This is a genomic window from Ruegeria meonggei (genome assembly GCF_900172215.1).
Classification (GTDB): domain Bacteria; phylum Pseudomonadota; class Alphaproteobacteria; order Rhodobacterales; family Rhodobacteraceae; genus Ruegeria; species Ruegeria meonggei.
In genome coordinates this window covers 1-229,755 of the sequence record NZ_FWFP01000007.1, presented here as the reverse complement: position 1 = coordinate 229,755, position 229,755 = coordinate 1, and the positions used below count along the sequence as shown (strand labels likewise).

Sequence of the window (229,755 nt, the reverse complement as noted above, 5' to 3'; positions counted from 1 at the left end):
GTCCCATTTTTCGGCGGGAAAGCTGCTCCAGGCCTGCACGAACATGCCACCCCAGACGCCAGCCCAGGCCAAGCCCGAGATTAAGAAAACCACCAGCAACAGCGATACCCAGAACCCGACCACAGCGTGCAAGGACTTCCACAAGGCGCGGCCCTGCGCCCGCAGGTTGGGTACAATTGCGGCCCACCCGGTTTCGCGCGGCCACCACATGTACAGGCCGGTGAACACCAGCAGCAGGCTCAGCCCGGCGGCGATCTCAAGAATGCGGTCTCCGGTGGTGCCAATCATCAGGGTCGAGTGGATGTTGTCGGCCAGATCATACCACCCGGCGCGGCGATCCCAGATATCCAGAACCTCTCCGGCATAGGGGTCGACGGCCACAAGGCGCTGACCATCCTCGGTTTTGATGCGGAACACGGTGGCCAGATCGGCGGCCTTGGGTCCGATCCATTCGACAACAGTCCCGGGGACCTCTGTCAGGGCCACGTCAGCCTGTTGCGAAACGGGCAGGGCAGTGCCCTGAACCAAGACCGCGATTTTCTCGCCATCCCGTCCGTCAAACTGCGTGATGAACATCATCATCAGCCCGGTTGTGGCAAGTGTGATCAGAAAGGGAATGACGAATATTCCCGCATAGAAATGCCACCGCCAGGCAGCGAAGTAGAATTTTTGCGCAACAGTGTTTTGCGTCGGGGTGTCCCCCACGGTTTGGCTGTCTAATGCCATAGTGCTCTCCAGAGTCGGAAATTGCCCCGCGCAGCATCTGCGCAGGCTCAAAGTTGGGTTGAGGTGACTCAGGAGAAGAGGGGTGGCGCCCGCGCATCATAGCGCGCATGGAACCCAGCGCTGCGATGGGTGAATTCAAGGTGGGTCCAGCGCGGCTGGATCGTGGCGGTAAACGGCGTGATTGCGCCGACCGACGGAAAATCAACATCCGCGGTCAGGCCCGCAAAGGGGCACATGGCACGCTCGTCAGTGTTGTCATGAATAGGATCGTCGGGGTCCAGATCGACCCATTGTTCAACAGTACCTTCGCCGGTGCACAAAACCAGCAGGACTTTGCCGTCATCCCCCATGGTCGGCATCCAACCCTGCGGTATTGCGCCAGTCAGCAACAGGGCCAGCACGGTCAGCAGAGTTAGAAGGCGGAGCGACAGGGTCATTCCAGATGCGTGATGATCGAGCGAAGTGTTGGAATGCCGTCACCCTTCTCGGACGAGGTCAGCACGATTTCAGGGAAAGCCGCCGGATGTTTCGACAGCGCCGCGCGGACTTGATCCAGAATCTTCGCACGGTCATTGGCCTTGACCTTGTCGGCCTTGGTCAGAACGCATTGAAAGGTCACGGCGCTGGTGTCCAGCAGCTTCATGATCTCGGCATCGACCGGTTTGACGCCGTGGCGTGCGTCGATCAGGACAAAGGCACGGCGCAACGTCTGACGGCCGCTGAGGTACTTCTTCAGCAGTCGCTGCCATTTCTCAACCACCTTAAGCGGCGCGTTGGCATAGCCATAGCCGGGCAGGTCCACCAAATAGAGCTCGGGGCCTTGGGTGAAAAAGTTGATCTCTTGCGTGCGGCCCGGCGTATTAGACGCGCGTGCCAGCCCCTTGGTGCCGGTCAGCGCGTTGATCAGGCTGGACTTTCCAACGTTGGAGCGGCCGGCAAAGCATACCTCAAGCCGGTCGGGGTCGGGCAGACCATCCATGGCGACGACGCCTTTGACGAACTCGGACGGGCCCGCAAACAGCTTGCGGCCGCGCTCCATCGCGAATTCGTCCGGGGTTTCGGCAATTGGGAAGGGAAGGGTGCTCATATCACATGTACCTTGTCACCGATCGAGATCGCGCCACCGCGGATCACCTCGGCATAGATCCCGAATTCCTGATGACCCCAGGTTTTCAGTGCGCCAAGGGTGTCTGCGTCGCGCGCGCCGGTTTCGGGGTTGGCGGTTGTCGCAAGACAACGCGTGATGCGTTCGCGTATATGGAACACCGCCTCGCCGACCTGCACCTCGCGGTCCAACCAGTCGAATTCTTCCCACAGGGGCATGCCGTCGAACCAAATGTTGCCGCGCCAGCGCAGCGGCGACAGATCCTGACCCAGTTTTTGGGCGACAGCCCGGTGCGAGGCCATATTGCACAAGCTGATTGACGGGAAATCACTGTCAGTCATTCCACGCCCGGGGACGCGGATGATCCGCGCGGACGCGGCCCGGTTCGCAGGCATCAGCGGGCTGACCCAGTCCAGAAAAACCTGCTGCTCGCTATCCGGGTTGAAGGTCAGATCCGGGCGCTCTGGATGGGTCAGGGTCAGCATGTCCCCATCCAATTTGGCTGAAATCGCCATCAATTGCGGTGCTTTCGAGCCGCGGCTGAAATTTGCGCAGGGCACCCATTCGGATTCATCTGCTTTGGATTCAGTATGCGCAACCGCCCAAACGCGATCCCCGGGCATGGTCTGCCCGGGGTTCACGGTTACGGTCTGGACGGCTTCGCGACCATGGCTTTTGATCGGATGCCGCCAAATCTGGGTTACCTCAGCGGTCATTTGTCGTCCGTCTTGGCCGCACGCTTAAAGCCGGATTTAATGTTGCCGAAGACGTCCGGCTTATATCCTTGGCTGCGCATGATCAGGTATTGCTGGGTGAAAGTGATCGTGTTGTTCGCGATCCAGTAGACCACCAACCCGCTGGCAAAGCTGCCTAGCATGAACATGAACACCCAAGGCATCCAGGCAAAGATCATCGCCTGTGTCGCGTCCGTTGGTGCCGGGTTCAGTTTCTGCTGCAGCCACATCGAGATACCCAGCAACAGCGGCAGAATACCGATGAAGATCAGCGCCATGAGCGTATCAGGTTGCGGTCCGGCAAATGGTAGCAGACCGAACAAGTTCATGATCGAGGTCGGATCCGGCGCGCTTAGGTCCTGGAACGGACCGAACCAAGGCGCTTGACGCAGTTCGATGGTGACGAAAATCACTTTATACAGTGAGAAGAAGATCGGGATCTGCATCAGGATCGGCAAACAACCCGCTGCGGGGTTCACCTTTTCCTTCTTATACAGCTCCATCATGCCCTGCTGCATCTTCTGGCGGTCATCGCCAGCGGCCTCCTTCAGGGCCTCCATCTGCGGCTGCAATTCCTTCATCTTCGCCATCGAGACGTAGGACTTGAACGCCAACGGGAACAGGATTGCCTTGATGATCAGCGTCAGGCCGATGATCGACCAACCCATGTTGCCGATCAGGGCGTTGATGTTGTGCAGCAGCCAGAAGATCGGCTTGGTCAGGAAATAGAACCAGCCCCAGTCGATGCTGTCGATGAATTTCTGGACGCCTTCGGCCTGATACTCACGAATGGTTTCCCATTCCTTGGCACCGGCAAACAACCGGGTCGTGACCTCTTCGGTTGCGCCGGGGGCTACGGTCAGTGTCGGCAGCACCGTTTCGGTCTGGTAAATCTTGCGGCGGGCATCGTATTTTGCGGCCGCTTTGAAGGTTGCACCCTCTTCTGGGATCAGCGTGGTCATCCAGTAGTGATCGGTAAAGCCTACCCAGCCACCCTCAGAGACCTGAAAAACCTCAGCCTGGGCACGTTCGTTTGGATCAATGTCGAAATCACGGACATCGCCGTAATCGATCTCGTCCAGCACGCCGTCGGCCATGACCATCACGCCTTCGTGCAGGATGAAGAAGTTCTTCAGGCCCGGCAGATCACCATCCTCGCCGATGCCGTGACGGGCAAGGATACCATAAGGGGCCATGCCAACCTCGGCCTGCGTGTTGTTTTCTACCGACTGGGTGACGCTGAACATGTAATTTTCGTCGACCGAAATCATACGACGGAAGGTCAGGCCGTTTTCGTTGTCCCATTTCAGGGTAATCGGTGTGTCGACGCCCAATACCTCACCCTGCTCAACAGACCAAGGCGTGTTGGGGCCGGGAACGTCTGCGCCAGCGACCCCTGTGCCTGGGGCCCAACCATATAGGGCGTAATAGGCCGAGTCTGAGCCGACAGGAGACAACAGTTCCACGATCGGCGCACCTTCATCGATCGAGACCTTGTAGTCTTTCAGGAACAGCTCATCGATCCGGCCCCCCGACAGCGACAGGCTGCCTGTCAGGCGCGGGGTGTCGATCTGAACCCGCGGGGCCGCTGCCTCGGGCAGGGTCTCTTCAGCTGCGGCGGTCGCCTCACCCACGGACCCGGTGTCCTGGGCGCTGGGCGTCTGGATCTCGCCGCCTTCTGTGGCAGTGATTTCAGCCTGATCAGGTGTGGTCGCAGGTTCCGGTGGCGGGAATAGCACAAACCAGACAAGGATCACGAGAAAGCTGAGCGCGGTTGCGAGGATTAGATTCTTGTTCTGATCGTCCATCAGGGACAGCCACCTTAAGCAGTGAAACACACCCGGTGGGTTCAACAGAGTGCAGGCCCAAAGGTCAAGCGGATTCGCCTGTCATTTCGTCACGTATCGCGTTTCTTTGTCGGGAATCCGTGATTACGAGCCGGTTTGACGCCCAATCTTCGGCACGTCGTTCACCTTGTTCTGGTGCCTCGCAATCCAGTCCAGTGTCTTTTCAAACGGTATCGGCTTGCCGATGCCAAAGCCCTAAACGTGGTCGCATCCCAATTGGGCTATTAAAGCGTGTTCGCCCTTGGTTTCCAACACTTCGGCCAAGGTCTCGAGACTTAAACGTTCAGCCATCGTCAAAATGGCGCTGACCAGTTGTTGCTGGCTGGCGTCGCGGTCGGCCTTGGCCACAAAAGATCGGTCAATCTTGATCCGAGAGACGTCAAACCGTTTGATAGAGGCAATTGACGTATGACCTGTTCCAAAATCGTCCAGATCAATGCAGCAGCCAAGTTTGGACAAGCTGGTCACGTTCCGGGTGATGACATCGTCGGGGCGGCGCGAAAATACGGTTTCCAACACCTCGACGGCCAGCCTGTCCGGGGTCAGGTCATTTTGGTCCAGCTCCCATTTCAGGCGATCGATCAGGGTAGGGTCGCGCAGCTCGTCCGAGGAGAAATTCACCCCGATCTTTGGCACCACAACCCCGGCCCGATCCCAGTCGCGCATGGCTGCAAAGGCGTGATGGCGCATCGCTTGTCCAAGCCGCTCCATCAGTTCGGCCTGCTCGGCAAAGGGCAGAAACACCTGTGGACTCAGCATGCCTTTTTGCGGGTGTTCCCAACGGGCCAGAGCCTCGAACCCGGTGACACGTCCGGTATCCGTTGAGATCTGAGGCTGAAACCAGGGGCGGATTTCGCCACTGTCCAGGGCTGCGTCAAATTCCTTGCGCAGGTTTGCCTGAATACGAGACCTGCGGCGGGTGTCGCTGGAAAATGCGCGAATGGTCGACGGTCCGTTCCTTTGCGCTTCGCTTAACGCGGCTGAGGCGGCGTCGATCCATTCCTCATACGCACCCTTAGCCATGTTGGACAAAAGGCAAAAGCCGATTGAGCAGGATACATAGATTCCGGCCCCGTTCAGCGTAATGGGGTCTTCGACAACCGACTGAATCCTGCCGGACAACTGAATACAGGCTTCCAGATCCAGTTGTTGCGCCGGGTTCAGGCCAATGGCGATTTTGTTCTGATCCAGCCGGGTCACGATATCCTGCGTTCGGATGACCGAAAGAACCCGCTTGCTGAACTGCGCCGTAAGATGATTGGCGGCAGAATTGCCGTGAAGATCCAGGAAATCCGAGTAATCGTCGAGCGCAACAATCATGCAGGCCGAGTTTTCGACATTCGCGTCCGTCTGGTTAAACATCTCCTCCATCCTGGAGGCAAAAGCATCGAGGGTCAGCAGACCGTCAGACGGGCCATGAGGGCCGGTTCGCAGGTGTGTACGGACTGCAATCACAGCGACACCGGCAATCACAACGGGCAACCCGAGGGCTGCGGCCACCAACGCCCCTTCGCCGCCCAGCCAGAACGCACCCAGGCTGATCGCAGGGGCAAAGGCCAGTGCAGGCGGGCCGCTCAGCCCCGAGGCAACGGAATCGAGTAGGCGGTTCAGTGAGATATGTTTCCACATCGGTTTCTGGGCCTTTACGTTGGGCATCGCACGCTAAAGGCAACCGTAGAAAACCAATCTGAGTCAGACGTTAACGCAGTCGCGGAATTTCATCTGAGTTTTCAGTACTTTTGTCAGAACCTAGGGCAAGGTTCTGGAAATCGAACAGTTTCGGGTCCAGCAGATGCGACGGCCGCGCATTTGTCAGCGCCCGGAACATCACCTGACGCCGTCCGGGACTGTTTTTCTCCCACTGGTCCAGAATCTGTTTTACCTGCTGGCGTTGCAGCCCGTCCTGACTGCCGCACAGATCGCAGGGGATGATCGGATAATTCATCGCGGTGGCGAATTTGGCGCAATCGGCCTCGGCCACATGGGCAAGGGGGCGGAAGACAAACAAATCACCTTCTTCATTCACCAGTTTGGGGGGCATGGTTGCTAGACGTCCACCGTGAAAGAGGTTCATAAAGAACGTCTCTAGGATGTCATCCCGGTGATGGCCCAAAACCACGGCCGAGCATCCTTCTTCGCGCGCGACACGGTACAGGTTGCCCCGGCGCAGGCGTGAACACAGGGCGCAAAACGTGCGGCCCTGGGGCACCTTGTCCATCACAACCGAATAGGTGTCTTGATATTCGATGCGATGCGGAACCCCCATCCGTTCCAGAAACTCGGGTAACACAGTCGCAGGAAAACCAGGTTGCCCCTGATCCAGATTGCAGGCCAGCAGGTCGACCGGCAGCAGGCCACGCCATTTCAGCTCGTACAGAACGGCCAGCAGGGTATAGCTGTCCTTGCCACCCGACAGACAGACCAACCAGCGGGGCGGGTTACCGTCCTTGTTATGCGCCGTCGGGTCCACCATCCCGTAGTGCTCGATGGCTTCGCGGGTTTGGCGCACGATGCGTTTGCGCAGCTTTTTGAACTCGGTGGTCGAGGGCGCGCCGGCAAAAAGCGGGTGAATATCGTCAGCTTCGTCAAACATGCGCTGCCCCTATCGCAGATGGCGCAACCGGGCAAGAGCGTGGGTCAGCCCAGCCGCGCAAGTAAGGCGTTTGCGTCCAGCCCCGACACCGATCCAGGAATACGGCCGCTGTTGCCGGTCAGCCGCGTGGCGATGAACCCGTCAGAGACTGCGCCGGGCGCGTGGCGCAGCAGTTGCGATGCCGTCAGCAATAGCGCCGTGCGTTCCGCGAACCAGCGCGCCTCAGCCTCAGGCGGCAGGCCGGGCCAGCGGTCGCGATGGACCTTGAGGGCGGCGTCATAGCCGCGGTCTGCGCCCGTTGCTGCGTCCAGTTCCGCCGCCAGAACCTCGGCGGCCAGTGGCTCGCGGGCCAGAGTGCGCAGGATATCCAGGCAGATCACATTGCCCGAGCCTTCCCAGATGCCGTTCAGCGGGGCCTCGCGGTAGAGCAGGGGCAAGGGGGTGTCTTCGACATAACCCATACCGCCCAGCACCTCCATCGCTTCGACCACCACTGTGGGGCAACGCTTGTTGTTTAGGAACTTGGCCAACGCCACTGCGATCCGGGCAAAGGCCTTGTCTTCCGGCGATTGGCCATCAAAAGCCTGCGCCACGCGCATCCCCAGCGATAGCGTGCCTTCCCAGTCCAACACCAGATCGGCCAGAACCGTGCGCATCAGGGGTTGATCGATCAATCGGCGTTGAAAGGCGCTGCGGTGGCTGACCCAGTGATGTGCTTCGCTGAGGGCTGCCCGCATCAAGCCCGCCGGGGCCATGGCAGTATCCAGCCGGGTGTGATGGACCATCTCAAGAATGGTGCGAACACCCGCGCCTTCGTCGCCCAGCTGATAGGCCAGCGCATCGTGATATTCGATCTCGGCAGAGGCGTTAGAGCGGTTGCCCAGCTTGTCCTTCAGCCGCATCAGATGGATCGCGTTGCGTTCGCCCTCCAGCCAGCGGGGGACGAGGAAACAGGTCAGCCCACCTGGCGCTTGCGCCAGCGTCAGGAAACCGTCTGACATCGGAGCGGAGCAGAACCATTTATGCCCGCGCAACCGCCAGTGATCGCCGTCACTGGTGGCCTCGGTGGTATTGGCCCGCACGTCCGAGCCGCCCTGCTTTTCAGTCATTGCCATGCCCAACGTGGCGCATTTCTTTGCAGCGATCGGTAACGTGGATGGATCATAGCCGCGTTCCGTCAGCCGAGATGTCCAGACAGACGCGATCGCCTCGTTTGCCGCAAGGGCGGGGACGGCGGCATAGGTCATGGTCAGCGGGCAGCAATGGCCGGGCTCAACCTGGCTGGCCATATAGATCATTGCCGCATGGGTGGCATGGCCGCCGGGTTGGCCGTCCCACGCCAGCGCGGCATAGCCAGCGGTCTGACTGATCTGCATCATCTGATGGTAGGCGGGATGAAACCGGACTTCGTCCAGATGCCGCCCTCCGGGATCGAACAAAACCAGCTCGGGCGTATGGCGATTGGCTTCGCCTGCCAGCGCACGTGTCTGGGTGCGCCCAAGCGTCGCTCCGTAAGCCTGCAATGGTTGGGTGCGTCCCCCGGCAAAGCGGATGCAGTTTTGCAGCACGGGATCAGCCCCCCATAAATCGGCATCGCCGCGCAGGGGCGGTTGGTTCAGGACGTCATGGGTGGGCAGGCTGTGGCGGGCGTCGGATGTCATCTGAACCTCGGGCTGTACCGGTCCGAGTGTTTAACGCGGCAAGACGTCGGTCAAGTCTGACGGCGGGTTAGGAGGCGTGGTCGTCAGCCTTGTACTCTGGAACCGGGTCATAACCATCACCGCCCCAGGGGTGGCAGCGCCCGATCCGGCGCGCGGTCAGCCATGCGCCTTTGATCGAGCCGTGTTTTTCCAGCGCCTCCAGCGCATAAGCCGAACACGTAGGCTGATAGCGGCAGTTGAAACCGACCCAGGGGCTGAAGATCAATCGATAGGCCCGGACGGGCAGGGCGAAGATATGAGACAACAGCGTCATTTCCGGGGACCGTGTACCTTGCGCAGCGCATAGCGCAGATCGTCCAGCAAGCCTTCAAACGGGCGTGCGGCCGTCGCCTCGGCACGGCCGATGAGCACGTAATCCCAGCCATCTTTTCCCTGACTGGGCAGCACGGCACGCGCGGCCTCGCGCAGTCGGCGCTTGGCGCGGTTGCGGGCCACAGCATTGCCGACCTTCTTGGAACAGGTGAAACCGACGCGAATACCCGCGCCCTCATCAGGTGCGCGTTTGCGGGCCTGCACCATCATAGACGATGTTCCTTGCCGACACGCGCGCGCGGCTTTTAGGAAGTCGAATCTTTTTTTCAGAATGGTCAAAGTATCAGGCGCGCAAACGGACGCCGCCGGGGGCATATCCCCGGGGTGGTTCTTACCATCCTCAGGGGCCTCCGGCGGCGTCATGTTCATAACCTGACAGGTCGAGCGGTTTACGCGCTCAGCGACTTGCGGCCACGTGCGCGGCGCGAGTTCAGGATTTTGCGGCCGGCCTTGGTGGCCATGCGCGCGCGGAAACCGTGGCGGCGTTTGCGAACCAGGTTCGAAGGCTGATAGGTGCGTTTCATCGCTCCGTCTCCAATTTATGCGGTCGGGTGCGGCGCGGATTCGCCTGCCCGGTTGTTCGAAGCCCGTCCTCTACTGGGTAGTGGGGGCTAAGTCAAACCCCTAGGTGGGGGTTTTGACGCCTTTTGCAACAATTCTGTAACCGCGTTGGGTAAAAGGTTTCAAAAAGTCGGTTTTACGTCCCGAAACCCTCACATTCCCTGCCGTAAAGATCAACGCAGCGTGAGCCCCCTGTTGCAGAGACGGCAGGCGGCGCATGTTGGTGACAGAATGAAACGCACAAAACCGGACACTCACATGAGCGATACAACTCAGGCACCGCGCAGCGGGCTTGCGCGGCACATACCTTTGCTGGTGATTCTTACCGTTGCCGCGGTGGGGTTCTTTACACTGGGTGATTACCTGACATTTGAAACGCTGCGCGACAACCGCGAGGTGCTGTTGGCCTGGCGGGATGCGAATTACTGGGCGATGGTCGCCACCTTTGTGACGATCTATATCGTGATTGTCGGCTTTTCGCTGCCTGGCGCTGCAGTCGCCTCGATGACCGGAGGGTTCCTGTTCGGCCTGTTCGCAGGCACCGTGTTCAACGTGTTCGCGGCCACAATCGGGGCTTCGGCAATCTTTCTGGCCGCGCGCTGGGGGCTGGGTCAATCGCTGACTGCCAAGCTTGAGGCCTCAGAGGGGACGGTCAAAAAACTGAAAGACGGCCTGCGCGAGAATGAGATCTCGGTCCTGTTTCTGCTGCGTCTTGTACCTGTGGTGCCGTTCTTTGTGGCCAATCTTGTGCCTGCACTGGTTGGCGTAAAGTTTCGCAACTTTCTGATCACCACGGCGTTAGGCATTATTCCAGGCGGTATCGTCTACACCTGGATCGGTGTCGGGCTGGGCGGCGTGTTCGACCGCGGCGAGACGCCGGATGTCTCGTTGCTGTGGGAACCCTTTGTCATGGGCCCGATCATAGGCTTGTGCGTGCTGGCCACATTGCCGATTGTCGTCAAAGCCCTGCGTGGCCGAAAGGACGCCTGAGACATGCAAGAACTGAAAACCGATATCCTGGTGATCGGAGCCGGGTCGGGCGGGCTGTCCGTTGCTGCCGGTGCCAGCCAGATGGGGGCCGACGTTATCCTGCTGGAAGGCCAAAAGATGGGCGGCGACTGCCTGAATTTCGGCTGTGTGCCCTCTAAGGCCCTGATCGCCAGCGGCAAGGCGGCCTATGGGCAGGCACATGCGTCGGCGCTGGGCGTGGCGGATGTTGTCCCTCAGGTGGATTATGCTGCTGCCAAGGATCACGTACATGACGTAATTGCTCAGATTGAGCCGATGGACAGCCAAGAGCGGTTCGAGGGCTTCGGAGTAAAGGTGATCCGCGAGTTTGGCAGCTTTGTATCTCCGACCCAGGTGCAGGCGGGTGATCACATGATTACAGCGCGGCGTGTGGTGATTGCGACAGGGTCTTCTCCGCTGGTTCCGCCAATTCCGGGTCTGGATCAGGTACATTTTTTCACCAACGAGACGATATTTGACCTGCGCGACAAGCCTGAACATCTGCTGATCATCGGCGGTGGCCCGATCGGGATTGAGATGGCACAGGCCCATATCCGACTGGGCTGCAGGGTCACGGTGATCGAAGGCATGCAGGCGCTGGGCAAAGACGACCCTGAGGCTGCCGAGATCGTACTGGACACGTTGCGCGCCGAAGGCGTTGCCATTCACGAACAGGCCATGGTGGCGCAAATCCGCGGCAGGGACGGCGTTGTCGAGGTGGTAACCGAGACGGGAGAGATCTTCTCGGGCTCGCACCTGCTGATAGCGGCTGGGCGCAAGGCCAACACTGACCGACTGAACCTTGAGGCCGCGGGGATTGAGCCGACACGGACCGGGATCAAGGTCGACGAAGCACTGCGTACGACAAACCGCAAGGTCTATGCCATCGGCGACGTTGCCGGCGGGATGCAATTCACCCATGTCGCTGGGTATCATGCGGGTATCATCATCCGCTCGGCGCTGTTTGGTCTGCCATCCAAGGCGAAGACCGCCCATATCCCCTGGGCCACCTATACTGACCCCGAATTGGCGCAGGTGGGTCTGACCGAGGCGCAGGCCCGCGCCCTGCATGGTGACAAGGTCGAAGTTGCGCGCTTTGACTATCACCATAATGACCGCGCCATATCCGAGCGCAAAACGACCGGCTTCATAAAGGTCATGGTGGTGAAAGGCCGACCCGTCGGCTCCACAATCGTGGGTCATCAGGCGGGTGAACTGATCAACTTGTGGTCGCTGGCCCTGGCAAATAACCTGAAGATGGGGCAGATCGCTGCGATGGTTTCGCCCTATCCGACGATCGGAGAGCTTAACAAACGGGTGGCGGGTGCCTATTTCTCGCCAAGGCTGTTTGAGAATCAGATGGTTAAACGTGTTGTCGGGTTCGTCCAGCGCTGGATATCCTGACCTGGAAGGGAGAGCAGATTGAACTCGCTGTCGGGCCGATTTCTGATCCTGACGACGGTCTTCGTGATGTTGGCCGAGATTTTGATCTTTGTTCCTTCCATTGCGCGGTTTCGCGAGGATTTCCTGCTGAACCGGCTTGAGCGTGCGCAGATCGCCTCATTGGCGTTGCTGGCCGATGACATGCTGGCCGAGGAACTTGAGGCCGAGCTGCTGGCCAATGCGGGTGTCTATAACGTTGTCCTGCGGCGGGATGAGGTGCGTCAGCTGATGTTGTCCTCGCCCATCCCGGAACCGATCACCAAGACTTACGATTTGCGAGACGCGGGGCCGATGGTTCTGATCGGCGATGCCGTCGCGCGCCTGTTCACGCCGGAAAACGAAATCATTCGCGTGATCGGCGAGCCGGTCAAAGGGGCTGGACTTTTGATCGAGGTGACAACCGACAGCATGCCGCTGCGTATGGCGATGACAGATTACGGTTTGCGTATTCTGGGCCTTTCCTTCGTGATTTCGATTATCACGGCCTTCTTTTTGTTTCTGGCTGTGCGGGTTGTGTTGGTTAAACCCATCAAAAGCGTGGTTGGGTATATGCAGCGCTACGCCAGCGCGCCCGAAGATGCGCGCGGTATCATTTCTCCAGGGTCCAAGGTGACAGAACTGCGCGAGGCGGAAGAGGCCCTGCAGCAGTTGCAGACCGAACTGACGCAGGCCCTGAAACAGCGAGAACGTTTGGCGCAGCTGGGTGGGGCAGTCGCAAAAGTCAGCCATGATCTGCGCAACATCCTGACCTCGGCCCAGCTGTTCACTGATCGTATCGAGGCCAGTGACGACCCTCTGGTGCGGCGAATGGCACCTAAGCTGGTTAACTCGATCACCCGCGCGGTGTCCTTGTGCGAAAGCACACTTGCGTTCGGGAAAGCAGAGGAACCTGCACCGACCCTGACAATGGTCCCCCTGCGAAACGTGGCCGAGGATGTTGTCGCCAGCGAGCAGCTTGCTGTCGCGGATTCCTGCGTAGAGATCATCAACAACGTACCCCAGGATCTGATCGCACGAGCCGATCCCGAACAAATGTTCCGGGTCCTAATGAACCTTGTGCGAAATGCCAGACAAGCGCTTGTGGCTTCCGGGAACTCCGGCAGGATCACGATTTCTGGCTGCACGCAAGATACCAACTGGTGTGTTGAGGTTCGAGACACAGGCCCCGGTTTGCCACCGAAGGCCCGCGAAAACCTGTTCACGCCTTTTCAGGGGGGTGTGCGCAAAGGCGGCTCGGGTCTTGGGCTTGCCATTTCCCAGGAACTTGTGCGCGGCCATGGCGGAGATCTGGTCCTTACCGAGACGGGTCCGCAAGGCACAACCTTTGAAATCAGGCTTCCGCGGGGCGAGGGGACTTTTTAGAATATTTTTTGCAGAATCGGCTTGCACGTCCTGAATGCCGGGTCTACATAGCGCCTCACCAACGCGGACCGATAGCTCAGCTGGATAGAGTACTTGACTACGAATCAAGGGGTCGGGGGTTCGAATCCTCCTCGGTCCGCCATTTACCTCTTGTTGAACGTCACACGAACCTGACCCAACCGTCACAGTTGGACCAGAAACGGGGTGAACGTTCGACATCGGAAGGTACCCCCCGATGTTGGAAATCAATTGATTTTGGCCTTCGCGTCTTAAACTGACTCAAGTTTCCCATTTTAGTACTCCCGCAGAGAATTTCGTTTGATCTGACTTCCCTTTTGGAAAATCTGGGCTGATTTGCAGATCAGACAGCGAAGCTGCCTGTTTCTGCCGATCTGCCACGTGGCGAACGCGGGAGGGGGCAAGGCAATGCTATTCGATAGGGGTGGTGCGGCCCGCAGGCATAGCCGAGGACACGGTCCTGTCTAATAGCGTTGCCCGAGGGGGAGGGCCGCGCCCTCACCCTGAAGGCCAAGGGCGTTTGGCTTGTCCAAATCCCGCTGGCCCACGAAAGGAAGGTGATGGGAAAGAGGGCTTACCGCTATTTGCGATCGAACCCTTCTGTCAAACTTCAAAAAGTAATTGTGGCCACTGAGCTGCCGTTCGCTGCAAACGCGAAAAAACTGCTGCATGCGCAATGTGATCCGTCGAGAGGGCGGGGAGCGGACCTTCGCTGCGCTCTCCCCCAAGGTCGGCAATGCGAACGAAGCAGAGCCTGTCGCGGATCGATACCACTTTCTGAAAACAGGTTATTCTTCATCCTACGAGCTCATTTTTTTGCCTGTTTCAATTGGACTGCTGACACAAACCTATGCTTAAAAGCTAACGCCTTGGTATGAGATCGACTACCCCGGCGATGTTATTCCTTCCAACCCTTTGCCGTTAGATCATCTTATCGTTTTGCCGACGATGCAGACACATTAGAAAGGCAATATGTTTACAGTCCATCCTAACGAAATCAAAGATTTCACTGGAGACGAGCTCGTCGAGTTGTTGCGCCGTCTTCTTTACGCCGAAGCCCGCAATGCTGGCGTTCCACTGCGAGGGGTCGATGTTCCGCTCCAAATCACAGTCGCCGATGGAGGTCAGGACGCGAGAATTGTCTGGGCCGGTGGCGAAGCATCAACAGATTTTTTCCCAAGCTGCGACATCATCTTTCAATGCAAGGCGAAGGACGCGGGCGACGCTCAGTGGGAAAAAGAGGTTTGGACCAAGCCCACCCAAAAGAAGAGAGTCGCGGCCAAGATTCTGAATGACGCTGTGCGCGAAGTTCTCGCTCGCGGCGGCAGCTATATCGGCATCACTGCGACGGCGCTCGTCGGTAATAAACCGGAAGATCGCGTCAGAGCGATCAAGAATGGCATTGCGACCGCCGGTGGTGATCCCACCAATCTCGCCACGGTCGATGTATACGAGGGAAATAAGCTCGCCGCGTGGGCCAGCGCGCACCCCGGTGTTGCTGTCTGGATCAAGCAGCGGCACGCTGCGATCGACCTTGCCGGCTTCTCTACCCTCGATCATTGGGGCAAACGCGCGGACATCACCGCGCCAACGTTCGTTGAGAGCCCTGACCGCAAATTCTTGCTCGGCCCGTATGAAGCCGATGCGATCGAGTTTTCTCAACTTGCCGAGCGCCTCTTCGTCGAATTGGAAGAGTCTGGAGCTTCCGTTCGCATCTGGGGTGCCTCAGGAATCGGCAAGACCCGCGCACTGTATCAAGCGCTTAGCACGGGCACTGGTCTACTCAGGGGACTCGCTGCCGCCAACTTCATTTTCTGCGAGTCCAGCCAGGTTGGAGATCGCCTATGGGACGTCGCGAACCAGATCGTGAAGGAGGGCTCGGCGGCAGTGCTTGTCGTGGACGGATGCCCGCTCGACAAAGCTCGCGAGCTAAACGCGCTCGCTCTTACTGAAGGTAGCCAGCTTCGCATCATCACCATCGGCACCGAGGGGCTCGAACATGATGATCATTGCGTCATGGTTCGGCCCACCAAGGCCGATCGCTCGACGATAAGGGGCATCCTTAAGACCAAGCTCACCAAGGCCAAGGCCGATGAACTCGACTATATCGCCGACCTTTGCGACGGATTTCCCCGCATCGCTGTGTTCGCTACCGAGAGCTACGAGAAGAGAGCGATCCTAAAGTCGGTCGACGATGTTGCGCAGCAGATTATGGATGCGGTCGGCGCTGACCGAGAAACTGTGCGGGCGCTCGAATGCCTCTCATTGTTCGACAACCTTTCGCCCGATGAGAATCCAGCCGCCTTCGATAACCTCGCCGAGATGCTCGTTCATATGAAGGGTGAACTGATGTACGAGAATCTCGTCATTGCCACCCGGCAGCATCTGGTCGAACGCAATCATAGCGCAATGACCGTACAGCCCCGTCCGATTGCTAACTTCCTCGCGCTGCGTCGCCTTGATTATCTGCGCCCCTCAACACTGGTAGCGTTTCTGGACAGTGCGCCGTGTCAGCACCGAGACGCCATGCTCGCACGCTGGCGCTTCCTCGCGCGGTCCCGCACGCTGAGCGAGGCCATCCATACGCTATTACGCACCTCGTTCGCTGACGCGAACATCGTCCGACCCGACGTCGCGCCCTATCTCACTGCCTTCGTTCATGTCGAACCCGATCGCACAGGAACATCCCTATACCGGGCGATCGCGCATGTATCGCTTTCCGATGTCGAAGCCATTTCCGTCACTGAAGAGCTCGTTGACGCGCTGCGTCTCCTCGCCTCGCGCCAGAAAAGCTTCGGCCCCGCCGTGCAGATGGTCCTGCGGCTCGCGGCCGTCGCCCCTCTCGAGGGCTCACAGCCGATCTTGGAGCTGTTACGCCAGCTCTTCCAGGTCGCGCTCACAGGCTCGCAGGCCGATGATCGCCTCCGACGTGTTGCCCTGGAACAGGCCCTCGACGAAGACGATCCGCGTATCCGTCGCGTTGGTGTCGAAGCGCTCGGGGCGATGATCCAGACCCGTATCTCTCGATCAGAACAGTTCGAGCAGATCGGCGCCGAAGCCTATCACCCGGAATGGGTGCCTGCCGATCACGGCACTATCAACGCCTATTTCGATTGGGCTCTCCAGCGCCTGCTCGAACTTTGGCGCAAGGACATCAAACTGCGCCGGGTAGTCGAGGAGCATGTCGCAGGCGACATCCGCAATCTCCTCTCGCCCGAACTTTTGCCCACCCTCGAGATATTTGTCAAAGAAGTGGTTGCCTACTCTGGTCATTGGTTCGACGCCACTCACGGGATCGGTGATTGGCTCTATTTCGATCGACCCGAAGAGCCGAATGACTTCTCGCTCGCTGTGCGAAGGCTGTTCGACGCGACCCTACCGACCGACCCGGTAGATCTGGTCCGTCTTTATAGCCGCTTCTGGATGGCGGACCTGCACGATCCAGCGAAACGCTACGCTCAGGACCAAGACCAGCCCGACTACGAATATTCGGCGCGTCGCGTGCAAGAACTTGCGCATATGATCGCTAGAAATCCGAAGCAGCTTTCCCGCGCCATCCACGTCATGGCGATCGAAGAGATGAATGCGCCACAGGCCTTTGCGAACGCCTTGGCCCCGGAATTGCGGGACCCTTTGGATACGTTCGAGCAAGCCGTCACTGCCTTAGATGAGAGCGGCACACGGGAAGGCGTCAACTTTGTCGCTTCCCTCTTATCGGCTCTCGATTACCACCTTCAAGATAAACCAGACGGCGTCGGTAAGCTTGAAGCCATTGCAAAGACATCGAGTGTCCTCACTGCCAATCCGATGTATATTATGACTTCGCTCCGCGTCACTGATGAACGCCTCAACAACTTCGCGAACGACGTTCGCGAGGGCAGAGTGGCGCCGGCTCAGAGTGTCTCGGTTTCCTATGGACGTCGTCTCGAGGAAGTCGGTCACGCTGCTCTGTCAACGTTTATCGAGGCGCTCGTTGAGCGTGGCTCTGACGGAGGAGCATGGGCTGCACTCGAGATCTTGTCCATGTATACACACGGCCAGAAGATTCTTCCCCCCGAGATCGTCGATCTGGTAAAGTTCACGATCCTTTCACCATCCATCGCCGAAGAAGTAGATGGCAATACTACCATGGCTGATCATTCCTACGGTCGGTTACTCCGTTTGGTCGATGCCTCTAACGGAATCGACGACACCTTCGCTCGTAGGTTTGCCGATCAGCTAGTGTTTGCATGCCGAACCTCAGGATCGAGACGCCGCGGTCCTCCGGATGTGCTACGCGGTGCCCTCGACACTATAGTTCTACGCGCTCCGGCTGCAGTCTGGCCTGTACTCGCAAGCTTTTACGAGATCGCAACACGGGTCGAACGTGATCGGATGAACACCATCACTTCCGCTACCAAGCCCTTCGCAAGTGACCTCTCGCGCGTCGGCGCTGGAGCCCTATTCGATATCCCGATCGAACTGATGCTTGAATGGGTTGCGGTCGATCCGGATGGTCGCATTGCATTCCTCCTTACCTTCTTCCCGATACTCGAACAGAAGAGCGGCAAATGGAACTGGCACCCCGCGCTCCAGAAACTCGCCAACCTGTATGGCGACAGAAAGCGGTTCCGTGATGCTTTGCGCCAGCGCATTTATCCCAGCTCTTGGAGCGGCTCGCGGAAACCACATCTACTGATCTTCACAGAGCCGCTTGCTTCTTGGAGTAGTGATGCGGTCCTCGGAGACTGGGCAGCTACAATGCTGGACGGTGTGAACCGCTCTTTGGAGAGCGAAATCTATTGATGAGTTGATCCCGGAGCGGTCATTGGTTTTGCGTAATACGAACGGCAGCAAAGGGCCGACCATCATGCCGCACATGCAAATACTCGAAACTGGGGCAATGGCGGCTGTGGGCTCATTCGACCTGTTGGGCCAAAGCACGATCGATGGCGGCAATGGGCTCATGATCGCAGATCCGCAATCGTTCTGTGAGCTTACAAATCTAGCGATCAGTCTTGTCGCACAACGCAAATCTCGAGCAATAAACATCAAATGGATGCCTATCCTTCAAAAGATTTCCACTGCTCTTTGGCTTTGTCCCAAGAAGACCCTAACCTTCTGCTCAGTTCTTTGACTGAAGGGCAGTCTTGAAGCGCTTTTTGAACTTCGATGCTATCGAATTGAATAGGAGGCCTTCCAATGCGAATTGGAACTTCGCGATGCTTAAGGCCGTTGGAAAGTGTCGTTTTTTTCAACCCATGACGTTTTGCTACCTGCGCCAAAGGTATATCAGATTTGTAGTCCTTGATGGCGCGCTCCCACGGATCCAAACCCAGTTGATCAAGCAGCCTCCAGAGAGACTTGCGAGAACAATAGTACCGTGCACGCAAATCCTTGAGCATTTCTACGGCGTGAAAGTCTGCAACGAGATGCCTAGACGAGAACTGGAAAGGTAGCCCTGATTTGGCTTTCAACCAGACCGTCGCACGGAGATCACCATTTTTTTCCAGACGAATATGACAGCGTGTAACTGCCGCCGGGTCTATCTTTCGGAAAGTATCGTAGTCGTTCTGAACCATTCACACATCGCGGGCAAACTACATACGGCTTTGTCTTCAATTCGCCATTTCTATGCTTTTGCTTTCAAGAAGGTGTTTTTGCAATTTGGGGCATCGTTTAAAAGATTTGACTGCCGCGCGCACGATCAAATCTATTTGGGATAGTTGAAAAATCGACTCCATTGGCGAGGTCAAGTCATGAGACACAACGATATCCCTATCGACCGAGCAAGGCACGCGCGGATCAAGTGTGAATTAGAAATCAGAGGGTTGAAGCTCACGGACCTAGCGCAACGGATCGGTGTCGGAGCCAGCGCCGTCAGTTCTGTGTCGCTTGGGAAAAGCCGTTCGGAGAAAATCGAAAAGTACCTGGCTTCTGTGTTAAATCAGTCGGTTGAGGAGCTGTTTCCTGAGCGCTACGCCCAATCAGAGGTGGCCGAGGAGCAAAGCCCCGGGAACGCCGTAAATCCCTAGTTCTGGAACGGTTGTGGCGTTGCGATGGGACCCATTTGTGAACCAGAAAGGACCGAGATCCTATGTTTCAGACTGAGGCCAGACAACAGTCTATTGGGTGTGGGTTCGCCAGTTTACGCAAACTACTGAATTCGCGCATCGAGCAAGCCTTAGTTGATGTCCTCGATGCACCTGTCTTCGTGCTGTTCTAGCCACTTCAAAGAAAGGAGAACAACAAATGAGCCTCTAGAAATAGCAAAGCCCCCGAGAGCTGGCACTCTCAAAGGGCTTGGTGCAAATGAATAGAACCCGTTTGCACCTCATTCATGACCCAAAATTTGCGACCCGTCAACCGCGCTGATCGTTTCAGCGGGCGGGTCGCCTTTTGTCTCCACAAATGAAGAGGAGCCGAATGGCGCGGGCAGAGCTCGCAGCCACGGCAAGAGATATGTCTAAAGATGACAACGACGATTTCTATCGTCCCCCTGAGCCAACCACGGCTGGGCTGATGTTTCCTGCGCGCTCACAGTTCACTGCGCGCGGTTTTACCTTAGCTATGACACCTGCCGAAATGTACTGGCGGCAGTTTATTTCAGCGAGTCAACATGAACGGGTAACCTGCCTACTCGCACTCGCGGATCCAAACCTTTGGAACCTGCATGATCAGCCGCGTCCCGTCAGCTATATTGATGCCTCAGGGCGTCAGCGCACGCATCGCTTTGATTATCTGGCGGAGTACCGGGACGGATCCAAGGTTGCGATGGCCGTCAAACCCGCTGAACGGGTTGAAAGGCTGAACTTCAGAAGCACGCTCGCTGCAATCCGCCGCGATCTGCCGAAGGGATTTGCTGACAAAGTCTGCCTCATCACTGAACACAACCACCACCCAAAAGAAGTGCAAAACGCAGAGCTTTTGAACTTCTTTCGGCGCTGCCCAGACGAAGAGGCCGATCTTCTAGTTGCTGAGCTTGTTTCGGGTCTCACAGACGAACTCTCGATCAGTGATCTCATAAAACCTCTGGACCTTGGCGCGCGCGGGTTCCGGGCGGCTTTCCGAGCCATCTACGCGAGGCTTCTGAAGGCCAATTCGCGTGAACTCATCTCCATCAACACAATTGTTGCCCCCGGAAAGGACAGGCCATGAAAGATATCCAGTTTCAGCTCAACATCAGCCATGAAGATGCGGTGCTCGGAAAGGGTGAGCTTCACTTTGTTCAAAAGGTGACAGACGACACGGTGACCCTGCTGGCAAAACAAGCGGATGCTGTACCGCTGACGTTTTCCCATGCGGAGCTCGCGAGGTTGCTAGAAGATGGGCACTTCTCAATCGAATATGGCTATTTCTCCGATCGTCAAGCTGCGCGCCATGCGCGGATGGGACGTGCGGTGATATCGCGGCTGTCTCGCAAAACCCAGTTCAACGCGTTTCTTGGCGAAGCCTGGTGTGAATCGATGAGCGAGGGTGAAGCCGAAGAGTGGTTCAACAGATCATCAAAGCGGTGGCCTGAATTTCTGCCGAAGCTGCAGGAACGCGTACAGCAGAAGCTCCACGATGGGCTGCTTAAAAGCATTAAGGGCGAGGGGGTTGATCCCACTTTTCTCTCTTATGTGCCCGGTCGCACTAGCATCATGGAAAAATACCGTGAGTGGGAAAAGACCAGAGATCCGGCGATCTTTATCAAAAAGTCGATCTTCAATGGCCAAAACGGAAAGCGTGTCCATCCCCAGGCCGAAGCGATTATTCAGTTGGAACTCGAGAACTACCTTCATCCCAACGAGATCTACCCTTCGCAGGTGTTGGATGCCGTAAATGCTGAAGTGCGACGAAAGAACACCGCCCTTGGCTTTGCTGGCGAAGATCTTATTCCAGAATGTTCCCTGAGCACGATTGAACGGCGCATTAGTGAGTTGGATCGGTTTGAAGTCCTGGCCGCGCGCAGCGGTGTAGCGCATGCCAAGAACAAGCTGGGCGCCCATGCCGGGGGCATCAAGCTTCACGCACCATTGCTTCGTGTCGAAATGGATGAATGGGAAATTGATCTCATGTCGATCTTGCAGGGCGCAGGGGCAGATATCACCCATCCGAGCCTGCGTGATCTTGAGCTTGGTCGCTACTGGGTTTGCGCTGCCATTGACGTCGCCAGCCGCTCCATACTCGGTCTCAAACTCTCGACCAAACCAAGTGCCGAAGATGCGAAAGCAGTCGTTTGGATGGCCATGCGAGGCAAGACCATGCTCGCGTCCCAGCTTGGATGTGAAACGTCCTGGTCGCAACATGGGCATGTTTATCATGTAGTTGTCGACAACGGTCCGGCCTTTGTTAACGCAGACTTCAAGGCTGCGCTTTCCGATTTGGCGATCGACTACTCTGTTCTACCTGCTGGGGCTCCCAAGTTGAGAGGGGTTATTGAGCGCTTATTCCGCTCAATAGCGATTTTGTTGATGCCTTACTTGACGGGGCGCACATTCTCCAATCCGCAGCAAAGAGGGGATTACCCGTCGGAAAAATACGCGGTGCATACTGCCGAGAGTATCTTGGAGTTGCTGGTACGCTTCACCGTCGATGTCTACCACAATCGCAAGCATCGGGGTTTGGAATACGCAACGCCCAACAACATGTGGGACAAGCTGGTCACTGAGTTCGGCTGGTCTCCTCCGATGAGCAAGCACAAGCTTCGTCATATCCTGGGGCTGAAATTCAATCGTGAGACTGGTCGGCACGGCGTTTTGATGAACGGCGTGAACTATCATTCCAAACGTCTGGCAGAACACTTTCAAAAATACGGCCAGCAGAGTGTCGAAGTCAGTATCGATACCGAAGATATGGGGCACATTTCTGTCTGGTTGGAGCGCGGTAAAGACAGTGGGTGGTCAACGCTGGGTGCAAAGCTTGAGGGGCTCGAAGGGGTATCCTTCGCCTCTTGGGAGCGGTCAATATTTGAACTGCGTCAAAACAATCGCGCTGCCGCCAGTTTGACTCAGAGTGTGGTGGACCGCGCTATTCGCAGGATCAAGGAGATCGACGCTGAACAATGCGCAGCGCGGCAGCTTGGCCCGATCAAGCTTACCAGCGATCAGATCAGACGTGCGCAGAAAGAGACGTTTTGGGGTCTGTCTTTAGGCTCTGATCCGGAAATTGCCTCTGACAAAAAGGCGGCAATCCCTGATCCGGAAAGCGGTTTCCTGTCAGATGAAATTCCCTACCTTCCCGGTCCGCTGCCCGAGGAGGAACCTGTGCTGCCGGAGGTGAATGAAGACGAGTGGTTCTTCAGCGATGAACTGGAGGATGAAGACGGCGATCACGGCATGGCCAGAGACGCAGATCGAGGCGAGGAGAAGGGTGATGAGTAAGGACCCTCAAAACTTCCGGTCTGACAAAGACATCCGTAAAACCGTGCAAAGCTTGAGAACTCTCCACATCCCGCGTCCGGAATTCAACAAGCTAGACGCGCGCTTTGGCAGTCTCCTTGAGCAGCGGCGTGCTGACGATGCCGACGGTGTCGTCTTCAAAGCCAGGAGCATTATGCTGGTGGGACAGTCGGGCAGTGGCAAGACCACAGCGGTAAGACATCTCGTTCACAAATATAGGCGTTTGATGGCCACAGACCCAGGTGAGGAAATCTGTGAGTATATCGGACTTCAGGTGCCAAGCCCGGCTACGATGAAGTTCGTTGGTGCAGCTACGCTACGGGCGCTGGGATATCCCTATGCCGGCAACAAACAAGGACCGGCTATTTGGGATCAGGTCAAGGAACAACTCAAACGTCGCCATACGCTTTTTCTTGGCTTTGACGAAGCGCAGGATTTGGCTCGATACCAAACCGAGAAAGAGCGTCAGTCCGTCGTGAACACACTTAAGTCGATGATGGAAAACTCTGTCTGGCCTGTGAGTCTGCTGCTGTCTGGGATGCCGGGTCTCAAAGATATTGTAAACCAGGATGCTCAGTTGGCACGGCGGGTTGACCCGGTGGAAATCGGTCGATTGCATTCACTGCGCGATGTCGGTCCCGTCATCAAGATCGTTCAAAAATACGCTGATCGGGCGCAGATAGATGTGGCGACCTCGGTTAAGAACGAAGCCTTTGCCATGCGGTTGATTCACGCGGCGGACTATCAGTTTGGGCTTTTGGCCGAGATTGTTGTCCTCGCGGTTTCACATGCGCTGTTTACAGATGGGTTCGACGCAAAACTGGGCATTCGGCATTTTGCTGAGATCTACAGCGAAAGGAATGGAGCAGAGGCCTGGATGAATGTCTTCATCGCCGAGGACTACGGGCGCATCAATCCAAGAAAGCTCCTGGACGACGGAGACAAGCCTAAAGATGGAGAAGATGCATGATACCCCTGCTGAATCCAATTCTCCCCTTCACAGAAAGGGAGACCCCGTCAAGTTATGTTGCTCGTTTGGCCCGGCTGTACACCAGCACGCCACGTGATTTCTGCTCGGATCTTGGAATGCGATGGCCTCATATCTGCTCGGCACATTTGGACCAGTTGGCGACGTTGTCACTGCTAACTAGAGTGCCGCTTAACACACTGGAACAAGGAGCGGCCAGGTTGATTGGTCCCTGCCGGTATCTCGTCGGGCTGTCATCGGCTACCAATGGTACGCTACGGCGTGCAACCATCCGCATTTGTCCGAGATGTATTGTGGAGGCTATGGAGGCTTCTGGTCCCGAGAGCGCGTTTCAACTTCTCGAGTGGTTGGTGCTGCCGATTAGGACCTGTGCCAAACACGCCGTTCCGTTACTCCAGCTTCCCAATGCATCGCATGCACATCTCACCTATGACGTGATTGAACAAGTGGCGCGTCATAGGGATCTGATCTTGGAGGCCGCTCAGGTCGCGAAAACGCGCGGGCGATCCTCGTTTGAAACTTACCTGAGCCGCCGTATCAAGAATGGGGTTTGTGGTGACTGGTTGGACTCTTTGGACCTGACACATCTTCATCAAGCCGCTCTTACATTAGGCATGACACTTGCCATGGATCGCGGCGTTAGTCGTTCGGATTTGGACTTCGACCAGGAGCGTACCGCCATGTCGGCTGGTTTCGAGTTTTTGAAGAATGGACCGGAAACCCTGAAATCTGAGTTGGAGCGTGCCAGGCGCCGGTCTTCCTCCAGGCGGTCTTATTTCACGACAGATATGGGCGAATTCTACACCTGGCTTAAGGAAACTGAAGAGGACCCGGCGACAGCAGTCCTCAGGGCTTGCGTGCAGGATTTTGTGCGTGAAAACTATCCGCTGCAGACCGGCGCGAAAGTTCTGGGTACGGAAATCTCTGCGCCCAAACTCATCACGCTTGAACGCGCGCGGGAGCTACATGGGGTCGGCGAGGTTCGGGTGCGAGGTATTCTCGCCCATCTTCGTGGCAAAAATGCGCGCGACCTGTCATACATGAAAGATGTCAGCCATGAGGATCTGGCTGCCGTGCTCGACTTCTGGTCCGGGTTGCAGAATATCAAATCCACCGCGGTCCAGCTCAATATCCATCCGGTCCAGGTGAAGGCGCTGATCCGACAGAATGTTCTGGAAGCCTATCGTTTTGGAACGTCTCTACGATACGTGCCAACATCTTCGGTACAGGACTTGCTGACCCGACTTGCAGGTCTGCGCATTGCCTCTCGGGCACGTCATAGGGTGCCCCTCTCGGAGTACAGCCGACAGAGCGGGGTGGCCCTGGCTCGCGTTGTCGCCGATTGGGCAGCGGACCGACTGACCGGCGTTTGGAGAGATCCGGACGTGGAGGGGTTGGCTGGAATTCTTATCGACTGCGCTGAGATCCTGGAGAAATCGGAGCGCGTGTTTTCCGGCGATCTGTCGCTTCTGGATACGGCGGCCCGCTTGAGAATTAGCGTCGGGTCAATCCGGTTATTGCGGGATGGTGGATACCTGAAGCAGATAAAAGTGCGAAACCCGGACACGCAGCACTATCGTTTCTACATCACTGAAGAGAGCATTCAGATATTTGAAAAATCCTACGTAACGCTGGGCCAAATGGCAGAGCAGTTTGAGATCGCCGCGATCCATCTAGGTCCGGCATTGGATCGAAGAGAAGTTGAGACAATCCCCTGTGACGCTGGGTTTGTTCGCGCTTACCCGAAAGAGACACGCGATGTGGCTCGGAAACTGACGATGGGGAGGGTAGAACGTCAATCCAAACTGAGTGCCTCAACGACTGCTTGAACTAGGAAAAGCAGGTGGCGGAGCAAAGTTGATGCTTCGCCGCACATGCTCATCAGTATTAGTGGCGGTCTCTCGATTGGGCCAACTACGTTGAATTGCTAAACTGCGAGGTGAAGAAACATGACCAGCGGTCAAAGAAATCTTATTGAACGGCTTCAACCAATATGGGAGGCCGTAGGCAAGCTAGGCGCGAATAATCCCGAGCTTAATCTAAAGGCCTATCTCGATGAGATGTGGAGCGAAGACGAAACAACTACTGCTTCTTTGGGGGCTGCAAATAGTCCGGCTCGACGTGACGAAAAAAATGCGGACGATCCTGAGGCTCAGTTCAAGATGATTGCCGTCGCTTATGCCACAGGAGAAATGGATGAAATCGATCAGGTAATTAACTACCTAGCGTTTATACGCCGTATGAAGAAGCAGGGTATTTATGATCTGGGACACTCGAGTGATGAAGATTTAGGTGGTGAGAATACAACCTAAAGGCGGTTTACATAACACCCGTTCAACGACGTTCGCGGTTCGTTAAAATACTCACTTTCAAGCTTTGGTTGTTCTAAGCGACCAGCACCCAGATATTGTGTTGGGCGCATCTTGAGATCCGCTTGGCGGACGAAAACAGACTTTTGCAATTGGACAAGGCATGTCCGCTTAGCGCCTTTCCCCGACCTTGGCGTCACGATTTCTGAGAGCGCGCATTATCCTATTGCGCTCATGTTTCCCAAGCAGGCTTTGCGCCAATCTCTGCAACCAGAAAGTCCATGAACGCCCGCACTTTGGGGGACAGCACGTTGGACTTGGGATAGATTAACCACAAGACATTGTCTTCACTGGCCTCAAAGTTTGGAAGAACTCGTATCAAACGGCCTGACTTCAGTTGATCATGCACGCTCCATCGAGCGTTCAGGGAAATACCGGCTCCGGCTAGGGTGGCGCGGACCTGGCTTTGACCGTCATCGATGACCAGTTGGCCTTTGGCTGACGCGGGATCGAAAATGGCGTTCTCGCCTGCCGGTCCTATCAGTGACCGCGGTTGGAGGTTTTGGAATGCGATCAGACGGTGGTTTGTCAAATCGGCTGGTGTATCGGGAACGCCGTGCGTACCGAGGTAGTGTGGCGCAGCACAAAGAATACGCTGGTCATCGGCCAGTTTGCGGCCCTTCAGGCTGGTGTCGACAAGTGGCGCGTTCCTGAGTGCTAGATCATAGCTTCCTTCGATCAAGTCGAACTGTACATCCGAAAGGCGCAGATCGAGCGTGAGATCTGGGTGCCGTTCAAGGAACCTTGGCAGAATTGGCGCGATGTAGAGCTGTGCAAAACTGCTTGGCGCCGCAAAACGTAATGTCCCCTTGATCGTCGTCGTTTGCTTACCCAATGCAGCAAATGCCGCCTCTTCCTGTGCGATGATCTCGCGGGCGAAAGGCAGGAAATCGGCGCCTTCGACGGAAAGTGACACTTTGCGCGTCGTGCGATGCAATAGCTCAGACCCCAGGCTTTGTTCCAGCTTGGCAAGCTTTGCGCTAGAGACAGCCGGGGCCATGCCCAATCCGCGCCCTGCGGCGCTGATGTTCAACATTTCCGCTGCCCTTACGAACAGGCGGAGCGCGTCTGTATCAAGCCCCATTATCTTCAAAAACCGAATTATTAATCCAAGAATGGCAAGTTTATATGCAAATAGCTTGGCGTTAAATACCTCTCATGGATGCAGCACCGCAAAAGCAGGAGGCGCAAGTGACACGAAAAGCCACAGTCAACTACCATGTTCACAAGCCGTATCGGCAAGCTTTTGAGCTGGATGCAGGTGGGATTGCGGGAAACCTGATTTCTCCTGAATTGGCCCCAACCTTTGTGACGTTGACCGATATGCGAGCGACGACCACCTCTGTTACGTTTGCCTCTGATGCCGTTGAATTCGCGACGCTGGAAACGCAGGTTTGGGATTTTGCCGGCGACGCCTGGAAACCGACTTACGATGCTGAGCTGACAGCGATGCTATCGGACAGGCTGCGCGCGCGCGAGGTTGTGGTTTTCGATCACACGGTTCGGACAGATGACCCTGATGCGACGCGCAAACCTGCGCGCAACGTTCATAGTGACTACAGCAAGGACGGAGCTGAGCAGAGGCTTGTCGATCTATTGGGCGCCCAGACGGCAGCTGAATGGGCGCAGGGTCACTATGCCTTTGTCAATGTGTGGCGTCCGCTGGAGCATCCGATCAATTCAGCACCCCTTGGGTTTGTCCGCCCGTCATCCGTTGATCCGGCCGATTGGCTTCTGCTTGACTTGATATATCCCAACCGCAAAGGGCAAATCATGGGGCTGGTGGGAAACCCCCAGCATCAATGGATTTATCAATCCAAGATGAAGCGGGACGAGGTCGCGATCTTCAATATTTTTGACAATCGCGGCTTGCCGTCGATTGCGCATAGCGCGCTGGACATGGTCGAGGACCCAAGTGTCACGACCATTCGCAAAAGCATCGAGAGCCGTACTTTGGTGCGCTATTAAAGGAGCCCAGTGATGTTGGATGAAACGCAGCCTGAAGAATTTGCCCAAATCAACTTCGCCTACAACCGGGTGTTCCGTCCCGGGCGGCTGAGCGTTGGCCTTGTGTTGCCTCTCGAAGCCTATTCCGTTGGCGCTGAGCCGACGTTGCGGGGGCATCTGGCAGCCGCTCAGAAAGCCGAGGAACTTGGGTTTGCAGCCCTTTGGTTGCGTGACGTGCCCTTCAATGTCCCAAGCTTTGGTGATCCGGGCCAGATTTTCGATCCCTTTGTCTATCTGGGGGCGCTGGCAACGGTGACAGATCAGATTGCACTTGGAACATCGAGTGTGATCCTGCCATTGCGTCACCCCGCGCATGTAGCCAAGGCGGCGGCGACGGCTGATGTCCTCTCGGGCGGGCGGTTGCTGTTGGGCGTTGCGTCCGGTGACCGCCCCGAAGAGTACCCGGCGATGAACCAAAGTTACGATGACCGAGGGCAACGTTTCCGCGACAGCACTGAATACATCCGGGCGGTCGGGGCGGATTATCCCACACATCAAACCGCTCAGGGCACTTTGTCGGGCGGAATTGACCTATTGCCAAAGCCGCATGGCACACGACTACCTATGATTATTACCGGTGGCAGCCAGCAAACGCCCGATTGGGTGGCACGGAACGGCGACGGCTGGATGACTTATCCGCGCAATGCGGTGGCCCAGGGGCAGGTCATCGCGGACTACCGGCGCCGTGTGAAGGCAGCGGGACAACCGGACAAGCCTGTGATGCAATCGCTCTATATCGATGTTGTTGCCGACCCTGCCAAACCACCGCGACCGATCCATCTTGGGTTTCAGTCCGGCACCGATTTTCTGCGCAGCTACCTGCGTGAGATTGAAGCGCTTGGGATCAACCACGTCGCGCTCAACCTCAGGTCCAACCAAGCGCCTATCGCCGCAACTCTTGAACACTTGGCAGACACTGTGCTGCCTGACTTTTCGTAAAGGATCAAACCGATGACCAAGACCATTCTCATAACGGGTTCAACTGACGGTATTGGCTTGCTTACGGCCAAGAAGCTGATCGCCGAAGGGCACAACGTGCTTTTGCATGGCCGCAGTATGTCCAAACTGGAAAGCACAACTGCCGCAGTCGGTGGAAATGCCGAAACCTATGTTGCTGATCTCAGAGATCTTTCTGCGGTTCGAAACCTCGCTGAAAATGTAAGGGCTAAACATGACAAGCTGGATGTCCTGATCAACAACGCAGGTGTGCTGAAAGCCCCGCAAGCTGTACTTGCGAACGGGCAGGACATCCGCTTTGTCGTGAACACGCTTGCGCCATTTCTACTGACCGAATTGCTGCTGCCGATCATTCCCGCCGACGGGCGCGTCGTGAATCTGTCATCGGCAGCGCAAGCCCCGGTAAACATCAATGCTCTGCGCGGCAATGTTTCTTTGGCAGATATGGAAGCCTATGCTCAAAGCAAGCTTGCGATTACCATCTGGACACGGGAATGGCCGAAAACGTTGACAGACGCTCCGGTTATGGTTGCGGTAAATCCCGGATCACTTTTGGCCTCGAAAATGGTGAAAGAAGGCTTTGGCCTCGCCGGGAACGATATGAACATCGGCGCTGATATCTTGATTGATGCGGCTTTGGGCGCGCGGTTCGCTGACATGTCAGGAGCCTATTTCGACAATGACAGTGGGGCTTTCGCTGATCCCCATGCCGCAGCGCTTGACGAAAACCACTCTGCCGACGTCATGAACACCATCAAAGACTTGATCAGCCAGACGGGCTGAACACCCACGGCGCGAAAACGCCGTGCACTTCCACTCTTAACACTACACAAACCCTCACGCATGCCGCGTCGAGGCCCGAGAAAGGACTGCCTGATGAAATACGAGAGCTTTCAAACCTTCGACGTCACCGTTGAAAATGGCATCGCCACGGTCACATTCGACTTTGGCCCCGTGAACGTGCAAGGCCAGGAAATGCTGGCCGACCTTAACAGTCTGGCTATGCGGTTGGAGCGGGACCGCGACACCAAGGTCGTGATCTTTCAATCCGCCAATCCGGAAATCTGGGTCTGCCATTACGACACCGAGCTGCTCAAGGACATGTCGACCGAGGCGGTATCCCGCGAAGATGCACAGCTTTTGGACCTGCAATCGGTATGTGAACGGATCAGCAAGGTGCCGCAAGCCACCATCGCCAAGCTTGAAGGGTTCGCGCGCGGCGGCGGGCACGAATTGGCGCTGGCGCTTGACATGCGCTTTGCGGCGCGAGGCAAGTTCAAGTTCATGCAGATGGAGGTCGGAATGGGCATCCTGCCCTGCGGCGGCGGGGCCTCGCGCATGGCGCGTCAGACCGGTCTTGGCAAAGCGCTTGAGATCATCCTGAGCGCGCAGGACTATGACGCCGATGATGCAGAGCGTCTGGGCACCATCAACAAAGCCTTGGAGCCGGATGAAATTGGCCCCTATGTGACAGCTTTGGCCGAGCGGATCGCGAAATTCCCTGCGGAGTCGATCAATGCCTGCAAGCAGATGGTCTATGAATCCATCGACAAACCGATTGATGAGGCGCTGAAGGCCGAAGCCTATTGGCTGTATCAGGCGACCAGCAAGACCCCGGCCGTCAAACGTTTCACACTCGCCGATGAACAGGGTCTGGAACACGACATCAAAAACCAGCGCAACTGGGGCGATCTCGTGATGCAGGTGCAGGACATCAACTGACCAACCCCCAACCCAATGATCTTATCCGGCGTGCGTTGTTTCGGCGCGCGCCGGGCGTCACATCCAAAAAGGAATATCCCAATGAAAGCAATGGTTCTGAATACCTACGGACCCGGCGCGGCATTTGAGCCCACTAAGATGCCCGACCCGGTCGCCTCACCCGGACATGTGCTGGTCAAAGTGGCCGCCACCAGTGTCAATACCGTCGACACGATGATCCGAAACATGGGCGCGGACCTGCCCCTGTCCCCCACATTGCCCGCTGTCCTTGGCATGGATTTTGCCGGCACCGTTGTTGCGGTTGGCGACGGTGTGACAGGCTTTGTCATAGGTGATGAGGTGTATGGCTGCGCCGGTGGTTTGATGGATCTACCGGGCTCTCTGGCAGAGTACATCAACGCGGATGCCCGCCTTATTGCACATAAGCCCAAATCGCTGAGTATGCGGGAGGCCGCTGCGCTACCTCTGGTCGGCATCACCGCCTACGAAGGGCTGACCCGCTCAGGTGTTGGCGGCGGACAGACCGTTCTTGTTCAGGGCGGCGCCGGTGGTGTTGGCCATGTCGCGGTTCAAATCGCCCGCCATCTTGGGGCAACCGTCTCTGCGACGGGCCGGGGTGCGGATCAGATGGCCCTGATCAAGGGTCTTGGGGCGCGTCCCGTGGATTTCACCACCCAAAGAGTCGAAGATTACGTGGCCGAACACACCGACGGCGTGGGTTTCGATGTGGTATTTGACAGCGTGGGCGGGCCGAACATGACAAACTCGTTCGCAGCCGCCAAGCTGAATGGCCATGTCGCCTCAACGGTCGCGATGGTCGAGATTGACTTGACGCCTGCTCATTTCAAAGGCTTGTCCCTGCACGTCGTCTTCATGCTGATCCCAATGATGCACGATGTCGGGCGGCAAACACATGGCGACATTCTGAGGATACTGGCTGATCTGGCGGATGACGGCGCGCTCAAACCGATTGTTGACGAACATAAGTTTGGGTGGTCCGACGTCGGCGCCGCTTACGCGCACCTAACGAATGGATATGCGGTCGGAAAAGTCGTTGTGGAACTGTGATCTGATCCGGTTGGGCTTGGTGCGCGCATAATGACCTTGCGCACCAACTCAGTTGGCGCAGCAAATGACGTCACCTATCAGTGCTTAGCTGGCCTTTGCGCGAGTTGCAGCACAGGTTGCTTTGGGCTCAGTGCAGACGTCCTCGGCGTGCAGGATCAATCGCTGCTATGACAAAGAATGCGCTTTAATCGTGAAGGGTTTCGGGGCCCTTGGGGAATTCGGTCCGATTTACAGAACTAAAGGAAGCTCAAGCGTAATGCTCGCTCCTTTTTCGACTTTGTTGATCGCGACCGTTCCTCTATGGCGCTCCGCCACAGCTGAGACAATTGACAGCCCCAAACCGCTGCCGTCGGAGTATTCCAGCTGCGAAAACCGGCTGAACGCGGCTTCGCTTTGTTCGGGCGAAAGACCTGTTCCGTCGTCGGCTACAGTTAGATTAACGTGCTCGCCGTCACAGCACAGCGCGACTGAAATTCGGCTCAACTCAGCACCACCGTGTTTAACTGCGTTGTCCAGCAGGTTTTTGATGGCCTCGGTCAAAAAGACCTGATCCCCTGAGACCATAATTGTCGAATCCGGCATCGTGACCTCAAAATCGATCCCTTTTGCAAGGATGCGTACGCCCATCTCTGCGCAAGCTTCTTCGACGACCAAGCGGAAATCGATCTTCTCCATCTGATCATGATGCGTAGGTTGCCGCAGTCGTTCCAGTGACAATAACTGCTCTGCCACCGTGGCCGAGTTCTTTGCCGCTGAGACAAGTTCAGCAATGCGTTTGTCCCTGTCCTCATCCGTTTTTGCATCGCGCAGTGCCTCGGCCATGGACTGAACCGCGGCTGCCGGATTTCGCAGTTGATGCGCGGCTTCCGAGATAAACACTTGATGGGCGTTGATGCTGTGTTCAACCTGCCCAAACAGCCGGTTCAGTGTTCGGACAATGCCGTGGACTTCGACCGGGACCGGGCGTTTGATCTTGCTGAGGTCGTCGGGTGAGCGCAGGTCAATGGCGTCCTGTATATCCAGCAAAGGCCGCAGGCCGCGCGCGACGCCGAACCAGACGACAAAGGCTAGGGTGGCCAGCAGTATCCCCATCAGGATCGCTGCGCGGATCGATAATTCATTGGCAAAGGCGTTGCGGTCCGCAATGCGTTGCCATGCAGTGACTGTCGCATCGCCCACCAGATTACCTAGGGTGACCCGCTCAGTCATTTTCAGAACGCGCACGGGTTCGTCACGGTAAACAGCCTCAAAAAACTGTGGTTGGTAAACATCCTTCCCCGATGGAGTTACCGAGGCTGGAGGATATGCGTAGCCGGTCACATAGATGCCGCCGGGTCCGGTCACATGATAGAAAATCTCTCCGCCCGATGCATCGCGAATTAAGCCGCGCGTGGTGGGTGACAAGGCATCGCCTTCCGAAACCGCCACGTCTCGGGAAATCGCGAGACCGGCGGACAACAGGCTGTCATCAAAAAGCTCTTGCGCCGTCTGCTTGGCAACCGTGTAGCGCCAATATCCAAGCAGGATTGCGAGCAACACCAAAGGCGTCAGGATCAGAATGAACAGTCTCAGCCTGAGCGAACCGTGTCTGATCACTTCTGCACCTCAAGCAGATACCCAAGGCCACGGGCTGTTTTGATCCCAACACCAAGGTTTTGAAGGCGTTTGCGCAGTCGTGACACATGCGGCTCGACGGCTGAATCGTCGACATCGGCGCCCACGCCGTAGACGTAATCGGTCAACTGACTTTTGGGGACGATCCTGCCCCGCCGTTCCAGCAGGCATTCAAGCACAGCCATTTCCCGACGCGGCACATCGAGAACTTGGCCCTTTGCGCTCACCTGCCGGGCGGTGCGGTCGAACTCAAGATCTCCGATGGTCTCGCGCGCTCCATAATCCAGTTGTTTGCGACGGGAAAGCGCGCGGATGCGAGCCTCAAGCTCATCCATCTCGAAGGGCTTCACCAGGTAATCGTCGGCGCCCATATCCAGACCTGAAACGCGATCGCTGGTCTCGGTGCGCGCGGTCAGCAGGATGACAGGCGCGCTATCACCCCGATGGCGCAGCGACCGCAAAATCTCAAGCCCTGACCGACCCGGCAGGTTGATGTCCAGAACGATCAGATCCGCGCCTTCTTGTTCCAGATATAGATCGGCGGCATCGCCATCTGTCAGCACATCAGCGGCATGGCCCCGATCCCGCAGGCGATAGGCAATGGCGTTGGCGAGGGTCTCGTTATCCTCGACGATGACGATCCGCATTCGGGCTCCTGCAAGTTTCGCGCAAGGTTGACGCTCCATGATTGCCAGATGGGAGGGGGAATCAACCCCACAGTTCTATATGCGATCACGGTAGCGCGGAGGGCGCCGACGTGGTTGTCTGGTCAACAGGGAGGAACCAATGGCCATTTCCAACTTCACCCGCCGCGCCGTCGTGGGGCTGATCGCCGCCGCCGGACTCGCCGCACCTGCCGCTGCAGAAGTCGATTTCTCGGGCAAGACCATCGAATGGGTCATTCCTTTCTCGGAAACGGGCGGGTCGGCCAAATGGGCCAACTTCTTTGCGCCGCTTCTGTCCGAGGCACTGCCGGGCCAACCGACTGTGGTGGTCAAATTCATGCCGGGCGCAGGTTCGACCAAAGGTGCGAACTGGTTTCAGGAGCAGAATCATGATGACGGCACGCTGCTGTTTGGCACGTCGGGTTCAACACAGTTCCCGTATCTGCTGAGCGACCCGCGTGTGCGCTATGAATACAACGATTGGATTCCGGTTATGGCGTCGGGCACCGGCGGTGTCGCCTATCTGAACGCCGAAGATGGGGCCAAGTTTGATGGTTCTGCCAATGCGCTGAAAGACACCAATTTCATCTACGGCTCGCAGGGCGCGACCCGTTTAGACCTTGTGCCGCTGCTGGCCTGGCAGATGCTGGGCATGAATGTTGAGCCTGTCTTTGGTATCAAGGGCCGCGGTGATGGCCGCCTGATGTTCGAACGCGGTGAGGCTAATATCGACTACCAGACATCCTCGGGCTATCTGGGCGGGTCGGCCCCGTTGGTTGAATCCGGTCAGGCTGTTCCGATGATGACCTGGGGTGCTCTGGATGCAGACGGCAACATCGTTCGCGACCCGACCTTCCCGGATATCCCGACTTTCAAAGAAGTGTGCGAAGCCACCGATGGCTGTGAAACCACCGGTGAGGCATGGGATGCGTGGAAAGCGTTCTTTGTAGCCGGGTTCCCGGTTCAGAAGCTGGCCTTCCTGCCGGGTGATACACCTCAGGAAGTGGTCGACGCATACACAGCTGCGTTCCAGGCTGTGACCGAGCGCGGCGACTTTGCCGATATCTCCTCGAAGCGCGTGGGCAAATACCCAGTGTTCTCAGGTGACGGCTCTAAAGCGGCACTGCAAACCGCGACAAACGTGGACGACAACGCCAAAGCCTACGTTCTGAACTGGCTCAAAGAAGCCTATGGTGTCGAGCTGAACTAAGCCCAAACACCACCGCGCGTGCCCCAATGTCGGGCGCGCGCTTTTCCAAACACAAGACAATTTATGAAAGGCGGCCGCTATGGAGGTTTTCGCCACAGCTGTTCCTGCGCTCAGTGACGCGTGGGGTCTGATCCTGCAACCTATCGTTCTGGGGTACCTTGTTCTTGGTGTCGTTATGGGACTGGCCGTAGGTGTTTTCCCGGGGCTTGGCGGTATTGCTGGTCTGTCCCTATTGCTGCCTTTCATGTTCGGCATGGACCCGATCCTTGGATTGGCGTTGATGATCGGAATGGTTGCCGTTGTTCCGACCTCTGACACCTTCGCATCAGTTCTTATGGGCATCCCCGGTAGCTCTGCCTCGCAGGCTACGGTGCTGGACGGCTTCCCGATGGCGAAAAAGGGCGAGGCCGCGCGGGCATTGTCAGCGGCCTTTGCTTCATCGCTGTTTGGCGGTTTGGTCGGCGCAACTTTTCTGACCATGTTCATCTTGGTCGCGCGGCCCATCGTTCTGGCATTCGGTCTGCCCGAGATGCTGATGATCACCATTCTTGGCTTGTCGATGGTCGCCATTCTAGCCGGACGTATCCCGCTTAAGGGTGTCGCCGCCGCTGGGCTGGGCCTGATGGTCGGCACCATTGGCGAGGCGGACGCAGGCGGTTCGCTGCGTATGGCGACTTATGACATTCCTTACCTGACCGATGGTCTGAAGTTGGTCATCGTTGGCTTGGGTATCTTTGCGGTGCCCGAAATCGTCTCGCTGTTGCGACAAGACCGATCCATTGCCAAGGGCGCTTCGCTAGGGGCTGGATGGCTTGATGGCGTCAAAGACTGGGCTGCGAACATCTGGTTGTCGGTCCGCTGTTCGATCATTGGCGTGGTTGTCGGTGTTATTCCCGGCCTTGGTGGCTCGGTTGTTGACTGGATCGCTTATGGCCATTCGGTTCAATCGACCAAAGACAAAAGCAACTTCGGCAAAGGCGAAGTGCGTGGCGTCATCGGGCCGGAAAGCTCGAACAACGCCAAGGAGGGCGGGGGGCTCGTCCCAACGCTGCTGTTTGGTATCCCCGGCTCGGGTTCCATGGCGATCTTTATCGGCGCTGTTGCACTGTTGGGATCCGGCGATATCGAGGTCGGTCCTAGCATGCTCAAGGATAATCTCGACATCACCTATTCAATTGTCTGGTTGCTGGCTCTCGCCAACGTGGTGGGGACTATCCTGTGTATTGCTGCCTCGGGTGGGATCGCCAAGCTGACGACAATCCGCTTCACCTATCTGGCGCCGTTTCTGTTCATGCTGATCAGCTTTGCGGCTTTCCAGTCCGGCCAAAACTCCGAAGACCTGCTGGCCCTGTTCGTCATCGGCCTGATCGGCATCTTCCTGCGTCGTTTCGACTGGTCGCGTCCGGCCTTTCTGATCGGGTTCGTTTTGTCGAACCCGGTTGAAAAGTTCACCAACCAGGCGTTTCAGATCGCCTCTTTCCGCTTCCGAAAAAGCTTTGGCGAAGGCATGGAGTACGTCTTCAGCCCAATCGTCATCGTGCTGATCGTGGTCACGGTTGTTTCGGTCATTCTGGGTATCCGGCAGGCCAAGATGATCATGGCCGAGGGTGATGTTCAGGCCGGTACCAAACGCGCGCCGCTTATCTTTCTGCTGGTGATCATGGCCTATCTGATCGTCGCTTTGGTCAACGCCAACATGATCCCCGACTACAATATGACCGACAAGATCATCCCGCTGGTTATCGGCAGCGTCTCGCTATTCTGTTGCGTGATCCTTCTAATCCAGATGATGCGACGTCCCGAAGGCGACGTGATCTTTGCCGACAAGGAAATCGCCGGTGAAGACGCCAGCGCACCCCACGGTCTGTGGTCCACTCTGGCGTGGTTCGCCAGTTTGATCGCGGCCACGTGGGTGGTGGGCTTCATCCTCGCCCTGATAGGGTTCCTGATCGCCTTTCTCCGTATCCACGCCGGGTCCAGCTGGCAGATGACTCTGATCCTGACCGCCTGCGGCATCGGGTTCATGTGCCTGATGGCGGGCGCTCTGAACCGCGATTTCCCGCCAGGTCTGTTGCAGGACATGGTCAGCCTGCCCTGGCCGTTGAAGTGAGGGGTTCAAAATGACTCAAACCGCAATCCCTTATATCTTGATGCGTGGCGGCACGTCGAAAGGCCCGTATTTCCGCCGCTCGGATTTGCCTGAGGATCTGGACGCGCTGGCCAAGGTGCTGATCGCCGCTCTTGGGTCCGGGCAGTCGCTGAACATCGACGGCATCGGCGGCGGCGCGGCGGTGACCACAAAGGTCGCGATGCTGTCGGTCGGCGAGGATGACTGGGCCGATATCGACTATTTCTTTGCGCAGGTCTCGGTCGAGGACAAGCTGGTCGATTTCAAACCGACTTGCGGCAACATCCTGTCCGGGGTTGCCCCTGCGGCTATCGAGATGGGCCTGTTCAAACCGCAGGGCGATGAAACCGAAATTCGCATTCGGGCCGTCAACACTGGGGCTCGTGTCGTGGCAAAGGTGAATACACCCGGGGGCGAATTGACCTATGAGGGCGATGCGGAAATTGCAGGCGTTCCCGGTCATTCCGCGCCGGTGCAGCTGAGTTTCATGGGCGTGGTGGGCTCGGCAACCGGAGCTTTTATGCCCACGGGCAAACTGCGCGATACCGTTCAAGGTATTGAACTGACTTGCATGGATGTCGCCATGCCGATGGCCATTGCCCGTGCCGCCGACTTCGGTTTGACCGGCTACGAAAGCGCCGAGGAGCTGGACGGCAACCGGGCCTTTTTTGACCAGATGGAGGCGGTGCGGATCGAAGCCGGGGAACGGATGGGTATGGGAGACGTGTCGAAGTCAGTGACACCCAAATTCGGCCTTGTCGCGCCTGCCAGAGACGGCGGAACGCTTGCAGTGCGGTATTTCATGCCCTGGAAAACGCACCCGACCATGGCCGTCACCGGGGCGCAATGCATGGCGTCTTGCGCTTTGACGCCCGGGACCGTTGCGGACGGTCTGCTGGATCGCCACACGGCAAGCCCGGCTGAAGTCGTGCTGGAGCACGCCTCAGGCAAGATTGACGTGTTGGTGGATTTTTCAACCGATGAAGGATTCACGGTGAAAGCGGCGGGCTTGGTGCGAACCGCGCGCAAGCTGGCGGACGGGCATGTCTATGTGCCGAAATCGGTGTGGAAGGAGAGTTGATCGGGCAATCCATGTTAAGTATACTATAGTATACAATAGCGGAGGTCACGATGGACGACTACTTGGAATGCCTCGATATCGCGCGTCAGGAACTCAAGCTGGCACAAGCGGCCCTGCGGCGGGACATGGCAGAGTACCCGACGCCGATCGCCGGGTGCGATGAGCAGTTCAACCATCTGCTGGACCAAATCGAACGCGTCCGAAGCGCGCTGGCCGCGCTAGACGCGCCGCATTTTGTGCCAACCCCAAGAAAGCTGACCACCGGGAAGGGTATCGAAAGCCGATGAACGTACACATTCTGGATGACTGGTTTGACACGCTTCGTGGCCTGCCTTGCTTTGAGAGACTCACGGGTCATGAGGTGACGGTATGGACGGATCATGTCGAAGACACTGACACTCTGGCCGAGAGATTGCAGGAAGCAGAGGTGCTGGTGCTGTTTCGCGAACGTACCAAAGTCACTCGCTCCTTGCTGGGGAAGTTACCGAACCTGAAACTGATCAGCCAGCGCAGCGTTTATCCTCATGTCGATGTCGAAGCCTGTACAGATCACCGCGTGTTGTTGTGTTCGAACATGCATGGTGGAACGCCGTCTTATGCTGCAGCTGAACTTACTTGGGCGTTAATCATGGTCGGGATGCGGGATTTGCCCGCACAAATGGCCTCGGTCAAAGCAGGGCACTGGCAGGCGGGCGTGGGCAAGACGCTGCGGGGGCGTCAGTTGGGGCTCTATGGCTATGGCCGCATTGCTCGCGCCATTGCAAGTTATGCCGAGGCCTTTGGGATGAATGTGGTCTGGTGGTCATCCGTAGAAGGCCGGGCGCGTGCGCAGGCCGATGGCGCGCAGGTCGCGCCCAGCCGTGAAGCGTTCTTTGGCAGCAGCGATGTTGTCTCGGTCCATGTGCGCTTGAAACCGGATACGCGCGGGATCATTACCGCATCGGATTTCGCACAGATGCAGCCGGAGGCGCTGTTTGTGAACACCTCGCGAGCCGGGCTGATCGCACCTGGTGCTTTGCTTGAGGCGCTGAACGTCGGTCGCCCCGGCAAAGCGGCGATTGATGTGTTCGATTCCGAGCCACTGACCGATCCGACCGATCCTTTGTTGTCGCATCCTAACCTGATCGCAACACCGCATATTGGCTTCGTAACAGAGGACGAGTTCGACCTGCAATTCGCGGATATTTTCGATCAGGTGAACGCATATGCCGAAGGCGCTCCGATCCACACGATCAACCCCGAGGTTTGGACCAACGCAGAATAAGATTTGCCGCGATGGGCGCGCCGATGATCACCAACACGATCCTTGTTAGATGATGGGTGATCACAAAGCCCAGATCCGCACCCGAGACAATGGCCAGAACCGTCATCTCAGCTTGCCCGCCGGGGGCAAAGGCCAGAAACGCCTCGACCGGTTGGCCGAAACCCAAAGTGGTCACAACGGCGGTGAAGGCCGCGGCCAGCACAGCCAGAACAACCACATAGGCGCAACCCGCCGCCACGACTTTGCGCAGTTCCACCCAGGTGACGCCCACAAACTTCACGCCAATCGCGCAGCCGATAAAGAACTGCGCAGCCAGAATAGCCTCGCGCGGGGGGCGGGTATGGATAAAATCGCCCAGCGACAGGGCCGCCGTCAGGATCATCGGACCGAGAATGGACGCTCCGAACAGACCAATGCGCTCTCCGCCTTTCCAACCAACGAAGGCCGACAGAACCATCAGGGCCAACTCATGCACTGGCAGGTCGCGCGCAGGCTCTCCGATTGGGTTGGTGAGTTCGGCGCCATAGAACACAGTGAGAAACAAGGGGGCCAGCGTCACGATGATCAGCACGCGCGTGCCATGGATCAGAGAGAGGGTACGCGGGTTCGCCCCAGCCTCGGTGCCGAAGATGATCATGTCCTGCAACCCGCCAGGCATGGCGGCGTAAAAGGCGGTTGTCGTGTCAAAGCCCCAGACCTTGCGGAAGAACGGTACTCCGACCAGGGCGATCAGCAGGATAAAGAACGGGACCAGCGTTATTGACGCAGCCATCTTCGGCAATTCAACAAACAGAGCCGGGGTGATCGACGCCCCGACTGCCACGCCAAGGATGGTTCGGGCCGCCACCGAGACCTGCCCGAACCCTTCCATCGGCGCATGAGCCAGGGCGGCGATCAGACAAGCGCTCATCGGGCCGAATAAGAATGGCAGGGGCAGATCCAGCAGCCAGAAAACTCCGGTGCCCAGCATCGCAAGCCCGAACGTCAGGGCGCGCTTTCTTAAAGCTGAGGGTTCGTTTTTCTGGTCAGGCAATGCGCAGATTCCGATGCGGTTGACTCAATATGTATCCAAATGTATACAAGTGGACGCAAGAAGACAAGTGAGCACTCGATGACCATCCAAGACGACCCGTTACAGCCTGGCCCGCAAGGCAACTCCGCCTATCAGCGCCTGCTGGATGAGATTCGCGATGGTAGCCTTCTGCCCGGCGAGCGCCTGCGCGAGATTGAGCTTTCTGAAAGGCTGGGCGTTAGTCGCACCCCCGTGCGCGAAGCGATCCGGCAATTGGAGACGGATGGGCTGGTCACGCATGTTCCGCGGCAGGGCGCGACAGTGCGCAGTCTGGACTATGCCGAGGTGATGGAGCTGTATGAAATGCGCGCCGTTTTGGAGGGCACTGCGGCCCGGTTAGCGGCTCGGGCGGCCTCGGATGTCGAATTGGACGAATTGGACGTGCTGAACGACCGGCTGGCAGAGGCAGGCACCGGCCCCGAGGCAGCGCGGATCAACCGGATTTTCCATGCGACGTTGCTGGATGCGGCCAAGAACCGGTTTCTGACAAAATCCATGTTGTCTCTGCAAAAGGCGCTGTTGATCCTGGGGCCCTCGCAATTGCTGGATAGCGACCGCGCCGAGGCCGCAGTGGCGGAGCATCGGCACATTATGGCGGCTTTGAAGGCCCGCGATGGCGCAGCGGCCGAGACAGAGATGCGCGCACATATTCATGCGGCACAACGGATGCGCATCCGAGCGTTGCAGGACCGCGACCGCTCAATCGACGAAAATCACTAGGTAGACAGGATATGGCCACCCCAAAGGAAGCTTACGATATCGCTGTGATCGGTGGCGGCAATGCGGCTCTCTGCGCTGCGATGACTGCAGCTGAGGCCGGCGCGCGCGTTTTGATCCTTGAAACGGCGCCAAAACCTTATCGCGGCGGAAACTCCCGCCATACGCGCAACTTTCGGTGTATGCATTCCGGCCCGTTGGGTCCGCTCGTCGAGGCGTATAGCGAAGATGAATACCTCTCGGATCTGCTGAAAGTCACCGGCGGCAAAACCGATGAACATCTGGCCCGCCTCGCGATCCGAACGTCGGAAGAATGCCTGCCGTGGATGGAAGAGCACGGGGTCCGGTTTCAGCCGTCGCTTTCCGGCACATTGTCATTGGCACGGACCAACGCGTTTTTCATGGGGGGCGGCAAATCTCTGGTGAATGCCTATTACCGCACGGCGGCAGGTTTGGGTGTAGATGTGCTCTATGAAGCTGCGGTCACGCATCTGGAACTGAACAGCGACCAGATCGAGTGGGTCGATTACACCTATGAAGGCCAGTCTCAACGGATCACACCGAAGGCAGTAATCGTCGCATCCGGCGGCTTTCAGGCCGACACCGATTGGCTCACCCGCGCGTGGGGTGAACCTGCAAAGAACTTCCTGATCCGAGGAACGCCGTACAACCGAGGCGTGGTCCTGTCTGATCTGTTGGACCAAGGAGTAGAAAGCGTCGGTGACCCGACCCAATGCCACGCCGTGGCTATCGACGGGCGTGCGCCGAAGTTTGACGGCGGCATCGTCACCCGTCTGGACTGCGTGCCGTTTTCCATCGTCGTGAATAAGGATGCAGAACGATTTTATGACGAGGGCGAAGACGTCTGGCCCAAGCGCTACGCGATCTGGGGCCGTTTGGTGGCGGCGCAGCCGGATCAGGTGGGATATGCCATCATCGACGCCAAGTCGCTGAACCTGTTCATGCCGTCCGTGTTCCCTCCGCTAAAGGCGGACAGGTTGGACGAATTGGCCGGGATGATGGACCTGCCCGCAGAGAAACTGAAAGCAACCGTTAGCGCATTCAACGCCGCCTGTGGTGACATCAGTGGGTTTCATCCGACTGAACTGGACGGGGTGACGACCTCGGGCCTGATCCCGCCCAAGACCAACTGGGCGCGCCCAATTACCGAACCGCCGTTTTATGGCTATTCGCTGCGGACCGGCGTGACCTTTACCTATCTTGGGTTGAAGGTCGACGAGACGGCCCAGTGCTCGACCCCAAGCGGCAAGATCAAAAACCTTTGGGCCGCTGGCGAGACCATGGCCGGGTCGATCCTTGGGCAAGGCTATCTGGCGGGCTTTGGCATGACCATCGGAACTGTTTTTGGACGCATCGCAGGACGAGAGGCCGCCGCTTATGCAAACTGATCTTATTCAGGAAGCCCGCCGTCAGGCCGAGATCTGCAACGCCTGCCGCTATTGCGAGGGCTATTGTTCGGTCTTCCCGTCGCTGCACGCAGAGCGTGCGTTCTCGGATGGGGACATCACGCAACTGGCCAACCTGTGCCACAACTGCCGAGGCTGTTACTACGCCTGTCAGTACACCGCCCCGCACGCGTTTGACCTGAACCTGCCCAAGGCGCTGGCCGAGGTGCGGCGGGACAGTTGGGAGAGATTCACCTGGCCGCAGCCGCTGGCGCGCCGGTTCCACACCCATGGCGGGGCCATCGCCCTGGCGTTGGTGGTCGGATTTGCCCTGTTGTTCTGGGCGACCCGCGCCATCGGTTCCAGTGGAGGCGAAGGGTTTTATGCCGTCCTGTCCCACAACGCGATGGTCGCGATCTTTGCGCCTGCATTCCTGCTGCCTCTGTTCAGTATCGCCTTCAGCCTGAGGCGCTATTGGGCCGAGGTGAACGGCAAACCGATCCAGATGTCTGATCTAACGGTTGCGCTCAAACGTGCGGGCAAGATGCAGGATTTGGCGGCAGGCCATGGCGAAGGCTGCAACTTCGAGGACGAAGACCGGTTCAGTCAGGCACGACGCCACATCCACCACGCCATCATGTATGGCTTCCTGCTGTGCTTTGCGTCGACCTCGGTGGCGACGGTTATGCATTACGGCTTTGGACTGCACGCACCCTACGGGTTCTGGTCTTTGCCCAAACTGTTCGGGATTTCAGGGGGTGTTTTGCTGACGTTGGGTTGCGGTGCCATGGCGCTGCTCAAGCAAAAGTCAGACCGAGACCTCGGCGATCCGTCGGCCTGGGGTGGGGATATCGGCTTCATCCTGTTGCTCGGGTTTGTGGGGCTCAGCGGGCTGGTTCTCTATGCCCTCGGTTCAACGCCTCTGATGCCCGCACTGCTGGCCATCCATCTCGGATCGGTCCTTACGTTTTTCCTCCTTACGCCCTACACAAAAATGGCACACGGCTTCTATCGGCTTGCGGCGCTGGTCCGAGACGCACAAAGGAAAAGAGATGTGTCCATGGTCCGTTAACAGCCCGTCGCGTCTGAGTGAGCAGAAAGAACATGCAATAGGATCAAATATGATTGTGAAGAACTCTGCGTTGCAGCACTTCTAGTGGCGGTCAACGTCCGGAATGGGCCGTCCATTGTAGGACCAACGGCAGCGACGCACGCTTCGCACGTATTTGGGCCGACCGCATCAATTTGCACTCTGGGCTCGCAGCTGCCGAATGCGTCTGCGGCGTGTCCCAAAGAACAGGCAACCTGACAACGGCCATTCAAACTGCCTGTAAAATTCAGGTGTCAGCACGGTGCTGATGTCTAGGTTTGGCGGGAGGATTGGAGGGCGCACTATGCCAAGAGTCCAACTTCCCGCTGTCACCCCGAAACGAAGAGCCTGGAACAAGGGCCGGATCATGGGCCAGAAACGACCACTGTTGCCGAAACAAGTCTGGGCAATCCGCGCGCGGCTCGAACTGTCGGGCAACCTGCGCGATCTTGCGCTTTTCAACGTGGCTATCGAAAGCAAACTGCGAGGATGCGATCTGGTGAAGCTGGCGGTTGCTGATCTGGTCAAAGATAACCGCGTGCGGGAGCGAGTTTCTGTGATCCAGAGCAAAACCAAGCGCCCCGTTCAATTTGAACTGACGGAAAACACGCGCGAAACTGTCCTGGCTTGGGTCAAGTCGCCCGAGATGTTTGCGTGCCGGTTCATGTTCCCGAGCCGGTTCCATGACCGCCCGCACATCTCGACGCGCCAGTACGGTCGGCTCGTCCGCGACTGGGTGACGGCGATTGGTTTAGAACCGAGCGGGTACGGCACCCATTCGCTTCGCAGGACGAAAGCGGCCGAAATTTACCGAAAGACCGGCAATCTTCGCCCAGTTCAGCTGCTCCTTGGTCACTCCAAAGTGGACAGCACCGTGCGCTACCTTGGCGTTGAGCTGGAAGATGCGCTGAGCATCGCCGAGCAAATCGACATTTGAACCACGTTGGCGGGCGGCACTTGCCGTTCGCCAACCCGGACCGGACCTGCGTTCGCTCCGCAGCAGCGGTTCGGATCGAGCCCAGACCTACAGAGATTACACCCAATTCCAATGTCTGCTGTTGAGCATGTAACGGGATGGTGTTCTCTATGCAGGGGATAAACAGTCAGATTTGAGTACAAATTCATGCAATGGATACTTCAGGATTTTGAGAACACTCGGAAGATGGCTGATGCACTTGATCGGCTCGAAATCCCTTACTCTTGGCACAAGGTTGTTCCGTTCATTGGCGAACTGACGCCAACTCCGACTATTGATGATCCGAACGCCGTTGTGATGTTCGGTTCTTATACCCTATGGCGATACGCAAAGGCCAACGGCCTTAAGCCCGGCGTCTTCAAGATAAGGCCCTTTGTCCATGAAGCATCGTGGCACCCATTTCTGCTAAATGGCGCGGATGCTCTTTTCTTAGCGCTGCGAGATATTCCGGAACAATTTCCCGATGACGGGAAAAACTGGTTCCTGCGCCCAGTTGAAGACAGCAAAGAAGAGCCCGGAAACGTAAAGTCTACTGGTGAAATCATTGATTTGGCCAACAAAGTACTTGCCCTAGAAGAGCACGAGATACCTAAAGGTTCGCTTCGCCACGATACAGAAATGATGTTCACGAAGCCCGTTCGCATTCAAAAAGAATGGCGACTGTGGGTGGTCAGAGATGAGATTGTTACTTTCTCTCTCTACAAAGAAGGCTCGCGCGTCGTTTACCGACATGAAATTGACGAGGATGCCTTGGATTTTGCCAAGAGGTTGGTGGAGGCAAACCCAAATTACGCACCGGCCTATGTTATCGACATTTGTCGCACGGATGACGGGCTGAAGATGCTCGAAACGAATTGCATCAATGCCGCCGGTTTCTATGAGGCCGACCTGTTGAAGCTGGTGTCGTCAATCGACGATTTTTCGGCTGGCCAGCATTAGAGAAGCTGACATTCGCATACGAATGTCCGAATTCGGAAGAAACGCTGTCTTTGCAGACCCTCGAGACCGCTCAAAGCAGCGTTCCGATCTTGCTAGTAAATGCACTTGCCGCTCCGATAACTCCCGACTTCTCGGATAACATTCTGGCTCGAAGCTTCAATGCGTCGCCCGCTGAGTTCGCTTTTAATAACGCGAACCATAAGTTCGTTGAGGGGAGTTACACGGTAACACGTGGTAGAGGGTTCGTTATGCGCATACCCGACACCGCTGTCATCAGTCAGGAATATGTAGCGCCCGTTCGAAACCAATGCCCCCTGTCTCATAAGGTATTCAAGATGCGGCCCCTGGCTGCTAGCTTCGACACTGAAAATCTGGACGCCGTTCAGTGCGGCTTTCTGGGTGGCATTCAAATAGGTCCGGGTCTGTGTTTCGTGGGGCGGCTCGTCCCCGATTTGAAACAAGAGCCGCTCGCCATGTCCTCGGCGCCAGTTCAGTGATACGCCCGCCTCCAGCGAGTCTGCGACCGCTTCGGGATACCCACCGCCGCCATCGGTCGGCAGCTCACCGCTGAGCCATTTGCGAAACTGCTTGTTGCTTTTGGTGAAACCGTAGCTTTTGACCACATAGCGATCTCCCCTCGATTTATAGACCACAAGGCCAAGCCGGATATCGACATCGCCCGCGCCGCTTTTGGCCTGTCGCAGTATGGAGTCCAAATCCTTTACCAGCCATTCCATCTCGTCATCCATACTGCCAGTTGTATCAATGACAAAGGCCAGATCCAGAAAACTGGGTTGCCACTTCTGGTTCCCAGGCACTCTGACCGTTTGGCGAGTTCCAGTACTTTTGAGGCTTCGGGTGATCGGAGCTACTGATCCATCCGTGAAGGCCCGTAGTTCAACCGTTGGGACTCGTCCAGCACCCAATGCCGCGGGGAACACAGTGACCGCGCCATCAACACCAGAAAGCCCGTCATAGAATGGCTGAGACGCACCGGGCTTTCTCAGAGTGAAACGAACGCCCGGCGCAGGTTGATTATCCTCTCCTACGAAGGTTGCTAAAATCGGTGTGGACAAATCTGCTCGAGGCAGACCGAGCGCTTTCGATGCTTTCAATTGCTGTAGGGCAAACGCAGCGAGGTTGAGCGAGTCATCTATGTCGCCCGCAGTCAACACACCCTGACGCGGAACGGACCTGACCGGTTGTGACGCGGGCAAAGGCGCGGAAACGGCCGCAGATTCCTCAACGACGACAGGGGCTTCCACGACAGGTTCTTCCAGATTCCCGAGGGTTGAGACATCCGCGCAGCCTGAAAGAAACACTCCAAAAATCGCGGCACCAATTGCTGCGCCAACCGGGCTCGGCCCGCGGGTTTGCAGATAGTTCATCAACGCAACTCCTATAAATGTGCAATTTACACATCTCATGGAGACTTGCTCTCGTCAAGAAAAATGTGCATATAGCACATGTGCCAGATCTACTTGATACCCTCTTCGCTCCATTCGCGCGCCTAATGGTTGCCCGCGGCGTGCTGTTTCCTGAGTTGGTGGAACGATTGAAAGCGCATTATTTGGCGGCGGCGGTTGAGCAGTCTGAAGGAAAAGTTACAGACAGCCGCATCTCAGTTCTTACCGGCCTGCAAAGGCGTGACATTGCTCGCCTGAAATCAGAACCGCGTACACCGGTGCGCTCCAATCACTTGGCAACATTGGTAGCGCGGTGGCGAACAGATCCAGCTTATCTGGCTCAGGATATTCCCAAGAACGGCGCAGAACCGTCATTCGAGGCCCTTGCCCGTGACATTCGACGGGATGTTCATCCGCGAACAATGCTCGATACGTTGCTTAGTGCAGGAACGGTAGAAACGTTGGACAATGACATCCTGCGACTGAGTCAGACGTCTTATCAGCCTCTTGCAGGGTCCGAGGATCAGTTGGCCTATCTGACACGTAATCTTGGGGACCACATGTCTGCCGCAACCGACAACGTCATGGGCAAAACGCCTGCACATTTTGAACGCGCAGTTCATTATGGCGGCTTGACCATGGATCAGTTGTTGGAACTGAAAGAAGAACATGAACGAGCGCAGATGGCAGTTTTTGAAACGCTCGCAGACAAAGCAGCTGCCATGAAGGCAGGTCAGAAAGCCGACGCAGAGTACCGATTCCGCGCTGGCGCTTATTTTTACCGTCAGAGGGACAAGACCGAATGAAAACTACTCGATACTGCCTTTTCCTGTTCATACTGACAGCCTGCTCAGGAACCGAGAATCTGGAAGAGCCCGTCGTGGAAGCCCCTGTCGTTATTGAGGAGGCGATCAACAACGGAGAGGAAGAATGCCCGTCTATCGAACCCGGAACAGACGATGGGATAGGAGGCACTGGGTGCAGCGTCGACTAAATAGTGCTGGGAGGCCCGACCTTGCAGATTTCCTACTCAATAGAAACCGACCCTAACAAATTGCACCGATTCAGCCGTTCTCGTCGGGAAAAGGAGATTTTCTCTAAAGTAGCCATTGGCGTGTGCGAAGCGAAATGGCGCTTTGTCCGCTCCTGGATGGTCGATCCCGCTCGCGGCGAAAGGGCGGTTTGAAACTCGTCCCTCGAAGTGGATTGCAGTGGCCGCTCTGGCGACACCGGCTGCAACGCAGCGAAGAGTGCGCTGCACTTGCGAGCGAATGCTGCGTCAGCAAACACACTGAATGGCAACGGCGGCAAAGTCCGCGAGGCAGCCTTTTGTACTCGTTCCACTGAATGGCCACTACTCAACCAGAGATCGCTTCACATAAAACCGGTTCAGCGATGTTCTTGCTTTGCTATGGCCATAAAATCAACGTAGGGTAGTGCATTCAGTCCAATCTTGGAAATGCGCTTCCAGCCTCGTAAGATGCCGCACGGTTCCTCAAACGAACGGTCTGCCTGATGTCCTGATGATGTTTTCGCTTCTCACACCCGCCAGTCTGACATGCCGTCGGACCCGGAACAGGTGTGTGTAAAGAAAGGAAACCAAATGGACAAAGCAAGATGCGCCTATCTCCGCAGACAGAAAGTGAATGTCGAAGATCTGGGCGAAATGGGGCAGATATTACTTGAAAAGGCGGATCACTGGCTCGTGCCGATATTCAAGAACGGCGAAGCCGTTGCGATGGTCATCGAGATGGAGAGATTTGACCGCGATTGGGTATTCAGCGGCAAACCTAGCACACAAGAGGACAGTGCCTTTGATGAAGAACTGCTCAGGTTATTGATTGAACAACGCGGCTGATCCGCAGCTTGATGTCTGCGCGCGCCTTTCTGAGCAAACGACGCGCGCAGACGGGCAGGAACCAACTTGCGGGGCAAATGGCCCGGCTTGATGGGCCCAGACGGGTTCGCCGCCGTCCCCATCACCGCCCTTGATCCGCCCCACCGTGCGGCGTCTCCTGCGGTCCCCGCGCTTCATGGGTCCGGGTCCCCAACAAATTACCCCGCGCGGGACGCCTTCAGGACGCGAACGCTTCCCCCTCAGTGATCTTTTCGAATGCGGGCAAGAACTCATCGTGATGCAGCGACAGATACCGCGTGATCCGCTCACTGCTCATCAGTTTAGAGATGTACCCGCGTGCGAGGACCAGATCGAGATGGTCGGTTCCATAGCTGTCTTCAACAAGACGCACCTCTCTCTCCAGGCTGGCTGACTCACGTTCCATCAAGTCGAGCTGTTCGCGCGAAATGCCCCTGATCTTCTTGGGCGTTGCGGCCGACAGCAGCAGGTTTTCCGGTGTCGCTGCCAGCAGAGACCGCGCATAGTTGATGGTGAACTTGTTCATGGCGACCATCAATTGCGCCGCTTCGATCTGGCGTATGGGTTTCATTTTCTTGAGAATTTGAAACCCGATCAGGGCGACTTGCTTGTCTTTGAGCAGTTCTGCAGCTTCTGTGCATATGCCGTCGAGGAGCTTGCGTTTCTGTGTCAGGGTTCTGATGTTGATGTTAAGCGCGCTGGCAAGTCGGGCCTCAGGGACACCCAATGACAGCGCACGCAGGATCATCTTGTGTTCCTGGATGGTCGCGAGACGGTTGATCCGCTTGTTGTAGGTAAAGGCTTCGTCGTCAGTTGAAACAAGACAACGTGAATCCGTCTTCCCCTGATCCTTCAGAACCTCAAGCCGCAGATGACCATCAAGCAAGGTGTAGTGTCCCAGGTTTTGCGGATCACGCGAAACCACCATTGGCTCGACGAGGCCGATGTCTTGAATGGAAGTTGCGATCTGCCTGAACTTGATGCTGGCCTTCTTTTGTGAGTTTACCAGATAGAGTGGCGCAATCTGACAAAACGGAACGGTCACCAATTCCTGCTCAAAGGCCGCTGCGACGGTTCGTTCTTGATGGGTCGTCGTCATGACTGCGTGCCTTCCAGAGATGTCAGTTGATCAGAAATTGTTCTCGGCAGACTCGCCAAACCCTCTGCGCGCAACAAGGTGACGAAATTTTCGTCCGCCATCAGGATCTTGAGTGATTGAATGAGAAAGAGCATTTCACTGCGTGTCGCATGTGCCTTGCGCAGTAGAACTTTTTTCTTTTCGACATCGTTTTCGTAAGTCTTGAGCAAGCTCTCGACTGAAAGGCTCTTGCGGGAACTTCTGTCAGATGACGCGCGACCTTTACCATGCTTTTGGCGTGCTTCCACAAGTCGCTTTGCCTTTAAAAGCCTCCCTCCACGGAGGAGATTTTTCTCATAGGCTTGCCTAAGAACCGTCTGCACACCAACGTCATCCGCGTCGGCGATATCGACGGCGACACTCACCGGAATCTTCCCGCTTTCCACGGCGCGCAGCAAGCGATGTTCGTGGCCTTCCAAAAGTCTAAGGACGCCATGCACATATTTGGTGGAAAGCTGCGTTTTGTCTGCGATCTCCCGTTCTGAATAGCCGCTTTCCTTGAGCCGCCGAATGTCTCTCAGCAAATCAAGGGAATGGTGCTGCCGACGTGCGACATTTTCCACGAGGCTCATCACCAGACAGTCTTCACTGCTGGCATTGATAACAATGCAGGTATCTCCGACTGACCGAGGGCTTTGAAGGCTTCCAACCGCCCCTGGCCGCACACCAACTCGTAGCTTGGTTCACCATCGCTCTCAGGTTCTCGTACCGCGACCGTGATTGGTCTCTTCAGTCCAAGCGCGGCGATGTTGGCAGTGATCTCCTCAAATACCTTTTGATTACGGATCCTCGGATTCACCACCGTGATTGCGTCGACTGGAACCTGCACCGTCTGTTCGGAAGCGGTATTGCTCATCACGCAACCTCCAGAAGTGGTGCGCGTGCCGCCATATCAAAAAAGTGCGTGAGGTCGTCGAAACGGTATGCATCAAGGGACAGGCCATTGTTTTCCGACAGGCGCAGCTTGGATTTGGTCATGTCAAACGTTGGCAGCAAATAGTAGTCCAGTGGTAACTCATTCATCTGTCCCATCCGGACGACGATGGTCATGTCGGGCAAGTGGCCGGTATCGAGGCGAATGTTCCATCGAAAAGCGCCAGCACCAGTTTGCATGCAACGGGCTATGACTACGGACACGGTGAACTCTTCGTTGATGGTAAGAGTGTCTGTTTGCGGATTGTGATCGACCTGTCCGCCAACGGCCTCAACGCCAGAAATGGTGTCCCGGATGATGTCGGCATGCACCCCGCGCAGCCGCCTATTGATCTCGATGTAGCGGTAATCTCTGTCCGGTTTGAAACCCACAAGACTATATGCGCGCAACAAACTGCCAAACCGGCTTTGATATGCCCCGCTCGAAGGTAGTGCAGCGGCTTCGTTGATAACAATCCCAGAAAGGAATCCGTTCTCTTCCAAGGTTTCTTTCAGACCTTCGAGCATCTCTTCATCTGACATGCGCTGCGCTCGCGATCCAATGATCGCACCTGCCGCAGCGAAAAGATCGGTGTTGACGATCGCTTCGAAGACACCTGTCGCACGCACCCAATTGCTCGGATCGTTGCGCACGTGGCGCTTCTTCAGTTTGAACGAATTGCGATTCCAGATGTTATTGCCGATGTATTTTTCGTTGGTCAGAATTTGACGTACAACTGCAGGCGACCAACTGCGATCCATGTCGGTTTTGATCCTGCGTGCATTGAGCTCGGCAGCAATCTCAACCTCGGATTGGCCATCATGAACGAAGCTCTCGAAAATCTGGTTCACAATGGCGATTTCATGATCCGGTCCCGGGACCAGTGTCACACGGTCTGTTTGGATACTCTTGTGTTCACCGCGCGATAGTATGCCTTTCGGTTTGCCCGCTTCATCAATCAGCATCCGTCTTAAGCCAAATCCGGGCGCGCCGCCTTGGCGATAGCCCAATTCAATCAGGCGAGATTGTCCGGCGAAAACCTTCTGAGACAGCTCCCGACTATATTCTCCTGCCATCGCCCGCTTTAACCCCTTGACGACCGTGGACATTGGGCTGCCATCGTTTTCGAACTGCTCAGCACAATACTCGACCGATATGCCAGCGCGCTTGCAGATGTACTCATAGTAGGCGCTTTCATCAGCGTCCTGAAAACGCCCCCAACGGCTGATGTCGTAGACGAGAACTGTTTTGAACGCAGTTTGGCCCGCTTCGATGTCTTCGATCAATTGGGTGAGACCAGCGCGTCCCTGAATGCGTAGGCCACTCTTACCTGCATCTGAGTACGTGCGGATGATCTGGTAGCCGCGCTCCTCGGCGTATCGCTGGATCGCATCCGCCTGATTTTCGGTTGAGTAGCGCTGATGTTCTGTCGACATACGGACGTATTGCGCAGCCTTGCGGTTGTCTTCCTTTCCACGATCATTTTCTGCCCAACCCAATGCTGCGGCCCCCATGTATCAAATTCGCAAACCTGTACGGGATCTTTGCGATTCCTTTCTCAATCTTAACGAGAGAGGGGCGGAAACATGTTGCATAAAAAGGGCAACTCGTTTCATCGAGAATGCGAAGGACGTGTTTCTTCGTCAGAATACCGACAAGCAATCAGCGCAGCGCTGTCGCAAGAACTTGGCGGTGCAGGCAGGGCGGCAAAAGCAACCATGCGGTGGACTGGAGCAAGCGAGCGAACGGTGAAGAACTGGATATCTGGTTCCTACGGACCAACGGCCGAACATCTGATCGAACTGATGAGGCATTCAGACAGCGTGCTTGCTGTTGTGCTGGAATTGGCCGGGCGCAATGAAGCGATGACGACTGAACGCCTCAAGCTAGTGAAACAAGATTTGGCAGATGTTCTTGCGACTATCGAGACAATCTGCGCCGCTGAGGATGATCAAAGGACAGACTAAGGGCCTCCATTGAGATCCGGTGTGTCATGCGAAGTGGAAAGCTTTCGAGTCGCAAAAGGTAAGACTGCCGCGTCGGGCTGTGAAATTTCCGTTTAATATCAATGATCCGAAATCCTGAAAATGGAAAAACTATGTGTCGCTCCACAATTGATTTAATTGGAAAAAATGGCGATTTTTGCCAGCTACCCGCCAGATTGATGTTGCGTGAAGCGTCACTTGGGTGTCTGTTGATCGAAACTGGTGCTTTAAGGTCTTAGAATATCGATGAAGCTTGCGTCACTTTACTCCCACTTCAACGGCCTTGAGTGGTTAGCCTATCATCATCCAAGCCATTGGGAAGAAATTCAGAGTGTGATTTCTTCAGTAAATGCCGAAGACTGCAGAACGAAGGTGTCGGAGGACAAAAGGACGCTTGGGGACCTTCTGTATAGTCCTGATGCCATGAACTCTGAGTTTCGAGCTGAGTTTGACAAGAGGGGCTGGGCCAAAGCAGGTCGGAACAACTAATACGTTTCCGATGACGTTCAGACGAATCGCGAACTGTTGAAGTTAAGCTTCGACCAGCAGCGAGAGTACCTCCTTGCAAAGAATATGCCGCTAATAAAGACCTTTAACTCAGCAGATTTTCGAAAAGACAGAGTTTCGATCGAAGTGCAGTTTGGAAAATACTCGTTCGTGCAGTTCGACCTATTCATCAAGCACACTGCAGACTTTATGCATGACAGAATTGATCTTGGGATTGAGATTGTGCCGACAAAAGTTTTGGAAAAGCAGATGTCTAGTGGTCCTCCGTATTTCGAAAAACACCTTCATGAGATCGTGCGACAGGGTCGCACATTTCCTCCAGTCCCATTGATACTAATTGGAGTTGAGCCTTGAGCGACAAATCAGGACTGATTCAGTTGAAGGAAGCCGGATGGGAAATTCAATCCATCAACTTTGCGGATGTGATTATTAGAGAAGAGTTTTATACGGAGCTTGAAGAGCTGGCGCAAATTCTGACTGTGTCTCAGTTTTCAATAGAAGACAGCATTATCAAGCGAGGAGGGGGGTTAGCAGACCAAACTCAAGAGCTTACGGCGGCATTGAATGATAAGGACTGGTGGAAGAACAATATTACGGTGAGCAATACCATTGAATTCCAAGGGCAATTTGAGCCAATTGTGTCGAGTTCGACATCGCACGAAATCGATCATTTGAAGAAGAATGCTTCTGGTCAGCTCATCGCACTTGAGATCGAGTGGAACAACAAGGATGAGTTTTTTGATCGGGACTTTCAATCGATTAGACGCTTGTACGAGCTGAATGTCATTGATCTTGGGATTATTATTACGCGCAGCCAACACCTTGAAGACGGGTTGCTACAGATGATTTCCCACTATTTTGAAAAATGGGGTATTCAGAAACTGGAAGATTTCAGCAAACTTCACAGACACTTTACTGACCACCAGGGTAGAGATAAATTTTCGTTCCCAACGAACGCTCAGGCCAAGGCGATTCTGGCGGCGGAACGCCACCCAGAAAAGTCCTTTGCACAAGCTAGCGCTGAGGTTTTCAAGGTGAACAAATTCGGCGGAACCACTACTAATTGGAGACAATTGCAGAAGCGTGTGCAAAGGCGCGATGCAGGTAGGACACCGATGCTGTTCCTAGGTATGCCGCAATCAATGTTTGTCTAGCTACTCGGCAGCAATCCTTTGGCTCGAAACTTCCCGAAGCATTTCATTGACGGCGGCAGCTATCGTCATTCCTACCACAAGTGGTTTAACAAGCGAGGTAATCTTGTTTTTTGCGAGAGCTACTTCGTCTTCTGATCCATAAAGCGCGCGATAAACCAGTGTTTGAACTTCATTGATCGCAAGAGATGTACACGTTTCGTCCGAGATCGCCTTACCTGCCAAGTCACCCAATGCGTCAATGAGCACGAACGGGTGTGTGCCATCAGAGTTCCTAACCCACGTAGATTGCAGTGTTGACAGCTCAAAGCCCTCTAGTTCCGAAGTGGTTTGCATTCTCAGGTCTTTAACAAAAGATACCACATCCTCGGATACCAATGACGCCGTTTCCAACAGTGCCTCAGTTTCGAAATTTCGCCGCTCAATGCGCTTTGAATCACCAAAGTAGAAACCGACACCCCATTTGTCGGGTCCATCTATGTTAGCAAGCTCAAATCGAGTTCCACTCTTGAAGCGAAGGTTGGGAATGGCAAACCTAAATCTTCTCCCGCTAGGATACACACGCCCTGCAGTGTCCGGAGTGGTTCTTGTAGGTGTAGCTTTGGATAGGAGCGCGTTTGCATCAATCTCTGCTGGGAGCTTGAGTTTGCTGCAAGCTGTGCCTTTGACCGCTTCTGCAATCAGATAGGTGAAGATAGGTGGTATAGCGTTGCCCACCATTTTCAGCTTTTCGGCGTGACTTTTTCCAAGGAATTGAAATGTAACTGGGAAACTCTGCAAAGAGGCACGTTCTCTCACGGACAGACGTCGGTAAGCTTGCGTACCTGCATCAAGGATTACGAGGCTCTCCCGAGAAACCCGAGTGCACGTTGCGGTTACAGTACGGCTAGTCCGGTCAAGTGGATCGGGGAACGGCATGCCATTATAGACAGGATGCGCGACCTTCATATCCCGGTTAAACCGTTCCTCCTCCCAGCTCAGCGCAGCTTCTTTTTCGTTGTCCGAAATTGAAAAAGCGCTTGGGTTTTGGAAGCATGGGTCTTTTCCTTGGGCTAGGTCTTTGACAACATCACCTAAAGTCCTGACGGCGAGCCGTTTTCCGTAGGATCGCAAAAGTTCAAAGTCGAAAGTTCCAACGATACAGCGTTTTCGTCTTTGAGGGATGCCAAATTCGGCCATGTCGAACACCTCAATATTGGCATCCTCTAGCAGATCGCGGTACTCGTCCAAGGCAGTTCCCTTGGATAGCTCGTTTTCCAACACTTTCTTAACTCTGGGCACATTTTCAAACGCCCAATGCGCAGGTTTCAGGTGGCGAACAGCGTCCAAGAAGCACTTAATGTCTTTGAGCCCGTCAGAAATATTTCCGGAGCCGCCTCGATTGGAGTACGAAAATTGCGTGCAAGGAGGGCTGCCAACGACCAGATCAATCCCGCCGGGTAGATCGGACACTTTGAGCTTTCGGATGTCAGAAACTTTAACAATCGAATTTCCGTTTGCTCTATGCGTATCGGCTGCGGGCTGCCACCACTCGTAGGAGCAAACCAACTCTACGTCGGCCATCTTCAACCCAACGGCCCAGCCTCCTACACCAGCATATAAGTCGATTGCTCTCACTCGATGTCCCTCTTTTTTATCTGTCTAGCATGGCCAGAAATCAAGATCTAGCCCAAAATCCTCTTGTTGCGTTAAAGGTGATCAACGGTCGAGCCGAGTTTGTGGGACATATCTTGCATTTTTGTAAAAACCGCAGGCTTGAAGAAATGGGTGTTTGTCTGCTTCCGCCTCGAGCGCAATACCCATTGCCTTTATCCAATGGCTGTTTTAGCGTCAGAGACCCCAGTTTCCGGCTGGGGGAGCGGCCTGGGACACGCTCGGGTACTGTGTGTCCAAATCCGGCCTAACCCGGCTCGTCCGGGCACATATCGGCTGTGACATTCCCGACCTGGATGCTTTGCCCAAGCACTTCCGGCGGAGGTGTCGCGATGAGTAGGCGCCGATCTCCCAACGGTAAACGGTCGGATGAGGGTCAATACGCGCCTCTGTTCGCATTTACGGCAAGCCCGCCAGCATTGTCAGCGACAATGGAACGGAGTTCACCAGCCGAGCGATCCTAAAATGGGCGAACGATAATTGCGTGGACTGGTATTACATCGACCCAGGTAAGCCCCAGCAGAACGCCTTCATCGAGTCGTTCAACGGCAGCCTGCGTGATGAACTGCTGAATGAGGAGTTGTTCGATAGTCTGGATGACGCCCGCCGTAAGCTGGCCCTATGGCGATACGACTACAACCACGTCAGACCCCATTCATCGCTGGCGAACAAAACACCCGCAGAAGCGCGTCGAGCGCTTGAGCAATTTGAAGGCTCCGCGCACGACCACTGCCAGACAGTTGTTTGTGAAGTAAACAACGAGAGAGCGCTTGCCCAAACCGACGACCAAGAATATGAAAACCAGACCCGCAGACTCTCGTTATGAATGAGGGAGCCTCGGGGCGCAGGTCATTCCAGATGAAACTTTTAAGGCGGAGTTGTTGCATCCACTCAACGTGAACAGAACAATACCCAAGCCCAGTGCGAGATAGCTTATCATAATTGAATCAATCTCCGTCTAAATCCCGAAACTGGGGGGTCCAACCCGCCCGCCAAAGGGTCATTCTGACGCGACTGTCGTAGTCTTGGCGCGCCGCGCAGAACAGCAACGCCTACCATCAACTGATGGGGTCCAACGTAAGGCATGGCAGGCGTCTGATGAATGCAGAAGCTGCGGTCTGGAAAGGTCAGGGCAAAGGTTGAACCTGCGATTGCCCTATGAGTCTTTGAAAATAATGATCGGGGAGTCCGTGTTGTTGCACACTTCCACGGTGAATTCATCCAGGCCTTCTGGCACCTTGCGGGCGTAGTGATCACCCGGTTCAAACACTTGATCCATCGGCGTTTCGCCGTTTATCGAAATCGACAATACCCCAGACGTCGCCGCGAGAACGACGTAGGGAAAGCTGTAAGATTGTTTGGTGCAGGTGCCCGGCGGATAGTATATTCTTACCACCCGGCGCTCGGACAAAAATGGGTAGATTTCGTTCAGAAAAACAATGGTTGGTTCGTTGTCATTGTCGGCCATATCTTAACCCCCGTTATAAAACTGTTGCCGAAAATCAAAAAGTATGTGGAAATTGTTTCCGTTTAAGACTGGCAGAAACCAGCATCAGCGACAAGAGTATTTTCTCAGACAGAGGTTAGGATCAGTTGGCATCCTGGGGAAAACAGAACGATACCAATGGCTTGTTCGAGTCCGAGCTCAAGCTGGTAACATCTCTGTTTGTCGATCTTGTCGGCTCTCTTGAGGCGATTTCCAAAATTGGAATCCAGAAAGCCAGCTTGCTTCTGGAGGAGAGTCGCGAGTCCCTGACGGGTATCGCCCACCGCCATTCGGGCACAATCGCGACCATTGCGGGCGACGGTATCCTATTCCTGTTCGGCGCTCCGGTTGCGAATTCCAAACATGCCGCAAATGCCTGCCTTGCGGCTTTGGAGATGATTGGACTGACGAAGGACGCAGATTGGCCCCTGCCAGGTACCACCGTGCGCGTCGGGATTTGCACCGGTGAAACGCTGGTCAGGCCGGTCAGCACCGATATAGGCTGGCATTATGATGCCACAGGAGTGTCGGTTCATCTGGCCTCGCGGTTACAGGCGCTGGCAGAGCCCGATACCGCGCTGACAGATCGTCTGACCCGAGATTTGGCTTTTGACAGGTTTCTATTTGAAAATCTGGGCGATCAACCGATCCGCGGCATCGTCGATGCGCTTCCCGTCTATAGATTGGTGCAGGTGTCCCGAACCGAGCAGAAGGAGATGCGTGGAGTACAGGCGCCTTTCATCGGGCGGGAGGAAGAAATCTTGCGCCTGATCGATATTTGCCGGGCGCGGTCCTCCGACCTCGAAAAGGTCGTTGTTGTCGCCGGAGATGCCGGGATCGGTAAATCCAGGCTGATGTTCGAAAGCCACAAAATTCTTGTGGCCGGAGAAGCGTTCCCAGCGCTATATTGCAGGGGGTTTTACGGCCATTTCGACCCGTGTTCTGGTATCCGGGCTTGTGTTGAACAACTGGTTCCGGACGCCGGCAAAACCAATCAGGACGGGTTTTTGAGCAACGCCTTGAAAGATACCACGCTGGATAAATTGTCGCCAGACGATGAGCTTAGCCTGAGAAGTCTACACTATGAGCTGTTTGGTAGGGAAGAAAACCGCGGGGCAATCGAAGGCAGTTACCTGAACGATCTGATCGCCCGGAAGCTCGCAACGATCCGGCGTGGATTTGAAGTCTTATTGCAGCACAGGCAGCAGCACGGAGTTCCGGCAATCCTGATCGATGAGTTCTTTGAACTAGACAGCGAAAGCAGGGAAATATTCTTTCAACTCATGTCTGCAGGTTCAGCGTTTAAGGGCAACTTTATCCTGTCCTGCCGACCTGAAAATTTGGCGGGCCTGATAGAGCGGGACGTTAAAAATATAGAGATTCTGAAGCTTGGTGGCTTGTCGGAAGACGCCGCCACACAACTGGCGACGGATATCAGGAGTACGATCCGGAATCCTGACACGACCGTTTCCGACCAGGTGGCTAATCTGAGTGATATAGTGCGTAAATCCGCAGGTAACCCTTTGTTTCTGATAGAAATTGTTAGGGCAATGAAGCATGTGCGCACGGGTTCGAAGGCCTCTGAAGACCTGAATTTTACGGTCCAGACCCCGTTGCTGCAAGCGGTTATCGCCGAGCGGATCGATCAGCTGACACGGGCCCAAAAGCATTCGCTAAAAGTTGCATCCATACTGGGTGAGATGATGCCCGAGGCGTTGCTGTCTCAGGTGCTGGCCGATCTTGGGTATGAGCTGTCGACAATCGGTGATCTGGTCAATGACGGGATTCTCGGGCGTTTGACGACGCATCCCACACCACGATTGTATTTCAAACATCCACTATTTCGGGAAATTACTGAAAACTCGATTATCGAGCGTGACCGGGTTGTCTTTCATGCCACCGCCTATCGCGCCCTTAGGACGTTCTCTTCAGCCGGGCAGAATGTCAACGCGCTGTTGCAGGCCCGTCACGCGTATTTCGGTCACTTGTGGGATGAAGCCTGCGACGGGTATCTGGCGGCGGCGACGGAGTCGAATGAGCGCGCAATGAACAGTCATGCGTTGGAATTGTTGGAGTTGGCTCTAGGTGCGTCGAAAAACCTGAAAGGTACGGAACTTCGCTCCCGCATGCGCGTCAAAATCCTTCTGGAGATGCGAAACCCGCTGTATCAGATCGCCGACCTTGACGGAGTTAAAGCATGCCTCGACCAGGCGAGCGACGCGCTTATCGAAAATGAGTACCCACGCGTTAAGGGCCGAATACTTGCGTTCGAAAGCCATCTGCTCTGGTTGCAGGGGCTGCCGTCCGCGGCCCGGAAATGTGCCGCCCGCATCAGGCAGATTGCCGATGAAACCGAAGATGAGGTGCTAAGGGTCAGGGCCGCGTTTCATAGCGGTCTGGCAAACTACAGTATCGAAGAACATTGGACCTCGGTGCGGAACATGCAACATGTTGTTCGGGCGATAGAAAAAGGTAACTTGGATAACGAACTTGGCGTCAACCCTGGCTTGTCGGTTTTGGCAATGAGCTATGGGGCGCGGTCGCTGATGTTTCTGGGCCAGACTTCGGACAGCGTGGCGCTGGCGCTAGCGGCCGAGGAACTGGTGCAGCAATCGGAAGATATTTTTGCACATATCATCGCTCGGCTATCTGCCGGTGTGGTTCTGTCCCATGCAGGTGACATCGGGCGGGCCGGAAGTTCTTTTGAGGCGGCAGGTCGGTTGCTGGACACGGTCGAAGCGCGCCTGATGCGACCGATATTCGGGTCCTATTTCGGGTTCTTCACGGCCTGTACCGGCGCGGTGGAGCAAGGCGAAACCCTGATCCGCCGCGCCATCGGAGAGAGCAATGATATTGGGCTGGGGCTTGAGCTGGGCCGCAAACATCTGAACGCGTGCCTGTGCCATCTAGCGCTTGGGAATAGGGAAGAGGCCCATGCAGCGGTTCAGGCCAGTCTTGAGGCTTCGACCATCATCGAGGCGAAGCAGTCCGCCGCCCTTGCAGCGGACTTGTCTCGGCATCTGCTCAGCACACCGTCCGCAAGACCGGATTTCGATGCGCTCTCAGCTCCTCCGTTTGCGGCGGATCCTGCCGTCCGTACCTTTGTGCGGTCGTTCCGACAGACAGCCGCGCGTTGATGATCACGCCGACGGGCTGGGTCTGGAGCGCAGCCATAGTCGAAAGTGACTGAGTTTTTCTTTTTGACATGTTCCTCGTCATTCGATTTCGGCGTTTCTGTCCGCGTTGACTTAACTTGTGGCGTTCTGCGCACCGCGCCAAAAAGCCGAACTAGCCAACGAAGGAAACAACGCCGAAGACTAAGTCCGGGTTCGGAAATGATTGACGTTTGGGTCAGATTTGAATGACGCGACTTTCTCATTTCTTGAGGCTTCAGCTATCGACTGAGGCAATGGTGCGCAACGTTCCACATCCCTTTGTGCCGACAAATAGTTTTGCCTTTTGCTACAGAAATTTACCTCTACGCAGTATAGAAGCTTACATTCGCGCAACCGCAGCGAGATGATGCTGAGTTGCGCGACTTGTGAGTTCGCGTTTTCAGATTTGTTGTGGCCCCCTCGAATGGCTTCAACCTCCGCTGTGCTGCGAACAATTTTTTGACTGCGGCGCAGCAATTCTCGTGCTGTGCGCGCACGCAGCGAAATTTCGAGACGTCCGAGATGGGCTCGAAACAGACGTTCTCCGCGCGCAGGATCAATGACTGCTATCCGGCGACTAGTCGCAGAGTCTGATCTGTTTCGTCGTAAATGAACTTTTGGCGAGGATGATCGCTGCATTCCAACAGTGCAAACTCCGACTTTCCTGTAGCGATTAAGGCCTGCATGCAGAAGCCTTCAAATGGGTAAGATACGACCTGCATGGTGTCTGCGTTGTACTCAAAACGCGTGTCATGGCCTTCATAGCTGCGCGGTTCACCCTCACTGGACGGTTTGCAAGAATGGGTCTGCAAAAGATCAGACTGCCCGGCCCCATATGTATCAATGCAAAACCCATATCCGTTTGGTTCGTCGTGGTTTTCTCTGAGGACGATATATGGTGCTTCTGACGGAACCTGTGGTGCGTCAGCATTGGCAACGCCAGCCGCACCAAGCAGCGTGGCTGTGAACAGCGTAAATCGCATTATGTGTCCTTTTCTAAGGCTGATTGAAGGGGATAGTTTAATTACACTTCAATATACTTTCAAGCCAAACTTTTTCAATTAGAACTAATTTGACAAATTTCTTAAATCACTGTAATTAATACACAAGATTTCTCAAAGTGAACCCATGAAACGTCAGCACGCACGAATCCATCCCTTCCTACACTCAGCTGCGATTTTGGAAAAGCAACTGGAAAGCTTGCTTGGATCGTCCGGGATACGGCATCGCCAAGCCCTTGTTCTGGATGCGCTACAGAAGATTGGACCATCCTCTCAGCAGCACCTCGTCAAACATTTCAGCGTCTCACCTGGAACCATGAGCTCAATGATTTCCAGGCTTGAAGCACTTGGATATGTGCAACGCGAGACTAGTCCTACAGACCGGCGCGCTGATGTGATCAAAATCACACCTAGCGGACAGTCGGTTTTGCTGGGAGTCGCAGAGGTTTGGGAAGAAGGCGACAAGTTAATAGAAAACATCCTGGGATCAGAGGACAGCAAACGGCTCTTCGCGCTCACAGAGAAACTCAGCAGAGCGCTTGGTGGTGGCCCGCCTAAGATGGAGACATCTGACTAAAAATATGGAGGCAGAACTGTCGCTTTTGTGAGAGAAAGTTTGACTGCCGAGCGGACGTTCATTCTTTGCGCAGCATTAGACACATTGGGCTCATCACCGGCGCTCTGTGCACATGCGATAACTGGACGCGATCAGTCGCATTGAAGTGATTGTGCCTTTTGTCTGAAGATGAGCTGACCACTCAACCAGAGATCGGTTCGGATAATACCCCTTTTTCAGGAACGTTCGCGGCTCGTTATGGCGGCGTCTATTCAGCCAATGATTGCGAAACCCGCGATTCGATACAAATATCACCCATCGGCGCCTTGCCGACTTAGCAGCCGCCTGATCGGTGGAATGCATGGGCTGTATTCCAGTAGAATCGCGGTTTTTTTGAAAGATTGGCCATGAGACCCGAATCTTTCTCAAACCCGTTTCTTAAGTTCATCGGAAGGTTTGGTGAATATTTGTGGATGTCTCGATTAGCGCCTGTTCGATGGTTGCTCTTTGTCGCGCAAATCGCGTCGTTGGCACTGGAATTGAGATCGCGTGTAATTCTCCAGCCCAATCGACGAAGGAAAAACCTATTGCCGATACACCGGCAGAATGTTCGTCCAAATCATATGCAAGGCCGCGTTCTCGAACCGCTTCCAGTTCAGCCAAGAACTCATCTACATTTCTCTGAATACCATTCCGGCCCCATTCGTTTCGAACTAGCTTGATCGCATCTTCTTTACTGAGTTGGGCGAGACACGCTTTGCCATTCGCGGTGGTGGTCAATGGGAACACTTCACCCACTTGAGAGACCGTCGTCAAACGGTACACGCCGGGAACCTGATCGAGAAAAACCATGCCGATGCCGCGCATAACTGCGAGGTCAGTTGTTTCTCCGGTCTTTTGCGTTAGTTCAGTCAAGAGAAGCCGACAATGCTCGACAATGCTGTAGTGAGCTGCCCCTGCAAGAGCGCTCAGTTCAGGGCCGAGCCTCAACCCTCCTCCATTCGCATCGGAAATAACCAACTTCTCTTCCGAAAGGGCGCTTGTGATTCTTTGTACCGTAGAGCGGGGCAGGTCGACGCGGTCGGCGATTTTCCCCAAGCTCATTCCAGACTGGCCTTCCTTCAATACGCGTAGGATCGAAGCCGCTCTTGAAATAACTTGAATTCCACCTTTTTCATTTTTGTCAGACACTTAAATGACTCCCGCACTTCTTACTGCCGTCGCATACCGGTATTAAGTATTCCAGCACATTGTATCGCAATGCGGTGCAAGTCAACCGTAATGTGAGTTTTAAGTTGACCGCATTGCGGTGCGTATGCATCATGATACGGGACAGGTGGGGAGGCCACCCATTCAATTCAAATCGACCAACGCCGCTTCGCCGGCGAACAGAGGAGATATGCCCAATGGTTGAAATCCGCGGCATTGAGTTTCAGGCAAACACTGACAATGACATGGGGTTGGAGTTCTATAACCTGAGTCACAGATACGGGTTTCAATGCCCTAACTGGCCCTATTTCAAAGACGTCCAGATCGACCGCAAACACTACATGGCCAAGTCGGGTGTGTTGTCGCAAACGATTACCACGACCATGCACGTGACCACGCATATCGATGCACCGGCACATGTTGTTCAGGGCACGCCGTTCATCGACGAGGTACCGCTGCCGCATTTCTTCGGTTCGGGCCTGGTGGTTTCTGTCCCCAAGAAAAAGTGGGAGCAAATTACGGGAGATGATCTGGAAAAGGCTTGCGGGCACGCAATTCGCAAAGGCGATGTTCTGATCATCAATACTGGTTGGCACAAGCAGTACGAAGATGGTGACTACTTCGCCTACTGCCCGGGTCTTGTTCCTTCGGCCGCCGAGTGGATGATCGAAAAAGGTGTGAAAGTTGTTGGGCATGACACCCAGGCAAACGATCATCCGTTGGCAACGGCCATTGGCCCGCAGCGGAACGGGCCGATCATGCCGCATCTTGAGAAGGAATATCTTGAGTGGTCAGGTGGAACTCCGTGGGAAGTTGACTTCCCTGAATGGGAACCGGTGCACAATATGCTGTTCTCCAGAGGTATTCTTGGAATTGAAAATGTTGGCGGTGACCTGGATGCGGTGACCGGCAAGCGATGCACCTTCGCATTTTTCCCTTGGAACTGGGACCGTGGTGATGGCTGCATCATCCGCCTGGTGGCGATGATCGACAAGAACCAGTCTTACCGCATCGAAGCTGGCGAAGAATTCTGAACACTCACGAACCGGTCGCCGGTTCGCCGGCGGCCACCAATACTATAATCCTGAGCGGAGACGAATATGCATTTAAAGCGGTTTAAAGACGCCCAACCCTACGAGGCACCGAACCACTTTGGATGCCACGGGCTTCGGTTGCAGGGGTTCGAGGAAGGCGGGCCGACAAATCAATGGATCGGCCTCAGTCAGTTCCTGCCGGGTGGAGGCGCGGGGCCGGACTCTACGCCGTTCGAGAAGGTCTACGTGGTTTTGGACGGCGAAATGACCGTCATCGTTGATGGAGTGGAAACCACCCTGGGTCCCATGGACAGCTGCACGATCGCGCCGGGCGAAGTTCGTAAAATTGAAAACCGTTCGAACCACACCTGCAAGATGCTTGTCGTCATTCCTTACCCGCTAGAAAGCTGAGGACGAATAGAATGTCTAATCCACTCAAGATGTTTGATGTTAAGGACAATGTCGCACTGATTACGGGGGCCTCTGGGGCCTTTGGCATGGTGGCTGCACGTGTTCTGGCTGGGGCTGGTTGCAACTTGGTTTTGGCAGCAGGCAACCAACAAGCGCTCGATGAGATTGCCAAAGAGTGCGAGGAGCTCGGAGCTGCTGTTGTAACAGTGAATACACGGCCAAACGACGAGGCGTCATGCGACGCGTTGGTCGATGAAGCGGTCAACAGTTTTGGCAAGCTGGACATTCTCGTCGTCGCGTCCGGCATGAACAAAGTCGCTCCGATCAACGAAATGGCTCCCGAAACCTTTGATGCGGTAATGGATGCCAACGTCAATCAAAGCTGGTTGCTCGCGCGTTCGGCTGCGAAACAGATGAAGGTCAGCGAATACGGCAAGATCATCTTCGTCAGCTCCGCCCGCAGTATTCTTGGCCATCCGGCTGGTTATACTGCGTATTGCGCATCAAAGGCCGCAGTAAACGGGATCACCAAAGCCTTGGGGTGTGAGCTCGGGCCGACTGGAATTACCGTCAACGCGATCGCTCCGACAGTGTTCAGGTCTCCTTTAACAGCTTGGATGTTCGAAGACACCGACGAGGCCAAAGCGGTGCGCGATGGCTTCCTTACCCGTGTTCCAAAGGGGCGACTGGGTGAGCCAGAAGACCTTGCCGGTCCTCTGCTGTTTCTCGCCTCACGCGCATCTGATTTCTACACCGGGCATATCCTTCATGCCGACGGTGGATATACGGCGGGCTAAATGATGGTGCGTAAAAAACAGCAGATGGCAGTGATTGGCGCAGGCTTGATGGGCCATGGCATTGCCCTGACTTTAGCGAAGGCCGGTCAATACGTCGCCGTCACAGACCCTGTGGAAGAGGCTCGGAACACAGTGTCAGAGCGCATTCGCACCAGTATGGCCGCGATGGGGGATGGCGAAGCGACCATCACAAAGACCCTCGAGATGATTGAGGTCTTTGCGACAACGGCAACTGCGGTCCGAAATGCGGACGCGGTTTTCGAAGCGGCGCCGGAAAAATTGGAGCTAAAGCAAGCGATATTTGCTGAAATCGAGGCGCACGCACCAGAGACTTGCATTCTCGCATCCAATACTTCGGTCATGCCGATCACTCAGATCATGTCTGGTTTGCGGCTGAAAAACCGGGCCATCGGAACGCATTGGTGGAACCCGCCGCATATGATCCCGTTAGTCGAGGTCATCAAGACTGAGTGGACAGACCCAGAGACTGCGCAGACGATGTACGATCTATTGAAGGATGCCGGAAAAACTCCGGTGATGGTCGAAAAGGATGTGCCCGGCTTTATCGGAAACCGTCTTCAGCATGCCTTGTGGCGCGAAGCGGTCAGCCTAGTGGAAAACGGTATCTGCGACGCAGAGGCTGTCGATACCGTGATAAAGTCCAGTTTTGGCCGCCGGTTGGCAGTGCTTGGGCCGTTAGAGAACGCTGACCTTGTTGGCACCGACCTGACGCTCGATATCCACGAAAACGTGCTGCACGATCTTGAGGCGCACAAGGGCCCTTCATCCTATCTAAAGGCGCTTGTCGATGCGGGCAAGCTGGGCATGAAATCCGGAGAAGGGTTCAGGAAATGGGCCGAGGGCGAGGCGGATGAAATTCGCCAGCGTGTCGCGAAACATCTGAAAAATCTCGAGAAGACTTTGTAAGATCAATCAAACACTGGCGGGAGGCCGGTGAAGGGAGGACGCAATGACAAGGACTTTCAAAACAGCCACAAGGCGTGGTTTCATAGCCGGTGCCACAGCGGCAATCGCTGCTCCGGCTATACTCCGGGCAACGCGTGCCTATGCTGCGAACCCGACGCTGCGGATCGGTAACGTCAGCCCGCGCACCGGGCCACTGGCCGGTTTTGCCGAGGCCGACGAATATGTTCTGCAAGCCATCCAGCAGGTCTTTTCGGCGGGCTTGGACAACAATGGCAAAACCTGGAACGTCGAAATCATCTCAAAAGACAGCCAGTCCAATCCAAACCGAGCAGCAGAGGTCGCCGCTGACCTGATCCTGGGTGATGAGGTCGATATCATCGTTGCGGCTTCAACGCCGGACACCGTGAACCCTGTCGCCGATCAGGCAGAGATTAATGAAGTTCCTTGCATCACAACCGACTGCCCATGGCAGCCGTACTTCTTTGGCCGAAACGGTGTTCCGGGCGAAGGGTTTGAGACCACCTATCACTTCTTCTGGGGTCTTGAGGACGTTATCGCCGCGTTCCTCGACATGTGGGATAAGACCGGAGTGGCCAAGACCGTGGGCGGGCTTTTCCCTAACGATGCCGACGGCAATGCCTGGGGTGATGCGGAACTGGGTCTGCCCAAACCGCTTGCTGCCGCCGGTTACACGCTCACCGATCCCGGCCGATATCAGCCGCTGTCCGATGACTTCTCAAACCAGATTGCAGCGTTCAAAGCGGCTGGATGTGAAATCGTTACCGGCAACATGATCCCGCCAGATTTCGCGACGTTCTGGAGCCAGGCCGCACAGCAAGGGTTCAACCCGAAGGTTGTGACCATCGGCAAGGCGCTGTTGTTCCCGTCTGTCATTGAATCGCTCGGCGATCGTGGCGATGGGTTGTCGACCGAGGTCTGGTGGTCTCCACACCATCCGTTCTCGTCCTCGCTGACCGGTATTTCTTCGAAACAACTGGCGGAAGGGTACACAGCAGAGTCGGGACGTCCGTGGACGCAACCGCTTGGTTTCAAACACGCTCTGTTCGAGGTCGTCGCGGACGTGATCAAACGGGCTGATGATCTGGAAGACCCCTCTTCGATCATTTCGGCCATCACATCTACGAACCTGAACACCATCGTGGGACCGGTGAACTGGGGTGATGGGCCTATGAACAATGTAACCAAGACGCCACTGGTCGGTGGTCAGTGGCAAAAATCCGGGGACGCGTATGAGTTGCAGATCGTTGCAAACAGCACCGCGCCCGAGGTTCCGGTGACGGCAGACATGAAGCTGCTGGGCTGACTAATTGTTCGGCGCCGATCATGGCGCCGAACCCTCCATCCGAGAGAAGCATGACAACAATCCTGAATCTCCAAGACCTGAGCAAAGCATTTGGCGCAGTCACTGTCGCCGATGCGCTGAACTATCAGGTCCAACAAGGTGAGGCGCTTGGGGTGATTGGCCCCAATGGCGCCGGTAAAACCTCGATGTTCAATCTGATTACAGGGACGCTGAAACCGAATTCCGGACGTATCGAGTTTGATGGTCAGAACGTCACCAAATGGAGCGCCGCAAGACGCAGCCATGCAGGGATCGCCCGTTCGTTTCAGGTCCCGCAGCCGTTTTCGGGCATGACCGTTTTCGAAAACGCCATGATCGCTGCCACGCAATCGGCTGGGCTGCGTGGGCACCAAGCTGAACGGTTTTGTCTGGTAGTACTGGATCAAACCGAGCTGCTGCCAAAGGCAAACGTTCTTGCAGGCAGCCTGACATTGCTGGAACGAAAACGCCTGGAACTGACACGCGCTCTTTGCGCCAAGCCAAGATTGCTGCTGCTGGACGAAATCGCCGGTGGGCTGACCGAAGCAGAGTGCAAATCACTGGTTCAAACCATCAAGGACATTCATGCCTCTGGCGTCACCATCATTTGGATCGAACACGTCGTGCATGCGCTGCTGGCTGTTGTGGACCGCCTGATCGTTATCGATTTCGGAAAGAAGATCGCCGAGGGCGAGCCGCAAACAATCATGGAAAGCACTGAAGTCAAAGAGATCTATCTGGGGATCGAAGCCGATGCCTGATCCAATTCTCCAGACACGCGATTTGAACTCTTACTACGGCGACTTCCAAGCGCTCTACGACGTTGAACTGGACGTGGGCGAGGGCGAAGTCCTTGCCATCATTGGTGCAAATGGTGCGGGAAAATCCACCTTGATGCGGTCCATCACAGGGTTGCTGACAAACGGACGGGGTCAGATCCACTACCGAGGGCAGGATATCAGCCGCCTTCGCGCGGACGAGGTTGCCGAACTTGGTCTGGCGATGGTTCCAGAGGGTCGTCAACTGTTTCCCTCTTTGTCAGTCAAAGAGAACCTGATGATAGGAGCTCAGGTTGGCCGCAAAGGCCCCTGGGATCTGAAAGCCGTCTACGATCTATTTCCGATCCTTGAAGAGCGAAAAGATCAGGCCTCTACTTCGCTCTCTGGCGGTCAACAGCAGATGGTTGCTATCGGGAGGGCTCTCATGGCCAATCCCGATCTGATCCTTTTTGACGAAGTTAGCCTCGGGCTGGCACCGATCATCATCAAGGACATCTACGAAGCGCTTCCCGGCATTATTGGCGAGGGTATGAGCGCGATCATCGTTGAACAGGACATCACCAAGGCACTGTCGGTCTCGAGCCGGGTCTTCTGCCTGCAAGAGGGACGCGTTTCGCTGGAGAGCGCGTCTGACACCGTTTCGCGCGAAGACATCTCGCGCGCTTATTTCGGGATCGAATAACATGGAATGGCTGAACGCTATCGTGCAGGGAACTCTACTCGGCGGGCTTTACGCTCTGTTCGCGGCAGGGTTGTCATTGATCTTTGGAGTCATGCGGCTGGTCAATATTGCCCACGGTGACCTGATTGTGCTGGCCGCATATCTCGGGCTGACGGTAACGACCGCGACGGGAATGCATCCGATGGCCGCGTTGGTGATAGTTGTTCCCGCAATGGCGTTGATCGGATATGCCCTTCAGCGCGGCCTTCTAAACCAAACTTTAGGCGACGATATTCTTCCGCCCTTGCTTGTCACCTTCGGCCTAAGCGTGATCATTCAGAACGGGTTGCTGGAGGTCTACACAGCCGATCCTCAAACACTGAATGCGGGTGCGCTGGAAACTGCAAGCGTCGCGGTCGGCGGGGTGTCACTTGGCATTCTACCCCTTCTCACCTTCGGGATCGCCATCGCTGTTATCTGGGGGTTGCAGTGGACCTTCTATCATACCGCTCTGGGGCGTGCGTTTCGTGCGGTTTCGGACAATCAGGACATCGCCCAGCTCATGGGTCTTAACCGTCGGCACATCTTTGGTCTGGCAATGGCTCTGGCACTGGGTGTGACGGCGATTGCCGGTATCCTGCTTGGTATTCGGACCAGCTTTGATCCCTCAATCGGCGGAGGGCGCCTGATCTTTGGCTTCGAGGCCGTCATTATCGGGGGGCTCGGCAACCTTTGGGGTACACTGGTTGGTGGCGTGATCCTTGGTGTTGCGCAAACAATCGGCGCCAAGATCGACCCGGGTTGGCAGGTGCTTGCTGGCCATATCGCCTTTCTTGTCATTCTTGCCGTTCGTCCGAACGGCCTCTTCCCGAGGGTTTCCGGATGAATCTGCAGGACTATTCTGTATCTCGATCATCAAAGGCAGCGCGAGTTGCTGCGATCCTTACCGCAATCGCTTTGCTTGTTTTGATCGCAGCGCCTTTATGGGCGGGTCGCGCCGATATGCGGCTGATGGGCGAGCTGTTTCTCTACCTGTCCCTCGCCACCCTTTGGAACCTGATGGCGGGTTACGCCGGTCTCGTCTCGGTTGGTCAGCAGGCCTATGTCGGCTTTGGCGGCTATATGCTCTTTGCGTTGACGATGTTGGGCGGGCTGCACCCGTTGGTTGCTATCGCAGCTGCAGGCGTGCTGGGGGCTTTGATCTCGATCCCGGTTGCCGTTCTGATCTTCAGGCTAAGGGGCGCTTATTTCGCCATAGGCACCTGGGTCATCGCCGAAGTCTTTCGGCTGAGCTTCGCACAAATCTCTGCGCTTGGCGGAGGATCAGGATCTTCGTTGCCCGTCGCCATCGTGAAATCCCTGGCGTCCGGTCGCTCGATGCGAGAGGCGTTGAGCTATTGGTTGGCGCTCGGCGCCGCTGTGCTGGTGGTGACAGCCGTCTATCTCTTCCTTCGCTCACGCCAAGGGTTGGCGTTGACGGCAATTCGCGACAACGAACTGGCAGCCGGTAGCTTGGGTATCGATATCTGGCGCACGAAGTTCATCGTGTACGTCGTCACCTCGGCATTCACGGCGATGATCGGTGCGCTCATCTTTTTGCAAAAGCTGCGCATATCACCGGATGCCGCGTTCAGCGTCAATGACTGGACCGCCTTTGTCATCTTCATCGTGGTGATCGGCGGCATCGGCACAATCGAAGGTCCGATTATCGGCACGCTTGTCTTCTTCGCCTTGCGCGAAACGCTGGCCGATCTTGGAACAACTTATCTGATCGTTCTCGGAGTCGTTGCGATTGTCGTCATGCTCAAGGCCCCCAAAGGCATTTGGGGCGTTATCCGCAGCCGCTATGACCTGCAACTTTTCCCGCTGGGCTACCGCGTGAAGCACATCGGACAATCCAAGGAAAACTGAACCCATGGCCCGACAGAAAAAGACCATAATCACCTGTGCCGTAACTGGTGCAATCCACACGCCGACAATGTCGGATGCATTGCCCTACACGTATGACGACATCGCACAGCAGGCGGTCGAAGCTGCCGAGGCCGGTGCTTCGATCCTGCACCTGCATGCGCGCAACCCCGAGAACGGCTCACCATCTGTCGACCCGAATGACTTCGCGCCTTTCCTGCCACGCATCAAACAAGCGACGGGTGCTGTCGTAAACCTGTCGACCGGTGGATCGCTGACATTGTCCATTCAGGACCGGATCAATCCGGCCAAGACCTTCAGCCCCGAGATGTGTTCGATGAACATGGGTTCTATGAACTTCTCGTTTCATCCATTGGCCAACAGGTATGGCGATGACGATTGGAAGTTTGATTGGGAGAAGGACTATGTCGCAAACTCCGACCAGAACATCTTTCGCAATACGTTCCGAGACATTCGCGAGGCAGCGAAAACTTTGGCCCCGCATGACATCAAATTCGAACACGAATGCTATGATGTCGGTCACTTGTACAACCTGAAGTTTTGTATGGATATCGGGCTATTCAAGGCACCCATTTTTATTCAGTTCATCTTTGGCATCCTCGGCGGCATCGGACCCGAAGCCGATAACCTTATCTTTATGAAACGCACCGCCGACCGGCTTTTCGGTGACGACTATCGGTGGTCAGTCTTGGGGGCTGGCGGGGCACAGATGTCGCTTGCAACCACGGCTAGCCAGATGGGCGGTAACATTCGCGTTGGCCTTGAAGACAGCCTGTTCATCTCTCGTGGAAAACTGGCCGAAAGCAACGCTCAACAAGTCGCTAAAATTCGACGTATCGTAGAGGACTTGGGCAGTCAGGTCGCGACCCCTGGTGAAGCAAGGGAAATCCTAGACTTAAAGGGAGGAGACCGCGTAGCCTTCTGAAGGAAGGATGACCAAAATCAACTCTCATCGATCAACATTTTTTGGTGTTTCCGAAAGCCCAAAAAGATAGAGCTATGCGATTGAAAGTTCTGACATTCAGTGCGCTACTGACAGGATTTACGGCCGTTCATAGTGGTTCATTTGATTTGCGACTGCTGCCTTGGGGATCATATCAGGTGTTCTTTGCACGCATGGTCAAAGGATGAATTCAGGCAGGGCTAGGTGATTGTGCTGGCTATACTCTGACGAGCTGACCACTCAGCCAGTGAACGCTTCACGCGGCAAGATCTGTGCTGCGAGCGCGCGCAGCGAGAAAATCAAATTCACAGGATAGGCTCGAAACAGACGTTCTTCGCGCAAAGGATCAATGACTGCTATCCGGCTATTGAAGTAATGTTTCGTTTGGTCCGCAGGGGAGCCGACCACTCAATCAGAGATCGCTTCACATAATACCAGCTGTACGTTGAACAGCTAAGTAGTAATGAACAAAAAATAGCGACTCGAAACGAAGCTACTTATTCATCAAAGTAGGCGTTGTGCGTCGTGTAGATTGCCTGGATCGTTGGAGTCAAACGCTCAAGATGCGTACGAAGGACTTGATCAGCTGCCTTTGTATCACCGTCAAAAAGATTCTTTAAGAGAGATTGGTGATCCACATACAAATCATCCATTGCCTTTTTGCTGGTCAGCGCGAGCATACAAAGGCGATCAACCTGCGCTTTGTTCTCGGCGATAATTTCAAACGCAAATTCTTGTTTGGCCGAGGCACAAAGTAATTTGTGAAACTGGTAATCCAGTTCATGAAACAAACTGACATCTTCCGCGGAAATTGCCTCCGCCTGTTTGCGAAGATTCGCTTTCAATGCCGCGTCTACCGACTTGTCGCGATCTAACGCGGCCGCGCGGATAACTTCCAGTTCGACGGCGGCACGTACGAAGCGGGCATTTGCGATAAGCTGCCGCGAGAATGGCCGAACAACAGTTGCGCGCTGCGGTCGTACCAATAGGAGATTGAGGTTGGCCAGCCGTGTGAATGCCTCTCGCACGGGTTGCCGTGAGAGCCCGAATGACTTTGCTACGTCCGTTTCGGATATCTTTGTCCCAGGGAGCAATTCCAACCGGGTGATTTGTCCAAACAGTTCGTCAAAGACGACATCGCTACTCGTTGTGCGCTCAAGGGTTCCCAATGCTGCCATTTTTTTGCTTTCCAAACCTCTGTTTGAAGGCATTGTGGCAGATCGAAGAGGAAATTGATAGATCATAGTTGGATACTAGACGACAATCTTTTCGCTGTTTTTAAATGAAAAACCTATACGTTTTTGAAAAACTGCCAATTTAAATGTTGACTAGTATCCCAGTTTTCGTGTTGTGTGCCATTAGCGAGAGCGGAGCAATCGTGCTAGCCGGGAGGAAATCAGACCATCCAGATTTGGGTGAGTGCTGATCTGGCATAGCCATTTGCAAGGTTTCGAATGCGATCACCAGTCACAGACGACTGGGCAAAATAAGATTTGAACCTGATCTGGGAGGATAGAATGTTCAATTTCTCGATGAAAACGTTGGCTGTAACAGCCGTTTTTCTTGGCGGAGCTTCGGTTGCGCAGGCTGATGTCACGCTTCGTGGCGCAAGCATGTTTGATGAAGAGCATGCCTTCACTAAAACTCTGCGGGAATTCGAACGACTGGTCGCTGAGAAATACGATGGCGAAGTCGATTTCGACCTGCGTCTGAACGGCGAGCTTGGCGTCGAATCCGACTACGTGACCTACCTTAATCAGGGTGTCGCGGTGGACTACACCATTCTGGCCCCTTCCAATATGGCCGTGTTTTCAGAGTCCATTCCATTGATGGATATGCCTTTCCTGTTCCGTGATCTAGAACATTGGGATGCGGTGCTTTCATCGGATGCGCTGAAGCCCCTTGAGGATGATCTGCGTGAAGCCGCGGGCATTGTGATTGTGGGTTATCACGGTGGCGGTGTGCGGAATCTGGCCTCTGCCGAGCCCATCACAAACATGGATGAACTTGCAGGACACCGTATGCGCGTCATGGGTGCCCCAATTCAGGCGCAGACGTTTTCTGCTGTTGGTGCGGCACCATCTGCCATCGCTTACAACGAAGTCTATAACGCAATCCAAACAGGCGTTATCGCCGGGTTCGAGAACGAAGCCGCCTCGATCCAAAACCTGAAGTTCTACGAAGTCGCGCCGCATGTTTCATTAACCCAGCACACGATCACTGTGCGCCCAATCGTGATGTCGGCGAAAATCTTCGATGAACTGCCTGCGGATCTGCAAGCTGCCATCATGGAAGCTGGTGCTGAAGCCGGTGCATTTGGTCGCGCGCTAGAGAGCGGTCAGGACGGTGAAAAACTTCAGGCAATGATCGACGCAGGTCAGATCGAAGTGCATGAGTTCGAGGGCCGCGAGAAAATGCTGGAATTGGTTCAGCCGGTCCAAGACGCCTATGCTGAAGAGCTGGGCGCGACAGAGCTGCTCAATAACGTTCGCGGAATGTAATCTCCCGGCTGACGGGCGGGTGAGTCTTCAAGCTCGCCTGTCGGCACAATTTCTGATGCGCTAGGCGCGTCACATCGCGGAGTAGGGCGGAACATGCTTGGAATATATCTGGATAAGTTCTGCGCTGGGCTTCGCATATTGCTTGGTGTGATGATGGGCACACTCGCCATTCCAGTCGCGATGCAGGTTGTCTCTCGCTACACCGGTTTGATCCCAACTTACCTTTGGACTGAAGAGTTGGCGACGTTCCTTTTCGTTTGGATTGTGATGATCGGGTCAATTGTCGCTGTCTGGGACGGTACGCATTTCGACGTTCGCATTACCCGGAATGCAATGAGACCGCTGCCACGTTTGCTTCAAGACGGCATTGTGCACGTTGCCATAATGATTTTTGGGGCGTTCTTCCTTTTATACGGCATCGAATACACCGAATTCGGGGGCAATCAGCGGTCCGTAATGATGCGCGCCAATCTTGCGATCACGCACATCTCGGTCCCGATTGCAGGAGGGTTTTGGTTTCTCTTGTCGGGTTACCGGTTGTCCGAAACCATCGCGAAATATTTAAACCGAGAGAGCAGCCAGACATGATCCTCGATACTGCAACTGCCGCCACGATGCTTATTGCTGGCTTTCTGGTGCTGATTTTCATCCGCATCCCAGTGGCATTCGCATTGGGTTTGGCGACCCTCCCGGTTGTGTTGCTTGAGCTGCGGCTGACCCCGTTCATCGTGCTGGATCGGATGTTCCAATCCTATAACTCGTTCATCCTGTTGGCCGTTCCATTCTTTCTATTGGCGGCCAACCTGATGAATTCCGGCAAAGTAACCGACCGGCTGATCGAATTGGCACGGGTGTTGACCGGCTGGATGCCTGGCGGATTGGGCCATGTGAATGTCGCTGTGTCGATGCTGTTTGCAGGCATCTCCGGATCTTCCACAGCAGATGCGGCGGGCATTGGGAAAATCCTGATCCCAGCCATGCAGAAAGAGGGATACGACACGCGGTTTGCCGTTGCTATCACGGCGTGCTCTTCGGTGATGGGGGTCATCATCCCACCATCGATTTTGATGATCGTCTGGGGCGGTGTCATGCAGGTCTCTGTCGGCGCGTTGTTTCTGGGCGGTGCGATTCCGGGCCTGATGATTGGCCTTGCCTTGATGGCCACGGTCTATGGCTTCGCAAAAGCCCGCAATTACCCGGTGACAGCGACGCCTAATTGGGGTGAGTTCTGGGCCGCTTGGAAAGGTGCCGCACTGGCTCTTTTGACGCCGGTCTTTGTGATTGGCGGTATCGTGGGCGGCCTCGTCACACCAACTGAAAGTGCAATCATCGCGGCGGGTTACGCGCTGATCCTGGGTATGTTTGTCTATCGGACGGTAACACCCAGAGATTTGGGCTTCATCCTCTACGATACGGCACGCTTTGCAGCCATTTCACTGTTTGCGATCGGCACTGCGTCGGCATTCGGCTGGCTACTGTCCTTCTACGATGCGCCGCGCCTGATTGTGAGTGTTTTGACCGCATGGGAATTCGGAGCTTTTGGAACAGCTATTTTGATTGCGCTGCTGTTTCTGCTCTTTGGCCTGTTCATCGACGCAATTCCGACAATCATCATTCTTGGCACGGTTCTGATGCCTGTGGCCCAAGCGGGTGGGGTTGATCCAATCGCTTTCGCCATCATTGGTATCGTCTCGCTTGCCTTTGGGCTTGTGACGCCGCCCTACGGCTTGTGTTTGCTGATCTCTGCAGCGATTGGCGGCCTAAACGTTGTGCAAGTCCTGCGAGAGGTTGTGCTCATCCTGGCCCCAATGCTGGTCATCCTCATTCTGTTGGCAGCATTTCCCGAAATCATCCTGTGGCTCCCGAAGACAGTTATGCCGGGGGCATTCCGTTAGTGGCGTCTCCAGTTGCGCTCTGAGCGTATTCCGGAGGCAGCCAAACTAGACCCATGACAAAAGCGAAGCTCGCGCTTTGCAATAGAAAGGATCGACATGAAACTTCCAGGTAAAACCGCCATCGTGACCGGAGGAGGCCGCGATATTGGCCGCGCCGTTGCGATCAAACTGGCCTCTGAAGGCGCGAATGTTGCAATCAACTATTTTTCCAGCTCGAACGGCGCGGAGGAAACCGTTGCGGCAATCGAAGCCAATGGCGGGAAAGCGATTGCCCTGCAGGGCGACCTGAACAAGAAGGCCGATGTCGACGCGCTGGTATTCCGCACTGTCGAAACTTTTGGCGGCGTTGACATTCTGGTCAACAACGCTGGCGGTCTGATTGCCCGCAAAACCATTGCGGAAATGTCTGTTGAGCATTGGGATGCCGTGATGACCCTGAATCTGACCAGCACATTCCTGATGACGCAGGCTTGCCTGTCCAGGATGACGTCAGGAACCATTGTCAATCTCGCCAGTCAGGCCGGGCGTGATGGCGGCGGGCCAGGTGCTGTGGCTTATGCTACGGCCAAGGGCGCGGTTATGACCATGACACGAGGCTTGGCAAAGGAAGTTGGCCCGGACATTCGAGTAAATGCGCTTTGTCCTGGTATGATAGACACCGATTTTCACAACATTCACACGCCTGATGCAGGCCGTCGCGGCTTTGAAGCCAACGCGCCGCTTAAGCGTCAAGGTCATGTGGATGATGCAGCGAATCTCGTTCTATTCCTGGCCTGCGAGGACAGTGCTTTCATCACGGGCGCAAATATTGATCTCAACGGTGGTATGCTGTTTTCATAATAGAAAAGGAGAGACCCGGTGTCCCATTTCCCGATCGTCTCGACCGGCGAAAACGTCACGCGGCAGGTCCTATCTGATCATTCGGACCTCATGGTTGTCGCCTTCCGGTTTCAGGCGACCGGAGCGATTGGTGCCCTGCACAGCCATCCGCATGTTCAGGCAACCTATGTCGAAAGCGGGCGATTTCGTTTCACACTTGGTGAACGCGAACAAGAGTTTGGCCCCGGTGACAGCTTTGTCATTCCGTCTGGCCAAACCCATGGCTGCATATGCCTGGAGCCCGGTACACTGGTCGACAGTTTCACACCCCGTCGCGACGATTTTCTGTAACTGACATGCGTTTCTTGGCAATCGGGGAGTGCATGGCAGAACTTGCCCCATCAGATCAGATCGGTGAGTTCAAGCTTGGTTTTGCAGGCGATACCTTCAACACAGCATGGTATCTTGCACAAGTCGCATCAGAAATCGACGTCAGCTATCTGACCGCTGTCGGAGACGACGCGATCTCACAGGACATGCGAACGTTCATGAAAGACAGCAGGATATCCGACACGCACGTCCAAGTCATCGCAGGCAAAACGGTTGGGCTATATCTCATCCATCTCAACAATGGTGAGCGCAGTTTTTCATATTGGCGCAACGACTCCGCAGCCAGACAACTCGCGGTCGACGAGATTGCACTTGGGCGGGCAGTTGGCGACGCAGACTTAATCTACTTGTCTGGAATAACCCTCGCCATTCTCGATCCACAATCACGCGAAAAGCTGTTTGATGCATTGCGTCATGCCAGAGCGTACGGAATGACCGTTGCTTTCGACACGAACCTGAGACCGCGGCTTTGGTCGACGCCGCAGGAAATGACAGACACGATTATGATAGCTGCGGCACAATCTGATCTCGTTCTGCCATCTTACGATGATGAAGCCGAGTGGTTCGGGGATCGCGATTCAATTGCAACGCTGAACCGATATGCTGAGATTGGTGTCGACCAGATAGTCGTCAAAAACAGCGCTCAGCCAGTGGTCTTTCAGAAAGATGGTCAACGCGGTGAGGTTGACGTTGATCCAGTGACAAGTGTTGTCGATACCACAGCTGCAGGGGACAGTTTCAATGCTGGCGTATTGGCAAGCGTATTAAGGCACGATGATTTAACTGACGGAATACGGCAAGGATGTCGCCTTGCAAGCCATGTCGTCCGCCACAAAGGCGCGCTCATTCCAGTCGATGTGAATCTCGGGGAAGATGAGGGGTGATGGTGGCCCTCTACGATCTAGGAGCAAGACCATGAAGCAGACCTGGCGGTGGTTTGGCCCTTCCGACGCTATTTCGATTGGCGAAATCAGGCAGACCGGCGCAACCGGCATCGTCTCAGCCTTGCACCACGTTCCAACAGGAGAGGCTTGGTCCGTCGATCACATCAAAGAGCGGCAGCAACAGATTGCACAGCCCGAAGGCGTCCCGTCTGGGATGACTTGGGATGTCGTTGAGAGTGTTCCGGTGTCAGAAGCAATCAAGTCTCAAACGGGCCCGATGAGGCAACACATTGAGGCCTACAAGACGAGTCTGCGTAGTTTGGCAGAATGCGGTATTCACACGGTCTGCTACAACTTCATGCCAGTGCTTGATTGGACGCGAACAGACCTGAGCTACCCGTTGCCGCATGGCGGGAATGCGATGCGGTTTGACCTTATTGATTTTGTTGTATTCGATTGTTTTATCCTATGCAGGAAGAGTGCGGAGCAAGACTATTCAGCCGAGATCTTGGAAACCACACGGGCCCGGTTTGCAGACCTCAACGATGCAGATCGTCAGATTTTATCGACTAACATCGTCGCAGGGTTGCCGGGAGCGAATGACAATTGGTCTCTCGAGGAAGTTAACCGTTAGTCAGTTTATGGAAAGTAGAACCTGATGAAATGAACAGGTTCTACATTTCCAACTGATCACAGCTCAAGGTGCGCGAGGCAGGTGGTTCTGTCCTGCGCGCTTAATTGAGTGGTTCAAGTCGCTAAAGATACGAAACGGCAGCGAATGTAGCTGTAAACCTTCATTTCGGATTGGCAGACAGTGTAAACCAGTCTCTTGAATCAATATCCCCGTTTTCGAACTCCAGGTTCGAAGGCGGACTTTGCTAGGTTGCGCTTAAACAGCAAATTTGTCCCGATTCTTGACTGTCTATACGGCGTGCAGTGAAAGTCGATTCATACCAGACCGGCCCTTGGTGCCAATCACGGCGAAGGTGTCAGTAGAGCCCAATGTGCGTGAGCTGCAAGCTGCGGCAATATCGGCTTCGGCGCTAAATTCCAGTCATATGATTGAAACCTCGGCATCTCTCGGCTCGCGCTCGGTTCCATTCGTGTCAGCCAAATCCTGAGGGCACGCAGACAAGCATATGATCAGATCGGCCAAAGCCGTGAGTTCAATAAAGTCGCCGGATCGGCTCACGGGCGGATGAGCGATCATCAGTGGCTGACCGACGAGCAGATGGCCGAGTTCGTCCCCTTTTTCCCGAAGCCGCACGGTAAGCCTCGGGTTGATGGAAAACGGGTGTTGATCAGGATTATCTTTAACAATCGAAATGGGTTACGATGTCGATATGCGCCCAAGGATTATGGTTCCTACAAGACGCTCTACAGCCGGTGGAAACGTTGGAGCGAGAAAGGTATCTTCGCATGAATCCTGAGCCTAGTCTGTGCTGCCAGTGGGTGCGGCGCCCAGGCCGCAATCGAGTGGGTCAACGCCAATCGTACAGTCATATGACTCCTGCAGTTGTCCGCCAAGATTATTTATCCATGAGTTGTCTATCACCATGTATGGCTGGTCGATAACCGTCGTTTTTTGCCCATTAATCAGTGTGTACTCAAATGTCAGCGTGTCCCCTTTCAACTTTGGATCCTGCAGCTCTACGATCAATGAAACAGGCTGTCCCTTCGACTGCCCGATCACGGCGGCATTTGGCGGATCCTCGGCGAAACTGTCCGCGCCGTTGTGCCATGACTGAACTAAATCTGTTAACGGGATTGTGGCGGCGGCATGGTGTGGTCGATCAGCGAACACGACAACTTGCCCATCGGCCCCATCAAGGACCAGCATTCCATCCTTCAAGGTCGCCGTGACGGCATGTTGTACGATCAAAAAGCTTTCAGGACCGGCCTTGTCATCGGCGGCTTGTACCGACGTGGCGGCCACAAATGAAGCGGCAGCTGCAACGGTTCCTAGATATTTGAATGGGTCTCTCATGTAGTTCTCCAATCGATGTCATTCATTTGTATCGCTTAGAAAATAATCTGCTAGCAGTATTTATTGGCCAGCGTGCGCATTAAATTGCGTTAACTTGCAACCCGCCTAAGGGCTTTTTCGGGTTCTGGCGCAAAATTTTTGAGGCTCTCTGTCTGAGATGATGCTCTTGCGGTGTCAGCTTCTCGAGTTTCAACTGGAGATCGCGAGCGATGGCGATTTCATCCCTATACGTTGTCAAGGATTTCGGTACCTGTGTTCTAACAGCTTTCATTTACCAGAGACTGTGTGCAAGTATCGGATTCAATTCTGAAAAACAGCATATCTGAACAAGGATTTCATGTTGCACGGCTACGATCAAATTGGGATGCACTTCAGAATGCTGAGCGACCGAATACGCATGGACACATTTCAGCGTGCGATTTTCAATGTCGTCAAACCTGGCGACGTCGTTTGCGATTTTGGAACCGGCAGCGGTGTGCTTGCTATGTTGGCGTGCCGGGCAGGTGCGAGCAAAGTTTATGCCATCGACCGCAGCAATTTCATCAAGACTGCCGCAGAACTTTGTAAAGCGAATGGATTTGAAGACCGGATTACTTTCCTTAGAACAGATGCACGAACGGCAGACTTGCCTGAGGCGGTGGATGTTCTGATATCCGAATGGCTTGGAAATGCGGCGTTGGAAGAGAACATGTTGCCGCCCCTGATTGGGTTGCGGGACAGAGTGCTAAAGCCTGAAGGTCTCATGCTGCCAGGAATTGTACGCATCATGGCGGCACCCGTGCGCGCATCAGAAAGATTTGAACAGATCACCTTCTTTTCTGAGTCGATCTGCGACCTGGATTTTCAGGGTCTCGCAAACCCGTCTGCACAAGAGAGGTTCTGGGCCCATATCAAGCCCGAAGAACTGATTGGCGAACCCCTACTTGTTACAGAATTGGATATGCGCACAGTCTCTAACGGGTCTTTGGCAGAAACGATCTCGCTACAGTTTTCTGAACAAGGCTTGTGCCATGGCATAGCCCTTTGGTTTGACGCCGAAGTATCGCCTGGTGTCAGCTTGCCAACAGGGCCACATGCGGCTCGAACCCATTGGAGACAGGTGGTCTTTCCAATCGGGCCAAGAGCAATCGAAGTTTTGCCCGGGCATCAAATGGAAGTGAAGATTTCAGCCCATGGCGCCGGCACGGATGTGGAGTGGTCGTGGTCAATCGGCGTCAAGACAGACATCACACAAGGTTTCCAATATACATTTTCATCAAGTTGAATTGGCTGTGTCCTGACTGGAAAATACGGTGTTCTGCCATGTTTGCCAAGTTTCCAAAGCATCGCCAGTGTCTATTTTAACATTGTACTTATTAAGGGCCGTCGGGTGATCTGGCTTGCGGTGCAAGTGGCTTTGGTCGGCAATCAGGTTTTTGGCAGATACACCAACAAACTGCGCCAGCTGAGGTAGCGAAGACGACAATCTGTCTGTCCGTAGAACCAGCCGCCGATCTACAGGTACCGTGTCAATCAGATGCGTATTCCGTTCCTGCCAATGAACTAAAAGACCTTTTGATATTTCCGGCAGTGCCTTGATCAACTGCTCCTCATCAAGAAACACCTCTGGCGAGAATGAACTCACTACCAGTTCCGCCTGCCGCTTGAACCGATCCGGGTAAGGTTGATCTGTTTGTGCAGTGTGAAAAACATCCCGCTGGATATGTGTGAGTACGGAATCCAGCCATTCGATCGGATGACGCAATACGATCAGGAAACGCGCGCCTGGGAAAAGGTCAACATACTGCTCTGCGAACCAGGCGTTGAAACTGGCGCTGTCGACCTCAAGTTGTCCTACGGCGTCGCGTGTAGCCAGATAGGCACGCACCTCGTTTTCGTTGAGTTCGCCGCTTTTGTAGGCGGAAAGCGCTTCGGTTGCTGCTTCGTGTTGAAACTCATGTGCTGCGCGGTAGTTTCCAAAAATGCCAGCAACGGATTTGGTTCCTGTTTTCTGTAAACTCAGGTTGATCAGTTGAAAGCGGCGCAGATATGAGAACCCAATCATATTGGGCAGATAGCGCTAGCGCGATTAGGTGGTTTTGTGATCTTTGACAATACGAAGCCTCGACGATTACCATGTAAAGAACACAAAAAAGCGGTCTGAAAGCAAGATGGATATAGCTGCCGGACGGAAAAACAATCCGTCGCCTGAGACCGAGCGAAATTCAGTACTGCGTATTCGTTCTCATCTGTCGTTTCACCAAACAGCGCCGGGGCAGATATTGGTGGTATCCGAAAACAAAACCCGAGTGCTGAACGGAAGAATTTTTTCGGACCTGCTGCCCAAAATTGATGGCCGGGCCTCTATTCGTGAAATCGTAGGGTCGCTCTCAGATCAGCACACGACCGAGCGTGTTCTGTTCGCGATCCGTCAGCTACACGACCAGGGCATCACGGATGATACCATTGGGTTGCTTGAGCCTCAAATTGCGGGTTTTTGGGATCGAGCTGAAATCAATGCAATCTCGGTCAACGCTGCGTTGAGGCAGAAAGTTGGTATCTTGTTGCTTGGCTCGCTTGAGCCTGAAGTTGGACGGATCGTAGTCAACGCTATGCGGGACAAGGGTATCGCGGCAGATCTGGTTTCGAATTTTGGTGAACACGATCTGACACTTGTTCTGACAGATTGCTACCTGCGACCGGAGTTAGACCTGCTGCATGCCGAGGCGCTGCGTCGTAGCACCCCATGGATGCTTGCAAAGCCGACCGGGTCAGAAGTCTGGATCGGGCCTTTGTTTGATGGAAGTTGCCAATCATGCTGGGATTGTCTGGCACAGTCATTGCGAGACAACGGGCGCGAGAAGCTCGCCGCCCGTGCGGGGTCAGAATTTAAGTTGCCTGGCGTGGTCAATGCTTGGATCGGTGATACCCAACAATCGGGCAGGTTGATCGCGACGCAAACTGTTTTGGCGATGGCATCAGATGGCAATCGAAAGCTGGCGGATCAGGTTCTTACGTTTGATGCCGTAACGCTTGAGGCCGGAAATCATCCGGTGCGGGCGCGCCGCAATTGTCGCACATGTGGCGAACCGCGAAAAAACACGGAAGATCATCAGCGAAGTAATGCTCTCGATGCGGCCTATATCGAACTAGTGTCCCGGCCTAGATCTCTCTTCGCCGAAGGTGGTCACCGGATTTGCAGCCCGGACGATACCTATCAACGATTGAGCCGCTTGATTAGCCCGATCAGCGGCATCATTCCGGCGGAGCCGGAATCTGTCGAACGGGGCGGTTATCATGTTGCGAAGTGCCGACAAGTCACCCCTTGGCGAGAGGATTCAACAGCACTGAATTTCGACGTGTCGTTGGGGGCAGGAGGCAAAGGCCCAACGCCTCGACAAGCCAGTACCGGGTGCCTTGCCGAAGCAGTGGAGCGTTATAGCGGAACATTTCGCGGCGATGAGCTTTTTATCCAGGCAAGTTTCGACGACCTGACCGAACAGGCGATACATCCCGATGTGATCCAGCAATACAGTCAGGCGCAGTATGCAAACAGAGACGCCAATGCAAAGAAAGCACCGTTCTGGATTCCGGAACCATTTGACGTAGCAAAAGATACGAAATGGACGGGCGTGTGGTCACTGACCAACCAACGTGCCGCTCTGCTGCCAACGGCAGTCTGCTATTATGATGTACCGGTCACGGGCCAGGATTTCTGTCTTGCCGACTCCAACGGGTGTGCTGCCGGGAATGTGCTGGAAGAGGCCATACTACACGGTCTTCTGGAATTGATCGAACGGGATGCACTGGCGATCTGGTGGTATAACCGCGTGCGTCGACCGGCATTTGACCTGTCACGCGTCAGCGATGTTGTTGGTGCACAAATCGATACACTTGCGGCTCACCTGCGCAGCGAAGGCCGCAATCTGTCCTTCATCGACCTTACCAACGATCTTCGAATTCCGGTTGTTGGAGCTGTTGCGTGGGACGCAGAAACGGGTGGTGCTGTTACTTTTGGGTTCGGCGCACATTTGGACGCGTCCATCGCCGCATCCCGCGCGGCCAGTGAATTGGTTCAATTGGATGTCTATTGCAGCGAGGCAGCGAATTCCCGCTTGGCGCTTCGCATTTCGCACGTCAAGAAATGGTTTGAGACAGCAACTATCACTGGTCATCCGTACTTGACCCCAGCTGAGAACGCGGTTCCAGCACCGTCTCCGGCGATGGGTGGCGGCAGGGAACTGAAAGCCGATGTTGAAGCGTTGGTATCCCATCTTGCGCGCTATGAAATCGAAGTATTGGCGGTTGATCTGACACGCGCAGATGTGGGTTTCCCGGTCGCCCGAGTTTTCGCACCCGGATTGCGGCATTACCACAATCGGTTCGCGCCGGGGCGGTTGTTCGACGTTCCGGTCACTCTGGGGTGGCAGGACCAGCCAACTGAAGAACGTGATCTCAACCCCGTGGTTTACTTTGCATGACAGCAGAGGATATACGCACCTACGCCCCTTACCTGGACTATGCGCTGAATCCGTTGCGCCCGGAGATCGCTGATGCGCGCGCGCTATCGCTAGCACATCGCCGTTTAGGGGAGGTGCAACTTGGACACTGGGTGCCACCACCGCTAGGGGTTGAGATACCCCTTGGAACATCTGATCCCGGCTTCGACCTGTCCGTCGGCTTTGCAACAGGTTTTGGGAATCGTAAGTTCTTTGATCGATGCCCAATGGCGCGGGCGGCGACTGAGCCGTGTTTGCCGAATGTGTTATCCGAGTTTGACAATATTTGGCTGGAGCATGACCTAATTGATCCGCAATCTAGTCGCGCCAGCATCTATTTCTCGCCCAGATTACTTGAAGGAGCCATAGCGAAAGCTGCGGACAGATTGACGCCGCATCAAATCACATCGATTTGCACCGCGGCAACGGTATTAAGCCCACATATGTCTGAAGGTTCTCGAAAGCGACTGACGGAAATGCTGTCTGCTTATTCTGATCCGCAGACTTATGTACTGTGCGGAGTAATGACGGGGCGGAAGGATGTCAGAGTTCGGTTGGTACTTCGTTTCGAGACTATTCAGGCTGCGGCTTCTTACTTCAGGGCCTTTGGCTTTGAAAGCCAAAGCAAAGGGCTTGTGTGGTTGGAGAATACATTTGGTTCGATGGTCGATCGGGTATTGGTGGGCTACGAGATTGGCAACGAAAATATCTTGGGAGTTGAGCTTTACGCCCCCGACGGCAACCTTCAACAAGGCAATGCGGACGACCTTTTACTTGAAACACTGGAACAGCAGGGACTGTGCCACCCGGAGAAACGCAAAGCGATCAGGTCGTTTCCTGGGCGTACGGCGATCTCTACAGGTCAGGAAAACTGGGCATACCTGGAAAAAAGGGATGGTCTGCGGCAAGGGGTAATACAGGTTCCCATCTGCGACAGGCAGTTCCATCATGTCAAAGTCACGTTGCTTGACGGTGAACCGGTTCAGGCCAAAGCGTATGCATCGGCCTTATTCAGGTGGTGGTTTCATTAGGTGCCATAGGACCAACTGCGGTTAACCGCGTTTGGGCAGCAATGGAAAATCATCGCCCTCAAACGGCATTAACGCATCTTGCCGGATCGGAAATGACGCGCCGGACTGTTTGCGCATGCGTTCGGCAATCAATTTGCCCGAAGGTGCAAGAACCGCATCTGGTGCAGCCCATCGACTGATATATCTGCGCACGGGCTGCATATACGGGTTGCCGTATGCACCGTGGATACAGAGGCTGTTGAAGATCAGGCAATCCCCGGGATCCATTGTCCAACGCATGATATCGTACTGGTCACGTTTCGCATCGATATCAGGCATTGGTTCGGGCGACGATCCATCGGGGTTCGAAATGTCTGTTTGGGCGGAATCGAATTCCGGTTGGAATTTCTCTTCATAAAACTGCTTGTGCCATAGGTGTGAGCCGCGAACGATCTCGAGGGATGCGCCCTCAGGCGTGGGGTCCAGTGGAACCCATATTGCAAAGCTCAACCCAAGAATGCCCCAATCCTGATGCCAGGGGGTACGGGTCAGCGTACCGGGATATTTTGCAATCCAGGAGTCGAATACAAACCGAGCCTGGGCAGAGCCAACACAATCCGCTGCGATCTGTGAAATATTTGACCCATGCAGGAATTCATCAAAATCGGGCGTATGGGATCGCACCCAAAAATCCATGACATAGCCGCCCAAATCACCAGGTCTGGTGAAACGAGTAAAGTATTCAGAGGGGTTGGACAGGTTGGTCTCAACTGCTTTTTGCAGGTATTCGATCCAGTCATGATCGATCACTTGCCGCAAACAAACGGCACCGTCTTCATTGAAGGCTTCAAGGTCGCGCGGCCTTAACTGAACCGGAGAGCGTTCAACGGTATCGGCGGCGATCTCAGGCATCGGCATTGGCCGGCAGAACGGGGAACATCGCGGTGTCAAACGGTTCCATTGCGCCCTGCAGTTTAGGGGCGCCAGTAGAAAGCTGCAGCAAGTGCTCGGCAATCCAATCCCCGTGGGGTGCCAGCAGTGCACCGGGTTCCATCCATCTGCAAGAATATCGGCGCACGGGCGTTGTGCTGTAATTGCCGGGTGCGCCGTGAACGCTGAGCGCGTTGACGATCAGACAATCGCCCGGCTCTACATCCCAGGAAATGATATCATATTCTGACCGGTGGCGATCAATATCCGGGATACGCTCAGGCTCACGCTGTCCGGGAGCCGCGCGTTTACCTTCAGCCTTTGCCGCAGCAATAACATCGTCAAAGCGTTCGCTGTGATAGTGGCGACCCCAGGCATGTGATCCGCGAACTATCTCCAGACTGGTGTCTTTGTTCATTGGATCAAGTGGGATCCAGATAATCAGGCTGCTGCCATGAATGCCGGTATCTTGATGCCAGGGCGTCCGCATCATGGTGCCGGGATATTTCGCAATCCATGAGTCGAACAGAAACTGAGCCTGATCGAGGCCCAGAAACCTGGCAGCGATCTTTGCGATCCCAGAATCGTCACAGAAAGTCCTGAACTCATCAAAATTATGCCGGACCCAAGTGTCTGTCACGTAACGGCCGAAATGGCCGGGACGGGTTCGGATGTTCTGGAATGGCGAAGGGTTTTCCAACCCTCGTTCAATTCCACAACCCAGAACATCGAGCCATTGGTCTGAAATGATCCCTCTGAGACAAACGGCACCGTCGGCATTGAAACTCTCGACGTCCTGCGCTGAGATTGACTGGACATCGAGACGGTCGTTCAACTTTGGCATAACGAATCCTCGAATTGGCACCGAGATGCCGAAATTAGATTAGTTTGTGGATCCGTTCAGCGGCACCAGGAATTCGCGCCATACACCTGATTGACGTCCCCTGCGCCGATCTCTGCCTCTAGCGGAGAGGATGGCAGCAGAAAATACTGTTTGGATTCGCTGTTCTCGAGGATTTCGATGTCGATATCGCCAGGGACTTCGACCTCGTATTCTTTAAGCACGGATTTCGGATCAGCTTTGAACTTTTCCTTGAAATCCTCATCGGACCAGCAGCGGGCGACTATCTGGCCCATTTTTATACCGTCGTCGCGTCCAAAATTGTTCATTTGCTGGTTCCTCCAAAGTGGTGTCAGCGAATACTGCTGGTTAAATCAAAGCGTAACACCACGACCTGCAAAACTGCAATCTATTGGCGAGTCTTCTAAGTAAAAATTAACTTCGACCTCAGGCTTTGATGATCATTCGGTTCGAAATCTTGAATATGGCATCTGCCGAGTTCAGCACGTTGATCGAGTTTGAGGTCACGATTAAAGTTTTTACCAAGGGTTTCACGCGAAGTATCAGCCTTGCGCGCTCCATGTCAGGCAGCGCTGACACTGGGTTGTCGAGGACAAGGATTGAGGGTCGCAGTGCAACCGCCGCGGTCAACGATAATAGCTGTCTCTGCGAATTGGACAGCATCGACCCGTTAAACCCTACATTGGTTCGCAATCCCAACGGAAAGGTTGCGATGTCATTTATAAATCCGGTTGCAGTCGCAGCGGCCAACACGCGTTGTTTTGGCAAAGTTCCATAGTTCGAGATGATCTGTTCGATGCTCATCTGCGCGAGCGGTGGATCATCAACCAAACCGTGCAGGTAGTTGTCAGGGAACTTTTGCTCAGCTTTGCGGGGCAATCCTGGATTTCCATACAGAATTTCCCCCTCACTCGGATCAAGAAGCCCCAGTAAAGTGCGACAGAGTGTGGTTTTCCCCGATCCAGATTCACCGCAAAACCCAATTAAGCTGTCTGGGGGTATGTCTAGATTGAGCCCCTTATAGACTGGATTTTTTTGACCCGGATAGGTGCTGGAGACATTGCGCAGCGAGACATAAGGCGTCAAAGGTTTTGGTTCAGCCGACGTGTTTTGGTTTGCAACTATCAACTTGGACAGTTCCGTAGATGCAGCAATTGCAGGACCTGTTACGAGCGAAGCAATCCCCAGCCCTATGACCCCGCTGGCTGTCAAAAACAACTCAGTGTTTGCGCCCGGGGCGCTTAAGTCGACCAAAAGTACCGATACACACCCTGCTACTCCTGCGTAGATCAGTGGAATTACGTCTACAGCGTTGGCACTGGATCTATTTCGTGAACCTAGCTTGGCAGAACTTGTGTGCCCCGTGGAAAGCCGGGACTGTAGCTCACGCGTACGCTGCAATGTTTCAGTCAACGCAAGTGTCTCAGCGGTTCGGCCAAAAGCAAATGAGCCCTGAGTAGCCCAAATAGCAAGGAAGAGGATACCGCAGATGCCTAACGCCAGCGGTAGCCCCGCCAAACTACCGAAATAAATCAAAATCAAAAAGGCTGTACCCGTCAATGCAACGGAGTAGGCAGAGATGAAGGTCATGCCCACACGAACACCTTCTTCATCCTCGTTGACCACTATCTTTTGTGCCCATCGGGTCAAATCACTTTGCTTGGAGTGTTCGCCGAAGTTCACAGTCGGTGCTGTCCTTGCTTCTAGTGCTTGCCGTTCAGAAAAGGAAACGGCAAGTTTAAGGCTAGCGACTGGCGCGATGAATGCCGTTAAGAGAATTGCTGCAGTGCCAAGTGACACGTCGTCCGAGGTCCCTTGATCCAGCCAGCCACCCAGACAGAAAGCCAAACAAGTCATGCTCAATGAGCAGGCAATCCCCAACGAACAGATCAGTGTTAAGTGACGAAAGGATCTCACGTTTTGGTACCAATTGCTGCCGTCAGAAGGGCGTCATACGATGCATATTCTTTCGGCGCGCCAAGCGACTTAAGCCTCCCACTTTTGAGTAGCTCGACACGGTCGCAAAGCCTCAGCAGAGGCCACTGGTTTGACAGGATCAGGCAGGTCACACCTCGTTTTCGCAAGGTTCGGATAATCTGCGCGAAATCTGCTGGAGCAATACAGGTCATCGCATTATCAAGAACCAGAAGATCAGGTTCTTGGGACAGGCAGTAGGCGATCGAAAGGCGCTGCCGCTCACCTCGGCTGATGGTTGCCATCAAGTCGTATAGCTCTGGAGGTCGTGACCCATCCCGATCTAGAAACTCGGAAATTCCAAATTCCTCGATCAAGTCGTCAGGAATATCTTCGATCGATCCCAACAGAACCGAATCTTCAGATAGATAACTGACGCGGGCTGGCTGTTTTGAAGATGTTTCGAAGGTAACGTGACCCTTGCTGGGAAGGTACTGATCTGCTGCCAGGCGGGCCAGACTGGTTTTGCCACTGGCCTTGGGGCCCGTTACGGCAACGATGTCGCGCAGCGCAAGGGACAGCGAAAGGCCGGACAAGATCGGCGGGGCATTCGGATCAAATCCAAAGGTCACATCCCGCATTTGCAGCCCTGCGTCCTTTGGCTTTTTTACCTCCGTGGGTTCTTGATGCCCGTAACCGAAGGAATAAGTACCGATTGTTTGAGCAATTGCGCGTTGTCGTGTTGGGTCGATCTGAGAAGACTGCCCAATGAAAACCAATACGCTTGCGGCTAGCAGGCTAAATGAACTCAAACCTAGCCATCCCACATATACATTGGCCTGATCAGATATCATTGAGACTGCGATCGCTAGTGCTCCCACAAGGCCCAGACAAACGCATTTAAGCATCTGTAAGTTGGAAAGTCGTTGAACTTCGCGAAATCTACGTTTTTGCCAATCGCAGAACGTCGATGTGAATGCCTTGTTGCGCAGCAGCAGCCGAAGTTCGTCTGTATTGGTAAAGATCTCAGAGAATTGTGCTCGAAGTCTTAGTAAGCCAGTGCTGGCAATGGCGGTCCGAGCCAAGTGTTTTTGTTGTGCAAATATCTTTAGTAATGCCAACAAAAGTACGATCACAAGGACCGATATCCAGGCCGAGTGTTCATGAACTATTCCGACAATCGCAATGGGCATTATTAGTCCGCAAGAAAGCCATCCAATGAAAGAAATGAGCCGGGTTTCGCGCAGCTTTGGCAAAAAGAAGCCGGATGGCATCAACTGCAGTAAATTCAAAGGCAAAACTGCAGTGTCTCCGGCTGCATCGGACGATTCTGAGACTTCTTTGGGGAGGATAATCCCCAAAACAGCCAAGGCAATGAACCCGGCAAAAGCCACGATCAGCCCGTTCCTCATCATAACAAGTGAAGGATCAATAAGGCCCGGTTTTGGTTGCATCCAGCCAATCAACCCAAATGCGAGTCCTATCAGCGACAACACTGCGGCAAAGGCAACTGGGCGAGACAGGCGACCCCAATGCCATGAGCGCGACCTATGCGAGGATAGTGTTACCTTGTCAGGGGAAAATTCGATCAGTCGCCCGGCAAATAAGTTGCCGAATTCCGATTTGGAAACCAAGCGCCTTCCTGACTGTGGGTCATTGATGGCAATCCGGTTCCCAATAGTACCTTCCAATACTACGAAATGACCGCCTCCCCAGAAGACAATTGACGGGCACGGGGCAGTTAACGCTTCCAAGGCGGAACATCGGCGGGCTGTTGCGTCAAGCCCGTGTGCCTTTGCGGCATTGAGTAACCCTGAAATGCTGGTTCCATCACGGGATGTCCCAGCCTCGTCAAATAGATCGAAATAGGCAGCTTCAATGCCGTAGTTTTTCAGGACCGTGGCCAGCGCCGCTGTTCCACAATCCAGCGCGGACAGTTGAGGAACAATTGGCGTTCGTCGTATCAGAGCATCCCTTGTATTGCGCCACCATTTCATTTTGGTAGTCCCAACGCGAATTCGACAACCGGCGATTCCTCGAACCACGACAGGCCTGTCACCCGCTGAAAGGGGCGTGGATCTCCTGTTCCGATGGCGCATCCACCGAGGTCTAGCTCTGTTGCGGTGTTGTACATTGCGTCTAGTGCGATGCCCGCGTTCAACAATGTTAGGCGGTATGCCATACCCCTATATTTCCAGGCGATTCTGGGCATCCGCGTCGCAAGCACTATCAATGCCGGTGGAACCTCAGCGGTAGCCCCCATTGACGAACCCGCATTTTGGAGCATCTCAGCAGCCGTATCGGCAGAGTCGGGAACGGCGTGCAACGTGTGTTCAAATCCGCAATATCGATATAGACCCTGTTCCAGACCTGACACGTTGCCAACGGCGATATACCACTCCAATTCATGAATACTGCCAGCGGCGGGGATCGGTTTGTACAACCGCTCCAAACCACCGGCGACGAAGCTCTCGTGGACTGCGCCCAGACGTTGCAAGAATGAAGATAGTAAGGGTAGGGGGATTGGGCTCGCTTGCCAAACACGACACGATCGCCTGCCATCAATAGCCAACTGGATTTTACCGCGAGCAGGAGTAAGCGCGTACGTTGTTCCGGTCGGCACCAAGCGCGCTTGCGGGGCCGGATATTGTTCTTGAAGGTCGGTGTTTTCGCCGACGATGGGCTCATCAAGTCCTCGGCGACTGCTGGAATGCAATATCGCATCGGCGAACGCCCAGCTTGCTCTTTCTACGGGTTCGTCAGCCAAACCGGGTTCCAGAAAACCGAACTGACCCAAAGCTACGAACAATGGCTCGTTTGCCTGCGCGCCATCCAATGGAGATGATAAATGCCAAATGTGCCTCAAAACCTCATCTGATCGCAGGGTCATGCGACAGGCAGTTTCGGGGCTAAGCAATACAAAATCGGCGCCGTCGCGTTTGACATAACTAAAGCGGGATAGTCTTTGGCCGGTGACATCATGTGGATCGCCAGGGCGGAATTCACTATTCAATGGTTCGAATGTGGCTAAGTCACACGAGTCTCCATCGAGCAGAACCCACTGAATCCAGCGTCGGGACCTGAATCGTTCTTTCAGATGCAAACAGACTGCAATCTGCTCAGGGTCGTCAACGGTCTCCCCGTTTTCGTTTTCGGCCAACCCGACCGTTGCCAGTGCTCGGCACATTTTCTCAAGGTTGGGAAACCCCCGAGGCAGACGAACCTCGCCGCCAGGACCCGTTACACGGTCATTGGCAAGATTCACACCTGTTCTGAAGCGCTCAATAATCAAAACTTAGGACATCAGTTCTGGCGACGGTTTCGAACATCCGCCGCAAAGTTCTGACAGAGCAAATCACTTGCGCTTGAGTGTGTATTTTCCTGCAGAATGATAAACGCCGGTTGTCACAAACCTAAGATCAATCTCATTTTCATCTACGATCGAGCCAACGGCAGAAAACTGACCAGAAGTTGTCATCATAAAACTGTCATCGTCCGTCATCACGGCAACGAAAGGAAGGGATACATTCTGTTGTTCATTGGATTCTGGATTGGTGAAAACGGCCTCCAGTGAACCGGCAAAGGTTTCACCATTCTGATCATTCACCATGAGTTTCTGGTCCGTATAGGCCTCGCTGTGGCTAAAATTGTTCTCCCAGTTGACGACCACCTCAACCTCGGTGCCAATCCATTCCCCCTTAAGATCTGGTGCTTCTGCATATGCATCGGATACTGAAACTGACAAGCACGCCAGGCAGGCAAACAACGCCATCGCCCGTGCCTTCAGCCATCCCTTACCAATTGGGTTCAATACACTTTGCATCTCTGGCCTCCTGATGAATGTCCTGGCGGGTATTGATGTGACTATTGCGCGGAATGATTGATAACGCCACAGGCAAGTTCGCCTTAAGCTCAATTCGCTTGACCTGACCTGCTGCAAGATATTCTGTGACCTCGTGGAGTATGATGGAAATACGCTGACAGACCTAAATGCGTTCTATTCAAAGAACGATATTTCCCTTTGGAAACAGGTTATTGGTGATGACCTGCACTATCATTTTGGCGATTTCAGCGATACTGTAAATCCGGCAGAGGCACTGCGCCAGACTGTCAGGAATTTCTACAGTGCGATTCCCTTCGGCAGCAACTTGCTGGATGCAGGTTGCGGCTGGGGCGCCCCCGCTGGCCTGCTCGCCAGAGAACATGGGTGCAATGTCACCGGGATAACTATTTCGTCCACGCAGGCAGAATATTGCCGGAATCTCGGTCTGAACGCTCACCATATGAACCTGGAAGAGTTCGAACCAGAGTCAACTTTTGACACCGTTTTGTTTCTTGAGTCGTTTGAACACATAGTAGAGAAAGCGCAACTGCTTAAACGCCTGCAATCTAGATGTCGCCAGATCATTGTTTCATCAAATGCATGGGGTGATGGAAACGCTATTTACAGACCAACGTTTGGTCTGTCCTCGGCGGTGTCCACACCGCTTGAATTGTGCGCGCTATTGCGGCACTGCGGGTACGAAGTACAGTCCATACGAGACAGAAGGCCACAATCTCTGCCGACGCTGCGCTACTGGAAAGACAATTTTGATCGTCTGGGCGAAAAGGCGCGAATTGACTCCCAGTTGCGCGTTTTGAAGGACTACACCAACTGGATTACCGCATCCCCGGCAAGGCTTCAGGAATTCGAACAAAACGCGCCGCTTGTCGATATCGTCGCACGCTCCAGTTTGGCCGATGGCGGCAGTTCGACTTGAGATCTTGACGCGAGTTTTTGCAGGATTTTGATTTCAATTCATGGTTGTTTGGTTAAGGCTGCCTCATGTTTCTTGAAACACGCGGCTGTCCACGCACACTTAATGGGAACGAACATGTTATTGGAACCATGTTCTTCATTTACACGTCTGTTCGCCTCTATTCGAATGCAGCACGCCACTTAGGGAGTAAGAAATGAAAACGTCAGTCAGACTTTTTGGAACCGCCATAATAGCGAGCGTGATCGCGACTACGGTCGCGGCGCAAACATCTGAGGATAAGAACGGGCCTGAAAGCTTTTTGTTTGTTCAGCATGCAGATAAAGCGACACTCGCGGATGAGACTCTAACACTGACGGGCTCAGATCGGCACATTATCGTATTTTCGGATCGACCGCATCGTGCTTCGGGCATGATCCCCGTCGCTGAACTTGTAAAGCACTGGAGCGAGGGAGAGGACAGCTTTGCTTCTGATCCGCCCAATGCCGCATTGGTTGGTCAGTTGGATGACGGCAAACCAGTCTCATTGATCGTCGAATTAAGTGAGCCTGTACTGAGCGAAGGATCGATCAGCTATCAGTACAGCATTATCGAAGGAGAAGACCAAGGTGACATCAAAAACCCATATGTCGTGATCGACACAAGCTTTTTGGACGTAAAACTGGTGAATTCAATTGGTGCCGCAACCCAACTATTAGGAATGGGAGGGAGCCAGTCGGACTTTGAACCTGTTAGCGACTAGGTTCAGGACTCTAAACCAGTAGATGACTATTGCCGTGCGCGCGATTTCAGAGAGGAAGGCTGACCTGCTCTCATTGGAGGCTGCACCTTTGGGGAAGCCCGTGTTCAGGTTGGCCTCCATTTGATCGGAGAGCGTATTCGCGCGGCGTCAGATCGGCCACCCGCCCCTGTTTCGTATGGTAGGTTTACACGCCAAGAAAGAATTAGTTATTCTTAATTTAACCCAAAGATTGAATGGGGTCTCACAGCGTAATACGTGTTTCGCAGGTATTTTTGTCCAGCACCCGAACATCCTGCTGAGATGCTTCAAAAGTAGACGAAGACAGGACTGACCCTTCGAATTACGGAGAATGCGCATGAAGAAATTACTTCTAACACTTGTCGGAACAGGTGCGATGATCGCGTAGATGGCGCATGCCGAAGGCTCGGGCAAGAAAACCTACCTATTTGTTGGATCCGTAAGCAAAGCAGAACTCACAGATGGAAAACTGGTTCTGTACGGTGTCGATGATGAAGTGTCGGTCTTTTCTGACCGGCCCTACCGCAGCGCAGGCGTCATTACACGCGATCACTTCTTTGAAGTCTGAAGCACGGGCAAAACAGTTTTGACGCAAACCGGCCAAACACAGCGTTGTCGGATGACGTTGACGGCAAATCCCATGTGTTGATCATCGAAATCTCGTCCCCAGACATGGATGGGGAAAAAGTTTCATACAGCTACAATGTGATCTAGGGTGATGAGATTCCATCACTGGAAAATGTGGTCATGTTCATCGATAGCTGGTCCTGGCGCGAGCCCTAGACTGGTCTGGATGGTGGTTTGCCATAATAATCCCTATGGATGAGCGCTGGTAATTCGGTCACCCAGCCAAACAAAATTTACGTTGCGCACTTTCAAAGAGCCATGAATAGTAATCTTGCGGCTATGAAACTGCGGATGATCGAGCACCGGATGAAGACAACGAACCTGTTATTTTGCACCCTGATCGGCATTGGTTTGGCGGGTCTCGCCAGTGCGCAGTCAAAGCCTGCGCCGCCAAGTGTGGTTGTAGCTCCGGCAACGATGCAAGAGCTGCAGAAACAGGATGAATTCGTAGGACGCGTCGTTGCTGATCAGAGCGTCGATTTGCAGGCCCGTGTCGAGGGTATTCTCGAAGAGGTCAATTTTACGGAAGGCGGCACCGTTAAAAAGAGCGATGTGCTGTTCCGGATCGAAAAGAGAAAATACGCAGCAAGCGTCGATAGCGCACAGGCCGCGCTAAAAAGCGCCCAGGCCTCGGCGCAGAGTGACAAAGCTGACCTGGACCGGCAACAAACATTGTTTAACAAAGGCGATATTCCGCAAGCTATTCTGGATACCGCCAAAGCGACGTATGCCGAAGGTCAGGCCGCTGTGGATGAAGCGATTGCAGATCTCAAGATCGCACAAATAGATCTCGACTATACCGAAATTGTCAGCCCCTTGGACGGACGGATCGGATTGTCTGCGGTCGACGCGGGCAATATTGTTGATTCCGACAGTGGAGTTCTTGCGACAGTTTCAAGTATCGATCCAATATTGGTGAGTTTCTTTGTCAGCGAACCTGTATTGTTGCGCGAACGCCGAAACGGCTCCATTACTCAGAATGACATAAATCTGTCGACGCAGATCACGTTGGCTGATGGTGGCGTTTTCCCCTCAGATGGCAAAGTCACCTACGTCGGCGATAGTGTCGGTCAGGACACGGGCACCGTCGAATTGAGAGCTACATTTGCAAATTCGGACGGGGTTCTGATCCCTGGACAGTTTGTCACTGTTTCCCTGAGTGACCCGGAAGACCCAAAGGTACTGACCGTGCCGCGCAATGCCGTACAATTCGACAAGCAGGGTTACTTTGTGTTTTCCGTTGATGGCAAGAATACCGTTCATCGTATGAACATCGAAATCGGCACCCAGTCCGCGACCAGAACTCAGGTTAAGTCAGGGCTGAAGGAAGGTGACCGGGTCGTTGTGCAAGGTTTGCAAAAAATTCACAATGGCTTGGTCGTAAAACCAGTCGACAGCCAGAGTTAGGTAAGGGATTGATCTCTCACTACTTCATCAACAGGCCGCATTTTGCCGCTGTTGTAGCGATCTTGATGGTACTTTTTGGCGCGGTCTGTGTTCGACTTATACCCATTTCGGAATACCCCGACATCGCTCCTCCGCAGATTTATGTTCAGGCCAATTACCCTGGTGCCGACGCGCAGGTTATTCAGGAATCTGTTGCAACGCCGATCGAAGAGCGTGTGAACGGGATCGAGGGCATGTTGTACATGCAGTCCAAAAGTTCGAATGATGGCAGCTATGATCTAAACATTTCGTTTGAACTGGGAACAGATCCCAACGTCGCTGCGGTGGAGGTGCAAAACCGAATCGCGCTGGCCAGCGCGGAATTACCATCAGATGTTCAACAGCAGGGCATCGAGGTCACAAAACAATCCGGAAACATGATCCTGGTGATCAACCTGACTTCCCCGGACGAATCCCGGGATGAGCTTTATCTGAGCAACTATGCGGCCGAGTTCCTGCATGATCCCCTGCAACGCCTTCCAGGCGTCGGTGGCGTTTCGCAATTTGGTCAGTTGGAATACAGCATGCGGGTCTGGATCAATCCGGTTCGCATGGCTGCGCTGAATATCACCGCGGCAGAGATGGCAGACGCCATTGAAAAGCAGAATGTCGTTGCAGCTGCTGGGCAAGTCGGAGCCCCACCATTCGGAGAGGCACGAACGGACTTTCAGTTCAAGTTGCGCGCAGAAGGTCTGTTGCGGGAAGCAGAGGAATTTGGACGGATCATCGTGTCGACGGGCGAAGACGGATCAGTCACGAGACTGGAAGATGTCGCCCGGATCGAACTGGGCTCTGCCACTTATGCCGGGTCGTCGCAACTGAATGGTCAGGACACAGCAACAATTGCTGTGCATCAGGAAAGCACGGCCAATGCGTTGGAGATATCGGACAGCATTCACGTCCTGATGGAGGAGCTTTCCAAGAAATTCCCTGACGGTGTCTCGTACGAGATTACCTACGACGTGACGGATGCTGTTCGCGTGTCGATAGAAGACATTCTCAAAACCCTTGCGCTCACAGCGGGTTTGGTAATCGCCGTGACGTTCTTCTTTTTGGCAAGTTTCCGGGCAACCATCGTCCCTGCCATCGCGATCCCGGTGTCACTGTTTGGTGCCATTGCTCTGATCTATGTCATCGGGTTCAGCGCAAATATGATCACGCTGTTTGCATTGGTGCTCGCCATCACGCTGGTGGTGGACGACGCGATCATAATCATTGAAAACGCCGAACGCATCCTGAACGAAGATGGCCTAGACCCACGCGAGGCCACCTTAAAGGCGATGTCGCAGGTTAACCGGCCTATCATAGCAACCACCTTTGTTCTTGCCGCCGTGTTCGTTCCGGTTTGCTTCTTTCCCGGCGTGACGGGGACGATTTATTACCAGTTTGCAGCGACAATTATCTTCGCGTTTGTTCTGTCCGCTGTGAATGCGCTGACCCTTGCTCCGGTGCTGTGTGCCATGGTCTTGAAATCTGGGGCCAAGCCGATTGGTTTGCTACGTTTTGTTCCCTCAGTGATTTCATGGATCAGAACGCAATATGTGCGTCTCGTAGCGCTCATGCTGCGATACCTCGCGATCTCGTTGTTTGTTTTTGCCGCAGCCGTTGGCGGAACGATCTATCTCTTCAAAACCGTCCCAACCGGTCTGATCCCGCAGGAAGACAATGGCGTCTTGCTTGCGGCGATGGAGTTGCCCGACGGTGCATCGCTTCAGCGCACTCAGGCTTTCATGGCAAAGGCTGGTGCGGTTATCGAACGGGCTCCGGGGGTGGACACAGTGACCACAGTGTCCGGCGCAAGTATGCTTGCCGGCGGTCGATCAAACGCGGGCATGGCGATTGTGACGCTCAAACCCTGGGATCAGCGAAAAAACCCGAACCTTCACTGGAACGCCATCATGCAGGATTTGGACAAACAACTCGCCACGTTGCCCGAGGCCGAAAGCTATGTTTTTCCATTTCCCACCATTCACGGGCTGGGCTCAACAGGCGGTATTTCGGTCGAGCTTCTGGATCTTGAAAAAGGCGATGGGGAAAAGTTGGAATCGGTGATGAACGCCTTTGTGACAGCGTTGAATGCCGCACCAGAATTTGTCCGCGCACATGGCAGTTTTTCAGGGCAGACGCCGCAATACCGGCTCTTGCTGGATCGGGATCGGGCCGAAGCGCTGGGCGTTAACGTTTCAGATATTTTCACAGCTTTGCAGGCTAATCTCAGCACGTATTTTGTCGATAACTTCATTCTGTCCGAGCGGGTGTATTGGGTAGTTATCTCGGCTGATGCCCAATATCGCCAAACGCTGGATGACGTGGGCAATATCTATGTCAAAAACAGCGCGGGCGACTCACTGCAGCTTCGAAATTTCGTAAGCAGCGAACCGGTCCTCGCGCCAGATGCGATCCCCCGCTACAACCTTTTCACAGCAGCGTCGGTCAGTGCGCAACTTGCAGAGGATATCAGCTCGGGTGCAGGAATTGCAGCGATGCAGAAAATAGCTGACAAAACACTTCCCGACGGGTTCCGGATCGAATGGTCGGGTGTCACGCAACAGGAAGTGAAGTCTCAGAATTTGGTACCCTACATTATGCTCTCTGCCCTTGTGCTGGCTTACCTGTTTTTGGTGGTTTTGTACGAAAGCTGGGTTCTGCCTTTATCGATCATTACATCGACAGTCTTTGCGTTGTTGGGCGCGCTGATACCTCTGGCACTGTTTCCGTTTTTGACCAGCAATATCTTTGCCCAAGTGGGAATGGTGTTGCTGATTGGTTTGGCCGCTAAGAAAGCCATCATGGTTGTTGAGTTCGCAAACCAGCAGCGCCTATCCGGCGCAAGCATTCGTGATGCGGCCCTAATAGCAGCAGAAATCCGGTTCCGGCCTGTCACAATGACCGGCTTGTGTTTTATTGTCGGGGTTCTTCCACTGGTGTTGTCCAGCGGGGCAGGTGCTGCGGCACGGGTTTCGATTGGCTATCCCGTCCTGTTCGGCATGATACTCGACAGTACGCTGGGACTATTGATGATCCCGGTTTTGTACGCCGCGTTTCAGGCGCTTAGAGAGTATCTGGTCCGCCTGAGACCTCGTGCCAAACACACGTGACGCTTGGAAACTGGGTGTGTAGCCACTCCAGCCGAACCGAATGATCAGACGATGCCCGGCACCTGAAAACAGCGCTATTCGCTCGGGTCGGATTGCGACAGAGTCGCCTGCAACCGCCACTCGCTAAGCGGGATAATTGTCTTGTCAGTTGCGCTCTTGATGCTTTCAAACGTAACGGCGATCGTTTGAAGGGTGTCGGCGTTTTGAACGCCTAAATCGATCATCAATCTGCTGACACCGGTATTGGGGTTCTGATCGGCACAGTCCGAGTTGTACTGTGTTTTGCAAGGATCCGCTGAACGCAAAGTAAAACGGCCCTCTGGTGGAGAAAGAATGCGCGCCAATAGCTCTTTGCCATCCTTACGCAGGATAGCAGTCTGCCCATCAACATGTATCTGCGCATCGGTATGCATGGTCCAGGATACAGGTTCACTATGGCCTCCTTTAATTTCGTCCTGAACCAAGACTGTTTTTTCTTCGATCAAGGCAATGCCGCGTCTAACTGCACCCACGGGCTGGGCATACGGTTCTGAAAGGTCTGCGATTGCAAAGGTGAAATCGGGAAACTGCCCAAACTCTTCGATCTGGGCGCGACCGATTGTCTGCTGATTAGTAGAGCTAAAGGTCAGTGTGTTTTGACCGATGGTGGCGGTGCGATAATAGTCAAACCGCTTGTCGGTGAAGTAACCCGGTAAGTGATAGTTTCCGATCCCAAGATCAACCGCCCATCGCACGCCATCGGCTTCAAGAACAAATGTTCCCGCATCGAGGTTATTGTGGTGACTGCGCAGTGGCCCCGCCTTGAAGCCGACATAGGTTGCCTGCCGGTCATCCCAAGCCGTCCTCATCGTCACAAGTCCTAGCCCACCAAACCAGAATGAATGTTGCCGTCCGTCGACCGGCTTAGCCTTGGAATTCTGCCGCCAGATCAAATCCAGCGCAATGTGTGAAGAAGGTTTGGAGCCGGCGACACGAAGGTTGTAGTCAGGCCGGTTAAAATGCGATGCAAGCCATGTCAAAGCAACCAGATCCGTGTTTGTGTCGCTGTCGCCGTAGTTGAACAACATGCCGGTCGGCCCCGTCGCATGTGTAAGATAGTCACCAAAATTCGCCATTCCGTCTGTTTTAGACAAATCAAAATCGTGCCCAAGGACAGTTTCCAAAGACGTAATCGCTATGGCCGCATCCCGCGCAGACAATGCGCCATACATGGGTCCTTCTGGCCACGCCCCATCCGGAGCGAACATGGCAAATCCATTTCGGAGAGAGGTCTGAGCACTTTCGATAATCTGTGTCGCAAGCTCTGGCTCAGCTTCAGAGACCGCAAGGGCAGCGACGATCATTCCGGTATTGCAGATGATATTCCAATTAAACGATGCGACTGGCCAGGTGATATCTGCAGTTGCAGTACCATCCGGCAACGTAGTTGGAACCGGCGTCGGATGCACCCACCGCTGCGGTACAACCCATCCCTTGTCGAAATAGGCCTTATCCAGCTCATAGATCCTGTTGGCCTCGTTCAGCGCTTTGTCGATAAGGGCCGATCTGATTGCGGAGTGTTCGTTTTCATCAAGTGTTTCACCGATCCAACTGTAGCCGAGCGCAACCGCCAACGTCACTCTGCTTAAGCCCAGAAAATGCTCCGGATGCCAAGTTTCCAGGTCTGCAAGTTGCAGGAGTTCCATTTTGGTTCGATCTGCATATCGCTTGTCACGGGTTAGTCGCCACGCCATGCCAAGCGTTGTCAGGCGTTCAACCGGCTTCTGATCAAACCCAACAAGCCCGTTTTGCAAATCGGTTTCATTTGTTCTGAGCGCCTCCACAATCGTGGGCCTATCCAAATAAGCCTCAGCGGCTGCAAGCAACGCTTTGTAGTCCGAAGCGATAGCCGCATCAGTCGTCCGTAGGGTTTCAACCCGTTCAACGACGTCATCGGTCAGCATAACTTGCGGCACAACCGTTTCGGACCTGGCACTGTTGGTGAAGACAACAGTCAGGAACGAGGCTGCAAAGACGGTTAATAGCTGCGACAAATCCTTGCCGATGACTGAGATCACTAAGAATGCCTCCTTTATCCTAACGATGACCGAGGGGTCAACCTCCCAGCTATTTACTGGTCTTATTCTTCTAGGAGCTCGCGGATATTGACGTCCAACTGTTCCGTAAAGCCCTTGTCATTGCCAGGATTGGCAGCGCAATGACCCCATGGCGAGTCGTAAGGACGGAAGATGGCGTTAGGCATGTGGCGGGCTTCGATTTCGTTATCTTCGGGTGGGAAATATAGATCCTGCGTGCACGGCATCAGTGTGGCGCGAGCCTTGATGGCACTAAGGGCAAGTTTGAAATCCCCTTTGTAAAGCGGCCCGGCAGAGATGTCGCTAGTCTGCCAGGTGGCAAGCTTGACCAGTAGATTGTTGGCATCCCAACCCTGCAGATGGTCTTGTTCCCAATCTTGCATCAGCTCTTCAATGGATCGGAATCCGAGCTGCTCATAAAGCCTCTCGCGGTAAAAGGTCTGAGAGAAAGCCCAGCCTGCGTAGACCCGACCAAAGGCCTTGAGCCCTGCCTCGGGCGGGCTGTCATAATTGCCGCCGTTCCAATTCTGGTCCGCGCAAAGGGCGGCCTTGACCCCTTCGAGGAAGACAAAATTATGCGTTGAGGTTTTGGCCGAGGCGCAGAAAGGCAAGATCGCTTGTACCATATCCGGGTATTGCGCCGCCCATTGATAGGATTGACAGCCCGCCATAGACCAGCCGGCGACCAGTGCGATCTTTTCGATGCCGAGGTGATCTTGGATCAACCGATGCTGCGCCGCGATATTATCCCACATCTGCACCAACGGAAATCGCGGGCCGTCTTGAGGGGAGGGCGTATTCGAGGGCGAAGACGAACGGCCATTGCCGAACAAATTTGGACTGACGATGAAGTGGCGGCTTGGGTCAATAGCGCGACCGGGGCCGAAGAACCCTTCGTTCCGAGTATTTGTCCCCGTGTAGAAGGTCGGTAGGACGATGACATTGTCACGGGTGGCCGACAACGTGCCGTAAGTTTGATAGGCAAGTTTGGCGTCGTGCAAAACCTGACCCGATAGAAGCGGGAAGTCTCCAAGGTCGAATGTCCTAAACTCATCCACGGCCATCTTTCAGTACAGCCTCAGATACTCTTGCACTTCCCAGTCAGTGACCGATTGGTGATAGCGCTCCCATTCGTCGTTCTTGTACTCGAGATAGGAGTTGCGCATCACGCGCCCCATCACATGTTCGGCCATCTCGTCATGACGCAGAGCCTCAATAGCGTTGAACAAAGTTCGCGGAAGCCTGCGTATACCAAGCTCGGCAAGTTCGGTTTCAGTCTTTGAGTACAAATCAAATTCGGTTGGCTTGCCCGGATCGATCTTGTTTTTGATGCCGTTTATCCCGCAGCTCAGGTGCATTGCCATCGCGAGATAGACATTCATAGTCATGTCACAGGCGCGATTTTCGATGCAGTGACGGCTTTGCGGAAGGCGAAACTGCGCGGATCGGTTGTTGAAGCCGTAGGTGATGTTGGTCGGTGCCCAGGTCACCGTGCCACCCTCAAACCCACCAACGCGAGGCACCAGACCGTTGTAGGAATTCACTGTCGGACAGGTGATCGCCGTGATTGCTTCGGCATGCTGCATCAATCCGCCAACGGCCCAACGGCTTTCGTCGCTCCATTCGCCATCGGGCGTTTCAAAGATATTCTCGCCTGGACAGCTGTCATGCTGCATCGACATGTTGATATGTGCACCGGAGCGCCAGTCGCCAACCGTGGGTTTTGGCATGAAGGTCACGAACATCCCATGCTGTTTCGCCACCTCTTTCAGAGTAATGCGCAGGAATGCCAGCCGGTCAGACATCTCCAACATATTGGTATAGTGGAAATCGAGCTCGAACTGCGAATATGCGCCTTCGGCCACCACGTCATGCAGGTTCCAGCCCAGACCTTCGATGATGTCGATCAGGGTTTTTAGGAATGGCATCGAGTCGATGGAATACTCAACATCATAACCAAATGCCTGACGACGCGGACGAAGCCCATCTGCAGGGTCATCGTCAAATGCCTTTACCGGCTGCCCGGCGTCGTCATACTTCATCACGATAAACTCGGGTTCTACCCCGGCGTAACCAGTGTACCCTTCCAGCGCAGCCTCGTGCATGGCGCGTTTCAGGGCCTGACGCGGACAAACGTTGTAAGGAGCGTCTTCCCAGTAGAGATCCGAGAAGATGATCGCCATCGATGTGTCCCATGGACAGACGTAGACGGCATCGAGATCCGGAACCACTACTTGATCGCTGTCGGCGGGGCTTAGCTCGGGCACGTACGAAATCGAATGCACCGCGAATTGTGGCCCTTTTCCAAGGCATAGCGGTTCAAAATCACTCATTGGTACGGGTTTGGTTTTTGGAATACCGTGCAGGTCAATCCAGGCGGCCATCACGTATTTGACGCCATCCTCCTCCAGACGTTGCCGTACTTCTGCGATACGCGGGCGGTTACGCTCGACAGCGTCGTGGAAAGTCTCGTAGTAGGTGCGGGTGCTGGCATTATCCTTGGGCATTCGGCGTCCTCCCATCGAATGGCAATCAGATTTGGTTCACCGAGGGTGATCCCTCCGTGTTGGTGTTGGTTTCGGTTGTTCTGTCGCGCAGCGGTTAAGATGTTCAGCCGGGGACAAAATCGTCAGGGTCGATGCCCGGAACCTGCGTGATCCCGGCAAGCTGCTTCCAGTTGTGAGGGTAGGCGGCATAGAAGATCACGCATTTGCCGTCCGACTCGTAGGAAATGTGGTTGTCCTTCGGGACAAACAGCACATCACCACGATTGCAAACATAGCTTTTGCCATCGCAAACCAGTCGGAATGTACCCTCAAGGCAATAAATGATCTCGTCGCAGGTCAGATCCCACGGCACCTTGATGTTGTTCAGGACGTTGATGCCACCGCACATGGACTTGCTGAATTCGCTGGTCACCATTGGTTTGATGTAAGTGTCGCTGTTCCCCATCGAGTCGTAGCGATTTTGAACCAGATCGAATTTGAAAAGTTGAGGTGTGTCACCCATTTGGTCAGCCTTCCTGTGCCAGATGTTTCAGTATGGATTCGTTCAATTCGACCTTGTAACCGTCGGGGTCCTCGCAAAAGGCGATGACCCTTGTGCCGTTTTTCATTGGCCCCGGTGGGCGGGTGATGTTTACTCCCGCCGCAGCCAGCTGTTCGCACGCGGCATAAACATCTGGCGTTTCGATGCAGATGTGACCCCAGCCGTCGCCTTTGTCATAAGGCGTGCCCTGATCCCAATTGGCGGTCAGCTCCAGCGTGGGAAACTCGGCCTCGGGCCCATAGCCGATAAAGGTATTGGTGAATTTGCCTTCGGGGTAGTCCGTGCGCCGCTGCACTTCCATACCCAGAATTCCGCAATAGAAATCCAGTGACTTCTCCATGTCGGTGACCCGCATCATCGTATGGGCCAGACGAAACCCTTTGGATATGGACTTATTCATCGATATTGTTCCTTCTTGCTTAAGCACCGGCCACGTCGCGTTCGATCAGATCCTGGAAGGCGCGCACGCTGTCCTCCCAGGCAGGCGACAACAGGCCTCCATCCTCGGCGACTGGGGATTTGCGGCCCTCAAACATGCGTACAACCATCTCGTGATCTTCCTTGTGGACATCCCACCAAAGGTTTCTGAGGGCTTGTATTTCCTCGGCGCTCAGCTCCTGACCTTCTGTCGTGTAAAGTGCTCGGTACTGGCGCATTTTTCCGGGGCCGATGGGTACGTTCAGATAGACGCCCAGCTGATCCGGAAAATAGCGGCCCAGAATGAAATTGGGGTACAGGGTCAGATAGCGAGAGCTGACGCCCAGACTGCCGGATGTGCCCAACTCTTCGTTCAGATCCACCGCGCTGCCGATGCAGGTGCCATCGGTGATAGTATAGTGGTTTTCCAATGGTTGATCAGTGGTTGAGGCATGGACAAACTGGACATGGTAGGGCTCGATAAAGTTCTCCATGATCAGCTTCCAGTTGGTGCCAATCTCACCAAAGTCGAGTAGGCCAATTGGTTCCACTCTGGTGAAATCCATCCCCTCCAGCCGGCTGATCAATGGCGCGGCATATTCTTCGAAATCAGGCGCATTCCCATCAAGATTGACGAAAATCCAATCATGCCAGACATGGGTGCGCACGGGCTTCAGCCGGTGCTTTTTGATGTCAAAGCCGTCGAATTCCTGTTTGCCGGTTCCGGCAAAATGCGGCGCAGCCCGCAGGCGGCCATCCAGGTCATAAGCCCAAGCATGATAGGGGCAGCGGATCAGCTTGCCGACGTTCTTGGGCTTGTCGACCAATGTCATGCACCGGTGCAGGCAAACGTTGTGAAAAACCTGGATGTCGCCATCACGACCGCGCACCGCCAACAGTGGCAAGTTTGCGCATGTGACCGGATGAGCGTCGCCGGGGTTTGCCATCTGATGCGCAAACCCGATGAATACCCAGTTCTTGGCCAGGACCGTCTGGCATTCCCGCTCCCAGAACTCTTTGCTGCGATACGCCTCAGCGGTCAGCCCGTGCTGAGGCCCGCCAACAGCCTGAGCTCTTTCTTCGGCAATAGTCATTTGTCCTCCCTTCGACACTGCCACCTGCACCCGTCGGTCCAACGGTTTGCGCATGGTTTTTACCGTTTCTCGCGGATGGCCTGTTTGCAGGCTTTGTCCCGCCGCGCCGGGTCTGGAATTACCATCTACGAATATCGCGCATTTTGGCCGTTGATTTTTCGATATCCGTTGTAATTCGAAATTCTGGAGCAAGAATCAGAAGTAATCTGGTCAAAAAGCGGCACTGTGATGCGAATTTCGAACAATTTGGTCGCGCTGGCAGTGAAATACGTAATTTCAGCGGGATAATACAAATAATTCGGCGACGATCCCGCAATATGGCACTCGAAGTCTGCGGTGTTGGGATCGTAGGATGTCGTTTTCCGCACTTTCTTCCAGAGAAATCCCAACGAATATTTGCGGATTTCGATGCTCTCACCTAATCTCAGTTACGAATACAACAATCGAGCATCAGGTATATGGCAGTCAAAAAGCAATCGAACACGAGCGCCAATCAGAGCATTCGATCTCCAAAGGATGACTTGAACCAGCAGATCATCCGGCTGTTGCAGCAAGATGGTCGGATGGCTTTTTCGGAAATTGCGCAGCAGTTGAATGTGTCCGAAGGAACCATCCGCAACCGTGTGAGCGGTCTGCGAGACAACAACATGTTGCGGATCGTCGCGATGTCGGATCCGGTGGCTACGGAATACACCACCGATGCGATGATCGGGCTGAATGTGGCTGTTGGAGTGACCCCGCGCCAGGTGGCGGAGCGGCTTGAAAATAACCCTCGAGTCGTTTTCATCCTATGGGTTGCGGGCCGTTATGACCTGATCATCGAACTCGTCAGCGACGACCGTGACGCATTAAAGGAATTTCTTGAACAGGAAATCCACGCAAGCGACGATATTGCCAACGCCGACGTCATGCCAGGGCTGAAGAATTTTAAGAACCAGTTCCTGCTAAAGCAAGGTGTGAGCGAGTGACGAGGAAAAAGACGGTTGCTGCAGTATACGGTGAAAGGGCCTAAACAGAGATTTTCGGGAGATCTTTAGCGCCGATCTTAATACCGCCCGACTGCACTCGGCCTTCCGAGTTGGCCGGTCGTCATTGTCCGACTATTTGCTTTGAATATAGGTTCCTGCAGCGAATTGCCGCAATACGATAGCTGCGCTGCGGCGGTAGTGGGTGCAATGAATGTCGGGTAAGGGCCGTCCACGTGATCAGCAATTGGCGGGGCAGGGGGCTTAGCTGCAACGGCTCCGAGCCCAAAGCAGTCTTTGCAATATCCAGCATTCGCCGTTCCCATCGGCATGTTAGCAATGTGTCGGCTTGAGTTTTTTAGGCATACGACCGACTTTGCTGTACACTCGCCACACTGCTCTGTCGAAAAGCTGAATGAATGACCAACTTCTTTGGGGGGAGAAACTATGTCAATCGAAACGACCGCACGAGAATTTTTTGAAGCTTGCGAGACTGGTAAGGGTTGGGAAAGGTGCAAAGGCTGTTGCCATCAAGGCGCTACTTTCTCAGCTCAGGCCGATGCGTTAGCTGACATATCTACTCTGGAGGGTTATGCGGATTGGATGAAGGGTTTGCTGACACCAATTCCAGATGGTCATTACGAGCTAAAGTCATTCTCGACTGATGCAGATCGTGGCGTCGTAACTGCATTTGCCGTATTTCACGGTACCCACTCGGTAGACGGGCCCGTGCCAGCGACCGGAAATAAGGTTGCGGCCGATTACGTCTATGCGATGGAGTTCGAAGGCGAAAAAATTCGGCACATGACCAAGATTTGGAATGACGGTCACTCGTTAAAGCAACTCGGCTGGGCTTAACCGCTGTAGGATGATTTGTGCGCTAGCGAGCTGAAATGGCGGTGAGCGCTTTGTCCACTCATCAGCCATTTTCAGTCCGGTGCTGAATGTCCGGTTTTCGGGATCTCAACATGCTGAACGAGCGAAACCTAAAATGGTGGTGGAGGTCCAGTGAGCGTGAGCTCTTTTAGTTCAGGGTGCTGCTTCTGCAGCGAATGGCGGCAAGGCAGACGCTAACGCAGAAATTTTAAGGTTGGGCCAATGTCCGGTAGGGCCGAATAACCGGGATTAGGTTTGGGACTAGCCCTCTGCAGTCTCAATCTTCCAGGCGTCCAGTAACTTCGGGAGTGCAATCTCCCAATCCAAAACCCCGGATTGTGCTGCCCACGAAAGGTATTGGCCTTTCAAATCCGCCTCAAGCGTCGGAGATGTGCCAGCCAGATTGTTCAATTCCGTACGGTCTGTCTCCATATCGTAAAGCTCCCAATCTTGCGAAAATTGACGCACCAGTTTGAATTGCCCGAGGCGAATTGCTGCGTTTCCTTCATGTTCGAAGAAGATTGGTTGCTCGCGTCCCCAGTCTTTTCCTCTGAGCAAGGAAAGCAGGGATTCACCCTGCATAGGCTGGATTTTGTGCCCTCCAACCTCGTCTTGATATGTGCACCCTGTCGCCTCAAGGATGGTCGGCAGAATATCCACAACGTGACAGGCAGCATGGGCCGTGTTTCGGGTTTTGAACCCTTTGGGCCAATGCGCGACCAGTGGCGTCGATATCCCACCTTCGTGCACGTAATGCTTGAACAGTCGAAATGGCGCGTTGGAAACATTGGCCCAAGGTTTGTCATAGCTTTGATAGGTCAGTGCACTACCAGGCATAACGTCGGGGCGATTGCCCATCTCGATCTTGCGACCGTCGGAGGTGGTGTCTGGGAAGAACTTGACCCAACCATCTTCGGCCATGAACTCGGCACAACCACCGTTGTCGGACAGAAACAAGATCAGCGTGTTGTCGAACCTGTCCATGCGTTTCAGCTCGGCGATCAGACGGCCAATGGACTGATCCATCCGGTCGACCATTGCGGCATAGGTCGCCATTTTCCGGGCTTCCCAGTCCGTGTTTTTCTCTGCAGTCCACGGGTGAACCTGGTCATCGCGCGGTGAAATGTCCCAGTTGGTCTGGAACAGCCCCATGGCATTCATCGTCTCGTGCCGCGCAGTGCGAGTGGCGTCCCACCCGGCGTTATAGACTCCGTCGTATCGGGCGATGTCTTCTTCATGCGCGTGAAGAGGCCAATGCGGGGCAGTATGTGCCAGATAGAGAAAGAACGGCTGATCTTCGGGCGTTTCTTCGATCATGCCGACCGCTTTGTCGGTGATCGCGTCGGTGAAATAGAAATCATTGGGGAAGGTCTCGACCCGGCTATCGTCTTCCAACATGTAGTGCGGCGAAAAGAAATGTGTGACGCCATCGACAATGCCATAAAAGCGGTCAAACCCGCGCTGACGTGGTGTTGGGTGCTCGACATCGCCAACGCGCCAACTGTCGACCTCGCGGGCCATGAAATCCCCCGCGACATGCCATTTCCCGGACATCAGCGTTCGGTAGCCGTTCGCTCTGAGGTGCTCTGCAATCGTGGCGCTGTCGTTGCGCAAGAACCCTTGATAGGCGGGCGTGCCAAGATTGGCCCCCATGTGACCAACGCCTGCGTTGTGAGGATACAACCCGGTCAGCAACGACGCGCGGGTCGGGCAACATCTGGCGCAATTGTACATGGCTGACAACATGGTGCCGTCGCGAGCGAGCGCATCAATGTTAGGCGTCTTGATTTCGGAGCCCGTAACGCCAAGATCCGCAAAACCCAAATCATCAGCGAGGATCAAAATAACGTTTGGTCGTTCGCTTACCTTTGGCATCGTTTTTTCTCCAGAAAAGTCTGAAGAAACGTAGGATTGTACAAGCGCAATCACAACAATCTTTAGTCACATGAGCTGAAGGCAGCCACGAAGGTACGCGTTTGAAGGGTTCGCTTCGTCAGCACATATTGAGTGCAGACTGAGCTAAATCTTGTACCAGCAGCGAACGGCAGCTTCGACGGGCCGCACAGCAGCGCTTGGGGTTTGTTTGAACGGCAACAATGGGCCGTCCTCGTGATCAGCTATTGGCGGGGCAGGGGCCTTTGCCGCATTGATTCTTGGGTCTGCAATGAGTCCATTTTGACAGATGTTGCACTGTGCATGAAAACCCATACTGGAATGAGAGCATAACTACGTAGGGGCTCATGTCTCTCCATTTGGAACTCTGCTCTATTGCTGTGGATGAAAACGCACAGGCATTACCAATAAGATTGAACAAAGAGGGGCACTTCCGAGTGCTCCTCGGAAGTTCTTCAAGGGCATTGTTTTGCTGGGAACGCAGAAAGGTGCGAGCGTCGATCGTGCAGGTTTTCAGCAGCAGCGAGACGATGCATTGACTACGGTCCTGACCTCGACCATCACCGAAGTCGAGCACGAGCAGCGAGTGGCGGCTATGCGGGCTGCGTCTGAAGCATCAACACATAATTTTGAATGTCGGTAAAGGGCCGTGAGTGAAGCGTCTAGATAAACTTTGGGAATGCTTACTATCAAACATGAATTGCAACTTAGCGATCTCTACGAAGCTGTAAATTATCAATTGATCTCCTGTGTTGCCCGATCTCGATAGGCACGCGATACTAAAAAGCACGACAGTCTCGAATAGCGGGAAATCTATAATCCAGGCAGACGGATTGGTGAAACTGCATGCGACAAGATAAAGAGCTTACTTTTGCAACGGCCCTGGCCAGCCATTCCAGGGAGCAGGGTTTCCAATCCGAAAAACATGCGCATGAGTATTACCAGGCTTCGTTGCTGAGCGCTGTCGTGCAGGGCGTTTACGACGGGACTGTTTCCATCGAACAGCTGCTGGAACATGGAAACTTCGGCCTGGGCACGTTCAATGCGCTCGATGGAGAAATGATTGTGTTGGATGGCGTTGCCTATCGCCTCGACGGGGATGGCAATGCTTCGGTAGCAAGCAACAATGCTCTGACACCTTATGCTGGCGTCATCAATTTCGAACCAGCGGTTATTCGATCTTTGGACACAGAAACACAAAAGGATGCTCTTGAGGCCCAGCTTGATGCTTTGGCGGAGGCAAGAAATCTGTTCTATGCCGTTCGTTTTATCGGCAACATTAAACACATAAAGTACAGAAACGTTCTACGGCAGGAGAAGCCATACAAACCTCTGCTGGAGGTCGTAAAAACGCAGGCTGAATTTGAGCTGAACAACGTCGAGGGGACAATTCTGGGTTTTCGGTGCCCGGATTATGCCGTCGGGATTGGTGTCCCGGGCTACCACCTACAATTTATTTCCGCCGACCTGAGCAAAGGAGGGCACGTCCTGGACTATACTCTGAATAGCGGTCGAATTGAAATTGATCATACGTCTTCTCTGCATCTTGAACTTCCAGAAACCAGATCATTTTCAGACGCCAATCTGTCTGCGGGCACTTCGGCAGACAGCATCCTAAAAGCAGAGAGTAATGATACTTAGACACTTCCATGCAAGATGGTTAAATGCACTCGTCTCCTAAGTCCGTTGCAATTGCCGTCTTATAATGCTGACTTTATCGGACAGACGCGTGCAACCAGTGCGTGCCGATCCGAAAGGGCAGCCTATGGTCGATTCCGGTCCTGAAAATTTACAGTACGTGACAAACCCACTCCTGAACAAAGGTACTGCCTTTTCTCTACACGAACGAGAAAAGCTTGGATTGCTGGGTCTTCTTTCGCCACACATCGAAACGCTCGAAACCCAGATAGACCGTGTCTATGCCGCCTTTGCGCGTGAAGAGACACCGCTGGATAAGCATGTCTATCTGCGTGGCCTGCAGGATGATAACGAAGTTTTATTTTACGCCCTTTTGGTTCGACATCTAACCGAGATGATGCCGATAATTTACACACCGGTTGTGGGTGACGCCTGCAAAAGGTTCAGTGAGATATACGATCACCCGCGCGGTTTGATCATTTCTTATCCCGAGCGAGACCAGATCGATGACATTCTTGAGAATACCATCCTGCCCTCTGTCGAGGCCATAGTTGTCACCGATGGAGAGCGGATTTTGGGTTTGGGCGATCAAGGCGCGGGCGGAATGGGAATTCCGATCGGAAAGCTCTCGCTTTATACCGCTGCGGGCGGAATAAGCCCGTCTGTAACGCTCCCGGTGGTACTGGATGTTGGCACCAACAATCAGGAACGGCTGGAAGATGCCCTCTATGTCGGCTGGCGGAATGAACGCGTCAGCGGGGATGAATACTTTGAATTTGTCGATCTTTTTGTACAGGCGGTTAAGCGCAAGTGGCCGGATGTATTGCTCCAATTCGAGGATTTTGCTCAGCAACATGCGGCACCCTTGCTTGCGCAGTATCGCGATCAGCTCTGTACATTCAATGACGACATTCAAGGCACGGCGGCAGTAACAGCGGGCACCTTGCTGGCCGCCTCTAATGTCACGGGCATTCCGTTAAAAGACGCATCCATCGCCTTTCTTGGAGCGGGATCTGCCGGGGTGGGTATCGCCGAACAATTGGTGCAACTCATGGTTCGCCAAGGGTTGTCCGAGACCGATGCGCGCGAGCGCATCTACATGGTGGACCGGAACGGATTGCTAACCGATGCGATGACGGACCTTCTGCCGTTCCAAATGCAAATTGTCCAACCCTTCACTAAAGTGAGGAGCTGGTCCGATGGTGAAATTTCACTGCTGGATGTGATTAATCGCGCCAAACCCAACATTTTGGTTGGTGTCAGTGGTCAGGCGGGCTTGTTCTCGGAAGAGATCATTCGTGCGATGGCGGCTCACACAGATCATCCAGTTGTGTTGCCGCTTTCGAACCCTACATCGCGAATTGAGGCCGTGCCCGCAGATATTATCCATTGGTCAGATGGTCACGCAATGGTTGCCACCGGAAGCCCGTTTGATCCTGTTGTCTACAACGGTCAGACCCACCATGTCGCGCAATGCAACAACTCTTACATATTCCCCGGTATGGGGCTGGGCGTGCTGGCGGCGCGCGCGCGCCGCGTCACTGACGGAATGTTCATGGCCGCCGCCGAGGCGCTGGCCACATTGTCACCGGCGAAGTCCGATCGCACAGCCAGCTTGCTGTCTGATGTGGGGAACATTCGCGAAGTCAGCAAAGCTATCGCATTTGCCGTTGGTCAACAGGCACAGCTGGACGGGGTTGCGCCGAAATCCACAGGCGATGATTTGAAAGCGGCGATAAATGCGAAGTTCTGGACCCCGCACTATGAGGAGATCGCCTGAAGCTGACCCGGGTTAGAGTGACCAGGAGGCTTCTCCTTATGCATTCAGAACCCATGGAACCTGTTGTGAGGAATGAGAGACGGGATCCGAGCGTGGTTCTGATTAAGACGGTTTCGCCGCCTCACGTATGAGCGGCTTTTGCATCGCAGCACATAGGGCACCTACCAGCAGGACCGCAGAAGCCACGACGAGGCTATCTCCGATTTCTCCGGTTATGTCCCCGATGACACCGGCACCGATCGGCCCTAATGCCTGTGAGATGGCGAATATCACGGTAAAAAAGCTTATGGTTGCACCCCAGTCCGGTTGTTCCACATTCTGGCGGACAAAGCTGGTTACAGCAGTAGGCGGCATAAACACCGAAAGTCCGAACACGAGTGCCGATAAAATCAATCCATATCCGGATGGAACCAAGATCGGCAGGGCTGAACCTAGTGCAACTCCGCTTAAAATCAGCGCTAATGGCATTCCGGATGAAAAGCGAGCCAGCACCCCGCGCCAAACAAAAGGAGACGCCATAATACTGAACCCAAGAACCATCCACGTTGCGGTGGTCAACAGGACACTGGAATGCTGCTCCTTCATCCAGACAGAGATAAATGTGACGTAGACAATGTAACCCAACCCGAACAGCGCGTACCCACCGAGTTGGCCAAGCATTCTGCGCACCGGTGGGATGGAAGGAAGCGCGGCGTCGTGCTCGGTTTCGTTCAATTCTGTGGAAGCCCAAACCGAAAATGGGCAAATGACCAGGGCTGCCAATCCGACCCCGATCCAGGCCCAGTCCCAATATTGTGGTCCGAATGCGTCAAGCATAGTCGGAAGGGTTGCGCCGCATAACGCGATACCAAACCCACCGCCACCGCCAAAGTATAAGGCGATGGCCAGCGCATTCTTTCGGGCGTGGCTTTGGAACAGCGATGCTGCCAGTACGCCGCCGGACACAAAGGAAAGAGCACCAAACAACCCCACCAAAGTACGACAAGCAGTTTGAAACACGAGGCTCTCATCAAACCCGGTCGCCAAAAGGCACAGTGCGGTCGCCACAGTTCCGCTTGCAAACAACCGCGACGGAGAAAAATGCCGGATTAGTAAAAGCGTTAGAATCGAACCCACTATGTAGCCAATCGAATTGGCGGTATTAAGCCAACCGGATTGAGTGAGACTCCAGCCAAGGCTACTTTTCATTGATGGTAGGATTAGTCCGTATGCAAAGCGACCAAAGGCGTTGGATATGCTGACGCCAAGCGCAAGGCCCAGCAATATGAGCCACGGGTTGGTAGGTCTTGCGGCTGCCATGAACATCCTTCCAGGTTGAGCCGCACCGTGCCTCAAGGCACCTGACTGTGCAATCCCAACTGTTCGGGCGCGGATACTTTCGGTATGGCTTGCGCAGCTTAAGGGGGCTTTGCTGCAACGGCACCGAGGTCAGCATCGAGACCAATGTTCTTGACGCTGCGACCTACGCCAATGTCCGACGGCTTCGGGAAACGGCGCTGACGCGTGTTGCGGAGAATGTCAGTGGCCAGCCCTTTTTACCGAATGCTCCGCGAGGTAATCGCTGTCTAGACCAGATTAGTTTGCCGATGGAGGAGTTGCGGGCACAGTTGCCATGGTAACCTCCACTGCTTCTGGCCAGCCGAAATCCGTTGTCCCGTCAGGTAGGCCCAAAACTCTGTCGAGTGTGAGAAACTGCATGTCGATTGCCGCCTGCAATTTCTCTGCGGCATGATCGGCTGTTTCAGTTCCCCGTGCCTCAATCGCGCGCAACAGCGCGAGATCAATAAAGGTGCTTAGGAACAAAATTAGTTCTGCGGCAGTATCAACATCTGCGACAGTAAACGTACCCTCATCACAGCCTTTCTGAATGATCCCGGTCAGGACGGGCATAGCACCGGTTCTGACCCTGCGCTTGAACTGTTCAAGCAGAACCATGTTTTTGTCCTGATTCATGACCCGGAAAAATTCAACCTGACCAGGGTAGTCATGCTCACGTAAGTAGTTGGCCCGCAGGTGGATAAAGCTGTGCAACAGGTCGAGCGCAGAGGAGGTCTCATCAGAGGCAACAACAGCCATCTGCGAAAATACACCCTCTGCCATTCCGTCCAATACGCCAAACAACAACTCGTCTTTAGATTTGAAGTGATGATAAAACCCGCCCTTTGAGACGCTCGCCATATCAAGCACATCTTGTATGGTCGTATCCTCGAAGCCTTTGGAAAAGAACAACATCTGCGCGCACCCCAGCAGCTGAGCACGCCGTTGTTCGGGCGGCATGTTCTTTCGCTTCGTAGATTTCATACACTTTCCTCTTGCAAACCGACCGGCGGTCTGCAAATACAGACCCATGGTCGGTTTGTACCCCGACTCACCTGGCAGAGCAATGTAATTCACCTGCCAACCCGAATTTAACGATGCGTTTACGCAGCCAAACTCCGCAAGCGGTAGTGCTTTGCGGACCCGGTTGAGTTGCGCGTACGATGCAGGATCGAATGTCATGAATGCTCTTGTCTGTGGAATTACTTCGCCATCCGAGTTGCGTCGAATGTCTCGCCTGGCGGGTATTCGCGAACTGCTCGGGGTTCTGATCACAAACTGCTTGAAGCAGAAGCCCCCAATGCAACGCACAATTCAATCAGGATATGGAAAGGCCATGAAAAAAACCCATAAATCAATAGGGCCGAAGAACCCAGTCTCTTTTGAAGCAGGTCGAGTTCGATGGTTAGCAATGCAACGCATTGCGACCTCCAGTCAGTTTGTGCGTTCAGTGTTCGCCGCGCTTATCTTTGGTGCCGCTCTGAGCGGATGCGCCGCCAACATGGCAGCGACTGGCAGAGATGGCCCTGATCTGAGCGTCGTTAGCCAGGAGGCCACCCGGTTCAATGTTGAACGCCAGTTGGGCTCACCCGATGAATTGCAGCAACAAGCCAATGGAGACTGGGTGGCTGTCTATGATGTTGAGCCCAGGACAAAACCGAACCTGGCGCGAGCAGCAGGTCATGGAACACTGGATCTTTTTACCTTCGGGCTTTGGGAAGTTGTTGGTGGCCCGCTAGAGGTGGCACATGCGCGCCGGGTGCTGGTCACTGCCCGATATGACCAATCAGGGAAACTGCTTCAAATGACCAGCAAGCCCAAACCCATCCTCTAATCCAAGTTCTGGATCACGGCTGGACGGAAACCCGAAAACAATAATTCCAATACCCCCACTAACGGAAAATCACTCCCACTGGCGCATCACGCATGCCCAGCGTCCAGATGGTCTTTCCGTACAATCAAAAGAACGGACCTTTTAAATGAAGACTATCACGATGATCACACTGGCAGCCGTGATGCCGACTTTGTCCTTGGCAAATGAAAGCTGGACCGGTTTCAATGCGGGCTTGCAGCTATCCACAATCGATGTCTCCGAGGGCAACAACGACAATGGAAATGCAGCTCTGGGTCTCCATGCCGGTTATCTTCACGATTTTGACGGTTACGTAATTGGTGGTGAACTTACTTATGACGCGGGCGCTGAGGTCGAGTCCGGAGGGAAAGCCGAGAAAGTCGATACTGTACGCCTGAAGTTCAAAGGTGGGCATGTATTTGGCCGGACATACCTTTATGGCCTGATTGGTTACGCAAACATTGATGGCGGTTCCAAGAGCGAAGACGGCTATTCTGCTGGTTTTGGCGTGACCTATCGCGCGGCGGACAGGGTTCTGGTTGGCCTTGAATACCTACGAGACACGTACGACACGTCTGGTGATGATATCACGGCTGACTCTGTCGCGCTTCGGGTGTCTTACAAGTTCTAGCTGTAGCCATTCGAGAATTGGAAAATGGCGGGGGACTTCAAGCGGTTCCCCATTTTTCTACCGCCTTCAAATTCCGACGAGGCGCCAGGTGACTAAAGTATCAACTCCAATGAATGAGCGGCTACACCTAAGACCACTTAAAGTGAAAGCTTGGCTCGGCTATCTTTCTTTTGTGGTCCCGAAACGTCCAGCGTTTAGGGGCGGTCCTGTTTCCCCGCGTTTTCCCAAACATGGCGAGCTGGCATTCCTATCTAATCACGTGCGTCGCGATGTTGGCCTCCCAGAATATCACGAGCGCGAGCCCAATCTCTACCTGAGGTATTGAGTTCAGGGCGCAACAGATTCGAGACGCAACCACAATGCATTAACCCAATGGACAGCGAACCATGCACTCATTCAAGCTACAACGCCGTCTCTTAGTACTGACATTCTGTGCTGCCATCGTTGCTGGATGGTCTTTTGCCCAGGATCGTCAAGAAATTTCCGTGACGCGCAGCGGCGAAGATGTTGCAGCCAAAGAGTGTTTCGGAAGCTTCGTTTCATAGGAATTAATTGTTCTTGGCGGGATTGAGCAAACGATACTTATTCGCACTTGTGATTTGTCCCAACCGGTCCTGCTATTTTTGCACGGGGGTCCGGGCGGTACCGTGATACCTTGGGTCGATTTGTTCCAAACGCCCTTGCTGGAAAAGAGCTTTGTTGTTGTCCATTGGGACCAACGCGGAGCCGGAAGCTCGCGGCGATGTTGAAACTCAGTAGAAACTCAAGGCGATTGAACCGTTCGATGCACTTGATGAGGCAGGCCTCACCGTTCAGCGCGAAGTTTTGGCAGAATATGGAGCTGGAGACTTTCACACCGAAGAGCAATGGGATCGCTATCTCTCCTATGTGTTAGAAGGGTGGAGCCCCTACTACACGGAAGCACAGTTTAAGAACTATCTCTGCGGTCTTGAGCTATCGAGCACAGCAATTGAACAGCCTGAGATTGTTGGTGCATACGACCTCTTCACCTCGCACCCGGTCCTAGATCTGCCGGTCCACTTCATAACCGGAGCAGAAGACCAGAACACACCGGCAGATCTGGCACAGGAGTATTACGAACATCTTACGGCTCCAGCGAAGAGTTTTACCCGTATCGATGGTGCCGCCCATATGTTGATGTACGACCAACCCGTTGCCTGGGCTGAAGCCTTGGTTTAAATAAGATACCAGACGGCCACCAACTGAAGAGCGGGGCGGTGCCTCGTCGTGCACTACAACCAATCCGACCCCTCCCATTTTCGGAGAGGTGGATTTAGGAGTTGCACAGATGGACATAGCGCGATTTTCCGAACGTCTCATGGGCATGAAGGACGAGGTTTGGCTGCGACATGCAAACCCTTGGTCCGTTTGGGTCCGCGTGTTGACACTTCTGCCGCTTCTGCCGCTTCTGCCGCTTCTGCCGCTTCTGGCGTTGGCAATCTGGAGCAGAGCATGGATTGGATATCCGAACCTTATGATTCAAGACCGGGTTCATTAACCGTCCGCTTCGGTGGGCCTTGCAACCGTTGCCCCGAGCGTGTGATGCGGTTAGGCTCGCCTTCATGAAACATGTCCCCAAAGAAACTACGGATGACGCCCTTATTCAGGAGTTCCTGGATAAAGGTGGCAAAGTCAGTGTCGGCAAGACCAAACCCGCACCTGCGGAGCTGGGTCTGAGCAAGAATGTCTGGAACGCTAAACTGACCAAGGAAGAGAAGGCCGCGCGCGACAAGAAGTGATCGTGCGAGGCCAGTTGCGCAAGCGGAAAGACACCAAGAAAGCAGATGTGACCCTGAGAGTGGGGAGCACACATCGACGTGTCCGGCGGTCTCAGGTTGGACCCGTTTTGGGAGCGACTAAGGCCCCAGCGCTAGCAGGGGCCTTACTTTGTGAGGATTGGTACCAAGCTGTTTTTGGCGCGCTGATCGTGTTTAGTAGAGGTCGCCGTCCGAAGCCTGCAAGATGTTAACCACGCCTTCGCCGATCATCTCTTGCAGAACGCTGAGCCGGTCAAAGTCTTCAGGGCTGTTGTAGTTCTGCACATGAACCATGACGATTCCTTTGACGCCGCTGTCATCTTGTAACTTCTTCATGTCGCTGGGGAACATGTGGTAGGCGCCGATGACCTTCACTTTTTCTTCCTCGGAGTCACCGCCCCAAGGTGCGTACTTGATATTCTTGCGGGTAATGCCCTCGATAAATAGCAAGTCAGCATCTTTGGCTGCATTCACCAGGCCTTCCGAGTAGTGCCCGTCGCCGCCAAAGACGAGAACACGGCCGTCGGGTTTGGTCGTAAACCTGTAGGCATGGGTGTTCTCTAAAAACCCGTGCGCTGTCGGGAAGGCCTCGACCAGAACATTGTCATCTTCGAAAATCTTACGTCCGTTGACGTCAACATGTGGCCAGACCGGTACCCCAACTGCGGTTGCGCCGTCGAATTTCTGCACTGTCGACCCTTGTGCCATTTCGTTGCGGTCAATGCGCCATGCGTCGTTGATGCTGGCCATCATCTCGTCGACACCGGCGGGGCCGTAAACTTTCTTGTCGACGACGGCCAGGTTCGACCCGAATTTGAACGGGTTCAAAATGAAAGACGGCAATCCAACGGTATGATCTTCGTGCAGGTGGGTCAGGAACATGTACTTGATGTTCGGGACGTTCATGATCGTTGCCAGATCCATTGCGTCCTGAGACTGAACCGATTTACCCAGTGCGCGCCACCAGCCTTCTCCAGCGTCAATGAAATAGGGATAGTCGTTTACGATTACCGCCAGAGCCGGGCCATAACGATAGGGGTTGGGATTCGGGTCACCGCTTCCCATGACCAGAACTTTGGACGGCTTGTCCGTAGGCGAACGATCTAGTGGCCCTCGGTTCTCAAATATTGGCCAGTTTCCGGGCGAACTGAAGGCCGTCTTCATATTCTTCATTTGCGTGAAGGGCACGTTGAGATGGTTCTGCTCTGTTGTTGCAGCACCGGCCGCAAGATTTTCTTCCCAGGTTTGCGCAGTTGCAGTTGCGGCAATGACGCAAGCTGTCGCGAGCGTTGCTGATAAAAGCTTCTTAGGCATCGTACATCCCCCTTGAGGTCAAAAAATCCCATCCATTCGAATATGTATATTGGATACCTTTTGGTATGCTCCATACTTAATGGTCTGTAAAGTACTTTTTGGTATGTACGCCTTGACGGAACGCAATTTTGGCTTAAAAACAGGGCATGCGCGACGCTGAAAAATCCCTGCCTCTTCCTAGATATGACCGTGAAAGATGGTTAGAAACAGCCCTTAATGTCCTTGCGACAGAGGGGGGTGCACGGCTGCGAATCGACTCTCTCGTCAAAAACCTGGGAGTCACGAAGGGCAGCTTTTACCACCACTTCAAAAACCGTGATGAGTTTGTTCGGGCGCTGATCGACTACTGGTCCAAGGAATTTACGGAGTCGGTCATCAACGATGTCAATACGTCCGAGGCTTCAGCGTCAGAGCGCCTGTTGTCGTTAACGCAATATGTAGAGTCAGAAGGACTTGATCAATTTGATATTGCTTTCCGATCTTGGGCGGCTCAGGACGCCGTCGTGGCCGAAGCCCTGAAAGAAGTCGATCGCAGGCGATATGAGTTTGTGAAGGGGGTTTTTGAGGCTATTGGATTTGAGGGTGCCGAACTAGAAATGCGGGTCAGGTTGTTTCTAGTATTTGTCAGCGCGCGCCGGTCTGTGTACACGCCACAAAGCGCGTACGATTCAGCAAGCGAAACACTCCTGAGGCATGAGTTTCTCACTCAAAAACGCTAATTGTTATGCGAACCAACAATAGGTTCTAAATGCGCTCCTACGATCAGGGAAAAAAGGGTGGTTAGGCACATATATAATGTTCTTGATTTCTATAGACACCCACCCCCAACACTGCTAAATGCACCCAATCTTGCGGCCTCGGATTCGTTCCGGGGCCTATGATATTTGAAACCGGGGACCTTCGGGGCCCTATACCTTTGGCACCTACGGGGGCCTATCACATAGCGGGGAACACCCCGCACTTGCTAAACGGAAGACAGAAAGCATGGCACTCAAGTCGTACAAGCCGACGACGCCGGGCCAGCGCGGGCTGGTGCTGATCGACCGTTCGGAGCTTTGGAAAGGACGCCCGGTCAAATCTCTCACTGAGGGTTTGACCAAATCGGGCGGCCGGAACAACACCGGACGGATCACTTCACGCCGCCGCGGCGGTGGCGCAAAGCGTCTCTACCGGATCGTTGACTTCAAACGGAATAAATTTGATGTCGCGGCAACCGTTGAACGGATCGAATATGACCCGAACCGGACCGCATTCATCGCACTGGTAAAATACGAAGACGGCGAGCAGGCTTATATCCTGGCTCCGCAGCGTCTGGCTGTTGGTGACAAAGTCGTGGCATCCGCCAAGGCCGACATCAAGCCGGGCAACGCAATGCCGTTCTCGGGCATGCCAATTGGTACCATCGTCCACAACATCGAGATGAAGCCTGGTAAAGGCGGTCAGATCGCTCGTGCGGCCGGTACTTACGCTCAGTTCGTTGGCCGCGATGGTGGCTACGCTCAGATCCGTCTGAGCTCGGGCGAGCTGCGCATGGTTCGTCAGGAATGCATGGCCACCGTTGGTGCCGTGTCGAACCCCGACAACTCGAACCAGAACCTCGGTAAAGCCGGTCGTATGCGCCACAAGGGCGTGCGTCCGTCGGTTCGTGGTGTCGCTATGAACCCGATCGATCACCCGCACGGTGGTGGTGAAGGTCGTACTTCGGGTGGCCGTACACCGGTTACGCCTTGGGGTAAGGACACCAAGGGTAAGCGTACCCGCAACAAAAACAAAGCGTCCCAGAAGCTGATCATCCGCTCGCGGCACGCCAAGAAGAAGGGACGTTAATCTATGTCTCGCTCTGTTTGGAAGGGTCCTTTCGTCGATGCTTATGTGCTTAAAAAAGCCGAAGCAGCGCGCGAGTCGGGCCGCAACGAAGTTATCAAGATCTGGTCGCGTCGTTCCACCATTCTGCCCCAGTTTGTAGGGCTGACCTTTGGTGTGTACAACGGCCAGAAGCATATCCCCGTCAACGTCTCGGAAGACATGATCGGTCAGAAGTTCGGTGAGTATTCGCCGACTCGGACCTATTACGGTCATGCCGCAGACAAAAAAGCGAAGCGGAAGTAAGTCATGGGCAAGGAAAAGAACCCCCGCCGCGTGGCCGAAAACGAAGCAATGGCGAAAACCCGCATGCTCCGTACCAGCCCGCAGAAACTGAACCTGGTTGCGCAGATGATCCGCGGCAAGAAAGTTGAGAAGGCTCTGACCGACTTGACGTTCTCGAACAAGCGTATCGCGCAGGACGTCAAGAAGTGCCTGCAATCCGCAATCGCCAACGCCGAGAACAACCACAACCTGGACGTTGACGAGCTGATCGTCGCCGAAGCCTGGGTTGGCAAGAACCTGATCATGAAACGCGGTCGCCCGCGGGCCCGTGGTCGGTTCGGCAAGATTCTGAAGCCGTTCTCGGAGATCACCATCAAGGTGCGTCAAGTTGAGGAGCAAGCCTAATGGGACATAAAGTCAATCCGATCGGCATGCGCCTGCAGGTGAACCGCACCTGGGACAGCCGCTGGTACGCAGATACCAAGGACTACGGTGATCTTCTGTTGGAAGATCTGAAGATCCGTGAGTTCATCAACAAAGAGTGCAAGCAAGCCGGTATTGCTCGTGTGATCATCGAACGTCCGCACAAAAAGTGCCGCGTTACGATCCACACTGCACGTCCGGGTGTTATCATCGGCAAGAAAGGCGCGGACATCGAAGTTCTGCGCAAGAAAATCGCCCTGATGACAGACAGCGAACTGCACCTGAACATCGTCGAAGTGCGCAAGCCCGAGCTTGACGCGCAGCTGGTTGCCGAGTCCATCGCTCAGCAGCTGGAGCGCCGGGTTTCGTTCCGTCGCGCGATGAAGCGTTCGGTTCAGAACGCCATGCGTATGGGCTCTCTGGGTATCCGGGTGAACGTCGCTGGCCGTCTGGGCGGCGCTGAAATCGCACGGACCGAGTGGTACCGCGAAGGCCGTGTGCCTCTGCACACGCTGCGCGCCGACATCGATTACGCACAAGCCGAAGCGATGACCCCCTACGGGATCATCGGGATCAAGGTCTGGATCTTCAAAGGTGAGATCATGGAGCACGATCCGCAGGCACGTGACCGTAAAGCACAGGAACTCCAGGACGGCCCTGCACCTCGTGGTGCTGGTGGCGGTCGTCGCTAAGGAGGGAAAGATATGCTTCAACCAAAGCGTACTAAATTCCGCAAGATGCACAAAGGCCGGATCAAGGGTGAAGCCAAGGGCGGCTCTGATCTGAACTTTGGCACCTATGGTCTGAAAGCTCTTGAGCCTGAGCGTGTAACTGCGCGCCAGATCGAGGCTGCACGTCGTGCCATGACACGTCACATGAAGCGTCAGGGCCGTGTCTGGATCCGCATCTTCCCTGACACCCCGGTCACTGCAAAGCCGATCGAAGTTCGTATGGGTAAAGGTAAAGGTTCGGTCGACCGCTGGGCATGCAAGGTCAAGCCTGGCCGCGTGATGTTCGAGATCGACGGCGTCAATGACGACATCGCACGTGAGGCTCTGCGCCTGGCTGCGATGAAGCTGCCGATCAAGACCCGCGTCGTGGTTCGCGAAGACTGGTAAGCGATTGGGGGCGACCCCGACCGTAACAAGATCGACCCCCGTCGGGAAACCGGCGGGGGTTTTTTCTTTTGATTATGAGAACCAGCCTTTTACCTTGCCCCAGACGGATTTTTCTTCCGGGACTTCGACGGCATTTCCGGCCACGACGTCGCTACCACTTATTTCTGGAAGCGGTTCACTTTCAAAATGCGCCTCATCTGGTTGCACAGCGGCTTTTTGAACTGTCTCTGCGGTTATCTCGGTAAAGCCAGACATTTTCGCCAGCGTTTCCGGGCCGGCCATGCCATCTGCATCCAGGCTGTTTTCCTGTTGAAATTTCGCTACGGCCGCGGCTGTGCCAGGGCCGAAGACCCCGTCGGCACCGATGCCAAGACCTTCCTGCAGTTTCTTGACCGCTGCCCCGCGCGACCCCTGTCGTAACAAAACCAATTCATGTAGCCCCAACGCTGAAAACGTGTCGGGGCCTGCAATACCGTCCACACCCAACCCTGCGGATTGTTGGAAATCCCGAACCGCTTGTTCAGTCCCGGGGCCGAATATGCCATCCGCACCAATTCCCAGCTTTTCCTGCAAGCGTTTTACCGGTGCGCCTGTTAGGCCCTTTTTCAAAATCGACAAAGCTTCCCTCCTACCAGTCCTGCAGGCACTCTCGCCCGTAAAACAAAGTTAGCAGTATGCAGTTGGCTCAACGAAGGGGAATAATCACGGGATATTGACCTGCTCTCGCATCTGACAATGGGCTGCTGTATGACAGCCACATGCCACAGATTGAATCACTCTTCGTGACCCGCCTCTATCGCGCCGCCTTGTCCGAATTCGATCCCAAGATCGACCCGGGAGAGTTGGAAAGCTCCTGTCTTGTCATCGCCGAGGATGACGAGGCCGGGCAGGAATGGTGTGAGAAGAACGGCTATCCCGGATACACCAGCTATGCCTCTTTGACTGATCTGCCTTGGCGGTTCCCGATCTTTGCTGATCTGGTGACAGTGCTGGACAGCCACGTCGCAGCTTTTGCCAAAGACCTGGAGTTTGATCTGGGTGAGGGCGAGTTGAAGCTGGAAGACATCTGGATCAACATCCTGCCAGAGGGTGGGATGCACTCCAGCCACCTGCACCCGCACAGCGTGATCTCGGGCACGACCTATGTGGCAATGCCCCAAGGAGCCAGTGCTCTAAAGCTGGAAGACCCGCGATCCGGTCGGATGATGGCCGCACCGACGCGCCTCAAGACCGGGCGGCGGGAGTTGCAGCCGTTCATCTATTTGAAACCTGACGTTGCGGACGTGTTGCTTTGGGAAAGTTGGTTGCGCCATGAAGTGCCCATGAACATGTCTGAGGACGAACGGATTAGTGTCAGCTTCAACTACAGCTGGGGCTAAATCGCGGTCCTTCCAGCGCTGAATGCGCTACAACATTACATGACCTGAACGGAGGGTTTCATGGCCAAAACGGCACTCGTCACCGGGGCATCGTCCGGCATTGGACGCGAATTTGCACGCTTTCACGCTGCACAAGGCGGTGACGTCATCATCACTGCCCGTCGTGCCGAGGCTCTTGAAGAGCTAAAATCTGAATTGGAATCCAACCATGGCGTTACCGTGACGGTCAACGCTCTGGATTTGGGGGCCGAAGGCGGGGCGACAAAACTGTATGACGCCGTCAAGGCCGCCGGAGTAAAGGTCGATTACCTGATCAACAACGCTGGGTTCGGCGGTCGCGGCGCGTTTCTGGATCGGGACCTGTCTGAAGATCTCGATATGATCCGGTTGAACGTCGAAGCGTTGGTTTCGCTCTGCCATATGTTCGGCAAGGACATGGTTGCAGCAGGGGGCGGCAAAATCCTCAATGTCAGTTCGACTGCCTCATATATGCCCGGTCCGTTGCAGGCGACCTATTTTGCCACCAAGGCCTATGTGTCGAACTTCAGCCAGGCGCTGGCCGAAGAACTGCGTGGCACAGGCGTGACCGTTACGGCGCTTGAGCCCGGATATGTTCCGACAGAGTTTGCCGCGCGGGCCGATCTGGACGGCACGAAACTGGCCGCGCAGAAAGGCGCGACTGCGGCGGGTGTGGCGAAGATTGGGTATGACGCGATGATGGCGGGCAAGCTGAACGTCATCAATGAAAAATCTCTGGCCTTTACCTTGAACTGGGTCCTGCCTTTCCTGCCGCATCGCATGCGCCTGAACATGGTTCGGAAAATGCAAGAAAAGGACGCTTGATCCGCCGCCCACGCGGACGACAATCGAGGGACTCGAATCAGCGCACCTTAGTCGAGACCAAGACGAGGTGTCGCTTGCCCTTGGAAAACCATCTGGGCGAAAAAACGCCGACGAAGAAGGTAGCCGAAGGCGGCATCCTCTTTGTTTTCAGGCAATAAGGGTTGGATCAGGCATCACTGTATGCAACCCTTTTTCACATCGTTTGCCAAAAGGTCTTGATATTTAGTCCATCTTAGACGATGTCAGGGGCGCTAACGTTTTTCTTTTTCGACCACTGTCTCCCGATTCTCGGCGTTCAGTCTTTCGATCCAGACGACTACGCCGCGCTGCCGCAATTCCGCGGGCAGCATTTTAAAGGAGATTACGGATATGGCTAATGGCACCGTAAAATGGTTCAACGCAACTAAAGGTTTTGGCTTCATCGCACCTGAGACCGGTGGCAAAGATGTGTTTGTACACATTTCTGCTGTTGAGCGCTCGGGTCTGACCGGCCTGGCCGACGACCAGAAAGTGACATTCGACATCGAGCCCGGCCGTGACGGTCGTGAGTCCGCTGTGAACATCGCACTGGCGTAAGTCTTTCTGACTTTGACAGTTTAAGACGCGGTCCTGTGCAAACAGGGCCGCGTTTTGCGTTTGTGGAGTGTTTCGAAAGAGTAGGGTAGTGGCTGGCCGCGCCATGAATTGCCCCTATGACATTGCCGAGGACCGGATTTCCGTGAGTTACAATTGCAAGTGGGATAATTTTTGAGTGACCCAATGCTGCTCCTTGGATCACTCCTACGAAATGGCGCTCGCCTTGGTGTGTGTCACGCCAATAGCTTCTAGATTGCCTGTGAGCGAAAACTCACTTAAGGCCACAGTTCTTTTTGGACAACCGCACCGTCTTTTTCATTTGGTTTGCGGTCTTCCTTTGAGATTGCTTCAGGGCAAGCATCTCTTTTTCTCTGGACTCGCCTAAGTACATTGCTTCCGTCCATAAAACATAGAGTTCAGGTGACATGTTTTGCTGAGCAATAGTTGCCATACAAAGACATTGATCAATGGATGCCCCATTTAGGCGGCTATCTGTATGAGCCTTGTTGCAGACCTTATCGCTCGAAATCGCCTGAGCCTGAACAGAACTGGCAACCAGTGCCAGCGAAATCGTCCAAAGTAGTACCTTCATTGATTAACTCACCTATCTTCAATATTTGTGTGCCTGAGCTTTCGGCTATATTAACTCCTGTTGTGATGCAAATATTGCACGAAGAAACATCGTCACACTCGCCTGTGATGTTGATACCCTTCGACCATTGAGTCTCGGTTGAAACTTTCCCTTGCCACCCACCAGCTAAACCCCTATAGAGCGGCATCTTGCGTGTCCCCCGGCCGAGTCGGGGGATTCGTATGTCTATCATTCATCCACCAGGTCAAAGGTGACCCTGACACGGGGCCTTCTGGTGTTTTGAGCAAAGGAAAAAGGCGATGAACGCCCAAGAACTGCGTGACAAGACCCCGGACCAGCTCCGCGAGGAACTGGCCAACCTGAAGAAAGAAAGCTTTAACCTGCGCTTTCAACAGGCGACCGGTCAGCTGGAAAGCACCGCCGGCATCAAAGCGGCCCGCCGCAACGCTGCCCGCGTTAAAACCATTCTGAACGAAAAGGCCGCTTCCGCGGCATCCGAGGAGTAATCAGATGCCCAAGCGTATCCTGTCCGGCACCGTAACCAGCGACGCAAACGAGCAGACCGTAACCGTTTCGGTTGAACGTCGCTTCAAGCACCCGCTGCTGCACAAAACCGTTCGTAAGTCCAAAAAGTACCGGGCTCATGACGAAAAGAACGCCTTCAAGGTCGGCGACACAGTCCGCATCATCGAATGCGCGCCGAAATCGAAGACGAAACGTTGGGAAGTTCTGGAAGCGTAAGCCTCCGGGATTTTCCATTAGTCGAAACCCTGGGGGATCTAACCAGACCAGCCCCCACAGGTCGGGAGAAACCACATGATCCAGATGCAGACCAATCTGGATGTCGCTGACAACTCCGGCGCACGCCGAGTTCAGTGCATCAAGGTCCTGGGTGGTTCCAAGCGTAAATACGCCTCCGTTGGCGACATCATTGTCGTCTCGGTGAAGGAAGCCATCCCACGCGGCCGCGTAAAGAAAGGTGACGTCCGTAAGGCCGTCGTCGTACGCACCGCAAAAGAAGTCCGTCGCGAAGATGGCACCGCGATCCGTTTTGATCGCAACGCCGCCGTCATCCTTGGCAACAACAACGAACCCGTAGGTACACGTATCTTTGGCCCCGTTGTTCGTGAACTGCGTGGCAAGAACTTCATGAAAATCATCTCGCTTGCTCCGGAGGTGCTGTAACCATGGCTGCTAAACTCCGCAAAGGCGACAAGGTCGTCGTGCTGGCCGGCAAGGACAAGGGCAAAGAGGGGACTATTACCTCGGTCAACCCATCTGCCGGTAAAGCAGTTGTTGATGGCGTGAACATCGCGATCCGTGCCACCCGCCAGACTCAGAACTCGCAAGGTGGTCGCCTGCCTCAGGCAAATCCGATCGAGTTGTCGAACCTGGCTCTGCTGGACAAAAACGGCAAAGCAACCCGCGTTGGCTTCCGCATCGAAGGTGACAAGAAGGTGCGTTTCGCCAAGACCACGGGGGACGTGATCGATGCTTGATACCGCAAACTATACCCCGCGTCTGAAAGCTCAGTACGCTGAAACCATCCGTGCCGCTCTGAAAGAAGAGTTCGGCTATAAGAACGACATGCAGCTGCCCAAGCTGGAAAAAATCGTTCTGAACATCGGTTGTGGTGCAGAAGCTGTTCGTGATTCCAAAAAGGCCAAAGCGGCTGTTGCGGATCTGACAGCGATTGCTGGCCAACAGGCCGTTGCGACGCTGGCGAAAAAGTCGATCGCGGGCTTCCGCGTCCGGGAAGAGATGCCGCTGGGTTCGAAAGTGACCCTGCGCGGTGACCGGATGTACGAATTCCTGGATCGTCTGATCACAATCGCGATGCCGCGTATTCGTGACTTCCGCGGTGTGAAGCCGTCTTTCGATGGTCGTGGCAACTTTGCCATGGGCATGAAAGAGCACATCGTGTTCCCGGAAATCGATTTCGACAAAGTCGACGAGGTCTGGGGCATGGATATCGTAATCACCACCACAGCGAAAACCGACGCTGAAGGCAAGGCACTGTTGAAAGCGTTCAACATGCCGTTCAACGCCTGAGCGCCGGGAGGATAGAGACATGGCTAAAAAAGCAATGATCGAACGCGAGAAGAAGCGTGAACGCCTGGTGGCCAAATATGCCGCAAAGCGTGCCGAGCTTAAAGAAATCGCGAATGACGAAAGCAAGCCGATGGAAGAGCGCTTCAAAGCGCGTCTGAAACTGGCCAAACTGCCGCGCAACAGCTCGGCTACTCGTCTGCACAACCGTTGTCAGCTCACCGGTCGTCCCCACGCTTACTACCGTAAGCTGAAGGTCAGCCGTATCGCGCTGCGCGAGCTGGGTTCTGCTGGTCAGATCCCCGGCATGGTGAAATCGAGCTGGTAAGGGAGAGAATGATATGAACGATCCTATCGGCGATATGCTCACCCGTATCCGCAACGCGCAAATGCGTGGCAAGTCCACCGTTTCCACCCCGGCTTCCAAGCTGCGTGGTTGGGTTCTGGACGTGCTGGCGGACGAAGGTTACATCCGTGGCTACGAAAGCATGACTGGTGAAAACGGTCATCCGGCCATCGAAATCAGCCTAAAGTACTACGAAGGCACTCCTGTTATTCGCGAGATCAAGCGGGTTTCCAAACCCGGTCGTCGCGTTTACATGGGCGTCAATGACATCCCGCAGGTCCGTCAGGGTCTGGGTGTGTCGATTGTCAGCACTCCGAAAGGTGTGATGTCGGACCAGAACGCACGCTCCAACAATGTTGGCGGCGAAGTGCTCTGCACCGTCTTCTAAGGAGGTCTGTCAATGTCTCGTATTGGTAAACGTCCGGTCGAACTGCCTAGTGGCGTAACTGCCTCGGTTTCCGGCCAGACCATCGAAGTCAAAGGCCCGAAAGGCGCCCGCAGCTTCACCGCAACTGACGATGTAACTTTGTCGGTTGAAGACAACGTGGTTCAGATCAACCCTCGCGGCATGTCCAAGCGCGCGCGCCAGCAGTGGGGCATGAGCCGCACTATGGTCGCAAACTTGGTTGAAGGCGTGACCAACGGCTTCAAAAAGGAGCTGGAGATCCAGGGTGTTGGTTACCGGGCTCAGATGCAGGGCAACACCCTGAAGCTGAACCTGGGCTACAGCCACGACGTTGATTTCGTTGCTCCGGAAGGTGTCACCATCACCGCACCGAAGCAGACCGTGATCATTGTGGAAGGTAACGACCAGCAGCAGGTGGGCGAAGTGGCGGCGAAAATCCGCGACTGGCGCCGTCCCGAGCCCTACAAGGGCAAAGGCATCCGCTACAAGGGCGAGTTCATCTTCCGCAAAGAAGGCAAGAAGAAGTAAGGACGCAAACAATGGCAAACAGCAAAAGAACCCTGTTTCTGAAGCGCCGCCTGCGCGTTCGGAACAAACTTCGCAAGGTAAACGCGGGGCGCGTGCGCCTGTCGGTACACCGTTCGAACAAGAACATCTCTGTTCAGTTGATCGACGACGTGCGCGGCGTGACCCTGGCCTCGGCCTCGAGCCTGGAAAAAGATCTGGGTATCGTTGGCAAGAACAACGTCGAAGCGGCCACGAAAGTGGGCGCGGCTATCGCCGAGCGTGCCAAGAAGGCAGGCGTCGAAGAGGCCTATTTCGATCGTGGCGGCTTCCTGTTCCACGGCAAAGTGAAGGCTGTCGCCGACGCTGCCCGTGAAGGTGGTCTGAAGATCTAAGACCCAGCGCATCCCGAAAAGTGGAAACCGGTTTTCGGGCCAAGATGCGTGATTACAAAGATTGAGGGCGGGTTTCGATCCGCCCCGATGATCCGGGGGCCTCGGCAGCAGTCGGGGCTCACTTGGATTGAACAAACGGCGCCAATCGCGCCACAGATAAAGGGATGCCAAAATGGCAGAACGTGATAACCGTCGTGGCAACCGTCGCGACCGTGACGAAGCACCGGAATTTGCAGATCGCCTGGTTGCGATCAACCGCGTGTCGAAAACCGTAAAAGGTGGTAAGCGCTTTGGCTTCGCCGCTCTGGTGGTTGTTGGCGATCAGAAAGGCCGCGTCGGCTTTGGTAAGGGTAAAGCGAAAGAAGTACCCGAGGCCATCCGCAAGGCGACCGAACAAGCCAAGCGTCAGATGATCCGCGTGCAGCTGCGCGAAGGTCGGACCCTGCACCACGACATCGAAGGCCGTCACGGCGCCGGTAAAGTGGTTATGCGCACAGCACCAGAAGGTACCGGTATCATCGCCGGTGGTCCGATGCGTGCCGTGTTCGAAATGCTGGGTGTCAAGGACGTTGTGTCCAAGTCGCTGGGCTCGCAGAACCCGTACAACATGATCCGCGCAACCATCAACGGCCTGACCAAAGAGCAGAGCCCGCGTTCGGTCGCACAGCGTCGTGGCAAAAAGGTTGCTGACATCCTGCCCAAGCGCGACGAAGCACCAGCTGCTGCTGAAGCAGAAGCATAAGGAGAGCGAGTCATGGCAAAAACCATCGTCGTCAAGCAGATCGGTTCCCCGATCCGTCGCCCCGCCGAACAGCGCGCAACCCTGATCGGTCTGGGCCTGAACAAGATGCACAAAACCCGCGAGCTGGAGGATACTCCTTCGGTCCGCGGCATGGTCAAGAAGATCCCGCATCTGGTAGAGATCATCGAAGAGCGCGGTTAAGCGCTTTTGCGAAGAAAAAAGAAAACGCCTCCGACCTGTTCGGGGGCGTTTTTTTGATTTATCCGATTGTCTGTTTTGGGCCTTTTGCTGCCGTTACTGCGGCAATCGCTTACGCAGAAAACCGCACAATTTTTGCGGATTGCCGGCTTTTCAGCTTGAGTTTCATTGGTTACACGACAGCTTACCTTTGGTTCACCATTTTTCTCCATATGGGCGCAGTTCTACGTCAAACGACCAGGTGGACCGATCTTGATGGGCGATATGGAACACCTCAACAGCGATGGCGTCGGGCTTGCTGAAAAACTCTTCCGGCATATCCGGATTGAAGGGCACGCGGGTCCATGGCGTGTCGATCGCGGCATCAATCACGACATAAGCCACATGGATGCCCTTTGGTCCCAATTCGCGGGCCAGTGACTGTGCAAAGATCCGCTGCGCCGCTTTTGTCGGCGCGAAGAGTGCGTAATTCGGGACACCGCGAAGGGCTGCCGTGTTACCGGTGATGATGATGGCACCACTGCCGCGCTCGACCATTGCCGGGGTCAGTTCGCGTGCCATGTATAACAGGCTCGTGGTGTTGACGCGGAAGTTACGCTCCAATTCTTCAGGATCTGCCTCTGTAAAGGGTTTGAAGGTGGCGCGAACAGCGTTATGCACAATCACCTCAGGCACCCCCATCTTTTCCTTCACCTGACGGCAAACACTGACAAGTTGGTCAAGATCCTCCAAATCGAACGCAAAAGCCTTCGAGCCCGGAAGCTCGTTTTCAAGGTCCGCCAAACGCTCAGGGTTGCGCGCCAACATGGCGACGCGATACCCGTCCCGCGCAAACCGGCGGGCGACAGAAGCGCCGGTTCCGTCACCGACGCCTGTGATCAAACAAACTTTGTGGTCCATGGGAATTCTCCTTCTTCCAAGCGTTGGTTTGACGGCCGTGCGGATCGATCGAGGACCTGATGTCCCCGCGATGGTTGGAAACTCCTGAAGCGAGAGCCTTCGCCATCGTCACACCAGATCACCCGGCAGGACCAAAGCTTTCGGTATGAATGTGCTCTGGGGATACGCCACGGCTTTCCAGGTTGGTCTGCAACTCACCCATGAATTTCACAGGCCCACAGATGAAGTAATGGGCATCGACATTGTTGATCAGCCGCGCCAGTAATGCCCCATCGATGCGCCCATGACTGTCATAATCGGTTCCAATTCGGTCGCCGGGTGCGGGTTGGCTATAGGCGACATGCACGGTGGAACCCGATCGCGTGGACGCCAGATCGCGAACTTCCTCAGCCAGAGGATGGTGTTCGCCGTCTCTCGCTCCGTGAACAAACCAGACCGGGCGGTCACTACGTTCCTTCGCAACCGCGTGCAGTATACTCATCATCGGCGTGACACCGACGCCGGCGCTGACCAGCACCAATGGGCACTTATTGCAAGTCATCACGAAATCTCCGGATGGCCGACGGCTGTTTATGATTGCACCAATTTCGAGGTGATCATGAAGGAACTGCGAAGCGACGCCTTTCCGCTCACGTTTTACGGAGATACGATAGCGATATTGATCGGGGCCGTTGGACAGCGAGTATGTCCGACTGACTGGCTCGTTGATCCCCGGAATTTCAAGTTCGATCGGAAGATGCTGGCCGGGTTCAAATCCTGCCAAGATCCCTCCATCCCGCGCTTCAAAGATGAAAGAGGTGACATCGGCGCTTTCTGGCGTCTTTTCGACAAGCCGGAGCGACCGAACCGAACCCGCATCTGAACTCCATCTGAGGCTGACCGCAGAGCGGGTCTCGACAATCTCGTCGATCTCTAACGTCAACAGCCGGCGCGCACCGGGAAATTTCGATAGTTCTTTGCTGCCCCAGTCGATGGATGCCCTGCCGGTTAATTGAAGAAAGCTGCCGCTGGTGAAATTGACAAAGAGAAAGCCGGCCTTCGGATCAAGGAGAATATTGCCAATTGTGTTGAAATGGTTGTTGCCAGCGTAGTCGGGGAACCTCAGCCTCCCGTCATCCAGAACTTGGACGAAGCCGCGGTCGCCGCCGCGATGAGAGGCATCCATCCCATAAGTCGGGCTTTCACCTTCTCCGCGATAGCCGCTTGCAATGAAAAATGTGTCGGCAGACGAAACCCATTGTTTCTGCTCGTTCGTGAGGCGTTGGCCTCTGATTGACTGGCCTGGAACAAAGTTATCCAGCCGGTGCCACTTTCTTTCTCGAATGTATTGCGGACAATTGCCGAAACTCTGGTCGACACAAAAATCGAAACCTGCAGAGGTAACTTCAGCGGCACGCCCGTTGACGCGGTTTCGTCTACGGGTCGCCAGTTCGATGCCGAGAATACCAACATCGCTTCCGGGCAGAATGGCACCGTGCAACGCATCTCCGCGGGTGGGCAACCCGTCGATGGACAGCGTTTTGTTGTCCGGCGCAGTGATAAATCCATCTGGTCCTTCCAACAGCGTGACCCAGGGCTTGTTCTGTTCATCCCGGGCAGCGACTACCAGGAACGGAAGAGCGGTGTGAAAGTTGCGGTGTTGTTCGGGCAGGTGGTCGCGAATAACTTGCCGTGCCCAGTCTTCGATATCTCGGACACCCAGCCGCGCTTGAGCCAAATGTTCGCCGTTGTGAAACGGGGAGGCACTGAAGACACGCGGGTCAATGTCGGACATGGGATTTCTCCTGGGGTCGTGATGTCATTGTGGAAAACAAGGGAAGATAAATGTGCGCCCGGTCTTCAGCCCGGGCGCTTTGGTTCTCTAGGCAGCCAGACCTACTTTGGTGCTTTGCATGGGCACGAAACCCGGCAAAGCCTCGACACGCGACAACAGCCCCCGGATATTGGGGTAATCGTCAAGCGAAACGTTCCCCTCGGGCGCATGTGCCGTGTAGCTGTATATCGCGACATCCGCGACTGTCGGAGTGGTGCCAACCAGCCAGTCACGCCCGTCCAGATGCGTTTCGAGACGATCAAATGCGGATTTGGCCACTGCCTTGGGACGCTCTGCGTCCAATTGAGCGCCAAAGACAGTGACCAGCCTTGCAGTTGCTGCACCGTGGGCAATATCCCCGGCGGCCAGCGACAGGAACTTCTGCACCTCGGCCTCGAGGACGGGGTCGGTGGGCAACCAGTCGGGGGCATATTTGCGGGCGAGGTAGACCAGAATGGCATTGGAGTCGGAGATGGCGGTGTCGCCGTCTTCGATGACCGGCACTTGTCCGGCCGGGTTCAGGGACAAGAATGGTTCTTTCTTGTGTTCGCCGGATAGCAGATCGACATCAACCAGTTCGTGATTGATGCCGCCAAATTTGGCGAAAAGCTCGACCCGGTGAGAGTGACCGGAAAGTGGATGGCGGTGAATACGGATAGCGCTTGGCATGGTTTTTTCCTTTCGGAGGGTTTTCCTGGGTGAGCACTGTTGCGGTACATCTGCTCACTGGAACAAACATGCCAAAGGACCGTTTCATTTATAATGACCTAATTTATTCAATGGCTGTGAACAAAATGGGTATAATGAACCAAGCGTCAATGAGACGAAGGAGCAGGGCAATGGACACAATTGATACGATGAGAGCCTTTATGGCCGTCGCCCAAGAAGGTTCGTTCACAGCGGCAGGGAAACGTCTTGGTCTCTCGACCAAGTTGGTCAGTAAATACGTAGCGCAGTTGGAAAGCAGACTTTCAACCCAGCTGTTCAACCGAACAACGAGAAGTGTCTCTCTGACGGATGTTGGGGTGGCTTATCTTGAACGGTGCCGACCTATTGTCGAACAAGTCGACGAGCTGGACGAGCTGGTGCAGGAAAGACAATCCGCGCTGGCGGGTCCGATCCGGATCACCGCACCAACCGGGTTCGGCAGCACCAACCTGACACAAGCCCTGGCTCCGTTCATGCTGGCACATCCGAGCGTTGATATCGAACTCAAACTTTCGGATTCCAGAGTGGCTTTAGTTGAAGAAGGGTTCGATCTCGCCGTCAGAGTGGGAGTGCTAAGGGATTCGACGCTCATCGCGAAAAAACTTGCGGATATGCCGCTTATTGTCTGTGCGTCACCAGATTATTTGACCGCGCGGGGGAGGCCGGGTGATCCGATGGCGCTTGCCACCCACAACTGCCTTGTCGACGAAAACCCGGTTAACGCAACTGCATGGAGGTTCCGGACTGGAAAACGGGACTTTGTGGTCAAAGTCGCCGGCGCCTTCCATGCCAACGCACCGGCAGCAATTGCCAACATGGCGATTGCAGGCCTCGGAATTGCGCGCTGCCCGCATTACGTGGTGGCGCAGAACCTCGAGGACAGAACACTTGAACAACTCTTTCATGAATACGAGACAGAGAACTTTGGCCTCTATGCACTCTACCCGCCCAATCGTCATCTGACTGCCCGGGTTCGAGCTTTGATTGATCATCTGGCAAACCACTTCGGATCTGTTGCGAAGTACTAACTGGTCGAAGTGATCTCTCCGGTCCAGCGTCTTAAACGGCCAATTCCGCGAATTGACGAAACGGATAGAGTTTGGGCATGTGTTGGTTTTTGCGGATCATGTGTGCCAGTTCGACCCGATCAAGAGGACATACGGGCACGTTCTATACTGGCCTGAGAGAAAACCCTCGTTATTTCCAAATCAACCCCGCGGCCGTCTATTCTGAGTGGACGTGTTCGGCGATCAGTTGCGCAACGGATGGACCGGGGCCGATAAGCTCCAGCACGTTGCGGTCAGGGTCGCGGATGCAAACGGTTTTTGTGCCGCGGAATTCCCGGCGCCCGGTGACCTCAATTTCGTTTTTGGTGACGAATGCTTCGGGTGCTTTCGCGTCGTACCCGTTCCCACAAACCCGGACATCCGCATCATGGTGACGAGAGGTTTTTATCAACTATCGGAATGTCTGATCCACGGATCAGTTCAACTTGGACAGCGCTGGATTTGCATAAGGCCGGTGGGGGTTCTGATGTGTTGAAAAGCGGGGTTGCAGCGAACGTCCGCTTTCCGAAAAAATCAATGGACTGAGGCCTGTGGGCAGAGCCTACCTTTTGATGTCTGAAACGACGATATCGAGAAGGAGCCGAGCGAGCTTTGGCAACGATGCGTTACCCGCATGGACGGCAAAAAGCTTGATTTCAGGAAACCGCCAGTCTGGCATGACCTCGACCAGTTTGCCCGCTTGAAGCATATCTTGGCACAACGGTTCCGGCAACTCAGCGATGCCTTGGCCTGCAAGTACGGCAGCCTTTATTGCCGCGTAGTCGTTGATAGCAAGTTCGGGTACGAAGCTGATGTTCTCAGTTTTCGTGCCCTTTGACAAAGACCACGTGACTTCCCGTTTTGAACCGAACCCAAACCCTATGCGCCTATGATCCGCCAAGCAACTTGGCTTGACCGGGAGGGCATATACTGCCGCGTAACTTGGTGTCGCAACCAGCCGATGTCGATGCCGCATGATTGTTCGAGAGATCAAATCCGGTTGGGTTGGTGCCGCCACCCGAAATGAGAGATCGATTTTATCGTCAACAAGATCCAACATGCGCTCAGATACCAGCACTCGCAGCTGCGCCTTTGGGTAACGCAGTTGGAAGGTCTCGATCGCGTTGAGAAATACTGGCTCACACAGATTGGGCGGCATTGTGATTGTGACGGTTCCGGCTGTGTCAGTATGACGATCATTCATTACCCTGTTGGCATGGGCAAGCGTCTCCAGTCCTTTGCGACAGAGGTCATAATAAGTTTCTCCGGCGTCTGTCAGCCTGATCTGTCGTTTGCTGCGATCAATCAGGCGCGTGTTCAGGTTGGCTTCAAGCTCGGACACTTTGCGACTGACTGTAGACAGCGGAGCATTTAGGGCGCGCCCAGCCTCGGTAAAGCTTTTAATACGGGCGACTTCTGCGAATACTGCGATGGCATCCAGCTGCATAGTATAACTTCCAAATATGGGATTTGGTTTTCAATTTTTCCTATTTCTTCGAGAAATGGAAGCATTAGTGTGACCTGCACATTAACGAGGATCGCCTGATGCCCCACATAAACAAAACGATCAACTACGTCGAGTTTCTGCTAATCGCGCCTGCTGAAATAAGGCGGTTTTATGAAACCGTCTTTGGATGGGAATTTTAGGAATGGGGGCAAAACTATCTTAGTTTTAGTGGCGCGGGTCTTGAAGGTGGCTTCAATGGCGAAGACGGAAATCCTGCGCAAGCTCCCGGCGCATTGATTGTTCTATTCGCAGATGATCTGGAAACAACTCTTGCCGAGGTCAAAGAAGCAGGAGCAAAGATCATCCGCGATATCTACAGCTTTCCAGGGGGAAGACGATTCCACTTCGTTGATCCTAACGGAAACGAACTTGCCATTTGGGCCGAGGTGGCCGGATGACATTTCTTGTAACAGGTGCCACTGGCACAATCGGCTCTGAAGTTCATCGGCTTTTTGCCGAACGTGGCGTGTCCGAAGTCCGCGCATTGGTGCACGACCCTCGCAAAGTCGGACAGGTTGAAGCCCAGGGCGCAACGCCCATGGTTGATTCCTTTGAAGATGAGGCGGCTTTGGCCACTGCAATGGCAGATGTTGAAACTGTCATCCGGATTACATCTGCCAACGCCTCGGCAGAAATCCAGGCCTCAAATGCAATCTGTGCGGCTCGCGCTGCGAACGTGAATAGGATTGTCAGAATATCCGCGATCAAGGCCGACCCGGACGGGCCGACTAACAACACTCGAACGCATGGAAAAACCGAGACGGACAATATCAAAAGCGGCATTGGATATGTCATACTGCGACCCAATCTGTTCATGCAAAGCCTCTTCATGGCTGCAGATCAAATTAGTCAACAGGGGCAGTTTTCATTTGCAATGGGCAAAGGTCGCATGGGGATGATTGACACCCGCGACGTCGCGGCTTGCGCTGTGGATTGTACTCTTTCAGATCAATGGGACGGTGAAGTGTTTGAACTGACAGGGCCCGAAACACTCAGCTATTTTGATGTGGCAATTGTTTTGAGCGATTTGCGTGGCAAACCAACCGCATATCAACCGATATCGCCTGAAGACATCTATTCTAAGACCGAGGGCATGGGATGGGGCGACTGGCCGGCCGCGTTGGCCAGAGATTACGGACAAGCCTACGCATCGGATTGGGGTAACTTCACAACCGGCAATGTCGAGAAAATCACCGGCACGTCGCCACGCTCGTTTAGCGCCTTTGCAGCAGAGGTGTTTCTACCTGCGTTAGGCGAATTGCGAACTCAGACAAAGAAGGCCGCATGCTGAATGGCTGGTTCGTACCACTTTGCATGCGCTCTCGCCGGTGAACCTGCACCGCACCGCGAAACAATTGCAGGGTTGAGCCCATGGTGCGTGATGCCGCAATTTACACGAGTGTCGGCTTTGGCTAGTGACAGTTGCTATAAGTACGTCAGCGACCCTCTGTAGAGCGAAGAACCTTATCGCGGCAGTGATCGCGCTCATGCTGGCCGGTCATCAACTGTCACAGTTGTGCCAGAACTATGGTGAACGTTCGACACTGTAAGGAATCACAATTCAGACGTTTCCTTCAAAACCAAAGTTGAGTGCCGTTCCGCAGATCTGGTGCTGAATTTAGAGTGTGATGGTACTATTTGGGTCAGAATCCGGTCGTTATCAGTGGCCGTAAGCCTACATCAAGCAACTGATTAATGCTGCGCTCGCCGCCCGCCTTCGTCGTGAAAGCAAAGCTGGACACTAGCCAAGTTCGCAGAACGCGTTTGGAGTCGACATTGAAAACTCAAAGGGGGTTCTGGAAACTGTACAATTGCAATATGGCCCTTCTGGAAGTTTAATGCTGAATTGACGACGATCTGGAATTGAGCGATGGGCCAACCTCTTGACAGTCGATGCGACCGCCAACTTCAAATTGCTCCTTGACGTGCCAGAGGTTGAAAATCTGGCGCTCGATTTTGGTCGATTGGCCGACACTTTTGCTCAGATCGTAACGGTGTCCGAACCACGCTTTGCTATCGCGGTTTATGGAAGTTGGGGATCAGGAAAAACCACTCTGATGCGGGCTATCGACGCGAGGCTTGATCCCAATTTGAACGCTTCAGTCTGGTTCTCTGCGTGGCGTTACGAAAAAGAAGAGCATCTGCTGGTACCCATGCTCGATGTGATACGGGAAGGCGTTCTGAAATGGTCTGACAGGACAAGCAAGGGCCAAGCCAAGAACGCGGCGATCAAATTGGCCCGGGTGATTGGTGGCGTGACTTCTAGCCTAGTGGCAGGATTGTCGGCAAAAGCAAAAATCCCAGGCTTTGCGGAGTTTTCTTTTGATGCGAACAAAGCTCTGACTGCAGCGGAAAAACTGGACGATAAAGACATTGAGGCACGAACGCCGCGATCTTTTTATCACGCAAGTTTCAATGCGTTGCAGGCTGCGTTTGCAGCATTCTCCAAGATGGGTGCGTCAAAAATCGTGGTTTTCGTAGATGACCTTGATCGTTGCTTGCCAGAGAAGACCCTTGAAGTCCTTGAATCAATGAAGCTGTTTTTCGATTTGTCTGGCTTCGTATTTGTTGCCGGCTTGGACCGGGACGTAGTCGAATTGGCCATCGAACACCGTTACTCAAAGTTCTCCGGCGAAAAGTCCGCCACCGCGACCAGACTGACGGGTGAACGATATCTACAAAAGATCTTTCAGGTGCAATTCAGTTTCCCGCCTGTCAACGTATCCGAAACAAACGATCTTTTGACAAACATTATCAATGGGGCTGGTCTGAAGGCACCACAGAAGAGGGAGCTCGAGAAAACGGTGCGGCCGTTCGTTGCGGAACTGACGACTGAAAGTGGGTTTAACCCGCGGGAGTTCAAACGATTTATCAATAACTACACTCTTCAACGCAAGATCAACCCGCATCTGAACAAGGAAATCGTCCTCGCTATTCAGGTGATTGGCTTTCGCCCTGACTGGGCATCAGTTGCTACAACACTGCAGGCATACCGCGATGTATTTGTGCGGGCCCTTGGCACTTACCGAGACTCTGGCTCACTTTCTGAACTTGAAGGGCTAATGATCGACGGTGGAAGGCCCCCGGCAACATTTTTGAAGTTCATATCTGACGACAAATTAGGGGGCAAACTCGCCAAGTTTAAACAAACAGGGGAGAACTACTCCATCGACGATTATTTGTTTTCAGGGGAAGCGACACAGGGCACGGACACCAGCGTGATCGACGCAATTCAAGCGGTTGCCGCGCTCAGGGGATCTATTTCGGAAATACCCAATAAATCCGAGACGAGGCTTAGTGACGTATTAAGCGAGGTCGGATCTCAAGCAAATCAAGCAGCGGAACGCATGTTGTCTAACCCCGCTATGGCACCGATCCAGAAGCGCTTGGGCGACCTTTCGTCTCGCTGTCGGGTTCTTCCTCTGCGGCAACATCTGAAAGATCCAGAAATCAACGAGACTACATATAGTGATTTGAATGAGGAGGGCCAGAGTAGCATTATGAGTCTGGAAACAGAGCGGGCTCAGATCATGCAAGAGTTACAGCAATACTACCGAACATTCTGAAGCCGGACGTTGGTCCGGCCGATCAGGCGGCAACGCGCCTCTCTTAAAACACCCAGATTGAAAGCTTTGCGATGCGCTTTGAAGTAAGTCGCGTCGATCATGGTAGGTCGCAGCTAAAACCGGACATGTGGCTTCTACACGCAGGTCGGACGCCGGGTTTTCGCCGCAGTCGCGGAAATTCTGTTCCGTCGCAATAAAAGTGGGCATTTCTACTTAGAGGGACGAAGATTATTTTGTTTGCCGCGCTTTCATTCAAGAAAGAGTTAATGCCCGGTTAGGGCGGAATACAGTCCAAATACACCTACAATGACAAGGCTTAGCGCCCAAACGATATCTAGGTTGAACCAAGTTTTTGACAGGAATTTCAGCCCCAGCCAACGGTAGATCAACACTGCGATCACCCCGCCGGCAAACGTCATTGACAGCGTATGGACGGCCGCAACAAAAAATGCTGTTACGATGTTGCTTCCCATAAGTGAACGAGCTGCTGAATGACCCACATCATCGGCACCGATTGCACATATTCCCAAAAAAATAGGAACCAACATCAATCCCGCCCCGTGTGCCATGGCAGCCAGAAAGGACCATAGCGCAAGGCGTGCAGGATGTACGCGCGCCAGAAACTTTGGGTGTCGCCGGTTGATCAGCAGATACAGGCCCATGGCGATGACCAATAGCCCTGCAACAATGCGCAGCTCGACCTCCCACTGCACAAGGACCATCATCAGCGAAAACGGGAGCAATATACCGACCATGGCTAGAAAATGCCCAGCAGCGAGCATGGCAAGCGCTTTGGGCATAGCGCTGTGTTTGCGCTCCATCAGGGCTGCTGAGACAGCAAGAGGCCAGCCCATTCCTGGGTTGATGCCATGATAGAGGCCAGAAAAAATGACAGCCCACCATAGGGCTGTCATCGAAGTCACATCGACCATCACTTACACGGACGGGTAACAGAAGCTGTCAGTTGAACAATCCCCGCCTTCCAGCCTGATCTGATGAGACCGCAGGCCGTCAGGGAAATTGACGTAGAAATCCTTGTTCAAAGTCAGCCCGCCGTTTTCGCCAACATCGGCCATGACCATCTGCCCGCCTTCGTCATCAGGATAAAACTGGTCATCCCACGTGGAATAAAGAGAATTTGTCCAAAAAACGCGTTTCCCGTCGCGGCTGATCTCGACCATTTGCGGACCAAAAGCAAAGTTTTCCCCGTTGGGATGTTTAGCGCCCCGCGCGATCCCGCCGAGTTCAACTTTGCCAGCCAGAACCGGGTTCATTGGATCAGATACATCGTATTGATGCATTTCCCCCAACCCCCAGCAGGCGACGTAGAGGTATTTGTCATCAAGGCTCAAATCAATGTCTGTTACCAACGGCGGGACTGCCTCAAACCCTTGTAACAATGGTGGCAGATTTTCCGGTTTCTCAGGCCGGGGATCAATAGTGATTGTCTTCTTGGACTGCCAAACACCATCGTCATCGCGCCACCATGTGAAGATGGCCCCTTGCAGGTTAGTAGTATCTACGACAACGCCGCAGAACCCATAAGACTTGGTTGGGTCATGCGCCGGGCGAATTTCCAGTGCCATCTGATAGTTCTCGCCAAAATCCATCGTCTGGATGTTTTTACGCGCCCGTAAATCCCAAAAGTGGATTGAGTGACCATATTTGTTCGACAACAGGTCCTCTGGCACAATTCCGTTCTCAAACTGAGGTGGCAATCCCCATTCGGAACTGACCATGTAGTCTTGCGGTAAATTCCACCAGAAATCATAGTGCTTGTCTTGCTTTCCCCGGTCCATTTCATACTGGCCGATGATCTCGAACGTCTCGCAATCCATGATGAAGATACCAGGAGGGCCGTCCGTTCCATCCTTGCCGCCACCGCCTAGGCAGGACACATAAATCCCTTCTGGGCCACAATGGATCGTATGGGGCCGAGAGTAGCCCGTTTTTTCAAACAGCTCTTCGGGCTCAATCGTTTTGTGGATCTTTGCCTTTAGAGGATCTTTCACATCAATCACATAAATGCGCGATGAACGAATGCCGGGGACAATCAGATAACGTCGTTCAAGGAAGGCGTGACCTGTTAGCGGCGAAAGCGAAGACGAACAGGCGTTCCAGCCGAAGTGGTGGAATTCATCGCCCTTGTTGGGAACAATAACTTGGTGCACGATTTGACCATATGTGTCTGACCCAGACTTAAGGTCGACGACAGCGATGCCGTCAGATTGCGAACCATCTGGACTGAGCATTACCGTAAATGCGTAGTTTTCCACCGGCGCTTGCATCGCCAGTTTTGGCGAGGCATGAAATGTCGGATCTGGTCTCAAGTTCATTGTTGTTCCTCCTTGTTGCGGTGATCGCCCCTTTCCGAGGTCATTTATTTGGGCCCGAAAGACCGAAATTGGCTGTGTGTCGTCACACCTCTGCTACGTTACATAACTGGATAGCCCCGCTGACTTTTTCTGACAGGACCTTTAGTTTCTCACCGATTTCCATGCGGTATTCGGTTCCAAAACGACGAATGGGACCCACTGCACCAATGCTGAACGTGGCGCCAATGTTTCCAATGGATACTGGGGCAGCGACGCTGGAAATGCCAATGTCGATTTCCTGATCACAATCAGCAAACCCGCGTTTTACGATGCCTTCGAACTCACGCCGCAATTCCGCTTCAGAGGTTTTGGTAAGTTCCGTGTATTCTTTAAGACTACCTGACAGTATTGTTTCTTGGAACGCGGGCTCTGCAAAAGCTGCGATGGCTTTGGAACAAGAGCAAGCGTGCATCGGCCGTACCCCAAGCCCGGGATGAATAAAGGCCCGCGACGGATCGTCCGGCGTTTCGACATGGATAATTTCAACCTTGCTGTCGCGAAAGCGGGCAAGAAACACTGTTTCGTTAAAATTCGTGGCAGCAGCACGCATTAGAGGAGCCGCGCAACGTCGGACATCCACATCTGACTTACCAAGTAACGCGATACGGATCAGCCGCTCACCAATGACATATTTCCCGTCGTTGAAGGGTTCATTGATCAGCCTTTGTTCGACAAGGGACTGAATGAGCCTGTAGCAGGTTGGCTTTGGCAAACTTGTTGCTCGTTGCACCTCTGCGACTGTCACGGGCCGCCCTGCAACCGCAATGGTTTCCAATAGGTTGATCATCCTGTCGAGGTGCATATCGGCTACTGTATCTCATATAATGAGGCTATGCCTCAATTAACGAGAATATATCCCGTTTTGGCAAGCCTTTTGTGAGGCAGTAAAAAGTGCGCACCCCATCGCAGTTATCATCGCTCGGTTTTCCATGGCTCTTCGGAAAGTAGGGCTGAAGACGCGCAAGCTGTTCGTCCGCCAGTGATAATAGATGGCCTATGATGCACCCCTGAAACTCTGGGACTTGAATCCTATTGGGGTTCCACGCAATTGTGAAATAAGTGCTGCCCAGATCGGCAGCCAGGGGTCTGACAGTTTCTTGGCGCTCGGTGACGGAATTCGGTTAACCAAAGGACGAGTCTTGAATGCAGCTTTGATCTGTGTTGGCTTGCTTCCAAGCCCCATGTGGAAATTCTAGTTTCCGGAGTTTTTTAAGGTGGATGTAGTCAGCTTTTCCGAACGTCTCATGGCCATGAAAGACGAAGTTTGGCTGCGGCATGCAAACCCCTGGTCCGTCTGGACCCGCGTGCTTACGCCGTTACCCCTGCTGGCTCTGGCGATCTGGAGCCGCGTGTGGATTGGTGGTTGGGCATGGTGCGCCGTTGGGGTGGTTCTGGTCTGGATATGGGCCAACCCACGTGCATTTCCTCAACCCAGCTCATTTGACAGTTGGTCAGCGCAAGGCGTGCTGGGCGAGCGGGTCTGGCTGCGACATCGAGACAGGGTTGCGACCCATCACAAACGCGTCGCACTTGCGCTTGCCCTCGTCAGCGGTCTGGGTCTTCTGCCGTTTGCTTATGGTCTTTGGACGTATGATTTGGGATTCACGTGCCTCGGCTTAGTCGTGATCTCTGGCGGCAAGATGTGGTTTGTGGATCGCATGGCCTTGATCTGGCAGGATTTTCAGCGCGAGGGAGGGTCCTTGGATGACCTGACAATTGGGCAGTAGTTCATGAAACTCGCGCTGCCCAAATATCCCTGACCAAGACGTTAGGTTTCCGGCGCAACTAAACCCAACGCCAGGCGCTTCTTTCTGTAGGTTGACGCGGGCATGCCGACATATCTCCGAAACGCATTCCGAAAACTTGAAGGTTCTGTGTATCCAACCTCGGCCGCAATGTCGTCGATTGGCATGTCGCTTGTTTCCAGCATCTGTTTGGCCTCTTCGACCCTGAGTGTCTGTATATACTCAACCGGTGTTTGCCCGGTAACTTTCCGAAATCTGCGCAATAGGCTGCGTTCGGTCAGGCCACTGCGCGCGGCCATTGTCGCCACCGGTGTTGGAAGGGCATAATTGTCCGCCGCCCAGACCTGCGCATCAGCGACCACAGCGTCTTCGTGCTGGGCCCCTGCGGTCAGCGAGGCATAGTGCAATTGCCCTTCGGTGTGGGGTTGCAACAAATAGATTTTTGCGAGGCGTCGCGCCTCGTCCTGGCCCGCAATGCGCCCTACCAGATACAACACCAGATCACCCCAGGCAGACGCGCCACCTGCCGTGACGATCCGGTGCCCGTCCCCCGCGGGTATCAGGATACGTTCCCGGCGCATGCGGACCTCTGGATACTTTCGGGCGATCACGTCGCAAAAGCTCCAATGGCTGGTCGCATCAAGGCCGTTCAGCAACCCAGCGGCCGCCAGCAAGAGAGCGCCGGAACAAACTGATGTGACGATGGCACCCTCGGCGCGCGTTTTGACGAGCCAATTGGTCAACGCGGAAAACTCGTCTGGCAAAGGGCAATCAGGTGCAAGATGCAGATCCGGTACGATGACCAGATCGGGTTGGCCAAAGTCTTCCAGAGCCCCGTCCGGTGTGATCCGGCGCCCGTTGATATCAGTGTAGGCCTTGCCATCCGCCGACAGCATCTTGGCGTCAAAAACCCGCGCTTTGGGCGGCGTCCCATGCAACATCTCCCAGTCCCTACCAACCGAGGCGAGGGCATCCAGGATGCAGTAAACGGTCGACGTGCCAACGCAGGGCAGGGTCACAACAGCGGTTCTGCAGGTGGATTTAGGTTCTGACATATGATGTCCGATATTCACCGATCTTGTCACATACCGGCATATCACGACTCGCAGCCTTGCGGCAATACCGATGCAGATACGGAGAACACCTAAACCCAAGCGCATCGGAGAAACCCCATGACACTTTCCCAATCAACATCCGCCATCGTCATCGGTGCCGGGCTTTCCGGTTTGGCCGCGGCAAGTGAATTGCGGGCCCGCAATATCCCCGTCACTATATTGGAAGCCTCAGACCGGGTGGCTGATCCGTGGCGGGCACGGCACCCCAGGTTGAGGTTGAACATCCATCGCCACTTTGCCCGGTTGCCAGGCCATCAAAAACCAAACAATTCCGATACTTACCTGCCCCGGGATGCGGTCGTTGACTATCTAAGCGACTATGCGCGTGCGATTGATGCAGACATACATTTCGAGACCCGCGTGCTTTCAGTGCACCGCGACGGTGACAGTTGGAAGATTGAAACCACCAAGGGCAGCTACTCCAGTCCTCATCTGATCGTTGCAACGGGGCGGGAAAAAGTTCCGGAAATGCCCGTTTGGCCCGGTATGGAGAATTTCGGGGGTCAAATCATTCATGCCGCTGATTTTGCGGATCCCAGCGAATATGACGGCAAGAACATCCTTGTTATCGGGGCCGGAAACTCGGGCACTGATGTGTTGAACCATCTGTCGCGAAGCAACCCGGCACAGGTCTGGGTGTCCGTCAGGCATGGCCCTTCGATCCTGCCCTCGCGGATATTCGGGTTCCCGATGCAACGCATGGCCAATCTTTTCACGCGGTTCCCGAAATGGTCGCTCGATCCGATCTTTGCCGCCATGCAACGGCTGTTTCTGGGAAACCTGCAACGCTTTGGGTTGCGTCGTCATAAGTTGGGCGGCGGGTCGCGCATGCTCAAGGACGGCGTGACCTTCGCACTGGATGACGGGTTTGTCGCAGCGCTGAAGGCCCGGCGGTTTGACGCGGTCGGAGAAACGGTTGGCTTTTCACCCAACACCGTCGAAATGGCCAGTGGCCGAATGGTCCACCCTGACGTTGTGATCTGTGCGACCGGGTACAGGGCCGATCTGGATGGGCTTTTCGGACATCTGGGTGCGCTGGACCACAAAGGATATCCGCGGCATCCGATGGGGCAGGAAGATCTTCAAAACCCCGGTCTGTGGTTCACCGGGTATGGGCTGCTGTTTCAGGGCTTTTTTCACGCCGCCGGTGTCAGTGCAAACCGCATCGCAACGTGTATCGAGGCCAGCGACAGCGCCTCGTTCCCAACTCAATCATCCCCTCATTTGCCGCCAGGCGGGCACCAATACGCCCAGTCAATAGAAGGAACAAGTCAGTGACGTATCTGAACTCCGCGCATATCCGGGCGCAACATTCCAGACGATGTTTGAACATTTCAGAGTTCATCCGACGCTGCGCATTACACCTGCGTCTGAAACGACGAAGCCGTGGTTTTGACGAACTGCCCGACCGCCTGTTGCGGGACGTGGGTCTGGAACACCTCATCGACCACAAGCGCGAAGCCTGCCTCCGTCACCGACTGCTTTAAGCGCGGAGACTTTCGACCACGCTACGACCGAAGGATTGCAAAATGTCTATTTTCAAGAGCTATAAGCCGTCTATCTGCGCTGGAACCGCACTTTCATTGACCCTTCTATCCGTTGCAGCACAAGTGCGCGCAGACAGCTCTGCCTCTCTTTCTGTGCCCGAAGGTCTGCATGACAGTGACTATTTGTATGACGGCAAGCCACCACAGGCGCTTTTTGAACTTGGTAGAAATCTGTTCTTCGACCCGATCCTGTCAGGCAACCGCAACATTTCCTGCGGCACTTGCCATGATCCCGCGCGTGGCACCAGTGACGGCGTCGCCCTGTCGATCGGCGAAGGGGGCATCGGGTTCGGCCCGTCTCGTCGCACAGCCGATGGTGTGATCGACCGCATTCCGCGCAATGCGCAGGCCTTGTGGAACATCGGCGCGCGTGAATACCGCTCGATGTTTCATGACGGACGGGTTGAGGCTGATCCACTGTCAACCTTTCAAAGCGGCTACTGGACCCCAGCGCGCGAGCATCTGCCCCCCGGGCTGGATACCATTCTGGCCGCACAAGCGATGTTTCCGGTGTTGTCGGACTTGGAAATGGCTGGACAAAAGGGAGAAAACCCGGTCGCGACGGCAGTGACCGAAGATCGAGTGTCGGACGCCTGGGATCATTTGGCCAAGCGTTTGGGGGAAACTCCAGGCTACCAGGAAATGTTCGCCGCAGCATTCCCCGATACAGATGGGATCACCCTGGTACAGGCCGCAAACGCATTGGCCGCGTTCCAATCTCAGGCGTTTCGGTCCGATGATAGCCCTTTCGATGGATTTCTATCGGGTGAACCGATGGCCCTGTCCGACGCCGCCCGCGCAGGGGCATATCTGTTCTATGGCAAGGCAGGCTGTGTCACTTGCCACTCTGGCGCGCTGCAAACGGATCACGAATTCCACGCCATTGCAGTGCCTCAGATCGGGCCGGGCAAAGGGCATGGCAGCGACACCAGCTACTGGCGGGCGTCAGGTTTCGGCCGCCATACTGAAGATGAGGGGCGATATCGCGTAACGTTTGAGGCCGACGACCTCTTTGCGTTTCGCACGCCCAGCCTGCGCAATGTCACGCTGACTGGCCCTTGGGGGCATGACGGAGCGTTCGACGATCTGGAGGCGATGGTGCGCCATCATCTGGACAGCGTTGCATCGCTTGAAGCTTTCGATGCCAGCGCGGTGCCTCTGCCGCCCTTGGGCAGTATCATCGAGCAGACGGCAGAGAACTCGGAACTGATCTTCCGCCCTCTCAACGGCGAACGTCGGGCGGCTTTTGATCTGCGTGATCGTTGGGTTCAGAGCGCGACAGCTCTGCGAAGCAGGATCGCACTGGCTAACTCGTTAGCCCCTGTTGCGCTTGAGGATGATGAAATTGCCGAGTTGATGGCATTTCTGGACGCGCTGACTGATCCATCCGCCAGGGATCGGTCCGATCTGGTTCCGCAGCATGTACCCTCGGGTCTTGCACCGCAACCGGACCCCCGAAGGCCACGAAAGTAACCTGCCACGTTCATCACAGCTTCCGGTTCCTCATCCGGGCCGGTTCCCCGGGCAATTACGCCCAAAATCAACCAAAGGACCAATGATATGAAACCTTGTTTTCTTGCCAGTGCAGCTGTGCTGGCCCTTTCAATGGCAACAGAAGTAGGCGCAGATGACAGTACCAAAGTCAGCTACGATGCCGCCGAGCGTATGGAACTCACGTTCATCTTCCACATCGATGACGGCATGGCCGAACAGGATGTGTTTTATGAAAAAGAACCCGGATCAGGTGAGGTCTTTCGCCCGACCGCCGCAACCCGCGATATGGACGCGCCGCTTTACGCCCCGGCCTTGGAAGTTAAGCATAACTTTCTTGATACGACTGACACCGGACCGTATCCCAAGGGCCGTCCGCTGGGTTTGACATTGGGAGAGTGGTTTGCGGCAAAGGGGGGTGGTTCTTACAGCTGCGAAAACGGTGTCGGCATCGTTGACCTGACCTTTGAGAACCTGGTGCCGAACGGGGTGTACACGATCTGGCATGACTTCATGGTCTGGCCGCCAACCAAACCGTTCATTGGCACTTATGACCTGCCATTTGGGGCGCGCGACGGGTCGGAAAACATCATTGTCGCCAATGACGATGGTCGCGCCGATTTTGAGCGTACGATCTCGCCCTGTCTGCAACTCAGCGGAGAACATCTTGCCGCCGATCTGGGTCTGGCGTGGCATTCGGATGGTAAGACCTACGGGCCGCTGCCGGGTGAGTTCTCGACCGTCACGCATGTCCAGATGTATGTGGCTCTGCCCGCACGCACAGGTCTCTGAGGCTGAAACCGCAGGGCAGGTCCAAAGCTTGCCCTGCCATTGCTGCATAGAAAGGGCACATTGTGAAAATCACAATCATAGATCAGGACGATAATGGTGGGTCTCGGTTTGCAGATCGTGTCTGGACGTTGCAGGACGGCAGCTTTACCCCACCTTCCCCTACCGGATACCTAACGACACCGCAGATAGATGCCAGCGGCATACTGATGATGCATCACCCACCCGGTTACATAGATGATTGGCACACCGCGCCAGCGGTCGTTCTTGGGACGATCTTGCGCGGAGAGGTGCGCATCCAGACAAGTGATATGGATACGCGGGTGCTGCATGTCGGAGACCAGTTTTTGGCCTGTGACCTTGAGGGGAAAGGGCACCGCATGTCAGAGATTAGCGGCGGACACTACGATCTGGCGCTTGTGATCCTTTATTCAGCGCCCTCTGCGAGTGCATTTTCAAAATGAAGCTGCACGGTTCTGAAGGTGTGGACACCCGAACACGTTCTCGGCTTAGTAGACATCGTGTCGACCCGGCTCTGAGTTCGCGTTTTCTGAAAGTCTTGGCCACACCGCTGACCCGGTCATCCTTTCACGCGTGTAACCATTTTGACCGGCGGCGCGCGGCGCAACACCAAGTTGTCAGAGGCACATTTCAATCGCTGCACCGGGGAACGCGTTGATCAGCGCTTGCGTTTGCGGCTCGGGCAGGGCGCATAAGGTTGTGGACAGGCCGTCCGCTATGGCGGCACTGGGCGCTGATACCGAAACGATGTGGTCCGGCCGCCTGTCCCTTTTGGGGTTTAGAATGTGACCCTGCGCGCTTGTCAGCATGACACTGTTGGCATCCGAGGTTGCAACGGCGCGGTCCCGAAGCGTGATGGATTTCTGAACTGTTCCTGCATTCCCGGCCAGGCCGACACGCCAGCTTTGGCCGTCGCTGCGCTGCCCTCGGGCGGCAATTTCTCCCATATCCACCAGCACGTCGCGCAACCCGTGCGCGGCCAGCAGGGCTGCAATGCGGTCGGTAATGGCACCCTGAGCGATGCCATTTAGTGTCAGCGCCGATTGTCCCGGATCGGGAAGGTTGATTGCATCAGCATCCACAGTGACCCGGCTCCATCCAACGCTGTTCCACGCTGCGCGCAGGCTGGTTTGATCAGCACCTTGAGCCATAGCAACCCAGACCGGTTGAATGGTCGGGTCGAATACCCCGTCCGAGGCCTCAAACAGTGCGGAGCATATTGAGAGGACGTTCAAAAGCTCCGGTGCAGGGGCTGTCAGACGACCCGCGCGGTTCAACTGGCTCAACTGCGATTCCGGGCGGTAGAGGCTAAAGATGTTCTCAAGTCGGTTCAGCTCGGCCTCGACCGCGGTAAAGACCGGTGCGGCCTGAGCCTCCGTCAGGCCTTCTAGCCGCAAGCTGGCCGGGGCACCCAATGCCACCCCGCGCCAGTTGGCCGCTTGCGTCGGCGTTGCTGCAGCCGGTGCTGCGGCGCAGGCAGCAGACATGATCAGGAAACGGCGACGGGACAGGGTGGTCATGACGGGGTCTCCAGTTTCAGGTCCAGATCGACGGGCCCCAGTACTTCGGTGTCGGGTATGTCGGACAGGGGCAGGCCTGTGCCGCCATATTGGGCAATGAACGCCATGGCATCGGTGCGGCCTGCGAAAGGCACCACTTCGCGTGCACCCATGCCGCCGGCGACATTAGCCCCGACTACGAAAGTTGCACCATCGGCCGCGATCCAGTTGGACACACCCGGCTGCCGCCAGTTAGGGGCGGCACCCATATCGCTGACATAGACGGCGGTGATTTGGGCGTCCCGTTCGGGGCTTTTGAGATAGGCGATCATGTCGCGCACCTGCGCGAAGAACAGGGGCATAGGATAGCCTTCCAGATGAATCTGACCCTTGGGTCCGCCATGTTCGGCAATGTTCATCTGGCAGAAATAACTCAGCGCGTCGGGGGTCAGATCAACCGCGTCAGGAACGGCGATCTGTTCTTCTTTGCAGGCCACCAGCGCGACCAGCGCGATCAAGACAAGATGTTTCATGGCTCGACCCTCCGGAATGCGGCGCGGGCCATGGCGAAACCCAGCACTGGCCAGATCAACAGGGATGCGGGGGCGGCCCAAGCGGGTAGGGCCTGCGCGGCCCCTGTCATGCCGGATGCCATCGCAACTCCTTCGGTGGCAGAGATGTTCCACAGGCGGAATGCGTCGGCCGGGTTGGCCACCATCACCCACGGAAAGACGGATTGGGTGAAGGTGCCGCCCTGATCCATGACGACGGCTCCCAACAAGCCCAGATCATAGAGGACGACAAAGACCAGCCAGAGCCCGGCCGACAGTCCCGCCGCCGCCGTGGCGCCCCTCGCCAATGCAGACAGCAGGTATCCCAGCGCCAGGAACACGGCGCCCAGAAGGGTGGAAGTAAGGATCAAGCGCAGCAACGCCATCAGGCTCTCGGGGCCTGCGCCGCCAAACCATGCGGCGACGGCACCGGCGGTGCCAAAACCGACAGCCATAGCAAAAGTCAGTGCTGCGAGATGCGCGGTAAACTTGCCCAACAGGATTTCTCCGCGCCCAGCGGGGTAGGACAGCAGCAGCGACAGGCTCCCCCGGTCCACGTCTCCGGCGATGGCGTCAAAGGCAATCATCAGCGCCAGCAGGGGCGCAAGGTAGACCGACAGCGTGGTCATCGACGCGACCGAGACGGTCAGCATATCGACCCCCAGCGTTCCGGTTGGCGCGCTGCCCGCAAAGGTCAACGCCAGTGCAAACAGCACCATGATCAGCGTGGCGACCAGCAGCCAGCGGTTGCGGCGCAGGATCAGCATTTCAGTGCGGGTGATGGCGAGGAAGCGGGTCATTGCAGATCCTCCTGTGCATAATGGCGATAGAGGTCTTCCAATTTGGGAGGCGTCATTTCCAGATCTGCCACGGCCTCACCCATGCCGGCGATGCGTCGCAGGGCCTCCATCTTGTCATCCGGCGAGCAAAGCAGTTCGACCGACGCACCGTTGATGCGGTTGCCGCCCAGTTCCGCGGCCAGCGCATCCGGGTTGGTGCTGGCGCGCACCCGCAGGCGGATCGGCAGACCGGCCAGCGCCGACAGGTTGTTCAGCGTGTCATCGGCGACCATCCGGCCTTTGCGCATGATGGCTATGCGGTCGGTGCGGGCCTCGACCTCGGTCAGGGCATGGGAGGCGATCAGCACGGCTGTGCCTTGGGCTGCAAGTTCATCAATGATGGCATAGAGGTCTTGGCGCGAAATCGGGTCCAGGCCGCTGGTTGGTTCATCCAGCAGTGCTACTTTCGGTTGGCCCAGCAGCACCTGCGCCAGACCCAATCGCTGCCGCATCCCTTTGGAGTAGGCACCGATCCGGCGATCCAGCGCATCGCTTAGGCCAACACGGTCCAGTAGTCCGGGCACATCGGCTTTGGACCCGGACAGTTTTGCGAACAGGGTCAGTTGCTCCCGCCCGGTAAGGGCGGGGTGGAAGGACACCGCCTCTGGCAGATAGGCCGTGTCCCGCCGCGCTTGCGCGCTGCCGGGGGTGGCGGTGCCGATCTGAATGGCGCCGCCCTCAATCGGGATCAGCCCGAGGATGGATTTGATCAGCGTTGACTTGCCCGCGCCGTTATGGCCCAGCAGCGCCACGCGCTGACCGGGGGCAAGGGAAAGGGTAATCCCGTTAAGTACACGGGTCTTGCCACGGTCCTTGCAGACCTGGGTTATCGTCAGGGCCTTATCCGTCATGAGGCACCTTTTTCATAGCTGGGGGTTCAGGGGCTTGCATCAATGGGTTGCTGTCGATCACGCCGCCCGGCAGCAGGGCCGGGAAGGCGGATTGCGACCAGCGCACCAGCTGCACGGCAGGCGAGCCGAGCAGTAATTTGGCTGAGGGTTGGGTCCACAGCACATGGTCCATCGAGTCATTGGGGCGATAGGGGGCATCGGCGATGCCGTTGCCATCCACATCATAGGCGGCAAAATCGGACCAGTGATTGCCGCGCCCGTCTTCTGACCACTCGACCCACTTGGTCGAGACGTATTTCACCTGTGTCCGGTTGCCGATGAACGCGTTGCCAACAATGCGATTGCGTTCGCTTCCAGCGGTGAAATGGATGCCGATGCCGCATCCCTGGAACCAGTTGTCGGTGAATTCATTCTTGTTGGAATTATAAAGGAAGGTGCATTTTTCCTTCGCCCCGATCACGACATTGCCGGTGATTTGACTCTTGTTGGCATAGTTCAGCATCACGCCATGTTCGCGGTCACCCATCGAGACGTTGTTGGCCACCTTCACATTGGTCGTGAACATCACCGCATAGCCCAGATCATTGCCGATCGAGACATTGTCGCTGACGACTGAATCGTCAGCGTACATGTAATGCACCGCAAAACGCAGGTCGCGGAACAGGTTGCCGGTGAAGAAATTCTTCTTCGAAGAGTTTACGAAAATCCCATCACGGCCGAACTGAATGTCATTATCGGCGACAACGGCACCTGGCGCGTTCCAGACATAGACGCCATTGCCACGGTCATTCATCCGCTGGTCCAAACGTCCTTCGATCCGGTTGCCGCGGACGATGCTGTCCTTGGCACCGTGGATATCGACGCCATAGAGATTGCCCAGCAACACATTATCCTCGACCACTGGGGCGGTGGCCGTTTTGGTCAGCTGGATGCCGCTGTCGATCCCGTCATGGCTGGAGCCTGAGCCGACTACCGTCAGGCCGCGTAACGTGACGCTGGGCCCGGTCACAGTGATGACACTGCCCGCCCCTTGTCCGTCGATGGTGGCCTGTCCCAGCCCGTCGATGGTGACGGGCCGGTCCAGAACCAGCGTTTCGGCGTAATTGCCGGGACTCAGGCGGAGGGTGTCTCCATCCGCCGCCTGCGCCAGTATCTCGTTGATGGCCCCCGCCCGGTTGGGCACATCCCAGTCTGCCGCCCAAAGGGGCGAGCCGAGCATGAGTGATATAAGCAGGGACCAACGCATGGCTTACGCTCCCTGCGGCTCGACCAGCATCCGGCCGCGCATTTCCATGTGCAGCGCGTGGCAGAACCACTGGCAATAGAACCAGTGCACGCCCGGACGGTCGGCGGTGAAAGTGACCGAGGCGGTCGCCATCGGGGCCACTTCCATCGCGATGCCGTAGTTGCCCAGGCAGAAGCCGTGGGTCACGTCGTCCACGTCATCCAGGTTTGTAATGTAAACCGTCACCTCGTCACCCTGTTTGACGGTGAACTTCTCAAGGCTGAAAGTCGGGGCCTGCGAGGTCATATAGACCCGCACCTTATTGCCGTCCCGGATGGGTTCCTCGGCACCGTCTTCCAGATCGATGCCATCAGCCTCGGCCTGTTTGCGGGCGTCTTCCCAGGTAACATCGTTGCGATCCCAGACGTTGACAGGATTGACGATGTCGCTGCGCACCATGATCGAGTCATGCGGCTCGGCAAAGGTCGGGCCGTCGTGGACCACCTTCATCTCGTTGGACGAGATGTCGATCAGCTGTTCGTTTTCCGGTTTCAGTGGGCCCGTATTTAGGAACCGGTCTTTCGAGAACTTGTTCATCGAAATCAGCCACTTGCCGTCGGCCTCTTTGGTTTCACCCATAGTGGTCGAATTGTGACCCGGCTGGTAGTGCACATCGACCTTCGAGATGATCGGGTCCACATCGGCACCGCCGTAAGCCTCAATCGCCTTGTCGATGTTCCACTTCACGATCTGGCTGTCCAGGAACAGCGTGGTGAACGCGTTGCCCTGACCGTCATAAGCGGTGTGAAGCGGGCCAAGACCCAGCTGCGGCTCACCCACGATGCAGGATCGCGGATCAGCGTCGCCGTCGAACAGCGCGTCCAGCTTGGTGACGTCCATGATCGACACGGTCGGCGACAGCTTGCCGTTGATACAGACATGCTTGCCGTCAGGCGCGGTGTTGATGCCGTGCGGAGAATTCGGGATCGGGATATAGCGGGTGTACTTCTTGTTCTGCCCTTTGCGTCCGTCGAGAACCTTGACGCCTTTCAGCTCTTGGTAATCACCGGCTTCGATACCTGCTTCGATTTCTGCGAGGTTGAAGACAACGACATGGTCCAGCTCGTTCTCGGTCATCTCGGCCAGGTTCATACCCATTTCCGAGTTGTACGAGGTCGAATAGGCATATTTGCCTTGATAGTCGCAGTCGGTGTTGTCGAGGTTGCCCGACACGATCACCTGCCATGCGACCTCCATGGTGTCGCCGTCCAGCGCGGTGAAGATGTTCACGTATTGCGACGGATCGTCCAGCACGGTGCCATCATTGACCAGCGGAGTTTCATCCTCGCCATTCGCAAAGACATAGCCGGTGCGCGGGAATTTCTGCGGGCGCAGGCCGTGGATCGCCTTGGCGTTGGGGATCTCGGTGATCTTGTCGCATTTCATCACATCGCAGCGCACGCGGGCGACGCGGGTGTTGGCCTTGTCGTTCATGAACAAGTAACGCCCATCATAAGTGCCGTCGGTGAACGACATGTGCGGGTGGTGCAGATCGCCGTTGTCATAGGTTTTCATGCCACGCTTGGCAAGAAACTCTTTGGTTTCCGGCAGCAGGCCGTCGGTCATGATTTTCAGCGATTCATTGGTCTGGCCCCAGCCGGTGGCTGAGCAGCGGTTGAACACCGGCACCCGCATCAGTTCGCGCATGGACGGAAAGCCGAGAATGCGCAATTCGCCGGTCTGGCCCGAGGACCAGAAGCCGTAGTATTCGTCCAGCTCACCGGGTTCCAGATTGGCATTGGCCGCAGCGCTGGCCTGTTTCGCGGTCATCAGGGTTGACCCCAGACCGGTTCCGGCCAGCACGGCACCGGTGGCGGTCGCCCCCAGCATCCCGCGGCGGGTGATGTTCAGTTTGTTGTCATGTTCCGACATGATCGTTCCTCCTTTTTAGGAAACGGATTGCGGTTTGGCGTTTGGATGGTTCGCCGGTGGTTGTCCGAGTGGGGTCTTGAGGTCGACCGACCCTGTCTTGGCCCGCCGTTTCAACTGGCGGATAACGACGGGACATTTGTCCTCGGACTGGTAGAGCACCTGACAATGCAGGCAGGTGACGCACTCATTCGGGTTGATCTCACCGGTGGGGTGGATCGCCTGAACGGGGCATTCATTGGCGCAGGTCTGGCAAGGCGTGCCGCAATCCTTGTAGCGGCGCAGCCAGTCGAACATTCGGACGCGGGCAGGGATCGCCAATGCGCCGCCCAGCGGACAGAGATAGCGGCAATAGAACCGCTCGACAAACAGCCCGATCCCCAGCAGGGTCAGCGCAAAGACCACAAAGGGCCAGTCGCGCATGAATTTCAGGATAATCGCGGTCTTGAACGGCTCGATCTCGGCGTATTTTTCAGCCAGTGGGATCGACACAAAGCTGAGACCGAAGAGGCCCAGAAAGATCATGTACTTCGCGGGCCAGAGACGTTCGTTCAGCCCCCAGGGCAGGGTCCATTGCGGCACTTTGAATGCGCGTGCAATTTTGTTGGTCAGCTCTTGCAAGGCCCCAAACGGGCACAGCCAGCCGCAATAGGCCCCACGTCCCCAGAACAGCAGCGCGGCGGCGACAGCGAACCATTGGATAAAGACTAGCGGATCTAGCAGGAAGGCATCCCAAGAGAACCCGCTGCGCAGACTGCCCGCCAGCGCCATCAGGTTCACCACGCTCAGCTGCGCATTGGCGTACCAGCCGATGAAGAACAGCGTCATGGTCAGGTATCCGATGCGGAACCAATAGAAGACCCGCGCGTTCATCGTGGCGTGGAACTGAAAGAAGAACGTCGCGGTCAGCACCAGCAGCATGATGCCAAGGACGCCAATTTCGACGGTGCGATCCTTCCAGATACGTTGCCACAGGGCGGCTTTGGCCGCAGCCTCGCTGGTGGCATCATCGACGATGGCAGGGGCCGCGACTGGCAGCAAGTAGCGTTCGGGCAGTTTGTAGCCCAGATCGAAGGTCAAAAAAGTTTTCTCAACCGCGCCGACGGCGCGCTGCACCAGCAGTTGCAGGCGGAACGGTTCGGCGGGATCGAACTCAGCCTCGGCGGGGATTTTGAAGATATCCAGCTCGGTGAAACTGGGCGCGTCGGCGGCTGCAACCCTGCCCAGGCGTTCTTGCTGCTTGTCGAAGAAGCGCACTGAATTGTCGCCCTGGATCAGCTGAATGCGGTCGAAAATTCCACCACGCACATAGCCCGAGCCCTTAAAGCTGTAAGCCCCGCGACCCAGCACCAGAATGGCTTGTTCACCGTCGTCCAGCCATTCGGTCAGGTTTTGGTATTCGGCCTCTCCCAGCAGGGATTTCCCGATCGACGGGACCGAGACCAACGCCAGATGCATGTCGATGAACGTGTCGTCAGGCGCGCCGGGTTCGGGGCGTTTGATGGCGCGCTGGTCGCCGGTGGCCGCAAAAGCTGTATTAACCTGTCCGACATCCAGTGTCAGACGCCGGATCGACCCGTCCCCGGACAGGGTAGTCCAGTCATAGGTTGCATCCTGCGCCATATCGATTTCGCGTTTGGGCCCGTCGGCCTGCAACGGCGACAGGCCCCCCAGACCCAGCGCGCGGGCCACTTTTATGCCGCCGCGCACAAGGCTGTCGTCAATCACCATGATGGTCACCGTCGCGCCGGAAATGATGTCGAGGTCATGCCCCTCACCCCCGGTTTCGGCTTCGAGCTTCAGGTCCAGTCCGGCATAGCCTTCGGTCAGCTCAACCATGCGCGAATTGGGGATGCCGATCAGAACGATGGGTTCCGAATGTTTGACCAGTTGTACCCCGGTCAGCACCGCATCGCTGTCGATGGCTGCAACCACATGGATGGGCTTGCCGGAATAGCCGGTGGTGCCCACAAAGTCAGAGGTCAGAAAGGCCCAGGCCACCGTCTCGCCGCCTTTCAGAACTGGGGCAACGCGCACGTCCTCACGCACAGGGCCAAAAGCATCAGCACCGGGGGCCAGGTCAGTGGGTTCGATCTCGGGCAGGAAGCTGGCGAGGCTGTCGGCATGGGCGCTAATCGCCATCAGGCAGGACAGAACAAAGGCCAGCAGGAAATGGGTTGCGCGACTTACGACCACGACACACCTCCGGGTATTTGGGTGGGTGCCATGGACGCGTGCAGGGCGCGTTCGGTTTTTTCGTGGGCCGCGAACGGGGGGCCACGTGTTTCGGGCCATAACCGTTCGGACCTGTATGATGTGACCCGCTCACAAATCCGGCTTTGCAGGAACTCGGCAAAACCTGTCTGTGTCAAAACGGGCTGGTCGGGCAAGGACGCGGTGGCTGTGATAGCACACAGCGCACAGTCGGCACATTTCGGACAGGGCGCGGTCGGATCGTCGGTTGGCTCTTCCAAGTCGACCTCAACCCAAACCGCCCCTGCCTCCGAGCAGATCTCAATCCACATGCTTTGCCCGGGACTCGCCAGCGCCGGGCCAAGCAGTTGCAAAAGCAACAGGAAAATGCCCGCACAAGCACACACAGCGCGCATGGCGCAGACAGGGACGGTGTGCAGAGGGTTAGCGGCAGGCATGGAGAATCCAACTCGGCAAGCTTTCCTGAGTCCTATGGGATTCGCCGGTTTCGATACTTGACTTAGGTCAGGTACGCCGAAAAAGGGTGTCAGCTGTCGGCCTCATCCATCAATCCGCGCACCCAACGCGCCACCGGCCATACGGCAGGAATGCCCAGAGGAACTGACCACAGGATTGCGGTGACGGGCGCGATCACCGCAAACCCCAAGCCATGTGCAAGCAGACCCACCAGAAACAGGTTGATCGCAACCGCCAGCATTGTGGCGGGATACAAAAGAATGGCTAGTTTCCACACCGGCCATTTGTCCTCAGTGGCTGGTGCCTTCTGAGAAGGTGATCTTGTTCCAGACATTGTATTTTCCAGACGGTTTGCGCATTGGCAGGCGGCGGACCTCTTCCAGCGTTTGCGCGTCATAAACAATCACCGCACCGTCATCTTCCCAGATCGAAACCAGTGCGTGGCGACCGTCTTTGGTGAATTCCACATGGGCCACGGTTTTGCCCGGTGCAGGGCGCAGCGTTTTGACGATCTCAAGGCTTTGCTTGTCGATCACGTGCATCGCGTCCTTGTTGGGCCCAAAGAACACATCGGCCCAGACATAGGGCGAGTTTTCATGGCTGCGCATAAAGAAACCGGGTCCTTCGGTCTTGATCCGTTTCACGGTTTCCCAAGTTGCCATGTCGATTACCGATACAGTGCCATCGGTCAGATGCGGCGTGGCCATGACGGTGGTATCCCCATGCCGCCATGTGATGCCCGATCCCAGATGCGGCATGCCCGGCAAGTCCAGATCAGCCACTTTCTGACCGATCACCAAATCGATCACCTGACCGCCATTTCCGTCTCGGGACGCGCCCATCACATATTCATAACTCTGGTCGAAAAAGAAATCGTCCAGATAGTCGGGCGTGGTGATCTTGCGCACCGGAAAGGGATCAGGGTTCTTGAACTGCCCTTCGATGCGGAAATCATGCCCCAACCCGGATTGAGGTGGGTTGTCGCCGTAAAAGACCTCCCAAATCTCGGGGACGTCTTTCAGGGCCAACACAAAACTTTCGCGCGGCGGGGCCTGGTAGACGGCTGAAACACGGCTGGGGTTGCCCTTTTTGCCTTTGACATCAATGACCTTGGCCACCGATAGATCACCTGTCGACAGCAGGGTCAGACTGTTAGGCAGGTAGTTCGCCACGGCCACCCATTTTCCGTCGCCCGACATGGCGATGTTGCGGCTGTTAACGCCTGCGCGGATGCGGCCGACCTGTTGCAGCGCCCAGATGTCATATTTCTGCACCCAGCCATCGCGCGACATGATGAATACAAAGCGTCCGTCCGGGCTGAACTTTGGCCCGCCATGAACGGCAAAAGGTGTCTCGAACCGGTCCAGAACCTCGAATGTGTTGCCATCTAGAACGCTGACATGGTGATCCCCGGTTTCAACGACCAGTGTGATGTTCATCGGATCGCTGCCCCAAACGGGCGCGTCGACCGGGTTGTAATCCTCATCCAGAGTGCGACTGGCCATGATCTCGGTCTCACCCCATTCGGGGTTTGTTTCGAGCGGCGATTTCAGCCAGCCCGCCAGTTCCTCGATCTGCAACGCGTCGAGCTCGTGCGAGAAGGCGGGCATCTGCGTGGCCGTGCGCCCTTCGGCAATTACCAACGCCACGCGGGGGCCGCGCATGCGTTTCAACGTTTCGGGGATCAGCGCTGGGCCAACGCCGCCCAGACGGGTCTCGCCATGGCACGAGGCGCAGTGATTTGCATAGTCCGATGGGGCATCCGCCCATGCGGTTCCGGTCAGCAACAGAGAGCAAAGCGCGCCGATTTTCAGAGTGTTATAAGAACTGATGTGCCGGATCATGACGTTTCCCCCGGAACGGTGTGACCTGCAGGCGCTCGCCTGCGCCATTCACGCCGATTTCTTGATTGGTTAGATAGCAGGCCGGATCTTCGGCCCAAGGATCCCCGGTTACCTGCAGCGCCCGAATCCGGGTATTGCCGCCGCACACGTCCTTCAGCTGACAGGCCCCGCAACGCCCTTTCAACGGGCGAGGACGGGTGCGCAGCATCGCCAGCATCGGGTCATCACCGGTCCAAAGCTCGGAGAACGGTTTGGTCTTCACATTCCCGACCGTGTAGTCGGACCAGTAGGTGTCCGGATGCACCCGGCCCAGATTGTCTATATTGGCCACGCCCAGCCCGCTGGAATTGCCGCCCCACCTGGCAAGATGTTGGCGCACATGGGCGGCTTTTTCCGCGCCAAAATTCGCATACACCCAGTTCAGGAAATACCCGGCATCGGCGTCGTTGTTGCCGGTGACGATATCCAGCGGACGCCCGCCCGAGGCGGCCTCCCACGCGCGCTCCAGTAGCAGGTCCAGCCCGTTGCGGGTACGCAGATGTTCAGCATCCTCGCCCCGGTTCTTGTCACCGCGCCCGGCATAGACCAGATGCGACAGGTAGAATTTGTCGACACCTTCGTCATCACACAGTTGCAACAGGTCGGGCAGGTGGTGCTGGGTGCCTTCGGTCAGGCAAAAGCGCAGGCCAACTTTGATGCCGCGCTTCTTGCATTCGCGCACACCGCGCAGAGCGTCGGCAAAGGCGCCTTCGACTCCGCGGAACCAGTCGTTTGTCGCGCCGATCCCGTCCAGCGAGATGCCCACGTAGTTAAACCCAACATCTGCGATCATGTCAGCGGTTTCGTCATAAATCCGCGTGCCATTGGTCGACAGGGCCAGCATCGGCACCAGATCGCGCGCACGTTTGGCGATGTCGAGGAAATCGAACCGATCCAGCGGCTCCCCACCCGAGAGGATCAGGGCCGGGACGCGAAACTGGCCCAGATTCTCAAGGGTTACCATGGCTTGCTCGTGACTGAGCTCACCCGGGAAGGCCACATCCGCCGAGACGGTGTAGCAATGGCGGCACTTCAGGTTGCATCGCCGCGTCAGGTTCCAGATCACTACCGGTTTCACAGGTCCTGGGCGGCGTTTGCGCACCGGGGTCGGAGTGACCAGCTGATGCATGTATTCGGTCAGGCGGAACATGGTCTCAGCCCTTTGCTTTCAGGCGCAGTCCGGTCTTTTTCAGGATGCGGGTTGAGTACAGGATGTCTTTGGCCCGGCTGGCCTCGCCCAGAATGGCACTGATCTCGGCGCGTTTTTCTTCGACCTCGGCGCGGTCAGAACCGTGGACCATAGCAAACAGGTTAAAAGGCCAGTCGGGCAGGGCGCGGGGGCGTTCATAACAATGGGTGACAAAGGGCAATGCGCCGATCTGCGCGCCCAGTTCTGCGACTTGGTCGTCATCCACATCCCAAACGGTCATCCCGTTCGAAGTCATGCCCAATTTGTAGTGGTTGGGTGCAGCGGCGATGCGGCGGATCACACCGCGCGATTTCATCTTGGCCAGGCGGACCAAAAGGGCATCTTCATTCATACCCAACGTCTCGGCCACCTGCGCGTAAGGGGCTGGTACAAGAGGCAACCCGCCTTGCAGAACCTCGATGATCTGTCTGTCTTGCGCGTCGATCATGCCGCCACCCGGAAGCCAATGAAAAATTCCTGAAGTTTGGGAAACTGCAGGACCTCGATCCCGGTTTCCCGCTCGATTGCATCAGCGGTGATTGCGATCCCCTGAGGCGTTTCTGTCGCCATTACGAACCACATGTTCAGCCGGTGCGTGCGTTCATAATTATGCGCCACCTCCGGGTGTGCATTGACTTTGGTCAGGACGGTTTCGAATTTATCTGCAGGTACAGCCATTGCACACAGGCAGAACGCACCGCCCATGGCCGCTGCGTCGAAAAATGGGCCGAACCGAGTGATCACGCGATCGTTTTTCAGACGCGCGAGACGGCTGAGCAATTCGGCTTCGGGAATGCCAAGATCATCGGCGATGTCGGCAAAGGGATGAGTGGTCAGGGGCAGGTCGTCCTGCATCCTGTTCAGGATTGCGCGGTCAGTTGTATCCAGCATCATGCGGCGGCCTCTTTGGGTTGGATCAGCGCGCCCGTCTGTTTGAAACAGCGGGTCGAGAACAGAACTTTGTGCTGTGCGCCACGCAGTTCCGGCAGAGCGACCGCGCCTGACAGAACCTCTAGGGCTTCGCCGCGCGATCGGGCGTGGATCATGGAGTACAGACGGTAGGGCCAGACGCTTTCGACCGGGTTCCGCTCGTAACACAGCGTCACGCCGGGAAGGGCCGCAAGGGCGGGCCCGGCGGTGTCGACCTGCGCGGCGGGCATATCCCAGACAACCATCGCATTGGCAGACCAGCCAAGCGCCCTATGGCGCACGATGACGCCAAGACGCGAGATGATACCTGCGGCGTGCAGCGCTTCAATCCGCACCATGACCTGATCTTCGTCGCGGTCCAGCGTTCGGGCCAGTGCGGCATAAGGATCAGCGACCAGAGGCAGGCCAGTGCTGAGCGCCTGCAACAAAACGCGGTCGCCTGGTTGCATGGCGGTGCAATCCACCTTGCGCGGGCCTGGAACATGGCGCGCCGCACCCGACATCCGGAAACCCAGGTCAACATTGAAGGGTCGCACCAAACGCAAATCCAGAACTTGCAGCCCGGTGCGATGCGCAATGCGAGCCAATGTGTCGTTTACATGCGCGCGGTCGGGGCCGGTGGCCACGAACCAGAGGTTCCAGGAGTCCTCGCGTTGATAGTTGTGGTTCACACCCGGTTCTGCATCGATCAGCGCGGCGATCTCCTCCAGCCGCTCATCCGGTGCGGCAACTGCGGCCAAGGTACTGGCGGATACCGCGCCGGGCGCAATGGTTGCCCCGACCCGCGTGATCCGCCCGGTCTTGCGCATCCGGGCAAGCCGACCCAGCACCCCGGCCTCGTCCAGCCCAAGCGCATCGGCCAACACTTGAAAAGGGCGCCGCGTTATGGGGAAGTCACGCTGAAACTCATCCAGCAGGCGGCGGTCGGTTGGGTCGGTGATATGGTCCATCGCCTTACAGCCCCGTTCTGTGCGCGCGGGCGGTAAAGAATATGCCCGAGGGGCTGTCTGCCTCGATCTCGCGCAGTTTTTCGAAGGTCTGCGTGTCGTAGATCATGACCTTGCCCGCATCGCGCACGCTGATCCAAACCTCATGCCCGCGCGGCGTAAATTCCATATGCAGCACGGCGGGGCCGGGTTTGAACTCGTGGATGATCTCTTTGCTGACACTGTCGATGACCTGGATCGTGTCGTTCAGGGGGTGGGCGAAGTTCACCCAGACCTGCCGACCGTCCGGGCGAGCCATCGCAAAGACCGGCTGGCCATGGGTCTGTGTGCGCCCGGTCTCAGACAAGGTATCCGCGTCGATCCAAAGAACCTGGGGGTGACCGACGGCGGGCAAGACAAACTCGCGCCCGGTCAGCGCCCAGCCTTCCAGATGGGGCATCTTGTAGACCGGCATCTCCTGCTGGCCCCGGCCATAGTCGGGCAACACGCGGATAGGTTCGGGCGTATGGGACCACAGATCCAGCGCGGTCAGTCCGTCCTCGCCGAACAGGCCGGTGATATAGGTGCGGCCATTGGCCGTGATCAGCGCGTCATAAGGGTTTTTGCCCATGTCGCGGATCTTGGTGATCTGCGGCGTGTTATCGGTGAAATCAGCAATCCAGGTCTCACCCGTGTCCCACATGGTGAACACGAACCGGCGACCCGGCGCATCGACCAGACCGATGGTCTTGCTGCCGGTAGGGATGTCCGCGACCATCTCCAGCGTGTCGGCGTCAAAGACGCGGACGCCGCCCGGCTCATAGTTTGATACGGCCACCAGTTGACCATCATCCGAGATCGCGCCGCCGATAGCGTTGCCCGCCTGCACAACGCGGTTCACGATCTGGCGGGTGACGATATCAACCTTGGTCAGACCGCCATCGCGACCGAACACATAGGCAAAACGCTGATCGGGCGAGTAAACCAGCGAGGCGTGGGACAGATCGCCCAACCCCTCGATCCGTGCCAGCGCGGCACGCTCTGATTGGTCAACCAGCAGGACCGAGCCACTGGCGCGTTCAATCACAAGCCCCAGATCTCCGGTCGCGGTTGGTTCGGCCTTTGATTCAATGGGGGCCATTGTCATCATGAGGGTGGCTGCAAGGCCAAGGATAAGCTGTTTCATTGTGCCTCCGGTTGCAGAAGGTAGCGGGCGATCCATTCAGCCTCTTCTTCGCTGATCAGCGGGCGCCAGGGAGGCATCGCCGTATCGGGGATGCCGTCGAGAATGACACCTGTCAGGATCTCAGGATTGTAATGTTGCAATGTGTCGGATCGCAGATCCGGGCCAAGACCGCCTTTCAGGGATAGTCCGTGGCACGATCCACAGTCCTGATGCACAAGCCGCTTGAGGGCATTGGGGTCGATAACATCGGCAGCCAGGGCCGAGGTGGCGACCAGTACAGTTGTGGTCAGAACAGCACGCGCCGCCCAACCCGAACCCTCTGTCGTCCGGACAGACAGCGGCGTGCGTTCTTGTTGAGCAAGCCTAGCCATGTGCCTGTTCCAGCAACTCGGCCACGGGCTTTTCGGCATACAAGGAAACAACTTCGCCAATGATAAACAGCGTCGGCGCTTGCAGTTTGGCTGCACGCACATCAGTCGCCAGCCGATCCAGCCGCGAAACAAGGCGGCGTTCATTCGGAGTTGTGGCTTTGCCTACCGCCAGAACAGGGGTTGATCCGGGCAGGTTTTCGGTCATCAGACCCATGGCGATCTGGCCGATATTGGCAACGCCCATATAGACCACCAGAGTCGAATCCGGATCCGCCAGACGTTTCCAATCTAGATCCAGAACCTTGTCCGCCTGCCGGTGCCCGGTGACATATTGAACCGAAGTCGCCAGTCCGCGATGGGTTAGAGGCACACCGGTGGAACATGACGCACCTTGTGCAGCGGTGATGCCCGGCGCGTATTCTACCGTGACACCACGGGCCATCAGATAGGCGGCCTCTTCCGAGCCGCGGCCAAAGATCATCGGGTCGCCACCTTTAAGACGGGCCACGATGTGTCCGGCGCGGGCTTCTTCCAGCAGAATGTCGTTGATACGATCCTGTGGAACGGTGTGACATTTAGGGGCTTTGCCCACGGCGATCAGCCGTGCATTTTCGGCATGCATGGCCAGGATCTCGTCCGATACCAGACGGTCATAGACCACGACATCCGCCTCTTGCAGCATGCGCAGGGCGCGCAGGGTCATCAATTCGGGATCGCCCGGGCCAGCGCCAATCAGAAAAACCTTACCGCTCATGTGCAAACTCGCTTGTTCTGAATGTCTTCGGAACCCGGGTTTCCTGTGCGAAACCGGCGCAGTGGCGGGACGTTGCTGGGGAAGCCGGGCGTGTCATGGGGGCAGGTTGACGGAATATCCGTGCTGCTTCCTTGACTAAAGTTAAGGAGCGCGGGTTTAGCGCCTGCGCTCCTCAGCCTTGCCTGTCTTTCTGCCTCGGCTCAGGGTTCGACGATGATCATGCCGATCATGTTTTGGGTTTCCCAATGGGGGCCGCACAGATAGCCCTGCGGTCCGGGCGTAAGGAAGGTCATATCAACCGTTTCTTCCGGAAACAGCCGGTCGCTTTCGGGGACGCTGCCATCTTTCAGCAGCACCGAATGGCTGGTGCGTTTGTCCACGTTGACCCAGCGCACGGTGGTGCCTGCCTTGACCGTCAGCTCAGCCGGGCAAAAGGTGTATTTGTACATTAGCACCACTTCGGCGTCCTCAATGGCCGCAGATGGCTGGCCGAACATCTCAACATACCGATCTTCAGCCTCGGCGCAGGTGTCGGCGGTTTCATCGGCCCATGCAGGCGCGGCCAGAAGCAGGAGCGCAGGTAAAACGTACAGCGGTTTCAAGGTCGATGTTTCCTTTCCAACAAAGGGAATGGGGCCGGATTGACCGGCCCCTCAGGTCACTGTTTCACCACGTTAATAAACGCGCTGTCGTCATCCAAAGCGAGGCTTGTATCCAGCGTCACATGGTGGAACCGGGCAGCTGCAAAGTCGTCGTGGATGGCAAAACCAACCGTATAGGTCTGGCCGGGTTCAAGCGGCACATCCCCTGGCGCGCCAGAGTTCAGAGGACGGGCAAAAACCACGGTCCACATCCCACCGGACAGGTTGGCCGAGGCGGCGATCTCACCGTCATTGACCACGCGCTGTTCCAGCAGATAGCCATTGCTGGCGCTGCCATCGGAATAAACGCGCATCAAGTCGAGGAACGTGCCATCGGCCAGGTATTGCTCGATCTGTTCGGCGGCCTGCAGCTTGTCCCAACCGCCCAAGGCTTTGCCACGACGCCCTTTGGTTTCGACCTCGGTGCGGCTTTCGCTGATGTATTTGGTCACCGTGTCCTGTGCGGTCATACGGCCAGCGACATCCCCAGTGGCAGCAATCACATCCGCTTCGGGCGCGAAGGGCATATAGGTGTTGTCCGCGTGGCACGAAGCCCAGCAGCCCACCTGATCGCCCATCTCGATACCAGAGCCGGTGATCATCATCGCAACCTTGATCTGGTTTTCCGGATCCATCTTGCCACCATCGACAAAGGGTGCAGGGTTGTGGCCTGCATCCGGCCATTGCAGACGGACATACAGGTTTTCGTCGTCATGGGCCGCCTGCACGGTCGCGTCGATCACCCCGCGCTTGCCGGGGATCGGGGTCGGTTCCAGATCACCGCCCGCCACGATCTTGTTGCCAATGGTGTCCAGTTCCTTGGCGTGACAGGTCGAACATTGATCGCCCCCTTTGGTCAGCGGACGGGCACCACCGTGGAACTTGCCGTTCTGCACCCACTCAAACGAAGCCTGGCCGGGGTAGAACAGTTTCAGATCCGCACTCGCCACAGCGTTCCAATCAATGTCACCACCGACATCACTACCACCGCCTGCGGGGGGCGCCGCCGCGTCGCCACTTGCCTTGGCGCGTTCTTCGGCCACGGCTGCATCAACCGCGGCTGCGATTTGGGCCTGAACCGCCTCTTGCTGGGCGGCTTTTGCGGCCTTGTCAGCCTCGGCTTCGGCCGCTTCTTTGGCTTCGATCCGGGCAAGGCTGGTCAGGTATTCCTGCGGGATTGCGCGGATGAAATCGGGGTTCGGCGCTTCGAGCTTTTCCAGATATTCCTCATCGGCGCGGTCACGAGCGTCCGAATGCGCAATCCCCTTATGGCAGTCGATACAGGTCTGGCCGACTTCCATAGCATTCAAGTGCTGCTGTCGGGCACGGGGTTTCTGGAACTCTGGCATCATCGATTCAAAATCGTGGCAATTCCGACATTCGCGTGAATCGGTGGACTTCATTCGCTCCCATTCGTTCATCGCCAAATGCACACGCTTGGCTTCGAACTTTTCGCGGGTGTTGATGGTGCCGACCATCTTTCCATACAGCTCTTTGGACGCCTTGATCTTGCGGATCATTTTGTGGGTCCAGTCCTTGGGAACGTGACAGTCGGAACAGACCGCGCCCACGCCAGACCGGTTCACGTCGTGGATCGTGCCGGTGTATTCCTCGTAAACGAAATCGCGCATCTCATGGCACGAGATGCAGAAATCCTTGGTGTTGGTGGCTTCCATGGCGGTGTTGAACCCGCCCCAGAAGATGATGCCGGCGGCAAAGGCCACGGCGATACCGGCCACGGGCATTCCCCACAGGAAATACCGGCGCCAGATTGGTTTTTTCTTTTCCGGTTCCGAGGTCATATCCGGGCTCCGTTTTGGCTGTATTGACTGGCCCGGTCTGCCGGGCGGGCATGTTTGGCTGATCGGTCAAACGAGGAAAGGGCGGGCGAGGGGCCCGCCCTTTCCGGTGCTGATTGCAAACCCGTCAGGTGACGTGGTTTGACCGGTTGTAGACGTTGAACTTGCCGGTCGGTGCGAACAGGCCTTTGATCCGGGCCTTTTCTTCCAGAGTCTCAGCGTCGTAGATCACGATCTCACCGTTCGGCTCCTTCGAGTCGGCCAGGTTCCAGTTGGACACCCAGACCTCGGTTCCGTCCGCGTTGAACTCAAAGTGAACGGCGGCGTGGCCTTCCTGTTCGGTAAGCTGGATCGTTTTCACAATCTCACCGGTTTCCTTATCGATGACCTGCACCGATTGTTGGATTTCAGGCTCGGGGTGTTTGGTCTGGTCCGCCCACACGTATTTCGAATTGGGATGTGTGCGGATGAACAGACCGGGGCCGTCGGTTTCAACTTCGTAGCAGGTTTTCCAGGCATCGTCGGGACGGTTCTCGGGGTCATTCCCCCAGACGGTCACAGTGCCCACACCCAGGTGAGTCGTACCGGCAACCGGGCCACAGTTCGGATCGTTCCAGTTTGCGCCCGGGCCGGGATGCGGCAGGGCGGCAGTGTCGATGATCGCTTCAAGCTTGCGCTCTTTGCTGTCGACGACGACCATCTGGTTCGATGCGTTTGCAGCGATCTGGAAGTACCGGCCTGTTGGATCAAAGAACCCGTCATGCAGGAAGCGCGCGGTGTCGATCTTGTCGATCCGCAAGTTGTCCAGATCGGAATAATCGACCTGCCACATCTGGCCCAGCTCTTTGACAGCAACCAGCCATGTCGGCTCGTTCGGAGTTGTGTAGATCGCGGCCACGCGAGCCTCTTCCACATAGTCGCCTTCGGTGTTCACACCGCGGGTCGACACGACCTTAAGCGGCTCCATCGTCACAGCGTCCGAGATCACAAAGTGCGGTGGCCAATAGCCCCCACCGATGATGTATTTGCCATCACCTGAGACGGCAACGTCCCGGGCGTCATAGGCAACTTTAACCTCGGATACCAACATCTTGTCCGGTGTCTGCCAGAGATCGATCTTGGTCATCTTGCCGTCGCGGCCCATCGTGTACCAGAACCGGCCGGGTGTTTCAGGCTCGGTGATTTTGTGGTGTTCCGACGCCTTGATCACGTGCACGGCATATCCGGTTGGGATATGGGTCAGCACCTCTTTGGTGTCCCCGTCGATGATCGCGACCTTACCGACGTCACGTTCGATAACAACGAAGAAATTTTCCCAGTTGCGACCGTGCAGCGGCTCGGTCGGATAGTCGGCTTCTTCGACATAGACCTTACGTGTGGCCCGCATCTGATCCAGCGACATTTCAGGCGGCTTGGGGGCCTCCATCATGATGTATGTGGACATATCCTTGATTTGCTGCTCGGTCATGATGTCCGAGAAATTGTTCATCCCGCCTTCGGTTCCCCAGGCGATGATCTTTTCAAGGCGTTCCTGACCCAGTTTCAGAGTGCCGCCTTCGGTCACAGTGCCGTCGGCCGCGGTTTTCTTCCAATGGGGTTCAAGGTTTTTGCCGGTGGCGCCTTTACGCAGCACGCCGTGGCAGCCTGCGCATTGTTCAAAATAGAGCTGTTTGGACGATTCAAATGCTTCATCGCTCAAGGTTGGCTCTTCGGCAAAGGCTGGTGCAGCGACGCTGCCCAGCAGCATCGCCAAACCGACCCCGAAGGCGCGGCCAGTTTTGTTGTAGCTGATTCCAAGTGACATGATCACTCTCCATTTGCTGGTGAGGCACCGCCAATGGTGGGACATCGGGCAGGTCAGCTCCTTGACGAAAGTCAACGCTGGCGGCGCAAGTTGGCTGGAAATTGGGAAAGAACGTCAAAAACACCGCACATAAAATTCGCCTCTTTGGCTCATGTTTTCCCGATGCTTTTGATTTTGGTTAAGTCGCGCGCGAGGACAGACTGCTAGGGCTGGGAAAACGAACCAGGAGAGCAGCCATGCCGACGTTCATCACCCGTATTCTAGGTGAGGGGTTTCGTGTTTTCTTTCTGTCCGCCGGGCTGTACGGCCTGTTTGTCGGGCTGGTCTGGGGGCTGTGGCTGGTGGTTCCTTACATGGCACCTGATTACGGCATGACGCCGCCAATGTGGCACGCGCATGAGATGATTTTTGGCTATGCCACCGCTGCGCTGGGCGGGTTTTTTCTGACTGCGGTGCCGAACTGGACCGGCGCGCCCGAAGCCCGCGCGCGTTTTGTCACTCTGGCTGCCGGGCTGTGGCTGGCGGGTCGGATGGCGATGTGGTTCTCAGGTTTTCTGCCGCCTGTTCTGGTCGCTGTCGTCGACCTGAGTTTTGTGCCTGTCTTGGCGGCCAAGATCGCAAGCCAGCTGGTCCGCCGCCCGAAACCTCAGAACATGATCTTCCTGCTGTTGCTCAGCTTTATTTGGGTTGCGGACCTGCTGACCCATCTGGAATGGATGGGGGTCACGGCGGATACGCTGCAAACCGGGCTGCGCGCCGGGTTGCTGGCCCTCTGCGCCATGATCGCCATATTGGGCGGGCGCATTACGCCAGCCTTCACTCGCAACGCGATGAAACGAGCCGGTGAGCCCGAAGATAAATGGCCGGTCTCAGCGGTGGGGTTGGACAAGGCCGGGATGGTATTGGTGCTGATCCTGCCGCTTAGCGTCCTGGCGTTGGGGATAAGTTTGGTGCCCGGGACCCTGGCATTGGGACTTGGCGTAGTACAGACCCTGCGCATGGCGCGCTGGCGCACGCGGTGGGCAGTACGGCAGCCGATCCTGCTGGCGCTGCATGTGGCGCTGGGCATGCTGGCGCTTGGGTTGATCCTGTGGGGGCTTGGGGTGCTGGGAATAGGCAGCGAGATCGCCGCCTTGCACGTTCTGGGCATCGGCTGCGTCGGGGGGATGACTTTGGCTGTCATGAGCCGCGCCGCGCTGGGCCATAGCGGGCGTGACCTGATCGCGCCGGGGCCGATGGTGGTGGCTTATGGTTTGATGGCCTTTGCCGCCGTGTCGCGCTGGATCGGAACAGAACTGGATACCGGTTATCTGGGCGCAATGTTGCTGTCTGATGGTTTGTGGGTCTGCGCCTTTGCGCTGTATCTGATCGCCATGTGGCCGGCTCTGACCGGTCCACGCGCCCCTCGGGCAGGATGATTTTCCCCGAACCCCGGATGTCTTGACTTTCGTTAAGGCGCCTTGGCGACCCGATCTCCATGGTGTGTCTACTAGCAAAGCGGCGCAAAGGAGAGCGCAATGCGAGACGTCATGACCAAGAGCATGGCCCGCAACATATTCTATGGCGGGTCCCTGTTCTTTATCCTTATATTTTTGGCCCTGTCGGCCCATTCCCACTGGTACATCGTCACGTCCGAGAACGCGGCAAAACTGGATGACAGCGTGGTTCGGGGCAAACATGTCTGGGAAAAACACGCCTGTATCAACTGCCACACAATTCTTGGGGAAGGGGCCTATTTTGCCCCCGAGGTCGGAAACGTGATGACACGTTGGGGCGTACTGGACGACCCGGAATCAGCCTTTGAATCCCTCAAGGGCTGGATGGAGGCACAACCAACCGGCATTCCCGGTCGTCGGCAGATGCCCAATTTCAACCTCAGCGACGAAGAAATCCGCGACCTGACCAACTTTTTGATCTGGACGGACAATATCGACGCTCAGGACTGGCCGCCCAACGAGGCAGGCTGAGAAGGGAACGGAGCAATGAAATACGAATCCCAAAAAATCGCCTACGCCTACTTTGCCGTGGCAATGGGCCTGTTCGCGATACAGGTGATCGGCGGCCTGCTGGCCGGTTTGATCTATGTATCACCCAACTTCCTGAGCGAGCTTTTGCCGTTCAACATCGTGCGGATGCTGCACACAAACTCTCTGATCGTGTGGCTGATTCTTGGCTTCTTCGGTGCGGCCTACTTCCTGATCCCGGAAGAAGCCGAGCGCGAGATTCACTCGACCAAGCTGGCCTATCTGCAGCTGCTGATCCTTGTGGTTGGCACGTTGGGCGTGGTGGTCACCTATACCTTCAACTTGTTCGAAGGCAACTGGCTGCTGGGCAAAGAGGGGCGCGAGTTCCTTGAACAGCCCAAGTGGGTTAAGGCGGGTATCGTCGTGGCCGCGCTGATCTTTCTGTACAACGTGTCGATGACCGTTCTGAAGGGCAAGAAAACCGCCATCACCAACATTTTGTTGTTGGGTCTGTGGGGTCTGGCGCTGCTGTTCCTGTTCGCCTTCTACAACCCGGGCAACCTGAGCCTTGATAAGCAATACTGGTGGTATGTTGTCCACCTGTGGGTCGAAGGTGTGTGGGAACTGATCATGGCCTCGATCCTGGCCTATCTGATGCTCAAGCTGACCGGTGTGGACCGCGAGATCGTCGAGAAATGGCTCTATGTCATTGTCGCGGCCGCGCTGTTCTCGGGCATTCTGGGAACCGGCCACCACTACTATTGGATCGGTACGCCTGCGTATTGGCAGTGGATTGGTTCGATCTTCTCAAGCCTCGAAGTGATCCCGTTCTTTGCGATGATGGCCTTTGCCTTCGTCATGGTCTGGAAGGGCCGCCGGGACCATCCTAACAAAGCCGCGCTGCTGTGGTCGCTTGGCTGTGCCACGCTGGCCTTCTTTGGCGCTGGCGTCTGGGGCTTCCTGCACACGCTGCATGGGGTGAACTACTATACCCACGGCACGCAGATCACCGCAGCCCACGGTCACCTGGCCTTCTACGGAGCCTATGTCTGCCTCAATCTGGCGATCTTCAGCTATGCCATGCCGATCCTCAAGAACCGCGATCCGTATAATCAGGTTCTGAACATGGCAAGCTTCTGGCTGATGACCAGCGGTATGGTTTTTATGACCTTCGTGCTGACCTTTGCCGGAACCGTGCAAACGCACATGCAGCGGGTGGTCGGAGACTACTTTATGGATGTGCAGGATCAGGTTGCGATCTTCTACTGGATGCGTCTTGGTTCAGGTGTCGTGGTGGTCCTTGGCGCGCTGTTGTTCATCTACTCTATCTGGGTGCCCCGGAAAGAGATCATTGAACCCGGCGCTGCAGAAACCCCTGCGGAGTGATGGGTATGGATGGTTCCGTGAAACTGGGAAGGGGGGCGGCTGACGCCCCCTTCTACCTGCCCCAGGGCGACGAATGCGATGTGTTCGCCGCCGCTTATACCAACAACCTGCCGGTCCTGCTGAAAGGGCCGACAGGCTGCGGCAAGACCCGGTTTGTGGCCCATATGGCCGCCAGTCTTGGCCGCCCGCTTTACACCGTGGCCTGCCACGATGACCTTGCTGCTGCCGACCTGATCGGACGTTATCTGCTGAAAGGCGGCGAAACCGTTTGGGTCGATGGTCCGTTGACTCGCGCGGTGCGCGAGGGTGCGATCTGTTACCTTGACGAAGTGGTCGAAGCACGCAAGGACGTCACCGTTGTGTTGCATCCGTTGACCGACGACCGGCGTATCCTGCCGATCGACCGCACTGGCGAGGAACTTGAGGCTACGCCCGGCTTTATGCTGGTGGCGTCTTATAACCCCGGCTACCAGAACATTCTGAAAACCCTGAAACCCTCGACCCGGCAGCGGTTCATCTCGCTGGAGTTCGACTTTCCATCGCCGCAGATGGAGGCCGAAGTGGTCGCCCGGGAAAGTGGACTGCCGCTGGAACGCTGCAAGCCGCTGATCCGGTTGGCCGGCAAGCTGCGTGGGCTCAAGGGTCAGGATCTTGAGGAAGGCGTCTCGACTCGTCTGGTGGTTTATGCCGCGACACTGATCGCACAGGGCATGTCCACAGACCGCGCCATCCTTGCCGCCATGATCGAACCTCTGACCGATGATGAGGATATCAAACGCGGGCTCCTCGATCTTGTCACGGCTGTCTTTGGGTGAGGCCAGCCAATGGTAAAGATCGACTTTGAGCCATGGGAACCCGAAGAAACGATCGGGAAACTGTGGCACACCCTTGCCAGCCGCCTGGATGCACCTGAGGTGCACATAGGAGCCGCGGTCGACCTTTCAGAGGTCGCGGGGCGGCTGGCAGTTCTTTTCCGGGGGCTTGGGGGAAGCCCGGGCGTCGAATTGCGCCCGGTCTCACCCGAGGTCTCGCGCCACCGCCTAAGCTGGCGTCGTAGGTTGGGAACTGAAGTGGAACTGATGCCGCGCGCCTCATTCGATGGGGAAGTGCTGCGCTTGCCGGACAGTCTGGCCGTTTTCCCCGCGCGCGAGGCCAATGGCGCGCTTTATGTTTGGCTGGCAGCAGCAGCGGCCCATGCCGGAACCCGGTTTGAAGACGACGATCCCCTTCGCGCCGATCTGCGAGCGTTGGCGGCCGCAGAAGACATGGTCGCAGCAACGCTTGAGGATGCGCCCGGCCTGCGCCCGCTCTATGCCGAGCTGTGCAAGGGCGTGCTGTATCAGCGTGAAATTCGTTCCCTTCCGCCTGCTGAAGCCGCGGTAGAGGCGTTGATCCGGCAGGCGCTGGGCGGCGACCCTGCGCCGTTGCCGAACGGGGCCAAAGCCCTGTTGGAAGCGGTGGACGGCATGACCGCACCGCGCGGGTATCAGCATTTCCGCCCTGTTCCCCTGTGGCCAGAACTGCGCGCTGTTGGGTTCTCCGAACATAGCGAGGTTGAAAACCCCGACACCGAAGGTCCGCCGGAAGAATCCGGCGACAAAACCCACCGTGCCCGGCGCCGGAAATCTGATCAGGCCTCGCGCAGCGACAGTTTCATCCTGCATAAGTTCGAGGCGATCCTCAGCTGGGCCGAGTTTCTGAACATCAACCGCCGCATCGACGATGACGACCCTGACAACGCCAAGAAAGCCGCCGATGATCAGGATGAGATCGGGCTGGGCCAGATCTCCAAAGCGCCACCTACGCGTCTGAAACTGCACCTGGACCTTGCGCCCGAAGATGTGAATCGCGAGCGACTGTCGGGTCGTATTCTGTACCCCGAATGGGACGTGCGCACCGGAAAATACCTGCCCGATCATGTGAACGTGCTGACCTCGGACGCCGATATCCGTGAAGGTGCCGCCGAATTCGGCAAGGACCCCGCCACCGCCCGCCGCATCCGTGCGGTGAAACGCCAGTTCGAGGCGCTGCGCCCCGGACGTGTGATGACGCGCGGCCATCTGGACGGTGATCAGCTGGATATCGAGGCCGCCGTGCGCGCTGAAACTGATCGCCTTGCCAGCGGTGAAGGTACTGATCGGGTGTGGTTGCAATCCCGGCCCGAGGCGCGCGATCTGGCGGTTTCGATCCTGCTGGATGTCAGCCGATCCACCGAGAGCGCGGTCACCGGACGCGCGGTGATTGACATTGAGCGCGAGGCATTGGCGGCGCTGGCCTGGGGACTGAACGCCTGCGGGGACGATTTTGCCATTCACGCCTTCAGCTCGCTGAAACGCCAACGTGTTTACGTGCAACGCTGCAAGGGGTTCGATGAGATGATGGGCAAGACAGTTGAACAGCGCATCGCCTCACTGCGGCCCGGCCACTACACAAGGTTGGGGGCGGCAATTCGCCATTGCTCGGCTGATCTGGCAGGTCAAACGCGCAAGCGGCGGTTGCTGCTTGTGATCACCGATGGCAAGCCCAACGATCTGGACCATTATGAGGGCCGCCACGGCATCGAAGACACTTGTATGGCTGTCCGTGAGGCCCGCCGCGCCGGGCAGTCGGTCTTTGGCGTCACCATCGACAAAACCGGCAAAAGCTGGTTCCCGCGCATGTTCGGGCAGGGTGGCTTTGCCGTTATTCCCGACCCGCATCGCCTGACCATGGCATTGCCGCAAATCTATCGCCAACTGGTCGGCGCATGAGCGACACCTCTTTGATAGACGAGCTTCCGGGCGAGTTGTTGATGTGGGTGCTGATCATCTCGGAATTGTTGGTTTTCGGGGCGGGGCTGATCGCCTTTATGGGCGTGCGTCTGACTGATCCGGCCGGGTTTGCCGAGGCGCAATCCCATCTCCACCGCACCGGCGCGGCGCTGAACACCGCCGTGCTGGTCACGTCCGGATATTTGGCCGCGCAAGCCTTGCACTGGCGTCAGATCGCCCGACGAGGTGCGGCGCGGCTGGCCTTGGTTGGCGCGGCTCTGCTGGGCGTGGTGTTTCTGATCATCAAGGGTGCGGAATATGCGGACAAGGCCGCGCAGGGCATCAGCTATGAAACCCATCCGTTCTTTCTGTTCTACTACCTGTTGACCGGCTTTCATGCAGCACATGTGCTGGCTGGCGTCGCCATTCTGTTGCTTGTTGCCTGGCGGGACGCCCCCCGCAACATCGAAGCTGGCGCCCAGTTCTGGCATATGGTTGATCTGGTCTGGATCATGCTGTTTCCCGTGATCTACCTGTTGGGATAAGCGATATGTCCGACCCCGATATCACTTCATGCAGAACTGGTTCCGACCACCTTGTGGTCGCCTGGTTGGGGCTCTTGATACTGAGCTTGGCTTCAGCCCTGGTGACGATGGCACCGGTGCCACCTGCAGCCCTTGGGGCGGGCATCCTAATGTTGGCGCTGATCAAGACGCGAGTGATCCTGGCCCGGTATCTGGACCTTGCCGGAAGCCCCGCCTGGTTGCGTGGATTCACCATGGTGCTGACATGCTTTTCTGCCGCGATCTTTGGCTTGTACCTGATCTGACCGCAAAAAAAAGGCCGCCTTAGAAAGAGCGGCAGTTTCCCAAGCAAAGGGACGCTTAGGTTATTGGGCGGCCATCGGCATCCGCGCGATCTGGCACTGCTGCCATAGGGCTGACAGCGCGCCGACCAGATGATCGATGTCTTCTTCCGTATGAACGGGTGAGGGTGTGATCCGCAAACGCTCGGTCCCTTTTGGGACGGTGGGAAAGTTGATTGGCTGGATGTAGATGCCGAATTCTTCCAGCAGAGTGTCCGAGATGAATTTGCATTTCACCGGATCGCCCACCATCACCGGTATGATGTGGCTGGGGTTTGGCAGATGCGGAATACCCTCGGCATCCAGCCGGGCACGTACCTGCGCCACACGGGATTTTTGCAAGTCGCGTTCCACATTCGACTGTTTCAGATGCCGGATCGATGCAGCGGCCCCTGCGGCGATCGACGGCGGCAGGGCGGTGGTAAAGATAAACCCGCTGGCAAAGCTGCGGACGAAATCACAAAGTGCAGCAGAAGCGGCGATATAGCCGCCCACGACGCCAAAGGCTTTGCCCAGCGTGCCTTCGATCACGGTCAGACGGTGCATCAACCCTTCACGCTCTGCTATGCCGCCACCGTGCGGACCGTAAAGGCCAACGGCGTGAACCTCATCCAGATAGGTCATCGCGCCATATTTGTCGGCCAGGTCGCAGATTTCTCTGATCGGGGCGATGTCGCCGTCCATGGAATAAACGGATTCAAAGGCGATCATCTTGGGGGCATCGGGATCGGCGGCAGCCAGTTTCGCTTCAAGATCATTTAGATCGTTGTGGGTCCAGATTACCTTCTGTGCCCGTGAGTGGCGGATGCCTTCAATCATCGAGGCATGGTTCAACGCATCGGAAAAGACGATCAGGCCCGGAATTTTCGCGGCCAGCGTTCCCAGCGCGGCCCAGTTGGATACATAGCCCGAGGTGAACAGCAGCGCGGCCTCTTTGCCATGGAGATCGGCCAGTTCGGATTCAAGCAATACATGATCATGGGTAGTCCCAGAGATATTCCGCGTGCCCCCAGCGCCAGCACCACAGCGATCCAGCGCGTCATGCATGGCCGCGATTACTGAAGGGTGTTGCCCCATGCCGAGGTAGTCGTTCGAGCACCAGATCCGAACGTTGCGCTGCACCGGTCCATCGGTCTGGCGCGCATTCGGGAAAGACCCGCATCGGCGTTGCAGATCGATAAAGACGCGATAGTTTCCTTCGTCCCGCAGATCATCGAGGCTCTGGGTGAAAAATCGCTCGTAGTCCATCTTTCTGGCTCCCCGGATTACTGGCTTTGGACCAAGATTAGGCCGGTGCCCCCCAACGTAACATGACATTAGTCAAGCTGCGGGCAGGAAAAGACTGGTGCACGCGGGGCCGCTTTGGCATAGCCTGATCCTGCGGGACGCACCGGTCAGATGATCGACCAGGGAATAGGGGAAGAACCTTCATGGCGCATGAAGCACAAAAGGCGATTGCCCGACAGTCACTCTTGCTCAAGAGTTTGCCGGACCAGCATATCGATACACTGCTCAGTCATGCGATCTGGCGGTCGTATGACCGAGGCGAGACAATCTTTCTGCAGGAAGAAGAGGCCAAGGCCGTTCACGTCGTGCTGGCGGGTTGGGTCAAACTGTTTCGCATGTCGCCAACCGGGGCCGAAGCTGTGGTCAGTGTTTTTACCCGCGGCGAAAGCTTTGGCGAAGCGGTTGCGCTGCGCAATGTTCCCTATCCTGTGTCGGCCGAGGCGGTTTCGCCTTGCGAGGTGATGCATATTCCCAGCCCCTTACTGCTGTCGTTGATGAAAGAAGATCCCGAAATTGGCGTTTCGATCCTGGCTTCTACCTTTACCCATTTGCATTCACTGGTTGCGCAATTGGAACAGCTCAAGGCCCAGACGGGCGCGCAGCGGGTCGCTGAATTCCTGCTGAACCTGTGCGAAGAAAACTTGGATGGGTGCGAGGTGGAGCTGCCCTACGATAAAATGCTGATCGCCGGGCGTTTGGGAATGAAACCTGAAAGCCTGAGCCGGGCATTCTCGCGCCTGAAAACGGTGGGGGTGAAGATCAACCGAAACCATGCCGAGATTTCCGATATCGACCGATTGCGTGATTACGCAGAAAGCGATCCATCGGAAAAATGACCGGAGCCCGGGCCGGGGCTTGCCAACAGATCAGCCATGCCTGTTCCTGCCCGCATCATACGGCAGACGTCAACTGGCTGTCTTTCGCCAACTGTGCGGCTTCAAGGTGTTTCAATTCGTCCAGAGCCCGGGTTTGGTCTCCTGTCCGGGCAAGCGCTGTGTTGTACGCGCGCAGGACTGAACGCGGTCGCCAGGGCAACGCAGCCTGCGTGACCCAGGCCCGTAAAACCGGTGGGAGCAGGTCAAACTCGCGCATGGGGTCTTCTCTGCGGCGTCGCTTGCGGAGTTTTGTCTGGCCAAGGTTTCGACCCATCAACGAACCTCATCAGGTTCGAAGACCGGATCAAGCACAAGAACCAGGCGTGTCTCGTCGGTACCTTCGATGGGCGGCGAACGGTGGAGCAGACCAGAGCGTGGGTTCTGCGGCCAGAGCGTGCCACGCATGACCATTGGCGCTCCGGTGCCTACGGTGAAGACACGTTTTGGATCTTCGCCATCAGGCGAAATTCCATATTGGGTGCCCGTCCCCCGATAGGTGCAGATCAACCGGGCATGGAGAGCGTCGATGTGAAATTTCCGGCAGGCGTTTGTGGTGATCGTGTCCAAGCGAAGACGCAGATAGGGTGCTCGCATCATCTCGGCAAAACGAGTGGCCAGGTCCGAGATATCCTCTTCAAGCCAGGCGCGCTCGGGAATATCCTCCATGCCCACGATTTCACACAGATGCCGCATTGCATCTTTCACGGCGTCCGGACGCAGTACAAGCCGCGCCTTGGGTAGCTTCAAAGGATCCAGCGCATCGATCCATGTTTGAAATTCTAAGGCAAGCTGGCGGCGCCAGAGGGTTGCTGCGCATCCGGGCTGTGCAATCCGTGCCAACCCGTCTGGAGTGTCCGTAACGCCGACGCCTACCGCTGCGTTCTTGATCTCGGCCTGGGCGTAGTTCATGCGGCATCCTCCACACGGCGCCACAACGGAAACGGATCCGGTAAATCATTGGGGAGGCTTTCCGGGTCAAAGGCAAGCGCGTCGGGCAACAGACAATCGTCGAGCCTGGATTTCAAAACCGGCCAATCGATATCAGCGCCGATAAAGACAATTTCCTGTCGGCGGTCGCCCCAGGGATCCATCCAATGCTGATCTATATATTTCAAAACTGACGGGTGATCGGGCCAGCGTTTCTTTGGAACCGAAGCCCACCAGGTCCCAATCGGCTTGACGCTGGACAGCGCGCCGGAAAGCGAGAATTCGGCAACCCACTCAGGCCTGGATGCGATCCAGAAATGGCCCTTGGCCCGGATCACGCCGGGCATCTCGCCGTTCAGCACGGCCAGAATCTTCTCTGGCTCAAATGGGCGGCGCGCGCGGTACACGAATGACGAAATACCATATTCTTCAGTTTCCGGGACATGGTCGGCAAAGCCGTAAAGTTCCTTTGCCCACATCGGGTGTTCGTGGGCGGCGTCGAAATCGAACAGCCCAGTATCCAGGATTGCCGAACTTTCGACCACGGAATGGTTTGTCTCGATGATTTGGGCATCGGCATTCAGGCTGCGAATGATCTTGCGTGCGGCGTCAGTGCGTTCGGAGCCTGCGTCATTCACTTTATTAAGGATGACGACATCCGCGAATTCAATCTGATCCGTCAGAAGGTGAACCAGAGTGCGCTCGTCCTCGTCCCCCAGCGTCTCGCCGCGGTCACTCAGAAAATCGTGACTTGAGAAATCGTTGAGCAGGTTCACCGCGTCAACAACCGTGACCATCGTGTCCAGACGCGCGACATCCGAAAGGCTCTCATCATTTTCGTCGCGGAAGTCAAAGGTCGCGGCAACTGGCAGGGGTTCAGATATTCCGGTCGACTCGATCAGCAAATAGTCGAACCGGCCTTCATCAGCCAACCGCCGGACTTCGGCCAAAAGGTCATCCCGCAGGGTGCAGCAGATACATCCGTTTGACATCTCGACCAACGTCTCGTCGGTGCGGCTCAGTTCGGTTTCGGCGCGTACAAGGTCGGCGTCGATATTCACCTCGGACATATCGTTGACGATCACAGCAACACGCCTGCCTTCGCGGTTGTTCAGCACGCTGTTCAGAAGGGTGGTTTTTCCGGCGCCAAGGAAGCCGGACAAGACGGTGACGGGAAGACGGGTATCAGTCATGGGTCAGAAACACTTTATCTTTCGTGGCAAGGTCAGGTTGATGGGCGCGCAGCATGTCGAGGCTGCGTTGCAGTTCTGGTCGGCCAAGGTCGCGGGTTATAACCACAATGCGCGACCGGCGGTCATCGCCATCCCAGTTCTTCATCGGAACCGGCGGGTCGAAAATGTGTTGGACGCCATGGAATACGAATGGCGTTTCGAGGCCTTGGAGAAACACGATGCCCTTGACGCGCAGAATGTCTGGGCCCTTGAGCGCGATTAGCGTATCCAGCCATAGGTCAAAGGCCGCGTCTTTCAGCGGCGCGTTCAACACAATCGAGGCCGAACTGATCCGTGTGTCATGTGGGGACATTGCCATTTGCGTTGTCTTGGGCCTGGAGAAGCCCGAGAGGTTGCCAAGCGGGTCAGGTTCACGCGGTTGAGCGGCTGAAGTCCACGCAATCGCTTCTTTTGGGTCTATGTCTTTGCGCAGACCGCTCAGCCCCCATAATATGTCGAGCTTGAAGCAACCTCCAACGGGTCGTTTGATCTGTGCGCTGGGGTTCAGGCTTTTTAGGCGGTCAGAAAGTGCATCAGCCACGGCAGGTGAAACTAGATCCGTCTTGCTGAGCAGGATGAGATCGGCCATCGCAACTTGCGAAACGGCCTCGATCTGAGCGTCCAATGTTGTTGGCCCGTTAGCTGCGTCAACAACGGTTACCAGACCGTCCATTCGTGTAGCCTTTGCCAATTCGGGATCAACCAAAAGCGCCTGCAGAATAGGACCTGGGTCGGCAAGCCCGGTTGTTTCGATTACAATCCGTTCAAATCGAAGGGCCCCGTCATCCCGCCGCTCAATCAGATTTGCAATGGTCCCTGACAGGTCCCCGCGAATTGAACAGCACAGGCAGCCGGATTGCATCATCACGATCTCGTCCTCGACGGTTTCGATCAGGTCGTGGTCCAGCCCGGCTTCGCCTAATTCATTCACGATCACTGCGATTTTCCCGGCCGAGGTCTCAGACAGAACAGTGTTCAAAAGTGTTGTCTTTCCGGCCCCGAGAAAGCCCGTCACAACAGTGATCGGGATCCGCCGGTCCGCCTTGTCATCGACGCTGTTTGTAACATGAGAAATCACTGCTCGCTCCTGTTTGGAAATGAAATAACATAACATATCCTGAAAAAACAAGTCGCCCAGATCGCCGCCACCTCTAAAGATGAAAATTAGGGCAGTTCGGTGGATCAGGAGGACTCCGTCGTGAGTGTCAGGGACAACGACGGCACTTGAAATAAGTCATTTGTGAACATGCACTACCCCTGATGACGCTGGCCCGGCCGAAGGATCACTTCGACCGAGCCAATCACTTGGCTTAAAGGCACTCGGCCAGAGTTTTGGCCATGTTGCGAATGACCTGCGGGTACAGGTCCGTCCCGGGATCCAGATCGGACCCAAGCGGATCGATCACGCCGGTATTGGCGGCAGTTCCGTCCAGCACAGCTTCGACTATTCCAGAGTTGAACTGCGGTTCAGCCAGAACGCATTCAATGCCCTCATCCTTGATGCGAGCCTGAATCTCGGCAATGCGTGCGGGGCTGGGGTCAGACGCATCCCCAATGGAAATCGCGCCCGAGGCCGGGAAATCAAAGGCGTCCTCGAAGTATTGGTAGGCGTCGTGAAATACGATGAAACTGCCGCCGCGTACCGGTTCAAGCGTCGCCACCACCTCTGCGGAAAGCGCATCCATCTCTTCACGTGCCGCTGCTGCATTGGCAAAGTAAGCCCCTGCATTGTCCGGATCGGCAGCGGACAGTTGCGCTGCAATCAGGTTCAGCCAGGTATTTGCATTTTCAGGTGACAGCCAGGCGTGAGGGTCGTGCGCGCCATGTCCATGATCATCGTGATCAGCATGGTCTTCATGATCATCATGCCCGGCATGGTCTTCCCCTTCCGCATGTTTTGCGTGGTCGTCGTCATGCGCGTGCTCTTTGTCTTCGGGATGCTCGTCGCCGTGGTCATGCTCTTTATGATCGGTGTGGTCTTCGTGATCGTGATCCTTAAGCGCCTCTTCATCGTCATGCGCGTCATGATCATCGTCATGTCCATGCTCGTTGTCGCCATGGTCATGTGCTTCGAACAAAGCGCCTTCGCGGAAGTCCAAAAGGACAGTGCCGTCGGATTCCAGCAAGGTTGTGACGGTCGCGTCGTCAGCAAGTGTTTCAACCGCGCCTTCCATCCAAGGTGTCAGATCTTCGCCAAGCCAGAATACAAGGTCCGCCTCTTGCAGCGCGGCGGCCTCGGATGGCCGCAGATTGTATTCATGGGGTGAAGCACCCGTTGACACAATCAGATCAGGTGTTCCAACGCCATCCATGACACGAGTCACCAGGGAATGCACTGGCGCGATATCAACCGCGACCTTCGGAACATCCGCCATTGCTGGTCCACCCATTAACGCTGCGGTGATCGAAACTGGAAGAAGCTTTCTAGACATCAGACTCTCTATGTGATTGTATAACACTATGAGCGGCATACATGATATGGAATAACATGACAAGTGACACGCGACCCATTCCCGTTGATGCCTCGGCTCTGATCGGGTTTCAAAAACATGACCACGAGACCTGCGTTGAGACGGCTTTGGCAACTGCCGAGGACCGCTGCAGGGAAGATGGGCTGCGTTTGACACCGGTTCGGCGCAAGGTGTTGGAGATGCTGGTTCAGGAACACCGCGCACTTGGCGCTTATGCGATCCTGGATCGGTTGCGCGAAGAAGGGTTCGGGTCGCAGCCGCCGGTGGCTTACCGGGCGCTTGATTTTCTGGTCGAAAACGGATTTGTGCACAAAATCGAACGCCTGAATGCGTTTGTGGCCTGCGCGCATCCAGGAGCAACCCATTCACCGGCCTTCATGATCTGCCGCAAATGTGACGCAGTGGCCGAGGCACAGTCTGCCCCGGCCAAAGGGGCGCTTGGCGCCGCCGCCCGCGCGGTTGGGTTTGAGATTGAGCGAACGGTTGTAGAAGCCGAAGGCGTCTGCCCCGATTGTACCAAGAAGGCTTGAAGATGCCCCTTGTTTCTGTCGAAGGTCTCAGCATCCGCTACGGCGCCAACACCGTTCTGCTTCATGTCGATATGGTCATCGAGCCAGGTGAGATCGTAACCATTGTCGGACCAAACGGGTCTGGCAAAACCAGTTTGCTACGCGCAGTGATTGGCGCGACCAAGCCCGTTGCGGGACGCGTTGTCCAGAAACCGGGGCTTAAGATTGGGTACGTTCCACAAAAACTGCATATCGATCCTACGCTGCCGATTACTGTTGAACGGTTTATGCGTCTAACCAACCAGGTGTCGCGACAGCGTTGTGTGGATGCGCTTGACTCAGCTGGCGTTCCCGATTTGCTGAAACGCCAGATGTCGCAGCTGTCAGGGGGGCAGTTTCAGCGGGTTTTGCTGGCCCGTGCGCTGATAAACCAGCCGGACATTCTGCTGCTCGACGAGGCGACCCAGGGTCTGGACCAGCGGGGATCAGCTGCCTTTTACCAACAGATTGAAACGGTACGCCGCGAAACCGGTTGCGCCATATTGATGATCAGCCACGAATTGCACGTGGTGATGAGCGCATCAGACAGGGTCATTTGCCTCAACGGGCATGTGTGTTGCGAAGGCTCGCCGGCGGTCGTCGCCTCAGCCCCGGAATACCGCGCCCTGTTTGGAACTGGTACAGGCGGAGCGCTTGCCTTGTATCAGCACCATCATGATCACCACCATGACCACGGTGAAAACCCCAAGGAAGCTGCAGAATAATGCTTGATGATTTTATGACACGCGCAACCCTGGCTGGGGTTGGCGTTGCGTTTGCAGCGGCACCGTTGGGATGTTTCGTCGTTTGGCGGCGTATGGCGTATTTCGGAGATGCCACGGCGCATGCAGCAATCCTTGGCGTTGCGCTGTCTTTGACATTTCAGATGTCAATCTTCACCGGTGCGCTAGCCGTTGCGCTGATCATGGCGCTGACCGTAACGCTGCTGACTGGCCGAGGCTACGCGATGGATACGCTTTTGGGTGTTCTGGCGCATTCTGCCTTGGCCTTTGGACTTGTTGCGGTATCGTTCCTGTCCGGCGTTCGAATCGATTTAATGGCTTACCTGTTTGGCGACATTCTGGCCGTGTCACGCGCAGACCTGGCAGTGATCTGGGGTGGGGCGTCGCTGGTTGTGGCTCTGATTGCGTGGCGCTGGTCGCAACTGTTGACGGCGACCCTGAACGAAGAGCTGGCCTATGCCAGTGGTTTTGATCCCAGACGCGAGCAATTGGTCCTGACATTGTCGCTTGCGGTAACCGTGGCCGTTGCGATCAAGGTTGTGGGCGTTTTGCTAATCGCTGCGATGCTTATCATCCCGGCCGCGGCGGCACGCAGTTTGGCGCGATCTCCGGAATCGATGGCTTTGATCGCAGCGGCAATCGGCGCGTTCTCCGCCGTCGCCGGGCTGAGATCGGCATACGTGTTCGACACACCGGCTGGCCCATCCATTGTCTGCGTTGCTGCGATATTGTTTGCTTGCTTCAGCCTGATCGGATGGCAAACGCGACGAGGGCCGTAAATTCCCTCTGTGCAAAAGAACGCCGGTCAGAAACTTCTGATCTGCACTGGTTCTGACCCATTGGATATTGCGTGGGGTGTCTGATCTGATGTTGGATAAACGCCAACGGACCTATCATATTCCGTGCATAAACCGCGAGAGCTACGCATGTAGCGACATGTGTGTCACGCCACTCGAATACTTGCTTTCAGTTTGAACCGATAGGGTTTGGTGGAGCCTAGGGGAAACGCCGCCGAACGCCTAATGTACTGATAGTAAACACTATTGTAGTGTGTTGGTTTGCAGTGTGTCTCACCCTAGTGTCACACCAATGTTGAGGCAACTCCTATTGATCACGCTCGCCCAAGCAGCATAGCAAAGTGTGAAGCCGTTTCCTCCGCGAAGTCTCTGGTGATCAGGCCTGCGGGGTATGTGCCCCGGTGTTGTGTGCACTATCGTTGTCCATGCATGCGGAATGCACATAGGTTGTGTGCAGTCCCTTTTGATTGCGGGTGTTTGGTGTTTTGCCGTCCTGAATGGCCGTCACTTTTCACTGGATAAAACCTTTCCGTCATTCCAGTATCAACCAAAACGTGCGGTGTGTCTGCGGGTTTGTCTGCATGTGTTTTGAACCAAACCATTTACAAGGTCCGATCCTTTGGAAGTATTGATACTGCTAGTCGTTGCTGGGGTAGTTGTGCTGTTCGTTATGCTTAGCAAACGCCAGCCCGACAGAAACACTAAGCCGACCTATCAAACAACCTCGGACTTGAAGCCGAGATTGGGTGCATCCCGCCCGCAAGTCGTTCAGCAGCCCCCGCGTTTCGATGCTGGCAGTGCCGTACCAGAACCCAAGGAAAAAGTGTTGGAAGGCTCAGCCTATGTTGTGGACGGCGACACGATAAAAATACAGAAAACACAAGTGCGCTTGTTTGGTGTCGATGCGCCTGAGATTAACCACCCTTACGGCAAGAAAGCCAAGTGGGCTTTGGTATCCCTTTGTAAGGGGCAAAGGGTGAGGGCAGTGGTTACTGCTGAGGACATCCACGGACGTACGGTGGCGAAGTGCTACCTTGAGGATGGACGCGACTTATCTGCGGAATTGGTCAAACTCGGTATGGCAATAGATTGGCCTAAATTCTCAGGTGGTAAGTACAGCGCGCTTGAACTACCTGATGCAAGAAAGAAGTTGTGGCTGGCTGACGCTCGGCAAAAGGGACGAATGAATGTCTGGGAGCAATATGACGCCAAACAAGTCGCGCGTAATCAAAACAAATAGAGAGCCTCAACGGTGCCAATAGTATATGTGCTGACTAATCCGGCTTTGGACGGCTATGTGAAGATCGGAAGGACTATCGACCTCACTCAACGGCTCCGGCAATTGGACAATACCAGTGTTCCTTTACCATTTCGTTGTGTGTATGCGGTGGATGTTCCGAATGAAGCTGAAGCAGAAAGACTTCTACACCAAGCCTTCGCAGACCATCGTACTCGTCCAAACCGCGAGTTCTTTAAGATCGATCCACAGCGCGTGATTGCCGCCATGAAATTGACGGGCGGCAAAGACGTCACACCTAAGGACGATATCGCAGAGGACGACACAGGCATCGAGGCCCTTTCGAAAGCGGTGTCAAAGAAGCGTAACTATGTGTTCGACAATGCAGGTGTGAAAGTCGGTGATGTGCTTACATATTCCGGCGACGACAGCATCACTGCTACAGTCGTTGCACCGAAGAAGATACTGTTCGAAGGCGAACCGATGAGTGTCAGTAAAGCTGCACTGATCTTGCTGCACCGTGAGGGTTACACGTGGAAGTCTGTCAACGGTTGGCAGTACTGGGGGCTAGACGGTCAAACACTGTCAGAGCGGCTTAGTACACATCAGGCAGACGACAACGACGAAGAGGATGAGTGACATACAGAACGCCGAGGGCCATAGAGCCTTGAAGACCATGCCGTTAAACCTGTTGGGGAATTGCGCGAACGGGTTTAGGGCAGGCAGGCCAATTGTTTGGGGTAACTCGCTCCTTCTGCCGGAAGTGTGATCAGGACGCTCTGGAAGTCCCGAGTGTCCGATTGGCTCCTATCTCTTTTGCTTCGTCCTTTCTGGCATAGTCAGTTAACACTATACAGCTCCCTAGTCTTGCTTTTGCTAAGCCTACAAGTTTTCATGCGGGCAGGCCGGAAGATATTTAAAACAGATAGATAAGCTATCTGCTCATCTATTGCATATACCAAGTATATCAATTGGGTGGTTTACCACTGCTTACTATACAGGTGATTTGCACCAAGGTGCTGTGTATAGATATTTATTTGCTATACTAGGTATATACAATAAGTGTTCATATACTGATCCTCCCCCACAGAATTGGTCCGCCCCTATAGTTAGGATACGGAGGATCAAAGATGGGAAACAAGCGACACAAGCCGGAAGAGATTGTCACGAAGTTACGGCAGGTTGAGGTGCTGTGCGGCCAAGGGATGCCACGTGTTGATGCTATCCGCCAGGTGCAGATAACCGAGCAGACGTTTTACCGCTGGCGCAAGCAATATGGCGGCATGGGAACCGACCAACTGAAAGAACTAAAGCGCCTTCAAAAGGAGAATGACCGATTGCGCCGGGCGGTAGCCGTGGACTTAGGCATGAAGTTGAGCGTAAAACCGCGCTGATCGGCGTGTTTTCAATACAGTTGGCTCAGATTTTGGCTTTCGAAATCCTCAGTGAGGCCCACGCTCATGGGCGGTGTTGTTGTCCTGCTGTGGGCTTAGCTACCTAGCGAGTTTCGGTATACCAGCGCCTGAGAAATGCTGTTGTTAGCGGCCCATCCAACCGCCATCCACAACAAGAATTTCACCATTTACGTAGTCGGACGCTGGAGAACTCAGGAACACGGCCGGACCTGCAAAGTCGTCCGGTTTACCCCACCGACCCAATGGTATCCGTTCAAGAATAGCCTGCGAACGGGTCGGGTCGTCGCGCAAGGCCTTCGTATTGTCGGTCGCGACGTAGCCGGGCGCAATCGCATTGACGCTTATGCCTTTGCCCCCCCATTCATTGGCCAGCGCTTTTGTCAGTTGGCCGATCCCGCCTTTGGAGGCCGCATATCCTGGCACTGTGATCCCCCCCTGGAAAGTCAGAAGTGAAGCCGTGAAAACGATCTTTCCGCTGCCGCGCTTCAACATCGCGGCACCTATCTCACGCGCCAGAATGAACTGAGCGGAAAGGTTCACGTCGATGACTTCGTCCCAGTACTCATCCGAGTGCTCAGCGGCGGGGGCACGTTTGATCGTTCCAGCGTTGTTGACGAGAACATCTGGGACAATGCCGTCCTGAGACAACTGGGCCGCGAATTGAAGTACGGCTTCCCTGTCTCGGAAATCGCACTGATACGCTTTGAATGCGCGCCCAAATGCACGGACCGTCTTTTCCACCTCGCTGTTTTCCAGCTCCAGAGTTGCGCTGACGCCTACAATGTCGGCACCCGCCTCTGCCAAAGCTTCTGCCATGCTCCGACCGATCCCGCGCTTGCAGCCGGTGACGAGCGCTGTTTTTCCGCTCAAGTCAAACATCGGTAAACCTCTCATTGTCCGCCTCCGACCTTGATCAGGCTTTTCATCGCAACCGGGCTGCTGTCGAGCGCCTCGAATGCAGATTGGATATCCGTCAGCGGGCTGACATCGGTTATGATTGTCTCCGCACCCACCTCGCCATTCCTGATAAGTTCTATGGCTTTCTCGTAATCCTCGGGCTCGTAAACTCGGGCTCCAATCAACTTGAGTTCACGCCAGAAAAACTGAAACATGTCCACCTTGGGAGGTGCCGCATGGATTGCCACCATCACGATACGCCCGCGGGTCGCGGCGACGGTCGTCATGGCATCTACGCCGGGCTGAGACCCGGATACTTCAAACACGACCTCCGCCCCTTTGCCACCCGTCTTTTCGTTGATCGCTGCGACCAGATCGCTTTTCAAAGGATTGACGGTATCGAAACCAAGCTGGTCCGCGATTCTCAGGCGGTTTTCGTTGACCTCTGAGATTGTGACGTTGCCTCCTGCTTCTCTGGCGACCATAGCGACCAGTACACCAATGGGTCCGCCACCGATGACTACAGCGTTTTCGCCGGGTGTTAACTGCGATAACCGCACGTCGTGACAGGCGACCGCCACCGGCTCGATCAGCGCGGCATGGTCCAGGCGTATATCTTCTGGTAGAACATGCAGGGTCTCGGCCGGAATGGACCAGTATTCCTGCATGGCCCCATCCGTGTCCAAGCCCAGAAACTGCAGGTTGTGACAAATGTGCGAATATCCTTCCGCGCAGGCCGGACAATTGCCGCAGGCTGCCAGGGGACGCACGACGACTTTCTGGCCCATGTCAAACTCGGACACACCTTCGCCAACCTCCGCCACAGTAGCCGACATTTCATGACCGACGATGCGGTTCAGCCCGACGCGTGCGTCCATATTTCCGTGGTAGACATGCATGTCGGTGCCGCAAATGCCGCAGTAGGCGATCTTTAAAAGAACTTCACCCGGTTTTGGTTGTGGCACTTCGGTTGTCTCGACGATGAATGTCTTGTCACCACGGTAGTAGGCCGCGGTTATCTTGTCTGGAGTCATGAGTGCATTTCCTCGTGCGCTTGGCGAAGCTTGTTCCAATCGAAGGTGACGCCGATCCCAGGATCGTCAGGAGCAACGGCCAAATGGTTTTCGACGTGAAGCGGGCGGGTGGTGTATTGGTCAATCGGGAAGGAATGTACTTCGATCCAGCCGGCGTTTTCCTGCGCGCTGACAAGGCTGACATGCAATTCCTGCATTCCATGCGAACAAATCGGCAGATTGTGGTCCCGGCTGAGTTTCGCGACTTGCAACCAACCCGTTACACCGCCGCAATTGGACGCGTCCGGCTGTAGGTAACCCAGCGACGCATCTGCCACAGCGTATTCAAATTCGTGGATCGTGTGTAGGTTTTCACCCATGGCCAATGGAATGTTCGAGTTGGTCGCGATGCGCCCAAAGCCCTTGTAGTCGTCGGGGATAGTCGGCTCTTCGAACCAGGTCAGATTGTAAGGCTCAAAAGCACGCGCGGCGGTAATTGCCTGTTCCACACTCATGGAATAGTTGGCGTCAACCATGAACGTGATGTCCGGTCCAATCAGGTTCCGTACCGCTTCGACCCGTGCGACATCTTCCTCCAGTGTGGGCTGCCCGATTTTGATTTTTACGCCGTTGAAGCCTTGGTCCAAGTATTCCTGAATGGAGGCGAGCAATTTCGGAAGCGGGAAATTCAGGTCAATACCACCCGCATAGGCTCGGCATCTGTTGCTGTGACCGCCTGCAATCTGCCAGAGAGGTTTGCCCAGAGATTTGCACCGTAAATCCCACAACGCGATATCGACGGCGGAAATTGCAAAGGATGCTATGCCGCCTCGGGCAACGTAGTGAACATGCCACTGCATCGCATCGTACAACGATTCTACATTGTCGGCCTCTTCCCCGGTCAGGAAGGATGCCAGATCATGTTCGATCATTGCGGCGATGGATCGCCCGCCCTTGCCACCGGTATAGGTATAGCCGGTGCCTTCGCTGCCATCTTCAAGCCGGACTGTCGCAGTGACCAATTCGAAATGCGTATGATCTCCGTGTTTCGCATCCGTCAGTACCTCCGCAAGGGGGACATCAAACAGGTTCACGGAAACGCTTGCGATTTTTCCCATGTCAAACCGTTCCTTCCTTGGATGATGACGCCACGCGGCTTTGGAAGACAATCACGACAAACAGGAAGGCGCCGCGGATCACCATCTGCCAGTATGCGCTCAGGCTGATGACACCTCGGCCGTTCTCGAAGTTCAGGATGTTGAAAACCAGACCCAGCAACAGTGCACCTGCGACGGTTGCCGGGACAGATCCCAGGCCACCGGTCAGCAATGTGCCGCCAACAACAACAGATGCGATCGCAGACAGTTCCCACCCGACACCTTCTAGAGGCTGACCTGCGCCAAATCCGGAGGCCAGAAAGACACCAGCCAGACCCGCGCAACCGCCGCTCAGCGTGTAGACAAAGATCTTCGCTTTTGTGACGCTCAAGCCCATCATGATGCTGGCATCCTCACCGCCACCGACGGCAAGAACTGTGCGCCCCAGTGACGTCTTCTCCAGAACAATCCACAGCGCGACGACCAGTACAAAGGTGATCACAATGGTCCAGGGCAGAACACCGAACGCCTTTTCGAGGCCCATTTTGGTAAAGTTCGATTCCCAGTCGATCGAAATCGTCTGTGCACCCGAGATCACCAAAGCGCCGCCTTTGGCACCCAGCATCGTGGCGAGCGTGGCGATAAAAGGTGGAATGCGCATTGCGACAACGAAAAACGCGTTCAGCCCCCCAATTGCCAGACCAGCGGCCACCGCGCCGGGCAAAGCGATCTGGATTCCGTAGGGTGATAAATAAGCTGCAACAACCGAGGTGAACGCCGCAACAGAGCCTACCGACAGATCGATGCCACCCGTCAGGATCACAAAGCACATCCCGACAGAGATCACGATGAACATCGCATTATAGTTTAAGAAGGAGGAGATATTGTAGGCTCCACCAAAGTTTTCGTAGCGCAGCAATCCGAACAGGATCAGGATGACAAGCGCGATCCAAACGCCGATGCTGTGTGTACTGCCTTGCAGATAGCGGCGCAGGTCAAATGCAGATGTATCAAGCATCGGTTTACTCCTTGCGCGCTTGCTGAAGGTATACTGCTGTCACGATGATCCCGGCTTTGGCGATCAACGCGACTTCATCCGCGACCCCGTTGGCCAATAGCGTGTATTTGACGAGCTGTATGATCACGGCACCCAGTATGGCGCCGAATATGGGCGCTTTACCGCCCTGCAACAAAGCACCACCCACAACGGCTGCTGCGATTGCGTCCAGTTCCATCAGGTTGCCAATCCGCGCCGCGTCCGAAGCGGAGTTTATTGCGACAACGATCAGGCCTGCCATGCCGGAAAGTCCGGCGCAGATCACGTAGGCCCCGATCTTGACCCGTTTGACAGGAACGCCGGACAATCGCGCGGCCTTCTCGTTTCCGCCCACTGCCAAGAGCTGACGGCCAAATACCGTCTGGTTCACGACCCACCACACCACGACTGCGATCAAAAGGACCAGATAACCCTGAAACGGAAACCCAAGGATCTTGCCTGTACCCAGATAACTGAATTCCGGGTTAGTGAATGTCTGGAGATTTCCGTTGGTAAGAACCAATGCGATTCCACGACCGGAGATAAAGAAAATCAACGTCGCGACAATGGGTTGTACATTGAGGTAACTCACCATGAACCCGTTGAATGCACCACAAAGCAATGCCACCAACACAGGCACAACAATAGACAGAACCAGCCCTATTTGGGGGTTCGCTTCGGCAAACGGTGACGTGAAGATCAGGGGTGCCATCGCCCCTGCCAACGCCATGACCGCACCAACGCTCAGGTCGATGCCGCCAGTGGCAATCACCAGTGTCATCCCGACAGCCACAATCGCAATTGTTGCTACCTGACTGATATTCACGAACAGAGTTTGAGGGTTCAGGAAGTTTGGTGTCACTATAACGTTGAAAGCCAGGATCACGATCAGTGCGATCACTCCCCCGTTGTTGCTGACCCAGCTCCAGTCGAACTGAAGTCGCGTTCCTGAGGTTCCGCTGGTGTTCAAGGTTTGTTTGTTCTCTGGGGTCATGCTGCACCCCTTTCATAATGGTGGGCGATGGCAGCGATCAGCCTTTCCTCGGTTACCCCGGGGTTTTCCAGTTCCGTGACGGAATGGCCGTCCTGCAGCACGACGATCCGGTCCGCCCCTTCCACCAGTTCCTCGAATTCTGAGCTGATCAGAAGAACGCCAAGACCTTTTTCAACATAGTCTCGGATGATCGACTGGATTTCGAATTTGGCGCCGACATCGACCCCGCGGGTCGGTTCATCGAGAATCAGCAGTCTTGGATCGAGCGCCAGCCATCGCGCAAGCAAGACCTTTTGCTGATTGCCGCCCGACAATTCACGGATCGGCTGTTCCATGCTTGCGGTTTTGATGCCCAGGGAACATATGAAAGACCCCACCAGCTCCTGCTCTCGCTTGCGATCCACCCCGCCGAATTTCCGAAGCCGGGGCAGCAGGGCGAGAGTCATGTTTTCGCGCACAGACATATGCGGAATGATCCCTTCGCGTTTGCGATCCTCGGTTAAAAAGCCGATACCGGCTTCGATCGCATGTGCCGGATTGCTGATGCGATCCGGGCCGTCGCGATGGGTGATTTTACCTTTTCTTAAGGCATCCAGCCCGAACAGTGCCCGTGCAACTTCAGTTCGGCCAGCTCCAAGCAGGCCGCCCAAACCGACGATCTCGCCTTTGCGCACCGATACCGTGACGTCTTTCAATCCGTGGCCGGTGGATATCTCGTCAGCCTCCAGCAAAACCTCACCAGGCTGATTTCGCTTTTCACCGCCCAGACCGGTCATACCTGCCGCTTCGATTTCTTCCGGGTCGCGACCCAGCATTTCCGAAATCAACCCTAATTTGGTTGTCTCGGAGACCACATGCTGACCAACTGTCTGACCGTCCCGCATGATCGTCACCCGATCACAGATCTGGTAGAGCTCATCCAGAAAATGCGAGATGTACAGGATTGCAACGCCTTGCTTTTTCAGTTCACGCACGACCCTGAAAAGGATATCTATTTCCTGATCGTCCAGGGACGATGTGGCTTCGTCCATGATCACAACCTGCGCTTTCATCGAAGCGGCACGGGCAATCGCAACAAGCTGCTGTATCGCGGTGGAATAGGTTCCAAGTTGCGCGCGAACATCGATGTCCACGCCGAACCGTTTCAAAGTCTTTTCGGCCTGCAGGTGCGCGCGTTGCCAATCGATTAGCCCGAGTTTCGTGCGTGGCTCGTACCCCATCATCACGTTTTCCGTCACGCTGCGCAGGGGTACGAGGCTCAGCTCCTGATAAATCGTTGCAATCCCTGCATCCTGTGCTTCACGGGGAGTGCTGATTCCGGTTTCAGAGCCGTTGATTTTAACACTTCCGGAATCCTTGCGGTAAACACCTGTGAGTATCTTGATAAGGGTGGATTTTCCGGCGCCGTTCTGGCCAATAACCGCATGAACTTCACCGGGCTTCAAATGAAGCTGGGCATCCTGCAAGGCTACCACACCGGCGAACGCCTTACAGATACCGCTCATTTCGATCAAATCGGTCATTTGCGTGATCTCTTGCGATGAGAGGCATCAAAGGGGACGGCATACCGCCCCCTCCGACACAGGGAGTGGTTAATAGGCTTCGTCGATATGATCGGCGGCGTTGTCCTTGGTGAAGATCCGATCTTCGACCTTGATCCAGCCGGGAATTTCTTCCCCGGCCGCGTACCGTTTCATAACGTCACAAGCGAGCGGACCGAAGAAAGGTGAGCTTTCAACAGTGACACCCATCTTGCCGTCAATAATGGCCTGCAGGGCATCGCGTGTGCCGTCGATCGACACGATGATTACATCTTCCCCCGGTTTACGACCCGCAAGCTCCAGTGCTTGAATAGCGCCAATCGCCATTTCATCGTTATGGGCGTAGACAACATTCACGTCCGGATGCGCCTGTAGCAGTGTTTCCATCACCTGACGCCCCAGATCACGGGCAAAGTCGCCGGTTTGGGAAGCGACGATTTCAAACCGGTCATCCGTCGCGATCTGATCGTCAAAACCTTTTTTCCGGTCATTTGCCGGTGAAGATCCGGTCGTCCCTTCAAGCTCGACAATAACGCCTTTTTCACCGCTAAAATTTGCTATCAGCCAGTCTGCGGCGCGTTGGCCCTGCTCAATAAAATCAGACCCAAGGAATGATACGTAGTGGTCGCCCGCCTGCGCAACGCTTGGATCAACCGAGCGGTCTACCAGAAAGGTCGGAATTCCGGCGGCTTTTGCCTTCATGACGGCAGGGATGAGTGGTTTTTCTTCGCGTGGGGGAAGGAACAAAACGTCGATACCCTGCGCGATCATTGAATCCACATCCGCAACCTGTTTGGCGGCAGACCCGGCGGCGTCGGTCGCTATCAAATCCCAGCCGCAGGTTTCGGCTGTATCGTGGAAGGATTTGGTTTGCGCGATGCGCCATGGATTGTTGGACTCCATTTGTGGGAAGCCCACACGATACGTGTCTTTGGCCTCCAGCGGCGGTGTCTCGGCGATGGCCAGTCCGGCCCCCAGGCCGACGCTGAGAGCAATTGCTGATCCAAGCATGTTACGACGTTTCATTACATCTCCTCCAAGTTTAACGCGGCCGCATCCTCCAAGCCGCTGAATTACCGGGATCACCCCCAGTTTAGATAAAGGCTCTGCTTTCGCAGGTACCCGTCGAAACCGTATTTCCCATCTTCTCCGCCCAAGCCGGACTGACCCCAACCGTTGTGGAACGCGTGTACCTGTTCACCATTGGCCCGATTGACGTAAATCTCGCCAAACTTCAGCGCTTTAGGGGTTTGCATGATGCGGCGATGATTTGCTGTGAAGACATAGGCGGACAATCCGAATGCGGTGTCATTTGCCATCGCCAATGCCTGATCAAAACCGTCCACTCGAATGGCAGGCACCACTGGCCCGAATACTTCGTTTTTAACCACGGCTGTGTTGTTGTCTTTGACTTCCAAAACCGTTGGGGCCATCCAATGACCTTTCGAGTGGGGGCCTTGGTTCAGTGGGCCGCCTTCCAGAAGCACTTCGGCACCAGCCTCGATCGACGCCCGGACCAGTGAAGCCACCTTGTCGACCTCTGGTCCACTGACCTTTGGGCCCATGTCCGGGTTGTCCATTGGGTCGCCGATCGTCATGGCTGCGGCTTTTGAAACAAATTTCTCGAGGAACTCATCGGCGATTGAACGATGCAGGTACATCCGCTCATTGCAAGTACAGATCTGACCGCAATTCGTGAATCGCGAAACCATCGCCGCTTCAACGGCCCGGTCTATGTCGGCGTCTTCCAGTACGATGAAGGGCGCTTTTCCCCCGAGCTCCAGGCGCAAGACTTTCATCCCGTCGGCGCCGGCCCGAAATATCTCGCGTCCAGCCCGGTTGCTGCCGGTCATAGTCACCATAGACGTGAGTGGGTGCTGCACAAGGGCTTGACCCGCCACAGGGCCTCGGCCCGTAATCACATTGAACAGTCCGGTCGGCAACCCCGCTTGCTGCGCAAGTGCAGCGATAAACAAACCGGAAAGCGGTGTGATCTCGTGCGAAAGCAGAACAAAACCGTTCCCGGCGACCAGGGCGGGGCCAAGCTTGCGGGTGACAAGAGCAGACGGGTAATTCCAGGCGGTCAACCCGACGACCACGCCGTAGGGGTGGCGTCGAATGAAAATCTCTTCATCGGGGTTGTCCGAGACAAGAATATCCCCCTCGATGCGCCGCGCATTATCGGCAGCGTTAAACAAGAACTCAGCCGAGGCGGTGACTTCACCCAGCGCCTGATTGAAGGGTTTGCCCTGTTCCATCGTGATGATCCGAGCCAGATCATCGGTCCGTTTCAAAACGAGTTCGCCAAGCCGCCGAACAATTCGCCCGCGCTGCACAGCCGGGACCATTTCCCAGTCAGATTGCGCTTTATGCGCCGCTTCCAACGCTCGCGCCACATCATCTTCCGATCCAAGCGGTACCGTGGCGAAAACTTGCTCGTTCGCTGGATTTTCCACTTCGACCCGATCACCGGCCGCGTCGTCGACCCACGCGCCATCGATGAGCATATGCGCTTTGAGGATCTTTCCGGACTGGATATCAAAATCTAACACGATTCACCTTTGGTCGTACCAAACATATTTCTAACTCACCTAGATTCGCGCTTAGGTCAAGAGAAAACGTGAAAAACGTGCCATATTTGATATTTTGGGCTCTCCCTTGAAAGTTTTGGTACGATCATATATGCCTGAGGTGCCGCTGCTCCGAAAGCCTTCCAACGAGAATGGTTTTTAGGCTGCCGGAGGCGCATGTCCTGCATGCATCACTAAACAGGCGTTGTTCTATGGGAGGAGCAGTATGGCCGTCGAATACGACTATATCGTTGCGGGAGGAGGGGCCGCCGGCTGCGTGGTCGCCGCTCGGTTGGCCAAGGACGGGAAAAACCGGGTTCTTCTTCTTGAGGCGGGGCATTCCAACAAACACCCGCTATTGGACATGCCGCCGGGTATTTTCAAAATGATTAACGGCACGAAATTCATGCGCTATCACAAGACTGTAGAACAGGAGCATCTGGGAGGGCGCGTCCACGACATCCCCCAAGGGCATGTGCTTGGTGGAGGTTCGTCTGTGAATGCGCAGGTTTACATGCGCGGGCGCCCATCAGATTACGACGCGTGGCAGGACATTTTGCACGGCAGCAATGACGGCGTCGACTGGAGTTGGAATGCGGTTCTACCGCATTTTCGCGGCATGGAAGACAACAATCGTCTGTACAATGATCTCCACGGCACAGGTGGACCGCTGTTGGTGTCCGACCCGGGTCATATCGATGATCTGTCCCGGCTGTTCGTGCAGGCCGTTCAGGGCCTGGGCGAACCGATTTCACCGGATTTCAACGGGGAGCGGCAGCGCGGTGTGGGATTCTATCAATTCATGAACCGAAACGGTCGACGGTCATCATCAGCGTATGCATTTATTGAGCCTCTGAAGAATGACCCAAACCTGACCGTGCGTTTGCAGTCCGAAGTTCTGAGCGTCGTTATTGAGAACGGCAAAGCCGTCGGTGTTCGGTTTGCTGATCGGAGGGGCAATGTTCACACAGCAAGGTGCAGCGGAGAAGTGATACTTTCTGCAGGCTCCCTGGTAACGCCGAAAATCCTGATGCTGTCGGGGATAGGCCCAGCCGAACATCTTCGGGAATTCGATGTCCCATGCGCGGTGGATTTGCCCGGTGTCGGTGAAAATCTGGTGGATCACCCTGAAGTTCCCATCACTGCACGCGTCAAGGGGAAAGGCGGGTACTACCGACAGGGTGAAGGCTGGCGCATGATCCGGAATGGCCTTCAGTTCAAGCTCTTTGGAAGTGGTCCGATCACAAGCGCTGGTGTTGAAGCAGGTGCTTTCGTCAATCCTCAGGACCCGGAGGCAGAGCCAACGATTCAGGCCTTTTGCGTTCCGATCGTCTATGTCGACCGCGATACCCGTCATTTGGTCGAGGATGGCTATGGGCTGACGGTCACAACAGTTGTAATCAAACCCAGGTCCCGAGGGACCGTCAAGCTGTCGTCGTCCGATCCCAAGGCCATGCCCAGCGTGTCGCCGAACCTTTTGAAGGACGAGGAGGATATGGACCAGATGGTTAAGGGCCAACGGTTCTTTCTCGAGGCATTCAACGCGCCACCTCTTGCCGACCGGATCGACAAAGTCATGTTGCCACAGCCTGAGGTGCGCTCAGACCAAGACCTGCGCGCGTATTGCCGACGTTTTGTCAAAACAAACTACCATCCGGCAGGTACCGCGAAAATGGGTGCTGACAACGACCCACTGGCGGTTCTTGATCCGCGAATGCGCGTGAGAGGCGTTGAAAATCTTCGGGTTTGCGACCTGTCTGCGATGCCGGATATCAATGCCGGAAACACTCAGGCGCCTGCCATGATGATGGGGGATCGTTGTGCTGACCTGATCCTTGGGCGCTTGTAATACTTGATCTGCATGAGGCAACGGTCTGTGTGGTCCCTGCTACCGAAAGGAAATCTTTGTGCGAAACCAAGCTGAAAATGGACGGGCCGCGGACAATGTCGTCGCAATCCTTGCTCAGAGAATCCAGACCGGTGAGCTTGGAGATGGCCAGCCACTACCACCCGAGCGCGACATGATGGAGGAATTCGGGATCAGTCGAACAGTCGTTCGCGAAGCAGTTGTCGCATTGTCGAACAAAGGATTGATTGAAGCGCGCCCGAGGCACCGCCCGCTGGTTCGAAAACCGGGATACGACAGTGCTTTCAGCGCGATCGAAAGCATCGTCACGCATCTGTTGCACCAGCCCGGAGGCGTTAGAAATCTGTTTGACACACGCATCTTGCTTGAGGCAGCGCTGGTTCGGGAAGCCGCCAAAACAGCGGACAAACATGATATATCCGCATTGAAACAGGCGCTGGAAGCAAACGAGGCGTCTATAGATAACAGCGAAATGTTTTACGAAACCGATATTGGGTTTCACCGGATCCTGTATGAAATTCCTCGGAATCCGGTGCTGCCAGCGGTCAACCGGGCCTACACAACGTGGCTAGCGCCCCATTGGATGCAAATGCCACGACTCCCGGACCGAAACCAAAAGAACTTTAAGGCCCATAAGGAAATATTTGACGCAGTTCTTATGCGCGACCCAGACGCAGCTGAGGATGCGCTCAAGCGCCACCTCGAAAATGCCTGGGATCAGGTGCGACAAACATTCGGAGAGATTTAGGTGGCAAGAAATAAGCGCCCGATTCAGAAGATCTGCTGCATCGGCGAAGTGATGATCGAGATTGTGTCGGATGATGGTGTCAACGCAAAGCTGGGCGTTGCCGGTGACACATTCAATACCGCCGTTTACCTGAGCCGGATTTTAGCCGACACCGATGTGTCTGTTGCGTACTGTACGGCGTTGGGTTCGGATCTCTATTCGCAGATCATTATGAAATCGATTTCCGCACACGGAATTGGCACATCCAGCATTGAAATTCGCGACGACAAAAATCCAGGTCTCTATGCCATAGATACGGACGAAAACGGCGAGCGCAGCTTTACTTACTGGCGTTCCGACTCCGCTGCTCGCACGCTTTTTCAAGCCCCGTGCTCAGTTCCATTGGAAGAATTGACCGGCTACGATTTACTGTATTTGTCCGGTATTTCATTAGCAATTCTCACGCCTGAGGTGAGAAGAAACCTGCTTCATTTTGTAAGCGGCTTCTGCAAAGGAGGGGGTACTGTTGCCTTCGACAGTAATTACCGGCCACGTCTGTGGGAGAGCACAAAAGCGGCTAGGGAATTAAATCGTGAAATGTGGCGGCTGACCGATATCGCGCTGCCTTCACTGGACGATGAGATTGAGCTTTTTGGCGATCGAAACGAAACAGATGTTTTGCGCCGTTTAGGCAGTCTTGGTGTGGAATTTGGCGCACTGAAACGGGGAGCTCTTGGTCCAATCAATCTCACTACTTGTCAGAAAGCCCAAGGTTTGCCCACCGTAGCAGAAGTCGTTGATAGCACAGCCGCAGGGGACAGTTTCAATGCTGGTTTCCTCGCAGCACATGTCAAGAGTAAGGACGTTCGCGAATGTCTGAAAGCTGGTCACAACCTGGCAGCAGAAGTGATCAAATGGAATGGGGCAATCACTCCAATACAGTGCATTTAAAAAAATGTAGGCGCCTTCTGGCGCAAACCAAAGCCCACGAGAAACTAGGAACTGGAGTGCTGTTCGAGGCTTCGGATGCTGACCTGAGGCTGGTACTAGATCGGCAAATAGCGTGCCAAAGTGGTTTGCATAGCGAATCGTGGTCAGTAGGATCGAACAGCATGTCTGCGTGGACATAACTGGGAACTTACTGTGCCGCCGCAGATCGGAAGTTTTTTCAGAATAATCCTACGGACGAACAAAACGGACCTTGGAGCGTTGCGCAGCATTAGTCATTTTGGGCTCATTTCGGAGCTCGGTGCTGTTGCAGCAGAAGCCCTTGCCCCGCTGCCAGCTGATCACGCAGACGGCCCATAAGAGACATTCGGTACTCTGCTTGCATTCTGCGGTCGCAGCCCGCATTCCGGTCATTCGCTGCGCGTGCAAGATTTGGCGCTGAACGAATTCACCATTCGCGGACAAACCTACTGTTCGGCATCGGCGAACCAAGGTCTGCTTTGTGCTCTTCGCGACAACAGCGAAAAACAGCCCTTTGTAGCACGTGCCACACGACTTGGCTTGGTGACAAAACCGGTCAGTCAATAAACTTATGGCCCAGTTACTCTAAAACGCCAAAGCAATTAGCCTATACATATAAGCAGACGTCGAAGGTTTTCGTGTTGAGCGCTAGATTAGGCATGTCTTAGTTGCCTAAGAAATCGATGCCTGGCTTGTTGTTCCTCTCACGATGCAATCCAGCGCACAACAGATTCTGAAAGGTGCTGGATCGTCTGAGGTGATGTATTCGGTGAACTTTTCGCCCGCGAGACTTCCGATGGTTTCGGCCGGGATACGAATTGTAGTGAGACCCGGCTCGACATCTGCAGACCCTTTGAAATCTCCGATTCCGATAATTGACAGGTTGTCGGGAACTTTCAAACCAAGGTTCTGGGCCGCAAACAATGCGCCTTGCGCGATAACGTCATTTCCGCAAAGCAGTGCTGAAGGGCGAGTTTGTTTCGTCAACAGAGTTATGGCTGCCTGCTTAGCCTGAGAGACACTGTAGGGGGCTTCCGATTCATGCTCGTCTGGCACGGAAACGCCCTTCATAGCCAGCGCTTCATGTACCGCAGAAAGCCGATGCTGCGCGCGGTCATTACCGTCAGTCTTGGGAAAGATCAGCCCAATGTTCTGATGCCCCAAGGCCAGAAGATGCTCTGCCGCAAGGCGCCCGGCCAACCGGTTGTCAGCACCAACACAAGGAAGAATGGAATCCTCTGCGTAGTTCCAAATCGCAAGTGCCGGTGTTTTTTGTTGTTCGATCAATCGTGCGGTGGCGTCGGAATGTTCCAATCCTACCAGCGCCACGCCGTCCACACGATGTTCCAACAGCTTGCGAACCATCGCGTATTCCCGATTAAGGTCGTACCCATGCGATGCCAGCAACAGGCTGAAACCTGCTTTGTCGATCGAATCCGAGAAGGCCTGAATGACTTCGGCGAAAATGGCGTGGTTTATTGTAGGCACCACAAGACCGATTGTTCCCGACCGTTTGCCATGCATCGTCTGTGCGGCCCGGTTACGGATGTACCCCAACCTCTGAATCGCCTTGTTTATCTTTTTCCGAGTCGCAGGGTTCACCAGATCTGGGTGATTGAAGGTGCGGGAAACTGTGGATGGTGAAACTTTTGCGGCCTTTGCGACTGCCACAATATCCACCTTACCTTTTTGAAAATTAGCCATAATATTCTCCCATCCGGTCGAATTTATGAAATCATTTGCAATACTATTTTCATCGCCTACCCTGATTTGTCAACAAAAGTAAAAGTGTGAACCAACGGGTTGGGAGGCCCTGGATGGAATTCATTTATTACTTCGGAGAAGTGTTCACGCCGCTGTCGTTTATGCTGCTGTTAGGCGGCACGATTGGCGGGCTGATCCTGGGCGCGACACCGGGATTGTCGCCCACAATGGCAGTCGCACTCCTGATACCGTTTACGTTCCAATTGGAGGCAGCTCAGGGGCTGATCTTGTTAGGCGCAGCCTACACCTCGACCGTGGCCGGTGGTGCGGTTAGTGCGATTCTGCTTAAGATTCCCGGTGCGCCAGCGAATATCGCAACAACGTTGGACGGGCACACCATGGCCAAGCAGGGCCAAGGCGCGCGGGCTTTGCAACTGTCCTTCTTGGCCTCGGCTGTGGGCGGCATCTTTGGTGTGCTGTTGTTGATCTTTCTGACTCCGGTTCTGGCCAAATGGGCGCTGGCATTTGGCCCTTCGCATTTATTCTGGCTCGCCATCCTGGGGGTGACGGTGATCGGAACGCTGGATTCCGCATCGGTCGTCAAAGGCCTGCTGTCGGGGTGTATCGGGTTGTGGCTGGCCACCATCGGGTTTGACGACATCATGGGCGCACAGCGCTTCATCTTTCATCCCGCATTGGGTGGCGGCATCAACATCATCGCCGCGCTGATCGGTCTGTTCGCAATCCCGCAAGTGCTGACCATGTTTGCCAAGGGTCGCCAAACGGATGGTGCAGAAGTGATCGAAGTTCAGCGCCATTCGATCCTTGCCGCCTTTCGGGAACTGTTCAGCCGAACACGGGCATTGAGCATTGGAACGTTGACCGGTTCGATCATTGGCCTGATCCCGGGTGTGGGCGGGCAGATCGCCGGGTTGGTCGCATATGACCAAACCAAGAAATTCTCATCGGAAAAAGAAAAGTTCGGTACGGGCCATTCCGAAGGCGTGATTGCTGCGGAATCCGCCAATAACGCTATGGTTGGCCCATCCTTGGTGCCGCTGCTGACACTTTCGATCCCGGGCAGCCCAACTGCCGCCGTTCTATTGGGTGGCTTGCTGATCCATGGAATCTTCCCGGGTTCGGACCTGTTCGACAACCATCCCGATGTCGCCTGGACTTTCATCAACTCCATGCTGATCGGACAAGTGCTGATGTGCATCTTTGGTCTTTATGTTGCGGGCCTCGCTGCCCGTGTCGCACAGGTGCCGCAATCGGTTATGGCCGCCATCGTTCTGGCCCTGTCGGTCTTCGGTGCCTATTCGGTGCAGGGTTCGATGGGTGATGTCTATGTTATGGCGTGTCTCGGCATTGGCATGTTTTTTCTGGAGCGTTTTGGCTTTTCTGCTGCACCGCTGGTTCTGGGCCTGATCCTTGGGCCGATTGCCGAGGCCAACTTCATCCAGGGTGGGATGATCGCCGATGCCACCGTCGGTAAGGCATCGTACTTCATGACCGGTGGATTGAACCTGTTTCTGATCGCAGTGGTTCTGGCCTCGATCGCGTATTCGGTTTGGATGGAATTGCGCCACCGTCGCTACACCACCAAAGAGGAGGCGCAGGCATGAACCGCTCGCAGCACATATTCGGATCGGGTCTTGTATTTGCAGTTGGTCTTTGGGTGACCTGGGTCAGCTATACCCAGCAACCGGCCGAGGCGTTCCTGTTCCCGCGTCTTATCGCATCCGTGTTTGTGGTTCTGGCCGGCTGGACATTTGGCAAAGCGGTGATGGGATTGTCGAAGGTCGGGAATGGCGTGACCCGTGCGATGTTCATTAACATGCTGCCCGGTCTGATCATCACTTTGATCTACGTTTTTTGGGCGGCCAAGTCGCTGGGTTTCTACACCGCAACAACCATCGCCTTTTTCATCCTGCTGTCGATATACGATCCCGCTCCGCACAGCGCGGCCAAAAGCTGGATCAAACGTGGGATCATCACGACGGTCTTTGTGGCGGTGATGTACGGGCTCTTTGCCATGTTGCTGAACGTCTACACACCAAGGGAAATTCTGTTCTGACCGCGCGAGCGACGTGGCGGAACCTAATCTGGGAGGAAACGCAAATGAAACGAATGATTGCTGGGGCGGCATTAGCCCTCATGAGCCTGACTGGCGCAGCTGTGGCTGAGGAGTATCCAGAACGGCCGCTTATGATGATGGTCAGCTATGGCGCGGGTGGCGCGACCGACTTTCAGGCGCGGATCGTCACCATGACTGCCGGAAACGAGGATGCGTTGGGGATGCCCATCGCCATCATCAACAAGCCCGGCGCGGGTGGGCGCGTTGGCTGGAACTGGTTCGCCACACAGGCTGATCCGGATGGCTATACACTGGCAGCCTATAACGTTCCGCATTTCATCGCCCAGTCGATCAAGGGTGGTGTGGAATATTCAACCGACAGCTTTGAACCCATCGCGAACTGGGGCGCAGATCCGGCTGTGTTTGTGGTTGGTGCGGACAGTGAATTCAACTCGATGGAAGATGTCGTCGCCTTTGCCAAGGAAAACCCCGGAAAGCTGACCGTATCCGGCGCGGGACTATTTGTGGGCCACCATATCGCGGCCCTGCAGATCGACAAGGCTGCGGGAACCAAGATGGCTTACATCCCGACCAAAGGCGGCGGAGCAGCTGCCATGAAAGCCGTGATCGCCGGTGAAGTCATGGGCGGTATCAACAACCTGTCCGATGCGTTCCGCGCGCAAGAGGCGGGCAACGTCAAAATCCTTGGTGTTGCAGACCTGGAACGCAACGCGTTCCTGCCGGACGTGCCAACGATGATGGAACAGGGGCTGGACGTGGATAACTCGTCTGTCAATTTCCGGGGTGTGATGGTGCCCAAGGGAACACCGCCTGAGGTGATCGAGAAACTGGCCGCCACCGTGCCCGAGATGTTCGCAAATTCACGTGTTGCCAAGAAGATGGAAGCAGGAGGATCGCCCATGCACATCATGATACGCGACGAAGTGATCGAGATGTGGGCGCAGCGCCAGCAGACTCTGAACGAATTGCTTGCCGGTCTCTGATCCGGTCACTCTATTCGGGGCGGCATGAGGCCGCCCCAAACAAATAATCGAGGACCAAGATGAACGCTCAGGATGGGGTTTCCCCTGAAATCGCTGAATTAGATCGTATCGTAGCACGTTCGCGTAAGGCTCAGGCGACTTTCGAAGCTGGTGGCAGTCAGGCGCTTTATGACAAAGCGGCACTTGCAGCGGGATGGGCCATCATGGAACCGGCCCGCAATCGGGCACTGGCGGAAACGGCGGTTGAGACCACCGGACTGGGCAATGTGCCAGACAAGATTACCAAGAACCACCGCAAGACCCTGGGCTTGTTGCGCGATATCGCCGATGCAAAGACCCATGGCATAATCAGCGACGACCCATCAACCGGCATTACGGAAATCGCGCGCCCTATCGGTGTGATCGGCGCGGTTGTGCCGTCGACAAACCCGGCCGCAACGCCCGCGAACAACATCATCAATGCGCTAAAAGGAGGCAACGCGATCGTGGTGGCACCCTCACCCAAGGGTGTGGCATCCTGCGAGATGCTGATCGGGTACATTCACACAGAGTTCGACAAACTGGGATTGGATCGCGATCTGGTTCAGATGATCCCGGCCCCCGGCTCAAAGGCCAAGACACAACGGTTGATGGAAACGGTTGATCGGGTGATCTGTACCGGCAGTCAAAACAATGTCCACCGCGCGCAATCCTGTGGCACCCCTGCAGTCGCGGTTGGCGCTGGTAACGTCACGGTGATTGTGGATGAGACTGCTGATCTGCAGGCAGCAGCGGCAAAGATTGCTGCCTCGAAATGCTTCGACAACGCAACTTCGTGCTCTTCTGAGAATGCGTTGGTTGTGGTTGACGCGGTCTATGACGCCTTTGTCGCGGCGATGGCTGCCGAGGGCGGCGTGTTGGTGCCGTCTTCCGGTGCAAGCGATATCGTGGCGCGGCTCTGGCCTGATGGCCATCTCAACCGATCGGTCATTGCGCAGGATGCTGACAAAATGCTCGAAGCGTTGGGGATGGCAGGTAAAATGCCGGAGGGGACCAGATTTCTGGCCGTGGAAACCGACGGTATTGGCTCGGATCACCCCCTGTCCGGAGAAAAGCTCAGCCGGGTCTTAGCGCTCTATCGCGCGGCAGATTTCGAAGATGCCAAGGCCACGGCCGCTCGCATTCTGGCGCATCAGGGGGCAGGACATTCAGTTGGCATACATACCGGTGACGACACGCGCGCGATAGGGTTGGGCCGCGACTTACCTACCTGTCGGGTGATCGTAAATCAGGCGCATACCTTTGCCACCGGTGGCAGCTTCACTAACGGCATGCCGTTTTCCCTCTCGATGGGCTGTGGCAGCTGGGGGGGGAATTCCATCGACACCAACCTGCATTGGCGGCATTTCATCCAAACCACTAAAATCGTGCGCGAAACATCGCCGCGCGAATCTGAGCTGGACGAGATATTCAGTGTCTATTGGTCGGAGGCTGGACGATGATGGAACCGCCCAAGGGAACCGTCCGCGACTGGTTGAACCAGAGAGCAAGCCAAGGGGGAACCGGATTTGTTTTCCCGGACGGGGCGCCGGACCTGCGCTGGGGTGACTTGCACGAAAATGCCCGCCGCATCGCAGTCATGCTAACGGGTATGGGAGTGGAAAAGGGAGAAAGCGTCGCCATCCTCTACCCCAATTGCCGAGAAGCGATTGAGGTCCTTTTCGGCGTTCTCTACGGAGGATTTCGGGCGACAATGATTAACCTTGTCGCTGGCGACAGCGCCGTAGCTTACGCACTGGAACACAGTGGCGCACGCTATGGCTTTGTACACCCCGGACAAACGGAGTTATTCGATCGGTCCGCCGACCCCGCCAAGATCACAATTCTGCAAGCGGCAGATGTCACCAACGCCGACGGCAACTTGCACAGCATCTCTTCCGATAGTCATGCGCTGTTGATGTATACTTCCGGCACGACCGGGCGCCCCAAGGGCGTGGTTCACACGCATTCCAGCCTGTTGGCAGGGGGCTGGACAACTGCAATTGCGCACAAGCTGTCCGAGGCTGATCGCGGGCTTTGCGTTTTGCCGATCTACCACATCAACGGGCTGTGCGTGACGGTCATGGGAACGCTTGTGTCGGGCGGGTCGTTGGCCATGTGCGAAAGATTTTCGGCCAGCCGGTTCTGGGAAAATCTGAGTAAGGTCGAGGCGACCTGGTTTTCTGTGGTGCCCACGATAATTTCGCACCTGCTGCACTCTGATACCAAACCAGATGCCCAAACCCGCCAGCGAGTGCGTTTCGGGCGTTCTGCATCTTCTGCGCTGGCGCCCGACGTGCAGCGCGCGTTTGAAGACAGGTTTCAAATCCCGATCGTTGAGACCATGGGGCTTACGGAAACCGCTGCACAGATTTTGTCTAACCCATTGCCACCGGGCATTCGCAAAATTGGCTCACCAGGTATTGCTTTCGGCAATGAGGCGGCAATCTTCGATGCACATTGCCAACCAGTGTCGCGTGAAACGGAAGGCGAGTTGGTTATACGCGGACCTAACACCATGCTGGAATACCTTAAGAACCCTGAAGCAACGGCGGATACATTTACCGCCGATGGCTGGTTGCGCACCGGTGATCTCGCCCGCATGGATGAGGACGGTTACGTATATGTCACTGGGCGACTGAAGGAGTTGATTATCAAAGGTGGTGAAAACATTGCCCCGCGCGAGATCGACGAGGCGCTTTATTCTCACCCCGACGTTGTAGAAGCAGCGGCATTTGCCCGCCCCTGCCACAGCTATGGCGAAACCGTCGAGGCGGCGGTTAAGATTCGCGAAGGTTCGAAATTGACGCCCATGGATCTGTCCAAGATTTGCGAAGCCCAATTAGGTCGTTTCAAATCGCCCGATGAAGTTCATATCTTGCTTGATCTTCCTAAGGGGCCGTCAGGGAAAATCCAAAGAAACAGGATACTCGAGATCGTTGACGAGAAGGCTGGTAACTCAACTATCTGAACATCCACGACACTGTTTGCCAGAAAGTCCGATGTCCGCGTTAGCAAAGCTGCACTGCTGCACCGACGATGTGGTCAAATTGCAGCTTGGGGCTGTCCTGACCAACGCCAATGTCAGCAATCAACGCTTCGCAGCTACTGGTGCAAGGTGCAGCATTTGCCACTCTGGGCTCACTCCGGACTACGGTGCCGTTGCAGAAAGGCCCCGGCCCCGCGAATAACTGATCACGCGGACGGCCCATAAGAGACGTTCGCCACTCAATGCCGATGCTGCAGTCGCAACCCGCTTTCCGGACAGTCGCCGCAGGTGCACATTTAGCCATCAACGAATTCACCAGACGCGGACGAAGCCGCCCTATAGGTCTCGGCGACCAACGACGGCTTTGCCCACATTCGACCTATGCTCCTGGCTGGTGACTATTCCGACGCAGGTAGAATTGATGCTGTCATATGCACCGTTTCAGCCTATTTCATAGTGGCCGACATCATCCAGTGCTCCTTTTCGCACCATTTGAGAATGTCGGACAGAATCCCGACTGTGCCGTCGTCCCGGACATCATCAAGAACCTGAATTGCATTGCGAAGAACATCAATGAAGCGCTGAAAATCGGCACAATGGTTTGTAAGCATTTCATCTGTCGTCTGGGCGGTCGAAACCTGGGTTGCATTGGATAAGGCAAGTAGCTCATCCAATGATGCAGGTGCTTTGATACCCAGCACACGCAGCCGTTCTGCGATAGCGTCGATGAACCCGTTAAGCGTCTGGTATTGGGTCTCAAACATGGCGTGCATGTTGCGGAAGTTCGGACCTTCCACATTCCAATGATAACAGTGGCTTTGTACATAGAGGCGGAAAACCTTGCCTAGGACCGCCGCTAATGTGTCTTCCTTGACCGAGTTTGATTTCATCTTTTTCCTTTGGTTTCTGTCTGCTCGCGCGAACAAGGTTATGACCGTGCCCGCCATCGGAGACGTCGATAGAGGGCACGGCATAACTCTGACCCGGGTCAGAGCACCTCGGGGAAGGGTTGGTTTAGAGAGCTGCAGCATTGATTTGCGATACCGCTTCTTCAGTGCTCCAGACCGCGTTGGCAATGAAGCGGAAGTTGATGAGGGCAGCAAGGTATCCATCCCCCTCGGGCAGTTGCGCCGCAGCAGTCGCATCCTGCACCACGGCCACCTCGAAACCGTTCTCGATCAATTCGCGCATATGCGATTCCGTGCACAGGTTGGCCGACATACCCGCCAGAATAACCTGATCCACGCCTTGCTTGCGCAGTTGCAGCGTCAGGTCGTTGGTGTCGTTGCCGTACATTTTGTGGGGCGAAGTCACGATGGTCTTGCCGTCGTTGATGTAGGGTTTGTACCGCTCCAGCCAATCCGCGCCCGAGCCTTCGAATCCGTCAACGTTCAGAGGACCTTTGCGGTCAAACATACCGATCTTGTGCATCAGCTTTTCCAAAGCGCCTTCGAACTTCCAACCGTGGTCAGTTGGAAAGTAATAATGCGGCGACACGGCGGTGGTAATGTCGTGTTCTTTGGCCGTACGGAACAGGATTTCGATGTTCTCGACCGTGTTGTGTTCGGTGACGGACGCACCAATCACACCCCAGGTCACGCCATCGGGGCTGAGGAAATCGTTCTGCGGGTCGGTCACCACCAGGGCCGCGCGGCTTAAGTCGAGTTTCATGTCCGAGGGCGGCAATGCAGGCTCGGTAGGTTCTGCATAGGGGTTTGCCTTCTCTTGCGCCTGAGCGGTCCCTGCCAACGCGGTAGCTGCAGCTGCCGCAGTCCCGGCCAGCCCGGTGGTCAGCGCCGCACGACGTGACAGTTTCTGGCCACCGTGATCATGGTCATCGCAATTGCACATAAGGTTTTTCCTTCTTTGGATTTATCGACAGCCTTATGTGTGACAGTCGGTGTGCCTTTTCGTCTTGATTTTGCCCAGTCCAGAAAGTTTTCGTGACGACAAAGAAGTTTAAGGCCAAAATCACCTGATGAGCTACGACCACATTTTCGATCAACTCGATATCCGCACGGAGCCGTTTGCGATCTGTGAGATTCACGGAACCTGCCATGTTGCCCTCAAGCCAGATGCGGCGGTGACATTGCACTATATACTGTGCGGCGAGGGCCAAATCACTATGCGGGGGCAAGCCCCGATCAGGATAACTAAGGGCAGTTTGGTTTTGATCCCCTCGCTGAACAGCCACGAGGTCTTGAATGATGGTGCGACGGTCGTGCCCGGACCGTCGTGCAAACCAGCGGCTCTTAACCTGGCGCAGGTCCTCAAATCGGTTCCAGATGAAAGTGTCGGCAGCGCCAGCCGCCTGATCGCACTTTGTGCACATGTCAATATTGGGCTCATGGGGGCTACGGATGTGGTCAACTTGATCCGTGAACCGTTGGTGAAGCGCGCCGAACCTGGCAGCGACCTGATGGTATTGGTTGACACACTATTGCACGAAGTGTGCAACCCCAGCATCGGCAGCCGCGCCTTGATACGTGTTTTGTTGATGCAGGCCGTAATTGTCATGATGCGCAAACGAATGACAGAACAGGGCGGCCCGTTGGATTGGATGGCTGCGCTGCGTGATCCGATGCTGTGGAAAGCGCTAAATGCGATGCTGAACGACCCGGGCAAGCCGTATTCTGTCGAAACCCTCGCGGACATTGCTGGCATGAGCCGGGCAGCTTTTGCGAAGCGCTTTTCCGAAGCATATGGCGCGGGGCCGATGGAGCTGCTGCGCAATCTGCGCGTCCGCAAGGCGGGCGACCTGCTGCGTAATACAGATTTACCAATGAAGCGCGTCGCTGAATCCGTCGGGTTTTCCAGCCGCAGTGCCTTTAGCCGAGCGTTCGAAGCGACATCTGGCCAAAGCCCCAGTGCATTCCGCAAAGCGGTCAGAATGCTGTGACATTGGTCATCGCTTTCGCCACGTTTGGCGTTTATTCGTGCAACAAGCAAAACACATCGGCCGAAGCGGACATTCGTGTGAACCGCAGCACTAAGGGCTCGTTGCAGCCATCAGAGGCATTGCAGTATCTGTTGGGCCTCGCCAACTACCCAAATCATGGCCGGCCCATTCCTGCCGTTCGACTCTGGTCACCTTCGCTGCGGTGCGGCCCGCCTAAGGCCCGCAGTCCGACTTGCACGTTGGAACCTACTCATAGGTGGCTCGCCAGATGCCGTCCACATGGCACCCGTCAATTGCGCGCTTACATTAGGTTACCTGTTTACTTAGTCGAAAATGCGTTCGACCTGCTCGTCAATCACCTGCTTCGCCTTGGCGATGCTGAAGCTTTCGCCCTGATCCCGGGTTTCAAAAACATCTGCCCGGATCACCGTATGGGTCTTGCGATCTCCATCGATGGTTTTTTCGATACGGGCCAAAAGACGGTACTTGCCGCCTTCGGGCATCAGGTCGGGGAAGATTTCAAATCCTTTGTATGAGACCGGCTCCGGCTCCGACTTTTCGCCGCCACCGAAGAGCTTAGAGAATAGGGACATTGGGCGGCTCCTTTCAGCGTTTTTACGACCGGAGACTAACGCCGATTAAGGCAGGCGTGAACCATGTTGTGCTATCAGAGCACTGGTTCTTAATCTGATGGCACGGTCCGTGCGTAACCCAATACGTCCCGATCCGCAGTGAAAGCCCATTCCTCGGCACCACTTTCCTTTGCACGGACGGCCCTTTGCGGATGAGGTGGGTGGCTCCTGCTCCACCGGCATCGAATGTGCCAAAGTGCAGTTGTCATCGACTGCTAGGAAAGGAGCCACCCAATGACAGTAAAGACCGTCGGCCTGGATCTGGCCAAGGACGTTTTTCAAGTTCACGGCATTTCGGAGAACGGCCGAGTGATTTTCAACAAAGCCATCAAGCGCGCGAAGCTGCTGTTGTTCTTCGAGACGCTGCCACCTTGCACGGTCGGCATGGAAGCGTGCGGATCGTCGCATCATTGGGGCCGTCAGCTGCGCAAGCTCGACCATGATGTGAAGCTCATGCCTGCCGGATATGTCAAACCCTAAGTGAAGCGTGGAAAGAACGATGCTGTCGACGCAGAAGCGATCTGCGAGGCGGTCCGGCGCCCGACCATGCGCTTCGTAGACATCAAGACTGAAGAGCAGCAGGCCATTTTGTCCATTCACAGAACGCGTGACCTGGCCGTCCGGCAGCGCACGCAGATGGCCAACATGATCCGCAGCCTGTTGCGCGAGTTTGGGCACATCTTGCCCATCGGGATCGAAGCGGTGACGGCTTTTGCAAAGCGTCACCTTGATGGCGACCATCCAGAAATGCCGGAGATCGCCAACGGCATGCTCGGTATCCAGTGCTATCAGTTCCTCGGCCTGAACGAACGCATCGATGGCTATTCTAAGATGATCCAGCAACATGCCCTTCTGAATGCAGATGCGCGTAGATTGATGCGTATGCCTGGTATCGGCCCGATTACGGCCTCTGCGATTGTCGCAACGATTGGTGATGCAAAACAGTTCCGGACCGGACGCGATCTGGCGGCCTGGCTCGGACTGACACCGCTCAACAAATCCAGCGGCGGGAAAGAACGATTGGGCAAGATCACGAAACAGGGTGATCGTTACATTCGCAAACTTCTAGTGGTGGGCATGACATCGCGCGCGGTCATGGCGAAACGTTCGCCTGAAAAAGTGGATCTGTGGACGGCGAAGATCATTGCAAACAAGCCATTCCGACTGGCGACAACCGCTATGGCGAACAAGGCGGCTCGGGCCATCTGGGCGATGCTCACGAAGAAACAGGAGTACCGGCAGCCTGCGTTCTAGCCTCGCTGACTGCCTATAAGATGCAAGACGTTGAAGTGATGATGCGGAATTAAGTCAACCAAGAGCAAGGACACTCCGGGAACGGCAGCGGCCCTCCTCCGAGGCCGATAAGCCGATTGGAACCTCGCTCGCGGAATTCATCAAGGCCAGTGGAGGCAATGCCAAAACATAAACAGGCCGGACAGACGACAGTACTGGCAAAATGACCGCAGAAATCGCAAAAAATCTCTTGCAATGCAGGAGCCACCCACAGATGCCGTTCGGCTTCGGTTGCCTTAGCCGATGTGCGGCGCGTCAGAGGAGGCATTCGCCGCAAACGCGAAACTGGGACGCGAGTGTTGGTCTGGAGCACAGGGCGAAGCCATCGTCTGACCAAGTTGTTCGAACTGGTTAGGAAGGCCCAATTTGATCTGTTCTAAAGATTGAATAGAACCCGCACTGGCTTTGGAAACCAATCAAAGCTGACCGCAGTCCCGTTCGAAGTAACCCTGAGTCTACGCTGGTTGTTCTTGCGGGCAGTTCTTCTGCTTGTTGCGGATTGATTTCGAATGCTCGGTGAGCAAGTCAGCCAACTCTGGCCGGCAAGACCCGCAATTCGTTCCAGCCTGAAGGGCATCTCCGATATCGTCCACACTGATCATATGTTGGTCATGAATAGCACGGATGATGGTTTTGAGCCCGACTTCGTAACAGGAACAGATGATTGGTCCGCAAACTTCTGAAGACGCAGAGGAACGACCGGACAAAATCTGCTGAGGCGTCAACTCGGGGAAGGTTGCCAAGTAATCTCGCATCAGCGTGATAGGTTGGCGCGAGACGAAGAGCGCTGCCAATACGCGCTGCCCGTCTGTCAGCGCTATTCTGTACGAGCCGCGCTTTGGGTCTTCGACCACGGTGGCTTCAGCATCCGGTAACCCAAACCAATAGCGGGCGGTGCTTTCCCAATCGTCTACGATCTGTTTCCCCGCCAACTCCATTCTGTAGCCGTTGGTTGTTTTGGCAGATGCCCAGTACTCTGAGCTGGGGGATGCGGCGTCAACCGATACCGCGAAACCGTACCACGCGGCATGCATCCGCCTTACAGATACCGCTGTTGACTTACTTTCCGGCTGTCCTGAAATCGGGTCAGTCACACTGGGAACAAGCGCATCCACACAGGCTGATGGGGCCGTTTCGCCCGTCCAGTGAATTGGCGCAAACACTTGACCTGGCGCCACAGACTCCGTGATGCGAAGCCGAAATATACCGCTTCCGACTGAGCTGTTGAGTTCGACCAAATCTGCGGCGCTAAGGCCCAATCGATCAACGTCGTTTGGGTTAACGTCAACATAAGGTTCGGCAAGATGGGCTGACAGGCGCGGCGACAGCCCGGACCTTGTCATGGTGTGCCACTGATCCCGATTTCGCCCCGTGTTCAAAAGAAATGGAAATTGTTCAGATGGCGTCGCCTTAGGTGGACGATGGGTAACAGGCACAAAACGCGCTTTTCCATCAGGATGAAAAAACTGCCCATCGCCGAAAAAACGGCCATCTGATCTACGAGGTGTCGTCGGCCACCGTGTTGGGCTTAGCGCTTCATAGTCTTCGTCATCAAGGTCCGAAAAACTTGTAATATCCAGATCCTTGCCAAATGATACGGCGAGCGAAGTCATCTTAGCGAATTCTCGAAATATCTGTACTGGGGTCTCATAGCTGAAAGCCTCCGTCCAGCCCATGCGGCGGCCCACTTCGGCCAAAATATCCCAATCCGCGCGCGCTTGCCCCGGAGGCAACAAAACGGCGCGTTGTCTGCCAATGGTGCGGTCTGAATTGGTCACTGTACCGTTTTTTTCACCCCAACCCGCTGCTGGCAGCAATATGTCTGCGAGCCGCGCGGTGTCTGTCCTGGCAGTCAGGTCGCTGACAACTGTGATTGGACAGTTTTTTATAGCCGCCTTCACACGGCCTGCATCCGGCATAGTGGCCGCCGGATTGGTGTGGATGACCCACAATGCTTTGATCTGGCCGCTTTCGACGGCGCGAAACAGGTCGACCGCTTTGAGCCCCTGCTTCTGTGGCATGTTGGGTGCCTTCCAGAAATCCCGGACGGCTGCATTGTGGGCTTTGTTCTCGATATCCAAATGGCAGGCGAGCATATTGGCCAAGCCGCCCACCTCTCGGCCACCCATGGCGTTTGGCTGACCGGTGACTGAAAACGGACCCATCCCTGGGCGCCCGATCCGCCCCGTGGCCAAATGGCAGTTCAGGATCGCGTTGACCTTGTCGGTTCCGCTTGAAGACTGATTCACACCCTGACTAAAGATCGTCACAACGCGCTCAGTCCCGATCCACAGATCACAGAAGGACTCAATCTCATCGGGGCTCAGCCCAGTCTCATCAGGATCGTCAAGCTGTGCAAGCTCAACCGCCTCATTGAACCCAACGCTGCGATCCAGAAAACCCGCTGACACATGCCCCGTTTGGTGAATTCTGGCCAACAAGCGGTTGAACAATGCGACGTCGCTGCCCGGTTGAAGCGCCAGATGGAGGTCGGCTTGATCGCAGCTGGCTGTTCGACGCGGGTCTATAACCACAATCTTTGTGCCGCGTGCCTGACGCGCGGCTATAACGCGCTGATAGAGAACGGGATGGCACCAAGCCAGGTTCGAGCCGACCAGCACAACCAAGTCAGCCTGATCCAGGTCCTCATAGGTTCCAGGCACCGTATCGGTACCAAAAGCGCGTTTGTGTCCGGCCACGGCCGAGGCCATACAAAGCCGAGAGTTGGTGTCGATATTCGCCGAGCCCATAAAGCCCTTCATCAGCTTGTTGGCGACATAGTAATCCTCGGTCAGCAACTGCCCCGAGACGTAAAACGCCACGCTGTCCGGCCCGTGTTCAGCTATCGCGGCAGAGAACCGGTCTGCGACCAGTTGCAACGCGTTATCCCAGCTGGTGTCCTGGCCAAAGACGCGAGGAGCCAGCAACCGGTGTTCCAACCCCACGGTTTCACCCAATGCCAACCCTTTCGAGCACAACCGACCATGGTTCGCTGGATGATCCGGGTCGCCCCGCACTGTCAGCCCTCCGACCCCATCGGGTCGCAGAAGTACACCGCAGCCGACGCCACAATAAGCGCAGGTCGAGCGAACTTCGGGCAGACCACTTCCGTCCATCAGGCCGCGCTCCGCCGGGTAACCGCGCTGTCGTCCAACAGGATACGGCCCTCTTCAAGGCGCACCGGATAGGTGGTGATGCGACCATCATCCGCACCCTGAGCTTCGCCCGTGTTCAGGTCAAAGACCCAGTTATGCAGCGGACAAGTGACCGACTGGCCATGCACGATGCCCTCGGACAATGGGCCGCCTTTATGCGGACAGCTGTTGGTCGCGGCGTATACTTCCGTCTCGGCGGTACGGAAGACGGCGATACAGCCGATATGGGTTTTCACCAGACGCGCCCCGCGCAAAGGCACCTCGTCGATATGTCCGATGTCGATCCAGCTCATTCCGCGGCCTCCAGTGTGAAATCTGCAATCGGCGCGTAGGTCTGCGCTTTTTCTTTGACGTGTTCGGCCCACGGGTCTTTGCGGAATATGCTTTGCGACAGTTCGAACCGGGCGACCAAAGAAGCGCGGTTTTCAACGTCGTCCACGACCTGAGCTTTGACCCAGTCCATGCCGACCTTGCCCAACCATTTATACAGGCGATCCAGATACTTGCCGCCCTCGCGGTAGGCTTGGGTGACGGCCATCACGACCTCGATTGCTTCGTCCTCGGTGGAGACCTGACAGAGCAATTCGGTCTCTTTTACGCCCATGCCTGCGGCACCGCCGATGCTGATCTGAAAGCCCGAATCCACGCAGACGACGCCGATATCCTTGCACGTCGCCTCGGCGCAGTTGCGCGGGCACCCGGATACAGCCAACTTCAGCTTGTGCGGCGTCCACGACCCCCACAGGATTTTCTCCAGCTTGATCCCCAGCCCGGTGCTGTCCTGCGTGCCAAACCGACAATGATCGGTGCCCACACAGGTTTTGACTGTTCGCAGACCCTTGGAATAAGCGTGGCCCGAGACAAGGCCGGCCTTGTTCAGATCCGACCAGATCGCAGGCAAGTCCTCACCCTTTACGCCCAACAGGTCGATGCGCTGACCACCGGTGACTTTGACAGTTGGCACGTCGTATTTGTCGGCAGCATTGGCAATGGCGCGCAGCTCTTCTGGTGTCGTGATCCCTCCCCACATGCGCGGCACGACACTGAATGTACCGTCCTTTTGGATGTTCGCGTGTTTGCGTTCATTGACAAAGCGGCTTTGCGGGTCGTCTTGGTATTCCAGCGGCCAATCCGCCAGCAGGTAATAGTTGATCGCCGGGCGGCACACATGGCAGCCGTTGGGCGTGGTCCAGCTGAGTTCCTGCCAGACAGCGGCCTGGCTTTTCAATTCCTGCCCCTTGATCAAACGACGCACATCTTCGTGCGTCAGATCGGTGCAGCCGCAAATCGGTTGCGCGGCAGGCATTTGGAAGTCGTCGCCCAAAGTGACCTGCAATACCTGTTCCACAAGCCCGGTGCATGTTCCACAGGAGGCGCTGGCCTTGGTGCTTGCACGCACCGCGCCCAAATCATTGGCCCCTGCATTGATCGCCTCGATGATGTCTCCCTTGCATACGCCGTTGCAGCCGCAAATCTCCGCCTCAGGCGGCAATGCTGCAACGGCTGAGAGAGGGTCCGCGGTGTCGCCCCCCTGATAGGCCGGGCCGAAGATCAGCGTCTCGCGCATGGCTTCGATGCTGGTGCCGTCCTTGATCAGGCCAAAGAACCAGCTGCCATCGGCGGTGTCGCCATACATGACGGCACCAACCAGCCGGTCCTCTTCGATTACAAGGCGCTTATAGACGCCGCGCGAAGGGTCACGGAAGACGATATCCTCGCGCCCTGGCCCGTCAGCGAAATCGCCGGCACTGAACAGATCGCAGCCCGTGACCTTCAGCTTGGTCGAGAGGGTTTTCTGCGCGAATGCGGCGTCTTCTTCCAACAGAGCACGCGCCGCCACTTTCGCTTGATCGTAGAGCGGAGCGACAAGGCCAAAGATCTCTCCGCCATGTTCGACGCATTCACCCACGGCATAGACATCCGGGTCCGAGGTCAGCATTTGATCATCCACATGGATGCCGCGACCGGTGGCCAGCCCGGCCTCTTGCGCCAGCGCCGTGTTGGGACGGATACCCACCGCCATAACCAGCAGGTCACAGGGCAGTTCGGTCCCGTCATCCAGCAGCAACGCGCGAACCTTGCCATCTTGCCCCAGAACTTCCTTGGAATTCGCCTGCAGGCAGATCTTGATGCCTTTGTCTTCCAACGATTTCTTCAGCAGATAGCCTGCGGCCTCGTCCAACTGACGCTCCATCAGGTGGCCCATGATATGCACGACGGTGACGTCAACACCATGCGCAGCCATCCCCGCAGCGGCCTCGAGCCCCAGCAAACCGCCGCCAATTACGACGACCTGGTTTCCCGACCCCATGCCCATCATCTGTTGCGTGTCTTCCAGATCGCGATAAGCGATCACACCATCCAGATCATGCCCCGGCAAAGGAATGATGAACGGGTTCGACCCCGTCGCGATGACCAGCTTGTCGTATGGAACATGTCCGTTCTCGCCCTCGACCACCTTCATCTCACAGTCGATCTTGGCCACCGTCTCACCAAACCGGCAGGCGATGCCGCGCTCGGTGTACCAGGCGTCGTCATGGGTGACGATCTCGTCATAGGTTTTCTCACCCAACAGAACCGGGCTGAGCATGATGCGGTTGTAGTTCCCACGCGGTTCGGCGTTGAACAGGGTGATGTCGAACGCATCAGGCGAGGTATCCGTCAGATGCTCCAGCACCCGGCCCGAGGCCATCCCTGCGCCGATGACAACAAGTCTTTGTTTCATGGTTTCACTCCGCTGCAATCGCCTTTGGGGCGGGCGATTTCGGCTTGGCGCCGTGTTCGTATTCTTCTAGGAAATCGAGAACTTCCTGCCGGTAGGCGTAATAATCCGGATGCTCCAACAGAGCCTTACGGGTTCTTGGGCGCGGCAGATCGACCTTGGTGATCTTGCCGATGGTCGCTTGTGGGCCGTTGGTCATCATCACCACCCGGTCAGCCAGCAGGATCGCCTCATCCACGTCATGGGTCACGCAAATCGCGGTCACCTTGGTCCGGGACCAGACCTCCATCAGCACTTCTTGCAATTCCCACCGGGTCAAGCTGTCGAGCATCCCGAAAGGCTCATCCAGCAGCAGCAGTTTGGGTGACAGGGCAAAGGCGCGCGCGATACCGACGCGTTGCTTCATTCCGTTCGACAGGTCCAAGGCGGATTTGTCCATCGCATCGGCCAATCCGACGCGTTCCAGATAGTATTCAACGACATCCCGCCGCTCGGAAATACTGGCCTTGGGATAGACTTTGTCGACGCCAATCGCGACGTTCTCCTTGGCGGTGAGCCAGGGGAACAGGTTGGGCGATTGGAACACCACGGCACGTTCGGGATCTGCACCTTCGACATGGCGGCCGTCCAGCTTGATCGCGCCTTTTGAGATGTCGTTCAACCCGGCGGCCATGGTTAGAACTGTTGATTTGCCGCAGCCGGAATGGCCGATCAGCGAGATGAATTCGCCCTTATCGATCTTCAGGTCAAAATCTTCGACCACAGTCAACGGGCCTTTGGGTGTCGGATAGACCTTGTGCAGTTGTGAGAAACCGAGAAACCGGTTTTCAATCAGGCCCTTCTGCGCTTCAGCCACCGCTGTGGGTACGCCATGGATCGGCGTGACATCGGGCAGAATGCGCGAACCTTCTACTTTAGCTTCGACCCCCACATCCATCAGGTATTTGGTGACGTCCGCGCGCAGGCGTTTGAAGGTTTCATCGTTGTTCATAGCACCGCGTTCGCGCGGTCGCGGGATCGACACGCGGAACTCCTGCCCCAGCGAGCCATCGGGGTTCAGGGCGACGATCCGGTCTGCCAGAATGATTGCTTCATCCACGTCATTGGTAATCAGCACGCAGGTCTTCTTGTCGGCCTCCCAGATGTGTTCGATCTCATCCGCCAGATTGGCGCGGGTCAAGGCGTCGAGCGCGGACAGAGGCTCATCCAGCAGCAGAACCTCTGGGTTCATCGACAGCGCCCTCGCCACGTTGACCCGCTGGCGCATCCCACCAGACAGCTCCGCCGGGCGGCGTGTCGCGGCATGGCTGAGGCCCACCATCTGCACGTAGTGCGCAACCTTCTCGGCCTTCTCCGCCCTGTTGAGGCCGGGAAAGACCGTATCAACCGCCAGCCCGACATTGCCGCTGACCGTGAGCCACGGCATCAGCGAGTAGTTTTGAAAGATCACCCCGCGCTCCGGGCCAGGGCCCTTGATCGGGGCGCCTTTGAACGTGACCTCTCCGCTGGTCGGACTATCAAGCCCGGCCATAAGGTTGATCAGGGTCGTCTTACCGGTGCCCGAGAATCCGAGGATCACCAGAAACTCGCCCTCTTGCACGCCCAGATCGATGCCTTTCAGCACATCCGCGCGCGCGGTGCCTTCGCCAAAGGATTTGGAGGCGTTTTTGAAGCTAAGAATGCTCATCGCGCTCACCGGTTATTCGTGAAGGTGAAGAGGGATTGCAGCGCGTACATCACACGGTCCAGCAGGAAACCGATGATTCCGATGGTAAAGACCGCAACCATGATTTTGGCCAGCGAACTGGAGGAACCGTTCTGGAACTCATCCCAGACAAACTTGCCCAGACCAGGGTTCTGCGCCAGCATTTCCGCGGCGATCAGAACCATCCAGCCAACGCCCAGCGACAGGCGCAGACCGGTGAAGATCAGCGGCAAGGCCGAAGGCAATACCAGCTTGGTGATCTTGGTATAGGTGTTCATTTTCAGAACCTTGGAGACGTTCACCAGATCCTTGTCGATCGACGCCACACCCAGCGCCGTGTTGATCAATGTGGGCCACAGCGAACACAAAGTTACGGTGATGGCCGAGATCAGGAAGGATTTCGCGAACCAGCCATCATTGGTGACGTAAACGGCCGAGACGATCATGGTCACAATCGGCAGCCACGCCAGTGGCGAGACCGGTTTGAAAATCTGGATCAGCGGGTTCAGCGCCGCATTTGCCGTTGGCGACAGACCTGCCGCGATGCCCAGCGGGACAGCAAGGGCAGTGGCGATCAGAAAGCCGAAGAACACAGTTTTGATCGAGGTCCAGATCTGCTGGTAGTAGGTCGGAGCCCCGGTGAAGGCGACGTCTTTCACCTTCTCCGGCTGGCCAGCATCAATGAACTTTTGATTGCGCGTCTCGACCATCGCCTCGAACTTGGCGCGTTTCGCCGCTTTGGCTTTGGCGTCCTCATTCAGGCTGACCATCTCCGCCCAAACCTGCGCCGGCCCGGGGACCGCGCCCAGCGAGGTCTGCACCTTTGGCGCCAGCGTGCCCCACAGCAGCAGAAAGGCGAAGATCGACAACAACGGCACGATCAGCAAGCGCCAGATCTCGGCCATCTGTGCGCGAGGATTGTCCCCTGCGGCGGCCTTCAGAACAGGTGTGGCCCAGCTGAGGCCCAACACTTGGAACCATTTGTCGGCTGCATTGATGCGGGTGAAAAGGCGGGCGCGACGCTCCTGGCGGGCGGCGTCAGCGTTGAAATCGGGATCGACGGTCGTCATCTGATGTGTCCTTGCGATGGCGGGGCACTGGTGAAGCCCACGCCCGACCTTGGCCGGGCGTGGAGCTGAGAAATTAGCCTTGAACGTCTGAACCGACGATCTTCTGCTCGCCCTTCAGGCCAATGGACATGCTTTCGAGGTAAGCGTTGGGGGTGCGGCCGTCATAGGCGATACCGTCAATGATATCCTCGGCAGGTGTCGGTGCCTTGTAGCCATCACTGTCCCAGGGGAAATCGGCCTCATCCGCCAGACCTTCGTCAACCAGCAAACGCGCGGCCTCGAGGTAGATTTCGGGCTTGTAGACCGACTTGGCCACGTCGTCATACCAGCTGTCCGGCTTCGCATCGGCGATCTGACCCCAACGACGCATCTGGGTCAGGTACCAGACAGCGTCCGAATAAAACGGATAGGTCGCGTTGTAGCGGAAGAACACGTTGAAATCGGGAACCTCGCGCTTGTCGCCTTTCTCGTATTCAAACGTGCCGGTCATCGAGTTGGCGATGACGTCATAATCCGCGCCCACGTATTCCGCGCGGCTGAGGATTTCGACCGCTTTGGGGCGGTTGGCGTTGTCGTTTTCATCCAACCACTGCGCGGCACGGATCAGCGCTTTGGTCACTGCCAGGGTGGTATTCGGATATTCCTCGGCAAACTCGGCAGTGATGCCGAAAACCTTCTCGGGGTTGTTCTTCCACAGCTCATAATCTGTGACCACGGGAACGCCGATGCCCTTGAACACGGCCTGTTGGTTCCACGGCTCGCCCACGCAATACCCATAGATCGTTCCGGCCTCCAACGTGGCGGGCATCTGCGGCGGAGGTGTCACCGACAAGAACACATCCGCGCCGATCTGACCGGTCACGTTGTCCGGGCTGTAGAACCCCGGATGCAGCCCGCCAGCGGCCAGCCAATAGCGCAGCTCATAATTATGGGTCGAGACCGGGAAGACCATGCCCATGTTAAAGGGCTTGCCTTCGGATTTGTATTTCTCAACGACCGGAGCAAGCGCCTCGGCGCTGATCGGGTGTTGGGGACGGCCATCCTCCATGACAGGGATGTTCGGCTTCATCTCTTCCCAAATCTCGTTGGACACGGTGATGCCGTTCCCGTTCAGGTCCATTGAGAAGGGCGTGACGATGTGCGCTTCGGTTCCGTATCCGATGGTGGCGGCCAAAGGCTGTCCGGCCAGCATATGTGCACCGTCAAGCTGCCCGTCGATCACGCCATCCAATAGGACTTTCCAATTGGCTTGCGCTTCCAGCGTCACGAACAGGCCTTCGTCCAGGAAGTACCCATTCTCATAAGCGACAGCCAGCGGTGCCATATCGGTCAGTTTGATAAAGCCAAAGGTCAGCTCGTCTTTTTCCAGTTCCAGTTCGGCCAGTGCCGGAGACACAAGCGCAGTCGTTGCGGCGAGGCCTAAAAGTAGCTTTTTCATCTCGATCCCTTTCGGTTCAGCCCAACCCCTTGGGCAAACAAAAAAGCCGCCGACACAGTCCGCCGGGAGGAGGTGGCGGATGGTCGAGCGGCTTTGCTCTTGTAAGGTGCCCTGGATTATGGGCGAATTCCGTCGGTGGGCGTCGTTGCCTTCCGATGTCCCGATTAAGACATCCTTGATCCGGGCCGTCACCCGGTTTTGAGCGTCAAAGTGTGAACTTTCTGCGCCGCAGCGTGATTTTATGCTGCGCTGCAAAATTTTTGTGCACTCTCACCCCAATGGCTCGAAAATGCGACGGTCGAAGAAGACGTTCGGCGCCAGAATCAAGCTTCCGTTTGTCGAGGCTACGGCGGTCGACTCAGGAAGCGCTCCTTCCAGCTTCTCTGACGCTCCGGGGGTTTCAACTCCCAGCCCGGACAACTCGCGCCGATAGAGATCGCTGCGAAAGACACGGGCGGCCTGGCGTTCGGCTGTGCTAACATCGATCCCGTTCCGTTGTGCCAGCTGGTGCGCGATCCACTTGGCCTGACTGCGCCATGGGAAAGTGGCAGCGCCGTCAAAGAACTCGACAAACCCATCCACATATCGTTGCTCGCCGCGCGCCGAGACCGTGAATTCGCCCATCAATGCGCGGTCGATTAGTTCGGGTGAAACGTTGAGGTAGGTTTTGCGCGATAGCATCTCGGACGCGGTTGTTCTGCTGTCCGTGTTTGACAGCCAACGTCCTGCGCGCCAAACGGCCCGCATGAGGCTGCCCAGCAAATGCGGCTCGGTTTCGGCCCAGTCGTTTCTAACCGCCAACACCTTTTCAGGTGCGCAGGTCCAGATCGCCTTACCGGGCAGCAGCAACGCGCCAACACTGTCATCTACGGCGAATGAGCCCCAAGGCTCGCCCACGCAGAAGGCATCGATCTCGCCACCTGCAAGCGCCTGCGCCATGAGAGGTGGCGGGACAGTGCGGATTTCGACCTGCTTCGAAGCCAGTTCGGTTCCCGCAACCCAATAGCGCAGCAGTTCAACATGCATCGAAAAAGGGAATGGAACGCCGAAGACAAGTACTTCTCCGGCGGCTTTTGCCAATGCCGCCCCGGCCTCAGCGGCATTCGCGAAGTCGAACCCATATCCCTGATCAGACAGCCGTCCAGCCAATTGCGTGCCAACGGCAATGACGGTGCCATTCATTGACAAAACAGACACGGCGGACAGCCGCGTCGCGATACCGCCCAAACCCAAGGCCATCGCAACGGGCACAGGTGACAGCAGATGCGCCGCGTCCACGTGCCCAAAGGCCAGCATATCGCGCAGAGATGACCATGACGGGGCCGGGCGCAGATCGAGCGAAATACCTTCAGCATGGTCAAACCCCATCTCGCGCGCGACGATCAACGGTGCCGCGTCGACCAGCGGCATATAGGCGACAGGCAGATTTACGGTTCTCATGACAACAACCCCGAAGCCGTGACCAAGGCCTCGGCCACATCGGCGACGCGGCGGTTCTGGTTCATCGCAGTTTTGCGGAGCAGGGCATAGGCTTCGTCTTCCGACACGCCCTTGGCTTTCATCAACAACCCCTTCGCGCGGTCAATTACTTTTCGCTCTTCCAGCGCACGGCGGGTTTCGGCCAGTTCGGTCCGCATCTGACGCAGCACGTGAAACCGGGCGATGGCGGTATCGATAACAGGCTTGATGCGCTCGGCTTGCAAACCATCGACTACATAGGCCGACACCCCGGCCTCAACGGCGGCTTTCGCCAATCCGCCCGCAGCGCCCGAGACGAACATGGCCACCGGTCTCTCCATCGGACCGGAGGCAACGGTCAACTCTTCCAGCATATCCCGCGATGGATTGTCTATGTCGATCAGAACAATGTCTGGGCTATGCATTGCGATTTTACGTGCCAGCCCAGAGACATTGCCGATTACAGAAACGTCTACGTCTCCAGACTCTTTCAAGGCATCCACAATTGCAAAAGCACGTTCTTGATTCTGCTCGACGACAACGACAGTAAGGTGTTGTTTCATAGGCACCCAAGTGAGCCCAAGCTTCATCGATCGCAATTCCAAGGCCACTAAGCGTTTCATCAAGCTGCCAGCTTGCCTATTTTATCAGCATATTTTTAAATGGAACGGAATGACTGCACATTTTTTCTACATGCCATCAAAGAAATCTTGCATCAGCGCTGGCGTGGCGCAAATGATCGGCTCTTTGGATTTTCATTTGGGCCAATCTCTGGATCTGGGTGGTCGAAATGCAATTTCATCGACGATGCGAAATCGAAGGTCTGCTTTGACGGCAAGAACCACGTGGTTCCGCAATCGCAGCGAATGGCGTGTGTGGATGGCTCCTGCATAGCAAGTCCTTTTTGATCTGATTTGTGCATTTGTCAGAAGCAGTCATGTGTCCGGCCTGTTTGTGCGGTTTTGACGGATGTGTCGCAAACATTTGGAACGGCTAAAGTCAGCGACTTACTGGATACACCTATCCTGCGATCTCGGCGAATAGCTGAAAGCCGGAAGTCGTATCGCTTGAGAATTGCCGCTTCCGGATCATAT

General features: G+C 55.6%; 218 protein-coding genes, 1 tRNA gene and 7 pseudogenes (1 of these 226 only partly in view). 124 read left to right on the top strand and 102 right to left on the bottom strand.

Features of this window, described 5'->3' with window-relative positions; all coding sequences use genetic code 11:
• The 11 genes and pseudogenes from RUM8411_RS13605 to rpmH form a co-directional block, all read right to left on the bottom strand.
• Positions 1-726, bottom strand: partial view of a PepSY-associated TM helix domain-containing protein gene (locus RUM8411_RS13605; protein WP_085823255.1) — the 5' portion only. Its footprint begins 678 nt before the window's first position; the window shows 726 of its 1,404 coding nt (coding positions 1-726); its start codon is at positions 724-726; the stop codon falls past the left edge of the window.
• Between the two features lie 68 nt (positions 727-794).
• On the bottom strand, positions 795-1,163 hold the full coding sequence (locus tag RUM8411_RS13600; protein WP_085823254.1) for a DUF2946 family protein: 369 nt from the start codon (positions 1,161-1,163) through the stop codon (positions 795-797).
• Positions 1,160-1,813: a ribosome biogenesis GTP-binding protein YihA/YsxC gene (yihA, locus tag RUM8411_RS13595; protein ID WP_085823253.1), complete on the bottom strand. Its 654-nt coding sequence runs from the start codon at positions 1,811-1,813 to the stop codon at positions 1,160-1,162. Before yihA ends, RUM8411_RS13600 begins: the two co-directional genes overlap by 4 nt.
• Positions 1,810-2,547, bottom strand: coding sequence for an MOSC domain-containing protein (locus RUM8411_RS13590; RefSeq protein WP_085823252.1), 738 nt, complete (start codon positions 2,545-2,547; stop codon positions 1,810-1,812). Before RUM8411_RS13590 ends, yihA begins: the two co-directional genes overlap by 4 nt.
• Positions 2,544-4,373, bottom strand: coding sequence for a membrane protein insertase YidC (gene yidC, locus RUM8411_RS13585; protein ID WP_085823251.1), 1,830 nt, complete (start codon positions 4,371-4,373; stop codon positions 2,544-2,546). The genes RUM8411_RS13590 and yidC overlap by 4 nt, the downstream gene beginning before the upstream one ends.
• 123 nt (positions 4,374-4,496) lie before the next feature.
• Positions 4,497-6,041, bottom strand: a pseudogene (locus RUM8411_RS13580) (putative bifunctional diguanylate cyclase/phosphodiesterase).
• 70 nt (positions 6,042-6,111) lie between these two features.
• Entirely contained in the window at positions 6,112-7,005 is an 894-nt protein-coding gene (gene ttcA, locus RUM8411_RS13575) for a tRNA 2-thiocytidine(32) synthetase TtcA (protein WP_085823250.1), read from the bottom strand.
• A 44-nt stretch (positions 7,006-7,049) separates the two neighbouring features.
• Positions 7,050-8,666, bottom strand: a complete 1,617-nt coding sequence (locus RUM8411_RS13570) for an acyl-CoA dehydrogenase family protein (RefSeq protein ID WP_085823249.1) — start codon at positions 8,664-8,666, stop codon at positions 7,050-7,052.
• Between the two features lie 67 nt (positions 8,667-8,733).
• Entirely contained in the window at positions 8,734-8,979 is a 246-nt protein-coding gene (yidD, locus tag RUM8411_RS13565) for a membrane protein insertion efficiency factor YidD (RefSeq protein ID WP_085823248.1), read from the bottom strand.
• Entirely contained in the window at positions 8,976-9,401 is a 426-nt protein-coding gene (rnpA, locus tag RUM8411_RS13560) for a ribonuclease P protein component (RefSeq protein ID WP_085823292.1), read from the bottom strand. The genes yidD and rnpA overlap by 4 nt, the downstream gene beginning before the upstream one ends.
• A gap of 26 nt (positions 9,402-9,427) precedes the next feature.
• Entirely contained in the window at positions 9,428-9,562 is a 135-nt protein-coding gene (rpmH, locus tag RUM8411_RS13555; protein ID WP_005632162.1) for a 50S ribosomal protein L34, read from the bottom strand.
• Positions 9,563-9,857: 295 nt separating this feature from the next.
• Between rpmH and RUM8411_RS13550 the strand changes: the two genes are divergently transcribed.
• The 5 genes from RUM8411_RS13550 to RUM8411_RS13520 all read left to right on the top strand — a co-directional run bounded on the left by RUM8411_RS13550 (position 9,858) and on the right by RUM8411_RS13520 (position 18,215).
• Complete coding sequence (locus tag RUM8411_RS13550) at positions 9,858-10,589, top strand: TVP38/TMEM64 family protein (RefSeq protein ID WP_085823247.1); 732 nt, start codon at positions 9,858-9,860, stop codon at positions 10,587-10,589.
• A gap of 3 nt (positions 10,590-10,592) precedes the next feature.
• Entirely contained in the window at positions 10,593-12,011 is a 1,419-nt protein-coding gene (locus tag RUM8411_RS13545; protein ID WP_085823246.1) for a dihydrolipoyl dehydrogenase family protein, read from the top strand.
• Between the two features lie 18 nt (positions 12,012-12,029).
• Positions 12,030-13,412: a sensor histidine kinase gene (locus tag RUM8411_RS13540; RefSeq protein WP_085823245.1), complete on the top strand. Its 1,383-nt coding sequence runs from the start codon at positions 12,030-12,032 to the stop codon at positions 13,410-13,412.
• A 65-nt stretch (positions 13,413-13,477) separates the two neighbouring features.
• Positions 13,478-13,554: transfer RNA gene (locus RUM8411_RS13535), tRNA-Arg, on the top strand.
• An 848-nt stretch (positions 13,555-14,402) separates the two neighbouring features.
• Positions 14,403-18,215, top strand: a complete 3,813-nt coding sequence (locus RUM8411_RS13520; RefSeq protein WP_085823242.1) for an ATP-dependent Clp protease adaptor ClpS — start codon at positions 14,403-14,405, stop codon at positions 18,213-18,215.
• 257 nt (positions 18,216-18,472) lie between these two features.
• On the opposite strand, the gene RUM8411_RS22550 is transcribed toward RUM8411_RS13520, so the two are convergent.
• A complete protein-coding gene (locus RUM8411_RS22550) occupies positions 18,473-18,991 on the bottom strand; it encodes a hypothetical protein (protein WP_143534905.1) in 519 nt (172 codons plus the stop codon).
• A gap of 177 nt (positions 18,992-19,168) precedes the next feature.
• Between RUM8411_RS22550 and RUM8411_RS23255 the strand changes: the two genes are divergently transcribed.
• From RUM8411_RS23255 to RUM8411_RS13475, 6 genes are all read left to right on the top strand, one after another.
• Complete coding sequence (locus RUM8411_RS23255; RefSeq protein ID WP_085823238.1) at positions 19,169-19,444, top strand: helix-turn-helix domain-containing protein; 276 nt, start codon at positions 19,169-19,171, stop codon at positions 19,442-19,444.
• A 391-nt stretch (positions 19,445-19,835) separates the two neighbouring features.
• Positions 19,836-20,567 carry a hypothetical protein gene (locus RUM8411_RS13495; RefSeq protein WP_085823237.1) on the top strand — a complete coding sequence of 244 codons (732 nt, stop codon included), beginning with the start codon at positions 19,836-19,838 and terminating at the stop codon, positions 20,565-20,567.
• Positions 20,564-22,774, top strand: coding sequence for a TnsB C-terminal domain-containing protein (locus RUM8411_RS13490; protein ID WP_085823236.1), 2,211 nt, complete (start codon positions 20,564-20,566; stop codon positions 22,772-22,774). The genes RUM8411_RS13495 and RUM8411_RS13490 overlap by 4 nt, the downstream gene beginning before the upstream one ends.
• Positions 22,767-23,762: a TniB family NTP-binding protein gene (locus RUM8411_RS13485; protein WP_159453901.1), complete on the top strand. Its 996-nt coding sequence runs from the start codon at positions 22,767-22,769 to the stop codon at positions 23,760-23,762. The genes RUM8411_RS13490 and RUM8411_RS13485 overlap by 8 nt, the downstream gene beginning before the upstream one ends.
• Entirely contained in the window at positions 23,759-25,609 is a 1,851-nt protein-coding gene (locus RUM8411_RS13480) for a TniQ family protein (protein WP_085823234.1), read from the top strand. The genes RUM8411_RS13485 and RUM8411_RS13480 overlap by 4 nt, the downstream gene beginning before the upstream one ends.
• A 120-nt stretch (positions 25,610-25,729) precedes the next feature.
• The gene (locus RUM8411_RS13475) at positions 25,730-26,092 is read left to right on the top strand and encodes a hypothetical protein (protein WP_085823233.1); all 363 of its coding nucleotides are present in this window, start codon (positions 25,730-25,732) and stop codon (positions 26,090-26,092) included.
• A 229-nt stretch (positions 26,093-26,321) separates the two neighbouring features.
• Here RUM8411_RS13475 and RUM8411_RS13470 read toward each other — a convergent pair whose 3' ends face one another.
• Positions 26,322-27,233 carry a LysR family transcriptional regulator gene (locus tag RUM8411_RS13470; protein WP_085823232.1) on the bottom strand — a complete coding sequence of 304 codons (912 nt, stop codon included), beginning with the start codon at positions 27,231-27,233 and terminating at the stop codon, positions 26,322-26,324.
• Between the two features lie 107 nt (positions 27,234-27,340).
• Between RUM8411_RS13470 and RUM8411_RS13465 the strand changes: the two genes are divergently transcribed.
• From RUM8411_RS13465 to RUM8411_RS13445, 5 genes are all read left to right on the top strand, one after another.
• On the top strand, positions 27,341-28,117 hold the full coding sequence (locus RUM8411_RS13465) for a CmcJ/NvfI family oxidoreductase (RefSeq protein ID WP_085823291.1): 777 nt from the start codon (positions 27,341-27,343) through the stop codon (positions 28,115-28,117).
• Between the two features lie 12 nt (positions 28,118-28,129).
• The gene (locus tag RUM8411_RS13460) at positions 28,130-29,095 is read left to right on the top strand and encodes an LLM class oxidoreductase (protein ID WP_085823231.1); all 966 of its coding nucleotides are present in this window, start codon (positions 28,130-28,132) and stop codon (positions 29,093-29,095) included.
• A 12-nt stretch (positions 29,096-29,107) separates the two neighbouring features.
• Positions 29,108-29,896 carry an SDR family NAD(P)-dependent oxidoreductase gene (locus RUM8411_RS13455; protein WP_085823230.1) on the top strand — a complete coding sequence of 263 codons (789 nt, stop codon included), beginning with the start codon at positions 29,108-29,110 and terminating at the stop codon, positions 29,894-29,896.
• 93 nt (positions 29,897-29,989) lie between these two features.
• Positions 29,990-30,835 (top strand): enoyl-CoA hydratase/isomerase family protein, encoded by an 846-nt coding sequence (locus tag RUM8411_RS13450; RefSeq protein WP_085823229.1) that lies wholly within the window; start codon positions 29,990-29,992, stop codon positions 30,833-30,835.
• Between the two features lie 81 nt (positions 30,836-30,916).
• A complete protein-coding gene (locus RUM8411_RS13445) occupies positions 30,917-31,903 on the top strand; it encodes a zinc-dependent alcohol dehydrogenase family protein (RefSeq protein WP_085823228.1) in 987 nt (328 codons plus the stop codon).
• A gap of 228 nt (positions 31,904-32,131) precedes the next feature.
• Here the strand turns inward: RUM8411_RS13445 and RUM8411_RS13440 are convergent, their stop codons facing one another.
• Both RUM8411_RS13440 and RUM8411_RS13435 read right to left on the bottom strand, forming a co-directional pair.
• Positions 32,132-33,499, bottom strand: coding sequence for a sensor histidine kinase (locus RUM8411_RS13440; protein WP_234995230.1), 1,368 nt, complete (start codon positions 33,497-33,499; stop codon positions 32,132-32,134).
• Positions 33,496-34,164: a response regulator transcription factor gene (locus tag RUM8411_RS13435; RefSeq protein WP_085823227.1), complete on the bottom strand. Its 669-nt coding sequence runs from the start codon at positions 34,162-34,164 to the stop codon at positions 33,496-33,498. The genes RUM8411_RS13440 and RUM8411_RS13435 overlap by 4 nt, the downstream gene beginning before the upstream one ends.
• A 139-nt stretch (positions 34,165-34,303) precedes the next feature.
• Here RUM8411_RS13435 and RUM8411_RS13430 point away from each other — a divergent pair, with 139 nt between their 5' ends.
• The 5 genes from RUM8411_RS13430 (at position 34,304) to RUM8411_RS13410 (ending at position 39,865) form a co-directional block, all read left to right on the top strand.
• Positions 34,304-35,392, top strand: coding sequence for a type 2 periplasmic-binding domain-containing protein (locus RUM8411_RS13430; RefSeq protein ID WP_085823226.1), 1,089 nt, complete (start codon positions 34,304-34,306; stop codon positions 35,390-35,392).
• Between the two features lie 79 nt (positions 35,393-35,471).
• Positions 35,472-37,502 (top strand): tripartite tricarboxylate transporter permease, encoded by a 2,031-nt coding sequence (locus RUM8411_RS13425; RefSeq protein ID WP_085823225.1) that lies wholly within the window; start codon positions 35,472-35,474, stop codon positions 37,500-37,502.
• 10 nt (positions 37,503-37,512) lie between these two features.
• Entirely contained in the window at positions 37,513-38,601 is a 1,089-nt protein-coding gene (locus RUM8411_RS13420; protein ID WP_085823224.1) for a 4-oxalomesaconate tautomerase, read from the top strand.
• Between the two features lie 50 nt (positions 38,602-38,651).
• A complete protein-coding gene (locus RUM8411_RS13415; protein WP_085823223.1) occupies positions 38,652-38,888 on the top strand; it encodes a hypothetical protein in 237 nt (78 codons plus the stop codon).
• On the top strand, positions 38,885-39,865 hold the full coding sequence (locus tag RUM8411_RS13410; RefSeq protein WP_085823222.1) for a D-2-hydroxyacid dehydrogenase family protein: 981 nt from the start codon (positions 38,885-38,887) through the stop codon (positions 39,863-39,865). Before RUM8411_RS13415 ends, RUM8411_RS13410 begins: the two co-directional genes overlap by 4 nt.
• On the opposite strand, the gene RUM8411_RS13405 is transcribed toward RUM8411_RS13410, so the two are convergent.
• A complete protein-coding gene (locus RUM8411_RS13405) occupies positions 39,834-40,835 on the bottom strand; it encodes an AbrB family transcriptional regulator (RefSeq protein WP_085823221.1) in 1,002 nt (333 codons plus the stop codon). The two genes, RUM8411_RS13410 and RUM8411_RS13405, sit on opposite strands and share 32 nt — an antisense overlap.
• 141 nt (positions 40,836-40,976) lie before the next feature.
• Between RUM8411_RS13405 and RUM8411_RS13400 the strand changes: the two genes are divergently transcribed.
• The 5 genes from RUM8411_RS13400 (at position 40,977) to RUM8411_RS13380 (ending at position 46,065) form a co-directional block, all read left to right on the top strand.
• Positions 40,977-41,657, top strand: coding sequence for a GntR family transcriptional regulator (locus RUM8411_RS13400; RefSeq protein ID WP_085823220.1), 681 nt, complete (start codon positions 40,977-40,979; stop codon positions 41,655-41,657).
• Between the two features lie 11 nt (positions 41,658-41,668).
• A complete protein-coding gene (gene tcuA, locus RUM8411_RS13395) occupies positions 41,669-43,063 on the top strand; it encodes an FAD-dependent tricarballylate dehydrogenase TcuA (RefSeq protein ID WP_085823219.1) in 1,395 nt (464 codons plus the stop codon).
• The gene (tcuB, locus tag RUM8411_RS13390; protein WP_085823218.1) at positions 43,053-44,132 is read left to right on the top strand and encodes a tricarballylate utilization 4Fe-4S protein TcuB; all 1,080 of its coding nucleotides are present in this window, start codon (positions 43,053-43,055) and stop codon (positions 44,130-44,132) included. Before tcuA ends, tcuB begins: the two co-directional genes overlap by 11 nt.
• A 322-nt stretch (positions 44,133-44,454) precedes the next feature.
• Complete coding sequence (locus RUM8411_RS13385; protein WP_085823217.1) at positions 44,455-45,087, top strand: tyrosine-type recombinase/integrase; 633 nt, start codon at positions 44,455-44,457, stop codon at positions 45,085-45,087.
• 225 nt (positions 45,088-45,312) lie between these two features.
• Complete coding sequence (locus tag RUM8411_RS13380) at positions 45,313-46,065, top strand: ATP-grasp domain-containing protein (RefSeq protein ID WP_200818577.1); 753 nt, start codon at positions 45,313-45,315, stop codon at positions 46,063-46,065.
• 92 nt (positions 46,066-46,157) lie between these two features.
• Here RUM8411_RS13380 and RUM8411_RS13375 read toward each other — a convergent pair whose 3' ends face one another.
• Positions 46,158-47,453, bottom strand: coding sequence for a vWA domain-containing protein (locus tag RUM8411_RS13375; protein WP_085823215.1), 1,296 nt, complete (start codon positions 47,451-47,453; stop codon positions 46,158-46,160).
• Between the two features lie 17 nt (positions 47,454-47,470).
• On the opposite strand from RUM8411_RS13375, the gene RUM8411_RS13370 reads away from it, so the two are divergent.
• The 3 genes from RUM8411_RS13370 (at position 47,471) to RUM8411_RS13360 (ending at position 49,329) form a co-directional block, all read left to right on the top strand.
• Entirely contained in the window at positions 47,471-48,277 is an 807-nt protein-coding gene (locus RUM8411_RS13370; protein ID WP_143534903.1) for a DUF6502 family protein, read from the top strand.
• Entirely contained in the window at positions 48,274-48,465 is a 192-nt protein-coding gene (locus RUM8411_RS13365; protein ID WP_085823213.1) for a hypothetical protein, read from the top strand. Before RUM8411_RS13370 ends, RUM8411_RS13365 begins: the two co-directional genes overlap by 4 nt.
• 609 nt (positions 48,466-49,074) lie before the next feature.
• Complete coding sequence (locus tag RUM8411_RS13360) at positions 49,075-49,329, top strand: hypothetical protein (protein ID WP_085823212.1); 255 nt, start codon at positions 49,075-49,077, stop codon at positions 49,327-49,329.
• 217 nt (positions 49,330-49,546) lie between these two features.
• Here RUM8411_RS13360 and RUM8411_RS13355 read toward each other — a convergent pair whose 3' ends face one another.
• The 4 genes from RUM8411_RS13355 to RUM8411_RS13345 are packed head-to-tail and all read right to left on the bottom strand — an operon-like array spanning position 49,547 to position 52,912.
• On the bottom strand, positions 49,547-50,446 hold the full coding sequence (locus tag RUM8411_RS13355) for a plasmid partitioning protein RepB C-terminal domain-containing protein (RefSeq protein WP_085823211.1): 900 nt from the start codon (positions 50,444-50,446) through the stop codon (positions 49,547-49,549).
• On the bottom strand, positions 50,443-51,057 hold the full coding sequence (locus RUM8411_RS13350; protein WP_234995229.1) for a plasmid partitioning protein RepB C-terminal domain-containing protein: 615 nt from the start codon (positions 51,055-51,057) through the stop codon (positions 50,443-50,445). Before RUM8411_RS13350 ends, RUM8411_RS13355 begins: the two co-directional genes overlap by 4 nt.
• A complete protein-coding gene (locus RUM8411_RS23035) occupies positions 51,057-51,341 on the bottom strand; it encodes a ParB N-terminal domain-containing protein (RefSeq protein ID WP_234995228.1) in 285 nt (94 codons plus the stop codon). The genes RUM8411_RS13350 and RUM8411_RS23035 overlap by 1 nt, the downstream gene beginning before the upstream one ends.
• Entirely contained in the window at positions 51,341-52,912 is a 1,572-nt protein-coding gene (locus RUM8411_RS13345) for a recombinase family protein (protein ID WP_268808357.1), read from the bottom strand. Before RUM8411_RS13345 ends, RUM8411_RS23035 begins: the two co-directional genes overlap by 1 nt.
• 72 nt (positions 52,913-52,984) lie before the next feature.
• Between RUM8411_RS13345 and RUM8411_RS22845 the strand changes: the two genes are divergently transcribed.
• The 3 genes and pseudogenes from RUM8411_RS22845 to RUM8411_RS13325 all read left to right on the top strand — a co-directional run bounded on the left by RUM8411_RS22845 (position 52,985) and on the right by RUM8411_RS13325 (position 55,044).
• Complete coding sequence (locus RUM8411_RS22845; RefSeq protein WP_085823210.1) at positions 52,985-53,365, top strand: hypothetical protein; 381 nt, start codon at positions 52,985-52,987, stop codon at positions 53,363-53,365.
• A gap of 264 nt (positions 53,366-53,629) precedes the next feature.
• A pseudogene (locus tag RUM8411_RS23315) lies at positions 53,630-54,244 on the top strand (BglII/BstYI family type II restriction endonuclease).
• Entirely contained in the window at positions 54,241-55,044 is an 804-nt protein-coding gene (locus RUM8411_RS13325) for a BglII/BstYI family type II restriction endonuclease (RefSeq protein ID WP_085823207.1), read from the top strand. The pseudogene RUM8411_RS23315 and the gene RUM8411_RS13325 overlap by 4 nt, the downstream one beginning before the upstream one ends.
• Here the strand turns inward: RUM8411_RS13325 and RUM8411_RS13320 are convergent, their stop codons facing one another.
• A complete protein-coding gene (locus RUM8411_RS13320) occupies positions 55,045-56,658 on the bottom strand; it encodes a DNA cytosine methyltransferase (protein ID WP_085823206.1) in 1,614 nt (537 codons plus the stop codon).
• A 427-nt stretch (positions 56,659-57,085) separates the two neighbouring features.
• Between RUM8411_RS13320 and RUM8411_RS13315 the strand changes: the two are divergent.
• A pseudogene (locus RUM8411_RS13315) lies at positions 57,086-57,520 on the top strand (integrase core domain-containing protein); the annotation flags it as partial.
• Positions 57,521-57,850: 330 nt separating this feature from the next.
• On the opposite strand, the gene RUM8411_RS13310 reads toward RUM8411_RS13315, so the two are convergent.
• Positions 57,851-58,162 carry a cupin domain-containing protein gene (locus tag RUM8411_RS13310; RefSeq protein ID WP_085823205.1) on the bottom strand — a complete coding sequence of 104 codons (312 nt, stop codon included), beginning with the start codon at positions 58,160-58,162 and terminating at the stop codon, positions 57,851-57,853.
• 125 nt (positions 58,163-58,287) lie between these two features.
• Here RUM8411_RS13310 and RUM8411_RS13305 point away from each other — a divergent pair, with 125 nt between their 5' ends.
• Positions 58,288-61,317, top strand: a complete 3,030-nt coding sequence (locus RUM8411_RS13305) for an ATP-binding protein (protein WP_085823204.1) — start codon at positions 58,288-58,290, stop codon at positions 61,315-61,317.
• Between the two features lie 584 nt (positions 61,318-61,901).
• Here RUM8411_RS13305 and RUM8411_RS13300 read toward each other — a convergent pair.
• Positions 61,902-62,318, bottom strand: a complete 417-nt coding sequence (locus tag RUM8411_RS13300) for a hypothetical protein (protein ID WP_143534901.1) — start codon at positions 62,316-62,318, stop codon at positions 61,902-61,904.
• 145 nt (positions 62,319-62,463) lie between these two features.
• On the opposite strand from RUM8411_RS13300, the gene RUM8411_RS13295 reads away from it, so the two are divergent.
• The gene (locus RUM8411_RS13295) at positions 62,464-62,913 is read left to right on the top strand and encodes a MarR family winged helix-turn-helix transcriptional regulator (RefSeq protein ID WP_085823202.1); all 450 of its coding nucleotides are present in this window, start codon (positions 62,464-62,466) and stop codon (positions 62,911-62,913) included.
• Positions 62,914-63,336: 423 nt separating this feature from the next.
• Here RUM8411_RS13295 and RUM8411_RS13290 read toward each other — a convergent pair whose 3' ends face one another.
• Positions 63,337-64,083, bottom strand: a complete 747-nt coding sequence (locus tag RUM8411_RS13290; protein WP_085823201.1) for an IclR family transcriptional regulator — start codon at positions 64,081-64,083, stop codon at positions 63,337-63,339.
• Positions 64,084-64,298: 215 nt separating this feature from the next.
• Here RUM8411_RS13290 and RUM8411_RS13285 point away from each other — a divergent pair, with 215 nt between their 5' ends.
• The 10 genes from RUM8411_RS13285 to kce all read left to right on the top strand — a co-directional run bounded on the left by RUM8411_RS13285 (position 64,299) and on the right by kce (position 72,906).
• A complete protein-coding gene (locus tag RUM8411_RS13285; protein ID WP_085823200.1) occupies positions 64,299-65,135 on the top strand; it encodes a cyclase family protein in 837 nt (278 codons plus the stop codon).
• Between the two features lie 66 nt (positions 65,136-65,201).
• Positions 65,202-65,546: a cupin domain-containing protein gene (locus tag RUM8411_RS13280; protein ID WP_085823199.1), complete on the top strand. Its 345-nt coding sequence runs from the start codon at positions 65,202-65,204 to the stop codon at positions 65,544-65,546.
• A gap of 11 nt (positions 65,547-65,557) precedes the next feature.
• Positions 65,558-66,343, top strand: coding sequence for an SDR family NAD(P)-dependent oxidoreductase (locus RUM8411_RS13275; RefSeq protein ID WP_085823198.1), 786 nt, complete (start codon positions 65,558-65,560; stop codon positions 66,341-66,343).
• Entirely contained in the window at positions 66,344-67,270 is a 927-nt protein-coding gene (locus tag RUM8411_RS13270) for a 3-hydroxyacyl-CoA dehydrogenase family protein (protein WP_234995226.1), read from the top strand.
• A 43-nt stretch (positions 67,271-67,313) separates the two neighbouring features.
• Complete coding sequence (locus tag RUM8411_RS13265) at positions 67,314-68,594, top strand: ABC transporter substrate-binding protein (protein WP_085823197.1); 1,281 nt, start codon at positions 67,314-67,316, stop codon at positions 68,592-68,594.
• A 50-nt stretch (positions 68,595-68,644) separates the two neighbouring features.
• The gene (locus tag RUM8411_RS13260; RefSeq protein WP_085823196.1) at positions 68,645-69,373 is read left to right on the top strand and encodes an ABC transporter ATP-binding protein; all 729 of its coding nucleotides are present in this window, start codon (positions 68,645-68,647) and stop codon (positions 69,371-69,373) included.
• The gene (locus RUM8411_RS13255; RefSeq protein ID WP_085823195.1) at positions 69,366-70,073 is read left to right on the top strand and encodes an ABC transporter ATP-binding protein; all 708 of its coding nucleotides are present in this window, start codon (positions 69,366-69,368) and stop codon (positions 70,071-70,073) included. Before RUM8411_RS13260 ends, RUM8411_RS13255 begins: the two co-directional genes overlap by 8 nt.
• Position 70,074: 1 nt before the next feature.
• Positions 70,075-70,938: a branched-chain amino acid ABC transporter permease gene (locus tag RUM8411_RS13250; protein WP_085823194.1), complete on the top strand. Its 864-nt coding sequence runs from the start codon at positions 70,075-70,077 to the stop codon at positions 70,936-70,938.
• Entirely contained in the window at positions 70,935-71,963 is a 1,029-nt protein-coding gene (locus RUM8411_RS13245; RefSeq protein ID WP_085823193.1) for a branched-chain amino acid ABC transporter permease, read from the top strand. Before RUM8411_RS13250 ends, RUM8411_RS13245 begins: the two co-directional genes overlap by 4 nt.
• A gap of 4 nt (positions 71,964-71,967) precedes the next feature.
• Positions 71,968-72,906 carry a 3,5-dioxohexanoate:acetyl-CoA acetone transferase gene (gene kce / locus RUM8411_RS13240; RefSeq protein ID WP_085823192.1) on the top strand — a complete coding sequence of 313 codons (939 nt, stop codon included), beginning with the start codon at positions 71,968-71,970 and terminating at the stop codon, positions 72,904-72,906.
• A gap of 515 nt (positions 72,907-73,421) precedes the next feature.
• Here the strand turns inward: kce and RUM8411_RS13235 are convergent.
• On the bottom strand, positions 73,422-74,102 hold the full coding sequence (locus tag RUM8411_RS13235; protein ID WP_159453900.1) for a GntR family transcriptional regulator: 681 nt from the start codon (positions 74,100-74,102) through the stop codon (positions 73,422-73,424).
• A 339-nt stretch (positions 74,103-74,441) separates the two neighbouring features.
• Here RUM8411_RS13235 and RUM8411_RS13230 point away from each other — a divergent pair, with 339 nt between their 5' ends.
• From RUM8411_RS13230 to RUM8411_RS13195, 8 genes and pseudogenes are all read left to right on the top strand, one after another.
• Positions 74,442-75,425, top strand: coding sequence for a TRAP transporter substrate-binding protein (locus tag RUM8411_RS13230; protein WP_234995225.1), 984 nt, complete (start codon positions 74,442-74,444; stop codon positions 75,423-75,425).
• Positions 75,426-75,518: 93 nt separating this feature from the next.
• A complete protein-coding gene (locus RUM8411_RS13225) occupies positions 75,519-76,013 on the top strand; it encodes a TRAP transporter small permease (protein WP_085823190.1) in 495 nt (164 codons plus the stop codon).
• Positions 76,010-77,320, top strand: a complete 1,311-nt coding sequence (locus RUM8411_RS13220; protein ID WP_085823189.1) for a TRAP transporter large permease — start codon at positions 76,010-76,012, stop codon at positions 77,318-77,320. The genes RUM8411_RS13225 and RUM8411_RS13220 overlap by 4 nt, the downstream gene beginning before the upstream one ends.
• A 96-nt stretch (positions 77,321-77,416) precedes the next feature.
• On the top strand, positions 77,417-78,160 hold the full coding sequence (locus RUM8411_RS13215; RefSeq protein WP_085823188.1) for a 3-oxoacyl-ACP reductase family protein: 744 nt from the start codon (positions 77,417-77,419) through the stop codon (positions 78,158-78,160).
• An 18-nt stretch (positions 78,161-78,178) separates the two neighbouring features.
• Positions 78,179-78,490, top strand: coding sequence for a cupin domain-containing protein (locus RUM8411_RS13210; protein ID WP_085823187.1), 312 nt, complete (start codon positions 78,179-78,181; stop codon positions 78,488-78,490).
• Between the two features lie 5 nt (positions 78,491-78,495).
• The gene (locus RUM8411_RS13205) at positions 78,496-79,413 is read left to right on the top strand and encodes a sugar kinase (protein ID WP_085823186.1); all 918 of its coding nucleotides are present in this window, start codon (positions 78,496-78,498) and stop codon (positions 79,411-79,413) included.
• Positions 79,414-79,444: 31 nt separating this feature from the next.
• On the top strand, positions 79,445-80,047 hold the full coding sequence (gene uxuA, locus RUM8411_RS13200; RefSeq protein ID WP_159453899.1) for a mannonate dehydratase: 603 nt from the start codon (positions 79,445-79,447) through the stop codon (positions 80,045-80,047).
• Positions 80,048-80,611: 564 nt separating this feature from the next.
• Positions 80,612-80,833, top strand: a pseudogene (locus tag RUM8411_RS13195) (transposase); the annotation flags it as partial.
• Positions 80,834-80,845: 12 nt separating this feature from the next.
• On the opposite strand, the gene RUM8411_RS13190 reads toward RUM8411_RS13195, so the two are convergent.
• Positions 80,846-81,400: a hypothetical protein gene (locus RUM8411_RS13190; RefSeq protein ID WP_085823183.1), complete on the bottom strand. Its 555-nt coding sequence runs from the start codon at positions 81,398-81,400 to the stop codon at positions 80,846-80,848.
• A 376-nt stretch (positions 81,401-81,776) separates the two neighbouring features.
• On the opposite strand from RUM8411_RS13190, the gene RUM8411_RS13180 reads away from it, so the two are divergent.
• Positions 81,777-82,664, top strand: coding sequence for a 50S ribosomal protein L11 methyltransferase (locus tag RUM8411_RS13180; RefSeq protein WP_159453898.1), 888 nt, complete (start codon positions 81,777-81,779; stop codon positions 82,662-82,664).
• Here the strand turns inward: RUM8411_RS13180 and RUM8411_RS13175 are convergent.
• The gene (locus tag RUM8411_RS13175) at positions 82,656-83,444 is read right to left on the bottom strand and encodes a sulfotransferase (RefSeq protein ID WP_085823180.1); all 789 of its coding nucleotides are present in this window, start codon (positions 83,442-83,444) and stop codon (positions 82,656-82,658) included. The genes RUM8411_RS13180 and RUM8411_RS13175 overlap by 9 nt on opposite strands.
• A 106-nt stretch (positions 83,445-83,550) precedes the next feature.
• On the opposite strand from RUM8411_RS13175, the gene RUM8411_RS13170 reads away from it, so the two are divergent.
• Positions 83,551-85,860 (top strand): TOMM precursor leader peptide-binding protein, encoded by a 2,310-nt coding sequence (locus RUM8411_RS13170; protein ID WP_085823179.1) that lies wholly within the window; start codon positions 83,551-83,553, stop codon positions 85,858-85,860.
• The gene (locus RUM8411_RS13165) at positions 85,857-86,909 is read left to right on the top strand and encodes a hypothetical protein (protein ID WP_085823178.1); all 1,053 of its coding nucleotides are present in this window, start codon (positions 85,857-85,859) and stop codon (positions 86,907-86,909) included. Before RUM8411_RS13170 ends, RUM8411_RS13165 begins: the two co-directional genes overlap by 4 nt.
• A 21-nt stretch (positions 86,910-86,930) precedes the next feature.
• Here the strand turns inward: RUM8411_RS13165 and RUM8411_RS13160 are convergent, their stop codons facing one another.
• The 7 genes from RUM8411_RS13160 to RUM8411_RS13130 form a co-directional block, all read right to left on the bottom strand.
• Positions 86,931-87,800 (bottom strand): phytanoyl-CoA dioxygenase family protein, encoded by an 870-nt coding sequence (locus RUM8411_RS13160; RefSeq protein WP_159453897.1) that lies wholly within the window; start codon positions 87,798-87,800, stop codon positions 86,931-86,933.
• Positions 87,793-88,662, bottom strand: coding sequence for a phytanoyl-CoA dioxygenase family protein (locus RUM8411_RS13155; RefSeq protein ID WP_085823176.1), 870 nt, complete (start codon positions 88,660-88,662; stop codon positions 87,793-87,795). The genes RUM8411_RS13160 and RUM8411_RS13155 overlap by 8 nt, the downstream gene beginning before the upstream one ends.
• A 56-nt stretch (positions 88,663-88,718) precedes the next feature.
• On the bottom strand, positions 88,719-88,988 hold the full coding sequence (locus RUM8411_RS13150; protein WP_085823175.1) for an NHLP leader peptide family RiPP precursor: 270 nt from the start codon (positions 88,986-88,988) through the stop codon (positions 88,719-88,721).
• Positions 88,989-89,106: 118 nt separating this feature from the next.
• Positions 89,107-90,480, bottom strand: a complete 1,374-nt coding sequence (locus tag RUM8411_RS13145; RefSeq protein WP_159453896.1) for an ATP-binding cassette domain-containing protein — start codon at positions 90,478-90,480, stop codon at positions 89,107-89,109.
• Positions 90,481-90,593: 113 nt separating this feature from the next.
• On the bottom strand, positions 90,594-92,591 hold the full coding sequence (locus tag RUM8411_RS13140) for a cysteine peptidase family C39 domain-containing protein (protein ID WP_159453895.1): 1,998 nt from the start codon (positions 92,589-92,591) through the stop codon (positions 90,594-90,596).
• Positions 92,588-93,886 (bottom strand): SagB family peptide dehydrogenase, encoded by a 1,299-nt coding sequence (locus RUM8411_RS13135; RefSeq protein WP_143534899.1) that lies wholly within the window; start codon positions 93,884-93,886, stop codon positions 92,588-92,590. Before RUM8411_RS13135 ends, RUM8411_RS13140 begins: the two co-directional genes overlap by 4 nt.
• Positions 93,887-93,949: 63 nt before the next feature.
• Positions 93,950-94,417 carry a hypothetical protein gene (locus RUM8411_RS13130; RefSeq protein ID WP_085823171.1) on the bottom strand — a complete coding sequence of 156 codons (468 nt, stop codon included), beginning with the start codon at positions 94,415-94,417 and terminating at the stop codon, positions 93,950-93,952.
• A 133-nt stretch (positions 94,418-94,550) separates the two neighbouring features.
• Between RUM8411_RS13130 and RUM8411_RS13125 the strand changes: the two genes are divergently transcribed.
• From RUM8411_RS13125 to RUM8411_RS13105, 5 genes are all read left to right on the top strand, one after another.
• Positions 94,551-95,354, top strand: coding sequence for a cyclopropane-fatty-acyl-phospholipid synthase family protein (locus tag RUM8411_RS13125; protein ID WP_159453894.1), 804 nt, complete (start codon positions 94,551-94,553; stop codon positions 95,352-95,354).
• Positions 95,355-95,547: 193 nt separating this feature from the next.
• A complete protein-coding gene (locus tag RUM8411_RS13120; protein WP_085823169.1) occupies positions 95,548-96,093 on the top strand; it encodes a hypothetical protein in 546 nt (181 codons plus the stop codon).
• A gap of 406 nt (positions 96,094-96,499) precedes the next feature.
• Positions 96,500-96,679 carry a hypothetical protein gene (locus RUM8411_RS13115; protein ID WP_085823168.1) on the top strand — a complete coding sequence of 60 codons (180 nt, stop codon included), beginning with the start codon at positions 96,500-96,502 and terminating at the stop codon, positions 96,677-96,679.
• Positions 96,680-96,933: 254 nt separating this feature from the next.
• Positions 96,934-98,145, top strand: a complete 1,212-nt coding sequence (locus tag RUM8411_RS13110) for an efflux RND transporter periplasmic adaptor subunit (protein ID WP_085823167.1) — start codon at positions 96,934-96,936, stop codon at positions 98,143-98,145.
• An 8-nt stretch (positions 98,146-98,153) separates the two neighbouring features.
• Positions 98,154-101,282 (top strand): efflux RND transporter permease subunit, encoded by a 3,129-nt coding sequence (locus RUM8411_RS13105; RefSeq protein ID WP_085823166.1) that lies wholly within the window; start codon positions 98,154-98,156, stop codon positions 101,280-101,282.
• A 74-nt stretch (positions 101,283-101,356) separates the two neighbouring features.
• Here the strand turns inward: RUM8411_RS13105 and RUM8411_RS13100 are convergent, their stop codons facing one another.
• The 6 genes from RUM8411_RS13100 to RUM8411_RS13075 form a co-directional block, all read right to left on the bottom strand.
• Positions 101,357-103,225 (bottom strand): heparinase II/III domain-containing protein, encoded by a 1,869-nt coding sequence (locus tag RUM8411_RS13100; RefSeq protein WP_143534898.1) that lies wholly within the window; start codon positions 103,223-103,225, stop codon positions 101,357-101,359.
• 176 nt (positions 103,226-103,401) lie between these two features.
• On the bottom strand, positions 103,402-104,421 hold the full coding sequence (locus RUM8411_RS13095) for an alpha/beta fold hydrolase (RefSeq protein ID WP_085823164.1): 1,020 nt from the start codon (positions 104,419-104,421) through the stop codon (positions 103,402-103,404).
• Between the two features lie 3 nt (positions 104,422-104,424).
• A complete protein-coding gene (locus tag RUM8411_RS13090; protein WP_085823163.1) occupies positions 104,425-105,864 on the bottom strand; it encodes a glutamine synthetase family protein in 1,440 nt (479 codons plus the stop codon).
• Positions 105,865-105,967: 103 nt separating this feature from the next.
• On the bottom strand, positions 105,968-106,366 hold the full coding sequence (locus tag RUM8411_RS13085; protein WP_085823162.1) for a cupin domain-containing protein: 399 nt from the start codon (positions 106,364-106,366) through the stop codon (positions 105,968-105,970).
• Between the two features lie 4 nt (positions 106,367-106,370).
• Positions 106,371-106,805 carry a lactoylglutathione lyase gene (gene gloA / locus RUM8411_RS13080; protein ID WP_085823161.1) on the bottom strand — a complete coding sequence of 145 codons (435 nt, stop codon included), beginning with the start codon at positions 106,803-106,805 and terminating at the stop codon, positions 106,371-106,373.
• 19 nt (positions 106,806-106,824) lie between these two features.
• Positions 106,825-107,916 (bottom strand): aromatic ring-hydroxylating oxygenase subunit alpha, encoded by a 1,092-nt coding sequence (locus RUM8411_RS13075; protein ID WP_085823160.1) that lies wholly within the window; start codon positions 107,914-107,916, stop codon positions 106,825-106,827.
• 458 nt (positions 107,917-108,374) lie between these two features.
• Here RUM8411_RS13075 and RUM8411_RS13065 point away from each other — a divergent pair, with 458 nt between their 5' ends.
• Together RUM8411_RS13065 and RUM8411_RS13060 are read left to right on the top strand one after the other, a co-directional pair.
• Positions 108,375-108,884 carry an Lrp/AsnC family transcriptional regulator gene (locus RUM8411_RS13065; RefSeq protein WP_234995223.1) on the top strand — a complete coding sequence of 170 codons (510 nt, stop codon included), beginning with the start codon at positions 108,375-108,377 and terminating at the stop codon, positions 108,882-108,884.
• A 444-nt stretch (positions 108,885-109,328) separates the two neighbouring features.
• Positions 109,329-109,739, top strand: coding sequence for an ester cyclase (locus RUM8411_RS13060; protein WP_085823158.1), 411 nt, complete (start codon positions 109,329-109,331; stop codon positions 109,737-109,739).
• A gap of 279 nt (positions 109,740-110,018) precedes the next feature.
• Here RUM8411_RS13060 and RUM8411_RS13055 read toward each other — a convergent pair whose 3' ends face one another.
• Positions 110,019-111,632, bottom strand: coding sequence for an arylsulfatase (locus RUM8411_RS13055; protein WP_085823157.1), 1,614 nt, complete (start codon positions 111,630-111,632; stop codon positions 110,019-110,021).
• Positions 111,633-112,496: 864 nt separating this feature from the next.
• On the opposite strand from RUM8411_RS13055, the gene budA reads away from it, so the two are divergent.
• Together budA and RUM8411_RS13045 are read left to right on the top strand one after the other, a co-directional pair.
• On the top strand, positions 112,497-113,291 hold the full coding sequence (gene budA / locus RUM8411_RS13050; protein ID WP_085823156.1) for an acetolactate decarboxylase: 795 nt from the start codon (positions 112,497-112,499) through the stop codon (positions 113,289-113,291).
• A 64-nt stretch (positions 113,292-113,355) separates the two neighbouring features.
• Positions 113,356-115,068 carry an NAD-dependent malic enzyme gene (locus RUM8411_RS13045; RefSeq protein ID WP_306372848.1) on the top strand — a complete coding sequence of 571 codons (1,713 nt, stop codon included), beginning with the start codon at positions 113,356-113,358 and terminating at the stop codon, positions 115,066-115,068.
• Between the two features lie 102 nt (positions 115,069-115,170).
• Here the strand turns inward: RUM8411_RS13045 and RUM8411_RS13040 are convergent, their stop codons facing one another.
• Together RUM8411_RS13040 and RUM8411_RS13035 are read right to left on the bottom strand one after the other, a co-directional pair.
• The gene (locus RUM8411_RS13040) at positions 115,171-116,367 is read right to left on the bottom strand and encodes a YbfB/YjiJ family MFS transporter (protein ID WP_234995222.1); all 1,197 of its coding nucleotides are present in this window, start codon (positions 116,365-116,367) and stop codon (positions 115,171-115,173) included.
• Between the two features lie 276 nt (positions 116,368-116,643).
• Positions 116,644-117,567, bottom strand: coding sequence for a TetR/AcrR family transcriptional regulator (locus RUM8411_RS13035; protein WP_085823153.1), 924 nt, complete (start codon positions 117,565-117,567; stop codon positions 116,644-116,646).
• On the opposite strand from RUM8411_RS13035, the gene RUM8411_RS22540 reads away from it, so the two are divergent.
• The 5 genes from RUM8411_RS22540 (at position 117,566) to RUM8411_RS22840 (ending at position 120,628) form a co-directional block, all read left to right on the top strand.
• The gene (locus RUM8411_RS22540; protein ID WP_143534896.1) at positions 117,566-118,219 is read left to right on the top strand and encodes a hypothetical protein; all 654 of its coding nucleotides are present in this window, start codon (positions 117,566-117,568) and stop codon (positions 118,217-118,219) included. The genes RUM8411_RS13035 and RUM8411_RS22540 overlap by 2 nt on opposite strands.
• Before the next feature lie 145 nt (positions 118,220-118,364).
• Complete coding sequence (locus tag RUM8411_RS13025; RefSeq protein ID WP_085823151.1) at positions 118,365-118,868, top strand: outer membrane protein; 504 nt, start codon at positions 118,365-118,367, stop codon at positions 118,866-118,868.
• A gap of 825 nt (positions 118,869-119,693) precedes the next feature.
• A complete protein-coding gene (locus tag RUM8411_RS13020) occupies positions 119,694-120,068 on the top strand; it encodes an alpha/beta fold hydrolase (protein WP_085823150.1) in 375 nt (124 codons plus the stop codon).
• Positions 120,069-120,177: 109 nt separating this feature from the next.
• Positions 120,178-120,387 carry a DUF6653 family protein gene (locus RUM8411_RS23200; RefSeq protein ID WP_085823149.1) on the top strand — a complete coding sequence of 70 codons (210 nt, stop codon included), beginning with the start codon at positions 120,178-120,180 and terminating at the stop codon, positions 120,385-120,387.
• Between the two features lie 64 nt (positions 120,388-120,451).
• Positions 120,452-120,628, top strand: coding sequence for a hypothetical protein (locus RUM8411_RS22840; protein ID WP_200818576.1), 177 nt, complete (start codon positions 120,452-120,454; stop codon positions 120,626-120,628).
• A gap of 192 nt (positions 120,629-120,820) precedes the next feature.
• Here the strand turns inward: RUM8411_RS22840 and RUM8411_RS13010 are convergent, their stop codons facing one another.
• On the bottom strand, positions 120,821-121,960 hold the full coding sequence (locus RUM8411_RS13010) for an MBL fold metallo-hydrolase (RefSeq protein ID WP_085823148.1): 1,140 nt from the start codon (positions 121,958-121,960) through the stop codon (positions 120,821-120,823).
• A gap of 146 nt (positions 121,961-122,106) precedes the next feature.
• Here RUM8411_RS13010 and RUM8411_RS13005 point away from each other — a divergent pair, with 146 nt between their 5' ends.
• The 6 genes from RUM8411_RS13005 (at position 122,107) to rplP (ending at position 125,589) form a co-directional block, all read left to right on the top strand.
• The gene (locus RUM8411_RS13005; protein ID WP_085823147.1) at positions 122,107-122,679 is read left to right on the top strand and encodes a TetR/AcrR family transcriptional regulator; all 573 of its coding nucleotides are present in this window, start codon (positions 122,107-122,109) and stop codon (positions 122,677-122,679) included.
• 265 nt (positions 122,680-122,944) lie between these two features.
• Positions 122,945-123,787 (top strand): 50S ribosomal protein L2, encoded by an 843-nt coding sequence (rplB, locus tag RUM8411_RS13000; RefSeq protein ID WP_008757664.1) that lies wholly within the window; start codon positions 122,945-122,947, stop codon positions 123,785-123,787.
• A 3-nt stretch (positions 123,788-123,790) separates the two neighbouring features.
• On the top strand, positions 123,791-124,069 hold the full coding sequence (rpsS, locus tag RUM8411_RS12995) for a 30S ribosomal protein S19 (RefSeq protein WP_005980699.1): 279 nt from the start codon (positions 123,791-123,793) through the stop codon (positions 124,067-124,069).
• Between the two features lie 3 nt (positions 124,070-124,072).
• Positions 124,073-124,453, top strand: a complete 381-nt coding sequence (rplV, locus tag RUM8411_RS12990; RefSeq protein WP_085823146.1) for a 50S ribosomal protein L22 — start codon at positions 124,073-124,075, stop codon at positions 124,451-124,453.
• Positions 124,453-125,163 (top strand): 30S ribosomal protein S3, encoded by a 711-nt coding sequence (gene rpsC, locus RUM8411_RS12985; protein ID WP_037311761.1) that lies wholly within the window; start codon positions 124,453-124,455, stop codon positions 125,161-125,163. Before rplV ends, rpsC begins: the two co-directional genes overlap by 1 nt.
• 12 nt (positions 125,164-125,175) lie before the next feature.
• The gene (rplP, locus tag RUM8411_RS12980; protein WP_085823145.1) at positions 125,176-125,589 is read left to right on the top strand and encodes a 50S ribosomal protein L16; all 414 of its coding nucleotides are present in this window, start codon (positions 125,176-125,178) and stop codon (positions 125,587-125,589) included.
• Positions 125,590-125,661: 72 nt separating this feature from the next.
• Here rplP and RUM8411_RS12975 read toward each other — a convergent pair whose 3' ends face one another.
• Complete coding sequence (locus RUM8411_RS12975) at positions 125,662-126,207, bottom strand: peptidoglycan-binding domain-containing protein (RefSeq protein WP_085823144.1); 546 nt, start codon at positions 126,205-126,207, stop codon at positions 125,662-125,664.
• Positions 126,208-126,347: 140 nt separating this feature from the next.
• On the opposite strand from RUM8411_RS12975, the gene RUM8411_RS12970 reads away from it, so the two are divergent.
• From RUM8411_RS12970 to RUM8411_RS12960, 3 genes are all read left to right on the top strand, one after another.
• On the top strand, positions 126,348-126,968 hold the full coding sequence (locus RUM8411_RS12970; protein WP_085823143.1) for a 2OG-Fe(II) oxygenase family protein: 621 nt from the start codon (positions 126,348-126,350) through the stop codon (positions 126,966-126,968).
• 60 nt (positions 126,969-127,028) lie between these two features.
• Positions 127,029-127,811, top strand: a complete 783-nt coding sequence (locus RUM8411_RS12965) for an SDR family NAD(P)-dependent oxidoreductase (protein WP_085823142.1) — start codon at positions 127,029-127,031, stop codon at positions 127,809-127,811.
• Between the two features lie 369 nt (positions 127,812-128,180).
• A complete protein-coding gene (locus RUM8411_RS12960; RefSeq protein WP_058283510.1) occupies positions 128,181-128,387 on the top strand; it encodes a cold-shock protein in 207 nt (68 codons plus the stop codon).
• Positions 128,388-128,658: 271 nt separating this feature from the next.
• On the opposite strand, the gene RUM8411_RS12955 is transcribed toward RUM8411_RS12960, so the two are convergent.
• The gene (locus RUM8411_RS12955; protein WP_085823141.1) at positions 128,659-128,979 is read right to left on the bottom strand and encodes a hypothetical protein; all 321 of its coding nucleotides are present in this window, start codon (positions 128,977-128,979) and stop codon (positions 128,659-128,661) included.
• A gap of 299 nt (positions 128,980-129,278) precedes the next feature.
• Here RUM8411_RS12955 and rpmC point away from each other — a divergent pair, with 299 nt between their 5' ends.
• The 11 genes from rpmC (at position 129,279) to rpmD (ending at position 133,622) form a co-directional block, all read left to right on the top strand.
• Entirely contained in the window at positions 129,279-129,485 is a 207-nt protein-coding gene (gene rpmC, locus RUM8411_RS12950) for a 50S ribosomal protein L29 (protein WP_085823140.1), read from the top strand.
• 4 nt (positions 129,486-129,489) lie between these two features.
• Positions 129,490-129,720 (top strand): 30S ribosomal protein S17, encoded by a 231-nt coding sequence (gene rpsQ, locus RUM8411_RS12945; RefSeq protein ID WP_085823139.1) that lies wholly within the window; start codon positions 129,490-129,492, stop codon positions 129,718-129,720.
• A gap of 75 nt (positions 129,721-129,795) precedes the next feature.
• The gene (gene rplN, locus RUM8411_RS12940) at positions 129,796-130,164 is read left to right on the top strand and encodes a 50S ribosomal protein L14 (RefSeq protein WP_085823138.1); all 369 of its coding nucleotides are present in this window, start codon (positions 129,796-129,798) and stop codon (positions 130,162-130,164) included.
• A gap of 2 nt (positions 130,165-130,166) precedes the next feature.
• Positions 130,167-130,478, top strand: coding sequence for a 50S ribosomal protein L24 (gene rplX / locus RUM8411_RS12935; protein ID WP_085823137.1), 312 nt, complete (start codon positions 130,167-130,169; stop codon positions 130,476-130,478).
• A complete protein-coding gene (gene rplE, locus RUM8411_RS12930; RefSeq protein ID WP_085823136.1) occupies positions 130,471-131,031 on the top strand; it encodes a 50S ribosomal protein L5 in 561 nt (186 codons plus the stop codon). The genes rplX and rplE overlap by 8 nt, the downstream gene beginning before the upstream one ends.
• Positions 131,032-131,050: 19 nt before the next feature.
• A complete protein-coding gene (gene rpsN / locus RUM8411_RS12925) occupies positions 131,051-131,356 on the top strand; it encodes a 30S ribosomal protein S14 (RefSeq protein WP_010437098.1) in 306 nt (101 codons plus the stop codon).
• A 13-nt stretch (positions 131,357-131,369) separates the two neighbouring features.
• Positions 131,370-131,762: a 30S ribosomal protein S8 gene (rpsH, locus tag RUM8411_RS12920; RefSeq protein WP_085823135.1), complete on the top strand. Its 393-nt coding sequence runs from the start codon at positions 131,370-131,372 to the stop codon at positions 131,760-131,762.
• 12 nt (positions 131,763-131,774) lie between these two features.
• On the top strand, positions 131,775-132,308 hold the full coding sequence (rplF, locus tag RUM8411_RS12915; RefSeq protein ID WP_085823134.1) for a 50S ribosomal protein L6: 534 nt from the start codon (positions 131,775-131,777) through the stop codon (positions 132,306-132,308).
• Positions 132,309-132,319: 11 nt separating this feature from the next.
• Positions 132,320-132,679, top strand: a complete 360-nt coding sequence (gene rplR, locus RUM8411_RS12910) for a 50S ribosomal protein L18 (RefSeq protein ID WP_085823133.1) — start codon at positions 132,320-132,322, stop codon at positions 132,677-132,679.
• A 172-nt stretch (positions 132,680-132,851) separates the two neighbouring features.
• On the top strand, positions 132,852-133,421 hold the full coding sequence (gene rpsE, locus RUM8411_RS12905) for a 30S ribosomal protein S5 (RefSeq protein ID WP_085823132.1): 570 nt from the start codon (positions 132,852-132,854) through the stop codon (positions 133,419-133,421).
• A gap of 12 nt (positions 133,422-133,433) precedes the next feature.
• The gene (gene rpmD, locus RUM8411_RS12900) at positions 133,434-133,622 is read left to right on the top strand and encodes a 50S ribosomal protein L30 (RefSeq protein ID WP_085823131.1); all 189 of its coding nucleotides are present in this window, start codon (positions 133,434-133,436) and stop codon (positions 133,620-133,622) included.
• 192 nt (positions 133,623-133,814) lie between these two features.
• Here the strand turns inward: rpmD and RUM8411_RS12890 are convergent, their stop codons facing one another.
• The 3 genes from RUM8411_RS12890 to RUM8411_RS12880 form a co-directional block, all read right to left on the bottom strand.
• Positions 133,815-134,519: an SDR family NAD(P)-dependent oxidoreductase gene (locus RUM8411_RS12890; RefSeq protein WP_085823129.1), complete on the bottom strand. Its 705-nt coding sequence runs from the start codon at positions 134,517-134,519 to the stop codon at positions 133,815-133,817.
• A 118-nt stretch (positions 134,520-134,637) separates the two neighbouring features.
• Entirely contained in the window at positions 134,638-136,293 is a 1,656-nt protein-coding gene (locus RUM8411_RS12885; RefSeq protein ID WP_085823128.1) for an FAD-binding oxidoreductase, read from the bottom strand.
• 87 nt (positions 136,294-136,380) lie between these two features.
• Complete coding sequence (locus RUM8411_RS12880) at positions 136,381-137,001, bottom strand: glutathione S-transferase family protein (protein WP_085823127.1); 621 nt, start codon at positions 136,999-137,001, stop codon at positions 136,381-136,383.
• Between the two features lie 68 nt (positions 137,002-137,069).
• Between RUM8411_RS12880 and RUM8411_RS12875 the strand changes: the two genes are divergently transcribed.
• Positions 137,070-138,068 (top strand): LysR family transcriptional regulator, encoded by a 999-nt coding sequence (locus tag RUM8411_RS12875; protein ID WP_234995221.1) that lies wholly within the window; start codon positions 137,070-137,072, stop codon positions 138,066-138,068.
• 196 nt (positions 138,069-138,264) lie between these two features.
• Here the strand turns inward: RUM8411_RS12875 and RUM8411_RS12870 are convergent, their stop codons facing one another.
• Together RUM8411_RS12870 and RUM8411_RS12865 are read right to left on the bottom strand one after the other, a co-directional pair.
• Complete coding sequence (locus RUM8411_RS12870) at positions 138,265-138,498, bottom strand: hypothetical protein (protein WP_085823126.1); 234 nt, start codon at positions 138,496-138,498, stop codon at positions 138,265-138,267.
• A 150-nt stretch (positions 138,499-138,648) separates the two neighbouring features.
• The gene (locus tag RUM8411_RS12865; protein WP_085823125.1) at positions 138,649-139,533 is read right to left on the bottom strand and encodes a LysR family transcriptional regulator; all 885 of its coding nucleotides are present in this window, start codon (positions 139,531-139,533) and stop codon (positions 138,649-138,651) included.
• Positions 139,534-139,826: 293 nt separating this feature from the next.
• Here RUM8411_RS12865 and RUM8411_RS23245 point away from each other — a divergent pair, with 293 nt between their 5' ends.
• The 3 genes from RUM8411_RS23245 (at position 139,827) to RUM8411_RS12850 (ending at position 143,159) form a co-directional block, all read left to right on the top strand.
• Positions 139,827-139,991 carry a VOC family protein gene (locus RUM8411_RS23245; RefSeq protein WP_370738039.1) on the top strand — a complete coding sequence of 55 codons (165 nt, stop codon included), beginning with the start codon at positions 139,827-139,829 and terminating at the stop codon, positions 139,989-139,991.
• Positions 139,988-140,884 (top strand): NAD(P)H-binding protein, encoded by an 897-nt coding sequence (locus RUM8411_RS12855; RefSeq protein ID WP_085823124.1) that lies wholly within the window; start codon positions 139,988-139,990, stop codon positions 140,882-140,884. The genes RUM8411_RS23245 and RUM8411_RS12855 overlap by 4 nt, the downstream gene beginning before the upstream one ends.
• A gap of 592 nt (positions 140,885-141,476) precedes the next feature.
• Positions 141,477-143,159, top strand: coding sequence for a KAP family P-loop NTPase fold protein (locus RUM8411_RS12850; protein ID WP_159453892.1), 1,683 nt, complete (start codon positions 141,477-141,479; stop codon positions 143,157-143,159).
• A gap of 263 nt (positions 143,160-143,422) precedes the next feature.
• On the opposite strand, the gene RUM8411_RS12845 is transcribed toward RUM8411_RS12850, so the two are convergent.
• The 3 genes from RUM8411_RS12845 to RUM8411_RS12835 all read right to left on the bottom strand — a co-directional run bounded on the left by RUM8411_RS12845 (position 143,423) and on the right by RUM8411_RS12835 (position 146,321).
• Positions 143,423-144,073 carry a hypothetical protein gene (locus RUM8411_RS12845; RefSeq protein ID WP_234995220.1) on the bottom strand — a complete coding sequence of 217 codons (651 nt, stop codon included), beginning with the start codon at positions 144,071-144,073 and terminating at the stop codon, positions 143,423-143,425.
• A gap of 21 nt (positions 144,074-144,094) precedes the next feature.
• Positions 144,095-145,495, bottom strand: a complete 1,401-nt coding sequence (locus RUM8411_RS12840; RefSeq protein WP_085823121.1) for a selenium-binding protein SBP56-related protein — start codon at positions 145,493-145,495, stop codon at positions 144,095-144,097.
• 82 nt (positions 145,496-145,577) lie between these two features.
• Positions 145,578-146,321: an IclR family transcriptional regulator gene (locus tag RUM8411_RS12835; RefSeq protein ID WP_234995219.1), complete on the bottom strand. Its 744-nt coding sequence runs from the start codon at positions 146,319-146,321 to the stop codon at positions 145,578-145,580.
• Between the two features lie 427 nt (positions 146,322-146,748).
• Between RUM8411_RS12835 and RUM8411_RS12830 the strand changes: the two genes are divergently transcribed.
• Entirely contained in the window at positions 146,749-147,261 is a 513-nt protein-coding gene (locus RUM8411_RS12830; RefSeq protein ID WP_085823119.1) for a DUF6653 family protein, read from the top strand.
• A gap of 41 nt (positions 147,262-147,302) precedes the next feature.
• Here RUM8411_RS12830 and RUM8411_RS12825 read toward each other — a convergent pair whose 3' ends face one another.
• Positions 147,303-148,334, bottom strand: coding sequence for a GlxA family transcriptional regulator (locus tag RUM8411_RS12825; protein WP_085823118.1), 1,032 nt, complete (start codon positions 148,332-148,334; stop codon positions 147,303-147,305).
• Positions 148,335-148,451: 117 nt separating this feature from the next.
• Here RUM8411_RS12825 and RUM8411_RS12820 point away from each other — a divergent pair, with 117 nt between their 5' ends.
• The 4 genes from RUM8411_RS12820 (at position 148,452) to RUM8411_RS12805 (ending at position 152,685) form a co-directional block, all read left to right on the top strand.
• A complete protein-coding gene (locus tag RUM8411_RS12820) occupies positions 148,452-149,672 on the top strand; it encodes a flavin-containing monooxygenase (protein WP_085823117.1) in 1,221 nt (406 codons plus the stop codon).
• Between the two features lie 251 nt (positions 149,673-149,923).
• Positions 149,924-151,414: a cytochrome-c peroxidase gene (locus RUM8411_RS12815; protein WP_085823116.1), complete on the top strand. Its 1,491-nt coding sequence runs from the start codon at positions 149,924-149,926 to the stop codon at positions 151,412-151,414.
• An 87-nt stretch (positions 151,415-151,501) separates the two neighbouring features.
• A complete protein-coding gene (locus RUM8411_RS12810; RefSeq protein ID WP_085823115.1) occupies positions 151,502-152,224 on the top strand; it encodes a hypothetical protein in 723 nt (240 codons plus the stop codon).
• Between the two features lie 62 nt (positions 152,225-152,286).
• Positions 152,287-152,685: a cupin domain-containing protein gene (locus RUM8411_RS12805; RefSeq protein WP_085823114.1), complete on the top strand. Its 399-nt coding sequence runs from the start codon at positions 152,287-152,289 to the stop codon at positions 152,683-152,685.
• Between the two features lie 174 nt (positions 152,686-152,859).
• Here RUM8411_RS12805 and RUM8411_RS12800 read toward each other — a convergent pair whose 3' ends face one another.
• The 20 genes from RUM8411_RS12800 to RUM8411_RS12705 form a co-directional block, all read right to left on the bottom strand.
• Positions 152,860-153,762: an FAD:protein FMN transferase gene (locus RUM8411_RS12800; protein ID WP_085823113.1), complete on the bottom strand. Its 903-nt coding sequence runs from the start codon at positions 153,760-153,762 to the stop codon at positions 152,860-152,862.
• Complete coding sequence (locus RUM8411_RS12795; protein WP_085823112.1) at positions 153,759-154,274, bottom strand: nitrous oxide reductase accessory protein NosL; 516 nt, start codon at positions 154,272-154,274, stop codon at positions 153,759-153,761. The genes RUM8411_RS12800 and RUM8411_RS12795 overlap by 4 nt, the downstream gene beginning before the upstream one ends.
• Positions 154,271-155,092 carry an ABC transporter permease gene (locus RUM8411_RS12790; RefSeq protein WP_085823111.1) on the bottom strand — a complete coding sequence of 274 codons (822 nt, stop codon included), beginning with the start codon at positions 155,090-155,092 and terminating at the stop codon, positions 154,271-154,273. The genes RUM8411_RS12795 and RUM8411_RS12790 overlap by 4 nt, the downstream gene beginning before the upstream one ends.
• A complete protein-coding gene (locus RUM8411_RS12785) occupies positions 155,089-155,982 on the bottom strand; it encodes an ABC transporter ATP-binding protein (protein ID WP_085823110.1) in 894 nt (297 codons plus the stop codon). The genes RUM8411_RS12790 and RUM8411_RS12785 overlap by 4 nt, the downstream gene beginning before the upstream one ends.
• Complete coding sequence (locus RUM8411_RS12780; protein ID WP_085823109.1) at positions 155,972-157,228, bottom strand: nitrous oxide reductase family maturation protein NosD; 1,257 nt, start codon at positions 157,226-157,228, stop codon at positions 155,972-155,974. The genes RUM8411_RS12785 and RUM8411_RS12780 overlap by 11 nt, the downstream gene beginning before the upstream one ends.
• A gap of 3 nt (positions 157,229-157,231) precedes the next feature.
• On the bottom strand, positions 157,232-159,139 hold the full coding sequence (gene nosZ, locus RUM8411_RS12775) for a TAT-dependent nitrous-oxide reductase (protein ID WP_085823108.1): 1,908 nt from the start codon (positions 159,137-159,139) through the stop codon (positions 157,232-157,234).
• 15 nt (positions 159,140-159,154) lie between these two features.
• Complete coding sequence (locus RUM8411_RS12770; RefSeq protein ID WP_234995233.1) at positions 159,155-161,278, bottom strand: NosR/NirI family protein; 2,124 nt, start codon at positions 161,276-161,278, stop codon at positions 159,155-159,157.
• A gap of 44 nt (positions 161,279-161,322) precedes the next feature.
• Positions 161,323-161,787 carry a DUF2946 family protein gene (locus RUM8411_RS12765; protein WP_234995218.1) on the bottom strand — a complete coding sequence of 155 codons (465 nt, stop codon included), beginning with the start codon at positions 161,785-161,787 and terminating at the stop codon, positions 161,323-161,325.
• A gap of 89 nt (positions 161,788-161,876) precedes the next feature.
• Positions 161,877-162,083 (bottom strand): hypothetical protein, encoded by a 207-nt coding sequence (locus RUM8411_RS12760; protein ID WP_306372847.1) that lies wholly within the window; start codon positions 162,081-162,083, stop codon positions 161,877-161,879.
• A 13-nt stretch (positions 162,084-162,096) separates the two neighbouring features.
• Positions 162,097-163,650 carry a nitrite reductase gene (locus RUM8411_RS12755; RefSeq protein WP_085823105.1) on the bottom strand — a complete coding sequence of 518 codons (1,554 nt, stop codon included), beginning with the start codon at positions 163,648-163,650 and terminating at the stop codon, positions 162,097-162,099.
• Positions 163,625-164,839: a heme d1 biosynthesis radical SAM protein NirJ gene (gene nirJ, locus RUM8411_RS12750; RefSeq protein WP_085823104.1), complete on the bottom strand. Its 1,215-nt coding sequence runs from the start codon at positions 164,837-164,839 to the stop codon at positions 163,625-163,627. The genes RUM8411_RS12755 and nirJ overlap by 26 nt, the downstream gene beginning before the upstream one ends.
• A gap of 4 nt (positions 164,840-164,843) precedes the next feature.
• Positions 164,844-165,326, bottom strand: a complete 483-nt coding sequence (ahbB, locus tag RUM8411_RS12745) for a siroheme decarboxylase subunit beta (protein ID WP_085823103.1) — start codon at positions 165,324-165,326, stop codon at positions 164,844-164,846.
• Complete coding sequence (locus RUM8411_RS12740) at positions 165,323-165,772, bottom strand: Lrp/AsnC family transcriptional regulator (protein WP_085823102.1); 450 nt, start codon at positions 165,770-165,772, stop codon at positions 165,323-165,325. Before RUM8411_RS12740 ends, ahbB (RUM8411_RS12745) begins: the two co-directional genes overlap by 4 nt.
• Positions 165,769-166,758, bottom strand: a complete 990-nt coding sequence (gene ahbB, locus RUM8411_RS12735; protein ID WP_085823101.1) for a siroheme decarboxylase subunit beta — start codon at positions 166,756-166,758, stop codon at positions 165,769-165,771. Before ahbB (RUM8411_RS12735) ends, RUM8411_RS12740 begins: the two co-directional genes overlap by 4 nt.
• 4 nt (positions 166,759-166,762) lie before the next feature.
• Positions 166,763-167,920 (bottom strand): cytochrome D1 domain-containing protein, encoded by a 1,158-nt coding sequence (locus RUM8411_RS12730; protein ID WP_085823100.1) that lies wholly within the window; start codon positions 167,918-167,920, stop codon positions 166,763-166,765.
• A complete protein-coding gene (locus RUM8411_RS12725; RefSeq protein WP_085823099.1) occupies positions 167,917-168,291 on the bottom strand; it encodes a c-type cytochrome in 375 nt (124 codons plus the stop codon). The genes RUM8411_RS12730 and RUM8411_RS12725 overlap by 4 nt, the downstream gene beginning before the upstream one ends.
• Positions 168,284-169,045: a uroporphyrinogen-III C-methyltransferase gene (gene cobA, locus RUM8411_RS12720; protein ID WP_085823098.1), complete on the bottom strand. Its 762-nt coding sequence runs from the start codon at positions 169,043-169,045 to the stop codon at positions 168,284-168,286. Before cobA ends, RUM8411_RS12725 begins: the two co-directional genes overlap by 8 nt.
• A gap of 200 nt (positions 169,046-169,245) precedes the next feature.
• Positions 169,246-169,647, bottom strand: a complete 402-nt coding sequence (locus tag RUM8411_RS12715) for a cupredoxin domain-containing protein (protein WP_085823097.1) — start codon at positions 169,645-169,647, stop codon at positions 169,246-169,248.
• Positions 169,648-169,703: 56 nt separating this feature from the next.
• A complete protein-coding gene (locus tag RUM8411_RS12710) occupies positions 169,704-171,488 on the bottom strand; it encodes a NapC/NirT family cytochrome c (RefSeq protein WP_085823096.1) in 1,785 nt (594 codons plus the stop codon).
• Positions 171,489-171,612: 124 nt separating this feature from the next.
• On the bottom strand, positions 171,613-173,289 hold the full coding sequence (locus RUM8411_RS12705; protein ID WP_085823095.1) for a cytochrome D1 domain-containing protein: 1,677 nt from the start codon (positions 173,287-173,289) through the stop codon (positions 171,613-171,615).
• 236 nt (positions 173,290-173,525) lie between these two features.
• On the opposite strand from RUM8411_RS12705, the gene RUM8411_RS12700 reads away from it, so the two are divergent.
• The 7 genes from RUM8411_RS12700 to RUM8411_RS12670 all read left to right on the top strand — a co-directional run bounded on the left by RUM8411_RS12700 (position 173,526) and on the right by RUM8411_RS12670 (position 180,218).
• Positions 173,526-174,707 carry an NnrS family protein gene (locus RUM8411_RS12700; RefSeq protein ID WP_085823094.1) on the top strand — a complete coding sequence of 394 codons (1,182 nt, stop codon included), beginning with the start codon at positions 173,526-173,528 and terminating at the stop codon, positions 174,705-174,707.
• 99 nt (positions 174,708-174,806) lie between these two features.
• The gene (locus RUM8411_RS12695; protein WP_085823093.1) at positions 174,807-175,256 is read left to right on the top strand and encodes a c-type cytochrome; all 450 of its coding nucleotides are present in this window, start codon (positions 174,807-174,809) and stop codon (positions 175,254-175,256) included.
• Between the two features lie 15 nt (positions 175,257-175,271).
• Entirely contained in the window at positions 175,272-176,639 is a 1,368-nt protein-coding gene (locus RUM8411_RS12690) for a cbb3-type cytochrome c oxidase subunit I (protein WP_085823092.1), read from the top strand.
• Positions 176,639-177,454: a CbbQ/NirQ/NorQ/GpvN family protein gene (locus RUM8411_RS12685; protein ID WP_085823091.1), complete on the top strand. Its 816-nt coding sequence runs from the start codon at positions 176,639-176,641 to the stop codon at positions 177,452-177,454. The genes RUM8411_RS12690 and RUM8411_RS12685 overlap by 1 nt, the downstream gene beginning before the upstream one ends.
• A gap of 9 nt (positions 177,455-177,463) precedes the next feature.
• Positions 177,464-179,389 carry a nitric oxide reductase activation protein NorD gene (locus RUM8411_RS12680; RefSeq protein WP_085823090.1) on the top strand — a complete coding sequence of 642 codons (1,926 nt, stop codon included), beginning with the start codon at positions 177,464-177,466 and terminating at the stop codon, positions 179,387-179,389.
• A complete protein-coding gene (locus tag RUM8411_RS12675; RefSeq protein WP_085823089.1) occupies positions 179,386-179,934 on the top strand; it encodes a cytochrome c oxidase subunit 3 in 549 nt (182 codons plus the stop codon). Before RUM8411_RS12680 ends, RUM8411_RS12675 begins: the two co-directional genes overlap by 4 nt.
• A gap of 5 nt (positions 179,935-179,939) precedes the next feature.
• Positions 179,940-180,218 carry a cytochrome C oxidase subunit IV family protein gene (locus tag RUM8411_RS12670; RefSeq protein WP_143534894.1) on the top strand — a complete coding sequence of 93 codons (279 nt, stop codon included), beginning with the start codon at positions 179,940-179,942 and terminating at the stop codon, positions 180,216-180,218.
• Positions 180,219-180,278: 60 nt separating this feature from the next.
• Here RUM8411_RS12670 and hemA read toward each other — a convergent pair whose 3' ends face one another.
• Positions 180,279-181,502 (bottom strand): 5-aminolevulinate synthase, encoded by a 1,224-nt coding sequence (gene hemA / locus RUM8411_RS12665; protein WP_085823088.1) that lies wholly within the window; start codon positions 181,500-181,502, stop codon positions 180,279-180,281.
• 182 nt (positions 181,503-181,684) lie between these two features.
• On the opposite strand from hemA, the gene RUM8411_RS12660 reads away from it, so the two are divergent.
• Positions 181,685-182,377 carry a Crp/Fnr family transcriptional regulator gene (locus tag RUM8411_RS12660; RefSeq protein ID WP_085823087.1) on the top strand — a complete coding sequence of 231 codons (693 nt, stop codon included), beginning with the start codon at positions 181,685-181,687 and terminating at the stop codon, positions 182,375-182,377.
• A gap of 55 nt (positions 182,378-182,432) precedes the next feature.
• On the opposite strand, the gene RUM8411_RS12655 is transcribed toward RUM8411_RS12660, so the two are convergent.
• The 5 genes from RUM8411_RS12655 to RUM8411_RS12635 form a co-directional block, all read right to left on the bottom strand.
• A complete protein-coding gene (locus RUM8411_RS12655; protein WP_085823086.1) occupies positions 182,433-182,690 on the bottom strand; it encodes a DUF6525 family protein in 258 nt (85 codons plus the stop codon).
• Positions 182,690-183,325 carry a DUF1826 domain-containing protein gene (locus RUM8411_RS12650; RefSeq protein WP_085823085.1) on the bottom strand — a complete coding sequence of 212 codons (636 nt, stop codon included), beginning with the start codon at positions 183,323-183,325 and terminating at the stop codon, positions 182,690-182,692. The genes RUM8411_RS12655 and RUM8411_RS12650 overlap by 1 nt, the downstream gene beginning before the upstream one ends.
• Positions 183,322-184,536: a GTP-binding protein gene (locus RUM8411_RS12645; RefSeq protein ID WP_085823084.1), complete on the bottom strand. Its 1,215-nt coding sequence runs from the start codon at positions 184,534-184,536 to the stop codon at positions 183,322-183,324. Before RUM8411_RS12645 ends, RUM8411_RS12650 begins: the two co-directional genes overlap by 4 nt.
• Positions 184,529-185,653: a CobW family GTP-binding protein gene (locus RUM8411_RS12640; protein ID WP_234995216.1), complete on the bottom strand. Its 1,125-nt coding sequence runs from the start codon at positions 185,651-185,653 to the stop codon at positions 184,529-184,531. Before RUM8411_RS12640 ends, RUM8411_RS12645 begins: the two co-directional genes overlap by 8 nt.
• Before the next feature lie 232 nt (positions 185,654-185,885).
• On the bottom strand, positions 185,886-187,007 hold the full coding sequence (locus tag RUM8411_RS12635) for a zinc ABC transporter substrate-binding protein (RefSeq protein ID WP_085823082.1): 1,122 nt from the start codon (positions 187,005-187,007) through the stop codon (positions 185,886-185,888).
• Between the two features lie 56 nt (positions 187,008-187,063).
• Between RUM8411_RS12635 and RUM8411_RS12630 the strand changes: the two genes are divergently transcribed.
• The 7 genes and pseudogenes from RUM8411_RS12630 to RUM8411_RS12605 form a co-directional block, all read left to right on the top strand.
• Positions 187,064-187,576 carry a Fur family transcriptional regulator gene (locus tag RUM8411_RS12630; RefSeq protein WP_085823081.1) on the top strand — a complete coding sequence of 171 codons (513 nt, stop codon included), beginning with the start codon at positions 187,064-187,066 and terminating at the stop codon, positions 187,574-187,576.
• Between the two features lie 2 nt (positions 187,577-187,578).
• Positions 187,579-188,319 (top strand): metal ABC transporter ATP-binding protein, encoded by a 741-nt coding sequence (locus tag RUM8411_RS12625; RefSeq protein ID WP_085823282.1) that lies wholly within the window; start codon positions 187,579-187,581, stop codon positions 188,317-188,319.
• Entirely contained in the window at positions 188,319-189,116 is a 798-nt protein-coding gene (locus RUM8411_RS12620; RefSeq protein WP_085823080.1) for a metal ABC transporter permease, read from the top strand. Before RUM8411_RS12625 ends, RUM8411_RS12620 begins: the two co-directional genes overlap by 1 nt.
• Before the next feature lie 637 nt (positions 189,117-189,753).
• On the top strand, positions 189,754-190,374 hold the full coding sequence (locus tag RUM8411_RS12615; protein ID WP_234995215.1) for a thermonuclease family protein: 621 nt from the start codon (positions 189,754-189,756) through the stop codon (positions 190,372-190,374).
• Positions 190,375-190,386: 12 nt separating this feature from the next.
• Positions 190,387-190,632: pseudogene (locus tag RUM8411_RS23240) on the top strand (GIY-YIG nuclease family protein); the annotation flags it as partial.
• A gap of 6 nt (positions 190,633-190,638) precedes the next feature.
• Complete coding sequence (locus RUM8411_RS23025; protein WP_234995214.1) at positions 190,639-191,010, top strand: hypothetical protein; 372 nt, start codon at positions 190,639-190,641, stop codon at positions 191,008-191,010.
• 491 nt (positions 191,011-191,501) lie between these two features.
• A pseudogene (locus RUM8411_RS12605) lies at positions 191,502-191,726 on the top strand (transposase); the annotation flags it as partial.
• A 183-nt stretch (positions 191,727-191,909) separates the two neighbouring features.
• Here the strand turns inward: RUM8411_RS12605 and RUM8411_RS12600 are convergent.
• The 8 genes from RUM8411_RS12600 to RUM8411_RS12565 all read right to left on the bottom strand — a co-directional run bounded on the left by RUM8411_RS12600 (position 191,910) and on the right by RUM8411_RS12565 (position 200,916).
• Complete coding sequence (locus RUM8411_RS12600) at positions 191,910-192,665, bottom strand: SDR family oxidoreductase (protein WP_234995213.1); 756 nt, start codon at positions 192,663-192,665, stop codon at positions 191,910-191,912.
• Between the two features lie 11 nt (positions 192,666-192,676).
• Complete coding sequence (locus tag RUM8411_RS12595; RefSeq protein ID WP_085823077.1) at positions 192,677-193,717, bottom strand: zinc-dependent alcohol dehydrogenase; 1,041 nt, start codon at positions 193,715-193,717, stop codon at positions 192,677-192,679.
• A complete protein-coding gene (locus RUM8411_RS12590) occupies positions 193,714-194,814 on the bottom strand; it encodes a mandelate racemase/muconate lactonizing enzyme family protein (protein WP_085823076.1) in 1,101 nt (366 codons plus the stop codon). Before RUM8411_RS12590 ends, RUM8411_RS12595 begins: the two co-directional genes overlap by 4 nt.
• A 1-nt stretch (position 194,815) precedes the next feature.
• A complete protein-coding gene (locus tag RUM8411_RS12585) occupies positions 194,816-195,811 on the bottom strand; it encodes an ABC transporter permease (protein ID WP_085823075.1) in 996 nt (331 codons plus the stop codon).
• Between the two features lie 4 nt (positions 195,812-195,815).
• Complete coding sequence (locus RUM8411_RS12580; protein WP_085823074.1) at positions 195,816-196,823, bottom strand: ABC transporter permease; 1,008 nt, start codon at positions 196,821-196,823, stop codon at positions 195,816-195,818.
• Positions 196,820-198,346, bottom strand: coding sequence for a sugar ABC transporter ATP-binding protein (locus tag RUM8411_RS12575; protein ID WP_234995212.1), 1,527 nt, complete (start codon positions 198,344-198,346; stop codon positions 196,820-196,822). The genes RUM8411_RS12580 and RUM8411_RS12575 overlap by 4 nt, the downstream gene beginning before the upstream one ends.
• A gap of 69 nt (positions 198,347-198,415) precedes the next feature.
• Positions 198,416-199,390: an ABC transporter substrate-binding protein gene (locus tag RUM8411_RS12570; RefSeq protein WP_085823073.1), complete on the bottom strand. Its 975-nt coding sequence runs from the start codon at positions 199,388-199,390 to the stop codon at positions 198,416-198,418.
• 56 nt (positions 199,391-199,446) lie between these two features.
• Entirely contained in the window at positions 199,447-200,916 is a 1,470-nt protein-coding gene (locus tag RUM8411_RS12565) for an aldehyde dehydrogenase family protein (protein WP_234995211.1), read from the bottom strand.
• Between the two features lie 244 nt (positions 200,917-201,160).
• Here RUM8411_RS12565 and RUM8411_RS12560 point away from each other — a divergent pair, with 244 nt between their 5' ends.
• The 3 genes from RUM8411_RS12560 to RUM8411_RS12550 are packed head-to-tail and all read left to right on the top strand — an operon-like array spanning position 201,161 to position 204,479.
• On the top strand, positions 201,161-202,783 hold the full coding sequence (locus RUM8411_RS12560; protein WP_085823071.1) for a GMC family oxidoreductase: 1,623 nt from the start codon (positions 201,161-201,163) through the stop codon (positions 202,781-202,783).
• A 58-nt stretch (positions 202,784-202,841) separates the two neighbouring features.
• Positions 202,842-203,549 carry an FCD domain-containing protein gene (locus tag RUM8411_RS12555; protein ID WP_200818573.1) on the top strand — a complete coding sequence of 236 codons (708 nt, stop codon included), beginning with the start codon at positions 202,842-202,844 and terminating at the stop codon, positions 203,547-203,549.
• The gene (locus tag RUM8411_RS12550) at positions 203,550-204,479 is read left to right on the top strand and encodes a sugar kinase (protein ID WP_085823069.1); all 930 of its coding nucleotides are present in this window, start codon (positions 203,550-203,552) and stop codon (positions 204,477-204,479) included.
• Positions 204,480-205,169: 690 nt separating this feature from the next.
• Here RUM8411_RS12550 and RUM8411_RS12545 read toward each other — a convergent pair.
• Entirely contained in the window at positions 205,170-206,201 is a 1,032-nt protein-coding gene (locus RUM8411_RS12545; RefSeq protein ID WP_085823068.1) for a LacI family DNA-binding transcriptional regulator, read from the bottom strand.
• A 113-nt stretch (positions 206,202-206,314) separates the two neighbouring features.
• Between RUM8411_RS12545 and RUM8411_RS12540 the strand changes: the two genes are divergently transcribed.
• Genes RUM8411_RS12540 through RUM8411_RS12520 form a run of 5 tightly spaced genes read left to right on the top strand, consistent with a single transcriptional unit; the run spans position 206,315 to position 212,271 of the window.
• Positions 206,315-207,826, top strand: coding sequence for a tripartite tricarboxylate transporter permease (locus tag RUM8411_RS12540; protein WP_085823067.1), 1,512 nt, complete (start codon positions 206,315-206,317; stop codon positions 207,824-207,826).
• A complete protein-coding gene (locus RUM8411_RS12535) occupies positions 207,823-208,278 on the top strand; it encodes a tripartite tricarboxylate transporter TctB family protein (protein WP_085823066.1) in 456 nt (151 codons plus the stop codon). The genes RUM8411_RS12540 and RUM8411_RS12535 overlap by 4 nt, the downstream gene beginning before the upstream one ends.
• Positions 208,279-208,322: 44 nt before the next feature.
• On the top strand, positions 208,323-209,282 hold the full coding sequence (locus RUM8411_RS12530; RefSeq protein WP_085823065.1) for a Bug family tripartite tricarboxylate transporter substrate binding protein: 960 nt from the start codon (positions 208,323-208,325) through the stop codon (positions 209,280-209,282).
• A gap of 59 nt (positions 209,283-209,341) precedes the next feature.
• On the top strand, positions 209,342-210,763 hold the full coding sequence (gene sauS / locus RUM8411_RS12525) for an acylating sulfoacetaldehyde dehydrogenase (protein WP_085823064.1): 1,422 nt from the start codon (positions 209,342-209,344) through the stop codon (positions 210,761-210,763).
• On the top strand, positions 210,760-212,271 hold the full coding sequence (locus RUM8411_RS12520) for a class I adenylate-forming enzyme family protein (RefSeq protein ID WP_085823063.1): 1,512 nt from the start codon (positions 210,760-210,762) through the stop codon (positions 212,269-212,271). Before sauS ends, RUM8411_RS12520 begins: the two co-directional genes overlap by 4 nt.
• A gap of 464 nt (positions 212,272-212,735) precedes the next feature.
• On the opposite strand, the gene RUM8411_RS12515 is transcribed toward RUM8411_RS12520, so the two are convergent.
• Positions 212,736-213,179: a Dps family protein gene (locus RUM8411_RS12515; protein WP_159453891.1), complete on the bottom strand. Its 444-nt coding sequence runs from the start codon at positions 213,177-213,179 to the stop codon at positions 212,736-212,738.
• Between the two features lie 124 nt (positions 213,180-213,303).
• Entirely contained in the window at positions 213,304-214,140 is an 837-nt protein-coding gene (locus RUM8411_RS12510) for a cysteine hydrolase family protein (RefSeq protein ID WP_085823062.1), read from the bottom strand.
• Positions 214,141-214,267: 127 nt separating this feature from the next.
• Here RUM8411_RS12510 and RUM8411_RS12505 point away from each other — a divergent pair, with 127 nt between their 5' ends.
• Positions 214,268-215,188 (top strand): AraC family transcriptional regulator, encoded by a 921-nt coding sequence (locus RUM8411_RS12505; RefSeq protein WP_085823061.1) that lies wholly within the window; start codon positions 214,268-214,270, stop codon positions 215,186-215,188.
• Between the two features lie 323 nt (positions 215,189-215,511).
• Here the strand turns inward: RUM8411_RS12505 and RUM8411_RS12500 are convergent, their stop codons facing one another.
• On the bottom strand, positions 215,512-215,781 hold the full coding sequence (locus tag RUM8411_RS12500) for an HlyU family transcriptional regulator (RefSeq protein WP_085823060.1): 270 nt from the start codon (positions 215,779-215,781) through the stop codon (positions 215,512-215,514).
• 273 nt (positions 215,782-216,054) lie between these two features.
• On the opposite strand from RUM8411_RS12500, the pseudogene RUM8411_RS12495 reads away from it, so the two are divergent.
• Positions 216,055-217,074: pseudogene (locus RUM8411_RS12495) on the top strand (IS110 family RNA-guided transposase).
• 494 nt (positions 217,075-217,568) lie between these two features.
• Here the strand turns inward: RUM8411_RS12495 and RUM8411_RS12490 are convergent.
• The 8 genes from RUM8411_RS12490 to RUM8411_RS12455 form a co-directional block, all read right to left on the bottom strand.
• Entirely contained in the window at positions 217,569-220,229 is a 2,661-nt protein-coding gene (locus RUM8411_RS12490) for a nitrate reductase (protein WP_085823059.1), read from the bottom strand.
• Positions 220,229-220,561: a nitrite reductase small subunit NirD gene (nirD, locus tag RUM8411_RS12485; protein ID WP_085823058.1), complete on the bottom strand. Its 333-nt coding sequence runs from the start codon at positions 220,559-220,561 to the stop codon at positions 220,229-220,231. Before nirD ends, RUM8411_RS12490 begins: the two co-directional genes overlap by 1 nt.
• Entirely contained in the window at positions 220,558-222,993 is a 2,436-nt protein-coding gene (gene nirB, locus RUM8411_RS12480; protein WP_085823057.1) for a nitrite reductase large subunit NirB, read from the bottom strand. Before nirB ends, nirD begins: the two co-directional genes overlap by 4 nt.
• Before the next feature lie 4 nt (positions 222,994-222,997).
• Positions 222,998-224,677 carry an ABC transporter ATP-binding protein gene (locus RUM8411_RS12475; protein WP_085823056.1) on the bottom strand — a complete coding sequence of 560 codons (1,680 nt, stop codon included), beginning with the start codon at positions 224,675-224,677 and terminating at the stop codon, positions 222,998-223,000.
• Positions 224,678-224,682: 5 nt separating this feature from the next.
• On the bottom strand, positions 224,683-225,765 hold the full coding sequence (locus tag RUM8411_RS12470) for an ABC transporter permease (protein WP_085823055.1): 1,083 nt from the start codon (positions 225,763-225,765) through the stop codon (positions 224,683-224,685).
• A gap of 73 nt (positions 225,766-225,838) precedes the next feature.
• Positions 225,839-227,203, bottom strand: coding sequence for a CmpA/NrtA family ABC transporter substrate-binding protein (locus RUM8411_RS12465; RefSeq protein ID WP_085823054.1), 1,365 nt, complete (start codon positions 227,201-227,203; stop codon positions 225,839-225,841).
• Between the two features lie 270 nt (positions 227,204-227,473).
• Positions 227,474-228,643: an ABC transporter substrate-binding protein gene (locus RUM8411_RS12460; protein WP_085823053.1), complete on the bottom strand. Its 1,170-nt coding sequence runs from the start codon at positions 228,641-228,643 to the stop codon at positions 227,474-227,476.
• Entirely contained in the window at positions 228,640-229,224 is a 585-nt protein-coding gene (locus RUM8411_RS12455; RefSeq protein WP_085823052.1) for an ANTAR domain-containing response regulator, read from the bottom strand. The genes RUM8411_RS12460 and RUM8411_RS12455 overlap by 4 nt, the downstream gene beginning before the upstream one ends.
• Positions 229,225-229,755 lie beyond the last annotated feature (531 nt).

Bases quoted from the DNA above. Each gene is read 5' to 3' on its own strand.
- RUM8411_RS13455 (WP_085823230.1), top strand. From the start codon at position 29,108: ATGACCAAGACCATTCTCATAACGGGTTCAACTGACGGTATTGGCTTG.
- RUM8411_RS12960 (WP_058283510.1), top strand. From the start codon at position 128,181: ATGGCTAATGGCACCGTAAAATGGTTCAACGCAACTAAAGGTTTTGGC.
- rpmD (WP_085823131.1), top strand. From the start codon at position 133,434: ATGGCAAAAACCATCGTCGTCAAGCAGATCGGTTCCCCGATCCGTCGC.
- RUM8411_RS13470 (WP_085823232.1), bottom strand. From the start codon at position 27,233: ATGGGGCTTGATACAGACGCGCTCCGCCTGTTCGTAAGGGCAGCGGAA.
- rpsH (WP_085823135.1), top strand. From the start codon at position 131,370: ATGAACGATCCTATCGGCGATATGCTCACCCGTATCCGCAACGCGCAA.
- RUM8411_RS12730 (WP_085823100.1), bottom strand. From the start codon at position 167,920: ATGAAACAGCTTATCCTTGGCCTTGCAGCCACCCTCATGATGACAATG.
- RUM8411_RS12690 (WP_085823092.1), top strand. From the start codon at position 175,272: ATGAAATACGAATCCCAAAAAATCGCCTACGCCTACTTTGCCGTGGCA.
- RUM8411_RS13545 (WP_085823246.1), top strand. From the start codon at position 10,593: ATGCAAGAACTGAAAACCGATATCCTGGTGATCGGAGCCGGGTCGGGC.
- RUM8411_RS13405 (WP_085823221.1), bottom strand. From the start codon at position 40,835: ATGCTGGGCACCGGAGTTTTCTGGCTGCTGGATCTGCCCCTGCCATTC.
- ttcA (WP_085823250.1), bottom strand. From the start codon at position 7,005: ATGTTTGACGAAGCTGACGATATTCACCCGCTTTTTGCCGGCGCGCCC.
- RUM8411_RS12460 (WP_085823053.1), bottom strand. From the start codon at position 228,643: ATGAGAACCGTAAATCTGCCTGTCGCCTATATGCCGCTGGTCGACGCG.
- RUM8411_RS13025 (WP_085823151.1), top strand. From the start codon at position 118,365: ATGAAGACTATCACGATGATCACACTGGCAGCCGTGATGCCGACTTTG.
- nosZ (WP_085823108.1), bottom strand. From the start codon at position 159,139: ATGTCGGAACATGACAACAAACTGAACATCACCCGCCGCGGGATGCTG.
- rplP (WP_085823145.1), top strand. From the start codon at position 125,176: ATGCTTCAACCAAAGCGTACTAAATTCCGCAAGATGCACAAAGGCCGG.
- RUM8411_RS13120 (WP_085823169.1), top strand. From the start codon at position 95,548: ATGAAAACGTCAGTCAGACTTTTTGGAACCGCCATAATAGCGAGCGTG.
- yihA (WP_085823253.1), bottom strand. From the start codon at position 1,813: ATGAGCACCCTTCCCTTCCCAATTGCCGAAACCCCGGACGAATTCGCG.
- RUM8411_RS13495 (WP_085823237.1), top strand. From the start codon at position 19,836: ATGGCGCGGGCAGAGCTCGCAGCCACGGCAAGAGATATGTCTAAAGAT.
- RUM8411_RS12755 (WP_085823105.1), bottom strand. From the start codon at position 163,650: ATGATCCGGCACATCAGTTCTTATAACACTCTGAAAATCGGCGCGCTT.
- RUM8411_RS12880 (WP_085823127.1), bottom strand. From the start codon at position 137,001: ATGCCAAGCGCTATCCGTATTCACCGCCATCCACTTTCCGGTCACTCT.
- RUM8411_RS13090 (WP_085823163.1), bottom strand. From the start codon at position 105,864: ATGCCCAAGGATAATGCCAGCACCCGCACCTACTACGAGACTTTCCAC.
- tcuB (WP_085823218.1), top strand. From the start codon at position 43,053: ATGCAAACTGATCTTATTCAGGAAGCCCGCCGTCAGGCCGAGATCTGC.
- RUM8411_RS13190 (WP_085823183.1), bottom strand. From the start codon at position 81,400: ATGAGAGACCCATTCAAATATCTAGGAACCGTTGCAGCTGCCGCTTCA.
- RUM8411_RS12700 (WP_085823094.1), top strand. From the start codon at position 173,526: ATGCCGACGTTCATCACCCGTATTCTAGGTGAGGGGTTTCGTGTTTTC.
- RUM8411_RS12795 (WP_085823112.1), bottom strand. From the start codon at position 154,274: ATGAAACATCTTGTCTTGATCGCGCTGGTCGCGCTGGTGGCCTGCAAA.
- RUM8411_RS12785 (WP_085823110.1), bottom strand. From the start codon at position 155,982: ATGACGGATAAGGCCCTGACGATAACCCAGGTCTGCAAGGACCGTGGC.
- RUM8411_RS12825 (WP_085823118.1), bottom strand. From the start codon at position 148,334: ATGTCAGAACCTAAATCCACCTGCAGAACCGCTGTTGTGACCCTGCCC.
- RUM8411_RS23200 (WP_085823149.1), top strand. From the start codon at position 120,178: ATGGACATAGCGCGATTTTCCGAACGTCTCATGGGCATGAAGGACGAG.
- RUM8411_RS12620 (WP_085823080.1), top strand. From the start codon at position 188,319: ATGCTTGATGATTTTATGACACGCGCAACCCTGGCTGGGGTTGGCGTT.
- RUM8411_RS12675 (WP_085823089.1), top strand. From the start codon at position 179,386: ATGAGCGACACCTCTTTGATAGACGAGCTTCCGGGCGAGTTGTTGATG.
- RUM8411_RS12965 (WP_085823142.1), top strand. From the start codon at position 127,029: ATGGCCAAAACGGCACTCGTCACCGGGGCATCGTCCGGCATTGGACGC.
- RUM8411_RS13010 (WP_085823148.1), bottom strand. From the start codon at position 121,960: ATGCCTAAGAAGCTTTTATCAGCAACGCTCGCGACAGCTTGCGTCATT.
- RUM8411_RS12810 (WP_085823115.1), top strand. From the start codon at position 151,502: ATGAAACCTTGTTTTCTTGCCAGTGCAGCTGTGCTGGCCCTTTCAATG.
- RUM8411_RS23255 (WP_085823238.1), top strand. From the start codon at position 19,169: ATGAGACACAACGATATCCCTATCGACCGAGCAAGGCACGCGCGGATC.
- RUM8411_RS12680 (WP_085823090.1), top strand. From the start codon at position 177,464: ATGGTAAAGATCGACTTTGAGCCATGGGAACCCGAAGAAACGATCGGG.
- RUM8411_RS13085 (WP_085823162.1), bottom strand. From the start codon at position 106,366: ATGGGTGACACACCTCAACTTTTCAAATTCGATCTGGTTCAAAATCGC.
- RUM8411_RS12470 (WP_085823055.1), bottom strand. From the start codon at position 225,765: ATGACGACCGTCGATCCCGATTTCAACGCTGACGCCGCCCGCCAGGAG.
- RUM8411_RS12955 (WP_085823141.1), bottom strand. From the start codon at position 128,979: ATGAAGGTACTACTTTGGACGATTTCGCTGGCACTGGTTGCCAGTTCT.
- RUM8411_RS13370 (WP_143534903.1), top strand. From the start codon at position 47,471: ATGTGCAATTTACACATCTCATGGAGACTTGCTCTCGTCAAGAAAAAT.
- RUM8411_RS13095 (WP_085823164.1), bottom strand. From the start codon at position 104,421: ATGGCCGTGGATGAGTTTAGGACATTCGACCTTGGAGACTTCCCGCTT.
- RUM8411_RS12540 (WP_085823067.1), top strand. From the start codon at position 206,315: ATGGAATTCATTTATTACTTCGGAGAAGTGTTCACGCCGCTGTCGTTT.
- RUM8411_RS13300 (WP_143534901.1), bottom strand. From the start codon at position 62,318: ATGCGATTTACGCTGTTCACAGCCACGCTGCTTGGTGCGGCTGGCGTT.
- rpsE (WP_085823132.1), top strand. From the start codon at position 132,852: ATGGCAGAACGTGATAACCGTCGTGGCAACCGTCGCGACCGTGACGAA.
- RUM8411_RS12475 (WP_085823056.1), bottom strand. From the start codon at position 224,677: ATGAGCATTCTTAGCTTCAAAAACGCCTCCAAATCCTTTGGCGAAGGC.
- RUM8411_RS23025 (WP_234995214.1), top strand. From the start codon at position 190,639: ATGAAATTGACGGGCGGCAAAGACGTCACACCTAAGGACGATATCGCA.
- RUM8411_RS13045 (WP_306372848.1), top strand. From the start codon at position 113,356: ATGCTGACTTTATCGGACAGACGCGTGCAACCAGTGCGTGCCGATCCG.
- RUM8411_RS13055 (WP_085823157.1), bottom strand. From the start codon at position 111,632: ATGCCAAAGGTAAGCGAACGACCAAACGTTATTTTGATCCTCGCTGAT.
- RUM8411_RS13425 (WP_085823225.1), top strand. From the start codon at position 35,472: ATGGAGGTTTTCGCCACAGCTGTTCCTGCGCTCAGTGACGCGTGGGGT.
- RUM8411_RS13160 (WP_159453897.1), bottom strand. From the start codon at position 87,800: ATGCCTGAGATCGCCGCCGATACCGTTGAACGCTCTCCGGTTCAGTTA.
- RUM8411_RS12490 (WP_085823059.1), bottom strand. From the start codon at position 220,229: ATGGACGGAAGTGGTCTGCCCGAAGTTCGCTCGACCTGCGCTTATTGT.
- rpmH (WP_005632162.1), bottom strand. From the start codon at position 9,562: ATGAAACGCACCTATCAGCCTTCGAACCTGGTTCGCAAACGCCGCCAC.
- RUM8411_RS22845 (WP_085823210.1), top strand. From the start codon at position 52,985: ATGTTGCATAAAAAGGGCAACTCGTTTCATCGAGAATGCGAAGGACGT.
- RUM8411_RS12765 (WP_234995218.1), bottom strand. From the start codon at position 161,787: ATGCCTGCCGCTAACCCTCTGCACACCGTCCCTGTCTGCGCCATGCGC.
- RUM8411_RS13225 (WP_085823190.1), top strand. From the start codon at position 75,519: ATGCTTGGAATATATCTGGATAAGTTCTGCGCTGGGCTTCGCATATTG.
- RUM8411_RS23035 (WP_234995228.1), bottom strand. From the start codon at position 51,341: ATGAGCAATACCGCTTCCGAACAGACGGTGCAGGTTCCAGTCGACGCA.
- uxuA (WP_159453899.1), top strand. From the start codon at position 79,445: ATGAAGCAGACCTGGCGGTGGTTTGGCCCTTCCGACGCTATTTCGATT.
- RUM8411_RS13365 (WP_085823213.1), top strand. From the start codon at position 48,274: ATGAAAACTACTCGATACTGCCTTTTCCTGTTCATACTGACAGCCTGC.
- RUM8411_RS12835 (WP_234995219.1), bottom strand. From the start codon at position 146,321: ATGATCAACCTATTGGAAACCATTGCGGTTGCAGGGCGGCCCGTGACA.
- RUM8411_RS13005 (WP_085823147.1), top strand. From the start codon at position 122,107: ATGCGCGACGCTGAAAAATCCCTGCCTCTTCCTAGATATGACCGTGAA.
- ahbB (WP_085823101.1), bottom strand. From the start codon at position 166,758: ATGGACCATATCACCGACCCAACCGACCGCCGCCTGCTGGATGAGTTT.
- cobA (WP_085823098.1), bottom strand. From the start codon at position 169,045: ATGAGCGGTAAGGTTTTTCTGATTGGCGCTGGCCCGGGCGATCCCGAA.
- sauS (WP_085823064.1), top strand. From the start codon at position 209,342: ATGAACGCTCAGGATGGGGTTTCCCCTGAAATCGCTGAATTAGATCGT.
- rplB (WP_008757664.1), top strand. From the start codon at position 122,945: ATGGCACTCAAGTCGTACAAGCCGACGACGCCGGGCCAGCGCGGGCTG.
- RUM8411_RS12845 (WP_234995220.1), bottom strand. From the start codon at position 144,073: ATGACAGCCCTATGGTGGGCTGTCATTTTTTCTGGCCTCTATCATGGC.
- RUM8411_RS12670 (WP_143534894.1), top strand. From the start codon at position 179,940: ATGTCCGACCCCGATATCACTTCATGCAGAACTGGTTCCGACCACCTT.
- RUM8411_RS13155 (WP_085823176.1), bottom strand. From the start codon at position 88,662: ATGCCAAAGTTGAACGACCGTCTCGATGTCCAGTCAATCTCAGCGCAG.
- gloA (WP_085823161.1), bottom strand. From the start codon at position 106,805: ATGAATAAGTCCATATCCAAAGGGTTTCGTCTGGCCCATACGATGATG.
- RUM8411_RS12780 (WP_085823109.1), bottom strand. From the start codon at position 157,228: ATGCGTTGGTCCCTGCTTATATCACTCATGCTCGGCTCGCCCCTTTGG.
- RUM8411_RS12970 (WP_085823143.1), top strand. From the start codon at position 126,348: ATGCCACAGATTGAATCACTCTTCGTGACCCGCCTCTATCGCGCCGCC.
- RUM8411_RS13480 (WP_085823234.1), top strand. From the start codon at position 23,759: ATGATACCCCTGCTGAATCCAATTCTCCCCTTCACAGAAAGGGAGACC.
- RUM8411_RS13570 (WP_085823249.1), bottom strand. From the start codon at position 8,666: ATGACATCCGACGCCCGCCACAGCCTGCCCACCCATGACGTCCTGAAC.
- RUM8411_RS12510 (WP_085823062.1), bottom strand. From the start codon at position 214,140: ATGTGCAATTGCGATGACCATGATCACGGTGGCCAGAAACTGTCACGT.
- RUM8411_RS13270 (WP_234995226.1), top strand. From the start codon at position 66,344: ATGATGGTGCGTAAAAAACAGCAGATGGCAGTGATTGGCGCAGGCTTG.
- ahbB (WP_085823103.1), bottom strand. From the start codon at position 165,326: ATGATCGACGCGCAAGACAGACAGATCATCGAGGTTCTGCAAGGCGGG.
- RUM8411_RS13295 (WP_085823202.1), top strand. From the start codon at position 62,464: ATGAAACGTCAGCACGCACGAATCCATCCCTTCCTACACTCAGCTGCG.
- RUM8411_RS13175 (WP_085823180.1), bottom strand. From the start codon at position 83,444: ATGATTGGGTTCTCATATCTGCGCCGCTTTCAACTGATCAACCTGAGT.
- RUM8411_RS13245 (WP_085823193.1), top strand. From the start codon at position 70,935: ATGAATCTGCAGGACTATTCTGTATCTCGATCATCAAAGGCAGCGCGA.
- RUM8411_RS12580 (WP_085823074.1), bottom strand. From the start codon at position 196,823: ATGACCCCAGAGAACAAACAAACCTTGAACACCAGCGGAACCTCAGGA.
- RUM8411_RS13115 (WP_085823168.1), top strand. From the start codon at position 96,500: ATGGCGCATGCCGAAGGCTCGGGCAAGAAAACCTACCTATTTGTTGGA.
- RUM8411_RS13400 (WP_085823220.1), top strand. From the start codon at position 40,977: ATGACCATCCAAGACGACCCGTTACAGCCTGGCCCGCAAGGCAACTCC.
- RUM8411_RS12890 (WP_085823129.1), bottom strand. From the start codon at position 134,519: ATGGACCACAAAGTTTGTTTGATCACAGGCGTCGGTGACGGAACCGGC.
- RUM8411_RS13100 (WP_143534898.1), bottom strand. From the start codon at position 103,225: ATGCTGACCGATGACGTCGTTGAACGGGTTGAAACCCTACGGACGACT.
- RUM8411_RS12505 (WP_085823061.1), top strand. From the start codon at position 214,268: ATGAGCTACGACCACATTTTCGATCAACTCGATATCCGCACGGAGCCG.
- RUM8411_RS13350 (WP_234995229.1), bottom strand. From the start codon at position 51,057: ATGAGCCTCGTGGAAAATGTCGCACGTCGGCAGCACCATTCCCTTGAT.
- RUM8411_RS12590 (WP_085823076.1), bottom strand. From the start codon at position 194,814: ATGGGAAAAATCGCAAGCGTTTCCGTGAACCTGTTTGATGTCCCCCTT.
- nirD (WP_085823058.1), bottom strand. From the start codon at position 220,561: ATGAGCTGGATCGACATCGGACATATCGACGAGGTGCCTTTGCGCGGG.
- RUM8411_RS12560 (WP_085823071.1), top strand. From the start codon at position 201,161: ATGGCCGTCGAATACGACTATATCGTTGCGGGAGGAGGGGCCGCCGGC.
- RUM8411_RS13220 (WP_085823189.1), top strand. From the start codon at position 76,010: ATGATCCTCGATACTGCAACTGCCGCCACGATGCTTATTGCTGGCTTT.
- RUM8411_RS13485 (WP_159453901.1), top strand. From the start codon at position 22,767: ATGAGTAAGGACCCTCAAAACTTCCGGTCTGACAAAGACATCCGTAAA.
- RUM8411_RS13040 (WP_234995222.1), bottom strand. From the start codon at position 116,367: ATGGCAGCCGCAAGACCTACCAACCCGTGGCTCATATTGCTGGGCCTT.
- RUM8411_RS12645 (WP_085823084.1), bottom strand. From the start codon at position 184,536: ATGACTGATACCCGTCTTCCCGTCACCGTCTTGTCCGGCTTCCTTGGC.
- RUM8411_RS13230 (WP_234995225.1), top strand. From the start codon at position 74,442: ATGTTCAATTTCTCGATGAAAACGTTGGCTGTAACAGCCGTTTTTCTT.
- RUM8411_RS12790 (WP_085823111.1), bottom strand. From the start codon at position 155,092: ATGACCCGCTTCCTCGCCATCACCCGCACTGAAATGCTGATCCTGCGC.
- RUM8411_RS13435 (WP_085823227.1), bottom strand. From the start codon at position 34,164: ATGCGGATCGTCATCGTCGAGGATAACGAGACCCTCGCCAACGCCATT.
- RUM8411_RS12815 (WP_085823116.1), top strand. From the start codon at position 149,924: ATGTCTATTTTCAAGAGCTATAAGCCGTCTATCTGCGCTGGAACCGCA.
- RUM8411_RS13355 (WP_085823211.1), bottom strand. From the start codon at position 50,446: ATGACGACGACCCATCAAGAACGAACCGTCGCAGCGGCCTTTGAGCAG.
- RUM8411_RS13065 (WP_234995223.1), top strand. From the start codon at position 108,375: ATGGCAGTCAAAAAGCAATCGAACACGAGCGCCAATCAGAGCATTCGA.
- RUM8411_RS13380 (WP_200818577.1), top strand. From the start codon at position 45,313: ATGGCTGATGCACTTGATCGGCTCGAAATCCCTTACTCTTGGCACAAG.
- RUM8411_RS13450 (WP_085823229.1), top strand. From the start codon at position 29,990: ATGAAATACGAGAGCTTTCAAACCTTCGACGTCACCGTTGAAAATGGC.
- RUM8411_RS12465 (WP_085823054.1), bottom strand. From the start codon at position 227,203: ATGAAAAAGCTACTTTTAGGCCTCGCCGCAACGACTGCGCTTGTGTCT.
- RUM8411_RS12630 (WP_085823081.1), top strand. From the start codon at position 187,064: ATGACAAGTGACACGCGACCCATTCCCGTTGATGCCTCGGCTCTGATC.
- RUM8411_RS12535 (WP_085823066.1), top strand. From the start codon at position 207,823: ATGAACCGCTCGCAGCACATATTCGGATCGGGTCTTGTATTTGCAGTT.
- RUM8411_RS13130 (WP_085823171.1), bottom strand. From the start codon at position 94,417: ATGCAAAGTGTATTGAACCCAATTGGTAAGGGATGGCTGAAGGCACGG.
- rplE (WP_085823136.1), top strand. From the start codon at position 130,471: ATGCTTGATACCGCAAACTATACCCCGCGTCTGAAAGCTCAGTACGCT.
- RUM8411_RS13415 (WP_085823223.1), top strand. From the start codon at position 38,652: ATGGACGACTACTTGGAATGCCTCGATATCGCGCGTCAGGAACTCAAG.
- RUM8411_RS13520 (WP_085823242.1), top strand. From the start codon at position 14,403: ATGTTTACAGTCCATCCTAACGAAATCAAAGATTTCACTGGAGACGAG.
- RUM8411_RS13430 (WP_085823226.1), top strand. From the start codon at position 34,304: ATGGCCATTTCCAACTTCACCCGCCGCGCCGTCGTGGGGCTGATCGCC.
- rpsS (WP_005980699.1), top strand. From the start codon at position 123,791: ATGTCTCGCTCTGTTTGGAAGGGTCCTTTCGTCGATGCTTATGTGCTT.
- RUM8411_RS12650 (WP_085823085.1), bottom strand. From the start codon at position 183,325: ATGAACTACGCCCAGGCCGAGATCAAGAACGCAGCGGTAGGCGTCGGC.
- RUM8411_RS12625 (WP_085823282.1), top strand. From the start codon at position 187,579: ATGCCCCTTGTTTCTGTCGAAGGTCTCAGCATCCGCTACGGCGCCAAC.
- RUM8411_RS12575 (WP_234995212.1), bottom strand. From the start codon at position 198,346: ATGACCGATTTGATCGAAATGAGCGGTATCTGTAAGGCGTTCGCCGGT.
- budA (WP_085823156.1), top strand. From the start codon at position 112,497: ATGCGACAAGATAAAGAGCTTACTTTTGCAACGGCCCTGGCCAGCCAT.
- RUM8411_RS13460 (WP_085823231.1), top strand. From the start codon at position 28,130: ATGTTGGATGAAACGCAGCCTGAAGAATTTGCCCAAATCAACTTCGCC.
- RUM8411_RS13445 (WP_085823228.1), top strand. From the start codon at position 30,917: ATGAAAGCAATGGTTCTGAATACCTACGGACCCGGCGCGGCATTTGAG.
- RUM8411_RS12725 (WP_085823099.1), bottom strand. From the start codon at position 168,291: ATGGCTAGGCTTGCTCAACAAGAACGCACGCCGCTGTCTGTCCGGACG.
- RUM8411_RS12455 (WP_085823052.1), bottom strand. From the start codon at position 229,224: ATGAAACAACACCTTACTGTCGTTGTCGTCGAGCAGAATCAAGAACGT.
- RUM8411_RS12710 (WP_085823096.1), bottom strand. From the start codon at position 171,488: ATGACCTCGGAACCGGAAAAGAAAAAACCAATCTGGCGCCGGTATTTC.
- RUM8411_RS13075 (WP_085823160.1), bottom strand. From the start codon at position 107,916: ATGACTATTGCCGAAGAAAGAGCTCAGGCTGTTGGCGGGCCTCAGCAC.
- rplF (WP_085823134.1), top strand. From the start codon at position 131,775: ATGTCTCGTATTGGTAAACGTCCGGTCGAACTGCCTAGTGGCGTAACT.
- tcuA (WP_085823219.1), top strand. From the start codon at position 41,669: ATGGCCACCCCAAAGGAAGCTTACGATATCGCTGTGATCGGTGGCGGC.
- RUM8411_RS13150 (WP_085823175.1), bottom strand. From the start codon at position 88,988: ATGAACAATTTTGGACGCGACGACGGTATAAAAATGGGCCAGATAGTC.
- hemA (WP_085823088.1), bottom strand. From the start codon at position 181,502: ATGGACTACGAGCGATTTTTCACCCAGAGCCTCGATGATCTGCGGGAC.
- RUM8411_RS12740 (WP_085823102.1), bottom strand. From the start codon at position 165,772: ATGATGCTGGATACAACTGACCGCGCAATCCTGAACAGGATGCAGGAC.
- RUM8411_RS13205 (WP_085823186.1), top strand. From the start codon at position 78,496: ATGCGTTTCTTGGCAATCGGGGAGTGCATGGCAGAACTTGCCCCATCA.
- RUM8411_RS13255 (WP_085823195.1), top strand. From the start codon at position 69,366: ATGCCTGATCCAATTCTCCAGACACGCGATTTGAACTCTTACTACGGC.
- RUM8411_RS12545 (WP_085823068.1), bottom strand. From the start codon at position 206,201: ATGGCTAATTTTCAAAAAGGTAAGGTGGATATTGTGGCAGTCGCAAAG.
- RUM8411_RS13385 (WP_085823217.1), top strand. From the start codon at position 44,455: ATGCCAAGAGTCCAACTTCCCGCTGTCACCCCGAAACGAAGAGCCTGG.
- RUM8411_RS12875 (WP_234995221.1), top strand. From the start codon at position 137,070: ATGCCAAAGGACCGTTTCATTTATAATGACCTAATTTATTCAATGGCT.
- RUM8411_RS12705 (WP_085823095.1), bottom strand. From the start codon at position 173,289: ATGTCACTTGGAATCAGCTACAACAAAACTGGCCGCGCCTTCGGGGTC.
- RUM8411_RS12515 (WP_159453891.1), bottom strand. From the start codon at position 213,179: ATGAAATCAAACTCGGTCAAGGAAGACACATTAGCGGCGGTCCTAGGC.
- rplN (WP_085823138.1), top strand. From the start codon at position 129,796: ATGATCCAGATGCAGACCAATCTGGATGTCGCTGACAACTCCGGCGCA.
- kce (WP_085823192.1), top strand. From the start codon at position 71,968: ATGGCCCGACAGAAAAAGACCATAATCACCTGTGCCGTAACTGGTGCA.
- yidD (WP_085823248.1), bottom strand. From the start codon at position 8,979: ATGACGCTGTTGTCTCATATCTTCGCCCTGCCCGTCCGGGCCTATCGA.
- RUM8411_RS13275 (WP_085823198.1), top strand. From the start codon at position 65,558: ATGTCTAATCCACTCAAGATGTTTGATGTTAAGGACAATGTCGCACTG.
- RUM8411_RS12695 (WP_085823093.1), top strand. From the start codon at position 174,807: ATGCGAGACGTCATGACCAAGAGCATGGCCCGCAACATATTCTATGGC.
- RUM8411_RS13600 (WP_085823254.1), bottom strand. From the start codon at position 1,163: ATGACCCTGTCGCTCCGCCTTCTAACTCTGCTGACCGTGCTGGCCCTG.
- RUM8411_RS13110 (WP_085823167.1), top strand. From the start codon at position 96,934: ATGAGCGCTGGTAATTCGGTCACCCAGCCAAACAAAATTTACGTTGCG.
- rpsC (WP_037311761.1), top strand. From the start codon at position 124,453: ATGGGACATAAAGTCAATCCGATCGGCATGCGCCTGCAGGTGAACCGC.
- RUM8411_RS12840 (WP_085823121.1), bottom strand. From the start codon at position 145,495: ATGAACTTGAGACCAGATCCGACATTTCATGCCTCGCCAAAACTGGCG.
- RUM8411_RS13360 (WP_085823212.1), top strand. From the start codon at position 49,075: ATGGACAAAGCAAGATGCGCCTATCTCCGCAGACAGAAAGTGAATGTC.
- rpmC (WP_085823140.1), top strand. From the start codon at position 129,279: ATGAACGCCCAAGAACTGCGTGACAAGACCCCGGACCAGCTCCGCGAG.
- RUM8411_RS12595 (WP_085823077.1), bottom strand. From the start codon at position 193,717: ATGACTCCAGACAAGATAACCGCGGCCTACTACCGTGGTGACAAGACA.
- nirJ (WP_085823104.1), bottom strand. From the start codon at position 164,839: ATGTTCCGCCTGACCGAATACATGCATCAGCTGGTCACTCCGACCCCG.
- rplX (WP_085823137.1), top strand. From the start codon at position 130,167: ATGGCTGCTAAACTCCGCAAAGGCGACAAGGTCGTCGTGCTGGCCGGC.
- RUM8411_RS12685 (WP_085823091.1), top strand. From the start codon at position 176,639: ATGGGTATGGATGGTTCCGTGAAACTGGGAAGGGGGGCGGCTGACGCC.
- RUM8411_RS22840 (WP_200818576.1), top strand. From the start codon at position 120,452: ATGAAACATGTCCCCAAAGAAACTACGGATGACGCCCTTATTCAGGAG.
- RUM8411_RS13285 (WP_085823200.1), top strand. From the start codon at position 64,299: ATGGTTGAAATCCGCGGCATTGAGTTTCAGGCAAACACTGACAATGAC.
- RUM8411_RS13140 (WP_159453895.1), bottom strand. From the start codon at position 92,591: ATGAAATGGTGGCGCAATACAAGGGATGCTCTGATACGACGAACGCCA.
- RUM8411_RS12660 (WP_085823087.1), top strand. From the start codon at position 181,685: ATGGCGCATGAAGCACAAAAGGCGATTGCCCGACAGTCACTCTTGCTC.
- RUM8411_RS12800 (WP_085823113.1), bottom strand. From the start codon at position 153,762: ATGACCACCCTGTCCCGTCGCCGTTTCCTGATCATGTCTGCTGCCTGC.
- RUM8411_RS22540 (WP_143534896.1), top strand. From the start codon at position 117,566: ATGAATGCTCTTGTCTGTGGAATTACTTCGCCATCCGAGTTGCGTCGA.
- yidC (WP_085823251.1), bottom strand. From the start codon at position 4,373: ATGGACGATCAGAACAAGAATCTAATCCTCGCAACCGCGCTCAGCTTT.
- RUM8411_RS13180 (WP_159453898.1), top strand. From the start codon at position 81,777: ATGCTGAGCGACCGAATACGCATGGACACATTTCAGCGTGCGATTTTC.
- rplR (WP_085823133.1), top strand. From the start codon at position 132,320: ATGGCAAACAGCAAAAGAACCCTGTTTCTGAAGCGCCGCCTGCGCGTT.
- RUM8411_RS13170 (WP_085823179.1), top strand. From the start codon at position 83,551: ATGGATATAGCTGCCGGACGGAAAAACAATCCGTCGCCTGAGACCGAG.
- RUM8411_RS13375 (WP_085823215.1), bottom strand. From the start codon at position 47,453: ATGAACTATCTGCAAACCCGCGGGCCGAGCCCGGTTGGCGCAGCAATT.
- RUM8411_RS12770 (WP_234995233.1), bottom strand. From the start codon at position 161,278: ATGGCGATTAGCGCCCATGCCGACAGCCTCGCCAGCTTCCTGCCCGAG.
- RUM8411_RS22550 (WP_143534905.1), bottom strand. From the start codon at position 18,991: ATGGTTCAGAACGACTACGATACTTTCCGAAAGATAGACCCGGCGGCA.
- RUM8411_RS12885 (WP_085823128.1), bottom strand. From the start codon at position 136,293: ATGTCCGACATTGACCCGCGTGTCTTCAGTGCCTCCCCGTTTCACAAC.
- nirB (WP_085823057.1), bottom strand. From the start codon at position 222,993: ATGAAACAAAGACTTGTTGTCATCGGCGCAGGGATGGCCTCGGGCCGG.
- RUM8411_RS13215 (WP_085823188.1), top strand. From the start codon at position 77,417: ATGAAACTTCCAGGTAAAACCGCCATCGTGACCGGAGGAGGCCGCGAT.
- RUM8411_RS13235 (WP_159453900.1), bottom strand. From the start codon at position 74,102: ATGGCAGCATTGGGAACCCTTGAGCGCACAACGAGTAGCGATGTCGTC.
- RUM8411_RS12500 (WP_085823060.1), bottom strand. From the start codon at position 215,781: ATGTCCCTATTCTCTAAGCTCTTCGGTGGCGGCGAAAAGTCGGAGCCG.
- RUM8411_RS13490 (WP_085823236.1), top strand. From the start codon at position 20,564: ATGAAAGATATCCAGTTTCAGCTCAACATCAGCCATGAAGATGCGGTG.
- RUM8411_RS13165 (WP_085823178.1), top strand. From the start codon at position 85,857: ATGACAGCAGAGGATATACGCACCTACGCCCCTTACCTGGACTATGCG.
- RUM8411_RS13280 (WP_085823199.1), top strand. From the start codon at position 65,202: ATGCATTTAAAGCGGTTTAAAGACGCCCAACCCTACGAGGCACCGAAC.
- RUM8411_RS13250 (WP_085823194.1), top strand. From the start codon at position 70,075: ATGGAATGGCTGAACGCTATCGTGCAGGGAACTCTACTCGGCGGGCTT.
- rnpA (WP_085823292.1), bottom strand. From the start codon at position 9,401: ATGACGCCGCCGGAGGCCCCTGAGGATGGTAAGAACCACCCCGGGGAT.
- RUM8411_RS13345 (WP_268808357.1), bottom strand. From the start codon at position 52,912: ATGGGGGCCGCAGCATTGGGTTGGGCAGAAAATGATCGTGGAAAGGAA.
- RUM8411_RS13590 (WP_085823252.1), bottom strand. From the start codon at position 2,547: ATGACCGCTGAGGTAACCCAGATTTGGCGGCATCCGATCAAAAGCCAT.
- rpsN (WP_010437098.1), top strand. From the start codon at position 131,051: ATGGCTAAAAAAGCAATGATCGAACGCGAGAAGAAGCGTGAACGCCTG.
- RUM8411_RS13420 (WP_085823224.1), top strand. From the start codon at position 37,513: ATGACTCAAACCGCAATCCCTTATATCTTGATGCGTGGCGGCACGTCG.
- RUM8411_RS13035 (WP_085823153.1), bottom strand. From the start codon at position 117,567: ATGACATTCGATCCTGCATCGTACGCGCAACTCAACCGGGTCCGCAAA.
- RUM8411_RS12520 (WP_085823063.1), top strand. From the start codon at position 210,760: ATGATGGAACCGCCCAAGGGAACCGTCCGCGACTGGTTGAACCAGAGA.
- RUM8411_RS13260 (WP_085823196.1), top strand. From the start codon at position 68,645: ATGACAACAATCCTGAATCTCCAAGACCTGAGCAAAGCATTTGGCGCA.
- RUM8411_RS12600 (WP_234995213.1), bottom strand. From the start codon at position 192,665: ATGTTTGACTTGAGCGGAAAAACAGCGCTCGTCACCGGCTGCAAGCGC.
- RUM8411_RS13265 (WP_085823197.1), top strand. From the start codon at position 67,314: ATGACAAGGACTTTCAAAACAGCCACAAGGCGTGGTTTCATAGCCGGT.
- RUM8411_RS12530 (WP_085823065.1), top strand. From the start codon at position 208,323: ATGAAACGAATGATTGCTGGGGCGGCATTAGCCCTCATGAGCCTGACT.
- RUM8411_RS13410 (WP_085823222.1), top strand. From the start codon at position 38,885: ATGAACGTACACATTCTGGATGACTGGTTTGACACGCTTCGTGGCCTG.
- RUM8411_RS12635 (WP_085823082.1), bottom strand. From the start codon at position 187,007: ATGTCTAGAAAGCTTCTTCCAGTTTCGATCACCGCAGCGTTAATGGGT.
- rpsQ (WP_085823139.1), top strand. From the start codon at position 129,490: ATGCCCAAGCGTATCCTGTCCGGCACCGTAACCAGCGACGCAAACGAG.
- RUM8411_RS12570 (WP_085823073.1), bottom strand. From the start codon at position 199,390: ATGAAACGTCGTAACATGCTTGGATCAGCAATTGCTCTCAGCGTCGGC.
- RUM8411_RS12820 (WP_085823117.1), top strand. From the start codon at position 148,452: ATGACACTTTCCCAATCAACATCCGCCATCGTCATCGGTGCCGGGCTT.
- RUM8411_RS13475 (WP_085823233.1), top strand. From the start codon at position 25,730: ATGACCAGCGGTCAAAGAAATCTTATTGAACGGCTTCAACCAATATGG.
- RUM8411_RS12865 (WP_085823125.1), bottom strand. From the start codon at position 139,533: ATGCAGCTGGATGCCATCGCAGTATTCGCAGAAGTCGCCCGTATTAAA.
- RUM8411_RS13060 (WP_085823158.1), top strand. From the start codon at position 109,329: ATGTCAATCGAAACGACCGCACGAGAATTTTTTGAAGCTTGCGAGACT.
- RUM8411_RS12585 (WP_085823075.1), bottom strand. From the start codon at position 195,811: ATGCTTGATACATCTGCATTTGACCTGCGCCGCTATCTGCAAGGCAGT.
- RUM8411_RS12855 (WP_085823124.1), top strand. From the start codon at position 139,988: ATGACATTTCTTGTAACAGGTGCCACTGGCACAATCGGCTCTGAAGTT.
- RUM8411_RS12655 (WP_085823086.1), bottom strand. From the start codon at position 182,690: ATGGGTCGAAACCTTGGCCAGACAAAACTCCGCAAGCGACGCCGCAGA.
- RUM8411_RS13550 (WP_085823247.1), top strand. From the start codon at position 9,858: ATGAGCGATACAACTCAGGCACCGCGCAGCGGGCTTGCGCGGCACATA.
- RUM8411_RS13310 (WP_085823205.1), bottom strand. From the start codon at position 58,162: ATGGCCGACAATGACAACGAACCAACCATTGTTTTTCTGAACGAAATC.
- rplV (WP_085823146.1), top strand. From the start codon at position 124,073: ATGGGCAAGGAAAAGAACCCCCGCCGCGTGGCCGAAAACGAAGCAATG.